Here is a 222478-nt window from a genome sequence, read left to right on the forward strand (position 1 = left end):
GACATGGAGGTCGACGAGGACTTCGGCATCGAGCATCTCTATCTGATCTCGCGCGGCCACCATATCCGGATCGCAAGGTTCCTCGGACCTGACGAAAAAGCTAGTTTCTACAAAGGCTTGGTTGAGGCGCTGAACGCCGCCAAGCGCGGCCCGACCTACAATCCGATCAGCTGATTCCCAGTCGGAAATCGGGTGGTTTCCAAGCCTGCCCTCACCTACATTTCCGGTCATGATGACCCTCGCCATACATGACCAGCGCCTGGCCAAGCCGGGCTCCCAGAACGCCGCGCTGCGCGACTATGATTCGGTACGCCGGGCGATCGCCTTCATCTCGGAGAACTGGCGCGCGCAGCCGACCATCGAGGCGATGGCGGATGCGGCCGGCGTCACGCCGGATGAGCTGCATCATCTGTTCCGTCGCTGGGCCTCGATCACGCCGAAGGCCTTCATGCAGGCGCTCACGCTCGACCACGCCAAGGGACTCTTGCGGGATTCCGCGAGCATCCTCGACGCCGCGCTCGATTCAGGGCTCTCCGGTCCCGGCCGGTTGCACGATCTCTTCGTCACCCACGAAGCGATGTCGCCGGGCGAGTGGAAGAACGGCGGCGCGGGCCTCACCCTGCGCTACGGCTTCCACCCCTCGCCGTTCGGCACCGCCATCGTGATCGCGACCGATCGCGGCCTCTCGGGCCTCGCCTTCGCCGATCCCGGCGAGGAGAAGGCCGCGCTCGCCGACATGACGCGGCGCTGGCCGAATGCGATCTACGTCGAAGATCACGAGGGCACCGCACCGCTCGCGGCGCGCATCTTCGATACGAAACTGTGGCGGCCGGACCAGCCGCTGCGCGTTGTCATGATCGGCACCGATTTCGAGGTGCGGGTCTGGGAGACGCTGCTGAAGATTCCGATGGGCCGCGCGGTGTCGTATTCGGACATCGCCTGCAACATCAACAGCCCGAAGGCCTCGCGCGCCGTGGGTGCCGCGGTCGGCAAGAACCCGGTCTCGTTCGTCGTGCCCTGCCACCGTGCGCTCGGCAAGAGCGGCACGCTGACCGGCTATCACTGGGGCATCACCCGCAAGCAGGCGATGCTGGGCTGGGAAGCCGGGCAGCTGGGGATGCAGTGAATTCTTCTCCCTCGCCCCGCTTGCGGGGCCTGTTGCGTAATTCGCCAGTTGTGATTCCCTGCGGTTGAGCCTTTTGGGGGAATGACGATGGCGGTGAAGCAGACGGGACAGCCGAGCTTTGTAGATGCGCTGATGCCGAAGGGAGCCGGCGCCAATGCGTCGCTGGATCGGCTGGCCGGCCTGGTCAAGTGGTACCGGTTCGAGAAGCTGATCGGCCATTTGCGGGACGAGAAGGGACCCGGTCAGCCGGGGTACGCGGTGTTGGTGCTGTTTCGGGCGCTGCTGTTGCAGTCGCTCTATGGTCTTTCGGACCGCGAGCTTGAGGAAGCGCTGAGCGACCGGCTGTCGTTCAAGCGCTTCGTTGGTCTGAGCCTCGAGGATGCGACGCCCGACCATACGGTTCTGAACCGTTTCCGGAATCAACTCATCGAACAAGGCCTGCTGGAGAAGTTGTTTGGCGAGCTGGACCGCCAGCTTGAGAATGCTGGTGTCATCCTCAAGCGCGGCACGATGCTCGACGCGACCCTGATCCAGGCCGTCTCAGCTCCTCCCAAGGAGGATCGTCCATCAAACGACCCAGACGCCCGGTTCACCAAGCGACAGGGCAAGGGTGGTTCGACCTTCGGCTACAAGGCTCACATGGGTGTCGACGAGGGATCCGGTCTGATCCGCTCAGTCCTGACCACGCCCGCCAATATCAACGATACAACGCCAGCCGACGAACTGATCCGCGGCGACGAAGCCGTGGTATGGGCCGATGCGGCCTACGACACCCACGCCCGGCGGGCGCGGCTGAAAGCGGAAGGCAAGAAGCCCCGCATCGCCCGCCGTCCCAACAGGCATCACCCGGAACTGCCGCCGAGGCTCAAACGCTACAACCGTCTCATCGCACGACGACGGGCAACGGTGGAGACAACCTTTGCCACCCTCAAACGTCGGATGCGGCTCACCTGCATCCGATACGTCGGTCTCGCCAAGGCACGCGGACAAGTCCTGCTTGCCTCCATCGCGTTCAATATGAGGCGGTGGGCCACGATCGCCGCCTGACGCCCATCAAGGGCGCAAAATACAGCTTCGGCCCGACAATCGGGGCCGACAACGCCCTCTCTCCTTACGTCTCCCGCATCAAAAGGCAGTAGCGCAACAGGCCCTTGCGGGGAGAGGCGAAGAAGTCAGCCCGCCAGATCCAGCTTCGACGCCACCGTCGAATCCGCATTGAGCCGGTAGATGATCGGCACGCCGGTCGCGAGTTCGCGCTTCAGGATGCCTTCGGGCGACAGCTTCTCCAGCACCATGATCAACGCGCGCAGCGAATTGCCGTGCGCGGCAACCAGCGTGCGCTTGCCGTTGAGCACGCCGGGCAGGATCTCCTGCACGTAATAGGGCAGCGCGCGCGCCAGCGTGTCCTTGAGGCTTTCGCCGCCGGGCGGCGGCACGTCGTAGGAGCGGCGCCAGATCAGCACCTGGTCCTCGCCCCACTTTTTGCGCGCGTCGTCCTTGTTGAGGCCGGACAGATCGCCATAGTCGCGCTCGTTCAGCGCGAGATTCTTCGACGTCGGCAGGCCGGTCTGGCCGAGCTCGCCGAGGATCAGGTCGAGTGTGTGCTGCGCGCGCGTCAGCACCGAGGTGTAGGCGACGTCGAACACCAGGCCTTGTGCTTTCAGCTTGCGGCCGGCTTCCACCGCTTCCTTCACGCCGAGCTCGGTGAGATCGGGATCCTTCCAGCCGGTGAACAGGTTCTTCAGATTCCATTCGCTCTGGCCGTGCCGCACGAGCACGAGAAGACGTTCGCTCATTGAGTGCTTTCCGTTTGGTTCTTCTAGATGTCAGCGAGGCCGAGCACGTCGGCCATGGAGTAGTGCCCCGGCTTCTTGCCATGCGCCCACAGCGCCGCCTTGAGCGCGCCGTGCGCGAACAGCATGCGGTCTTCGGCGAGGTGCGACAGCGTCAGCCGCTCGAACGGGCCGAGGAAGGTGACGCTGTGCTCGCCGGCAACCGTGCCGCCGCGCAAGGAGGCAAAGCCGATTGCGCCCGGCTTGCGCGCGCCGGTGATGCCGTCGCGGCCGCGCTCCGAATGCTCCTCGAGCGAGATGCCGCGACCGGCCGCGGCTGCCTGACCCAGCATCAGTGCGGTGCCCGAGGGTGCGTCGACCTTCATGCGGTGATGGGTTTCGACGATCTCGATGTCGAAGCTTTCATCGAGCGCCTTGGCGACGCGCTTGACCACGGCGGCGAGCAGATTGACGCCCAGGCTCATGTTGCCCGATTGCACCACGACCGCGCGGTTGGTGACGCTCTTGATCACGGCGTTGTCCGAAGTCGACAACCCGGTGGTGCCGATGACATGGACGAGCCCACGCTCGGCGGCGATCGCGACATTGGCAATCGTCGCGGCCGGCACGGTGAAATCCAGAATGCCGTCGGCGTCCTTCGACATCGCCCAGAGGTCGGCGGACAGCTTGATGCCGTTGGCCGGCAGGCCGGCGAGCACGCCGGCATCCTTGCCGAGCAGCTCCGAGCCCGGCGCCTCCAGGGCGCCAGCCAGCACCGCGCCTTTGCTGTCGGCAATCGCCCGCGTGAGGGCGCGGCCCATCCGGCCGCCGGCTCCAGCAACAATCAAGCGCATGTCTGACATGGTGTGATCCTCTCAAGGCCGTTGTAGCGGCGGGATGCAGTTCCGGCAACCGAGGGGGATCAGGTGGCGGTGACGCCACGTTCACCGTCATTCCGGGGCGGCTCGCAGAGCCGAACCCGGAATGACAGCGCGTTTCAACCCTCCGACGGCTGTGGGCCGTCATAGCCCTCGATGATGATGAGGTCGGCAAGCGAGTGCGGCTGGCGCACCTTGATGTTGGCCTGGTATTCCGGCGAGTTGTAGCACGCGATCGCGGTCTGATAGTCCGGGAATTCGATCACCACGTTGCGGGTGCGGCTGGCACCCTCGACGGTGGTGAACTTGCCGGCGCGGACGACGAAGCGGCCGCCCCACTTCTTGAAGATCGGACCATTGGCGACGGCGTAGGGCTTGTAGCCCTCGTCATTGCTCACATCGACGCGTCCGATCCAGTAGCCCTTTGCCATTGTTCTTCTCCCTGGTTGTTGGTGGTTAGGCGAGCGCTTGCGCGATCTCGGCCTGGATGGCGTCAGCCGCAGCCCTGGGGTCCGAGGCTTCCACCACCGGGCGCCCGACGACGAGATAATCTGCGCCGGCACTGATCGCACGGCCGGGTGTCATGATGCGCTTCTGATCGCCAGTGGCCGATCCCGCCGGGCGAATGCCGGGCGTGACGAGATGCATCTGGTGACCGACGATCGTGCGCAAGGCTCCGACTTCCTCGGGCGAGGACACGAGGCCGTCGACGCCGAGCACCTGCGCCTGCTGCGCGCGCGCTTCGACCAGTTCGGAGACGCCGAGCCGGTAGCCGGCCGCGTGCAGATCATCCGAATTGTAGGAGGTCAGCACCGTGACAGCGAGGATCTTCAATGTCGAAGAGCCGCGGCCCTCGACGGCACCCTTCATGGTCTGCGGATAGGCGTGAACGGTGAGGAAGGTCGCGCCCAGTCTGGTGATGCTCTCGACGCCTTGCGACACCGTGTTGCCGATGTCGTGCAGCTTGAGATCGAGAAAAACCTTTTTGCCGCTGTCGGCAAGCTTGGCGACCAGCGGCAAGCCGCCGGCATAAGCGAGACGGTAGCCGATCTTGTAGAAGGTGACGCTGTCGCCGAGCCTTGCGATCATCGCCTCCGCGGCATCGACGCTGGGCAAGTCGAGCGCAACGATCAGGCGGTCCTTCGGGGCGATTTCGGCTGGCGTCATGTCACCTCACATCATGCGTTGGGAAAGGTCGATCAACTGCCGCACCATCTCCTTCAGCCCGTCGCGATCGGCCTGGCTCTTGAGCCTGTCCATATCGTCATAGGCCTGGTCGGCAAAGGCGAGCGTGAACTGACTGGCGATCACGTTGGCGTGGCACGCCGTCAAAATCAGCCTCAACGCCTGCAGCGCGCGAGCGGCCCCTAACCGGCTCTGCGAAGCACCGGCGAGCGCGAAGGCGCGGTTGCGGAAGACCTCGCCGCGCGCCTCGTGCGGATCCTGCACGCGGCTCACCCAGTCGATCGCGTTCTTCAGCAGCGGCGGTACCGAGGCGTTGTATTCGGGCGAGACGAACAGCACACCATGATGCGCGCCGATCATGCGCTTGAGATTGATGGCGTGCTTGGGCACGCCCGATTTGGCCTGGAGATCGCCGTCGTAGATCGGCAGCGGAAAATCGGCGAGCGAGATTCGCGTGACCTCGACCCCGGCCTGGGCGCACTCATACGCGGCGACCGCCGCCAGCTTCACATTGTGCGAGCCGGTGCGCAGCGAGCCGGGAATGACCAGGATCTTGGGGGCTGACATCCTCTTCCATACGTTCGGCGAAACGAGCCCGCCGCGCAAAGAAGGAAGCCGGCGGGATTAGTCCTTGCGATACACCCAGACGCGGGCCGGCGGAAGGTTCATCCAGATCCGTTCCGAGGCCTCTGTGGACACGCCGGGCAGCGATTTCGGGATCGGCGGCACCACCGCATAGGTGAATTGAACGAAGGGCGCGCCGGGCGCGAGCGCCGTGAACGCATCGCGGATGAGCCGAAGGCGCGTCAGCATCGGTTTCGTCACGAGCGGCAGGCCGGAGACGACCGCGCTGGCCGGCGCGCTCAGCACATTCCAGAGCGTGTCGCGCAGGCGATAGGCATCGCCCTGCACCACCTTGGCGTGCGGATAGCGGTCGCGCAGCAGCGCGCAGAAGCCGGGATTGTATTCGACGAGGACGAGACGCTTCTGGTCGACCCCACGCTCGATCAGGGCCGAGGTGATGGCACCCGTGCCGGGTCCGAGCTCGACCACCGGTGCATCGGAATCGATATCGACGTAATGGGCCATGGTCCGCGCCAGCAGCTTGCCCGACGGCATCACCGCGCCCATGTGCAGCGGCTTCTCGATCCACGACCTGAGAAAACGCACCTCGTCATCGAGACGGGGCTTCTTCAACGCACGCGCGGACGACGACGGCAATGGCATGTCTGGACCGGACGGGACGAGACCGCGTGACCGCGGCGTCAGAAAATGGTCATAAAGACGTATAGGCCGAACACGATACGGTCAAGCCGGCTCAATTCGCCCGGTTACCGAAGAAGTCCTTGACCTTGGCGAAGAAACCCTCGGATTCCGGCTGGGTATTGCCGGAGGAGAGTTTTTCGAACTCGGCCAGCAACTCCTGCTGTTTCTTGGTGAGGTTCTGCGGGGTCTCGACCACGACCTGGACGTACATGTCGCCCATCTGGCGCGAGCGGAGCACCGGCATACCCTTTGATGCAATGCGAAATCGACGGGCGGATTGGGTTCCGGCGGGGACCTTCACCTTGGCCTTGCCCTTGTCGATGGTCGGCACTTCGAACTCGCCGCCGAGTGCAGCCGTCACCATCGAGATCGGCACACGGCAATGCAGGTCGGCACCGTCGCGCTGGAAGAACTGGTGCTGCGCCAGCGACAGGAAGATGTAGAGGTCGCCGGGCGGTCCGCCGCGGACGCCGGCCTCGCCTTCGCCGGCGAGCCTGATCCTGGTGCCGTCCTCGACGCCTTGCGGAATGTTGACCGACAGCGTGCGCTCGCGGGTAACGCGGCCCTGGCCCGAGCAGGACGGGCAGGCGTCCTCGATCATCTGGCCGCGGCCCTGACAGCCGGGGCAGGTGCGCTCGAGGGTGAAGAAGCCCTGCGACTGCCGCACCCGGCCGGCGCCGCCGCAGGTCGAGCAGGTCTTCGGCTTGGTACCGGCCTTGGCACCGATGCCCGAGCAGGCCTCGCAGGTGACCGAGACCGGAATCTCGATCTGCGCGGTCTTGCCGCCAAAGGCTTCCTCGAGGGTGATTTCCATGTTGTAGCGCAGGTCCGCGCCACGCTCGCGGCCGCCACGGCCGCGCTGCCCGGCCATGCCGAACAGATCTTCGAAAATGTCGGAGAAAGAAGAAGCGAAGCCCGCGCCGAAACCTGCACCGCCGCCGCCGGGACCGCCCTGCTCGAAAGCAGCATGGCCGAACCGGTCATAGGCCGCGCGCTTGTCCTTGTCCTTCAGGACCTCGTAGGCCTCGTTGATTTCCTTGAACTTGACCTCGCTGCTGTCGTCCCCGGGATTGCGATCGGGATGAAACTTCATCGCCAGCTTGCGGAAGGACGATTTCAGGACGGAATCGTCGGCAGAGCGTTCGACTTCGAGGGTCTCGTAATAGCAGCGCTTGGTGGACATGTCTGACTCGGCCTATCCAATCGCGATTCAAGTCGGTGCGAAACAATTTCGCCACGCGACGATATAGGCAGCCTTCCGCATCGTGGCAGCGGGCTGCATGGCAGCGTTGAGCATAACGTCTGGGAATTGATTGATCGTAACGCGCGATCCGCCCGACGTATCGGACGCGACAGCCTCCCCCTCGAGGGGGGAGGCCATTTCAGCGCGTTGGGTCCAAGCCGTCCGCATCATACCCTCTCGGGCTTCAGGCGGACTTCTTGTTGTTCTTGTCGTCGTCGACTTCGGTGAATTCCGCGTCGACGACGTCATCCTTCGCAGCGTCCTTGGCCGCATCGGCTTCGGCCTGCTGCTTGTACATGGCCTCGCCGAGCTTCATCGAAGCCTGGGCCAGCGTGTTGGTCTTGGCCTTGATCGCCTCGGCATCGCTGCCCTTCAGCGCTTCCTTGAGGTCGCTGACGGCGTCCTCGATGGCGCGGCGCTCGGTCTCGGCAACCTTCGAACCGTGCTCGGCCAGCGCCTTCTCGGTGGAGTGCACCAGCGCGTCGGCGTGGTTCTTGGCATCGACCGCCTCGCGGCGCTGCTTGTCGGCCGCGGCATTGGCCTCGGCGTCCTTGACCATCTTGTCGATGTCGGCTTCCGACAGACCGCCGGAGGCCTGGATGCGGATCTGCTGCTCCTTGCCGGTGGCCTTGTCCTTGGCCGAGACGTTGACGATGCCGTTGGCGTCGATGTCGAAGGTCACCTCGATCTGCGGCATGCCGCGCGGCGCCGGCGGAATGCCCATCAGGTCGAACTGGCCGAGCATCTTGTTGTCGGCCGCCATCTCACGCTCGCCCTGGAAGACGCGGATGGTGACCGCGTTCTGGTTGTCCTCGGCAGTCGAGAACACCTGGCTCTTCTTGGTCGGGATCGTGGTGTTGCGGTCGATGATGCGGGTGAACACGCCGCCCAGCGTCTCGATGCCCAGCGACAGCGGGGTCACGTCGAGCAGCAGCACGTCCTTGACGTCGCCCTGGAGCACGCCGGCCTGGATCGCGGCGCCGATCGCCACGACTTCGTCCGGATTGACGCCCTTGTGCGGCTCCTTGCCGAACAGCTGCTTCACGACTTCCTGGACCTTCGGCATGCGCGACATGCCGCCGACCAGAACGACTTCGCCGATCTCACCGGCGGTGACGCCGGCGTCCTTCAGCGCCTTGCGGCAGGGCTCGACGGTCTTCTGGACGAGGTCGTCGACCAGCGCCTCGAACTTGGCGCGGGTGAGCTTCATCGTCAGATGCTTCGGGCCGGTCTGGTCCGCGGTGATGAAGGGCAGGTTGATCTCGGTCTGCGTCGTCGACGACAGCTCGATCTTGGCCTTTTCAGCGGCTTCCTTCAGGCGCTGCAACGCGAGCTTGTCGTTGCGCAGGTTGATGCCCTGCTCCTTCTGGAATTCGTCCGCGAGGTAGCCCACGAGGCGCATGTCGAAGTCTTCGCCGCCGAGGAAGGTGTCGCCGTTGGTCGACTTCACCTCGAACACGCCGTCGCCGATTTCGAGAATGGAAATATCGAACGTGCCGCCGCCGAGGTCGTACACGGCGATGGTGCCGGCCTTGGTCTTGTCGAGGCCATAGGCGAGCGCAGCCGCCGTCGGCTCGTTGATGATGCGCAGCACCTCGAGGCCTGCGATCTTGCCGGCGTCCTTGGTGGCCTGGCGCTGGGCGTCGTTGAAGTAGGCAGGAACGGTGATGACCGCCTGGTCGACCTTCTGGCCGAGATGGGCTTCCGCGGTCTCCTTCATCTTCTGCAGGATGAACGCCGAGACCTGCGAGGGCGAATAGGTCTGGCCGTCGGCCTCGACCCAGGCGTCGCCATTGGAAGCCTTCACGATCTTGTACGGAACGAGCTTCTTGTCCTTCTCGACCATGGGGTCGTCGTAGCGGCGGCCGATGAGGCGCTTCACTGCGAAGAACGTACGCTCAGGATTGGTGACGGCCTGACGCTTGGCAGGCTGGCCGACGAGGCGCTCACCGTCGTCAGTCACGGCGACGATCGAAGGCGTCGTGCGCATGCCTTCGGAATTCTCGATAACTTTGGCGTTTTTGCCATCCATCACGGCGACGCACGAATTCGTGGTGCCGAGGTCGATCCCAATGACCTTTCCCATGGTCCTGATATCCTTCTTTTTGCGGCAGGTTGGCTGGGCCCAGAAGGCACCCGAACCGAAACCCCCTAAGATCAAACATCCGCGATATTGCGATGATTGAGGCTCATATAGGAGGGGGGGAGGGGGCCGCAAGGACCGAACGCAAGTTTGGACCGTGAAAACATTGGGTTTTGGAAGATCCTATCCGGGCTTCACCGTAGTTGCGGGTGAGGAATTGTTAACAGGTTCGGCCAACTGCCAGCCCCGCCGGCTCGATCCGCCCTGCCCTGTTACCGGCCCACCAAACCCGCTAAAAGGCGGGCCGGCCGGACAGCCTCGTCAAGGGGCTGCTTCGCGCGACAAATCGGCCCGGTGGCCCACCATCGAACGGCCTCAATATGAACCAATCAGAGTGCCCATGAAGCTGATCCGCCCCCTCGCCGCGCTCGCCCTCCTGGTGGCCTCCGCGCTTCCGGCCCTTGCCGCCGACGCCGTGTATCCGCCGGGTCTGCGTCTCGGCATGGTGCCGCTGGTCGGCCTCAGCAAGGCGAAGACCTTTCCGGGTTTCGAGAACGAGGACGGCAGCGTCAAGGTGCTGATCACCGAGTTGCCGCCGGCGGCCTACAACGAGGTCGTCAGCGCCTTCAACGCCAATCCGGCCGGCACCAACGGCGTCAAGCCGGACAAGATCGAGACATCGGCGGGCCTTGCCTATTTTACCGCCGAAAGCGGCAAGGCCGGCGACACGCTGGTGAAGCGCTATTCGATGATCGTGCCGGGCACCGGCTTCTCCGGCTATGTCGCGGTGCAAGTCCCCGAGAACGCCTCGAAGATCTACACCGACGAGGCGGTACGGCAGATGTTTGCGACCGCCACCATCCGCAAGGAGGTGTCGGCCGACGAGCAGATCGGGCTGTTGCCGTTCAAGGTCACCGATCTCGCCGGATTCAAGGACGTTCGTACGCTGGTGCCGGGTTCGAGCATCATCCTGGCCGACGGCAATGAAAGTTCGGGCTACGAATCGAAGCCGTTCATGATCCTCGGCCTGATCGGCGCCACCCCGCAGCAGGCCGACGACCGCGCCCGCTTCGCCCAGGAGGCGGCGCTTCAGATCCCGGGCTTGCGCGAAACCAGGATCACCATGTCGGAGCCGATCCGCATCAACAGCCAGCCCGGCTTCGAGACCCGGATCGACGGCGTCAGCGGCAAGGACAAGACCCCGGTGACGGTCGTGCAGTGGATCCGCTTCGGCGGCGGCACCTCGCTGCGCATCATCGCCAGCGCCCCGCGAGACCAATGGTCCGACGCCTTCACCCGCTTCCGCGCCGTGCGCGACGGCATCCAGCCGAAGGGGTAGGACCCCGGGGCTGACAGCCCAAGCGTTCACCAGAGCCGGCTGTATTTTCGGGCTTTCGTTCGTACACGAACGGAACTAGGCTTCTCTCCGTTGGATCAGCTTTAGATCATCCTGGAGGGGAGGCGGACGATGCTCAATCGACGACAGATCTTGGCCGCGCTGGGGACGACCGCGCTTGCGAGCTTCGCTCCATCGGCGCTGTTCGCGGCAGCGACGATCAAGCCGGACGACGCTTCCGCGCTGCTCGTGATCGACGTGCAGAACTGCTTCCTGCCCGGCGGCAGCCTCGCGGTGAAGGAAGGCGAGCAGGTCGTGCCCGTCATCAACAAGATGGCGAAGGCGTTTGCGAACGTCGTGATGACGCAGGACTGGCACACGCCCGGCCACGTTTCCTTCGCATCTGCTCATTCGGGCAAGAAGCCGTTCGAGACCATCGACCTGCCCTACGGCAAGCAGGTGCTATGGCCCGACCATTGCGTGCAGGGCACCGACGGCGCCTCGCTCTCGAAGGATCTCTCGATCCCGCAGGCCGAGCTCATCATCCGCAAGGGCTTCCACAAGGACGTCGACAGCTATTCGGCGTTCCTCGAAGCCGACGGCAAGACAACGACAGGCCTCGCCGCCTATCTGAAGTCGCGCAAGATCAAGCGCGTCTTCGTTGCGGGTCTCGCCACCGACTTCTGCGTCGCGTGGACCGCGCTCGATGCGCGCAAGGCGGGTTTTGAGGTCTATGTCGTGGAGGACGCCTGCCGCGGCATCGATACGCAGGGCTCGCTGGCAAAGGCCTGGGCCGACATGGCCAAGGCCGGCGTGAAGCGGATCCAGTCTGCGGATATCGCGAGCGCGTAAGGATTTCGCGCAGTCGTTCCGGGCGCGATGCTTCGCATCGCCCCGGAATGACGCCAAAACTCAGTTCGCTTCGTTGCTGTTCGCCGCGGGCGCAGGCTTCGCGCCGCCCTTGGCGACGCCGACCAGCGCCGGGCGCAGCACGCGCTCGCCGATGGTGTAGCCGGCCTGCATGACCTGCACCACGGTGCCCGCGGGCACCGACGCATCAGGCACCTCGTACATGGCCTGCTGGAAGTTCGGGTCGAACTTCTGGCCCTGCGGGTCGAACTTCTTCACGCCGTGCTTTTCCAGCGCGCTGAGCAGCGAACGCTCGGTGAGCTCGACGCCTTCGATCAGCGCGATCAGGCCGGGATCGGCGGCGGCACGCGCTTCGGCCGGAACGGCATCGAGCGCGCGTTGAAGGTTGTCGGCGATGTCGAGCACGTCGCGGGCAAAGCCGGTGACGCCGTAGAGTTTGGAGTCGGCGACTTCCTTGGCGGTGCGCTTGCGCAGATTCTCCATCTCGGCCAGCGTCCGCAGCATGCGGTCGCGCGCCTCGGCGGCTTCCTTCTGCAGCAATTCCACCGAACCGGGCTCGGGATCATCAGGCATGATGTAGGGCTTCGACACCACGGGCTCGCCGGTCGCAGCAGTCGTGTCTTCGGGTTGCCGGTCTCGATCGGTCATCGGCTCTCTTCTCGAACTCGTCTCACGGGATTTTTCTGGCCCGGATATCGTGCTTCGGGCGCTGAAAATCAAGCGCCCGTGATCGGCTCAAATGCCGGTCAGCCCCCCAGCAGGCGACTGACGATGCGGGCGGCGTAGTCCACGGTCGGGATCACGCGGGCATAATTCAGCCGTGTCGGCCCGATCACGCCCAAAACACCGACGATGTGGCCGGCGGCATCCCGATAGGGTGAGATGATGGTGGAGGAGCCCGACAGGGAAAACAGCTTGTTCTCGCTGCCAATGAAGATCCTGACGCCTTCGGCGGTTTCGGCCCGCCCGAGCAGATCGATCACGCCGCGCTTGGTCTCGAGATCCTCGAACAGCAACCTGACGCGCTCGAGATCCTCCAGCGCATGCAGGTCTTCCAGCAGATTGGCGTGGCCGCGAACGATGAGCTGACGGTCCTCGTTCTCGCCGCCCGACCAGCTTGCGATTCCCGCCGAGATCACCTTTTGCGCCAATTGATCGAGCTCGGCGCGGGCCTCGCCGAGCGCGGTTTCGAGCTCGAGCCGCGCTTCGGCGAGCGTCCGCCCCCGAATTCGCGCATTGAGGAAATTGCCGGCTTCGGTGATGGCCGAGGAAGGAACCCCAGGCGGCAGCGTCAGCACGCGGTTTTCGACCTGGCCGTCCTCGCCGACCAGGATCACCAGCGCCTTCTCGGGTTCCAATCGGACGAATTCGATGTGCTTCAGCCGGGCATTGGATTTTGGCGTCAGCACCACAGCTGCGGCGCGCGTCAGCCCCGAAAGCCGGGTCAGCGCCTGGTCCAGCGCCGCTTCCACCGATTGGGCGTGCCCGACGGTGGCGAGCTGGCTCTGGATCGACTGCCGTTCGGCCTCGTTGAGATCGCCGACCTGCATCAGGGCATCGACGAAGAAGCGCAGGCCGAGTTCCGTCGGCAGCCGGCCGGCCGAGGTGTGCGGGGCATAGATCAGGCCGAGCTGTTCCAGATCGGCCATGACGTTGCGGACCGAGGCCGGCGACAGCGGCATCGCGATCAAGCGCGAAATGTTGCGCGAGCCCACGGGCTCGCCGGTCGCGAGGTAGCTTTCGACAATTTGACGAAAGATGTCGCGGGAACGCTCGTTGAGCTGGGCGAGGCCCGCGCGCGGCGCGATCAGATGGATCGGATCGTGATGGGCCACAGACGGTAACTCCTGTCAGTTGCTTGTAATTTGTCCATCCCGGGCGCGTCTGACAAGCGTGGCGTTTGCGGGGTGGACATCAGGGGGTGAAAAAGCCTTGCTGCTCACCCTCACCCCACCTACAAGCACCGCGAACAGCCTATTCCTTGCGAGTTTTGGAGGATTCCCATGCGGCCAAGCCGCCGTGCGCCCGACGAATTGCGCCCCGTGACGCTGGAGCGTGGCGTGGTCAAATATGCGGAAGGCTCCTGCCTCGTGAAATTCGGCGACACCCACGTGCTCGTCACCGCCACGCTGGAAGACCGCCTGCCGCCGTGGCTGAAGGGCCAGGGGCGCGGCTGGGTCACCGCCGAATACGGCATGCTGCCGCGCGCGACCTCCGAACGGACCCGCCGCGAGGCCGCCGCCGGCAAGCAGAGCGGCCGCACCGTCGAGATCCAGCGTCTGATCGGCCGCTCGCTTCGCACCATCGTCGATCTCGAAGCGCTCGGTGAGCGCCAGATCACGGTCGATTGCGACGTGCTCCAGGCCGACGGCGGCACCCGCACCGCCTCGATCACCGGCGCCTGGGTCGCGCTCGCCGACTGCATCAACTGGATGAAGACGCGCAACATGGTCAAGGCCAACGTCATGCGCGACAACGTCGCCGCGATCTCCTGCGGCATCTACAACGGCACGCCGGTGCTGGATCTCGACTATGCCGAGGATTCCGAAGCCGAGACCGACGCCAATTTCGTCATGACCGGCGACGGCCGCATCATCGAGGTGCAGGGCACCGCGGAACGCGAGCCGTTCACGCAGGACGAGTTCCTGAAGCTGATCGCACTGGCGCAGAAGGGCATCGCGCGTCTGGTGGACTTGCAGAAACTGGCTGTCGCGTAGTCAATAGGCCCATGCACCGCCGAATCACCGGAAAGCTGGTCATCGCGACCCATAATCCCGGCAAGCTCGCCGAGATGAAGGAGCTGCTCGCGCCGCACGGCATCGAGGTGGTGTCGGCCGGCGAGCTCGGCTTGGGCGAGCCCGACGAGACCGGCAACGACTTCCGCAGCAACGCCGCGATCAAGGCGATCGCGGCGGCGCAGGCCACCGGGCTTCCGTCCTTCGCCGACGATTCCGGCATCGTGGTCGACGCGCTCGACGGCGCACCGGGCATCTACAGCGCGCGCTGGGCCGGTCCCTCCAAGGATTTCTCCGCGGCGATGGCGCAGATCGAGCGCCTGTTGCAGGAGCGCGGCGCCACCACGCCCGACAAGCGCAAGGCCCATTTCGTCTCCGCGCTCTGCGTTGCCTGGCCCGACAATCATCTCGAGGAGGTCGAGGCGCGCGTCGACGGCACGCTGGCGTGGCCGCCGCGCGGCACTGCCGGTTTCGGCTACGATCCGATGTTTTTGCCCGATGGTCACACGCGCACCTTCGGCGAGATGGACAGCATCGAGAAGCACGGCCTGCCGCCGCTCGGCCTCGGCCTGTCGCATCGCGCCCGCGCCTTCGTGAAACTGGCGGAGATCTGCCTTGAGCCGCGCTAATAAGGATGCGTTCGGCGTCTACGTGCACTGGCCGTTCTGCCTGTCGAAATGTCCCTATTGCGACTTCAACAGCCATGTTCGCCACGCCGCGATCGACGAGACGCGCTTTGCTTCCGCCTTCGCGCGCGAGATCGAAACGACCGCGCAGCGCGCGCCCGGCCGCGAGGTCACCTCGATCTTCCTCGGTGGCGGCACGCCATCACTGATGCAGCCGGCCACGGTCGGCGCCGTGCTCGATGCCATCGGCAAGCACTGGATGGTTGCGAACGACGTCGAAGTCACGCTGGAAGCAAACCCGACCAGCGTCGAAGCCACGCGCTTCGCCGGCTATCGCTCAGCCGGCGTCAACCGCGTCTCGCTCGGCGTGCAGGCGCTGGATGATGCCTCGCTGAAAGCGCTCGGCCGGATGCACAGCGCGCGCGAGGCGCTCGATGCCGTCGCCATCGCGCGCCGCTCGTTCGATCGCTACTCGTTCGACCTGATTTACGCGCGCCCCGACCAGACGCCGGCGATGTGGGCCGATGAGCTGCGGCTCGCGATCGACGAGGCAGCCGAGCATCTGTCGCTCTATCAATTGACGATCGAGGAAGGCACGCCGTTCTTCGGCCTGCACCAGGCGGGTAAATTGAAGACGCCCGACGAAGCGGTCGCGCGTGCGCTCTACGACGTCACGCAGGAGACCTGCGACAAGCTCGGCCTGCCCGCCTACGAGATCTCCAACCACGCGCGGCGTGGCGCCGAGTGCCGGCACAATCTGGTGTACTGGCGCGGCGAGGAATATGCCGGCATCGGTCCCGGCGCCCATGGCCGCCTCGACATCGACGGTATCAGGCACGCCACCGCCACCGAGAAGCGTCCCGAAGCCTGGCTGATGCGGGTCGAAACCAGCGGCGACGGCGTCGTCACCGACGACCTCCTCAACAGCGAAGAACGCGCCGACGAATTCTTGCTGATGGGGTTGCGGCTTGCGGAGGGCATCGACCCTGAGCGCTACAAGGCGCTGTCCGGCCGTCCGCTCGATCCCGGCCGCATCGCGCTCTTGCGCGAGGAAGGCGCAATCACGGTCGATGCAACGGGACGGCTGCGGGTGACCAGCAGCGGCTTCCCCGTGCTGGATGCGGTGGTTGCGGATCTCGCAGCGTAGCGTTACGCCCCAAAACTCTTCGGCGAGCCCGCGACCGCAACACCGCCGCCCGTCGTCACCTTCATCACCGCGAGCCCGCGCTCGTTGGTGCCATCGGCGCGGAAGCGGAACAGGCCGTCGATGCCGGCGAAGCCCGAGGGGTTGGTGAGAACGTCGGGCGAGAAGCGCGTGCCGCCCTGCGTGCGCGCGAGCGCTGCGACGAGCGCGACCGCGTCATAGGCGAGCGTCGCCGTGCGGATCGGCTCGGCTCCGTATTTGGTGCGATAGCGGCCGGAGAAGGCACGAAAACCGGCGGGGTCCGGTGCGGCGTAGAGGCCGCCCTGCAACGCGGGGCTCGCATAGACACGCGGGCTGTCCCACAACCCGGTGCCGAGCAGCTGGATGTTGCGCAAATTGGCGCCAGCCGCGGTCATCGCATCCGCCACCGAGACGACGGCGTCGCCGTCATCGGCAATGAAGAGCGCATCGGCGCTACCGAGCTGCTGTGCCACGGTCCGCGCAGGCGTCGCGCGATCGGCGCCATATTTCTCGAACGCGACGACGCGGCCGCCACGCCGTGGCACCGCAGCCTTCACTGCGGCCTCGACCACATTGCCATAGGCATTGTCAGGCACGAGCACGGCGACGGAGCGCTTTCCGATGCCGGCCGAGTATTCGATGATGCGGTTGACGTCGGACTCCGGCAGGAAGCTCAGGAGATAGACGCCACGGCCGGCGATGCTCGAATCGGTCGAGAACGCGATGACGGAAATGCCGCGCGTGCGCGCGACTTGCGCCACCGCCGGCACCGACTGCGCGAACAGCGGCCCCAGAATGATCTCGGCGCCTTCGTCGACTGCCTGCTGCGCGCCGGCTTGCGCGCCCTGCGGGCTGCCATTGTCGTCCTTGATCAGGAGCTGGATGTTCGGATTCTGGAACTCGGCCAGCGCCATCTCGGCAGCGTTGCGCATGGATTGCGCGGCAAGCCCGGCATTGCCGGCGGCCGAGAGCGGCAGGATCAACCCGACCTTCACCCCGCCGGTGCCGGCGGTCGTCGCCTGCTGCTGGGGGCCGGCCGGCTGCGCCGGCGGCGAGGAACCGGAGAACGGGCTGGAAAACTGGCTGAGGCTCTGCTGGACGCCGGCGCAGGCCGACAGCAATGGCGTGCCGAGCAGCAGGCCAAGCGCACTCCGCCGGGTCGCCCCTGACATCAGGGACCTCTCGACGGGAAATTTCAGATCACGCGGGCCCACCATGGCAGCTTCTCTTCTGACCGGCCGCAAGCCGGCCAGTCATAAACTCTTTCCCCGACACAAGCCGCGGATTCAGGCATATTGTCGGCAAATAGTTAACCAAAACAAAAGGATAATGATCGCTTAACGCGACAGCCCCTAACATTCCTGGCCAGCTGTTTGCCGTTCGTCGTCCAGCATCAAGGCGCGGTTTCCGCCGCGAATATGGCGCTGGCACTTCATTCCCTGGGGAATGTGATGCCGGGCCGATCACATTCCAGTCCTTCTCCGCTCCGGCTCAGTATCCTGGCCCCCACGATCTTTTTCGGCGGACCGGTTCCCAGCCCCTGAGATCATGCCTAAGTTCGATTCATTATGCGCGCAAAGCCGGCCCCGATAAATACGACTGAAGCTATGGACGCCGCCCCGCGCGGGTTCTCCATCGACGCCCACCGGCTGGCGGCGCCGAAGGCGGCGGCCGGCCTCCATCTGGTCGCGACCCCGATCGGCAATCTCGGCGATATCACGCTACGCGCGCTGCAAACGCTGGCGGGGGTCGATGTCATCGCCTGCGAGGATACCCGCATCACGCGCCGCCTGACCGAGCGTTACGACATCTCGGCGCAGCTCAAGCCATACCACGAGCACAATGCCGAGGCCGCGCGGCCAAAAATCCTGGAGGCGCTTGCGGCCGGCGGCTCGATCGCATTGGTGTCGGATGCCGGCACACCGTTGATCTCCGATCCCGGCTACAAGCTGGTGCGCGAGGTCTGCGCCGCCGGCCATGCCGTCTATGCGCTGCCAGGACCATCGTCGGTGCTGGCGGCATTGTCGGTTGCAGCCCTGCCGACCGACCGCTTCTTCTTCGAGGGTTTTCTGCCGGCGAAGTCCGCCGCGCGACGTTCGCGCCTGGCCGAGCTCGCCCGCATCGATGCGACGCTGGTGATGTTCGAATCCGGCAACCGGATGCAGGCTACCTTGACCGATCTCGCCGAGATCATGGGTGATCGAGATGCCGCGGTCTGCCGCGAGCTGACCAAGCTGCATGAGGAGGTCAGGCGTGCGCCCCTGGCCGAGCTCGCGCGACAAGCGGACGCGCCGGAAACGCGCGGCGAGTTCGTGCTGGTGATCGGCCCACCTGACGCCGACGCCGACGTGCTGGCATCGGATGCGCTGGACGATCTGCTGCGCGCGCAACTCACCACAAACAGCGTCAAGGATGCCGTCGCCCACGCTGTCGCGCTCTCGGGCCGGCCGCGCCGCGAGGTCTATGCCCGCGCGCTCGAGCTCGCCAAGAATCTGCACAAGGATGTGCGAGGCGACGATGGCGAAGACTAGGGATGAGGAACCGAAGGTCGCCTCGCCCGAGCGCGTCGCCGCGTTCCGCACCGGGATCTCCGCCGAGAGCCGTGCCGCCGCCTATCTGATGGCCAAGGGCTACCGCATCCTCGCCAAGCGCTATCGCACGCCGCATGGCGAGATCGACCTCGTGGCGCGCCGCCGCAACCTGATCGCCTTCGTCGAGGTCAAGGCACGCGCCAGCCTGGATGAGGCCGCCTATGCGGTGACGCCACGCCAGCAGCAGCGCATCATCGACGCCGCGCAGGGCTGGCTTGCAGCGCATCCCGAGCATGCGGAATTCGAATTGCGATTCGACGCCATGCTGATTGCGCCGCGCTCACTTCCGCGCCATGTGTTGGCGGCATTCGACGCCTCGACCTGAAAGGCAGACCATGAAACTCAACGTCGCCGTCCAGATGGACCCCATCGCCCGCATCAACGTCAAGGGCGATTCCACCTTCGCGCTGCTCCTGGAGGCGCAGAAGCGCGGCCATGGCCTGTCCTACTACACGCCCGACAAGCTCTCGATGGTCGGCGAGGAAATCGTCGCGCCGGTGCAGATGCTGACCGTGCGCGACGAGCCCGGCAATCACTTCACTCTTGGCGAGCCCAAGCGCGAGGCGCTGAACGGCTTCGACGTGGTATTGCTGCGCCAGGATCCGCCGTTCGACCTCGCCTACATCACCTCGACGCATATGCTGGAGCGCATTCATCCGAAGACACTGGTCGTCAACGATCCGGCCTCGGTGCGCAATGCGCCCGAAAAACTTTTCGTGATGAATTTTCCGCAGCTGATGCCGCCGACCCTGATTTCGCGCGACCTCGACGAGATCAACGCATTCCGCGACAAGTACGGTGCCGTCGTCATGAAGCCGCTGCACGGCCATGGCGGCGCCGCGGTGTTCCGCGTGATGCCGCAGGACATGAATTTCGGCTCGCTCTACGACATGTTCTCGGTGACGTTCAAAGAGGCCTGGGTGATCCAGCAGTTCATTCCCGAGGTGAAGCTCGGCGACAAGCGCATCATCCTGGTCAACGGCGAGTTCGCCGGCGCGGTGAACCGCGTGCCGGCGGCCGACGACCTTCGCTCCAACATGGTGCGCGGCGGCGCGGCCAGGGAGACCGAGCTTACCCCACGCGAGCGCGAGATCTGCGCCACCGTCGGCCCGGCGCTGCGCGAGCGTGGCCTGCTGTTCGTCGGCATCGACGTCATCAACGGCAACCTCACCGAGATCAACGTGACCTCGCCCACCGGCATCCGCGCCATCGCGCGGCTCGGCGGGCCCGACGTTGCGGCCAGGATCTGGGACACGATCGAGCAGAAGCGGGCGAAGTAAAATTCTGCATTGATTGCGTTGGGGAGCCGACAATCTCTCCCCGCCGTCATCCCGGCATTCACTAACCACCCGTTCACCATGACGCCCTGCGTTCTCATCCGAATGCGGGCGCGCACCCGCGTGTTTCTACGGGGGCCGGCGCCGCTCGAATAACGCGGCGTTCACCATCTGCCCAAAACGCACACAGTCACGCGGCATCACACTCGCCCTCGCAACACCCCTTATACTTTTACTCCCTACTCATCGATGCGGGGGAACCCGCCACGTGCGGTTCGAGTGCCCCGCGTAAGAGTAGAAGCGTATGAATACCGCACGCATTGTCGTTCTCGTCATCGCGCTCGGCGCCGGCGGCGTCGCTGCGTATCTGGCGAGCCACTACGACAACAAGCCGGCGCCCGTTCTCCCGGTGGCCGAGAAGCTGCCGACGGTCGAGGTGCTCGTCGCCAAATCCGACATCCAGCTCGGCCAGGCCGTGAAAGCCGAGGATCTGCAATGGCAGACCTGGCCGCAGGCGACCGCCAGCAGCGCCTTCATCCGCCGCGACAACCGGCCCGACGCGCAGACCCAGATCGCCGGCTCGATCGCGCGCGTGCCGTTGATGCAGGGCGAACCGATCCGCGAGCAGAAGCTGGTGAAAGCCGATGGCTCCGGCTTCATGGCCGCGATCCTGCCGACCGGCATGCGGGCCGTGTCCACCGAGATTTCAGCCGAGACCGCCGCCGGCGGCTTCATCCTGCCGAACGACCACGTCGACATCGTGCTGACGCGCCGCCTGAAGAACCCCGACGGCGCCAACACCAACGGGCAGACCGGCGGCAATGACCTGATCCTGTCGGAGGTCATCCTCACCAACATCCGTGTGCTCGCGATCGACCAGGCACCGAAGGAAAAGGACGGCCAGAGCTCCCTGCTCGGCAAGACCGTCACCCTCGAGCTGCGGCCCGACCAGGTCGCCGCGCTCTCGGCCGCGCGCCAGGGCGGCACGCTCACACTTGCACTGCGCAGCATCACCGATGCCAACGCCGCCGACGGCTCGCCCGAGGACCAGGCGCTGAAGCGTCCGGGCGGCATCAGCGTCATCCGCTACGGCGTGCAGGCACGACAACTGACGTCACAGAAGTGATGGGGACAGCATGAAGTATGGGGACTATCGGACGGGCCTGCGCATTCGGGGGAAGCGCGCCGGCTCGTTCTGGGCAGGGGCAATGCTGATGCTGGGGCTGATGGCAGCCCCCGATGTCGTCCGCGCCGCGGATGCGCCGGTCGGCGACCAGGCGCCGATGCAGGCACCGGACCTCGGCGTGGCGCCGGTCGCGTCCATCGCGCCCGCCAGGACGCGCTCGCTGTCGCTCGGCGTCGGCAAATCGGTCGTGATCGACCTGCCGCGCGAGGTCAAGGACGTGCTGGTGGCCGACCCCAAGATCGCCAATGCAGTGATCCGCTCGTCGCAGCGCGCCTATATCATCGGCGCCCAGGTCGGCCAGACCAACGTGGTGTTCTTCACCGCCGACGGCCAGCAGGTCGCCTCCTACGACATCGCGGTGAAGCGCGACCTCAACGGCATGCGCGCGGCACTGCGCCAGTCGCTGCCGGGCGTGCAGATCGAAGGCGTCGGCGACAGCGTGATGCTGACCGGGTCGGTGTCGAGCCCGGTCGAGGCCCAGCAGGCCGGCGACGTCGCCGCCAAGCTGGTCGGCAGCCCGGACAAGGTCGTCAACAACATCGTCGTGCGCGGCCGCGACCAGGTGATGCTGAAGGTCGTGGTCGGCGAAGTCCGCCGCGACATCGTCAAGCAGCTCGGCGTCGACCTCAGCGCCAGCCTGAATGCCGGCACCGCGGTGGTGAACTTCAACAATTCCAACCCGTTCACGGTTTCGGGCGGACCGCTGGTCAGCGGCAACGGGCTCGGCGTGAGCGGTCTCACCAAGGGCGTCGCCACCGTCACCGCCACCATGCGCGCGATGGAAAGCGCGGGCGTGATGCGGACGCTGGCCGAGCCGAGCCTGACGGCGATCTCGGGCGAATCCGCGACCTTCGTCGCCGGCGGCGAGTTCCCGATTCCGGCGGGCTATTCCTGCGATCCGACCACGCATGTCTGCACCACCCAGATCACCTACAAGAAGTTCGGTATCTCGCTGAACTTCACGCCGGTCGTGCTCAGCGAGGGCCGCATCAGCCTGCGCGTGATGACCGAAGTCTCGGAGCTGTCGAGCCAGAACGCCATCACGGTGTCGCAGGCACTGTCCTCGAACACCACGAACTCGATCACCATCCCCTCGGTCCAGACCCGCCGCGCCGAGACCACGCTCGAGATCCCCTCGGGCGGCTCGATGGCGATGGCCGGCCTGATCCAGCAGCAGACCAAGCAGGCCATCAACGGCCTGCCGGGCCTCGACCAGGTGCCGATCCTCGGCTCGCTGTTCCGCAGCCAGGACTTCGTCAACAACGAGACCGAGCTGATGGTGATCGTGACGCCCTATGTCGTGCGCGCGGTCGCCCAGAAGGATTTGTCGCGCCCTGACGACGGCTTCGCACCGTCCTCGGATGCGCAATCGGCGCTGCTCGGCCGCATGAACCGCCTCTATGGCATCGCGCGCCGCGTCGATCCGATCGACGGCGACCGCGGCGATTTCGGCTTCATCATCGACTGACACGAACGGTTTGGGGACCGGGGCAAGACAGGGGCAGGAGGGGACCAGGCGATGACGAAGACATCGGATCGACGCCGCAATTTGCGCATCGCGCTCGCATTGACGGGGCTCTCCGTCATGCTGGGCGCGTGCAACACCACGGGTGACGTCGTCACCACCCAGACGGTGCCGACCGACTACCGTATGCGCCATCCGATCGCGGTGCAGGAAGGCAAGCGCTCGATCGTGATCTTCGTCGGCAAGGCGCGCGGCGGCCTCTCGCCCGCGCAAGCGGCGGACGTGATGGGCATCGCCCGGGACTGGCTGCGCGAAGGCACCGGCTCCGTCGTCGTCGACGTGCCCGTCGACACCGCCAATTCGCGCGCGGCGGCGGCGACCTATCGCGAGATCCGCGCCGTGCTCGGCAGCGGCGGCGTGCCCTCGCGCGTCATCGTCCAGCATTCCTATCGCCCCGAAGATCCCGGCCTGCTGCCGACCATTCGGCTGAGCTATTCCAAGATCACCGCGGTCGCCGGCCCCTGCGGGCTGTGGCCCGAGGACGTGGGCCCGTCGATCCTCGACCCCGGCTACAACGAGAACCGGCCCTACTTCAATCTCGGCTGCGCCACCCAGCGCAATCTTGCCGCGATGATCGACAACCCCGCCGACCTCGAGCAGCCGCGCGCCGAAACGCCGGCCTATACCGCGCGGCGCGATATCGCCTTCGACCGCTACCGCAAGGGCAATCCGACCACGACCACCTATCCCGAGGCTGACAAGGCCAAACTCAGCGAAACAGGCAAATGACGGGCATCGACGACGAAGGCGCGGACGATCCGCGACACCCCGAAGAGCACATTGCGCCGGTTCCGCGTATCTCGGTGCAGGCGTTTTGCGAGACCGAGCAGACGCTCGCCGCGGTGACCGCAGCCGGCCAGGACCGCCGTCTCGCCAAGGCGCATCTCACCGCGAAGAGCGGAGGTCTCGCTGCGGCGATCGAAGTCTATGACACGATGCCGACGCCGAACGTCATCGTGATCGAATCCGACGGCACGCGCGACATCCTCGAAGGGCTCGACGATCTCGCCGGCGTCTGCGATCCCGGCACGCGCGTGGTGGTGATCGGCAATCCCAACGACACCGCGCCCTATCGCGAGCTGGTGCGCCGCGGCGTCAACGACTACGTCGTCGGCCCGGTCGAGACCATCGACGTGGTGCGCTCGATCTGCAGCCTGTTCTCGGCCTCCGAAGCCATCATCACCGGCCGCATCATCGCGGTGGTCGGTGCCAAGGGCGGCGTCGGCGCGTCCACGGTCGCGCACAACGTGGCCTGGACCATCGCGCGCGACCTTTCGCTCGATTCCGTCGTGATCGATCTCGACCTCGCCTTCGGCACCGCCGGCCTCGACTACAACCAGGATCCGGCGCAGGGCATCGCCAACGCGGTGCTGTCGCCTGATAGGCCGGATACGGCGCTGATGGAGCGCCTGCTCGCCAAATGCACCGATCATCTCAGCCTGCTCGCTGCGCCTGCCACGCTCGATCGCGTCTATGATTTCGGCGCGGAGGCGTTCGATGCGATCTTCGACACGCTGCGCATGACCACGCCCTGCATCGTGCTCGACGTTCCGCATCAATGGTCGGCCTGGACCAAGCGGGCCCTCGTCAATGCCGACGACATCGTGATCGTGGCCGAGCCTGATCTCGCAAACCTGCGCAACACCAAGAACATGCTGTCGGTGCTCAAGGCGGCGCGGCCGAACGACCGTCCGCCGCTGTACTGCATCAACCAGGTCGGCATGCACAAGCGCGCCGAGATCGACGTCAAGTCCTTCGCCAAGACGATGGAGAGCCAGCCGCTGGCGGTGATCCCGTTCGATTCGAAGCTGTTCTCGGCGGCGGCCAACAACGGCCAGATGATCGCGGAGGTCTCCAAGAGCCACCGCACGAGCGAGCTGTTCCAGAGCATGGCCAACCGTCTCGCCGGGCGAGGCGAGGTGAAGAAGCCCAAGCGCTCGCTGCTCGGACCGCTGCTGAAGAAACTCAAGGGCAGGGCCGGACGCGGCTCGGCGCCGCATCGCAAGGCGTCGTAAGCGCGGAAGCGTTCTTCAAACCAACACAACCGAAGCGGCGGAGATTTACTTCTCCGCGCGCTGCTGCTGTTTCTTGGACAGCAACTGGCGCAGCGCCGTGACCTTGGCCGCCGCCTGATCCGGCGGCAGGTCGGCCTTCACGATGGTCTCGGCCTCGGCCTGCTTGCCTTCCAGTCCCAGCACCAGCGCCAGATTGGCGCGCACGCGGGGATTGGCGGAATCGCGCTGATAGGCGCGGCGCATGGTTTCCTCGGCCCGCGGCAGATTGTTCTGGAGCATGTACGACAGGCCGAGATTGGACAGCACTGACGGCTCGTCCGGCACGATCTTCAGCGCGGTCGCATAATATTGTTGCGCCTCCTCGTTGCGGCCGAGCTGATCGAGCACGGCGCCCTGGGCCGAGAGGATATGCCAGTCGGGATCCTCGGGCGTATGCGCGCGGCTCAGCACGTCGAAGGCCTGCTGGAAATTGCCGTTGTCGGCGAGCGCGCGGCCGTAGCCGGCGAGCAGCGCCTTGTTGCTGGGATGGAGCAGCACGGCCTGCTCCATCACCGCGACCGCCTGCGCACGTTGGCCCATCTCGCGCAGCGCCCGGCCATATTGGAGAGCAATATCGGGATCGCTGGGCTTGGCGCGATAGCGTTCGCGCAAGCCGTCCATGTCGGGCCTGGCATCCGCGTTGGCCGCGGGGTCCGGCTTGCTGCTGACGCCGAGCGCGCCGGTCACGTCCTCCAGGCTCGTGGTCTGGCAGCCACCGAGGGCCAGCACCGCGAGCGCGGGAAGCAGGAATCTCGCCGGGAAAGAGGCAAGGGACGAACGCTTGGACATACTCTGATCACCGCCGGCGGACTGATCAGAGATGCTTTGCCGATTAACGCTAAAGTCCGGTTAAGGACGGGCCTCTGTTGGGCCTAGTCGGTAAATTCCGCACCGAATTCGCAACCGATGCGCCAGCGCAGGCGGCACTGACGGGAATAATCGGGCGCAAAGATGATGGTGAATTGCGGCGGCACTTCCAGAAACTCGGCCACGACCTTCACGCCCCCGTCCGAGATATCCGTGATGGTGCAGTCCCGCGGCAGCGATCCCGCGCCAAAATGAATCTTGGCAAGCCGGCTGCACACCCGTCGTTCGCTTCTGCGGCGATTTGCAAGCATTTGAATTCTTCACCCGTTAGATCACGGCCCATCCCGCAGGCTCAGGAGTAGCGGACATTCGTTGGAATGTGCTGAGGAGAGCCGCTCGCATTCGAGGCGTAGTCGACGCTTAATGTCGTCGTCCGGTTTACCTGTCGTTAGGGCTTGCGGCGCCATCTCCCGCGTTCCCGTACTGTTCTTGTCAGAGCCGCCCGGCTCTGCTACCCCTAATTGTGCAAGAGGGCAGCATGGTTCAGCGGGTTTCGACAGTCGCCTTTGAGGGGATCGAGGCCCGTGCGGTCGACGTGCAGGTGCAGGTCGCCCCCGGCCTGCCCGCCTTCGCCATCGTCGGCCTTCCGGACAAGGCGGTGTCGGAGGCGCGCGAGCGGGTTCGCTCGGCGCTGATCGCCTCGGGCCTGGCCCTGCCGGCGCGGCGAATCACCGTCAATCTCGCGCCCGCCGACGTCCCGAAGGAGGGCAGCCATTACGACCTGCCGATCGCGCTCGGGTTGATGGCGGCGATCGGCGCGATCCCGCCGGACGCGCTGACCGGCTTCACCGTGCTCGGCGAGCTCGGCCTCGACGGCTCGATCGCGGCGGTGGCCGGCGTCCTGCCAGCCGCCTTCGGTGCCAATCTTCGCGAGGAAGGCTTGATCTGCCCGGCCTCTTGCGGCTCGGAAGCGGCGTGGGCGAGCCCGGACATCCAGATCATCGCCGCAAGCTCACTCATCCAGATCGCCAATCACTTCAAGGGCACGCAGGTGCTTTCGCGACCGGTGCCGAAGGTGCATGAGGCCGCCACCTCGCTGCTCGATTTGCGCGACATCAAGGGCCAGGAGAGCGCCAAGCGGGCGCTGGAGATCGCGGCCGCGGGAGGACATCATCTGCTGATGATCGGCGCGCCCGGTGCCGGCAAATCGATGCTGGCGGCACGGCTGCCTTCAATCCTGCCGCCGCTGTCGCCGGGCGAATTGCTCGAGGTCTCGATGATCGCCTCCGTCGCCGGCGAGATCGAGGGCGGCGCACTGACGTCGCGGCGGCCGTTTCGTTCGCCGCATCACTCCGCCAGCATGGCCGCGCTCACCGGCGGCGGCGCACGTGCAAAACCCGGCGAGATCTCGCTGGCGCATCAGGGCGTGCTGTTCCTCGACGAGCTGCCCGAGTTCGATCCGCGCGTGCTGGATTCGCTGCGCCAGCCGCTGGAGAACGGCGAGGTCTCGGTGTCGCGCGCCAATCACCGCGTCACCTACCCTGCCCGCTTCATGCTGGTTGCGGCGATGAATCCCTGTCGCTGCGGCAACGCGTTCGAGCCCGGCTATGCCTGCAAGCGCGGCCGCGTCGACCGCTGCACCGGCGACTACCAGGCGCGCATCTCCGGACCGCTGATGGACCGCATCGATCTGCGCATCGAAGTGCCGGCCGTCACCGCCGCCGATCTGATCCTGCCGCCGCCGGCAGAAGGCTCGGCCGAAGTCGCCGCACGCGTCGCATCCGCGCGCGACATCCAGCTCGCGCGCTACGCGGCTGCGGGCCTGCCGCAAATCCGCACCAATGCGGAGGCGCCGGCCGCGGCGCTCGAGGACATCGCCAGGCCCGACGCGCAGGGACAAAAGCTGCTGCGCGATGCCGCCGAGACCATGCGGTTGTCGGCGCGCGGCTATCACCGGGTGCTGCGGGTGGCGCGCACGCTCGCCGATCTCGATGGCGCCGAGAAAATCGGCCGGCTGCATCTCGCCGAAGCGCTGTCCTACCGCGCACTCGCGGAGGATGTACGCCAGCTGGCGTGATCATCCCACGCGTCAACCCTGCGGTAACGAGTTTCCTTTACGCTCTGCAAACCATAAGGCCCACAAGTTCCAGTCCGGCCTCTGGCGTGTTCTTGGCGAGTAGAGTGTCATGTTGCGTTTCAAGATCCTGGCCTCAGTGGTTCCCCTGTTGGCGGCTGCGGTGTTCGCCCGCAATGAGATCGGATCGGTCTCGCATCCCTGCATCGCCCTCGGCGACACCTCGGTCGAGCTGACATCCCTGTTCTGGAAAGCCGGCGTCCATGTCGCCTTCACCGACGATCTGTCGCGGGCCACGGTGCGGGTCCAGATCACCGACGATGCGAACGCCGCGGACTTCGCGGTCGTGGACGATGGCCTCGGCTCCGAGACCGAGTCCTGCCAGCCCAATCCGGCGATGCGCCTCGTCACGATTGCCGCGCAGCCGGTCGATGGCGGCCCGGTGATCTATCTATCCACCGACGGCCCGGCCGATTACCGCATCTATGTGCGCTCGAAGACGTTCTCGCAGCAGGAGGCCGCGGCCCTGATCGTCGGCGCTCATGGCGGCCACCCGCTGCCCCTCCAGGCCGCCTCGCTCTGAAACATTAAGACCTCGTCAACCCTGTTTCGAGGCCGCCCCAAAGCCTCAAGCTGTTCGCAAGGTCGGCAAGACATCGTCGCGCACGGCGGTGGCGGGTTTCGGACGAGAGTCGGGGTCGGTGGCAATGGGTCGGACGTTCCGGATCAAGGTGCGCATGCGCCGCTTCAGGCGACAGCACCCCAGGATTGCCTTCGCGATCCGCTCCTTCATGATCTTCTCTGCGACGTTCGGCGGCGCCTATGGTTTCGTCACCGGCAGCCGCTCGGAAAATTCCGGCTACGACCCCAACACCTTTGCGATCGGCGCGAGCTTCCTGTTCGCGTTGGCCTGCCTTGGCCTCGCCACGCTCAGCATGCGGCTGCGCTTCGTCAACAAGCGGATGAAGAAGCTCGCCGCGCACAACGAGGCGCTGATCGACCGCAATTGGGAGCTGAAGGAAGCCGAAGAGCGCGCCCGCAGCCTGTTCGAATCGCAGGGTGATCTGATCGTGCTGCGCGACCATCAGGGCCGCATCACCTTCGCCAACGACGCCTATTGCGCACTGGCCGGGCAGGCGCGCAGTGCGCTGGTCGGCACGCGGTTCGATTTCGACGTGCTGGAGCAGGGCGACAGCGCCCGCGAGAGCAACGGCACGCGCATTCACGACCAGAAGATCACCACCCCGCTCGGCGCGCGCTGGATCGCCTGGCGCGAAGGTTTCGTGCGGCTCGATGCCGGCCAACCGGCCGAACTGCAGAGCGTCGGGCGCGACGTCACCGACCGCACCGAGACCGAGCGCGCGCTGTCCGATGCCCGCGACCAGGCCGACGCCGCCAACCGCGCCAAATCGCGCTTCCTCGCGATGGCCTCGCACGAGATCCGCACCCCGCTGAACGGCATCATCGGCATGGGCGGCCTCCTGCTCGACACCACGCTGACGCCGGAGCAGACCACGTACGCAAGGGCCGTGAAAACCTCGGGCGAAGCGCTGATGGCGCTGATCGAGGAGCTGCTCGACTACTCCAAGATCGAAGCCGGCAAGCTCGATCTCGACCAACGCCCCTTTGCGCTCTCGACCCTGATCGAGGAGGTCACCGAGCTGCTGGCGCCGCGCGCACAGGCCAAGCAGCTCGAGATCGCGGCTTATGTCGACGAGCGGTTGCCCCTTGAAGTCACCGGCGATGCCGCGCGGCTGCGCCAGGTGCTGCTCAACCTCGCCGGCAACGCCATCAAATTCACCGCATCGGGCGGCGTCGCGCTGATCGTCGAGCCCGGCATCTGGCCGAACGAGATCAGCTTCCTGGTTCGCGACACCGGCATCGGGATCGCGCCCGAAGCGCAGTCGCGCATCTTCCGCGAATTCGAGCAGGCCGACGACCGCGTCGCCCGCACCTATGGCGGCACGGGCCTTGGCCTCGCCATCAGCGAACGCATCGTCAAGCGCATGGGCGGCCGCATCACGCTGGAGAGTGCGCCCGGCAAGGGCTCGACCTTCGAGGTCGCAATTCCCCTCACGCTCGCGCAGGGCGAGGCCGGGCAAACGACTTTCCCGAGTCCCGATCTCGCCGGCAAGTCGATCCTGCTGGTGGCCGAAGGCATCGAAGCATCTCTCATCGCACGGCGGCTGGAACGCTGGGGCGGCCAGACCTGCCTGGTCGCAGACGCGGCCGTCGCCGAAGCGTTGCTGCCGGAGCGCTCGTGGCATGCGGTGCTGCTCGATCGCGCGCTCGGCCCCGTCGTCACCGATCGCCTCGGCGCAGCCGCCCGCGCCCACGCGACGCAACGGCTCGTGCTGCTGACACCGAGCTCGCGCCATGAAAAGCTGTCGCCTGATTTCACCGGCTTCCTGGTCAAGCCGCTGCGTGCCGCCTCGCTCGCCGCGCGTCTCGCGCTGACGCCCGAAGTCGCCTCGCCCGATCTCGCACCCGAGCCTGTCGAGCCGGTTCCGGGCAAAACGCCCGCGGGCGGCCTCTCGGTCCTCGTCGCAGAGGACAACGAGATCAACGCACTGCTGATGCGGTCGCTGCTCACCAAGCTCGGCCATCGCGTCGTCATCGCCGTACACGGCGAGGCCGCGCTGGAATCCTGGCTTTCGGCGAGTTCGGCCGGTACGCCCTATGACCTGGTTCTGATGGATATCCAGATGCCGCAGCTCGACGGCATCGAGGCGACCAAACGCATCCGCGCCCACGAGGCCGCCACCGGCAGCCGGCACACGCCGATCCTCGCGCTGACCGCGAACACGCTGGTGGAAGATCGCTACGCCTGCTTCGAGGCAGGCATGAACGGATTTCTGATCAAGCCGCTCGATCGCGAGAAGCTGGACGAGGCGCTGGCGGGACTGGCAGCGGCGCGGCAGTTGGCGGTGTAGCCCGCGCTCTCTCCTTGCGGCTTACAGCCTTCTCAGCGCCACGCTCTCCACCGCGTGATCCGCGCCCTTCTTCAGGATCAGCGTCGCGCGCGGCCGCGTCGGCAGGATGTTGTCCTCGAGATTGGCGAGGTTGGTGCGCTCCCAGATCGCGGTCGCCGTGGCGGTAGCCTCATCGTCCGACAGCAACGCGTAGCGGTTGAAGTAGGATTTTGGATTGGTGAACGCGGTGTCGCGCAGCGCCAGGAAGCGCTTGATGTACCAGCGCCGCAGCGCCTCTTCGTCGGCGTCGATATAAACCGAGAAGTCGAAGAAGTCGGAAACGACCGGCACCGCCTTGCCGTCACGCGGCAGCTTGCCGGTCTGCAAGACGTTGACGCCCTCGACGATCAAGATGTCGGGCTGGTCGACCTCTGCCCATTCGTTCGGCACGATGTCGTAGGTCAGATGCGAATAGACCGGCGAGCGCACATGGCGACGGCCCGACTTGATGTCGGACAGGAAGCTGAGCAGCAGCGGCAGGTCGTAGCTCTCCGGAAAGCCTTTCTTCTGCAAAATGCCTTGCTGCTCGAGCAGGGCCTTCGGGTAGAGAAAGCCGTCGGTGGTGATCAGCTCGACCTTCGGCCGCGGCGACCAGCGCGCCAGCAACGCTTGCAGCACGCGGGCCGTGGTGGATTTTCCGACCGCGACCGAGCCGGCGACGCCGATGATGTAGGGGACCTTGCGATCCCTGATGTTGAGGAACTGGCGCTCGGCGTAATACAGACGCTGCATCGCATCGACATAGATCGACAGCAGGCGCGACAGCGGCAGATAGATGTCCTCGACTTCCTTGAGGTCGAGGCGATCGTGCAGCGAGCGCAGCCGGTCGAACTCGCCCGGCTCCAGCGTCATCGGGGTATCGTCGCGCAGACGCGCCCACTCTTTGCGCGAATAGACGCGGTATGGATTATACTGCTGCTCGGGTGCGCGGATATCCATGACGCCACCTTCTCCGTTGAGAGCCTGGCTAGTTGCTCTTGCGCGACGCTTTCTCTTCCAGTCCGGACATGTTCGTGCGCTTGTCGAGCGCCGCTTCGACCTCTTCCAGCTTTACGCCGCGGGCCTTGAGCAACACAAGGAAATGGTAGAGCAGGTCGGCACTCTCGGCGATCAGATGCGCGCGATCGTTTTCGACTGCTGCGATTACGGTTTCGACTGCTTCCTCTCCGAACTTCTTGGCGCAATGTTCGGCGCCCTTGTCGAGGAGCTTGCGGGTATAGGAGGCCTCGCCACCCGAGGCCGCGCGGGCATCGATGGTCTCGGCAAGGTCGTGGATGGTGAAACGCGGCATACGGAATACTCAGAAACACATCCGGCCAGACAGGCCGTTTCCCACCGGCCTGTGTAGCATTTTTATGAACGGGAGTCGTCAGGCATCCAGGCGCATGGGCAACCCGCGCCGGGCCATGTGCTCCTTGGCTTCGCGGATGGTGAATTCCCCGAAATGAAAGATCGAGGCGGCCAGCACGGCCGTGGCGTGCCCGTCGCGGATCCCGTCGACGAGGTGGTCGAGATTGCCGACGCCGCCCGAGGCGATCACGGGAACGGGAACGCTGTCGGCGATCGCCCGGGTCAGCGGGATGTCGAAACCCTGCCGCGTACCGTCGCGGTCCATCGAGGTGAGCAGAAGCTCGCCGGCGCCAAGCGAGACCACTTCCTGGGCATATTCGATGGCGTCGATGCCGGTCGAGTTGCGGCCGCCATGGGTGAAGATCTCCCAGCGGTCGCCGCCCGGGCGCTTGACCCGCTTGGCGTCGATCGCGACCACCACGCACTGCTCGCCGAATTTTTCAGCAGCTTCCTTGACGAACTCGCGGCGCGACACCGCGGCGCTGTTGATCGAGACCTTGTCCGCGCCGGCGCGCAGCAGCGTCTTGATGTCGTCCACCTTGCGCACGCCGCCGCCGACGGTGACGGGCATGAAACAGGCCTCGGCCGTGCGCCGGACCACGTCCAGCATGATGCCGCGGTTCTCGTGGGTCGCGGTGATGTCGAGGAAGGTCAGCTCGTCGGCACCAGCCGCGTCATAGGCGATCGCGGCCTCGACGGGATCGCCGGCATCCCTGAGATCGACGAAGTTGACGCCCTTGACGACGCGGCCGTCCTTGACGTCGAGGCAGGGGATCACGCGCACCTTGAACATCTGTCAGCTCCTGCGCGCGTCGCGGATCAAGGTGAGGGCGGCGGCGGGATCGAGCCGGCCGTCATAGAGCGCGCGGCCGGCAATCGCGCCGGCGAGCTTCTTCGCCCGCGGCGCCAGCATGGCTTTCACATCCTCGATCGAGGCGAGGCCGCCAGAGGCGATCACCGGAATGGAGATCGCGTCGGCAAGCGCGATGGTCGCATCCAGGTTCAGGCCCTTGAGAAGACCGTCGCGCGCGATGTCGGTGAAGATGATGGCGGCAACGCCGGCATCCTCGAAACGCTGTGCGATTTCCAGCACCGTGACCTGCGAAGTCTCGGCCCAGCCTTCGACCGCGACCTTGCCGTCGCGGGCGTCGAGGCCAACGGCGACGCGGCCGGTGAATTTTTTTGCCGCCGCCTTCACCAGTTCCGGATCGCGCACCGCCGCGGTGCCGATGATGACGCGGGCGATGCCCTTCTCGAGCCAGGCTTCGACGGTCGCGAGATCGCGAATGCCGCCGCCGAGCTGCACCGGGATCGGAATCGTCTTCAGCATCGCCTCGACGGCCTGCGCATTCACCGGTTTCCCGGCGAAGGCACCGTCGAGATCGACGACGTGGAGATATTCAAACCCCTGGGTGACGAAGCTTTGCGCCTGGGCGGCGGGATCGAGATTGAACACGGTCGCGCGCGCCATGTCGCCTTGCTCGAGGCGCACGCACTGGCCGTTCTTGAGGTCGATGGCAGGAAAGAGGATCACGGTTTCCATCGCAAAAAGTTCGAGATCAGGGCGAGGCCGAAGCGCTGGCTCTTCTCGGGGTGAAACTGCGTGCCGATGGCGGTGTCCTTGCCGACGATCGCGGTGACGGGCCCGCCGTAATCGGCGCGCGCGAGCACGTTCGCTTCATTGGCTGCGTTGAGGTGGTAGGAGTGCACGAAATAAGCGTGCTGACCCTTCGGCCCGAGCGGCAGCTTGTTGAGCACCGGATGCTCCTGCAGCAGCTCGAGCGTGTTCCAGCCCATGTGCGGGATCTTCAGGCCCTCGTCGCGCGGCGTGATCTTCTCGACGTCGCCGCCGATCCAATTCAAGCCTTCGGTGATGACATGCTCCTTGCCGCGGCTCGCCATCAACTGCATGCCGACGCAGATGCCGAAGAACGGCCGCGCCTTGACGCGCACGGCTTCGGTGATCGCCTCGACCATGCCGTTGACGGCGTCGAGACCGCGGCGGCAATCGGCGAAGGCGCCGACGCCTGGCAGCACCAGACGATCGGCCTCATAGGCCTGATCGGGATCGCTGGTGACGAAGACCTTTTGCGGATTCTCCAGGCTGCGCGCGGCGCGCTCAAAGGCTTTCGCCGCGGAATGCAGATTCCCGGAACCGTAATCGATGATGGCGACGCTCATCTTGACCCTCCCGGTTCTGGAAACAATCCAATGATGCCGCCGGCCGGAATCGGCGGCGGGTTCGAGAATGGCTGACCCGGCACGCTGCGGGTCGGCGGCGGGCCGCCACGATCGACGGCCCATTGATCGTTGACGATGCCACGCTGTGCCTTGCTCCAGCGCTCGAAGAAGCGCCGCTCGGCGGTGTCTTCGTCATCAGCGACGACGACGTCGAGCTGCCGCCAGCCGCCGCGCGACAACGTCCAGCGGCGCAGGCTCGAGGCCTCGAAACCCATCAGCAGCGCGACGATGACGTTGGCGAAAAAGATCGTGGTGCGGCCGAGGCCGAGACTGTGCAGGGCGGCATCGAACGCGGCGAGGAAGACGATCCAGCCGATCAGCGCCAGCCAAAGCCTGTTCCAGGCCAGCCAGACCGGGCCGAGCACCATCGCCCAGAAATGGAAGCCGTCGCGCACGAACACGAACTTGTCGGTCGCACGCAGATCGGCCCCGCCAGGGAAGGGAGCGTGAACTGTGTAGACAGGCATTTTCGATGCCCCGTTCTCGAGAATGAAGTCGAGGCCGCCGGCGGCGTCAGCCACCGAGACCGGAGATGTCAGCCGCCAAGCGAGCCCTTGGTGGACGGGATCTCGCCCGCCGCTTTGGGGTCGATCGCAACCGCGGTGCGCAGTGCCCGCGCCAGGCCCTTGAAGCAGGACTCGGCGATATGGTGGCTGTTATCGCCATATAGGGTCTCGACGTGGAGAGTCACGCCGGCGTTGATGGCGAAGGCCTGGAACCACTCGCGCACCAGCTCGGTGTCGAACTCACCGATCTTGTCGCGGGGAAAGTCGGCCTTGAACACCAGGAACGGGCGGCCCGAAATGTCGATGACCACACGCGTCAGCGTCTCGTCCATGGGCATGTGCACGCCGGCGTAGCGGGTGATGCCCGCCATGTTGCCGAGCGCCTGCTTGACCGCCTGGCCGAGCGCGATGCCGGTGTCTTCGGTGGTATGGTGATAGTCAATGTGCAGGTCGCCCACCGCCTTGACCGTAAGGTCGATGCGGGAATGGCGGGCGAGGAGATCGAGCATATGGTCGAAAAAGCCGATGCCGGTCGCAATATTGGACATGCCGGTGCCATCGAGGTTCACGGAGACCTCGATGTCGGTTTCCTTGGTCTTGCGCTTGATCGTCGCGGTGCGCATTGAAAGCTTTCGCGTTTAGTTGGGCATGATCCTCTCGGAAAACCGGATGCCCACTTTTCCGGATCATGCCCGTTTGGCCGAAAACGCCAGTCTCTTAACAGCCAAATGACGCCTTCGCTACTGCGGGAACGGCTGGCCGGGCCTCTACTTCCGCCTATGGTGAGCGAATTTGGGTCCGGAACGGCCCGTTGGGTGCCGGTTGTCCCTTTGCTCCCGACGGCCTAAATCAGGCCGGACAACGAGGTATTTCATGCAGGATTCCCAGAACAGCTCGCCGGTCTGGCACGGCACCACGATTTTGACCGTCCGCAAAGGCGGCAAGGTGGTGATCGGCGGCGACGGCCAGGTCTCGATCGGCCAGACCGTGATCAAGTCCAATGCCAAAAAGGTCCGGAAACTCGGCAAGGGCGACGTGATCGGCGGCTTTGCCGGCGCCACCGCCGACGCCTTCACGCTCTTTGAGCGGCTCGAATCCAAACTCGAGCAGTATCCGGGGCAATTGACCCGGGCCGCGGTCGAGCTGGCCAAGGACTGGCGCACCGACCGCTACCTGCGACGGCTGGAGGCAATGATGATCGTGGCCGACAAGGACGTCTCCCTGGTGCTGACGGGCACCGGCGACGTGCTCGAGCCCGAGGCCGGCGTGATGGCGATCGGCTCCGGCGGCAATTACGCGCTGGCCGCGGCCCGCGCCCTTGTTGACACCGACAAGGACGCCGAGACCATCGTCCGCCGCTCCCTCGACATCGCCGCCGACATCTGCGTCTACACCAACCGCAACGTCACCATCGAAGCGCTGACGGCCGGCTAGAAGCGAATGACCTCGGCCCGCAGCGTCAGCCCGATCAAAACCGCGATACCGCCGCTCGCCTGGGCCGGCATCGCGCTGCTGCTGTTGGCGCTGCAGGCCTCGATCCTGTTTGCGATGGGGCGGGTGCCGATCTGCACCTGCGGCTACGTCAAGCTGTGGCACGGCGTGGTGAACAGCTCGGAGAACTCCCAGCACATCGCCGACTGGTACAGCTTCTCGCACGTGCTGCACGGCTTCCTGTTCTACGGACTGACGTGGCTGTTGTTCTCGCGACGCCTCGGCTGGCCGGCGCGCCTGATCATCGCGATGCTGATCGAGGGTGCCTGGGAGATCGTCGAGAACTCGCCCGTGATCATCGAGCGCTACCGCGCCGGCACGATCTCGCTGGATTATTACGGCGACAGCATCGTCAACTCGGTCTCGGACACGCTGTTCATGGTGCTGGGCTTCCTCACCGCACGCGTGCTGCCTGTTCCCGCCACCGTCGCGCTCGGGCTCGCCTTCGAGATCATGCTGGCGCTGCACATTCGCGACAATCTGACGCTCAACGTCCTGATGCTCGTCCATCCGATCGAGGCCGTGAAGCAATGGCAATCCGGTCCACCGATCATCTGACGGTCAAAAATGCGGCTTGTCCCCGCCGGCTTCTAATCCTAGCTAAGGTGCCATGACAGACTTCTCTCCCCGCGAAATCGTTTCCGAACTCGACCGCTTCATCGTCGGCCAGGGTGACGCCAAGCGCGCCGTCTCGATCGCGCTGCGCAACCGCTGGCGCCGGCAGCAGCTCACCGGCTCGCTGCGCGAAGAGGTTCTGCCGAAGAACATCCTGATGATCGGCCCCACCGGCGTCGGCAAGACGGAGATCGCGCGGCGCCTGGCAAAACTTGCGAATGCGCCGTTCCTCAAGGTGGAGGCCACGAAATTCACCGAAGTCGGCTATGTCGGCCGCGACGTCGAGCAGATCGTGCGCGATCTCGTCGAGGTCGCGATCGCCCAGGTGCGCGAGCGCAAGCGCAAGGACGTACAGGCACGGGCCCAGCTCGCCGCCGAAGAGCGCGTGCTCGATGCGCTGGTCGGCGCCAATGCCAGCTCGGCGACGCGGGAATCCTTCCGCAAGAAGCTGCGCGCCGGCGAGCTGAACGACAAGGAAATCGAGATCGAGACACAGTCCTCGGGCGGCGGCATGCCGATGTTCGAAATCCCGGGCATGCCGGGCGCGCAGATGGGCGCGATCTCGATCGGCGACATCTTCGGCAAGATGGGCGGCCGCAGCAAGACGCGGCGCCTGACGGTGGAAGGCTCGCACGAGATCCTCGTCAACGAGGAGTCCGACAAGCTGCTGGACACCGACCAGCTGACGCTGGAGGCGATCAGCGCGGTCGAGAACAACGGCATCGTCTTCCTCGACGAGATCGACAAGATCTGCGCCCGGGACGGCCGCGTCGGCGGCGACGTCTCGCGTGAGGGCGTGCAGCGCGATCTCTTGCCGCTGATCGAGGGCACCACGGTCTCGACCAAGCACGGCGCGGTGAAGACCGACCACATCCTGTTCATTGCATCAGGCGCCTTCCATGTCGCAAAGCCGTCCGACCTGTTGCCGGAGTTGCAGGGCCGCCTGCCGATCCGCGTCGAATTGCAGGCCCTGACCCGCGATGACATGCGCCGCATCCTGACCGAGCCCGAGGCTTCGCTGATCAAGCAATATGTCGCGCTGCTGCAGACCGAGGGTGTCACGCTCGACATCACGGACAGCGCCATCGACGCGCTCGCCGACGTCGCGGTCGCCGTCAATTCGACGGTCGAGAACATCGGCGCCCGCCGGCTCCAGACCGTGATGGAGCGGGTGCTGGACGAGATCTCCTTCACCGCCCCCGACCGCAACGGCGAGACCGTCCGGGTCGATGCCGATTTCGTGCAGAAGCACGTCGGCGACCTCGCCAAGAACGCCGATCTGAGCCGGTTCATTTTGTAATTCCGGGCCAGTCCGCTATCTATCGGGTCGTCGTCCTGGCGAAAGCCAGGACCCATTACCCCCGACGGTCTTGTTGAAACAAATCCTCCAAAACCCCTGGCGGCTGCTGTTCGCGATCAACGCGGCGGTGATAGCAGGCGTGTTCGTTCACAAGATCCAGCTGCCGCCTTACGTCCCCTACATCCATCTCCTCGTCGACTACCATTTCGGCTTCATCAAGCGCGCGCTGATCGGAGCTGTTGTCGCGCTGTTTGCGGACAAGGTGCCGGTCTGGTGGGTGTTCGCGCTCGGCGGGGTGACGTGGCTGGTGACGTTGGGGCTCTACGCAAAACTGTTTCAGAGGACGTTCGGCTTCACGGCGAAGACGCTGCCTCTGTTCGTCTTCATCGCCGGCTCGCCGTTCTTCCTGAAGAACTTCATGCACACGCTCGGCCATTTCGACATCTATGGCTGTGCGCTCGCGATCATCCTGCTGCTGATGCCGGCGGGTTCGTTGCTGTTCGTGGCGACGGCGGCGCTGTTCTCGATTCTACTCGTCCTGATCCACCACATTCATCTCTTGATGTATGTGCCGACGATCGTCACCATCGTCGTGGCCAGGCACTACCTCGCTTACGGTCTCAATCGCAGCAATGTCGCATTCGGCATCGTCGCCCTTGCGGTCGTCTCCGCGCTGTTCTTCGCCGCGCAATTCCTGGGAACGATGCCGATCCCGGAGGCTGATTTCACCGCGTACTTGAAGACAAGGATGGTCGATCCGTCGCGCACCGATCTGCTGCAATTCGCCTACATCTGGTACCAGCCGCTTGCGAAGGAGATCTCGGACACCTGGGGCCGCCTGCCGCACAACAGCCTCGGCATTCCCGTGTTTGCTCTGCTGATCTGGCTGCACACGCCGCTATGGCGCTATTTTGCGAGCCTGATCGGCGCGCTCGCGAACGAGACACACCGACGCCTCGTGATCGCGGCGCTGATCGGCGTCAGCCTCGCCTATCTCGTGATGTTCGTCATGGTGTTCGACTATTCGCGCTGGATCTCGAACTGGGCAGTCTGCATGTTCCTGATCCTGCATGCGGTGAAGATGCTGCCGGCGAGGCAGGAGACCGCGTTGATTCCGGAAGGGGATCAGAAGACCAACATCTTCGGGCTGATCATCACCTTGATCCCGCGCGTCGGGATCGTGCGACCGTTTTAGAAGCGCGCCCGCCGAATTCGCACATACAGCGCGCCCTCGCCGCCGTGGCCGATGGCAGCCTCCTCGAACCCGACCACGAAAGCGCGGAATTCCGGCAGGCTGAGCCATTCCGGCACCTGACGGCGGAGCACGCCGCTTTCACCACCGCTGCGGCCCTTGCCGGTGATAACCAGCACAAATGTCAGGCCATCATGGTGGGCGCGGTGCAGGAAGCCGGTGAGAGCGCGGTGCGCGCGCATCTGAGTCATGCCGTGCAGGTCGAGCCGCGCGTCGATCTCGCTGCGGCCGCGCGACAATTTCGCGCGCTCGCGCTTGCCGAGCGGGGCGAGCGGTGGCATCGCCGGCTTGGACGGACGTGGGGCCGGGGCCGCAGCCAAGGGGCGCGGCGACAGCGTGGGCTTAGGAGCCGGCGCAGCGACCAAGGACTCGGCGCGCGGCGCGGTGTGCAGCTTCGTCGCACGATGCTTCCGCAGCGGCTTCACCTGCCTTGCGACGAGGTCCCACAGTTCGCGGTCTTCCTCGCTGAGCACACGACGGCGCGGCGAGGGACGCGGATCCAGCACGGGCGGACGGGACGATCGCTTCATTGCTGGTGGGAACGGGTTTTCATGTGCCTGCGCGGTTCGCGGACAGGTTCTATCATAGGACGCGGCGCCGGTAACGGCACCGGGCTCGCAACGGCGACGGTCTCGTCCTTGCCGGAAGTTGCGGCTGATACGACCGGCTTCGCTGCGGGCGGCTGCGGAAACAGTTTTGCGATCTTCTCCGACGGCCGCGGATCCGGCACCGGCAGCCTGGCTGCGCGCAGATTGGGATCGAGGCTCTTCGGCACCAGCATCACGAAATGCATGGGATGGCGCAGCCGGCCCGAGACGCGGCCGGCCTCGGCGCCCGCGCCAAAATAGAGATCAGCGCGCGCCGGGCCGATGATCGCCGAGCCGGTGTCCTGTGCGATCATCAACCGATGGAACGGCGTCTTGGCGCGATCGGACTCGATCGGCAGTTCGCCCTCGATGAAGAACGGCGTGCCGTAGACGTGCAGCGATTTGTCGACCGCGATCGAGCGGCCGGCGGTCAGCGGAATGCCTTGCGCACCGACCGCCTCGTCCGTGTCGGACAGATTGACCTCGTGGAAGAAGATGTAGGAGCGGTTCTGCCGCCGCAGTTCCTTCGCGCCGTCGGGGTTCTGCGCCATCCACTCCCTGATCTTCTGCATCGACATCTCTTCCTTCGGAATGATGCCGCGCTCGATCAGGATGCGCCCCACGGCCGTGTAGGGATAGCCGTTGTAGGAATCGTAGTTGAGCCTGATGGTGCTGCCATCGTCGAACTTGATCCGCGCCGAGCCCTGGATCTGGGCAAACAACAGATCGGTCGGATCCTTCAGCCAGGCGATCTCCAGTCCGCGGCCGGCGATCTTGCCGTCCTCGATCTCGCCGCGGTCGTAATAGGGCACGAGCTTGCGGCGGCCGATCTTGCGATAGACCGGTCCCTTGTTGGGCAGGCTGACCGAGGCCTGGTTGAAGCCGCGCACGAACAGGTTCGAGGGGCGGCGGTAGACCGGAACGTTGTAGACATCGGTCTGCGTGCGCGATCCCTCCAGCACCGGCTCGTAATAGCCGGTGACGAAGCCGTCGGGCTCGCCGAGGCGCGAGATGCGAAGCGGCGAAAAATTGTTCTCGAAGAAACTCTTCGCTGTCGCTTCGTCGGTCGGCTGGAGCGACCTGGCGGCGCGGCAGGGCTCGCTCAGCGAGCCGCCCAGAGCCTTTAGTTCAAGGGACTTCGGCTCGGAGGCGCCGGTCTGCGCGTTGATCGAACGGCAGCTGGCACGAAACGTCCTGTAGGCGGCAAGATGATCGTCATCGCTCCAGCCCTTCACGTCCGCCCAGGCCAGCGGCAGATATTGCGCGCCGGGAATTTCGAACGGGAGAGGGAGCTGCGGATAGGGCAGCGCGCGCGGAGGGATCGTGGCCACTTCGGGATGGCGATGATGATGGCTGCGGTAGTGGCGCCGGGCAGCTTCTGCGCCAAGCGAAAACGAAGCCAGCACGACGAGGCCCGCGCAAAGCGCCGTCGCGCCGTTCTTCAGGAAACTCTTAATTCGCGCTTCCGGTGCCAACCAGCTTCCAGTTCGGATCGCGAGAGGTGGTGTCGCGGGCGAAGGTCCAGATGTCGGTGATGTCGGCGACCTTGTCGGCGTTGCCGTCGACGATATTGCCGGCCTTGTCGCGGGTAACCGAGATCATCTGCGAGACGAAGCGCACGGTAAGCTGCGCCGTGCGGTCGCGCACGTCGGCGCCGACCAGCTCGGCCTTGTCGATCGAGACGAAGCGGGTTTCGGTCTTCTGGTCGTTCTTCTCGCGATCCTTGATCGCGGCGTCGAAGCTCTCATAAACCTCCGATGACAAGAGATCGCGCAGCGAGCGGCGATCACCATTGGCGAAGGCCAGCACGATCATCTCGTAGGCGCCGCGAGCGCCGGACAGGAAGTGGCGCGGGTCGAAGGTGGAATCCTTCTCGACGATGGCGTCGAGGCCCAGGGCCAGCGCGGTGCCGGGCTCGGCCAGGCCCTTCCAGCGGTCGGACGGCGGGGTCGCTTCCGCCGTCGGTGCCGGCGGCGGCTGGTCGATCACCTTGCCCGGCATGGTCACGACGTTCTTGTCGGGAGCACCACCCAGCGCATTGCGCGCCGTACGGTCGAACGGCGGCCGCTCGTTGCCGGTTCGCTGTCCCAGCACGCTGCGCAGCCGCAGGAAAATAAAGACCGCCAGCGCAAGGAAGATGATGGTGTAGATGTCCACGTCGTATCGCTTTCTGGTCTTTACTCAGGGCTTCTTTGGGGTCGCTACCGGGAAAATCAATCCGGCCAGTAGACCGTTCCATACCGGAACGGCAAGATGACATCACCATTTTAGGCCCGCGCGTCACGTCCGCCGATGTAGGCACGAAATTTGGCCCGGCCAATGGCGCCTTTTGGCACAGCGGGAAGTGTAGCGCGTTTTATGCTTAAGGGGAAACCCGATCCTGGGCGGAAATCGCGCATCTTCAAGCGTTTAACGCGCAATTTGGTATTCGGGGCGGGTGAAACGTCGCAGACGTGAAGCTGGCCTCGATCGACCCGCCGGGGCCGTTCGTCCTTGTGGAACGAGGCGGCCCTATGTTAGCCAACCGCCGCGAAATTCAGCCCCAATCGGGTAAGGAGACACTTTGATGACCAACGGTAACGGCACCCCTCCCGAGGCGGCCCAGGCTCCCCAGCTCAACGTGCTGGCGCAATATACCAAGGACCTCTCGTTCGAAAATCCGAACGCGCCGAGCTCGCTCCAGCCGCAGAGCCAGCCGCCCCAGATCAACATCCAGATCAATGTCAACGCCAACAATCTGAGCGATCAGGAGTTCGAGGTGACGTTGTCGGTCGAGGGCAAGGCCGAGACCGCGGGCAAGGTGATGTTCTCGTTCGAGCTCGCCTATGCCGGCGTGTTCCGTATCGCCAACGTGCCGCAGGAGAACCTGCACCCGCTGGTCATGATCGAATGCCCGCGCCTGCTGTTCCCGTTCGCCCGCGAGATCATCGCGACCGCCGTGCGCGACGGCGGGTTCCCGCCGCTGATGCTGGACCCGGTCGACTTCGTCGGTCTCTATCGCCAGAACATGGAGCGGCAGATGGCCGCCCAGGGTCAGGCCGGCCAGGCCTGATAAGCAGGCTTAGCCGGCGGGAGGAACGGCTGGAGCGGGCAGGTATTCGTTCCAGATCGCCTTCTCGCCCATCGTTGCGATGAAGGCCCGATGGGCCTCTCGCTCGGCGTCCGACACCCGCGGCGTGAGCGGCACCAGCCGCTGCCGCCGTGGTGCGTCGCCGCCAGCACTCACGCGAATCTCCTGGGTTTCAGACGCCAGCAGCAATTGCGACTGCCGCGCCCCGACCAGATCGACATAGACTTCTGCCAGCAGCTCGGAATCGAGCAGCGCGCCGTGCTTGGTGCGGTGGGAATTGTCGATCGAGTAGCGTGAGCAGAGATCGTCGAGCCGGTTCGACACGCCGGGATGCTTGCGCCGCGCCAGCAGCAACGTGTCGACCAGCCGCTCGCGCGGGATCGGGGCATGCTTGATCCGGTCGAGCTCGGCGTTGATGAAGCTGATGTCGAACGAGGCGTTGTGAATGACCAGCGGCGCATCGCCGATGAACGCCAGGAATTCCTCGACCACCTCGTGGAACAGCGGCTTGGTCGAGAGAAACTCGGCCGACAGTCCGTGCACGGCAAAGGCTTCCGCCGGCATGTCCCGTTCGGGGTTGATATAGACGTGATACGTCTGACCCGTCGGCATGCGGTTGAAGATCTCGACGCAGCCGATTTCGACCAGGCGATCGCCGCGCAGCGGATCGAGGCCGGTGGTTTCGGTATCGAGAACGATTTCACGCATTATTTTAGGACGCCGCGCCGGAAGCCGTGGAAGTCGGCGAATCAGGCCCGCCGCTGCGGCATCTTAACGACCTCGGCCAGGATGTGCGTGATTTGAGCGCGCACCGGCTCGAGTCCGTGGGAGGTATCCACGACGAAATCGGCCCGCATGCGCTTTTCGGCATCGGGCGTCTGCTTGGCGATGATGGCGTCAAGCTTGGCCGCGTCCATGGTTCCCCGTGCCAGCACCCGCTCGCGCTGCATTTCCGGCGAGGTCGAGACCACGACCACGGCATCGACGCGTTTCTCGCCGCCGGTTTCGAACAGCAGCGGGATATCGAGGACCACGACAGGGGCTTTCGCGGCTTCCGCATCGGCAAAGAATTTTTGCCGGGAAGCGCCCAGCATCGGATGAACGATCTGCTCGAGCTGCTTGATCGCGGCAGGATCGTGCACCACACGCGCGGACAACTTGGGACGATCGACCTTGCCGTTCGCGGTGGTGCCGGGGAAGGCGGCCTCGATCGCCGGCGCGGCCTCGCCCTCGTAGAGTTGATGAACCGCGGCATCGGCGTCGTAGACGGGCACACCGGCCTCCGCAAACAATTTCGCGGTGGTGGATTTACCCATCCCGATCGAGCCGGTCAGTCCGAGAATCCGCATCAGCGCCCAGCCATGTCTATCATTTACACCGCAATTAGCCGTTCGCTTCGCAGGAACGCAAGCAGCGGCAGCAGCGGCAGGCCGAGGACGGTGAAATGGTCGCCCTCGATGCGCGCAAACAGATGGATGCCGAGACCTTCGAGCTGATAGGCGCCGACGCTCGTGGTCACCGCGTCGCCGGCCGCATCGAGATAGGCTGAAAGCTCAGCCTCAGACATTGGCCGCATCGTCATGCGGGCGACCGAGACATCCTCAAAGATAATCCTACCGTCGCGCGCCACGGCTACAGCGGAATTCAGCTCGTGAGTATTGCCGGCGAGATCGTGCAGTTGCGCCAGCGCCTGCTCGCGGCCTGAGGGTTTGTTGAAGAGACGATCGCCAAGCGCCAGCGTCTGGTCGGCACCGATCACATAGCTTCCGGGACGATTGGCTGAAACCGCTTTCGCCTTTTCCCGCGCCAGCAGCAGGCCGATCTCTCGCGGGTTCGACAATTTCGACGCGGCCTGAATGCCGCGTTCATCGATGTCGGCCGTGACCGCCTCGAATGCGAGCCCGGCATTGGCCAGCAGCATTTTTCGCGCGCCGCTCTGCGAGGCCAGGATCAGAGGAGAAGTGCCGCGCCACAGACCCATCTTGAAAACTAGTCCGAGGGCCGGTTGCGCTGGCGATCGCTGTAAAGCTTCATGATCGCGGCGGCGGTTTCCTCGATCGAGCGCCGTGTGACATCCAGCAGCGGCCAGTCGTGCTTGGCGCTCAGCTTGCGCGCAAACGCGACCTCCTCGGTCACCGACTGCCTGTCGGTATAGGTGTCGCTGCCGGATCCGGATTCGGCGCCTATCGAGAGCAGTCGGTTCTGGCGGATCTGGATCAGGCGTTCCGGCGTCGCATGCAGGCTCACCACCAGCGGCCGCGTCAGCGTCTCCAATTGCGCCGGAACGGGAATGCCCGGAACCAGCGGCACGTTGGCGGTCCGGATGCCGCGATTGGCGAGATAGATCGACGTCGGCGTCTTCGAGGTGCGGGACACGCCGACCAGCACGACGTCGGCTTCCTCGAGCCCTTCCACATGCTGCCCGTCATCATGGATCATCGTGTAGTTCAGCGCGTCGATGCGCTTGAAATATTCGGCGTTGAGCACGTGCTGGGCGCCGACGCGCCCCGTCGTTGCAGCGCCGAGATAGGCTTCGAACATCTGCATGACCGGGCCGATGATCGAGAGGCTCGGAACATTGATCGCCTTGCACTTGTCCTCGAGCCTGGACACCAGGTCTTTCTCCAGCAGCGTGAACAGCACGATGCCCGGCGCTTCCTCGATCTCGTCGAGTACGCGGTCGAGCTGCTTCTGGCTGCGCACGAGGGGATAGACATGCTCGACCGGCGTGACGTTCGCGTATTGCGCGGCCACCGCGCGCGCGACCGTGATCAGGGTCTCGCCGGTGGAGTCGGAGACGAGGTGCAGATGAAAATAATTGTTCGAGGTCGGCACAAAAACTCTTTGAATTTCGTTGGGGTGGTTTGTGGATTTCTGTGGACCTTAACCCCTCGGAAAGGGATGCGCGACATCAGGGGCGGGATAAGTGCCGATTTTCTTCACACCACTGCCCCTCGGAACAAGTCTGACGCCCCGCGAGACGAGAAGCGGGATTACGCGGACAACCCGCTTGATAGACTGCGGACAGAAAGGTGCAAGCCTTTGAAGCCGCCGGGCTTATCCGGGACGGCTTGCGCTCGCCGGGATATGTTGATGGATGTGAACAAGCGCGCGCGAACGCTCGGACGGCGTTGCATGAGTCCAATCCACGGTCACTCAGACTCAAACCTTTAAGAATCTAAGATTCTAGATTTGAGGAAGGCGCACCGGACGGATATGTGTGCAGGTGAGACCTTAACGAGTTCTTACTATCCCCAGACCGCCAAGCGGCTGGGCGGAAAGTCGGATGCCGGGCATGTTTGAAGACGTCTATCTCTGGATCAAGGCGCTGCACGTCATCGCGGTCATCGCCTGGATGGCCGGCATGCTCTATCTGCCCAGGCTGTTCGTCTATCACTCGGAAGCCGTGATCGGCTCGAAGCAGTCTGAAACCTTCAAGGTGATGGAACGGCGGCTGTTCAAGGCGATCATCAACCCCGCCATGATCGTCACCTGGCTCGCCGGGCTCTATCTCGCCTGGGCCGGCCATTGGTTCACGTTCGGCTGGCTGCACGTAAAACTGGCAATGGTCCTGGCGATGTCCGCGGTCCACGGCTTTTTTTCCCGTTGGCTCAAGGACTTCGCCGCCGACCGCCGCCCCTACAGTCAGAAATTCTTCCGGATTATCAATGAGGTGCCGACCGTTCTGATGATCATCATCGTGATCATGGTGATCGTGAAGCCGTTCTAGGCAAGATTTGAGGCAAGGATCGTGAACGATCGCTCATCGCTTCGGCTTGCGGAGTGGAAAGCGATTTTCTATATTGTCGATATCCCACCCAACGCAGGCGGATGTGGTTGTGTCCGAGCTTTTTGAAGGCCGGACACCGCATCAGGTTTGAAGCCCCCACCGGCACTTAACCTTGCCAGACCTGCGGACCTTACCTTCTCACGTCCGCATTTCAGAGCCTCCTCGCACCCCCCTCCCAAGGTTACCCCACAGGACCACCCCAATGCGGGAAATCAAACTCGAAGACCTCAAATCCAAGACGCCGGCCGAGCTCGTCTCGTTCGCGGAGGAGAATGGGGTCGAGAACGCCAGCACCATGCGCAAGCAGGAGCTGCTGTTCGCCATCCTCAAGCAGCTCGCGCTCGCCGAGACCGATATCGTCGGTCAGGGCGTCGTCGAGGTGCTCTCCGACGGCTTCGGCTTCCTCCGTTCGCCCGATGCCAATTATCTGCCGGGCCCTGACGACATCTACGTTTCGCCCTCGCAGATCCGCCGCTTCGGCCTGCGCACCGGTGACACCATCGAAGGCCACATTCGCAGCCCGAAAGAGGGCGAGCGCTATTTCGCGCTGCTGAAGGTCAACACGCTCAATTTCGAGGACCCGGAAAAGGCCAAGCACAAGGTCAATTTCGACAACCTCACGCCGCTGTTTCCGAATCAGCGTTTCCGCATGGAAATCGACGATCCGACGCGGAAAGACCTGTCTGCACGCGTGATCGACATCGTCGCCCCGATCGGCAAGGGCCAGCGCGCGCTGATCGTCGCGCCGCCGCGCACGGGCAAGACCGTGCTGATGCAGAACATCGCGCATTCGATCACGCACAACCATCCCGAATGCTATCTGATCGTGCTTCTGATCGACGAGCGTCCGGAAGAAGTCACCGACATGCAGCGCTCGGTGAAGGGCGAGGTCGTGTCGTCGACCTTCGACGAGCCGGCGGTGCGCCACGTCCAGGTCGCCGAAATGGTGATCGAGAAGGCCAAGCGCCTCGTCGAGCATGGCCGCGACGTCGTCATCCTGCTCGATTCGATCACGCGCCTCGGCCGTGCCTACAACACCGTGGTGCCGTCTTCGGGCAAGGTGCTGACCGGCGGCGTGGACGCCAACGCCCTGCAGCGCCCGAAGCGCTTCTTCGGTGCCGCCCGCAACATCGAGGAGGGCGGTTCGCTGACCATCATCGCGACCGCACTGGTCGATACCGGCAGCCGCATGGACGAAGTCATCTTCGAAGAGTTCAAGGGCACCGGTAACTCGGAACTGATCCTCGACCGCAAGGTCTCGGACAAGCGTACCTTCCCGGCCATCGACATCTCCCGCTCCGGCACCCGCAAGGAGGAGCTCATCACCGATCCGCAGGTGCTGAAGAAGATGTATGTGCTCCGCCGCATCCTGAACCCGATGGGCACCATGGACGCGATCGACTTCCTGCTCGACAAGCTGCGCTCGACCAAGAGCAATTCGGAGTTCTTCGACTCCATGAACACCTGAGTGCAGTGCAATATGATCTCAAGGGGCGCCTTCGGGCGCCCTTTTTGTTGTGCGGCTTTGCTGCGGGCAAGGTGCAGCAATTTGCGGGAGCGGGCTGGAAATCAATATGTCCAGGAAGCTTCTGATATATTTACGTAATACCTGGACCCGGCCGTCAATGGGAGTTCGGGGGAGGCTGATTTTGCAGCAAAAATGCTGCGGCCGTATTGCATCGCAATAGCGGATTGCTGCGGGCTGGAGCGTAGCGAATAGTGCACCCTGCCTGGCGAACGGGAGGTTTGCCTTTTCGCCGCGAGCCGGACAAATAGGCCATGCACCCGCGAGACCAGACCATCTTTGCGCTGTCGTCCGGCCGACCACCGAGCGCGATCGCCATAGTGCGCGTCTCGGGTCCGCAAGCCGGCTCCGTCGTGACGACGCTAGCAGGCACATTACCGGCGCCGCGCAAGGCCAGCCGTCGGCTGCTTCGCGACAGCGTGGGCCTACCGATCGACGATGCCGTCGTGCTCTGGTTTCCGGCGCCGGGGACAGCGACCGGCGAGGACGTGGCCGAATTTCATGTTCACGGCGGTCGCGCCGTGCTGGCCGCAGTTCTGGCCGCAATTTCGATAATTCCGAATATGCGTGCGGCCGACCCTGGCGAGTTCACGCAGCGCGCGTTCGAGAACGGCAAGCTCGACCTCACCGAAGCCGAGGGGCTCGACGATCTCATTCATGCCGACACCGATCGTCAGCGCCGCCAGGCGCTGCGGCAGTTGCAGGGCCTGCTCGGCGATCGTGCGCGGGACTGGCGCGAGCGCATCATCGAGGCCTCAGCCTTGATCGAGGCCGGCATCGATTTTTCCGACGAAGGCGATGTGCCCGCGGAATTGAAGGCGCCGGCCGTGAAGGCGATCAAGGCGCTGCACGCCGAAATCACAAAAGTCCTTGCGGCACAGGGACATTCTGAACGTCTGCGCGACGGCCTCGTGGTCGCAATTGCCGGCGAGCCGAATGTCGGCAAGTCGACACTGATGAATCAGCTCGCTCGCCGTGAGGTCGCGATTGTCTCACCGCATGCGGGCACGACGCGCGACGTGATCGAGGTGCAGCTCGATCTCGACGGCTATCCCGTCACCGTCATCGACACGGCCGGGATCAGAGAGACCGACGATCCCGTCGAGCAGGAAGGCGTGCGCCGGGCACGGGCACGGGCCGAAGCTGCAGACCTGGTGCTTTGGCTGGTGGAGGGGGAGCGCGCAGCCAATCCAGACACAACGCGCTCACTTCGGAAATTCGCACAGGGGGACCGGCCCGGCGGGTCGGTCTGGATCGTGCGCAACAAGATCGATCTCGGCGGGGTCGGGCGGCGCGGGGAGTTCGGGATCTCGGCGAGAAGTGGCGATGGCATTCCCGAACTGGTCGAGGCCCTCGTGACATTCGCGGCCGAGTTCTTCGGAACCACCGAGGGCGCATTGGTGACCCGAGCCCGGCAACGGGATCTGTTGAGCCGCGCGTCTGACAGCTTGCGTCGGAGTCTGGAGCTTGTAGAAGAGGGCGAAGAGCTCGCCGCGGAGGAACTACGTGCCGCCGCCTATGCTCTCGGCCGCCTGCTGGGCCGGGTGGACGTCGAGGACGTCCTAGGGGCCATCTTCCAGAAATTCTGTATCGGAAAGTAGTTCTAGTTCTTCAATGTAGAACTAGCGTTTGTTCCATTACTTGGTGTTTCACGTGAAACGATGTTCGGCAGTTCCGGATTGTTTCACGTGAAACACTCGCTGCCTCGACCCGTCATTGGCCGTGGCGGCTGCCGTCCCCTCTCATCTAGCGCCAGGCGTCGACCCCTCTGTTTCACGTGAAACAGGAGCCACTCCAAATGCATTTCCTACTGTGCATGGGGTTGTTCTGCGGAACCCAGCAGCGTCGTTTCACGTGACACATCCGACTCACCCAGTTTCCACTTCCGGCTTTCCGGCCTCTGAGCTAGAAGTCCGCCATGCGATCAGAGCGAGAAAACTTCGACGTCATCGTCATCGGCGGCGGTCATGCCGGCTGCGAGGCTGCGGCTGCGGCCGCCCGGATGGGTGCGGCGACCGCTCTGGTGACGCACCGTTTCTCCACCGTCGGCGCGATGTCCTGCAATCCCGCCATCGGCGGTCTTGGCAAGGGCCATCTGGTCCGCGAGGTCGATGCTCTCGATGGTCTGATGGGCCGGGTCGGCGATGCCGGCGGCATCCAGTTTCGTGTCCTCAATCGCAGGAAGGGTCCAGCTGTCCGCGGTCCCCGGGCCCAGGCCGACCGGAAACTCTATGCCGCTGCGATGCAGGCTGCGATCCGGGAGACGGCAGGTCTTTCCGTCATCGAAGGCGAGGCCGACGAGCTGATCGTGGTCGATGGCCACGTGACCGGACTTCGCCTGGCTGACGGCCGGGAACTCCGGGCAGGGGCCGTTGTCGTCACCACCGGCACCTTCCTGCGCGGTCTGATCCATCTCGGCGAGAAGAATTGGCCGGCTGGTCGGGCAGACGAGGCCCCCGCGATGGGTCTTTCAGCCTCCTTCGAGCGCGCCGGTTTCACCCTCGGGCGTCTCAAGACCGGCACCCCTCCGCGTCTGGATGGTTCGACGATCGACTGGTCCGCAGTTGAAATGCAACCCGGTGACGAGCCGCCAGAGCCGTTCTCGGTGATGACGGATCGGATCACGACGCCGCAGATCCAGTGCGGTATCACCCGGACTACGGGCGCCACCCACGAGGTGATCCGGGCCAATGTCCATCGCTCCCCGATGTACTCCGGCCAGATCAAGAGCTCCGGTCCTCGCTATTGCCCTTCGATCGAGGACAAGATCGTCCGCTTCGGCGACCGGGACGGCCATCAGATCTTCCTGGAGCCGGAAGGCCTCGACGATACGACCGTCTATCCCAACGGCATCTCGACCTCGCTTCCTGAGGAGGTCCAGCTCGCGATCCTCGCCAGCATCCCGGGGCTTGAGCGGGTGAAGATGGTCCGTCCCGGCTACGCCATCGAATACGATCACATCGATCCCCGCGAGCTCGATCCGACCCTCCAGACCAAGCGTCTGCGCGGTCTGTTCCTGGCCGGCCAGATCAACGGCACCACCGGATACGAGGAAGCTGCCGGGCAAGGCATCGTCGCTGGTCTGAATGCGGCGCTCTCCGCCAGCGGTGCGGCTCTGACGGTGTTCGATCGCGCAGATGGCTATCTCGGCGTGATGATCGACGATCTCGTCACCCGCGGGATCAGCGAGCCCTATCGGATGTTCACCTCGCGGGCCGAGTACCGGCTGACCCTGCGGGCCGACAACGCGGATCAGCGCCTGACCGAGAAGGGGATCGCACTGGGATGTGTCGGGAATGCCCGGATGCAGTATCACCGGACCAAGATGGACGCCCTGAACGCGGCTCGCACACTCTCGAAGTCGCTGACGATCACCCCGAACGAGGCGATCAAGCACGGGCTGTCGCTGAACCGGGACGGGCAGCGCCGCTCGGCCTTCGAGTTGATGGCCTATCCTGACATCGGCTGGAGTCAGGTCCGGGCGATCTGGCCGGAACTGTCGGTGATCGCTCCTGGCATCGCCACCCATCTCGAGATCGACGCCAAATACGATGTCTATCTGGAGCGCCAGAGCGCAGACGTCGATGCCTTCCGGCGCGACGAGGGAATGGTGTTGTCGGAGATCGACTACAGCCTCGTCCCCGGTCTCTCCAACGAGGTCCGTGCCAAGCTGGAGAAGGCGCGGCCATTCACGGTCGGCCAGGCTGGCCGGATCGATGGCATGACACCGGCGGCACTCGGCATCCTCGCGGCCTATCTCCGCCGCGAAGCACGCAAGTCGTCCAAGGCAATCGCATAAGCCAATCGCATAGGCGTTTCACGTGAAACAGCGCGGACCGGGCGGGGACAGACCGCTATCGCGACGAGGGGGTGAGGGCGCCGGTCGTCGACCGGACCTGGAGCCGAGCAAGCCGAAGATGGACAAGGCCAGCGCCAACGGTCACGCACTCGATTCCATCATCGCCGCCGACAAGCGCAAGGCGCTCAAGCTCGCCCCCGTTTCACATGAAACGGAAGCCCGCCTCGATCGCTACATCGCGCTGCTCCGGGAATGGCAGGCCAAGACCAATCTGGTCGCGCCCTCGACCCTGCCGCACCTCTGGACCCGGCACATCGCCGACTCGCTTCAGCTTGTCGATCTCGCGCCATCAGCCAAGCGTTGGGCGGACCTCGGCAGCGGCGGCGGTTTTCCAGGTGTGGTCCTCGCCTGCGCCATGGCCGGGACGCCGGGTGCGAGCGTTCATCTGGTCGAGCGAATCGCCAAGAAGGCCGCGTTTTTGCGCGAAGCTGTTCGCGTCACCACATCTCCGGGGATCGTACATCTCGCTGAAATCGGGGATAATGTGGATAGAATCACCGGCCCAGTCGATTGCGTCACCGCACGCGCGCTGGCTCCGCTACATCAACTCATCGGCTTTGCGGAGCCGCTGATGCGCCATGGCGCAAAGGCGCTGTTTCTCAAGGGTCAAGATGTAGAGGCTGAATTGACCGAAGCCGCTAAATATTGGAATATTCAGCCGCAGCTTCACCAGAGCCGGACGGGTGATGGGTGGATCGTCGAGTTGACTTCGGTTGAACGGCGCAGGTGAGGCGCTCAGGGGTTGAGTTGGGGAATTTCGATGACCGTGACTGACGAGCCGCAGCAAGACGAGACCGCCCAAGCAAAGGCCGAAGTTCCGCACGGGCACCCGCGCATCCTGGCGCTGGCGAATCAGAAGGGCGGCGTGGGCAAAACAACCACGGCGATCAATCTTGGTACGGCACTCGCTGCGATTGGCGAGCGTGTCCTGATCGTCGATCTCGATCCGCAGGGCAACGCCTCGACCGGCCTTGGCATCGATCGCCGCAACCGCTCCTGCTCGACCTACGACGTGCTGATCGGTGAAGCCCCCCTGCGCGAGGCCCTCGTCTCGACTGCGGTGCCCCGGCTGCACATCGCGCCCTCGACGATGGATCTTTCCGGCCTCGAGCTCGAGCTTGGTACCACGGCCGGCCGCGCCTTCAAGCTGCGCGACGCGATCGGCGCGCTCAACAACAACGTCTCGCCCGAGGCCGACTACACCTATGTGCTGATCGACTGCCCGCCTTCGCTGAACCTGCTCACGGTGAACGCGATGGCCGCATCGGACGCGATCCTGGTGCCGCTGCAGTGCGAGTTCTTTGCGCTCGAAGGTCTGTCGCAATTGCTCCAGACGGTGGAGCAGGTGCGCTCGACGCTCAACCCGAACCTGTCGATCCACGGCATCGTGCTGACCATGTTCGACTCGCGCAACAACCTCTCGAACCAGGTCGTTGCCGACGTCCGCCAGTTCATGGGCGAGAAGGTCTACAAGACCATGATCCCGCGCAATGTGCGCATCTCGGAAGCCCCGTCCTACGGCAAGCCGGTGCTGGTCTACGATCTCAAATGCGTCGGCAGCGAAGCCTATCTGCGGCTCGCCACCGAAGTGATCCAGCGCGAGCGCGAGCTGCGCGTCACGCATTGACGGAGAGAACCGTAGGGCGGGTTAGTGCCGCAGGGTGGGTTAGCCAAAGGCGCAGCCCACCACTGTCCATTTCCGCGGAAGCAGAAGAGGTGGGTTACGCTTTGCTAACCCACCCTACGATTCTACAGGTTTCGAAATTCAGTTCTGGAGTGCTGCAGCGTGAATCCAAGGGAGCTGGCGATGGCCGACGAAGCGCGTTCGCGATTGGGCCGGGGTCTTGCAAGTCTGATCGGTGATGTCGGCGGCGAGGCTCAGCACGTCGACCGTCCGCGCGCGCAGCGCAAGGTGCCGATCGAATTCATCAAGGCCAATCCGCGCAACCCGCGCCGCACTTTTTCGGACACCGAGCTCAAGGAGCTCTCCGAGAGCATCAGGCAGCACGGTGTGATCCAGCCGATCGTGGTGCGGCCCGTGAAGGGCACGCAGGATCGCTTCGAGATCATCGCGGGCGAACGGCGCTGGCGCGCCTCGCAGATGGCCGGCCTCCATGAAGTGCCCATCGTGCCGGTCGACATCAGCGACAGCGATGCGCTGGAGTTCGCGATCGTCGAGAACGTACAGCGCGAAGACCTCAATCCGATGGAAGAGGCGCAGGGCTATCATGCGCTCGCCAACGAGTTCAAACGCAGCCAGGACGACATCGCCAAGGTCGTCGGCAAGAGCCGCAGCCACGTCGCCAACATGATGCGGCTGACGAAGCTGCCGGCCGAGGTGCAGGCCTTCATCGCGACCGGTGAGCTGACCGCCGGTCACGCCCGCGCGCTGATCGGCGTGCCTGATCCGCTCGCCGCGGCCAAGCGCATCGTCGCGGAAGGTCTCAACGTCCGCCAGGCCGAAGCGCTGGCGCATGAAGAGGGCGTGCCGGAGCGCAAGCCGCAAAAGGCGCGCGCCACCGGGGCTAAGGAAAAGGACCCAGATACGATCGATCTGGAAAAGCGCGTCAGCGATGCGCTTGGCCTCAAGGTTACCGTCAATCACCGCGATCCCGGCGGCTCGGTCCAGATCAACTACCGCAACCTCGATCAGCTCGACGAGGTGATGAAGCGGCTCGCGAAGGGCGCGCTGTAGGCGCACCCTTGGTGTCGTCCTGGTGAAAGCCAGCTCTCCGCGCTTGCAACGATTTGGAGAGAGCGGGGACTTACCCCCTTCGCTTCGCATTCGCGGCGATCGCCATCAGCGTGCGTTGGGCAATGGCAGCAGCCAGGGTCGATTGCTTGCGGGTGTCGAGCGCGGCGGTTGCAAGCTGCTCGATGATGCCGGCGAGCCGTGCCGCGCTGAAGTTACGCAGCGCGGTCTCGACCATGGGTTTTCGTGAAAAATGCAGCCGCGGAAATCCGCCGTCGAGCACGGCGGAGGCGGGCTGGCCATCGGCGATCGCGAGTGCGGATTTGTGCAGCCACGCGGCTTGGCGCTGCGCGGCCGAGATGATGACACCGGGATAGGTACCCGCGATCATGGCCTTTGCGAATTCGGTCTCGACGATGTCGGGCCGGCCGGCGAAGGCGCCGTCGACGATCGGGTCGAGCTTCAGTTCGGACGCATCGGCGACGACGGACATCACGTCGTCGAGCGTGATCTCGCCTTTGCCATGGGCGTAGAGCGTCAGCTTGCGCAGCTCGTTGCGCGAGGCCTGTCGGTCGCCGCCGAGGAACGACATCAGCGCGGCGCGGGCATCCTGCGCGATGCGCAAGTTCGCGATGCGGAGCTCGTCCTCCATGAGCTTGGCGAGATCGCGCTCGGTGTCGGGATAGCAGCCGATCGCAACCGCGGTCCTGGCCTTCTCGCAGGCCTTGCGCAGCGGCGACTCAGGGCGCAGCTCGCCGGCCTCGATCACGATGCGGCAATCCTTCACGCTCATCTCGGACAGCGTGTCGACGCCGGCGGCAAAGCTGCGCGAGCCGGCGCGGATACGAATGGCGCGGCGGCCGCCGAACAGCGGCACGGTCATGGCTTCGTCGACGAGGCGCGAGGGCTCGGCGGAGAGTTCGTCACCGTCGAGCTTCACCAGCGAGAAGGGATCGTTGGGATCGTCGACGGCGGACGCGATCAGCGCGTCGGCACGCTCGCGCACCAGGCCGGCATCGGGACCGTAGAGCAGGATGATCGGGCGGCCCGCATCGGGTCGAGCGAGGAAGGCGTCGATCTCTTTTCCGCGCAGCGCGACCAATCTTAGGTGCCTGCAGTGAAGAACGCGGCGAGCCTTGTGTTGATGTTCTCGGCGATCTCGTTGGCGGCACGATCCTCGGCGTCACGCACTGCGCGATTGCGGGCGAAGCGCTGGTAGGAACCGGGCAGGTCGTAGGACACGCGCGAGAACGTGGTGCCGGTCATGACCGACTTGCCGGTCGCAACCTCGATCAGATTGTACTGGCAATCGATGCCGTAGTTCTCGGTGTTCGGCAGGCCGGTATTGGCATCGACGATCAGCGAGGTCTTGCTGGTGTTGAAGCGGATATCCAGCCGGTGGGTCGGCGGCATGCCAGTGGCCGAGCCGTAAAGCTTGAAAGCGAGGGCGTTGCGAACCTCGACGCCGACCCGGGCCTCGCGCGAGGCGTTGGCCTTGTTGATCGGAGGAAGCTCGACCCCCATCAGCTTCTCGCGCAAGCCCGGCGTGCCGTCGGTATGCTCGGCATACATCGGCTGGAAGCAACCGGCCGTCGTCGCCGCCAAGGCGGCGACCGCGAGCAGGCGGGCTGCGATGCGGATCCTAGCCGACAACATTCACGATCCTCTTGGGGACGATGATCACCTTGCGGACGGGCTTGCCGTCCAGGGCCAGTTTTACAGCATCGAGGGCCAAAGCGGCAGCCTCGATTTCCGGATTCTGGGCCGCTGTTGCAACCGTGACCTCACCCCGCTTCTTGCCGTTGACCTGGACCACCAGGGTCACGCTGTCTTCAACCAGCAAATCGCGTTCGATTTGCGGCCAATTGGCCTCGGAAACCAGCCCCGGTTGGCCGAGAACCTGCCAGCACTCCTCGGCCAGGTGCGGCATCATCGGGGAGAACAGCTGGACCAGGATCTGGCTGGCCTCCCGGATCGCCCAGGCCATATCAGCGGCGGGCTGGCCGGGTCGCTGGAGCACCTCCGAGAAGGTATTCGTGAATTCACGGATATGGGCGAGGCAGACGTTGAAGTGCAGCCGCTCGACACCTGTCGTGACCTTGTCGAGCGCGCCATGGGCGGCCTTGCGCAAGAGGACCGCATCGTCCCCGAACGAGGCCGGGCGGGTTGCCGGAGCAGACTTGCCGAGTTCCACCGCGTCGTTCACCAGCCGCCAGAGCCGCTGCACGAAGCGCGAGGCGCCCTGGACGCGTTCATCGCTCCAGATCACGTCGCGGTCGGGCGGGGAGTCTGACAGCATGAACCAGCGAGCGACGTCGGCGCCATAGGTCGCGATGATGTCGTCGGGGTCGACCGTGTTCTTCTTCGACTTCGACATCTTCTCGATCGGACCGATCGCGACGTCCTCGCCCGTGCCGAGCAGCGTCGCGCGGCGGCCGTTGCCGCCGACCTCGATCTTCACCTCGGCCGGCTGCACCCAGGTGCCGTCGGCCTTCTGGTAGGTCTCGTGCACGACCATTCCTTGCGTGAACATGCCGGCGAACGGCTCGTCCAGTGCGAGGTGTCCGGTTGCCTTCATGGCGCGGGTGAAGAACCGGCTGTAGAGCAGATGCAGGATCGCGTGCTCGACGCCGCCGATATACTGGTCGACCGGCAGCATCCGGTTGGCGACCGCAGGCGTCGTCGGTGCGGTCTCGTTCCAGGGGTCGGTGAAGCGGGCAAAATACCAGGACGAGTCCACGAAGGTGTCCATGGTGTCGGTTTCGCGGCTAGCCTTGCCGCCGCACTTGGGGCACGTGACGTGCTTCCAGGTCGGATGATGGTCGAGCGCGTTGCCCGGCTTGTCGAAGCTCACATCCTCCGGCAGCACCACCGGCAGGTCGGCGTCCGGCACCGGCACGACGTCGCATTTCGGACAGTGGATGACGGGAATCGGGCAGCCCCAATAGCGCTGGCGTGAAATGCCCCAGTCGCGCAGGCGGAAATTGACCTGACGCTCGCCGACCGGAGCGTTGCCGCGCAGCTCGCTCTCCAGGCGCTTTGCGACCTCGTCCTTGGCCTGCTCGATGGTCATGCCGTCGAGGAAGCGCGAATTGATCATGCGGCCGTCACCGTCATAGGCGGTGTCGGTGATGACGAACGATTTCGCATCCTGGCCTTCGGGACAGACGACCGGCGTATTGCCGAGGGCATATTTGTTGACGAAGTCGAGGTCCCGCTGGTCATGCGCGGGGCAGCCGAAGATCGCGCCGGTGCCGTATTCCATCAGCACGAAGTTGGCGACATAGACGGGCAGCTTCCAGCTCGGATCGAACGGATGCACCGCGCGAATGCCGGTGTCGAAACCCTGCTTCTCCGCGGTGTCGATGATCGACTGCGCGGTGCCGATCTTCTTGATGTCGGCGATGAATTCCGCGAGATCAGGGTTCTTCGCGGCGGCCGCCTGTGCAAGCGGATGATCCGCCGAGATCGCCATGAACTTGGCGCCGAACAGCGTGTCCGGGCGCGTCGTGAAAATCTTCAGCTCGCTCTCGCCGGCGGGCGTGGTCGCCGCATCCAGCGCGAAGCGGACCAGCAGGCCCTCGGAACGGCCGATCCAGTTGCGCTGCATCAGCCTGACCTTGTCGGGCCAGCGGTCGAGGCCATCAAGCGCGGACAGCAATTCCTGCGAGTACTTCGTGATCTTGAAGACCCACTGGCTCATCTCGCGCTGTTCGACAACGGCGCCCGAACGCCAGCCGCGGCCGTCGATCACCTGCTCGTTGGCGAGCACGGTCATGTCGACCGGATCCCAGTTCAGCTTGCGCTTCTCGCGCTCGGCGAGGCCCGCGGCGAGCATGTCCAGGAACATCTTCTGCTGATGCTTGTAGTAGCTGGGATCGCAGGTCGCGAATTCGCGGCTCCAATCCAGCGACAGCCCGATCGAGCGGAGCTGCTTCTTCATCGCGGCGATGTTGTCGTAGGTCCAGGCCTTTGGCGCGACCTTGCGCTCGATGGCGGCGTTCTCGGCCGGCAGGCCGAACGCGTCCCAGCCCATCGGGTGCAGAACGTTGAACCCCTTGGCGCGCATGAAGCGGGCCAGCACGTCGCCGAGCGTGTAGTTGCGGACGTGGCCGATATGGATGCGCCCGGACGGGTAGGGGAACATCTCCAGCACATAATATTTCGGCCGCGAATCGTCGTTCTTCGAGACGAAGATCGCCTGTTCGTCCCATTGGCGTTGCCAGCGCGGTTCGGCGTCGCGGGCGTTGTAGCGTTCGGAGGTCATGGAATCGTTGCGTTTTCGTGGTTTCGGCGGCCTGAAGAGGCCGGACTAGGCCATAGAAGTCCTCGGGGGGTCAATGGGTTGCCGCGGCAAGCCGAGCCCCGCAATGCTGCTCCGCAAAAGTACGGATGAGGGCATTGGGATCGGATTAAGGGGTCGGTGCGAATTTGGCCGCCAACAGCACCCCGCGTCAGGCGATGGCCCCAGATTTCCACGATCCCGATTACGACTATGCCGCGTCCATCGCCGGACAGGCGGTGCGGAGCATGGCCGAACAGCGGATTCCGCCGACGCCGACCAATTTCGCCATCTGGTTCCAGTATTACGCCGGCAGCCATGACGATCTGCGCAACGCCGTCGACCTCCTGATCGACCACAACCGTCCCTTCGACACCAGGACCAACCAGGACCTGTTCGAGACCTATATCGCGCCTCAGGTCAGCGCCGTCGTGCTCGACACGTCCGAGCGGCTCCAGACCCTGATGGGAGCGGCGAAGGAGTTTCTGGCGACCGCAATCGCCGACAACCGCTCGCAGATGCAGGTGATCAGCCAGGTCGCCGACCAGGGCCAGGCCGGCGTCGACCCGAAGACGCTGGTCGCCCGGCTCATGAACGAGCTGGCGCGGGCGGCCACACGAACGACGCGGCTCGAGGCGGGCTTTGCCGAAAAGGCCCGCGAGCTCGACGTGATCCGCGATTCGCTCAGCAAGTCCGAGGAACGCGCGCGGACCGACACGCTGACGGGTCTGGCAAACCGGCGGGCGCTGGATGAATTCCTGCGCAAGGCGCAGACGACGGCGGATTGGGGCGAGCCGCTCAGCGTGCTCCTGCTCGACATCGACCACTTCAAGACCTTCAACGACAATTTCGGCCACGGCGTCGGCGATCAGGTGTTGCGGCTGATGGCGAAAGTGTTGCGCGAAAAGGTTCGCCCGCAGGATCTGCCGGCCCGCTACGGCGGCGAGGAGCTCATCGCGGTGCTGCCGGATGCCGATCTTTCTGCCTGTGCGGAGATCGCCGAGCGCATCAGGCGCGCGATCGGAGAATGCACCATCACGCGCCGCTCCACCGGCGAGGTGCTGCCGAACATCACGGTATCGGTTGGCGTGGCGCAGTATCGGACTGGCGAGGCGACCGCCGATCTGATCGAGCGCTGCGATCGCGCGCTCTATCTCGCCAAGGGCGGCGGCCGCAATCGCATCGTGACGGAAAACGAGGTCGATCGCGCCGAGGCTGCGGGTTAGGCGCTCGCCGCTATCTTCATGCCCGGCGTGCCGCTCTCGATCGCCTGCACGCCGTGCTCGACGACATTGTTGCGGCCGCGATGTTTGGCGGCGTAGAGCGCAGCGTCTGCGGCTTCGATCAGATCGCCCGGACGCAAGGCCTCGTTGGGCCGCGTTGCCGCAACGCCGATCGACACCGTGACCACCATGTGAGCGGACGTGATGTGCGGCAGGCAGAGTTTCAGCACGGCCGCGCGCACCTGCTCGCCGATCTCGACGGCGCGGTTCACGTCGGTGTTCGGCAGCAGGAGACAGAACTCCTCGCCGCCATAGCGCGCCGCAAAGCCCATCGTGTCGGCACCGATTCCGGACAGCGATTCGCCGAGCCGGGTCAGGCAGGAATCGCCTTCGAGATGGCCGTAGGTGTCGTTGAACAGCTTGAAATGATCGACGTCGATCATCAACAGCGCGAGCTCGCTGCCATATTGCTGCGCGCGCATCCATTCGAAGTCGAGCCGGCTCTGGAAGCCGCGGCGGTTGGCGAGGCCCGACAGCATGTCGATCGACGCCATCACCGTCAGGCGGTCGTTGGTCGCGATCAGCTCGCGCTCGCGCTGGCTGAGCTGGGCCGCCATCGCGTTGAAGGCGCGCGCCAGCGGCACGAATTCCGACGGCAGGCTCTTGCGCGCGGCGCGGGCCGACAGATCGCCCTCGCCGAGGCGCTTGGCCATGTCGGCGAGCATCTCGATCGGCTTGATCACGAGCTTCTCGGCGGCGATCAACGCGCCGAGCAGCACGAACACGACGACGAAGGCGAGCTGGAGATAGGCGGTACGGATGTCGCGGCTGACAGCCGCGGACACCTTGTCCTCGTCGATGCTGGCGATCAGGCGGGAATTGGTGCCGGCGATGCGGATGAAGCTGACCGCGCGGCGGGAGCCGTCGGCGGCGAGAAACGCCAGCGATCCCTCGTCCTGGTCGGAGCGCAGCGCCATGTCGGCGATCGCCGACATCAGCGGCATGTTGTCGAGGGGCCGTCCGACCGCGCTGTGCTGGTCGGCGGGCGCCGCCAGCACGGTGCCGGCGCTGTCGACCAGCACCGCCGTGATGCCGGCGCGGCCGCCGAGATTGTTCATCACCTTCGACATCCAGTCGAGGTTGACGGTCGCGAGCACGACGGCGTCGGCGACGCCGCTGAACGCGGAGACCGGATAGACCGCCATCACGGTCGGCGACTGCACCGGCCGCGACAGGATGAAGTCGGACAGCACGAAGCGGCCGGTCTTCTGCGCCTGCTGGAAATAAGGCCGGTCGGAAAGATCGAGGCCGACATACATGTTGTTGGTCGCGCACTGGATGCGGCCGTCCTGGCCGGCGATCAGGAGCGTGCGGATCCAGGGCAGGCTCGTCGGCAGGCTGGCGCGCAGCACGTCGCAGCTCTTGCTCACGCCGCCGGCGGAGGCGCGGATGAAGGCTTCCGATTTCAGGATGGTCTCGACCGACGAGATCACTTCGCGCTGCGCGTCTGCACTGTGCCGTGCGACGGTGGTGAATTCGGCGGTGGCCTGTGCGATCTGCTTGGTGCGGGTATCCTCGAGCGAGCGGATGCGCTCGAGCATCAAGGGCGCGACCAGAATCACCGCGAGCAATGCAAGCCGGGCCCTGATGCCCAGGACCTGCTTGAGTTTTGCTCGTTTGCGGTTGAAACTGACGTTTGCCATCTTCGCGACCCACCCCGCGGGCAAGGTAAAGCGAAGGGTTCAAAAACTCTTTCTTGAACTCGGTAAAATTGGAACTACCTCCGCTAAGCCCACAGTACAATCGACGTTATGACAGAAGCCAATGCCACGCCGGTAACCGGCGGTTCACCAAACGCGCTCGCCGCAGTCGAAGCGGAGATTGCGCGCGCCTGCAAGGATGCGCGGCGTGAGCGTGCCTCCGTAACGCTGATCGCGGTGTCCAAGACGTTCGCCGCTGATGCAATTATTCCGGTTATCGGCGCCGGACAGCGCGTGTTTGGCGAGAATCGCGTGCAGGAGGCCAAAGGCAAGTGGCCGGCGTTAACGGCTGATTACCCTGACATCGTGCTGCATCTGATCGGGCCGCTGCAATCCAACAAGGCGAAAGAGGCCGTCGCGCTGTTCGATGCCATCCATTCGGTCGACCGTCCGAGCATTTGTCAGGCGTTAGCCAAAGAAATCGAATCCCAGAACAAGCATCCGCAACTCTTCGTCCAGATCAATGTCGGCGAGGAGCCGCAGAAGGCCGGCGTCGCGCCCGGCGAGGCCGACGCGTTCATCAAGAGTTGCCGCGACACTTACGGCCTGACGATATCGGGTCTGATGTGCATCCCGCCGGTGGACGAACCGCCGGCCGCGCATTTCGCGCTGACCGCCAAGATCGCCGCGCGCAACGGCCTAGCGAACCTGTCGATGGGCATGAGCGCGGATTACGCGACCGCCATCATGCTGGGCGCAACCCATGTGCGCGTGGGAAGCGCGATCTTCGGGCACAGGTAGTGGTGAAGAGCGCCGATGCGTAGCCCGATGGAGCGAAGCCTTACGCAAACCTCACCGACACTTTCCCCAGCGCACCGAAATCCGCCGCAAAATGATCGCCGGCCTGGATCGGCAGTGGCGGGTGGCAGGTGCCTGTCGTCACCACCTCCCCTGTCCGCAAGGTGATGCCGAGACCGCGCAGCTCGTTGGCCAGCCAGGCCAGGGCAACGCGTGGATCGCCGAGCACGTTCTTGCCGTGACCGAGATAGCGCTCGCCGCGCAACGTGATCTGCGGCCGTTCCTCGATCAGATCCATCGCGCGCCAATTGGCTGATGTCGCCGCGCCCAGCACGAACAGATGCGCGCAGGCATTGTCGGCGATCAGCTGCGCCTCGCCGGCGCTGGCGAAATCGGTGAAGCGCGAATCCGGAATTTCGATGGCGGGATGTAACGTGTCGACCGCCGCCAGCACCTCGTCAACGCTGTAAGGCGTCGGTCGCGGCGCCAGATCGTGTCCCATGCGGAAGCAGAATTCCGGCTCGCCGACGCGCATCGCATTGCCCTTCATCGACGCGATGCCGCCATCGGCGATGACGGTGTCGCTCATGATGCGCCCGGCCAGCGGCCCGGCGACGTTGATGTGCTTCTGCCCGGCTTCACTGGTCGCCGCGATCTTCCAGCCGAACAGTTTTCCGAGTGATTGGTTTTCGAGCACGGCCTGCACGGCGTAACCATCCGCGCGGCTTTGCGGACGCAGCCGCGTCTCGAGCGCGTCGAACTTGCTGCCGTCACGCCAATGTTGAACGAGCGCGCGCGAGGCGGCTGTGACCTGTTCCCTGTCGAGCATGTGTCCTCACCCGATGATGATTTTTGTTCTTGGTCCTATCAGTCGCAGCAGATGCAGCATCGCGCCCTTGGTCATGGAGACGCAGCCCGCGGTCGGGCCGAAATTGTCGCGCGCCAGATGCAGGAACACCGCGCTGCCGCGGCCGGCGATGCGCGGCCTGGTGTTGTGGTCGATTTCAATGATGAAGTCGTAGAGATGATCAGCGCGCTTCAGCCGGTCGCCGCCCTCGCCCTCCCCGCGCCGGATCCACTGGTTGTAGTGGCGATCACCGGGGTCCTCGCACCAGGCGTCGGCGCCGGTGATGATCCGGGCCGGCAGAAACGTCTTGGGACGGCTGTGCCGGTCGCCCCGCCACCACAATTGCCGGGGACGAAATTGGCCTCTCGGGGTGCCGCCATCGCCTTCGCGCTTGTTGGCCAGAAGGCCGCCGCGCCCGAGCGCCACCGGAATCGTCAGGCTGCCCGCCGTCAGCCAGCCCCGGCGCGGATTCCCGGCGGCAGGCTTAACGCGGATCGCAGACAGCGGCCCAAAGCCCCGATTTCTGGTGTAACCGACTGACACAGCTTTGTTTTTCATGTGAATGCGCGATGTCGAATTCATTACAGGACATTCATCGAACCGCCCTGCTATTCTGGGCTAGAGTAATTCCGGCTTGTGAATCGGTAACAGCCCACTACTTCAACACGAACAACAATAAAAACGGCGACCCCTAAACTTTCCCATCACGGTCGGGTGCGGCATGCATGCGCGCCTGGTCGACCCCAAAAGGATGATCCCCTATGGCCAATGCCCGCAAGATCCTGATCGTGGATGACGATACCGATCTGCGCGATACGTTGGTGGAGCAATTATCGCTGCACGAGGAATTTGAAGCCTCCGCCGTCGATACCGGCGCCAAGGGCGCCAGCGCCGCAAAGGCCAACGCCCCCGATCTCGTGTTGATGGATGTCGGCCTTCCCGACACCGATGGTCGCGAGGTGGTCCGCTCCCTGCGCAAGGGCGGCTTCAAGGCGCCGATCATCATGCTGACGGGGCACGACACCGATTCCGACACGATTTTGGGCCTGGAATCCGGGGCCAACGACTACGTCGCAAAACCCTTCCGCTTCGCGGTGCTGCTTGCCCGCATCCGCGCCCAGCTTCGCCAGCACGAGGCCAGCGAGGACGCGGTGTTCTCGGTCGGCCCCTACTCCTTCCGCCCCGGCTCCAAGATGCTGACCGCGGCCAATGCCCGCAAGGTCCGCCTCACCGAAAAGGAAACGGCGATCCTGCGCTTCCTCTACCGGGCCGGCCAGATGCCGGTCTCGCGCGAGACCCTGCTCCAGGAGGTGTGGGGTTATAATTCCGGCGTCACCACCCACACGCTGGAAACCCACATCTACCGCCTCCGCCAGAAGATCGAGAAGGATGCCGCCAACCCGGAAATCCTGGTGACGGAAGCCGGTGGCTACAAGCTGGTGCCGTGATACGTTCCAGGAACGCGCGATTCGTCGTAAATTAGCGCGTTCCTCGAGCCTCGGACCGGAATGTCGATCGACGATGACGTAGCGCTGCTTGAGCGTGTCCCGACACTGCGCCTGTTGGGAGACGCTTCGTTGCGCATGCTGGCGATCGGCTCCGAGCAGCGTGACTTCGTCCGCGGCGACATCCTGTTCAACCTCGGTGACGATGCCGACGCCGGCTTCGTGGTCCAGCGCGGGGCCTTTCGCGTCGATGACGGCGCCGGCGCCGAGATGATCGCCGGCCCCGGCACGCTGATCGGCGAACTTGCGCTGGTGGTGCCGATGAAGCGGCCGTCCGGCGCAGTCGCGCTGGAGCATTCCTCGGTCATCCGAATCGCCCGCAGCCTGTTTCAGCGCGTGCTCGAAAGCGACCCCGCCGCCGCGGTCCGTCTGCGCGACGAATTCGCGGTGCGCTCCAGCCAGATCGCCAGCGACATCCTGATGGCGGGCGCGAAGCTCAGCACGTAGCTCCTTCCACCTGTCATTCCGCGGCGCGCGTAGCGCGAGCCCGGAATCCATTTATTTCATCGCGCCCCGGAATGACGGCGGGCTCACACCTCTAGCGTCACCGTCACAGGCACATGGTCTGACGGCCGCTCCCAGCTCCGCGCATCGCGCAAGATCTTGAAATCGCTGACGGCATCCTTCAGCGCGCGCGAGACCCAGATATGGTCGAGCCGCCGGCCGCGGTCGCCGACGGTCCAGTCGGCGGAGCGATAGCTCCACCACGTGTAGACCTTTTCCGACATCGGGATGCGGTCGCGTGCGACGTCGACCCATTCGCCGGCCTCGAGCGCGGCCTTCAGCTTTTCGGTCTCGATCGGCGTGTGCGAGACCACTTTGAGGAGCTGCTTGTGCGACCACACGTCGTTCTCGTGCGGCGCCACGTTGAGATCGCCGACCAGCACGTGGCGATCTTCGCCACGCGGATGCAGCGGCTCGCACGCCTTCATCTCGTCGAGGAAGCGAAGCTTGTGGTCGAACTTTTCGTTCAGTGCGGGATCGGGAATGTCGCCGCCGGCGGGCACGTAGAAATTATGCAGCACCAGCGGCTTTGCGATGCTGGCTTTCTCGCCGAACGACACCGAGATGTGGCGCGAATCCACCTTGTCGCAGAAGGTGCGGATATCGGTGGACTCGAACGGGATCTTCGAGACGATGGCGACGCCGTGATAGCCCTTCTGCCCGTTCAGCGCGACGTGCTCGTAGCCGAGCCGCCTGAAACGCTTCAGCGGAAAGGCGTCGTCGATGCATTTGGTCTCCTGGAGACACAGCACGTCCGGCCGCGCGCTCTTGAGAAACTTCGCGACCAGGTCGATGCGCAGCCGCACCGAATTGATATTCCAGGTTGTCAGGGAAAGACGCATGGGAGCTGCGTCTTAGCATGGATTGGCGTCGGCGAAATGCTTGTCCACAGGGCGGGAGTGCTCAGCCCGGTGACGGCACGCTGTAATTGGTGAAGTCGATCTTGAACATGTTGGGATCGAGCTTCTTACTCGCATCGAGATTGTAGACCGCAACCGTGGTGTCGTAGCCCTGCGGGTCAGTGACGGTCCATTGCTTCAGCTGGCCGTCCTTGGCGCCGATCATCAGCAGCAGGCGGCTGGTGCCGACCAATGCCTGCTTCTCTTCGATCGTCACGCTGATGAAGAGATCGTCGGCGGTGACGTTGACGACGTTGGTGTCCTTCATCAGGTCGATGCGATCGGACAACAGGAAGCGCAGCGGCGTCTGCGACAGAGGATAGACGTCCTGCGTGGCGAGCTTGCGGTCGCGCACCACGACCGACGATCCGTCGGCGATGATGTCGATCGGGCTCGGCGGATCATATTCGAAGCGGACCTTGCCCGGCTTCTGGATGTAGAAATCGCCCTGCGTCTTGCTGCCGTCGGGGCCGACCTGGACGAAATTCCCGACCAGCGTCGACAGCGACGACAGATAGGCGCTGACCTTGGCCGCCTGCGCCTTCTGGTTCGCATCGAACGTCTGGAAGATGCTGCTCGGCACGTTGCGGCGCGGATCGGGAATGATCGGATTCGGCGGCACCTGCGTTGCGCCCGTGATCGACGGTCCTGCCGAGGGCGCAGCGTTATCACGCCCCTTTGGTGCAGGCTTCGGCACCGGCACGTTCTGCGCAAACGATGCTGCGGTCGCCATCGCGGCGGTGACGAGAAGCACGCCCGCCACGCGCGCGCTGCGCGCGGCGAGAGAGGCAGCGAATCCAATGTCCGGATGTCTGGTCAACGCTTCGTCCTGTGTGGCTGGGCGTCGTTTTAGCGTGATTTCGGGCAAAAGCAGAGATCGATTTTGCGTGAGAATGGCGTTTCGAGGCGAGTCAGTAGCTCCTTGCCTCACATATGGCTGTCTTCTTCCTCGACCAGAATCTCGCGCTTGCCGGCGTGATTGGCGGGGCCGACGATGCCTTCCAGTTCCATGCGCTCCATCAGCGATGCGGCGCGGTTATACCCGATTTGCAGGCGGCGCTGGATGTAGCTGGTCGAGGCCTTGCGGTCGCGCTTGACGATCGCAACGGCCTGCTGGAACAGATCGCCGCCGCCATCCGCGCCCATGCCGCTGGCGTCGAACACGGCGCCGCCATCTTCGTCCTCGGTCGGCTCTTCGGCCGTGACGGCTTCGAGATATTCCGGCTGGCCCTGCGTCTTGAGGTGGCGCACCACCTTCTCGACTTCTTCGTCGGAGGCGAAAGGTCCGTGCACACGGCTGATGCGGCCGCCGCCGGCCATGTAGAGCATGTCGCCCTGGCCGAGCAGTTGCTCGGCGCCCATCTCGCCGAGAATGGTGCGGCTGTCGATTTTCGAGGTGACCTGGAAGGCGATGCGGGTCGGGAAGTTCGCCTTGATGGTGCCGGTGATGACGTCCACGGAGGGACGCTGGGTCGCGAGAATCACATGCAGGCCGGCGGCGCGCGCCATCTGCGCGAGGCGCTGCACCGCGCCTTCGATGTCCTTGCCGGCGACCATCATCAGGTCGGCCATTTCGTCGACGATGATGACGATGTAGGGCAGCGGATCGAGCGAGAGCTTCTCTTCCTCGTAGATCGCCTTGCCGGTTTCCTTGTCGAAGCCGGTGTGCACCGTGCGGGTCGGCTCTTCGCCCTTGGCCTTCAGCTCGAGCAGGCGCGTATTGTAGCCGTCGATGTTGCGCACGCCGAGCTTGGCCATGTTCTTGTAGCGCTCTTCCATCTCGCGCACGGCCCATTTCAGCGCGACCACCGCCTTCTTCGGGTCGGTCACGACAGGCGTTAGCAGATGGGGAATGCCGTCATAGACGGACAGTTCGAGCATCTTCGGATCGACCATGATCAGGCGGCACTGGTCCGGGCGCAGCCGGTAGACCAGGCTCAGGATCATGGTGTTGATGGCGACCGACTTGCCGGAGCCGGTGGTACCGGCGATCAGCATGTGCGGCGTGCGCGCGAGGTCGATGATGACGGGGTCGCCGCCGATGGTCTTGCCGAGGCAGAGCGGAAGTTTCGCGACCGTGTCGGTGGCTTCCTTCGCCACCAGCAGCTCGCGCAAATAGACCTTTTCGCGATGCGCGTTCGGCAGCTCGATGCCGATGGCGTTGCGGCCCGGCACGACGGCGACGCGTGCCGACAGCGCGCTCATCGAGCGCGCGATGTCGTCGGCAAGGCCGATCACGCGCGACGACTTGATGCCCGGCGCGGGCTCCAGCTCGTACAGCGTGACGACGGGCCCGGGATTGGCCTTCACGATCTCGCCGCGCACGCCGAAATCCTGCAGCACGCCTTCGAGCGAGCGCGAATTGGTCTCGAGCTCGGCCTTGCTGAGCGGCTGGCGATCGCCGGCCTTCGGCGCGGCCAGCATCGAGACGGAGGGAAGATCGAACTTGTCGGAGCCCTTCTTGGCAGCGACCTTCGGCGCGGCCTTCTTGCGCGATGCGCGCGCCGGCGCCTCTTCTTCCTCGTCCTCCTCCGCGTCTTCCTCTTCTTCCTCGTGCTCGTCTTCGTAATCCTCGTCCGCGGCCTGCGGCGAGATCGGAGGTGCTGCGCGGCCGCCGCCGAGATTCGGCTCCTGCCTGCTGAACGAAACCGTCTTGGCCTTCGGTCCGCTCGAAACCAGCGAGCGATAGGCCGCGCCAAACAGCCAGATCAGCCGTGCCTTGGTGCTCATCAGCGCGTGGAACAGCCAGCCCAGCGACACCGAACCGCGATCGTCATCTTCGTCGTCGTCGAGCGGCTTGTCGTCGTCCTCGATCTCCGAGAGCTCGTCGTCATGCGCGCGCGCGCCGAGCCCGCAGGCGATCAGGAAGGTCGCGGCCAGCGCGATGAACAGGATGGCGCCGAGCACCATGCGATAGATCGCGCCGGGCGGCCCGAAGATCACCGCAGGCGCGCGCACCAGCGCATCGCCGACCACGCCGCCTAAACCCGTCGGCAGCGGCCAGGCACCGCCATGCGGCCAGCAGCTGACGAAGCCTGCCGCGATGACCGTGCAGAGAATCCAGGAGCCGAGGCGCAGCGCCTCGCGGTCGAACGGACGATGGGTCATCATGCGCCAGCCCCACACAGCGATCGTCAGGATCAGCATGATCGCGCCGAGCCCGAGGATCTGCATCGCGAGGTCGGCGCCGATCGCGCCGGCATAGCCCAGAATGTTGTGGATCGGCCGCGAGGTCGCGTGGCTGAGGCTGGGGTCCTGCACCGACCAGGTCATCAGCGCGGCGGAGGCGACGCCCGACAGCGTGACGAGGCCGAAGCCGGTGAGCTCGCGCACGCGCCGGCTCAGCGCCTCGCGGATCGAAGGCGGCAGATGGCCGACCAGGGGAATCACACGTTCGATTGCCGACATGCTCATGGGCCCTGCCTAACCCAGAGTTTCGACCAGCCGGTGCAGCGCCTGCGCCGTGGTCTCACTGTCCTGCACCAGCGCCAGCCTGATGTAGCCTGCACCGGGATTGAAGCCGTCGGGCTGAAGCCGCGCCAGGTAGGAGCCGGGCACCACGCGCACACCGGCCTCCTTGAAGAGCTTGAGAGTCACAAAGACGTCGTCGCCGACCTCGGACGTGTTGAGCCAGACGCAGAACCCGGCGTCGGGCCGGCGATAGCCGTAACGATTGCCGATGATCTGGTCGGCGAGATCGAACTTGATCCGGTAGAGCCTGCGGTTCTCCTCGACATGTGCTTCGTCGCCGTAGGCAACGGTCGCGACGTGCTGGAGCGGCACAGGAACCTGGGGCGCGGCGATGTTGCGCAGCTCCAGGAACATGCCGATGAACGTCTTGTCGCCGGCGGCGAAGCCGACGCGCAGGCCCGGAAGGTTGGAGCGCTTCGACAGCGACTGGAACGCAGCCACGCGGATGAAATCGGGGCCGGCACATTCGAGCGCGCTGCCCGGTGCCTGGCGCGTGTAGATCTCCGAGTAGCACTCGTCGCTGAGGATCATGAAGTTGTGGCGATCGGCGAGTTGCTTCAACCGCGTGAAATAATCGCGCGAGGCGACCGAACCCTGCGGATTGGCGGGCGAGGCCAGATAGAACGCGACGGTGCGCGCCAGCGTCGCCTCGTCGATGGCGCCGAGATCGGGCAGGAAGCCGTTTTCGACCGTGGTCGGCAGATAGACCGGCTCGCAGGCTGCTGCGCCGGCGCCGGCGCCATAGACCGGATAGAACGGGTTCGGCATCAGGATCGCGGGTTTGCCGGGCTTCGGCCCGACATAGCGGGCTGCCGCGATCGCGGCGAGGAACAGCCCTTCCCGGCTGCCGTTGAGGACGAGAAGCTCGGTCCTGGGGTCGAGCGCGCGCGGCAGCTTGAAGCGCGACGACAGCCAGGCACTCGCAGCGTTACGGAACGGCTCGGTGCCCTGGTTCATCGGGTAGCGACCGAAATCGGCGATGTGCTTGGCCAGCACGGGGCCGACGAAATCAGGCACCGGATGCTGCGGTTCGCCTACTGCAAGCGAAATCAAGGGCTTGCCGGGCTGATGCGGCGCCAGCAACTCGTTCAGCCGGACGAAGGGCGAGCGCTCGTTGCTGGAGCTTCCACTGGCCTGCGGCGCACGGGATGAAGCGGTCATGACCATTCTGGGCGCCAGTACTCTCGAAACGGCCGGTCGCGCGCGGGCGCCGGCGGGAAAGCGGTTCAGTTCACCATAGATAGGGCGAGGTTAAGACGCGATTAACCATCGGTGGGCCGTCCCGTCCAGAGCGGGAATATCGGGGCCGGACGACAACGGGATGCATGGCGGTTCCAACCCCTCCCGGTTGCGGGAGAGGTTGCGCATCTTCTTGCCGGCAATCCGGTTCTCAGTGCCCCGGCAACCTTTCGAAGGTCTTCATGCCTGATGGGATCGTGTGAAACTCCTGGATGTCGCAGGTGTAGATCGCCATCTGCGGCTTGAACTGTTTCGGCTCGTCCAGCGTGCCGACCTTCACGATCGCGGCCGGCAGTCCCGGAACCCTGGTCACCAGATGGGTGCCGCACTCGGCGCAGAATTCCCGCGTCACGGCGCGCTCGAGGTCCTTGCGGGTGAACTGCTTGGGTTGTCCGGTGATGTAGGTGAAGCCGGCGGCCGGCATCGCGATGAAGGTGTTGGGCGCGCCGCCCGAGATGTACTGGCACTCACGGCAGTGACATTGGGCCTGCATCATCGGATCGCCTTCGGACACGTAGCGCACTTCGCCGCAATAACATCCGCCTTCCAAACGCATGACGACCTCCCGGTTTATTGTTCTTGAGGTCGATATTTCTGCGCCGGCCGGGCGGAATGGCAATCGTTTTCTTCGAGCCATTGGATCAAAAAGAAAGGGGCTCCAACTTGCGCTGGAGCCCCTCGACGGTCGGGGCATTGCCGGGTATGTGCCCGAACCGTAGGAGTGGACGCGGTCTCCGAAGAAACCGCGCCCGGGAGGAGTGCTTACATGTTGTAGGCGCGCTCGGTGTGGTCGGTGATGTCCAGACCTTCACGCTCGCTCTCGACATTGGCGCGGAGGCCGACGATCACGTCGACCACCTTGTAGAGGATCGCCGAACCGACGCCCGACCACACCAGCGTGGTGCAGACGGCTTCGATCTGGGAGAGCATCTGCGCGGCGAAGTCGTAATCGGCAACCTTGGGCGGGATCGCGGTGTAGTCGATGATGCCAGCACCACCGAGAGCCGGATTGACCAGGATGCCGGTGCCGAGGGCGCCGACGATACCGCCGATGCAGTGCACGCCGAACACGTCGAGCGAGTCATCGTAGCCGAGCGCGTTCTTCACGACGGTGCAGAAGAACAGGCAGACCACGCCGACCACGAGACCGAGGACGATCGCACCCATCACGCCGGAGAAGCCGGCGGCAGGCGTGACGGCCACGAGACCCGCGACGGCGCCGGAGATGATGCCGAGCACCGACGGATGGCCCTTCACGATCCACTCCGCGAACATCCACGACAGCGCGGCGGCTGCGGTGGCGACGAAGGAGTTGGTCATGGCGAGCGCAGCGCCGCCGTTGGCTTCGAGGTTGGAGCCGGCGTTGAAGCCGAACCAGCCGACCCAGAGCAGCGAGGCGCCGATCATCGACATGGTCAGCGAGTGCGGAGCCATCAGCTCCTTGCCGTAACCGACGCGCTTGCCGATCAGGAGAGCGCCGACGAGGCCCGCGATGCCGGCGTTGATGTGCACCACGGTGCCGCCAGCGAAGTCGATCGCGCCCTTCTTGAAGATCCAGCCGGCGTCGGCGTTGATCTCGTCGAGCTTGGCCTGAGCCGCAGTCTTCGCCGCCGCATCAGTCGCAGCAGCCAGAGCCTTGGCGGCGTCCTGGATCGCGTCCGGGCCGGGCCAGTACCAGACCATGTGCGCGATCGGGAAGTAGATCAGCGTGACCCAGAGCGGGATGAACAGAGCGATCGCCGAGAACTTCATGCGCTCGGCGAAGGCGCCGACGATGAGGGCGGGCGTGATCGCCGCGAAGGTCATCTGGAAGCACATATAGACGAGCTCCGAGATGTTGGCGTCGACCGAGAAGGTCGCGGCCTTCGAGTCGGTGGTGACGCCCATCATGAAGGCCTTGGAGAAGCCGCCGATGAAGTCGGAACCGCCGGTGAAGGCGAGGCTGTAGCCGTACACGGCCCAGATCACGGTGACGACGCAGACGGTGTAGAACACCTGCATCAGCACCGAGAGCATGTTCTTGGAACGAACGAGGCCGCCGTAGAACAGCGCGAGACCCGGGATCGTCATCAACAGCACGAGGACCGTCGATGTCAGCATCCAGGCGTTATCCCCCTTGTTGACCGTTGGCTCGGCGTAGGCTGCGGTCGCAGCGAACAGGCCGACTGCGAGAGCCGCCAATCCCGCGCCATAGGGACGCTTAAACGTCATTTCATTTACTCCTGATTGGATTTTGGTTGAGCGCGAAATCAAAGGGCCGCGGCGTCGGCCTCGCCGGTGCGGATGCGAACCGCATGGTCGAGGTTGATGACGAAGATCTTGCCGTCGCCGATCTGTCCGGTTTTCGCAGCCGACGTGATGGCGTCGATGGTCTTGTCGACCTGCTCGGAGGCGACAGCGACTTCGATCTTGATCTTGGGCAGGAAGCTCACCGCATATTCGGCGCCGCGGTAGATTTCCGTGTGGCCTTTCTGCCGGCCATATCCCTTGACTTCCGTCACCGTGAGACCGTGAACGCCAATGGCGGTCAGGGCGTCACGGACTTCTTCCAGCTTGAATGGCTTGATAATCGCCATAACAATTTTCATGGGTCCTATCCCCGCTTGGGCCCGGTCCGGACGTGGCCGGGCGTTTCTCGACTGGTTCGCCACGAGGGAGAAGTTCACTACGCGGGCACAGCCGGGACCCTTAGAATCAAATGCCGTGCCAGATCGGGCGCGTTGCCTAACGGACTATGAAAACGGGTGTTTTCGCGTTTGAGGGGTGTTGCGGTGCAGTGCGCTATTACGTCGCGCTCAATCCATGGTCACGTCTGATTAAAATAACGGCACGACAGGCTACCGACACAATGTTGCTCATGCGTCGGGCAGCCAAAAGGTATTGTGATAAGGTAGGAGCTTGAGACGAGTCGGGACCGCGCGCCCTCTGCTCACGGGATACGCTGAAAGCCGTGGTCGGGGCCAAGCGGCCGAGCTGCCCCGATGGTATCCAGCTTGGCCGCTATCGCACCTTCAGGCGGCGTCGCGCACTGCAAAAACCCGGTCGACCAGCCCCCATTCGACCCCCTGCTGCGCGGTCATGAAGTGGTCGCGGTCCAGGGTCCGTTCGACTTCCTCTTCGGTCCGGCAGCAATGCTGCGCATAGAGGCGGATGATGCGCCGCTTGGTTTCCTGCATCTCGTTGGCATGGATCAGAATGTCGGAAGCCTGGCCCTGGAAGCCGCCCAGCGGCTGATGCACGTGAAGGCTAGCATTGGGCAAGGCGGCGCGGTGGCCGGGCTCGCCGGCCATCAGCAGGAACGAGCCCATCGAGCGCGCGGTGCCCATGCACAGCGTATGAACCGGCGCCTTGATGAACTGCATGGTGTCGTACATCGCGAGCCCGGAGGTGACCACGCCGCCATAGGAGTTGATGTAGAGATTGATCGGCCTGTTCGGATTCTCTGCTTCCAGGAACAAGAGCTGCGCGCAGACGAGGCCCGACATCGCATCATTGACTTCGCCGTTGAGGAAGATGATGCGCTCGCGCAGCAGTCGCGAGTAGATGTCGAAGGATCGTTCGCCGCGCGCGGATTGTTCGACGACCATAGGGACGAGCTGAAGCATGTCGCGCATCGGCGACCTCCATGTCTGCAGGTGAATGAAGTCTTGGTGGTGTCAGGCCGCCGCGCGCATCAGGCAGCAATTGCTGTTGGCCGGCTGCGGCGGTTTCACGCCGATCTCGCAGGCTTGCTGGATGATGCGAAAGCGGGTGCCGCCTGACACGTTCGGCTCGATCCGGAAGATGACGTGGCTCTCGCGATACGGCGGTTCGGAGTCGCGCAGCCGGTAGCGCACTTCTTCGCCAGGGATCGATGTTTCAGGCTCGGCGCCTGCGAGGTCGCAATCCGGCAGCCATCGCTCGCGCAATTCAGGAATGGTCACGGCGCGCCAGACCTTTGTCGGCGGAGCATCGAAATCGAATTCGAGCACCAGCTTTGCATCGGGGCGATCGGGCTTTGCGGTGTCGCTCATTGATCCATATCCTTCAGGAGGTCAGCGAGTGCGTTCATGCGCTTCGGCCAGTAGGCGCGGTAGCGCGCAAGCCATGCCCCGATGGCGAGGATTCCGTCGGGGTCGACTTCGTAATTCACAAAGCGGCCCTGCCGCTGCTCGCGCACGAGGCCTGCCGCGCGCAGCACCGAAAGATGCTGCGACATCGCCGGTTGGCTGATCTCCAATCCGTCGCGCAAGGCGCTGGCATTCAGGCTTCCGCCAGCGAGCTTCTCAAAGACCTTGCGCCGTGTCGGATCGGCCAGCGCCTTGAAGATGTCGGCTTCGATCATGCCAACACATAAGCACGTGCTTATGTGTTGCGCAAGCCCCTACTGACAAGTCCCGATTACTGCAGCGCTTCGCCGTGCTGCGAGATATCGAGCCCTTCGAGCTCGTGCTCGCGCGAGACGCGCAACGGCACGAACAGCCCGACCAGCTTGAGCAGGATGAAGCTCACGCCCGCCGACCAGACGAACGTGACGGCGACGCCGTAGAGCTGGATCAGCAATTGCTGCGGATGGCCCTCGAGCAGACCGGCCGTGCCTCCGATCGCGCTGGTCGCGAACACGCCGGCGAGCAGTGTGCCGGTCAGCCCGCCGATGCCGTGGACGCCGAACACGTCGAGCGAGTCGTCATAGTTGAAGCGGTGCTTCAGCCAGGTGCAGGCCCAGTAGCAGATGGCGCCTGCGGCGATGCCGATGACGATGCCGTGCCACGGCGCGACGAAGCCCGAGGCCGGCGTGATGGTGCCGAGGCCTGCCACTGCGCCCGAGATCATGCCGAGCACGGAGGGCTTGCGCCGCGTCGACCATTCGATCGCGCCCCAGGTCAGTGCGCCCGAGCAGGCCGCCAGATGCGTCGCGATGATCGCCATCACCGCGCGCGAATTGGCCGCGCCCGCCGAGCCGCCGTTGAAGCCGAACCAGCCGACCCACAACAGGCCGGTGCCCATCACCGCGAGCGAAAGATCGAACGGCGACAGATTTTCGGTGCCGTAGCCGTGGCGTCGTCCCATCACCTTCGCGGCGACGAGGCCGCCGGTGCCGGCCGACAGATGCACGACGAGGCCGCCGGCGAAATCCATCACGCCCATGCTGTTGAGAAAGCCGCCACCCCACACCCAATGCGCCAGCGGAATGTAGACGAAGATGAACCAGGCGACCGAGAAGAGGAGATAGGCGGAGAACCGCATCCGGTCCGCGACCGAGCCCGCGACCAGCGCCACCGTGATGATCGCAAACGTCATCTGGTAAAGCATGAACAGCGCTTCCGGGATCGTCTTGGCGGCCGGGTTGACGCTGTCCATGGTCATGCCGGCGAGGAACCAGCGGTCGAGCGAGCCGAGCCAGGGGCCGTCGCCGACGAAGCACAGCGAGTAGCCGAACGCGACCCAGAGGATGGAGATGATCGTCACCGCGGCAAGACTCTGCGCCATGGTCGCGAGCACGTTCTTCTTGCGCACCATGCCGGAATAGAACAGCGCAAGGCCGGGGATCGTCATCATCAGCACCAGCGCGGTGGCGACGATCATCCAGGCGGTGTCGGCGGTGTTGATCTCCGAGGCCGCGGCGTGCGCAGGCGAGACCATGATCGACAACAATCCGAGCGGCGCAGCCATAGCGGCTACGCGGCGCAACAATCCCGCCATGTCATTTCCCCCGGCATCGTAGTGGCGTCGCACGCTTTGGCGTCGTTGCCCGGTGCGATCGAAAAAGGCTTATTCAAATTTCAGAGTGCATCGCTGTCGGTTTCGCCGGTGCGGATGCGCAGCGCGTGATCGATCGGCGTGACGAAGATCTTGCCGTCGCCGATCTGCCCGGTGCGGGCGGTCGCGGTGATCACGCTCACGGCCTTGTCGGCGACGTCGGAGGCGACTGCGATCTCGATCCGCAGCTTGGGCAGGAAGTTCACGACATATTCCGCACCACGATAGATCTCGGTGTGTCCCTTCTGGCGGCCATAACCCTTCACCTCGGTCACCGTCATGCCGTGGACGCCGATCGCCGTCAGGGCCTGGCGGACCTCATCGAGCTTGAAGGGTTTGATGATCGCGACGACAAGTTTCATGGTCAGGCCTATTCCCCAGGATGCACGGCGCCGCATGTCCCCGGCGCCGCGTCAATCTGGCATCTTTCCGGGCAAATGGCACAAAAAACTTGCAGATTGAAGCGGAAAAACGTTTGCCCGAGGTCGGTCATGTGAACGGCCGCCTCTGTACAGGGCAATGTTTCATCCCTCACAATGCGTTTTTGGCATGGATGCGGTGAACCCGCGCCTGCCGAACGGTACATAAGTATTTTGGGGGGCGTTTCATGGCGAGTTGGTTCTACGCATCCGAGGGCAAGCAGCAGGGGCCCTATCCGGAAGGGCAATTCCGCGATCTGATCGCGCAAGGGATCGTGCGCCCCGATACGCTGGTGTGGTCCGAGGGCATGGCCGGCTGGCAGAAGGCCGCCGAAATTCCGGGTCTCATGTCGGGCGGCGGCGCGCCGCCGATCATTCCCGCCGGAGGCCCGCCGATGATGGGCGGCGGGGGCTATGCAGGCAGCGGCAGCGCTGCCGGCGGATCGCTGTCGATCGATTTCGGCATCATCGACTTCACCTGGCGAACGCTCGCGCTCCTGATCGGCTCGTGCTTCATCATCCCGATCCCGTGGCTGTTCGTCTGGTACACGAAATGGATCGTGTCCTGCGTGACGGTGCCGGGGCGGCCGAACCTCTCCTTCACCGGCACCGCGATGACGGTCGTGCCCTGGTTCCTCGGCTTCTTCGTTCTGGCCGTCGTCGTCGGCTATAGCGGCGTCCAGGTGCTGAACCTCGTGCTCTTCATCGTCGAGATCGTCCTCTACTGGATGCTGATCAAGTGGATGGTCGCCAACATCGCCTCCAACGGGCAGGGGCTCGGCCTCAGCTTCACCGGCTCGATCTGGGGCTATATCGGCTGGAACCTGCTGTTCGCGGTGTCCATGATCACCATCATCGGATGGGCCTGGGTCGCCGCCGCCCAGCTGCGCTGGATGTATCGCAACATCGAGGGCACGCGCCGGGAGATCGTCTTCAAGGGCAGCGGCCTCGGGATTCTCTGGCGCGGAATCGTGGCTGCGATCCTGAGCAGCCTCATCATCCCGATTCCGTGGGTCTATCGCTGGATCATGAACTGGTTCGCATCGCAGACCGAGCTCGCACCGCGCCGTTCGATGTAAGCACGATCGGAACATCTCGAGCGCGCTGAATTCGCGCTCGAGGTTATCAGCTCCGCCGCTCGCGCACGGAGCCTTCCTGCGCGACGGAGGCGACCAGCGTGCCGTCCGGCTTGAAGATCGAGCCGCGCGTCAGGCCGCGGCCGCCTCGCGCGCTCGGCGAATCCTGTGCGTAGAGCAGCCATTCGTCGGCGCGGAACGGGCGGTGAAACCACATCGCGTGGTCGAGGCTCGCCGGCATCATGCGCTTGTCGAACAGGGTGCGGCCATAGCGTGCCATGATTGCATCCAGCAGCGAGAAGTCCGACGCATAGGCCAGCGCGCACATGTGCAGCGCCGGATCGTCGGGCAGCGTCGCCGCCGTCTTGATCCAAACATGGATGCGGCCGTCCTCGATCTTCTGGCCGAAATAGCGGCCGAGCTCGACCGGGCGCAGTTCGATCGGGCGGTCGGACTCGTAGTAGCGGCGGATGAAATCGGGCATCTCGCGGAACATCGGCTGCTTCGCGACCTCCTCCGCGGTCAGTTTTTCCGGCGGCGGCACGTCGGGCATCTTGTCCTGGTGGTCGAACGCGCTCTCTTCCTCGGCGTGGAACGATACCATGATCGAGAAGATCGCATTGCCGTGCTGGATCGCGGTGACGCGGCGCGTCGAATAGCTCTTGCCGTCGCGCAGACGCTCGACCTGGTAGATGATCGGGATCTGCGGATCGCCGGGCAGGATGAAATAGCAATGCAGCGAATGCGGCAGCCGGCCTTCGACGGTGCGGCAGGCCGCCACCATCGCCTGTCCGATCACCTGGCCGCCGAACACCCGCTGCCAGCTCGTCTTCGGGCTGTTGCCGCGGAACAAATTCACCTCGAGCTGTTCGAGGTCGAGGATCGAAATCAGGTCGATCAGGCTTTTGGACATGGAATCCAGCTTTCGCATCGTCATTCCAGCTGCGCTGCTCCGGAATGACACAATGGGGGCGTTCCGCCCTTGTTTCACCGCACTGTTTCGCCCACCTCAAGTCTGCTAGCAAGACCCGAGAACTGGCCGGGAAATTTCGTATGTCACAGAGCAGCATAGTCATTGGCGGCGGCGCGTTTGCGGGCCTCGCGCTCGCTTTGGCGCTGCGCCAGGGGCTCGGCCCCGAGATTCCCGTCATCGTCGCCGATCCGGCGCTCAGCTCGCGGCCGAGCCGCGATCCCCGTGCGACCGCGATCGTCGCGGCCTGCCGCCGGCTGTTCGAAGCGCTCGGCGCCTGGGACGACGTCAGCGCCGAGGCGCAGCCGATCCTCGACATGGTCGTCACGGATTCGAAGCTCGAGGACGCCACGCGTCCGGCGTTCCTGAATTTCGCCGGCGATGTCGCGCCCGGCGAGCCCTTTGCGCATATGGTCGAGAACCGCCGCCTGATCGATGCGCTGGTGGTCCGCGCCGAAGCAGCCGGCATCGATCTGCGCGCCACTGTCGTTGCGTCCTACGACGCAAGTGCGGACGGCGTTGAGGTGACGCTCGGCGACGGGAGCAGGATTGCTGCAAGCCTGCTGGTCGCTGCCGATGGCGCGCGGTCGAAACTGCGCGAGCGGGCCGGCATCGCCACCCACGGCTGGGAATACGATCAATCCGGCATCGTCGTCACCGTCGGTCATGAGCGCGATCACGAGGGCCGTGCCGAAGAGCACTTTCTGCCCGCGGGGCCGTTCGCGATTTTGCCGCTGACCGGCAAGCGTTCGTCGCTGGTGTGGACCGAGCGCCGAGCCGAGGCCGCGCGCATCATTGCGCTCAGCGACGTAGAATTCCACGCCGAGCTCGAGCAGCGTTTCGGTCTGCATCTCGGCGAGATCAAGGCGCTCGACAAGCCGCGCGCGTTCCCGCTGTCCTATTTCGTGGCGCGCTCCTTCGTCGCCGAGCGCCTTGCGCTGGTCGGCGATTCCGCGCACGTCATCCACCCGATCGCGGGCCAGGGCCTCAACATGGGGCTGAAGGACGTCGCCGCACTGGCTGAGGTCGTGGTCGATGCCGCGCGGCTCGGCATGGATATTGGCGGTGCCGACGTGCTCGAGCGCTACCAGCGCTGGCGCCGCTTCGACACCATGGCGATGGGCGTCGCCACCAACTCGCTGAACTTCCTGTTCTCGAACGAGTCGACCCTGCTGCGCTCGTTGCGCGACATCGGACTCGGCATCGTCGACCGCACCCCGCCGCTGAAGAACCTCTTCATCCGCCAGGCCGCGGGACTGACCGGCGAGATTCCGCGGCTGTTGAAGGGCGAGGCGCTGTAGCAAAAGGCGCCGCTGCAAACTCCGCTCGTCGTCCCGGCCTTCGCCGGGACGACAGCGAGATCGTTGCGCGGTCATCGCGCAACAACAGCTTCCCTCAATCGATCTTCCTTGCCTCTTCCGGCAGCATGATCGGGATGCCGTCGCGGATCGGATAAGCGAGCTTGGCGCTGCGCGAAATCAGCTCCTGCTTGGCCGAATCGAATTCCAGCGGACCCTTGGTCAGCGGGCAGACCAGGATCTCCAGCAGTTTGGGATCGACGCTGTTTTCGGCACGTTCGGTCGGCGCGTTCATGGGGGTCTCCGGCATTCGCCTGCCTCTAACACAGAAATTCGCGGTCGCCCATCATCTCAGCCCGAGACCATCTTCTGGATCTCGTCGAGCAGGCCCTGGAGCCGCGCGGCCGGCACCGGCGCGGCCGAGAGTGCGAAGCCGAGAAACGTCCAGTACAGGACCTGCGCACGCGCCTGCGCGGCGGCTGCGGAGAGCCCGCGTCGTTCCAGCAGCGCCTCGATATAGTCGAGCCGGCGGCGGTCGATGGCGCGGACCGCCGCCTGCGCCGCCGGATCGAACGCCGCCCAGTTGCGCACTGCGCGCTCCAGGTCGAGCCGGGCGCCAAAGGTTCGGCGCAGCAGCGCCTTCAGCGGCTCGTCGCTGTCGGCCTCGACACCCGCGATGATCTCTTCGGCCGCGATCTCGCGCCAGCGTTTCAGTATCGCCGCGTGGAACGCGCCGAGATCGGCGAAATGCCAGTAAAAACTGCCGCGCGAGACACCCATGGCCTTTGCCAGGGGATCGGCCTTCAGCGCGGTGAAGCCGCTTTTGGTGAGCGCCTTGATGCCCTGGCTGATCCAGTCGTCGGCGGAGAGCTGTTCGGTCATGTCGGGTTCCGAAATCCCGACCATACACTAGTGTATTGACAGCCGGCGCGCCAGCGCCTATTTCACCATACACAGATGTATGGAGGTGATGATGCGTGATCTCTTGCTGCAGTGCGCCGGCGTCGGAGCCGTCATCGTGGCGTTGATCCATGGCATCCTCGGCGAGACCAAGGTCTTTCCCCGCGCCACCATCGAGCCCGAACGGCTCCGCACCCTGATCCGCCTGGTCTGGCAGGCCTCGACCGTCGCCTGGATCGGCTGCGGCGTGTTGCTGGTCGTCACGCCCTGGATGGAGTCGGCGCTCGCACGCCACTGGATCGTCATCATCATGGCTTGCGTGTTCGGCCTCTCCGCCTGCGCCAATGCATGGGCGACGCGCGGACGCCATTTCGGCTGGATGGCGCTGAGCGCGGTCGTGGTGATGGCGATCGCCGGCTACTGATCGTCGCAACGGCAGCCACGCATTCAAGCGGAGTGACGCCATGGAAGATCGTGTTCGGCTGACCATCGTCGATGACGTGGCCCATGTCCGGCTCAATCGTCCGGACAAGATGAATGCCCTTGACCCCGCGATGTTCGAAGCCCTCATTGCAGCCGGCACGGAGCTCGGTGCACGCAAGGATGTCCGCGCCGTCGTTCTGTCCGGTGAGGGGCGGGCGTTCTGCGCCGGCCTCGATCTGGATCGGCTTCTCGCGACGACGCGAGGCGAATCCCTGATCCCGTCCGTCGACCTGACGCAACGAAGCCACGACATGGCAAACTACGCGCAGCATCTGGTCTGGCTCTGGCGCGAGCTGCCGGTACCCGTCATCGCCGCGGTCCATGGCGTCGCCCTCGGCGGCGGCTTCCAGCTCGCGCTCGGTGCGGACCTTCGCTATCTGGCGCCGGTGACGAAGCTTGGCGTCATCGAGGCCGGATGGGGTCTGGTGCCCGACATGGCCGGCACCCAATTGATGCGTCACCTTGCACGCGAGGATGTCGTGCGCGAGCTGACCTATACCGGCCGCGTGTTCTCGGCGGGCGAAGCGCTGGCCTATGGATTCGCGACGGGACTGGCCGACGATCCACTGGCGGCGGCATTGGAGGTCGCACGCGAGATCGCCGGCCGCAGCCCGGACGCCGTTCGCGCCGCCAAGCGTCTGCTCAATCTCGCCGCGACCTCGGACGTCGCCACCGGTCTTGCCGCCGAGACCGCCGAGCAGGCCGCACTGCTTGGCACCCCCAATCACGTCGAGGCCGTGCGCAGCAATCTCGAAAACCGCGCACCGCGATGGAGCCAGGCATGAGCGCCCAGAGCTTCGGTGTCCAAAGCTTCGGTGTCCAAGGGTTTGATCTCCAAGCTCTCCGGGCCGTCAATTCGTCTGCCGCCTTCAATCGCAAGGCGGAGTTTGATGTCGCTGCGGCCGGTCGTGGCGAAGCAACGATCCGAATGACATGGCACGACGATTTCGCCCAATATTCCGGACACCTCCACGCCGGCATGATCGCAGCCCTTCTCGACACCGCTTGCGGCTTTGCCGCCGCGACGCTGGTCGGCCCGGTTACTGCATCGCATTTCGCGATGAACTGTCTCAGGCCGGCGATCGGCCGTCATTTCATCGCCAAGGGGACGACGGTGCGCGCCGGACGCCGGCAAGTGTTCGCTCGTGCCGAGTTGCTGGCGGCCGATGAGCAGGACCAACTGTCCCTCGTCGCAACCGGAGAAACCGTGCTCGTTCCTACCGGCGGACCATCGAGCAGGATTGACGGGAGCTGAAGCATGACGCTGACACTCGTCACCGGAGGCACGGGTCATCTCGGCCGTGACATCGTCGATCGCCTCGTTCGCGACGGGCATCGTGTCCGGCTGTTTGCACGCGCCCGAGGTACGCGGCCGGACGTCGAATGGGCCATCGGCGATCTTGCCACGGGCGCTGGCTTGTTCGACGCCTTGAACGATGTCGACACGGTCATCAACGCGGCGACGCATTCGCCGATCGCGCGGCGCGGCGGCGTTCGGCCGGTCGATTTCTTCAAATCGCCTTCGGCGGTGGACGTCGACGGAACGGAGCGTTTGCTGTCGCTCTGCGAGCAGCAATCCATCCGGCACTTTCTGCATGTGTCGATCGTCGGTCTCGATGACGCGACATTGCCGTATGCACGGGTCAAGCTGGCGGGGGAAAAGCTGGTTCGCGCCTCCAGCCTGCCGTGGTCCGTCGTTCGTGCAATGCCATTCTACTATCTGCTCGATAAGATGCTCGCGGGCCTCGCCTGGCTTCCGCTGTGGCCGATGCCGACGACGTCCTTCAATCCCGTCGATACCAGCGATGTCGCCGATCACGTCGTCGCCTGCGCCTTCGACGGGATGTCTGGCGAGCGCACGGAGATCGGCGGCCCTGAAGACCTCGGCGTCGCCGCGCTCGCCGGCCAGTATCGGGATGCGCGAGGGCTGCATCGAAAAATACTCCCGATACCGATGTCCGAGGCAAAGGCGCGCGGCATGGGCTTTGTCGTCAGCCGGGGCGTGCGTGGGCGGCTCGCATGGGCGGAATGGCTGCAACGCCGCTATTCCGGCACGCACCACGCCGCCTAGCGGAGTCCGCAACGCTCGCGGACGAATCCGGCCGTGAGGCTTAAGGCCGCAGCGCGCGGCCAAACACGCGTTGCGCGGAGCGCGCTGATGTTTTGGCGACGGTTAGAATATCTCTAACGCCGCACTGATCCGAACCCCGATTGACTTCACGGCGTCCCTGGCTTCCTTCGGCCCGCGTTTCGCGCACACGACACAGAGGAGATATCAGTGAGAGTCATTCGTGTTCTTGCCGTCGCACTGACGGTCGGGATCGGCATGGGGTCGACGGCGATGGCCGACGGTTTCAAGGATTGCACCAAGCTCGACAAGGCGTCTTGGAAGCCGGCGGGCGATGCCGAAGCCAAGGCCAAGGCCGCGGGTTATGAGGTGCGCCGCTCCAAGATCGAAGGCTCCTGCTATGAGGTCTATGGCGTCAAGGAAGGCAAGCTCTACGAGCTGTTCTACAGCCCGGAAGATCTCAGCCTGAAGCACACGATCGCCAAGTAAGGCTGTGCGCCAAGGTGTGAGGGTGGTCCCGTCTTGAACGACAAAGCGGTGCTAGACGTGCGCGGGGTGTCCGGTCGGACCCCCGCGGATAGAACGGTCGCGGTGTGGGACCTTCCGTTGCGCCTCTGGCACTGGGCTCTCGCAGCGTGCGTCTTGACCGCGTGGTTCACGCCGACAGTCCATGACAGGCTTCACCGCATCGTCGGTTATATCGTCATCGCGCTGCTCGCCTTCCGTCTGGTCTGGGGCCTCCGGGGCAGCCGCTACTCGCGCTTTCGCATGACCGGCGTCAGGCTTCGCGCCGCGCCCTCCTATCTCTGGAATCTGCGCCGCGGCATCACCGGCCGCTATATCGGGCTCAATCCCGCCGGCACGTTGATGCTGGTGGCGCTGCTGCTGTCACTCGCCGTCTCGGCGATCACCGGCGCGCTGTCGGTCACAGTCACATTCTTCGGCGTCTGGTGGATCGAGGATACGCATGCTTGGGCATCGGACGCAGTCATCGTCCTCGTCGTGCTGCATTTCGTCGGCGTGGTGGCGATGGGCCTGCTTCAGCGCGAGAACCTGATCCGCGCCATGATTACCGGCCGCAAGCGCATTCGCCGTCATTAGCGAAGTTGGTTTGCACCGCTCGCGCGGCGGGCTCGGTAACCTCTCCCGCAAGCAAGCGGGAGAGCGAGCACACCGTCCCTATGTCACTGCAACGGCGGATCGCCGCTGGTGCGCTTCTTGGCGAGGTCCATCTCGGTCACCGCGATCAGGATCTCCGCGCGGGTCTTCAGATCAGGCGCTTCCAGCATCGCCTGCTTCTCGGCCGGGCCATAGGGCGACATCATCGCGAGAGCATTGACCAGCGCCTCGTTGGGGGCGCTCTCGACGCCTTCCCAGTCGACCTTGAGATTGTTGGCCTTCAGGAAATCCGCCAGCGCCACCAGCAGCGCCTCGCGGTTGACCTCGTCCTCGCCGAGCCGCGCCTTGAAGTCGTCGGTGAAGGCGAAGAAATCGACCTTGCACTGCCGGTAGGCGGTCAGCACCTCCAGCTCCTCGAGCACCCTGAAGCGCGCAACGCCGGTCAGTTCGAGGATGTAGCGGCCGTCGCCGGATTCGGCGAGCTGGGTGATGCGGCCGACGCAGCCGACGCGGAACAGTGCCGGCTTGTCGGAATTTTTCGGCGAATGCGCCACGTCAGGCTGGATCATGCCGATCAGGCGATGACCGTCGCGAAAGCAATCGTCGACCATCGCCAGATAGCGCGGCTCGAAGATGTTGAGCGGCATCTGGCCGCGCGGCAGCAGCAGGGCGCCCGGCAGCGGAAACACCGGAATGATTTCCGGAAGGTCGGCGGGGCCGCGATATTCGATGTTGATCGGCATCTGGTCCCCGCGTGGATTTGCGACCTGCGCTTACGAAAACAGGATCGTCGACAAGCGCTTGCGACCCTCGACGGTTGCATCATCCGTGCCGCCCCAGGCCTCGAAGAACTGCACCAGCTGCTTGCGGGCGCCGTCGTCGTTCCATTTGCGGTCGCGCTTGACGATCGCGAGCAACTGCTCGGTGGCGGCGGTGCGATCACCCTTCGCGTTCAGCGCCGTGGCGAGGTCGAACCGCGCCTGATGATCCAGCGGGTTTGCGGCGACTTTCTGTTCCAGTTCAGCGATGGGGCCGAGTTGCTCGGCCTGCTCGGCGAGATCGATCGCGGTCTGCACCGCCTTCACGGCGGGGTCGTTGCGCTTGGATTCCGGCACCATGGCCAGCGTCTGCTTGGCCTGCTCCATCGCGCCGGAGACGGCGTAGCATTTGGCGAGGCCCGCGAGCGCCGCGATGTTGGTGGCGTCATGCTGGAGGGCTTCGGCATAGATCTGCGCGGCGGCCGCAGCGTCGCCCTCGGCGAGCACGGCATCGGCTTCCTGCACGATCTCGGCGACGTTGACCTCGCCTGGCGCGGTGACGCCCTTGGTCAGCTTCTCGATGAAGGCGTTGAGCTGGCTCTCGGGCACCGCGCCCATGAAGCCGTCGGCGGGCTGGCCGTTGACGAAGGCGATCACGGCCGGGATCGACTGGATGCCCATCTGGCCCGGGATCGCCGGATGCTGGTCGATGTTCATCTTGACCAGCTTGACCTTGCCCTTGGCTGCCCGGACCGCCTTTTCCAGCACGGGAGTGAGCTGCTTGCAGGGGCCGCACCACTCCGCCCAGAAGTCGATCAGCACCGGCTGGCGCTTCGATTCCTCGATGACGTCCTTCACGAAGGTCTGGGTGGTGGTGTCCTTGATCAGATCGGCCGCAGCCGGGCCCGCTCCGTTACCCTGGTCGATGATCGTCACGGGATCCCCTCGTCTGATGTCTGGAATGGCGGGTCTTTAGCACGTCGCCATCACATATGCTTCGTTTCAGGCCCTAAAATTGGGCCGGGACGGCCGAATTTCAATCCATCGCAGCCGATTCGCCGGTTCCGGGTCATTTTCGGTCGATTTGGCCGCCTCGGAGCGCATATTGGGGCTCCGAAAGCGAGATGATGCTGCCGGTAGCTGTTGCATTCGCCTCCCGCTTTTGGCATACGACAGCCGTTGCCGGCGCGTCACGCGACCGACACAGGATGCGGGTGTAGCTCAGTGGTAGAGCACGACCTTGCCAAGGTCGGGGTCGAGGGTTCGAGCCCCTTCGCCCGCTCCAATTTTTCCCAGAGCATCCAGCCCAATCAGGTCAGTCCGTGGTTCTCCACGCCGCTGGCGGCTGGCTTGGGTCTTCAATGACAATTCTGGTCACCGGCAGCGCCGGCCACCTTGGGGAGGCCATTCTCCGGATGCTTCGGCGGCGCGGGTCGCGGGCGCGCGGGATCGATCTGAAGCCGTCGCCGTTCACCGATGCCGTCGGCTCGATCGTCGATCCCGGCTTCGTCCGGGCGCAGATGGACGGTGTCACCGCCGTGATCCACACCGCGACGCTGCACAAGCCGCATGTGGCGACCCACAGCAAGCAGGCCTTCGTCGACACCAATGTCACCGGGACACTCAATCTGCTCGAGGCGGCGGTCGCGGCCGGCGTGGCGAGCTTCGTCTTCACCAGCACCACCAGCGCGTTCGGCTCGCAGCTCCGGCCCGAAGCCGGACAGGCGGCGGTTTGGGTTACCGAGGAGCTGCCGTCGGTGCCGAAGAACATCTACGGCGCCACAAAGCTGATGGCGGAAAATCTGTGCGAGCTGTTCTTTCGCGAGAGGGGATTGCCGGTCGTGGTGTTGCGAACCTCGCGCTTCTTTCCGGAGGATGACGACGATCCCGCGATGCGGTCGGCTTACGCGCTGGACAACGCGCAGGCCAACGAGCTGCTCTATAGACGGCTGGATATAGCGGACGCGGTCAGTGCGCATCTGCTCGCCGTCGCGCGCGCGGGCGAGATCGGCTTCGGCCGTTACATCGTCTCGGCGACCAGCCCGTTTGGAAGACACCACCTCGCCGCGCTCGCCCGTGACGCCGCCGGCCTCGTGCGCGAGCTGTATCCGGATTGCGCGCAGCTCTATGCCGCGCGCGGCTGGCGGCTCTTCCCCGGGATCGACCGCGTCTATGTCAATGAGCGCGCACAGCGCGAGCTCGGATGGCATCCTGAATTCGATTTCGCCCATGTGTTGCGCAGCCTTCGCGCCGGCTCCGATTTTCGCAGCGCCCTGGCGCGCGAGGTGGGAGCGAAGGGCTATCACGACATGCGGTTCGACGATGGTCCGTACCCCGTCGCCAAATAGGCGCCGCTTTTGTCAATTCGCACGATGAATCAGGCGCGTGGCTGGAGTCACCGCGCTCCGTCAGGCCTTCGCCGTTCTACTGTGCATGGGGTTGTTTTCGAGGTTTTGCGTTGGTCTTCCTTTCTCCGCTCGCAAATGAGGCGCGCCATCTCGATTCCGCGTTGCAGCGAGGACGTTGTCATCGCCGCATGCGACGATGTGAGACGATCCGTCTCAATTTTTACGGAGCGCAATCACAGCGGCACGCGACGCGCTTTTCACCGCTCGCAGATGTGCTAACCTTTTTGCGTCTGCCACCTCGGCAGACTCCGAACTTCGCCTACTCACACAGCAAAACAAAGAACGTGCAGCCCTGACGGCTGCCTTAGGGGAGTGACGCGATGAAATCGATGATCCATCGGTCCGTGTTGGCGCTTGCAGCGGTTGCCCTTCTTGCCGGGACAAGTGCAGTCAGCGCGCAACAGCAGGACAAGAACCGTGCCCTGAAGAAGTACGAATCCGGCACCAAGGAATTCTGGACCCATCCGCCGGATGACTGGTTCCTCGGCGACGAGACCGAAGCGCAGAAGGGCCTCGCTCCGCCCTCGGGCCCGCCGACCGGCGCCTCCGACGCCGAGCTCGCCAACATCATCAAGAAGGTGAAGCTGCCGGCGGGCTTCAAGATGGAGGTCTACGCCTCCGGCGTGCTGGCCGCGCGGCAGATGGCCTGGGGCGACAAGGGCACGCTGTTCGTCGGCTCGTTCGGCCTCGGCAACGTCTATGCCATCAAGGACAATGGCGGGAAGAAAGAGGTCAAGACCATCCTCAAGGGGCTGAACATGCCCACGGGTCTGGCCGTCAAGGATGGTGCGCTCTACGTCATCGCGGTCGACAAGCTGATCCGCTACGACGACATCGAGAACAAGCTCGACAATCCCGGCCAGGGCAAGGTCGTCTATGACGACATGCCGTCCTATGCCGCGCATGGCTGGAAGTATATTGCCGTCGACAAGGAAGGCTGGTTCTACATTCCGTTCGGACCGCCCTTCAACATCGGCATTCCGCCGACCAGCGTCTCGCAGATCCGGCGCGTCGATCCCAAGACCGGCAACGCCGAGATCTACGCGCTCGGCGTTCGCAACTCGGTCGGTGGCGATGTCGATCCGCGCACGGGCAAGTACTGGTTCACCGAGAACGCACGTGACTGGGTCAGCGACGATCTGCCGAGCGACAAGCTGAACATGATCTCCAGGCTCGGCGAGCATTTCGGCTATCCCTACTGTCACCAGGGCGACCTTCCCGATCCGAAGTTCGCGATGGGCCACAAATGCTCCGAGTTCACGCCGCCCGTGCTGAACCTCGGCGCTCACGTCGCTCCGCTCGGCATGAAGTTCTATACCGGCGACCAGTTCCCCGCCGAGTACAAGAACAACATCCTGATCGCCGAGCACGGCTCCTGGAATCGTCACAAGTACCAGGGCGCCCGCATCATGCGCGTGATCGTCGGACCCGACGGCAAGAACGCCAAGCAGGAGGTGTTCGCCTCCGGCTGGATCGAGGGTGATCAGGGCTATCTCGGCCGCCCCGACGACATCATCCTCGCCAAGGACGGCTCGATCCTCGTCGCCGACGACTGGGCCGGCGCGATCTATCGTATCAGCTACAGCAAGAAGTAGCGCGACGTGACAGAGAGGCTGCGGTGGCCATGAGGCGGCCGCAGCCTCGTTCATTTGAAAGTCTCACTGTCGTTCCGGATTGCGCGCCACTCGCGCGCAAGTGCGGAACCCATGCCCACGAGCGGGGGTTATGGAGTCCGGGCTCGTGCTCCGCACGCCCCGGAATGACGCGTTCGACAGATCGGAATCCTCACGATGCGCCGGCAATTCATCTCGCACGCAATCAGCGCGATTGCGCTCGTTACGCTCGGCTTTCTTCCGGCAGATGCCGCCGACAACGCCGCCCTCCAGGAGAAGGCGGCCGTGTGCTCCGGCTGTCACGGCGAGAACGGCATCTCGCAGACCGAAAACATCCCCTCGTTGGCAGGCCAGCCCGATCAATTCCTGCAATGGCAGCTCGTGTTCTTCCGCGCCGGCTCGCGCAAGAACGAGCAGATGCAGCCGATTGCCGAGCAAATCACCAACGAGGACGTCCGCAGCCTCGGCGCCTACTTCGCGGCCATGACGCCGCCGAAACCAGCCGAGGACCGGGATCCGGACCTGTCGAAAAAGGGTGCGCAAGTGGCCGTCGGCCGCCGCTGCGCCTCGTGCCATACCGATAGCTTTGCCGGCACCAAGGCCGTCGCGCGGCTCGCAGGGCAGCGCGAGGAATATTTGGTGAAAGCGCTGCACGACTACAAAAGCAGCCAGCGTGTCGGCGGCGGCGTCGCTGCAATGGCCGATGTCGCCTATCACATGAGTGACGAGGAAATCACCGCCGTCGCGCACTATCTGGCGTATTTCAAATAGCGCTGTACGGAGCCGCAAACCCTACTGTCGTCCCGGACAAGCCAAGCGTAGATCCGGGATAACGATCGAGTGAGAGGCCCTACCCCGCCCGTTGCTTCTCATACGCCTTGAGATGCGTATACGCGATGCGCAGCTTCGGCACCGGCACCTTGGCGGCATCGGCGCGCACGATGAGGTCGCCGATTACGTGATCGGCCTCGACCGGGAAGCCGGCCTTGATGTCGCGGAACATCGAGGCCGTCATCGGTGAGCCCTCGGTGGTCAGGTTGCCCTTGACACGCTCGAAGAACGGTCCACCCGGCGGGTAGCCCGACGCGGTCGCGATCGCGCTGGTCTCGTCCAGCATGCCGAGCAGGAAGTCCCGGCCGCCGGGCGCGGCGAGGATGTTGCCGACGGACGTGCGCATCAGGCTGGTGGAGGCCGCAAGCGAAGAGAGGAACACCCACTTCTCCCACATGTCCTGCATGATGTTCTGGCTGGCGGTGGCGCCGACAATGCCGCTCTTGAAGGCCTCGTCGATCGCCTTGACGCGGTCCGACATCGTGCCGTCGCGCTCGCCATAATTGATCGACTGCATCGGCTGTAGCTGCACCACCTCGCGCTTCTCGTTGAGGGTGGCAGCGATGGCGCAGAGGCCGCCGAGCACGCGCTCCTTGCCGAACCTCTGGTCGAGCGTGTCGAGATGCTTCATGCCATTGAGCATCGGGATGATCGCAGTGTTCGGCCCGACCGCCGGCGCAAACGACTTGATGGCGTCGTCGAGGTCGAATGCCTTGCAGCTCAGCAGCACGACGTCGAACTTGTCCGTGATCGCGTCGGCCTGCACGGTCGGCGGATTCTTCAAGGTCACGTCGCCATTCGGGCTCTTGAGGACGAGGCCGTCTCTGGCGAGCTCGCTGGCGCGCTTGGGGCGGACCAGGAAGGTCACGTCGCGGCCGGCCTGCAACAGCCTGCCACCAAAATAGCCGCCGATGGCGCCGGCGCCGACCACGAGGATACGCATGGGGAGGTCCTTGTTGTTGCTTCTTTCGTCGTCCTGGCTAAAGCCAGGACGACCTCGACGAGACTACTAGCTTTCCGGGAGATGCGGGAATCACTTCTCCAGCACCGTCTCCTCGACCTCGCGCAGCTGCTCCTTGCCGAAGAACATCTCGTTGCCGACGAAGAAGGTCGGCGAGCCGAAGGCGCCGCGTGCGACCGCCTCCTCGGTGTTCTTGATCAGCTTGGCCTTCACGTCGGGCTCCTGGGCGCGGGCGAACAGCTTCTGGGCGTCGAGCCCCGAGGACGCCAGCGCTTTTGCGGCGACTTCAGCATCGTCCATTTTCTTCGGCTCGCGCCACATATGATGGAAGGCGGCATCGACATATTTCTCGAACACGCCCTCGGCTTGCGCCGCGATTGCCATGCGCATCAGGTTCAGCGTGTTGACGGGGAAGTTGGGATTGAACACGTAAGGCTGGACCTTGAAGCGCTTGAGGAAGCGTTCGGTCTCGACCTGCTGGAATTCGCGCTTGTTCTTGATGCCGGCGAGCGTCTCCGCCGGCGACTTGTTGTTTGTCGACTTGAAGATACCGCCGAGCAGGATCGGCACATATTCGAACCTGACGCCGATGCGCTGCTCGATCGCCGGGATCGCGAGATGGCTCAGATAGGCATTCGGGCTACCGAAATCGAACAGGAATTGCGGGGCTGTGCGGGTCAAGTTCGTTCTCCCTGAGGTCGCTTTCGAGTCATTGTGGCGCAGCGCGCGGCGCAGGTCCACCGTTTAATGATGGTCATAATATCTTGACGATCAGACCAGGCGCTTGATCGCCCGCTTGCGCCACACCAGAAGGTAATAGCCCATCTGCAAAACGAACATGGCGCAGAATACGATCGGATAGGCGGCCCACACGCCGCTGAGGCCGATCGTGCGGCTGAGGATCACCGCCGACGGCAGCTCGATCGCGAGAATCGCGAAGATCGACAGCAGCATCGGTGTCAATGCGACGCCGGCGGCCCGCATCGCGCCGGAGAACGTCGTCGCAAGGCCGAACGGCACCGAGCTCCACAAGGCGACGAAGAGCAATCCTTTCGCCAGATCGAGCACGGCGCGGTCGGTGATGAAGATGCCCAGAACCGCGCGTGGTGCGAGATAGATCAACGCCACCAACCCGCCGGTCAGCACGAGGTTGAGCGCCAGGCCCGTGCGAACAATGCCGTCGAGGCGCGCCCGGTCGCCGCCGCCGACTGCCTGCGCGCCGAGGATCGAGACCGCAATCGAAATCGACACGGCCGTGAACTGCGTGTAGCCCATCACCTGGTTGACCGCGCCGTAAGCCGCGGTGGCGTCGGAGCCGAAGCCGTTGACGAGACCAAGCAATACCAGCTCGGCAATCGCCATCACGACCATGCCGACCGCGCTCGGCAAACCGATGCCGAGGATCTGTCCGATCACCGCGCGATTGAGCCGCACATGGCGCAGCAGCGCGACGTCCGGCGCGAGCGCGTGCTGCTTCCGCAGCAGATAGGCCGCCAGCACAATCAGCGTTACCGCGTTGGCGATTGCGGCGGCCCAGGCGGGGCTGGTGATGCCGACGGTACCAAGGATCAGCATTGGCGTCAGGATCAGGCCGATCGCCGTCGACAATGCCAGAGCCAGCAGCGGCGTCACTGTATCGCCGACGCCTCTGATCATCGCCGTCGTCAGCAGGAAGACGAAGCCGAGCGGCATCGTCAGCAGCATGATGCGCGCGTAACGGCTCGCCTGGTCGAGAATGTCCGCGGGCGTCGCGAGCAGCATCATCAGTTGTCGGCTGGACAGGCCCCCGACCAATCCCACCGAGATCGAGAGCAGCAAGCCGACCGCGAGCGTCGTGCCGGCGACGATCTTGATCCTGTCGTGCTTGCCCGCGCCAAAGGCCTGGCCGATCAGCACGGTGGCGCCGGTGCTCAATCCCATGACGAAGGCGAACAGGAAGAAGAACACCGGAAAGAAGGTCGAGACCGCAGCGAGTGCGTCCACGCCGATCATCTGGCCGAGATAGACATTGCTGACGGTGCCGAACAGCGACTGCAGCGCGTTGCTCAGCATGAGCGGTGTGAGGAAGCGCAGAAAAGTTTGCCAGAGCGGCTTCGGAGCGGACATGGGTTTGCCTTTCATCGGGGCGAGCAAAGCCGTTGCCGCGCGATGCACGCGCGGCCTGGCCGTTGATGGAGTTGTTTGAGATCGCGCTCTTAAGCGCGGTCGCTGTAGGCGAGCTTGACGATGTGATCGCGGATGTCGGCCGGCCAGTCGGCAATCAGTCCAGTGAAGCGCCGCCGGTCATCCGCAAACAGCGCGCGCGAGGCTTCCTCGAACTGTGCGAGATTGCCGGCCATGGTCGACATGAAGTGATAGGCCGCATCGCGCGCCTGCCGCTCGCGATCCTTGTCGCCGCTTGCCCGCCTAGCCTCGTCGACGAGCTTTCGCAGCGCGACCGAGGCGCCGCCGGGCTGAGCGTTGAGCCACTCCCAATGCCGCGGCAGCAGCGTCACCTCGCGCGCGACCACGCCGAGCTTTGGCCGGCCGCGTCCGCGCGGTTCAGTTGGTGGAGTGGCCTCCTCGACCGGTGGCGGGATCAGCTTCGCGAGGCGCGCCAGCACCTCGCGATCGCCGCCGCGCAGATCGAAGTCGATCGATCGGCCGGTGGCGTCCTCGAAGATGATGATCGGCTCGTCCGGCCGTGCCGCCACACGCTTGACGACCAGCGCGACCTCGCCAGCCGGCCCGGACACCAGGCGATGCTGTCCCTGGAAGGCGGTGAAAATCCTCTGCATTGAAATCATTGCCATATTGACGACATTGACGCCTTTAATACCCGGGTAAATAGCCGCGGTCAATATACCCGGATGAAAATATTCATCAGGGTGGCTCGACATTGCGCTGCCGGGCTGGCAGGTACGCGACCGACCGACCATGCCTACTCCTGGGGATCTCGCGATGCTGACCGTCCACCACCTCAACAACTCGCGTTCGCAGCGGGTGCTGTGGCTGCTCGAGGAACTGGGCGTGCCCTACGAGATCGTGCGCTATCAGCGCCAGCCCGACATGCGCGCACCAAAGGAGCTGCGTGCGATTCATCCGCTCGGCAAATCGCCCGTCATCACCGACAACGGCAACACCATCGCCGAGTCGGGTGCGATCATCGAATATGTGATCGCGACCTACGGCAACGGCCGGCTGATCCCGCCGCCCGATACGCCGGAGCGGCTGCGCTTCACTTATTGGCTGCACTACGCGGAAGGTTCTGCGATGTCGCCGCTGCTGCTAAAGCTGCTGTTCACGCTGATGCCGAAGCGCGCCCCGGCGCTGCTTCGTCCGCTGGTGCGCAAGGTCTCGAACCAGGCGCTCACTGCGCTGGTCAATCCGCAGCTCAAGCAGCACATGGATTATTGGGATGGCGAGCTCGGCAAGAGCGAGTGGTTCGCCGGCAACGAGTTCACCGCGGCCGATATCCAGATGAGCTTCCCGCTGGAAGCAGCGCAAGCGCGCGGCGGGCTCGAGCAGGGCCATCCCAAGGCGATGGCGTTCCTCGATCGCATCCATGCGCGGCCGGCCTATGCGCGCGCGCTGGAAAAAGGCGGGCCGTACCAGGTGGGGCGGTAAGTTTCCTCACCGCCCCAATATCATGCTTCAGTCTGCGTGCAGTATGCGTCCGCGCGTCTCGGGCAGCGCGAAGGCAGCGATGAAGAACAGGGCGTAGGCGGCGACTGCGAAGATCGCGATCGCATTGGCCAGCGAGGTCGACGCCGACAGCGCCCCGACGAGGAACGGAAACAGCGCACCGATGCCGCGGCCGAAATTATAGCAAAAGCCCTGGCCCGAGCCGCGCAGCCGCGTCGGATAGAGCTCGGTCAGGAACGCGCCGACCCCGGAGAAATAGCCCGAGGCGAAGAAGCCGAGCGGGAAGCCCAGCACCCACAGGATCTCGTTGTTGAGCGGCAGCTGCGTGTAGAGCAACACCACGGCCATCGCGCCGATCGAGAAGATCAGGAACAGGTTGCGCCGCCCGATCCGGTCGGCAAGCCAGGCGCCGGTAAGATAGCCGATGAAGGAGCCGACGATCAGCGTCGAGAGATAGCCGGTCGAGCCGACGATCGACAGATGCCGCTCCTTGGTCAGGAACTGCGGCACCCAGAAGGTGATGGCATAGTAGCCACCCTGGCAACCCGTCGCCGCCAGTGACGCAAGGATCGTGGTTTTCAGGATCCGGCCCGAAAAAATCTCCCAGAGCGCCGGACGATCTCCGCTCGCGGCGTGCTTGGCGCGCGCTTCGGCGGCGATCTCCGGCTCGGTGACGGAGCGGCGGATGTAGAACACCAGCAGCGCCGGCAGCGCGCCGATCACGAACATCCAGCGCCACGCCGTTTCCGCCGACATCGACGAGAACAGGATCGCCTGCGACAGCACCGCAAGGCCCCAGCCGACCGCCCAGCCCGACTGCACCGAGCCAACTGCGCGTCCACGATATTGCGGCCGGATCGCCTCGCCCATCAGCACGGCACCTGCGGCCCACTCGCCGCCGAAGCCGAGACCGAGCACGGCGCGCGCGATCAGAAGCTGTTCGAAATTCTGCACGACGGCGCAGACCAGCGAGAAGAACGAGAACCAGATGATGGTGATCTGGAGCGTCCTGACCCGGCCGATGTGGTCGGAGAGGTAGCCGCCGAGCCAGCCGCCGATGGCGGACGCGAGCAGCGTCACCGTGCCGGCAAGGCCTGCCGAGGCCGCGTCGACCTTCCACAGCGCGATGATGGTGCCGATCACCAGCGGGTAGATCATGAAGTCCATGCCGTCGAGCGCCCAGCCCGCCGCGCAGGCCCAGAAGGTTCGGCGCTCGGCCGCATTCATGTCGCGGTAGAAGGCGAGAAGGCTGGTGTCCTCGATCTCGGCGCGCTCGATGCGCTGGAGCGGATCGGCTGTGGTCATGTGCGTTTCCCCGGCAAAATCTTTTGGTCGGGCGGTGGTAGCACGCGCGGAGGCCGGTGCAAGCCGGCGCGCGCCCCTGCCATGCATCGAGCGGGTTACTGTCCTGCGGCTTCCGCGCCGCGCGTCCGTGGATCGGGTGCGCCGAGCGGCCCGTTCGCTGTTACGGCAATCGAATTGGCGGAGGTTTGTCCCATCGGCTCGACGATGAGATGGTCCATCGCCTTCAGCGAGGACAGCACATCGTCGGGGAAGCCGCGCTCGACCCGCACCTCGTCCGGCAACCATTGATGATGCAGCCGCGGCGCGGCTACGGCGGCGGCCACGTCCATCTTGTAGTCGAGCACGTTGACGATCACCTGAAGCACGGTCGAGATGATGCGGCTGCCGCCGGGCGAGCCCGTCACCAGCACCGGCTTGCCGTCCTTCAGCACGATGGTCGGCGACATCGAGGAAAGTGGCCGCTTGCCGGGCCCCGGCAGATTGGCTTCGTATCCGACGAGACCATAGGCATTGGAGGCGCCGACGGCCGCAGTGAAATCGTCGAGCTCGTTGTTGAGCAGCACGCCGGTGCCGTCGGCGACGAGGCCGACACCGTAGCTGAAGTTGAGCGTGTAGGTATTGCTGACGGCATTCCCGCTGCTGTCGACGACGGAGAAATGCGTGGTGTTGCTGCCTTCCCGCGGCGCGGGCGGGGCGGATACGATCTCCTTTGACGGCGTCGCCCGATCGGTGGAGATGCTCGCGCGCAGTTTGGCCGCATAGTCTTTCGCCGTGAGCCGATCGATCGGTGCACTGACGAAGGCGGGATCGCCGAGATAGCGCGCGCGATCCGCGTAAGCGCGCTTCATGGCTTCGATCAGCAGATGCAGCGACGCCGGCGAGCCCTGCTTCAAATCGGCGAGCTGAAAGCCTTCGAGGATATTGAGCGTTTCCACCAGCACCACCCCGCCGGAGGATGGCAGCGGCATCGAGACGATGTCGTAGCCGCGATAGGTGCCGCGCACCGGCGCGCGGATCACGGCTTGATAGGCCTTCAAATCCGCCGGCGTCATGATGCCGCCGGCATCGGACACGGACTTGGCGATCTTCTCGGCCACCGGGCCCTCGTAGAAGCCGCGCGGTCCCTGCGCGGCGACGCTCGCCAGCGTGTCGGCGAGGTCGCTCTGCACCAGCCTGTCGCCTTCGCCAAACGGCTTGCCATCCGGCTTTGCGAAAACTTTCGTCGAGGATGGCCAGCGCGCGAGCCGCGGGTACCAACCCGGCAGCGTATCGGCGATGTCATCGGTGACGATGAACCCGTCGCGAGCAAGTGCGATCGCAGGTTCGAGCAATTGCGCCAGCGTGAACTTGCCCGAGCCGTACTTCTCGAGTGCCAGCGAAAGGCCAGCGACCGTTCCGGGCACGCCGATGCCCAGCCCGGAATCCCGCGATTTGGCGGGATCAGGCTTGCCATCGGGTCCAAGGAAAATTTGCGCCGTGGTCGCCGCCGGCGCGGTCTCGCGATAATCGATCGCGATGTCCTCGTTGTGCTCGGCCGAATGGATCACCATGAAGCCGCCGCCGCCGATATTGCCCGCGCGCGGATAAGTCACCGCCATGGCGAAGCCGGTCGCAACGGCGGCGTCGACGGCATTGCCGCCACGCCGCAAGACGTCGGCCCCGACCCGCGCAGATATCTTCTCCTGCGCCACCACCATGCCATGCTCGGCTGGGATAGCGTGAACCGTGTCGAGCGCAGGAGGGAGATAGGCCCGCCGCGCATCCTGCGCGGTCGCCGATGCAAGACCGAACGCCAGAGCACCGACGAGCGCTAGGAAAGTCCGCCGTGTCGAAAATGACGCCATCATCAAAATTCCGCCGAGCCTTCTGGCCAATTCACACGCGTCACTGCAATGCTATACGGTTTGCGCTAAGAGGGACAAAACAGTTTGTGATGAGGACTGCGCAATGACGACGATTGCCTCGGATGCGCGCGTGACCGGCGCCCCGCGGACCTATCCGCCGCGCGCCGCCGTCATCAGCTGGATCTTCTTCGATTGGGCCGCGCAGCCCTATTTCACCCTGATCACGACTTTCGTGTTCGCGCCCTATTTCGCCACCAGCATCGCGCCGGATCCTGCCACCGGCCAATCGCTCTGGGGTTTTGCGATGGCAGCAGCTGGCATGGCGATCGCTTTGCTGTCGCCCGTGCTCGGCGCCATCGCTGATGCTTCCGGTCGCCGCAAGCCCTGGATCGCGGCGTTCGGCGCGGTTCTGGTGCTGGCCTCCTGCACATTGTGGATCGGCAAGCCCGGCGATCACGCCATCATTCCGCCGTTGCTCATGGCGGTCGCGCTCGCCAGCGTCGGCGCGGAATTCGCCACCGTCTTCAACAATGCGATGATGCCGACCCTGGTGCCGCCGGAGCGCATCGGCCGGCTTTCTGGCACCGGCTGGGCGACGGGCTATATCGGCGGCATCGTCAGTCTGGTCATCGTGCTCGGCTTCCTCGCCGCCAATCCCGAGACCGGCCGCACGCTGCTCGGCTTCACCCCGCTGTTCGGGCTCGATCCCGCCACGCATCAAGGCGATCGCGCTGCAGGGCCGCTGACGGGGCTGTGGTTCATCGTCTTCGTGACGCCGATGTTCCTGTTTACGCCGGATTATCCGGCGAAGCGCCCGATGGGCGAGGCGCTGTACGAAGGCCTCGCTGATCTCACGCGATCGCTGAAGGATCTGCCGCAGCAGAAATCGCTCGCCGCGTTTCTGCTCGCGAACATGATCTATACCGATGGCCTCGTGTCGCTGTTCGCATTCGGCGGCATCTATGCCGCCGGTACCTTCGGCTGGCACACGATCCAGATCGGCACGTTCGGGATCATCCTCGCCATCGCCGGAACCTTTGGCGCCTGGCTTGGCGGCAAGCTCGATGACTTCCTCGGCCCGAAGCGCGTGATTGCCGGCAGCATGCTGATCCTGCTGCTCGCGGTTGCGGCGATCCTGCTCGTCGACAAGGACAGCGTGCTGTTCGTCAAGGTCGCGCCGCCGGTACCGGGCGGACCGCTGTTCGGCGCCGCCGCCGAGCGTGCCTATATCGTGCTGGGGTGTTTGATCGGCGCGGCCGGTGGCCCGCTCCAGGCGGCTTCGCGCACGCTGCTGATCCGGCTCGCACCGAAGGATCGCATCGCTCAGTATTTTGGCTTGTTCGCGCTGACCGGAAAGGTCACGTCCTTCATCGGCCCGCTGCTGATCGGTGTGATCACCGCGGTCACCGCGAGCCAGAAGGCCGGCATGGCCGTGCTGGTCGTGTTTTTCGTCACCGGGTTCGCGCTGTTGATGCGGGTGAAGGAGTAGCATCTCCACCGTCATTCCGGGGCATCGCGGAGCGATGAACCCGGAATTTGGAGGTTGTCGCGCGTGACTCCGGGCTCGCGCTGCGCGCGCCCCGGAATGACGGCAGAATCAGTGCCGGAAGTGCCGCGTTCCCGTGAACACCATGGCGATGCCGTGTTCGTCGGCGGCCTTGATCACCTCGTCGTCGCGCATCGAGCCGCCGGGCTGCACCACGGCGGTGGCGCCGGCTTCGATGCAGGCAAGCATGCCGTCGGCGAACGGGAAGAACGCGTCCGACGCCACGACAGAGCCCTTGGTCAGAGGTCCCGCGAGTTTCAGCTCGTTGGCTGCATCCTGCGCCTTGCGCGCGGCGATGCGGGCTGAGTCGACGCGGCTCATCTGGCCCGCGCCGATGCCGACGGTGGCGAGACCCTTGGCGTAGATGATGGTGTTGGACTTGACGTGTTTTGCTACCCGGAACGCGAACTTCAGGTCGCGCATCTCCGCATCGGTGGGCGCACGTTTTGTCACAACCTTGAACGTCATGTCGTCGACCACGGCGTTGTCGCGGCTCTGCACCAGAAGGCCGCCGGCGACCGTCTTGGCGGTGAGACCGGGCGAACGCGGATCAGGCAGGCTGCCGGCAAGCAGCAGGCGAAGGTTCTTGCGTGCGCCGATGATGGAAATGGCTTCCTCGCTGGCGTCGGGCGCGATGATCACCTCGGTGAAGATCTTGGCGATCTCGCGTGCAGTGTCGGCGTCGAGCGCGCGGTTCATTGCGATGATGCCGCCGAAGGCCGAGGTGGAGTCGCAAGCCAGTGCCTTGCGATAGGCCTCGACCAAGTTGGCTCCTTCCGCAACGCCGCACGGGTTGGCGTGCTTGACGATGACGCAGGCTGCGGTGCGCTTGGTGTCGAATTCGCCGATGCATTCATAGGCCGCGTCGGTATCGTTGATGTTGTTGTAGGAGAGCTCCTTGCCCTGCAGCTGCCGCGCGGTCGAGACGCCCGGGCGCTTGTCCGGCGTCGCGTAGAACGCCGCGGTCTGGTGCGGATTCTCGCCGTAGCGCAGCGACTGGATCAGCTTGCCGCCGAAGGCGCGGAAATCGGGCGCGTCGATCTCGAGCTGGCGGTTGAACCAGTTCGAGATCGCAGCGTCGTAAGCCGCGGTGCGCGCATAGGCCTTCGCGGCAAGCCGACGGCGCAGCTTCAGCGTCGTGGCACCGTTGTTCGCGGCGAGCTCGTCGAGCACGGCCTTGTAGTCGTCGGCTTCCACAACGACAGCGACGTAGTCATGGTTTTTCGCGGCGGCGCGGATCATCGCGGGGCCGCCGATGTCGATGTTCTCGATGCAATCCTCGAAGCCCGCGCCTTTGTCGACGGTCGCCTCGAACGGATAGAGATTGACGACGAGCAGGTCGATCGGCGCGATGCCATGCGCCTTCATTGCCTCGGCGTGCTCCTTGTTGTCGCGGATCGCGAGCAGGCCGCCATGCACCTTCGGATGCAGCGTCTTGACGCGGCCGTCCATCATCTCGGGGAAGCCGGTGAGCTCGGAAACGTCCTTCACCTTGAGGCCCGCCGCGGCAATCGCCTTCGCGGTGCCGCCGGTCGAGACCAGTTCGACATCATGCGCGGCAAGCGCCTTGGCGAACTCGATCAGGCCTGATTTGTCGGAGACGGAAAGAAGGGCGCGGGTGACGCGGCGGGGATGGTCAGTCATGAGCAAGATCCTCTGCTAACGGAGTGTCTATGCCCAGGCGCGCGGCGGATATGTGTCGCGCTTCCCGATGGTGCTCCATCCAAGGTCGCCAGTCGCGCGAACGAGCGCTCGATAGCAGCTTTTGGCCGTTTTCACAACGACGAGATGAGCCGAATCGAGCGCGTCTACAGCGGAAGTTCCGGCTCCCGGCGAGCATTGCGGCGGGCGTTGGTCACCGCAGGCGAGGCGGTCGAACGCACAAAACTCCAGCGGATCGAGGGCGCCTGGCGGGCATCCTGGCGGATCACGATCTGGGCGGTGCGGCGGGGCCCGTCATTGCCGGCCAGGAACACGCTGTCCTCGAGATCGACCTTGTCGTCGAGCGCTTCGAAGGTCCAGACGTCGCGGTTCGGCAGCACCAGCATGACGCCGCGGGCATCCGACAGCCGGCTCGCCTTCACCGCGGGATGCAGATGGAAGCGCAACGCGAAATCGGCATCAGGTCCCTTGAGGCGCGCGCCTTGCGGCGGCGACAGCGTGTCCTCACCGTCGATTCGCGCGCCGTCATTGGCCACCATCAGCACGCGGCGATGGATCACGCCGAATTTGGCGAGATAGCCGTCATGCGAGGTCGTCAGCAGCGTGCCGTCCTGCACGATTTCGCGATAGCTCTCGACTTCATGGGGGCCGCTGATGATCGGCGCGCCGTGCAGCAGCCGCTTCATCGCCGACATCTCGACGAACTGGCAGGACGACGTGTCGTGATAGCTCAGCGTCGAATGCGCCACGGTGCCGCGCGCGAACGGCCGCCAATTGTCGCGGCCCGTGGTCGGCATGCCGCAATTGGTGACGATACGGCTGGTGCCGGATGACAGTTCGAACGACAGGCAACCGGCATGTGCATCGTGGCTCACGCCCGGCGGCGGCGGCGGGCCGGTGTCGATGATCACGGTGGTCGGGCCGGCATCGAGGCGCTGGAAGCCGGTGTGCGGCATGTTCGCCATCGGTGCGCCGTGGGCATCGTCATAAGCGAGCAGTGTCGCAAGCAGGTCCGACGGCGTCGCGCTCATGCCGTTGAACAGCGCAAAATTGCCGTCGCCATGCCGGAAGAAACGCAGCATCGGCATCATGCGATCGATCGCGTTGAGCAGCGCCGGCGGCGGCGCAATGTTGCGCGCGGCAAAGGTCTGCCGCAGCGGCAACAGGTCGATCAGCAGTTCGATCAGCGCACCGGGGTTGCGCGAGATGTGTCCGCCGTCGGGAAGGATCTGCCGCTGCAATTCGTCGGAGAGCTTTTTCGACGCGCCGCGGATGTGACGCGCCTGGTTGGCGAGGCAGAGCGTCGTGTAGCACAGCGCGATCTGCACCTGTAGCTTCGGCACCCCGTCGGGGATGTTGACCATGGTGTAGCGCAGGAAGCGGATCTCGCGCGCGAGCGCGCGCAAGTAGCGGCGATAGAACTTGTTGTCGGTGTCGTTGAGAACCAGCGGTGCCTGCGACAGCAATGAGATCACGCGCCGGGCCAGCACATCGGCGCGGCGCGCCACCGGCCGGCGCTTGTTGGCGGGATTGCTGATCCAGTCCTCGACCAGCGCCCGCGCATTCGCCCGCGTCAACGCGGTGTCGGCGGCGCGCAAGTGACGCAGCCAGCCGAAGCCGAGCAGCGCGACCTCCCAATCTTCCGAGGGCGGATCGAGATCGAAGATCGAGCGGCCGTGGCAATTGACGATCTTGCCGGCGAAGACGAAGCGCCCGGCATAGATCTCGGCAGCGCGTGTCGCATCCGCGGTGCGCAGATCATGCGGCGCGATGATCAGCCGATCGGTGCGGCCGGGCCAGACCCGCGACAACGCGACGGAACCGCCGCTCGCGCGCGCGAGCATGTTCCGCGCGAAGCGGTTCATGACCAGCGTCGAGATACGTCTGCGTTGAGCGACCGACACGCCTTGCCTTGAAGGGGGAGAGGATTCCGACGAATCCTTATTAATCCCAAAATCGGTCGGCTGACACCACCTTGAAAGGCTCCGAATCAGGGTGTCGGTAGCAAAATCCGGTGCAAAATCAGGATTTAACGAGCCGGGCCGCGTAAAATCCGTCGAGCCCGCCGAGCTTCGGGTCGGCGTGCGGCAGGTGGCTCGGCAGGGTCCGGAGATCGCCCTCAGGGGTGATGATCTCGCTGAGCCCGGAGACTTCGCTGGCATCGATCGGTACGCGGCGAAGCGCAGGCTCCGCGGCCAGCAGAGTGGCGACGGCCTGCTCGCCTTCTTCGGGTTCCAGCGAACAGGTGCAGTAGACCAGCGTCCCGCCCGGTTTGAGCAGCGATACGGATTTGCGCAGAAGCCGTTGCTGCAGAACGGTCATCGCGGCGACGTCGGACTCCTGCCGCAGCCATGCGACGTCGGGGTGCCGGCGGATTGTCCCGGTCGAGGTGCAGGGCGCGTCGATCAGGACGCCATCGAAGCCCTCTGCCGGCCCTGCCCATTCCACGGCGTCAGCGACGACAGTCTCGGCCTCGAGCGACAGCCGACTCAGGTTTTCGCGCAGGCGTGCCACCCGGGCAGGCGAGCGGTCGAGCGCCGTGACACGCGCGCCGGCTTGTGCAAGTTGTGCCGTCTTGCCTCCGGGCGCGGCGCAGAGGTCGGCGATGGATTTGCCCTTGATGTCGCCGAACAGCCGGACCGGCAGTGCGGCGGCGGCATCCTGCACCCACCATTGTCCCTCGGCGAAGCCGGGCAGCATCGTCACCGAGCCATGCAGCAGCGTACGCACCGATCCGGTCGGCAGCACTTCGCCATGCAGCCGGCTCGCCCATTGCGCGGCGTCGGACTTCACGGTCAGGTCGAGCGATGGTTCGTGACCGAGCGCGAGCGCCATCTCCCGTGCGGTCGCCTCGCCGTAATGTGCGCTCCAGCGCGCCAGCAGCCAGGGCGGCAGGTCCAGCGATTGGGTCGCGACCTCCTCGACCAGCGCCTGGCCCTCGCGCGCGCAGCGGCGCAGCACGGCGTTGACGAGGCCGGCATAGCGCGCGGCGCGCCGGTCGGATTGCACAAGGCGCACCGAGAGATCGACCGCGGCGTGATCGGGCACGTCCATCCAGAGGATCTGGGCGGCGCCGATCAGCAGCGCGCTCTGCGCGCGCGGCGCGTCGGACGGGATGCCCTTGTCGAGCAGGCGCGACAGCACATGGCCGAGGGTGCCGAGGCGGCGCAGGATGGTTGCGACCAGGCGCCGCATCAGGGCGCGGTCGCGGTCGGCGAGCGTCTTCAGTCCGGGATGGGCACCGGAGCCATCGAGCTGGTCGTCGAGCGTGCGGTGCTTGTGCAGGACGCCATCGACGATGTCGGCAGCGATCCGCCGTGCCGCGAGACCGGGCACTTCGGACGGAGGGGCAAAACGTTGAGATGGCATGCGGAAGCAAGGTTCTGAGCGAGCGGCAGTTCCGCCGAGAGGGGCGCATGCCTAGAGAGCACAGTGTCTGGCACGCGAATATGCCAAATGTAAGAATGGCCTCTGGCGATTTCAGCCCTTAGCTGCCATTTCAGCAATGCGATATTGGATCTCGCGCCTGTCGCGATCCTGCGCTAGGAACCCGGACGATGAACGACCAACCTCCCGCTTCCAGTCGCAAGCCCTTGCCGCCTGCCGCGCAGCGCGCGTTGGCTGAGGCGGAGGAGCGTCGGCGGGCTGCGGCGGCACATGCCGAGGCTGCACCGAAAGAATTGCAGGGGCCGAAGGGGCCTGAGCCCACGCGCTACGGCGATTGGGAGCGCAAAGGCATCGCCTCCGATTTCTGAGGCTCGGCTTTTTCGAGGTCACTTGTCGGTTCGGCCGACTCAGCCCTAGCGTGCGCGGATGCCGCGCTTCGACCCAGATCGCTCCTATCGGTCGTCTTACGGCGGCTCCCCATTCGGCCGTCGCTTCTCCGGACTGTTGCCGTGGATGTTCGTGGTCGGCATCGTCACGGTGATCGTGCTCAGCTTCCGGCATGGCACCCACTGGCCCGTTCCGTATGCGGCTGACGACCGCGCCAGCGAGATCATCCTGCAGCATTCAGGCAATCCCGACGATCGCCTGCAAGTCGACGTCGTCCGCACCATCGATGGCGACACGTTTCTCGCGCGCGTGCATCAGCACGACGGACGCGATCTCGTCGCGCGGGTTCGACTGCGCGGCATCGATGCGGCCGAGATGAAGGCGTCCTGTCAGGACGAACTAGACAAGGCGGATGCGGCCACCAAGGCGCTGCGCAATCTGCTCGGTCAGGGTGGCGTCACCATCTACAATCTCGGCTCGGAAAAATACGGGCGCGTTCTTGCCGATGTCGCGACCAAGCGCACGGCAAACGTCTCGGCCGCGATGCTCGCCGGCGGCTACGCGCGCAGCTACAATGGCGGCCATCGTGGCAGCTGGTGCGCGCGCGGCTGGCGCTTCTGGTAACAAAAAAGCCGCGTCTGGCGACGCGGCTTTCGTTGTTCCTGTCTGAGATTTCGATCAGCGCGTCACGACTACCGTCGTGCCGACCGAGACGCGGCTGTAGAGATCGGTGATGTCGTCGTTGAGCATGCGGATGCAGCCATAGGAGACGAAGCCGCCGACCGAGCCCGGCACGTTGGTGCCGTGAATCGCATATTCGCCACCGGCCAGCGTCATCGCCGCAACGCCCATCGGGTTACGCGGCGAACCGCCCGGGATCACGTCGGGAAGCTGCGGCTTGTCGCGCTTCACCTCGGCGGGCGGCGACCAGGCCGGGTTGCGATACTTGCCGTCGATGCGGGTGGTGCCGGCCCACTGCTTGCCGGACTTGCCGACGCCCACCGGATAGCGCACTGCGTGGCCGCTATCGAGGATGAGATAAAGCCGACGCTCGTTGGTTTTGACCACGATGGTACCAGGCGAATAATTTTCCAGGTGCGCGCCCACCATTTCCGGCCGCGCCTCCGCCGCTGTCGAGATCAAGACTCCCGCCCCGATGGTGGCAGCGAGCGCCAGTGCAATCTTCATCGACATCAATTTTCCCTCAACCCCGAACGGATCGTCCAAAATCACGCAAAACCGGCAATTGCCGCTTCGCCCAGACATCCTTAACCGCGCTTGTTGACCGGAGGGTTTCCACGCGAGGTCGCCGAGGGCGAGCCAGCAGGGGGAAGAAAGGAAATGTTCGAAACAAAGTAAATGACCTGAAAACAACACCCGGCGTGAAACATGCCGCCGTGCCGGCTCCCGCCCTGACAAATGCGTGAGGGTGTGAACGGCAGTCGTTTTGGGAGGTGTCGGCGCGAAGGGCGGCCTCATGTCCCGATGCGCTGCAGCGCCTCAGCGCTGCTGCGCAGAGCCGGGATCCAAGAGGCCACACGTTTCTGCCGTTATATGGGGCCCCGGCTCTGCGGCGCACCGCGAAGTGTGCGCTGCGCCGCGTCCGGGGCACGAGAGAGCTTACGCCGACTTCTTGTTCTGCCGGTTCTTCACGAGGTCATCGACCACGGCGGGATCGGCCAGCGTCGAGGTGTCCCCCAAGCTGCCCGGCTCGTCCTCGGCGATCTTGCGCAGGATGCGGCGCATGATCTTGCCCGAGCGGGTCTTGGGCAGGCCCGGTGCGAACTGGATCTGGTCGGGCGAGGCGATCGGACCGATCTCCTTGCGCACCCAGGTGACGAGTTCCTTCCGCAGATCCTCGCTCGGCTCGATGCCGGCCATCAAGGTGACATAGGCGTAGATGCCCTGGCCCTTGATGTCGTGCGGGAATCCGACCACGGCCGCTTCCGAGACTTTCTCGTGTGCGACCAGCGCGCTCTCGACTTCCGCGGTGCCCATGCGGTGACCGGAGACGTTGATGACGTCGTCGACGCGGCCGGTGATCCAGTAATAACCGTCGGTGTCGCGGCGGCAGCCGTCACCGGTGAAATACTTGCCCTTGTAGGTCGAGAAATAGGTCTGCTCGAAGCGGGCGTGATCGCCATAGACCGTGCGCATCTGGCCCGGCCATGAGCGGGTCAAACAGAGATTGCCTGACGTCTCACCCTCCAGAACATTGCCGTCGGCGTCGACGATCTCAGGCGCCACGCCGAAGAACGGTTGCGTCGCCGAGCCCGGCTTGAGCTTGGTCGCGCCCGGTAGCGGCGTGATCAGGATGCCGCCGGTCTCGGTCTGCCACCAGGTGTCGACGATCGGGCAGCGGTCGTCGCCGACGACGCGGTGATACCACTCCCATGCCTCGGGATTGATGGGCTCGCCGACCGAGCCGAGCAGGCGGAGCGAGGCGCGCGAGGTCTTCTTCACGGGCTCGTCGCCCGACTGCATCAGCGCGCGGATCGCGGTCGGTGCGGTGTAGAAGATGTTGACCTTGTGCTTGTCGATGACGTTCCAGAAGCGCGAATTGTCCGGATAATTCGGCACGCCTTCGAACATCAGCGTGGTCGCGCCATTCGCCAGCGGCCCGTACAGAATGTAGCTATGGCCGGTGACCCAGCCGACGTCGGCGGTGCACCAGTAGATGTCGCCGTCATGATAGTCGAACACGTATTGGTGCGTCATCGAGGCGAACACGAGATAGCCGCCCGAGGTATGCAGCACGCCCTTGGGCTGGCCGGTCGAGCCCGACGTATAGAGGATGAACAGCGGATCCTCGGCATGCATGTGCTCGACCGGGCATTCGGTCGTCACCATTGCAGCCGCCTCGTGATACCAGAGGTCGCGCGTCGGGTTCATGTCGATCTTGCCGCCGGTGCGCTTGACCACGACGACCCAGTCGACGCCGTCGGCCTTGGCGAGCGCCGCGTCGACATTGGCCTTCAATGGCACCTTCCTGCCGCCGCGCAAGCCTTCGTCCGCCGTGATGATGACCTTTGACTGACAGTCGTTGATGCGCTGGGCGAGTGAATCAGGCGAGAAGCCCGCGAACACCACCGAGTGGACCGCACCGATCCGCGCGCAGGCCAGCATCGCGTAGGCCGCTTCCGGAATCATCGGCAGATAAATCGTGACGCGGTCGCCCTTCTTGACGTTGCGGGTGCGCAGGATGTTGGCCATCCGGCAGACCTCGTCATGCAGCTCCTTGTAGGTGATGTGCTTCGACTGAGAGGGATCGTCGCCTTCCCAGATGATCGCGGTCTGGTTGCCGCGCTTGGCGAGATGGCGGTCGATGCAGTTATGGGCGACGTTGAGAATTCCGTCCTCGAACCATTTGATCGAGATGTTGCCGGGGGCGAAGGAGACGTTCTCGATCTTCGTCGGCGCGTGCATCCAGTCGATGCGCTTGGCATGCTCGGCCCAGAAGGCATTCGGGTCCGCGATCGAGCGCGCATACATGTCCTTGTACTTGGCCTGGTCGACCCAGGCTCGCTTGGCCCATTCCGCGGGGACGTCGTAGATCTTCTCGGACATGCTTCCCTCCACATACGGCAAGCCGAGCACAGCGGACTGGCGAGCCGACTTCATCGTTGAACGATTATGCGTCGGGCTAACCGGACCCGACAAGGACAACAAGCTGGACCTTCGGAGAGCGGGCCGCCATGCGGAGGATCAAGCTGCAACGACCGGCTGTCGCAAATCTGAAACAGCCAGATCGGCGGCTTCCGGCCCTTTACCCAAATCCCGGGAATAAGGCTGTGCAGGGCGCCCATGCGTCGCAGGAGGTATTTGGAAACCGCTTTTCACTGATTCGGGACTCGCAATGCGGTTCGGAACACCCTAAGTGGCTAACCCGAGTCCCAAGAGGCCTTCCAGGCGAAGCTTGGAACAAAAATCAGAACAGCGGCATTGAACGGTACCAGACAGGGCTAAGGCTTAAGACTATGATGGATCAGCAGAATCTCGGGACGATGCGGCCTGCCTCGGCCGATCCTGCTGCCATTGCGCTGGCCAAAGCCCTCGGACAATGGCCGAAACCGGCCGGTTCCACCCGTCGCAGCCCGAAAAAAGTCTTCGACACGGCGCCCGCGGCGACGGTCGAGACCCTCGCCAAGGAGCTGGGCCTGCGGCTCGGCGACCAGAACGAGCTGACCATCCGGCGCATCCGCCGCGGCAAGGGCTATTCCTTCGTCCGCCCCAACGGCGCCCATATCCGTGACGCCCGCACTATCCGCCGGCTGCACGCCATGGCGGTGCCGCCGGCCTATCGCGAAGTGCGCTACTCGGCCGACCCGAGTTCGCATCTCCAGGCGGTGGGTCGCGATGCCGCAGGCCGGCTGCAGTATCGCTATCACGCCGACTGGGAGAAGGTCCGCGAGCATCGCAAGGCGCACCGCCTGGAAAAGCTCGTCGGCGCGCTGCCCAAAATCCGGCGCAAGGTCTCGGCGTTCCTGTCGGGCGACGCGCCGACGCGCGAGTTCGCGCTCTCGGCCGTGATCGAGCTGATCGCGCGCACCGCGATCCGTCCCGGCAACGAATCCTATGCCCGTCTCAACGGGACCCGCGGCGCCACAACGCTGCTGAAGTCCAACGTCACGCTTGAAGGGGATAGCTTCGTGCTGACCTTCAAGGCGAAGGGCGGCAAGGCCGTGCGCAAGGAGTGCGACGCGGCCAAGCTGGTCCGTGCCATCGGCATTTTGCAGGGCGTCCCCGGCAAGCGCATGTTCCAATATCGCGATGCCTACGGCATCGTGCGCGCCGTCAGCACCACGCAGGTGAACGCGTTCCTGCGCGAGATCGCCGGAATCAAGATCTCACTGAAGGATTTCCGCACGCTGATGGCGTCCGCCGTCGTCGTGGAATCTCTCTCGCGGATCACGCCGGCGACCAGCCAGCGCGGCCGCAAGAAGCAGGTGCTGGACGCGATCCGCGCCGCCGCCGACAAGCTCTCGAACACGCCGGCAATCTGCCGCAAGAGCTACGTCCACGACACCATCGTCACGGCGTTCGAAGACGGCATTCTCGAACGTTTTGCGGCGACGATGAAGGGCCAGCGTTCGCAGGCCAGGCGCGAGCAGCTTTTGGCGCAGGTGGTCGCGACCGCGGCGGTTTGATCCGCCGCATCGCTACATATTGTCCGAAACACCTTTGTCGGGACCGGGATCGCGGCCGGCGGCGGCACTCGTGAGTCGCCCCAGATAATGCGCCCAGCCTTTCGCGTGCGCGGCCACCTGTTCCTCGGTCGGCAACCCGCTATGAGTCATGCGCATCAGCGTGCCGCCGTCGCGTTCGATCAGGTCGATTTCGATCAGGCTCGAGCCGGGCGGCACTTCCTGACCGCCCTCCCAGCCGAATGTGTAGGCCAGTCGATGCACCGGGACGACTTCGCGGAAAGCGCCGCGGGCGACGCTGGCACGCGGGCCGATTCCCCTCAGCAGATAGAGCCCGCCGGGATGCGGCTCGGTGGTCGCATCCGAGCCCATCCAGCTCAGGATTTTCTCGGGATCGGTCAAATAGGCGAAGACTGTGGCGCGCGGGGCGGCGATCTGGGTCTCGCGTCGCAATACGAACGGCTCGGTCATAGGCGATCATCCCTGGCGTGTTGCTGGCACATGGCGGCGCCAACGCGGCCCGTCAAGGATTGCCCGTGACAAAGGCGGCCCTCCTTCGCCATCATCGGATCATGCAACTCTCACCGACCCTCGCCTGGCTTGTCGATGCCGCTTCGGACAGTTCCGGCGCCGATCGCCTGCTCGCGGAACTCGGCGCGCATTTGCGCGCCGATGGCGTGCCGCTTGCGGCGGGCGCCCTGACCCTGGAGGTGCCGCACCCGCTGATCGCGAAGCGGACATGGCTGTGGCGCGCAGACAACGGCCGGGTGATCGAGGCGCTGGGATTTGCGCCGGGCGGGCTGGCGCCCGATTTGCCTGACGATGCCGGCCGTCGCTGGCTGCGCGGCGTCGCGGGCGGCGACGTGCATGAGGACGTTGTCGGGCGCGATGGCCCACTGCTCGGCTGGATCGGGCCGCGTCCGTTTACATCAGACGAAATCGGGCAATTGCGGCAGGCCGCGCGCTTTGCCGCGACACCGCTCGCTGTGCTCGCTGCACGCGCGACCTTGCGGGCGACGCTGGAGGCCTATCTCGGCAAGCGCAGCGCCGAGCGGGTGTTGGCGGCACCTCTGCGGCGCGATCTCGGCGAGACCATCCAGGCTGCGCTGCTCTATGCGGATCTGCGCGGCTTCACCACTTTGTCCGAAAACAGTCAGCCGGCGGATGTCATCGCAGCCCTGGATGCCTGGTTCGATCGCATCGCCGGCGCCGTTCACGCCTTTGGCGGCGAGGTGCTGAAATTCATCGGCGATGGGGTGCTCGCGATCTTTCCGGTGGTCGAGGCATCACCGCGTCGCGCCTGCGAGGCCGCGCTGCGTGCTGCAGGCGCAGCCGAGGCCGGAATGGCGTATCTCAACGCGGAACGTAGCGCTCTGGGATTGCCGCCACTGGCGTTCGGTGCCGCACTTCACCTCGGCGAGATGCTCTGGGGCAATATCGGCGCGGCCAATCGGCTCGACTTCACGGCGATCGGTCCCGCCGTCAATCTCGCCAGCCGGCTCGAAGGCCTGTGCAAGCCGCTCGGCAGGACCGTGCTGGTCTCGGCCGCGCTTGCCGCCGAAACGGAGATGCCTTTGGTCGCGCTCGGGCTGCACAAGCTGCGCGGCATTGCCTCGCCGTGCGAAGTGCTGACGCTGCCGGAGACGCAAGCACGGACGTCGTAGCTCTTAAACCCCGCCCATCTTGCAAACGAGCTTCCACTCCTCGGTCGTCACCGGCTGCACCGACAGGCGCGAATATTTCACCAGCGCCATGTCGGCGAGCTTCTTCTCCGCCTTGATCGCGGCCATCGTCACCGGCGTCTTCAAGGGCTTGTCGGCCTTGATGTCGACGCAGACGAACTTTTCGGTCTTGTCGGTCGGGTCGGGATAGGCCTCCTTGATGATCTCGGCGATGCCGACGATCTCCTTGCCCTCGTTGGAATGATAGAAGAACGCCTTGTCGCCCTTCTTCATGTTCACGAGATTGATGCGTGCGGTGTAATTGCGCACGCCGGTCCAGGCTTCGCCCTTGGCGCCCTTGGCGACCTGCTGGTCCCAGGACCACACCGATGGTTCGGACTTCACCAGCCAGTACGCCATGCTCATTCCTCTGCCTTGAAGGGGCGGGTCAACAACCCCGAGATCGCGGCGTCGATCGTGCTCCTGCCGCTCAGGATCGAAGCGACCGCTCCTGATACAGGCATCTCGACGTTTTGCGAAGCGGCGAGCTCGATCAGCACCGGTGCGGTGGATTCGCCTTCGGCCAGCTTGCCGGCCGGCGGCTGCTCGCCGCGCCCGAGTGCCAGCCCGAGTGCGAAATTGCGCGACTGCGGGCTCGAACAGGTCAGGATCAAATCGCCGAGACCGGACAAGCCCGTGAGCGTCTCACCGCGCGCGCCGAGCGCGCGACCCAGCCGCGTCAGCTCGGCAAAGCCGCGCGTCGTGAGCGCGGCCTGGGCGGAGGCGCCGAGTTTGCGTCCGACAGAGATGCCGACTGCAATCGCGAGCACGTTTTTGGCGGCGCCGCCGATCTCGACGCCGCGAACGTCAGTGGTGTGATAGGGCCGGAAGGTCGCGGAGCCCAGCGCCTGGACCATCTGGCTCGCCAGTGGCTCGTCCCTCGCCGCAAGCGTCACCGCCGTCGGCAGGCCGCGGGCGACGTCGTCGGCAAAGCTCGGGCCCGACAGGATCGCAGGAATCGCATGCGGCGCGGCTTCCGCGATCACGTCGGTCATGAATTTGTGGGTGCCGTGCTCGATGCCCTTGGCGCAGGCGATGATCGGAACAGAGTTTGTGACGTGCGAGACCAGCAGGTTCACCGCGCCGCGCAGATGCTGCGCCGGCGCTGCGATCAGCAGCATGTCGGCGCGCGCAGCGAGGGCCAGATTGCTCGTCACCGCAATCTCAGGCGCAAGCCGAACGCCCGGCAGCCGCGGGTTGTCGCGGGTCGATTGGATGCGCGCGGCGTGTTCGGCGTTGCGCGCCCACAGCGTCACGCTTCGTCCTGCGCGCGCGGCCACCATCGCCAGCGCCGTGCCCCAGGCACCGGCCCCGATCACAGCGACGGAGCGAAACGCAGTCATTGCTAGTATCCCGCCCGCGTCTTGCCGTAACCGGCCGGCGCAGTGGCGTTGGCGTCGAGCAGCCAGCGCGCGCGGGGCTGCGCCTCCAAGGTATCGGTGATGCCGAGGGCGAGGCGTTCGGCGCCGGCCCAGGCAATCATCGCGCCATTGTCCGTGCAGAGCGCAGGAGGCGGCATGATCAGTTGCGTCTGTGCTTGCTTGGCCACGTCAAACAGGGCGCCGCGGATCGCCTGATTGGCGGCGACGCCGCCGGCCGCGACCAGCGCGCGTGGCGCGCCGAACTGCTCGCGGAAAAGCCGCAGGCCAACGCGCAGCCGGTCGGCCGTGGAGTCCAGCACCGCGGCCTGAAAGCTCGCGCAGAGATCGTTGACGTCTTGCGGCGTGATCTCGGCGAGTCGGCTGGCTTCGGTGCGGACGGCCGTCTTCAGGCCTGACAGCGAGAAATTGGCGTCGGGGCGACCCTGCATCGGCCGTGGAAACGCAAAGCGCGTCGCATCGCCATTCGTCGCGGCGCGCTCGACCTGCGGGCCGCCCGGATAGGGCAGGCCCAGCATCTTCGCGACCTTGTCGAAGGCCTCGCCGATCGCGTCGTCGACGGTGGTGCCGAGCCGTAAATATCGGCCGACGCCGGTGACCGCGACGATCTGGGTGTGGCCGCCGGAGGCGAGGAACAGGCAGTAAGGAAATTCGATACCATCGGTCAGGCGCGGCGTCAGCGCATGCGCCTCGAGATGGTTGACCGCGACCAGCGGCGTGTCATGCACCATCGCGATCGCCTTCGCGGTGGTGAGCCCGACGATGACGCCGCCGATCAGTCCCGGCCCCGCGGCGGCCGCGACACCGTCGAGCTGGGCGAAACCGATGCCGGCCTCGCTCATGGCGCGATCGATGATGCCGTCGAGCAGGTCGACATGGGCGCGTGCGGCGATCTCCGGAACGACGCCGCCGAAGCGGGCGTGCTCCTCGACCTGCGACCGCACGATATTGGACAAGATCCTGCCGCTCCCGTTGGGCGCGCGCTCGATCACGGCCGCCGCGGTCTCGTCGCACGTGGTCTCGATGCCCAGTACCAGCATTGGCGAATTGTTATCCAATTTGCGCCCTTGCGCTCATCCGGAAAGCAGAGTTCTGGTAACGCGGTAGCATTCCGGGGTTGGCTTATGCAATCGTCACGCGCCGTCCTCCCTCGCGAATGCGTCGCCGCCACGCGGTTCGGGAACACAAGCGATGTCCATACTTGTCACACGGCCGCATCCCGACAATGAGGCGACGGCGGAAAATTTGCGCGCGCGGGGGCATGTGGTGCTGCTCGCGCCGGTGCTCAAGTGCGAGCCGGTCGCTTTCCATGACGGGAGCGAGGCGGGTTACAGCGCCGTCATCGCCACATCGGCCAATGCGATCCGTGCCGTCGCGCCGCAATTGCGCGACCTCGGGCTCGTCGAGCTGCCGCTGTTCGCGGTCGGCGAGCACACGGCGTCCGTGGCGCGCGAATTCGGCTTTACGCATGTGATCGTCGCCGGTGGCGATGCCGCGTCCTTGCGCGACAAGGTGGTGCAGAGCGCGCGCGACAAGGTGCTGAAGAAAAAGAGTACGCTGCTTTATCTGGCGGGCGCCGATCTGTCGCGGGATCTCGGCGGCGAGCTGGGCGCGGACGGGTTCAGCGTGGTCACGCAGACGACCTATCGGATGGCCCCGGTCAAGATTCTCCCGCGCGAGGTCTGCGAAGGCTTTGCCGCGCATGGCATCGAGGCGGTGCTGCATTACTCCCGGCGCAGCGCGCGCGCCTTCCTGGATGCGGCGCGGGACGAAGGCGTCGAAATCTCCGCGCTGGCGATTCCACAATGCTGCCTGTCCGAGACTGTCGCCAGCGTGCTGCGCGATGCCGGTGCGTCGCAGGTTCTGGTGGCCACGCGCCCGGACGAAAATGCCCTATTTGACGCCTTGGAGCGTGCTTTGCGGACCCGTTTGGCGTAAGAGGACGGGCCGAATCCGACGCAATCGGGCTCGTCTGTGGTATGCAAGTGTGAGGAACCGTCACGATGGCCGACGACAAGCCTGAAGACGCAGGATTGGCTCCCGAGTCCGGCCGTGCCAAGCGCACCCCGCCGACCATCGATCTCGAGGCGACCGAAGTCTCCACCCAGCCGCAGGATGTGGCGGGCGAGCCGGAGGCGCAGCCATCGGGCGAGCAGGCAAGATCCGAGCAGGCCGCGGCTCAAGACGCCGAGGTCGAGACCGCCAAGGCTGAAACAGCCAAGGCCGAAACAACCAAGGCCGAGCCGCAGCGCGAGGAGACGCAGGCCGCCGCTGCGCCCGCCGCCATTTCACCCTGGGTGATCGCCCCATTTTCCGGCGCGGCCGCGGCCGCGGTCGTGATCGCAGTCGGTTGGATGCTGGGCTGGCCCGCGGTGCAGGCCCCGCCTGCGGCGCCACAAGTGACGAGCGCCACTGTCGACGCACTGAGCGGTCGCGTCGCGGCAGTCGAAGCCAAGGCGGGCAAGCCCGCGGTCGATCCGGCGATGGTCGCGCGGCTCGATGCGCTGGAGAAATCCGTCGGCGCCCTGCGCAGCGACATGGCCGGTTTGCGGACGCAGTCCGACAAGACTGCAAGCGCAGTGAACGAAAAATCCACGCCGCGTGACTCGTCGGTCTCGTCCGACCTCGCAGCCCTCGGCGATCGCATCTCCCAGCTCGAACGTGCCAGCTCGACCGCACGCGCCGAGCTCGCGCAGCAAGGCGAAAAGATCGCCGATGCCAAGGCGGTGGACGACAAGCCGTTGCGCCACCTGGTCGCAGCCACTCTGCTCGACGTCGCCGTTCGTCATAACGATCCGTACGAAGAGCAGCTCAATGCTGCGCGGGCGTTCACAACCAAGCCTGACGTGCTCAAACCGCTCGATGCGTTTGCTGCGTCAGGCATTCCGACGCCGGTCGTGCTGACTCGCGAGCTCCTCAACATCGTGCCGAAGCTGTCACCGCCGCCGGAGGCGCCAGCCGCTGGCGCCGGCATCGTCGAGCGCCTTGAGGCGGGCGCGTCGAAGCTCGTCCGCATCGAGCGCACCGACGGGGTCGGCAACGATCGCGGCGCCATCGTAACGCGCATCACCGCAGCGGCGCTGCGGAACGATTTCGTCGAGGCGCGGCGCGAGCTGAAGGCGTTGCCCGAGACCAATCGCGCGCCGGCGCAGGCGTGGCTCGACAAGGCCGATGCCAGAGACGCCGCACTCACGGCGTCCCGCAAATTCGCCGACGACGCGCTGGCTGGTCTCAGCAAGCCCGCTCAATAGGATTCGCGCAACGATCCGCGCGTATAGGAACAGTCATGCTTCGCATCGTCCTCTTCCTCGTTCTGATTGCGCTCGCAGGCGCCGGTGCGGCCTGGGTTGCCGATCAGCCCGGCAATGTCGTGCTGACCTGGGGCGGCTGGCGAGCCTCGCCGAGCATTCCGGTGTTCGTGCTCTGCCTCGGCATATTCGCCGTCCTGATCGTCTTGCTCTGGAGCGTTCTGACCGCGATCTGGCGGATGCCCGGACGGATACGCCGCCGCCGGCATGAAAAGCGTCACGCGCGCGGCCGCCACGCCATCACCCAGGGCCTGCTCGCGATCGGTCATGGCGACACTGCGCTGGCCCGCCGTCACGCCGAGGCGGCGCGACGGCATGCGCCCAGTGACCCGCTCGCGCTGCTGCTGCATGCGCAGTCGGCCCAGCTCGAGGGCAATCGCGATGAGGCACAGCGCGCCTTCCGCGCCATGGCCGAGCGCGAGGATACGCGGCTTCTGGGCCTGCGCGGCCTATTCATCGAGGCGCAGCGCGCCGACGATGCGGTCGGCGCGGTGATGATCGCGGAGGAGGCGATCAAGCTGTCGCCGTCCTCGACCTGGGCCTCGCACGCGGTGCTCGGTTTCCGCTGTGCGCGCGGCGACTGGAGCGGTGCGCTGGCGATCCTCGATTCGAATCTGTCGGCGGGCCTGATCGACAAGCAGGCCTATCGTAGGCAGCGCGGCGTGTTGCTGACGGCTCGCGCGCTCGAGCTCGAGACCATGGATCGCGACGTCGCGCGCGAGAGCGTGATGGAAGCCGTCAAGCTCGCGCCGACCCTGGTGCCGGCCGCCGTGCTGGCAGCAAAGTTCGAGAGCGAGGCCCATCAGGTACGCCGAGCGATGAAGCTGGTCGAAGCCGCCTGGCTCGCCAATCCGCACCCCGATCTCGCCGACGCCTATGCGCACGTCAAACTCGGCGATGCCGCGCGGCAGCGCTTGCAGCGGGTGGAGACCCTTGCGGGGAAAACGCCGGCGGACAAGGCCGGCCATGTCGAGGGCCAGCTCGCGATCGCGCGCGCCGCGATCGATGCCACTGAATTCGCCCGTGCGCGCGAGGTGCTCGCGCCCTACGTCAACGATCCGACCCAGCGCGTGGCGTTGCTGATGGCCGAGCTCGAACGCACTGAGCATGGCGACGGCGGCCGCGCCCGCGCCTGGACCTTGCGTGCGGTGCGCGCCCGTCACGACCCGGCCTGGACCGCGGACGGCTATGTCAGCGACCGCTGGCGACCGGTGTCTCCCGTCACCGGCCGTCTCGACGCTTTCCAGTGGCAGACGCCGGTGGCGAGCCTGCCCTCGGACAAGGGCACGACGATCGAGACCTCCGCCTTCGAGGAAGCCATGCTCGCGGCTCCGCCGCCGAAGCGGGTGACGGTGGCCAGTGAGGTGCCGGCGGAACCTGTCGTGACGGCACCTGCTCCGACCCCCGCTCCGGCCGCGCAGGACAATGCGCCGCCAGCCGCCAAGGAAGAGGCGGCGGTGACGCTTGCGGAGCCGGTCAAGCCGGCGCCTGAGGCCGCCGAATCATCGCCGGTGGCGGAAACCCCGGTGTTTCGGACCCGCGCCGACCTCGGCAAGCCCGCACAAGCGCCGATCCAGGCCGTCATCCCGATCGTCCGTGCGCCTGACGATCCCGGGATCGATGACGACGGTCCGAGCGACGAATTTACGGAACAAATCGGCACGCCAAAGGCCCAGGCCGGCGGCTGGCGCGGATTCTGGTCCCGCTGGGGCGCGTGAGGCGCATTTCGCCTCCCGCTTGTCCTTGCCAATTCGGGCCATGCCCGATATCAGGAGCGCGCGTATCGGGGCCGGCATCGCCCGGGCCCCGGCAGGGTTCGCCGCAATAGCTCAGTCGGTAGAGCACGTCATTCGTAATGACGGGGTCGGGGGTTCGAATCCCTCTTGCGGCACCAGCCCCTTCCGTTCATCCGATCGCCACAGGCCAGGCGATGTCCACTGGCACCGCAAGCGGCCGCGACCAGGCCTGCCCTGAAGACGACGGTGAAGGCCGAAAAGCCCGGGCACAAGCGGAGGAGCGAAGGCCGCATCATCGCCGGGCTGCACCGTATTTATTGGTCAGCGGCGCGCCCCTCCCAGAATGAAAATGGCCGGGCAGAGCCCGGCCATTTTGCTCGTCGAAAACCTGACGCGCCTAGACTAGCGTTGCGAAACCGTCTGCACCACACTCGACACCGGGCGTGCGTTCGTCGCATTGGTCGCCGGCACTTTCAATTCCTTGAGCACGGCTTCGTCATACTCGGGCAGCGAGTCGAAGGTCGTCTTCGCCTTGATCTGCACGACCTTGTAGCCGCCGGCCTTGAGACGCGCGAGCAGCGTCGGCAGTGCTTCGCCGGTGCGCTTCTGGAAGTCGTGCATCAGGATGATGCCCTTGCCGAGCTTGTCGAGCTTGGTCATCACGTTGCTGATGATCTTGTCCGGCGTGCTCTCCTTGCGGAAGTCGAAGGAGTCGAGGTCGGTCGAGAAGATGCCGATGTTGCGGCTGCCGAGATAGCTCACCAGTGCCGGGTTCTGCGACAGCTGCGGGAAGCGGAAGAACGGCGACGGATTGGTGCCGAGCGCCCATTTCACCGCGCTAAAGCCCTTCTCGATCTCGTCCTTGGCCTGCTGCTCGGTCATCTTCTTGCCGGCGAGATTGAGGTGCGACCAGGTGTGCGTGCCGACCGTGTGACCCTGGGCCAGAACCTGGCGAAGGATTTCCGGATGCCAGGTGGCGTGCTTGCCGACCGAGAAGAACAGGCCCTTGGTGCATTCATCGGCGAGTGCCTTGAGCACGGCCGGCGTGTTGTGCGGCCAGGGACTGTCGTCGAAGGTCAGCACGACCTCCTTGTCGGCGAGGAAATCGAACTGCTTGTACTGCTCGAAGCCAAAGCCCGGACCGCCGGTGGTGTCGATCTCGACCACGCGCGAGACGCCCAGTGCGTTTGGATTGGTGCAGGTCGACGACTGTTGAACCGGTACCACGGCCGGCGCCGGCGCAGGAGCGGGCGCGGCGGCAGGCGCGGCGGGCTTGCCCGCGATCGTCGCGGTGGTCTCGACGTCATCCTTGGCGGCAAGCTTGGCCTGTGCCGGCAGGGGATCGGCGGCACGAGCGGCTGTTGTCTTGGGGGCGCCCTGATCGGAGCGCGAGGAATAAAAATACCAGCCTCCGGCGATCACGACCGCCGCAAGGACACTGGCCAACATCAGGCCCAACGCATTACGCATCGCTACTCTTTCCAAATACGCAACCAAACCAGCGGAATGTCCGCGCGCCCGGCCATTAATGCGAAGGAACAGTTAACGTGACACCAACACGACAGCGGTTGCGGAGGAATTTCAGGCAGGTGCGCCAAAGTGACCGGGGTCACAGAGGGTAGGCCGCCCGTGACGGTCATCACAGTCGAAAGGATGTTCCCGGAGCATGGTCGTTCCCATCAACAACGGGCGCGCGCACCCGCGGCGCCAATGGGAGCTTCAAATGACGACGTCCTTTACCCCCAAGTCCTTCACCCCCAAGTCCTTCACGGCGAAGATCCGCGACACCAGCCTGGCTCTGGGCTTTGCCGCGATCGTCTCGATCGTCTCGACCACATCGAGCTTCGCCTTCTCCGCCGAGGCGCAGCAGATGTGCACCGGCGACGCCTTCCGCCTGTGCTCGTCGGAAATTCCCAACATTCCGAAGATCACCGCGTGCATGGTGAAGCATCGCTCGGACCTGAGCGCCGGCTGCCGCGCGGTGATGGACAAGGATCTGGTCAAGGGCGCCTCTCGCAAGGTCGCCGACGCCCAGGATGGTCAGTAAAAGACGGTCAGTCAAAGTCGCGCTTCAAAGCTCCCGCGCGATGTGCCCCGGCGTAATGCCGGGGACCATCGGCCGGCGCAGGCCGCCCGGCAATAAAGCCGTTGCGGCCCTGGGATCGTCGCACTAGCTTCCCCCGCACATATCGAGGGTACGAGGCATTACGCGATGACCAGAGTTCTTTTCATTGTTTCCTTGATTCTGTGCGCATCGGGCGCTTCGGCGCAGCAGCAGCCCGGCCATGACGCCTGCGCGCGCGACGTCACGCGTCATTGCCGCGCCGTGATGAACAATGGCGATAGCGCCGTGCTCGCCTGCTTGAAGCAGAACCGTGCCAAGCTGACCAAGGCCTGCGACAAGGTGCTGACGGATCACGGACAGTAAGGGTCACTGCTAGCGACTGATGGTGCTGCCCGCCGCGGTCGCGACGACAGGCAATACCTCGGCGCTGGCGCGGTCCGGCGTCTCTTCCTTCCAACGCACCGAGCCGAACGGCCGCTCCAGCATGCGGCGGATCCGCACCGGCTCGGGACCGACGTGGAAATCGATCGCCTGCTGATGCAGCGCGCGTTCGGACTGGGTCGAGCGGTTGCGCTGGCGCAGATAATCGAACCACGTCGGGCAGTGATAGCGCTCGGTCCACAATTCCGGATCGGCGATGTCGCGTGCGATCGACCAGCCATAGGCGCCGTTGCGCTGCCGGGACAGCTGCACGTCCTGCATCACGTTGTGGAAGGCCCGCGCGTTCTCCTGCGAGACGCGATATTCGATCTCGACCACCAGCGGGCCGCTGCGTCCTGTCAGCGACAGCTTGACTTCGGGATCGGCGAGTACTTCGGCATCCTCGTTGCGGGCGCCGACGCGCGGCATCGTCAGCCAGATTCCCAGCAGCGGCGAGACCAGCATCAGGCCGGCGGCGGTGAGCAGCGCGACCTCGACGCCGGCGTAGTCGGTGAGATGGCCCCATCCCCAGGCGCCGATCGCGATGCCGCCGGAAATCGAGGCCTGGAACGCGGCGAGCGAGCGTCCGGCGACCCAGCGCGGAGCCGACAACTGCACGCCGATGTTGAACAGCGCCACCGCGGCCATCCAGACCGCGCCCGCAAGCACCAGCGCGGCCGCGGTCAGCACCGGCTCGGTGCTGAGGGCAAGCGCAGCCATCGCGAACGCCATCGAGAGCGTGCAGGCGCGGATCGCCGCCTCGCCGCTCATGCGCTTGCGCAACTCGTGGATGTTGAGCGCGCCGACCACTGCGCCCATGCCGAAGGCGCCCAGCATGATGCCGTAGGTCTGCGCGCCGCCGTGCAGCAGGTCGCGCGCGACCAGCGGCATCAGCGCCATGATCGCACCGCCGATCAGGCCCATCACCAGCGTGCGCAGCAGCACGATCTTGATCGGCGGCGAATTGGTGATGTAGCGGAAGCCCGAGACCATGGCGCGGTTGAGCTTCTCCCGCGGCAGGCGCGACGGCTCCGTGGTCCGCCGCCAGAGCAGCAGCACCACGAGCAACGGCAGATAGAGGATCGCGTTGCAGGCGAACGCCGCGACTGCACCCGCCGCGGCAACGATGACGCCGCCGACCGCGGGACCGAAGCTGCGCGCGATGTTGTAGCTGATGCCGTTGAGCGCCACCGCCGACGGCAGCGCATCCGGCGGTACCTGCTCGCTGACCGAGGATTGCCAGGCCGGTCCGAACAGCGCATTGCCGCTGCCGACGACGAAGCAGAAGGCCAGCAGCGATTCCGGCGCGATCAGCTTAAGCCCGGCGAGGATCGTGAGTGCCGATGCGCCGGTCAGCGCGATCATGAGTGCGACCAGCGTCACGACGCGGCGGTCGTACATGTCGGCGATGGCGCCTGCGGGCATCGAGATCAGCATGATCGGCAGCATCAGGGCGGTCTGCACCAGCGCCACCTTGTCGGCGGAAGCCGCCATCTGCGTCATCGCCCAGGCGGCGCCTACGCCCTGGATCAGGAGACCGAGATTGGAGAGCAGGCTTGCGAGCCAGATGCGCCGGAATACGGTGTACCGCAGGGGGGCCGTGATGGCGTCGGCGGAACGTCTCTGGCGGTTCGTCTGCTCGGTCATATCCTCTTCCAAGTCGTCTGGCAGAAAATGGCTTCAATGATTCCGGCGGCTTCAGTGATGCATGCGAAAGTCCTTCGCTGTCCAGTGGTTAGGCCGCTATAAGCGGTGCAAAGACATGGTATTACCGGGGAGGAGCAGATGATGCTGTCACGACGGACGATCTTGCAAGGTGCGGGTGGGCTGGCTTTCGCGGTTGCGAACTTCCGGACGCATGCGCTGGCACAAACGCCCTCCGTGGCCCAAGGCACCGAGGTGCCGCCGATCCTGTTCGTCCACGGCAACGGCGACTACGACGCGCTGTGGATGACCGCGTTGTGGCGGATGGAATCCAACGGCATCGCGCGCGACCGCATGATGGCGATCAATTTCACCAATCCGACGGCGCGCGCCGACGATACGGTCGAGCAGGCCAACCGCTCCTCGACCGAGGATCAGCGGCGTGAGCTCGCTGCCGCCATTGCCGAGTTGAAGCGCCGCACCGGTGCGGCGCGCGTAGCCCTGGTCGGCAATTCGCGCGGCGGCAATTCCATCCGCAACGTCATCAAGAACGGCGGCGCGGGCGATGTCAGCCACGCCGTGCTGTGCGGCACGCCCAATCACGGCGTGTTCGCGCTCGATGCACTGCTCGGCAGCGAGTTCAACGGACGCGGGGCCTTCCTGCGCGGCTTGAACGAGGGAGAGAGCGAGGTGACGCCGGGCGTCGCCTTCCTCACCTTGCGCAGCGATGGCATGGACAAATATGCGCAGCCCGACGGCCGCTTCATCGGCAAGCCGGGCGTGCCGACCAATGTCACCGCCGAGGGGCCGGAGCTGAAGGGCGCGACCAATCTCGTGCTCGGCACGATCGACCATCGCGAGACGGCGTATCACCCGCGCGCGTTCCGCGAGATCTACAAATTCATCGCCGGTCGCGAGCCGGCGCGCATCGCGATCACGCCGGAGCAGACCGTCCGCCTCGGCGGATTGGTCACGGGCGTGGTCGACGGTGTGCCGACCAACCGCCCGGTGGCCGGGGCGACGGTGGAAATTCATCATGTCGACCGTGAGAGCGGGGAACGCAGCGGCGATGTGGTTCACCGCTCGACGACGGGCGCCGACGGCCGCTGGGGGCCGGCCACGGTCGATCCGACCTCGCCGCTCGAAATCGTCCTGACCTCGCCGGACGCCCCGATCACGCATTTCTACCGTTCGCCCTTCCCGCGCTCCTCCGACGTCGTGCATCTGCGCGCCGCGCGCCCGTTCATCCCCGCGGACAAGGATGCCGGTGCGGTCGTGATCATGTCGCGTCCGCGCGGCTATTTCGGGTTGCCGCGGGACATCGTCCTGCTCGACGGCAAGGAGCCCGCCGACGTCCATCCGGGCGTGCCCACGGATGCGGCAGCAACCCTGCGCCTTCCGGCCAGCGAGATCGGGCGTAACGTCGTGGCCGAATTCAATGAAGAACGGATTGTGGCACGCGCCTGGCCGGCCTCCGAGAACAGGATTGCGGTTGCCGAGCTGACTTACTAGCTATCTGCCTGTGCAAGCCCTTACTGCGACGACCTCCGCGGGAGAGAGCCATGAATATCGCCAGCGTGCGTCGGCCCATCATCCCTCCGACCCCACCGCGCGCGCCGGACAATTTGTCATTCTTCGGCCGGCTTGCGGTGATCCGGCAGAACATGATTGCGACCTGGGGGCAGCGCGCCTACGAGGAAGAGATCATCCAGGGCCGCTTCTTCCTGCACAAGAGCTTCATCCTGAATCAGCCGGATGCGATCCGGCATGTGCTGCTCAGCAATTACGAGAACTACTCGCGGACGCCGGCGGGCATCCGCATGCTGCGGCCGGTGCTCGGTGAGGGTCTTCTGCTCGCCGAGGGCCACGCCTGGACGCATCAGCGCAGGACGCTCGCGCCCGCCTTCACCCCGCGCGCGACCGCAAACCTCGTTCCGCACATGACGGCGGTGCTCGACGAGACCATCGCGAAGCTGGATGCGCGCACGAACGAGCCGATCGATCTGCGCGAGATCATGCAGCGCATGACGCTGGAGATTGCCGGACGCACGATGTTCTCGTTCGGTATGGATCGGCATGGCCCGACCTTGCGCAACTTCGTCATGGAATATGGCGAACGGCTCGGACGGGCTTATTTCCTCGACATGGTGCTGCCGGTGTCCTGGCCGACGCCGATGGATCGGGCGCGCGCCCGCTTCCGTACGCGCTGGACCGAATTCGTCGCGAGGCTGATCGCCGAGCGGCGGGCAGCGGGCAAGAAGGACGGCGCCCCACCGCGCGATCTGTTCGATCTCATGGACGAGTCGCGGGACCCTGAAACCGGCAAGGGCTTTTCCGACGAGCAACTCGTCGACGAGGTCGCAACCATGATCCTGGCGGGTCACGAGACCACCGCGACCGCCTTGTTCTGGGCGCTCTATCTGCTGGCGCTCGATCCCGACACGCAGGAGGAGGTTGCCTCCGAGACCCGCGGCGAGCATCTCGACAGCATGGCCGATATCGATCGCCAAAAATTCACCCGCGCCGTGATCGAAGAGACCATGCGGCTGTATCCACCTGCGTTCCTTGTTGCGCGGGCCGCGCGCGACAAGGACAACGTCGCTGGCGCCGAGGTGAGCAGGGGCGACATCATCATGATCGCGCCCTGGCTGCTGCACCGGCACGAGAAGCTGTGGGATCAGCCGAACGCGTTCATCCCAAAACGCTTCATGTCGAAAGAGCCGCCCGATCGCTTTGCCTATCTGCCGTTCGGCGCAGGCCCGCGCGTTTGTATCGGCGCGCCGTTCGCGCAGGCCGAATCCGTGCTGGCGCTGGCGCGGCTGATCGGCGCGTTCCGCATCGAGCTGGCGGACGAGGCGCCGGTCATTCCATATGGCGTCGTCACGACCCAGCCGGACCATTCACCCATGTTCCGTATCACGCGCCGATGACGGGCGGTCGTCCGGCCGCCGGCGTGATCCACCCCAAATAGAGTTGCGCCATGAGCGACATCCAGGCCCAGTTTTCCGTTCTGAAGCAGACCGCCGATCCGGTCGTCGTCGAGGCCATCGCCGAGTTGATCGCCAATGGGCATGATCGCGACCTCAATCGCATCAATGCCCTGGATTTTGCCGATCGTACCGGGCTCGATCAGGAGAAGGTCATTTCCGGGCTCCTGCACGCCTCGCGGCTCGGCCTGTTCGACATGAGCTGGAACGTGCTGTGTCCCGGCTGCGGCGGGGTTTTGGGTGCGCATGCGACGCTGAAATCGCTGAAGCACGAGGACTACAATTGCGCGCTCTGTGCAGCCGGATACGAGGCGTCCGTCGACGAGATGGTCGAGGTGGCCTTTACCGTCAGCCCGCGCGTGCGCCGCATCGGTGCTCACGATCCCGACACGTTGCCTATCTGGGAATATGTGCGGCAGATGTTCTGGAGCTCCGGCGTCGACATCAACGAAGAGGCGTTCTCGCGCCTGATCAACGAAGTGACGCTCGAAGCGCTGGAACTGCCCGCCGGCGAAAAGGCGATCCTGTCGCTGAACCTGCCGAGCCAGTTCATCATCGTCTTCGAGCCGGTCACCCATTCCGCCCATTTCCTCGATGTCCAGGGTGATCCGACGAGCGAACGCCAGCAGCTTTCGATCATGTTCAACAAGCTGGAGGCGCCGACGGGGACCACCGTGGTGCGCCCGGGGCCATTGCGACTTACACTCGAAAATCAATCGGGCAATCGCGTATTGCCCTCGGTCTGGATCGCTGCCGACGCGCTGCACGAGATGATCGGCAAGCGCAAGCCGATCCTGACCGCCAAGAGAATGCTGTCGAACCAGACGTTCCGCGACGTCTTCAAGGCCGACAATCTCAACGTCGATCAGCGGTTGAAGATCACGTCGCTGACGTTCCTGTTCACCGACCTGAAGGGTTCGACGGCGCTGTACGAGCGGGTCGGCGACCTCAGTGCCTTCGACCTGGTGCGGGCGCATTTTCGGGCGCTGCTGGAGATCATCGCCGCCGAGAAAGGCGCCGTCGTGAAGACGATCGGCGATGCCGTCATGGCGACCTTCGTCAGGCCTGAGCATGCAATTACCGCGGGGCTGCGCATGCGCGCGGCGATGGATGATCTCAACAAGCAACGCGGCGCCAACGATCTCGTTCTCAAGATCGGCATCCACGAAGGCCCGTGCCTTGCGGTGATGCTGAACGAGCGGCAGGATTATTTCGGTCAGACCGTCAATATCGCCGCACGCGTACAGAGCCTGTCGACCGCGCAGGAGATCCACATCACCGGCCCGGTGCTGGATGCGCCGGCGGTTGCCGAGATCCTTCATCGGCGCGAGATCAAGCCGATCCAGAAGCGGGCGGCCCTCCGCGGGATCGCCGACAAGATGGTGGTGTACGAGATACCGTGAACAGATTGCCGAAACGTAATGCAGCGCGCGGAACCGACGCACGTTGCGCCGGTTGAGTTTCCCGCTCATATAAAGCTGCTGGCGACCGCGCTTCTCGCGGTGCCATCGATTTCGGTAGGACCTTATGCTCGACGGCTTGCGCCAATTCATCGCCGACATTGTTGCCCCCCATGCCCAGGACCGCGCCTTCGGCGACAGCGACTACCGGCTTGCGGCCACCGCGCTGCTGGTCCACGTGGTGTCGCTGGACGGGCAGCCGTCGGCCGCCGAAAAGGGCAAGCTGCACAGCCTGATCGAAAGCCATTTCAAGCTCGATCGCGGTACGGCTGACCGGCTGATCGCGGATGCGACCCAGGTCGAGGGCGAGGCGGTTGACCTCTATCACTTCACCAGCGTCATCATGCGCTCGCTCGACGAGGAGGGCCGCAAGCGCATCGTCCAGATGATGTGGGAGCTGGTCTATGCCGACGGCCAGGTCACCGAATTCGAGGACAATGTCGTCTGGCGCGCCTCCGACCTGCTCGGGATTTCCCAGCGCGACCGGATCGATCTCAAGCATGCCGTCGCGGGCCGGACTGGCGGTCACGTCAAGGATGGCGCTCTCGGCGGCTGAGTGATCGCCAACACCGCATGATTGCCGGTTGTATCGACCACATGACAAAACTTTAATGTAGCCGCCGAACCTCCCGGTTCCGGATGTCCCTGTAAAATCGCGATTTTCCCGCAATCCCTGTCGGTCGATCAGGCAGCCATGCGGCCAGCGCCGCTTGCCTGCCGCGCGCGGCCTATGCTCCAGTTCCCGCCATTACGGGGCCAAAAAATTCAATTCAAGAGACTGCGATCGTGACTGAGCGGGTAACATTGATCACCGGTGCCTCGGCGGGCATCGGCACGGAGCTGGCGCGCGTGTTTGCCGCTAATGGACACCGGCTGGCGCTGACGGCGCGACGCGCCGACCGGCTCGAGGCGCTCGCGAACGAGCTCACCTCCACATGCGGCAAGAAGCCGATCGTGATCGCCTGCGATCTCCAGCAATCGGATGCTGGCGAGCGGATCGCCGCCGCGCTCGCCGCCGAAGAGGTCGAGCTCGACAATCTCGTCAACAATGCCGGCTTCGGCGTGTTCGGCGATGCCATCGAGCGCGACCGCGACGAGCAGGTCGGTATTGTCGACGTCAACGTCCGGGCCCTGACCGATCTGTCGCTGCGCTTCGCCGATCAGCTCATCAGGAACAAGGGCGGCCTGCTCAATGTCGGCTCCGTCGCGGGCTTCCTGCCGGGCCCCGGCATGGCCGTGTACTACGCGTCCAAGGCCTATGTGATTTCGCTCACCGAGGCATTGCGGGCGGAGCTCGCGCCGCGCGGCGTTCGCGTCACCGTGCTCTGCCCGGGGCCGGTGCAGACCGAATTCCAGGGACGCGCCGGCGTCGGCGCCGGGCATGATACGGCCATTCTCAACGTCCCGGCTGCCGACGTCGCGCGGCAGGCCTATCGCGGGCTGATGGCGAACAAAAGGGCAGTGCTGCCAGGGCTCGGCATCAAGATTGTGCCGTTCGCGCTGCGCTTCTTCCCGCGCGGCTTCATCCTGTCTGCCACCAGCCGGTTCCAGCGACAGAGGAATTGAAGAAAGCCTCAAGTCTCCGTAGTGGCCCGGAGCTTGCTTCAGGATCGGGGCGTGTGTGCGCAAACTCACACGATGTTAACCAGCGCTTAGCTATGCTGGCGGCTTGAACCGATAGCACTCGCAAAAGGCCATGTCGTTTCGGACCAACAGGTTTGGTGGCGCGGAATTGGTGCCCTTCCCCCGAAGGACGCCGAGCGCGATCGCCTCCGAACCCCTCCTCCCGGTTCTGATCGTCCTGCATCAGGAATCCTCGACGCCCGGCCGCGTCGGTAACGCACTGCGCGCGCTCGGCCATCGTCTCGATATCCGCAGACCGCGCTTCGGCGATCCCCTGCCCGATACGCTCGACCGGCATGCCGGGGCCGTGATGTTCGGCGGTCCCATGAGCGCCAATGATTCGGACGACTACATCCGCCGCGAGATCGACTGGATCGAAATTCCGCTTCGCGAGCAGCGGCCGTTCCTCGGCATTTGCCTCGGTGCGCAGATGCTGGCGATGCAGCTCGGCGCGCGCGTCGCGCCGCATGCGCAGGCGCTGACCCAGATCGGCTACTACCCGATCCGCCCCACACAGGCCGGTCACGCGTTGTGTCCGGACTGGCCGGCTCAGGTCTATCATTGGCACCGCGAAGGATTTCAGCTGCCGCGCGGCGCCGAATTGCTGGCGGAAGGCGATGACTTTCCGATCCAGGCGTTCCGTACGGGCAATGCCTTCGGCGTGCAGTTTCATCCCGACGTGACCTACGCCATGATGCATTGCTGGACCACGCGCGGCTATGACGGTCTCAGCGCGCCCGGCGCGCGCGAGCGGCACCATCATTTTGCAGACCGCGCAGTCTACGACGCTGCGGAACGCGCCTGGCTCGATCATTTCATCGATGGTTGGCTGGCGCGCCGGCCGGTGCTGGCGCAAGCCGCCGAGTAATCGCGCCTTCGCCGGTTCTTGGCGCAGATCCTCGGTGCGGATACTTGGCGCAAGTCCTCGCCTTACTCCTGGATATGCTAGGCTCGTTCCTAACGAGCGCGCGCGAACGCGTGCCGGCAATCAAGGGAGAGCGCGGTGGCTTATGAACACATTCTCTATGAGGTGAGCGACAAGATCGCGACCATCACGCTCAATCGTCCCGATCGCATGAATGCGTGGACGCCCATCATGGAGCGCGACGTGCGTCACGCGATGGAAGCCTCGAGCGCCGACGACAATGTCCGCGTCATCGTGCTGACAGGCGCGGGCCGAGCGTTTTGCGCCGGCGCCGACATGGATGCGCTGAAAGGGCTCGATCCCAACGACGTTAGGCGCGCTTCGAACCTGCCGCCCTTCGACATGAACCGCCGGCCGGACTGGCAGACGCGCTACGGCTTCTATCCGTCGATCGGAAAGCCCGTCATCGCGATGCTCAACGGCGCTACCGCGGGGATCGGTCTGGTCCACGCGCTCTATTGCGACCTGCGCTTTGCCGCCGACAATGCCGTGTTCACGACGGCCTTTGCGCGGCGCGGCCTGATTGCCGAGCACGGCATCAGCTGGATGCTGCCGCGTATCGTCGGTCACGCCAACGCGATGGATCTGCTGCTCTCGGCACGCCGCGTGGGAAGCGACGAGGCGCTGCGAATCGGACTGGTCAACCGGCTCTGCTCGCCCGAAAAGCTGCGTGAGGAGACCTACGCCTATGCCCGCGACCTCGCCGATTTCGTTTCGCCGAGCGCGATGGCCGTGATCAAGCGGCAGCTCTACGAGGTGCCGTTCCAGACGCTCGCCGAGGCCACGATCGAGGCCAACCGGGAGATGATGGTGGCGCTCAACGGCAGTGATTTCAGGGAGGGCGTCGCGAGTTTCATGGAGAAGCGACCGCCGAGGTTTACCGGGAAATAGGGGGGAGAGGACAGTCCGTCTTCGCCCTGCGGGCTTCGCCGGACACCACGCTTCGCCCGTCAGGCTCCCCGTGGCTGCGCCACGCGTAGCCCGAAGGGCGAAGCGTGGTGGAGCCAGGCGGGATCGAACCGCCGACCTCGTCATTGCGAACGACGCGCTCTCCCAGCTGAGCTATGGCCCCTTTTGCTGGCCGCTCTGGTAAACGCGGCCGACAACCGGGCGCCATTTAAGTCCCCGCCAAGGTCAAGTCAAGGACGGGTGTAACTGGGTTTTAGCCATTCCGGCACCGACTTCCCTTGTTTGGGCCGGGGGGAACCGATATCTAGCCATGATCACCCCATGACACTGTCCCAATGACACCGGCCCAGAGAGTGTTTCGCTGATGCGCCCGATAGTCTTCATTCTGATCCAGATCATCAATCTCTACATCTATCTGCTGATCGCATCGGCAATCCTGTCCTGGTTGATCGCGTTCAACGTCGTGAACACCCGCAATCAGTTCGTCGGGGCGATCGCGGAGTTTCTCTATCGGATTACCGAACCGGTCCTGGGGCCTATCAGGCGCAGGCTCCCCAGCATGGGCGGTCTCGATATCTCCCCGATCGTCGCCTTCTTCATACTGTGGTTGATCCAGCTCTATCTTGCCGAGTACGTCTATCCGAACGTGCCCTAGGCCGCCGGAACCATGATGGAGCCTTGATGGCCGCTTGACCGAACCCTGGCGTACATCCACCACGGGCGTCAGCGTCGCGTTGCGAGTGACTCCGCGTGGCGGACGTGACGGCATCGACGGGATCGAGCAGATGTCCGACGGCCGCAGCGTGCTGAAGGTGCGCGTGCGTGCCATCGCCGATGGCGGCGAGGCCAACCGCGCCGTTCTGGCGTTGCTGGCGAAATCGCTCGGCGTGCCCAAGGCCAGCGTCAGTCTCCTGTCGGGAGCGACGTCGCGGCTGAAGCAGGTGGCCATCGCGGGCGATCCGGCACGACTTGACGAAGCACTGCGCGCGCTCGCGTCGGTCAAATCGAAGAATTAGGGAACTGACATGACGGCCAAGATCATCGACGGAAAAGTCATCGCGGCGGACCTTCGCGCACGCGTCGCCGAGGAAGTCGCCCGCGTCAAGCGCGATCACAATCTGGTGCCGGGCCTCGCCGTGGTCCTGGTCGGCAATGATCCCGCCAGCGAAGTCTATGTCCGCTCCAAGCATACGCAGACCCAGGCGGCCGGCATGGCCTCGTTCGAGCACAAGCTGCCTGCGGACGTCTCGCAGGCAGACTTGCTCGCGGTGGTCGCGAAGCTCAACCGCGATCCCTCCGTACACGGCATCCTCGTGCAGCTGCCGCTTCCCAAGGGCTTGAACACCGAGGCCGTGATCAACGCCATCGATCCCGCCAAGGACGTCGACGGCCTGCATCCGAACAATGCCGGCCGTCTCGCCGGCGGCTTCGAGGCGCTGTCGCCCTGCACGCCGCTGGGCTGCATCATCCTGACCAAGAGCGTTCACCCTTCCCTCGAAGGCATGAGCGCCGTCGTGATCGGCCGCTCCAATCTGGTCGGCCGTCCGCTGGTGCAATTGCTGCTGAACGAGAACGCGACGGTGACGATCGCGCATTCGCGCTCGCGCGACCTGCCTGGGATCGTGAAGCAGGCCGATCTCGTCTATGCCGCGGTCGGCAGGCCCGAGATGGTGCGCGGCGACTGGCTGAAGCCGGGTGCGACCGTGATCGATATCGGCATCAACCGCATTCCGAAGGACGACGGCAAAACCCGCCTCGTCGGCGATGTCGCCTATCAGGAAGCGCTCGCAGTCGCCGGTGCGGTGACGCCGGTGCCGGGCGGCGTCGGCCAGATGACCGTCGCCTGCCTGCTGGTGAATACGCTGCGCGCGGCCTGCGCGATTGCGGGCCTGCCGAAGCCGGCGGTGTAGTTGTCATTCCGGGGCGATGCGTGGCATCGAACCCGGAATTTCGCGCCATAATTTCTGGATTCCTGGTTCGCGCCAAGGCGCGCCCCGGAATGACGATCACGCTTTCTTCTTCTTCTCGCGCTCGATGCCTTCGAGGATCAGCTTCTGCGCTTCCTCGGGACCGCCCCAGCGCGTGATCTTCACCCACTTGCCCTTCTCGAGATCCTTGTAGTGCTCGAAGAAGTGCTGGATCTGCTGCAGCGTGATGTCGGGCAGGTCGGAATACGACCTCACCTTGTCGTAGCGCTGCGTCAGCTTCGACGACGGCACCGCCAGGATCTTCTCGTCGCCGCCGGCCTCGTCTTCCATGAACAGCACGCCGACCGGGCGCACGCTCATGACGGCGCCGGGGATGATGGCGCGGGTGTTGACGATCAGCACGTCGCAGGGGTCGCCGTCGTCGGACAGGGTGTGCGGGATGAAGCCGTAGTTACCGGGGTAACGCATCGGCGTGTAGAGGAAGCGGTCGACCACCAGCGTGCCGGCCTCCTTGTCCATCTCGTATTTGATCGGTTCGCCACCCACGGGGACTTCGATGATGACGTTGACGTCCTCAGGGACGTTTTTCCCGATCGAGACCGCATCGATACGCATTAGAAAGGCTCCGTTATTGCCGAAGTTAAATCTCGCCCGGCAGCGATTTTCGGCGCTGTCATACGCGGGCTTTGCCCGCTGATCCATCGTGTTTTTGTGAAAAAATGAATCCCGCGATCACCGGCGCAACAGGCTGATGGTATCGACGGATGGGAAGTGCTGCGGCTTAAGGCGTCAGCAGCTCAAATCGGTCCGAACCTCAGTTGGCCCAGGCGAAGGCGACCTTGTCGAGCGACTTCGGTCCGAATCGCTCCGAGGAGCGCGCCACCATCCGGCCACCCAGGGCCCGGTAGAACTCGGTGGCGGGATCGTTGTCCGAAAGCGCCCACACCACCATGCTCTTCAGATTGCTCTGCATGAGGTCGCGGCGGGCGGCGGTGAAAAGGCGGCGGCCGAAGCCGAGGCCCTGGAATTCCGGACGCAGGTAAAGCTCGTAGATCTCGCCGTCGAAATGCAGGCTGCGGGCACGATTGCGGCCGTAGTTCGCATAGCCCGCGATCTTGTCGCCGAACACGAGCACGCTGACGCGGCTGCCCTTGCGGATTGCGCTGTCCCACCACTGCGGACCGCGACGGTTGATCAGCTTTTCCAACTCGGCGCCGGGAATGATGCCCTGATAGGCAGAACGCCACGCTTCGTCATGGGTGGACGCCACCGCAGTTGCATCTGCAGCTTTGGCCGGCCGGACCTCGATCAGGGTTGTGCTCATGAAGGCGATCAAACCAAGTCGCCGCGCCGGCGGCAAGACCTATCGTTAATTATCGGTTAACCTGTGGACTTTCTGCATCAGTATTTTCACCATGTTGTACCGAAAAAAGACAAGCGGCCGCGTCGAACGGCGCCGGCGTGCCGTACGTCGGTGCAAAACGGCTTTGCGACAACGAATGAACGGCGATGGCAGCGCAGAAAGTCCGCCCCAAATGATTCGTTCCTACTAGTGTGGCCGTCGTTGTCCGTGCTCGCCTTCGGCAATTCATGCGGCTCTTCAACGCGCTTGCGTTCCTGCCTCTGCTGGTTCTGCTGACTGCGTCGCCTGTGTGCGCGGGGGTCACGTTTGGGCCATCGGAACCAGAGGGTGAGCCGTTACGCCGGCAGGAATGGCGCGTGCCGTCGCCGGACACCGACATTGCCGCGCGTGCGTTGTTGTTTCGTCCCGCCGGCGCGGGTCCGTTCCGGCTTGCAGTGATCGCGCATGCGTCGACGCAGAACGTGCTCCGTCGCGCGCAGATGCCGCAGCCGGAATATCGCGCACTCGCAGGGTTTCTCGTCGCACGCGGCTTCGCCGTGCTGGTGCCGGAGCGCCTCGGCCATGGTGCGACCGGCGGCCGCTATGCCGAGGACCAGGGCGGTTGCGACGAGGCGGATTATGCACGCGCAGGCCGCGCCACGGCGGAAGAAATTTCGCTCGCGCTGGACTATCTGCGGAAGCAGGATTTTATTCGCAAGGATGCCGCCGTCGTGATCGGACATTCAGCAGGTGGCTGGGGCGCGCTGGCGCTGGCGAATGGCGATCCGAAAGAGATTTCAGCCATTATTGCATTTGCGCCCGGACGTGGCGGCCACGCCAACGACGAACCGAACAAGATCTGTGCGCCCCATACGCTGCTTGGCGCGGCTACCGAATTCGGCAAGGCGGCGCGTATTCCCGTAACATCATTGGTCGCAGCCAATGACAGCTATTTCGCGCCGGCGTTTTCGAAGGCACTCGCGGATGCGTTCCGCAGCGCAGGCGGCAAGGATGATCTTCGCACGCTGCCGGCCATCGGCAGCGAGGGGCACTGGATGATCGAGACCGAGGCTGGCGTCAAAGCGGCAGGCAGCGAGCTCGCGCGGGCGCTGAACCTGCTAGCGCCCGGGGCGACCAAAAAGCGATGACGCTGTACTTCCTGGTCAAATATCTGCATGTGCTCGGCGCCATCGTCATCCTCGGCACCGGAACCGGTATCGCCTTCTTCATGCTGATGGCGCATCGCACCGGTCATGCGGAGTTCATCGCGCGCACGGCTTCGGTCGTGGTGATTGCCGACGCGATCTTCACGCTGTCGGCGGTGATCCTGCAGCCGGTCACGGGCGGATTGCTGATGATACTTTCGGCTACCTCGATCACTGAACGCTGGATCCTCGTCTCGCTCGCGCTCTACGCCGTCGCGGGAATGTTCTGGATTCCCGTCGTCTTCATGCAGATCGAGATGCGCGATCTCGCGCGCAAGGCCGCCGAGCAGCACGTCGCGTTGCCGGATCGCTACTTCGTGCTGTTCCGCCGCTGGTTTGCGTTTGGCTTCCCCGGCTTCGGCGCCTCGATGCTGATCCTCTGGCTGATGATCGCAAAACCATTTTGAAGGGCGCGATGACCCAGCGAACCATTCTTGTGCTTGGCGCCTCCGGTTTGATCGGCCGATTCATCACCGATGACCTGCGCGCGCGAGGGTTTCGCGTGGTTGGCCTCGCACGAAAGCTGTCGCCGCCGCAGAGGATGAGCACGCTCGATCTCGAGCTGCCGATCCTGACGCTCGATACGGCCGCGCTGATGCGCCTGATGAGCGAGCATGCCGTGGATGTCGTCGTGAACTGCCTCGGTGTGCTCCAGGACGGGCCCGGCGGCAACACTAGCGCCGTGCATCGCGATTTGGTTGCGCGTCTGCTTCAGACCATCGCCGGCAGCGGCCGCGCGATCCGGCTGGTGCATATCTCGATCCCCGGCACTGCGGAAGCCGATCGCACTGCCTTCGCCACGACCAAGCGCGAAGCCGACCGGCTGATTGCGGCATCGGGCATTCCCCACGCCATCCTGCGGCCCGGTTTCGTGGTGGCGCCGTCGGCCTATGGCGGCAGCGCCATGCTGCGCGCGCTTGCGGCCCTCCCGCTGGATCTTCCGGCTAAGGAGATGGCGACGCCATTCCAGCCCGTCGCAGTCGATGATATCTCCGCAACCATCGCCTGGCTCGCGGCGCGCGATATCGAAGATACGTCCGTAAAGGCGGTGAACTGGGACTTGATGCAATCCGGGCCGATCACGATGGCCGGTGTCATCGAGCAATTCCGATTTGCCTTCGGCACGGCCGGCTGGCCGCATGTCGCGATGCCGCCCTTCATGCTCGATCTCGGCGCAAGACTTGGCGATCTCGCCAGCACGCTCGGCTGGATGTCGCCGATGCGCTCCACCGCGATCGCCGAGCTGCGCCGCGGCGTAACGGGTGATCCCTCGGCCTGGACCGCCGCCACGGGGATCGTACCGAAAACGCTGGCTGACACGATCGGGCGCCATCCCGCCACCATCCAGGACAAATGGTTCGCGCGGCTGTTCCTGATCAAGGCGCTGATCCTTGCCAGCCTGATCGCGTTCTGGCTGGTGTCCGGCTTCATCGCATTGTTCGTGTCCTACCGCGCTGCTGCCGGTATCCTGACCGCGCACGACTTCCCGCCCGCGCTGGTCGATCCCGTCACCATCGGCACCAGCCTGATGGACATGAGCATCGGCGTGCTGATCGCCTTCCGCCGCACGGCTGCGGTCGGCCTGGCTGCGGGCATCATAGCCTCGCTCGGCTATATGTTCGGCGCGGCAATCCTGACACCGGATCTCTGGATCGAGCCGCTCGGTGCGTTGGTGAAGACCGGGCCTGCGATCGTGCTGATGCTGGTCGCGCTTTTGACGCTGGATAATCGCTAATGAGCAAGTGGTCCGACGATGACGTGATCCTGTACGACGGCGTCTGCATCTTCTGCTCGTGCTGGGTGAGGTTCGTCGCGGCGCGCGACGCGGCCAAGCGGTTTCGCTTCACGCCGATCCAGTCGGACTATGGCGCGAAGCTCGCGCGGACCTTCGGCATCGATCCCGATGATCCTGACACTAATGCCGTCGTCCACGGCGGCGAAGCGTTCGTGAAATCGGACGCCGCGCTGACAGTGCTGTCGCAGCTTCCCGGCTGGGGCTGGGTGCGGATGCTGTTCGCCGTACCGAAGCCGCTGCGCGACCCCGTCTACAGCCTCATCGCGCGCAACCGCTATCGCATCTTCGGGAAGTACGACGCGTGCTTCGTGCCCGATGCGGAGCTGCGGGCGCGCGTGATCGAGTAGCACTCGCAACGACGGAGCGTGCGGTTACGGCTTGCCAAGAGCCGCCAGCGCTTCCTTCGCCGCCCGCTCCCCACTGTCCCGTGCCCCGTGCGCCGTCGTGAAGAAACTCGGCGAGGTCGCCTCTCCCGCAAAGAACAGTCGCCCGTCCACGGGCTCCGCCAGTACGGCGCGATCTCCGGCGTGACCGGGCAGCGCGTGCGAGTACGAGCCTCTTGCAAACGGATCATGCCCCCAGCGTGACTCATACAGCGGCTTCAGCTTGCGGCGGATGTCGTTGCCGAGGAAGCCGGCGATCTCGTCGATGCTGTGTGCGGCGATGGCACCCTCGCCGGCGGCTTCCAGCTGGCGGGCAAAACTGCCGCCGAAAAAGCCCTCGATGCAGGGCTGGCCGAACGGGCGGATGTGGTAGGTGCCCATCCCGGTGCGCATGGTGGCGCCGCGCAGGTTCCCTTCTTTCGGGAAAGCTTCGGCGCCGTCGAGCGCCAGCGTCACCTTGTCGTCGAGGCCGAGCGGCAGGCCGGCTGCGGCATCGATCTTGGCAGGGAGCGGCGGCGAGAAGCGGATCGCTTGGTCGGCGATCAGATTGGTCGGCACGGTGACGATCACCTTGTCGGCAGCAAGCGTGCCCTGTGATGTCTCGATGCGGATGCGCTTCGCTGAATGATCGATCAGCGTGACGTTGCAGTTCAGCGCCACCGGGCATGGCGCGCCATAGGCCGCGATGAGCGCGCCGTAGCCGCGGCGGACGCGCCAGTTGAGTTCGCTGTCCTCATAGGCGTCCCAGTCGAGCGTCGACATGTCCTCGAGCTCGCAGCCGTTGATGTAGGTCGAGATCGCGTCGATCATCGGATTCCAGCGATTGCCGGGCTCGAGGCTCAGGCTCGCGGGCTCGTCCGTGCCTTTCTGCGCGGCCTGCCAGAGCCGCTCGTAGAAGGCCTCCATCGCGCGCATGAAATCGTCGCGCTCGCCTTGCGGAAACGCATTGCCATAGGCGCGCTCGCGCCAGGGCGGCAGATCCTTGTTGAGCTCGAAACCGAGTTGCCTTGCGACGGCGACGAAGGAGTTCTTGTCCGCGGAGTGCAGCCAACCGCAGCCGACGTCGAAGGTCACGTCAGGTGAGGCTTGCACGGTCCAGGCGCGGCCGCCAAGCCGGTTGCGTGCCTCCAGCACGATCACACAGAGGCTGGAGCCCGCCAACGCGTGTGCTGCGCCAAGGCCGGCGGCACCGGCGCCGATGATCGCGACGTCGACGGAGGAGGGCAAGGACATGGGTGGGCTCTAGCACGTTCGCTGAAAGCCCACCACAAGACGAACTGTCATCGCCCGGCAGCCGGGGCATGACAGTGAGTGAGACCGGCGGCCTTACGCCACCGCTTCCTTGGCCTTTTCCGCGCGCTTGCGTTCGTTCGGGTCGAGGTGCTTCTTGCGCAGGCGGATCGACTTCGGGGTGACCTCGACGAGCTCGTCGTCCTCGATATAGGCGAGCGCCTTTTCGAGGGTCATGCGGATCGGCGGGGTCAGGCGCACGGCTTCGTCCTTCGACGTCGTGCGGATGTTGGTGAGCTGCTTGCCCTTGAGCACGTTGATCTCGAGATCGTTGTCGCGGGTGTGCTCGCCGACGATCATGCCCTTGTAGACCTTCCAGCCGGGCTCGATCATCATCGGGCCGCGGTCTTCCAGCTTGAACATGGCGTAGGCCACCGCCTCGCCCTGGTCGTTGGAGATCAAGACGCCGTTACGGCGGCCCTGGATCTCGCCCTTGTACGGGGCATAGCCGTGGAACAGGCGGTTCATGATCGCGGTGCCGCGGGTGTCGGTGAGCAGTTCGCCCTGATAGCCGATCAGGCCGCGGGTCGGCGCGTAGAACACCAGGCGCTGACGATTGCCGCCCGAAGGCTTCATCTCGATCAGCTCGGACTTGCGCTCGCTCATCTTCTGCACGACGACGCCGGAATGCTCCTCGTCGACGTCGATCACGACCTCCTCGATCGGCTCCATGGTGGCGCCGGTCGCTTCGTCCTTCTGGTACACGACGCGCGGGCGCGACACCGAGAGCTCAAAGCCCTCACGACGCATGGTCTCGATCAGGATCGCGAGCTGCAATTCGCCGCGGCCGGACACTTCCATCGCATCCTTGTCGGCGGACTCGACGACGCGCAACGCGACGTTGCCCTCGGCTTCACGCAAGAGACGGTCGCGGATCATGCGGCTCGTCACCTTGTCGCCTTCGGTACCGGCGAGCGGGGAGTTGTTGACGATGAACGACATCGACACGGTCGGCGGATCGATCGGTTGCGCCGGCAGCGGTACCTCGACGGTGGGATCGCAGAAAGTGTCGGCGACGGTGCCTTTGGTCAGGCCGGCAATGGCGACGATGTCGCCGGCTTCGGCTTCATCGAGCGGCGTGCGCTCGAGACCGCGGAATGCCAGGATCTTGGTGATACGCCCGGTCTCGACCAGCTTGCCGTCGGCATGAAGCACCTTGACCTGCTGGTTCGGCTTGAGGACGCCGGACGAGATGCGGCCGGTGATGATGCGGCCGAGATAGGGATTGGCTTCCAGGATGGTGCCGATCATCCGGAACGGCCCTTCCTCGACCGTCGGCGGTGCGACGTGACGCAGGATCAGGTCGAACAGCGGCTCCATGCCCTTGTCCTGCGGACCCTCCGGGCTCTCGGCCATCCAGCCCTGCTTGGCCGACCCGTAGAGGATCGGGAAATCGAGCTGCTCCTCGCTGGCGTCGAGCGCCGCGAACAGGTCGAACACCTCGTTGATGACTTCGGTCGGGCGCGCGTCGGGGCGATCGACCTTGTTGATGACGACGATCGGCTTGAGGCCGACCTTGAGCGCCTTGGAGACCACGAACTTGGTCTGCGGCAGCGGGCCTTCGGCCGCGTCCACCAGCACCAGCGCGCCGTCCACCATGTTCAGGATTCGCTCGACCTCACCGCCGAAATCGGCGTGGCCGGGGGTGTCGACGATGTTGACGCGGGTGTCCTTCCACTGCACCGAGGCCGCCTTGGCCAGAATGGTGATGCCGCGCTCGCGCTCCAGGTCGTTGGAGTCCATGGCGCGATCCGTCACCTTCTGGTTCTCGCGGAACGTGCCGGACTGCTGGAGGAGCTTGTCGACGAGGGTCGTCTTGCCATGGTCGACGTGGGCGATGATGGCGACGTTACGAAGGTTCATGAGTGAGCTTCTTTGCGGTCGGACAATGGGTTAAGCGCGATCTCGCCGGTCAAGCCGGGACCTCTTCACGGACGACGCTGAAACGTGGAAAACGGGGCCTGCTACGCCCAAAAAGGAAACCCGGCCATATCGACCGGGCACCCCATGCGTTTGCGCCGCAATATAGGGAAAAAACGCCAAAAAACAATGCGTTCTTTCGAGGTTGGTTGATTGAATTTTGTCCGGGAATCCCCGGGGCTTAGAATATCCCGGACCAAACCGGCCCTTTATTCGCGGGACAAGTGCCCCAACTAGCCCTGCGCGGAGCTGTGGTTCGGCTCCTCTGTCGGATAGACCCCGCGCAGCACCTCCTCGAAGTGCATCTTGACGGCGTCGTTGCAGAGGCAGGCGCGCAGGCGCAGGCCGTCATGGTTGCGGACCAGGATCGAGCCGCGCCGCGTGTCGAGCACGCCTTCGGCCTTGAACGATTGCAGCACGCGGCTGGCATAGCTGCGCCCCACGCCGAGCAACGTGGCGAGCTGCTCATGCGTCAACGGCACGCTGCTCTCGTCGCCGGTTCGCTCCATCGCCGCGATGATCCATTTCGCCGTGCGCTGCTCGATCGAGTGAATGGCGTTGCAGGCGGTCGACTGGAAAATCTGCGCCAGCATGCAGTCGGCATAGCGCGCGAAGATGTTGCGCAGTGACGGCGAGCGCGCCTTCGCCGCTTCCAGCTTGCCGACGTGAATGCGCGCGAACGGGCCGCCGAACTTGACGCAGATGCGGGTATAGGCCGGCAGAAATCCTTCGCTGACGATGCCGCCCACCGCGCCCTCACGGCCGACCAGGATGGTCTCGACGTCGCGGCCGTCCTCGTTCGGAACGAGGAACGTCGCGAGCGAGGGCCCGCACGGAAAGTGCACGACCTGGACATCGTCGCCGGGACTGTAGAGCAGATGGTTCGGGCCGACCTCGTCGACGGCGAAATGTGGTGCGAGCAGCGCATAGTCCGGCGCATTCAACCGCCGAAGCAGATTGTTGGCAGGGCGGCTCTCGATCTCGCTTGTCTTGCTGATACGCGCATCCATCGCAAACTCCCCATCCTCCTCTCCACCTTAGCGAGTTCCGTCCATGGCTTGTGTGCACATGTGGACAGACGTCAAAACTGTTCTGTGGTGAGTTTCGTTCCGGGAACCCTCCGATGCGCTGGGCGCAGGCGTCGGCATGGGCTGTCCTGATTGGTGACAACATGCAGCCCTCAATAGCCAGGATCATGATACCTGCTTTCCCCGACGGCTCAGCCGTCAGCCCTGCCGATGTGCTGATCGTCGAGGACGATCCGATCATCGCGATCGATTTCGAGGATCGCCTGCTCGGCTTTGGCGTGAGCAGCGTGCGCACGGTGGGCTCGGTGGCGCAGGCCCTGAACGCTATCACGGCACGCGCGCCCGACTTCGCGCTGCTCGATGTCGAGTTGATCCGCGAGAAGAGTTTTGCGATCGCCGAACGGCTTGCAGCCCTGGATATTCCCTTCGTCTTCGTCACCGGCTACGGCGCGGAGACGAGCATTCCGCCGGAGTTTGCCGCACGGCCACGGCTGCAAAAGCCCTGCTCCAGCGATGCGCTGGAGGCGGCGTTGCAGGCGCGCGGCGGCTAGATCGGCCTCAGGCGAGTTTCGGATCGAGCGTGGTCGACCACAGCGCGACGTCGGCGCGGTCGCGCAGCGTCACTGTCATCTGGCCGGAAGTGCCGTCGATCTTGACGTGACCGAAGAACTGCATGCCCGCTGACGGCGGCAGGTTCTGCTTGTCGAGGCCGGGTGCCCTGACGAAGCGCACCTCGGGGCCGAACGTGTTGTCGAGCTCGTTCGGGCCGAACGTGCCGGCGTGCAGCGGGCCCGAGACGAACTCCCAGAACGGCTCGAAATCCTGGAATTGCGCCTTGTTCGGATCGTAATAATGCGCGGCGGCGTAGTGCACGTCCGCCGTCAGCCACACCGTGTTCCTGATCGGCGCCACCTTGATGAAGCGCAGGATGTCGGCGATCTCGAGTTCGCGGCCGCGGGGCGGGCCGTCGCTTTGCGCGAAGGCTTCCGAACCCTTCTTGTTCGCGGCATCATCGTAAACGAGGATGCTGAGCGGCATGTCGGAGGCGATCACCTTCCAGGTCGCGCGCGAATTGAGCAGTTCGCGCTTCAGCCAGGCCATCTGCTCGGGCCCGAGGAAATAGCTGGCCGGGCCGTACTCGGTTTCGAGATTGGCGCCGTTCGGGCCGCGATAGCTGCGCTCGTCGAGCACGAACACGTCGAGATGCGGGCCGTAGGAGATTTTGCGATAGACCCGGCCCGGCTCATTGATGCTCTCGCGCATCGGATACATCTCGTGGAAGGCGCGGCTCGCGCGCGCCGCGAGCAGCCAGATGTCGCGCACCTTGTAGGTCGCCGGCAGATCCTTCGACAGCGACCAGTTGTTGGTCACCTCGTGATCGTCCCACTGCACGAAAACAGGCACTTCGGCATTGAAGGCGCGGACGTTGTCGTCGGTGAAATTGTATTTGTGCGCCGCGCGGTACTCGTCCAGCGTCTCGGCGACCTTGGCCTTTTCGGGGATGGTGAGGTTCTTCCAGATCTTGCCGTCTGCGAGCTTCACCTCGGAAGGGATCACGCCGTCGGCGTAGATGGTGTCGCCGGAGTGCAGCAGGAAATCCGGCCGGTGCTTGCGCATGGCTGAGAAGGTGAGCATGCCGCCGTCATCGGGATTGATGCCCCAGCCTTGGCCGGCGACGTCGCCGCCCCAGACGAAGCTGACGTCGCGGCGGTCGGCCGGCGCGGTGCGGAAGCGGCCGACCACCGGCTCGCCTTCGATCGCAGTATGGGAGAGATCGCGGAAGCGGACGCGGTAGAAGATGTCCTGTCCGCCGGGCAGATTCTCCACCAGCATCTTCGCGGTGAAGTCGCTCTCGGGCAGCGCCGCGATCGGCGGCAGCGCACGGGAGTCCTTGAACGATTCCGTCGTCGCCACCTCGACCAGCATCTGCGCGGGACGGTCGGTGCGCGCCCAGACCACACCGCCATCGACGGTGACGTCGCCGGACTGCACGCCGTGGGTGACCATAGGCCGGTCGGCGGCGCGCGACAGATGCGGCATCGCGATCGCGCCGAGTGCGCCGGCGCCGGTGGTGAGGAATTTGCGGCGGGAGAATTTGATCTTCATGGCGTGGGGCTCGCGGGCTGGCGCATCTTGAGCTGTCATTTCGGAGCGCGCGAAGCGCTAATCCGGAATCTCGAGATTCCCCGGTGCGCAATGGCGCACCTGAGGTCTGGTCCTTCGGACCATCCCGGAATGACGACGGAACCTATATTGAGACATTGTGACGCGGCAATTACGCGTGCAGACGTTATGCGTTGCCGGCGGCTCGGAATTGCGCGCCGGCGCGCTGCAGGTTCTGCGGCAGGCTGGACAGCACCGCCTTGCGGTCGGCGACCGCGGTGTGGAATTGGTCGAGCGCGATGTTGAAGGCCGCCAGTGCGCCTTCCTCGATGGCACCGTGATCGAAGCAGCGCAGCGTGTCGCGCAGGATCTCGTCGGCCTCGGCCTGCATCTGGTCGAGCTCGTCGGTCGTCTCGCTCTTCCGGGCTGCGGTGAGCATGTCGAGCAGACGCTCGCGCAGATGGCTGTTGTTGTCGCGCTCGTCCTTTTTGAGGTAGCCCGCGAACCAGGCGCCGAGCGAGCCCGTGGCCGAGAGCGCCATCAGGCTCCACCAGATGTAATCGCTGTACTTGTCGAGGAAGGTCTTCTCCTCGCCGTCGACGAAGGCGGCAGCGCCCGGATGCACGGGGATCACCGCGTCCTTGTCGGTGTCGGGCGTTTCGATCTTCGCGGCCTGCGGGAAGTCGGTAAGCAATTGCTGGCGCACGGCGAAGAGCTGCCGGGTGAAGGCCGCGACCGTGGTCTCTGAAAGGCCTTTGCGCGCCACGATGTGATGCGAGAAGCTGATGGTCTTGACCTCGTCGTCGGGACGATCGGGCGAGCCGCCATAGGTGCCGGCGGGAATTTCCGAGGCTTCATAGACCGGATGATTCTGCGCGATCGCATCCGCCGAATCGATCGCGAGGAAGGTCGGCGTGCCGCCGTCCCTGGCGGAGGCCGTAATCGCATCCGATGTGATCTTGCTGTTGACTGGGCCGGCCGCGAGATAGACGTCGGCCTTCTGGGCTTTGATCGCTTCCACGACCTCGCTTGCCGGGAATTGCACGATCTCGACCTTGGCGGGATCGATGCCGTATTGCTGCAGGATCACTTTCAGCAGATTGACGTTGGCCTGCGTCTTGCCGACCACGCCGACGCGGTGGCCGGCGAGCTGTGCGATCTTGGTGATCTTCGCGCCCTTCTTCTTGCCCTTGCCCGGCACCGACCACAGCACCACGACGTTCTTGCGCAGCGTCGCAACGGCCTGCGCGTTCTTGGGAACGTCGAGATCGCCGCGCACGATGGCAAGATCCGCCTTGCCTTCGGCGAGCTGGCCCGCGCTGGCGGTGGCGCCCTCGGTCGGGATCGGGCGCAGCCGCACGGAGCCTTTGCTCTGCGCGAAGGCCTGCGTCAGTGTCTGCACGACTTTGAGATCGTCGCTGTTGGCTGGGCCGACCGCGATCTTCAGCGTGACCGGTCGCATCGCGAAATAGTAGCCGCCGGCGAGCGCGCCGATGATGGCGAGCACCAGCGCCAGAGACACGAGCGCGGTCTTCCGCGCCGCGGATCGCGGCGAACGCGGAGGGGGCGTCTCGGCCAGGTTCAAGTCCCCGGTCATCGATCTCCCAAACAGGCGCTTCAGGCTCAGTTTCATCTTGGCCGGCGATTTACGCCCGCAATTGTAGCAAATTTCTTGTCCGGCGGGGTTACATCTCCGTCATGGTTAGCGGATGCGCGAAATCCCCGATGAACCCCAGGCGTAAGCGGGGCGTTAGGGTAAAGTTCCCCTGAAGAACGGAGGCGGTCATGGCAGAGCGATTGGCGGCGGACGCACGCAAGCAGGCGCTGGGCGGTATCCCGGGCTGGACCGAGGTCCAGGGCCGCGACGCCATCGGGAAAACCTTTGTCTTCAAGGATTTCAACGAGGCCTTCGGCTTCATGACCCGCGCGGCGCTGATCGCTGAAAAAATGGATCATCACCCGGAATGGCGCAACGTTTACAAGACGGTGGAGGTGGTGCTCTCGACCCACGACGCCGGCGGCGTCACCAGGCTCGACGTCGAGCTTGCGAGCGCGATGAACGCCATCGCCAAGCTTACATCGGGCTGACATCTTGCAGGCAAAATGCGCGTCCCCATGTTGTGATCAGCATGCGATGCGGCGATCCGCCGCGTCCGGCTGAACGGGGAGTTCTCGGCCATGGCTGCCGAACACGGCGTCGGCTTCGAGCCGGCCGATCGGCTCGCGGAAGATCGTGACAGCGCGCGCCGCCGCTTCTGGCGCAAGCTGAAGCGCGTCGCCGCGCATCTGCCGTTCACCGAGGATCTGCTCGCGGCCTATTACTGCGCCTTCGACCGGCAGACGCCGCGCCATGTCCAGGCGTCGCTGTTGGGGGCGATCGCCTATTTCATCCTGCCGTTCGACTTCATTCCCGACGTGATGCCAGTGCTCGGCTTCACCGATGACGCCGCGATTCTCGCCACTGCCATTCGCATGGTCGCCAGCCACATCACCTCGGAGCACCGCGAAGCCGCGCGTGCCGCGCTGACGCGCGGCGTGGATGAGGCGGAGGAATAGCAGGGCCCCATATTCCGCTGTTATTCTCCGCGAAGGCGGAGAATCCAGTACGCCGCGGCTTCTCGATTCAATCACGGCCGTCTCGGAGTACTGGATCGCCCGGTCAAGCCGGGCGATGACAGCGAGAGTGTGGCCGTCCGCTACTTCTTCTCCGCGCGCGCCTTCTCCGCATCCCATGCCTGGAATTGCCTGAACAGCGTCTCCCGCTCCGCGTCGGACACCTTCGCGCCCGCCGGGCTCTGCTTCAGGAATGCTTCGAAGCGTTGCTGCGTTACCGGTTCGACGCCGTGTCGGTCGAGCCATTGCTGCGCCACCGGCAATCTGCTCCAGCCCGCCAGGGGAGCCGCGAGCGACACCTCTTTCCATTTGGGATGGAAGGGTGCGTTCTGAAGCGCCGGGAATTTCGTGAAGAAGGCATCCACGAACAGCGCGAGCTTGCGATAGCGCTCCGTGTTGGGCGCCCAATTATAGGCCGCCAGCACAGCAGGCACGGCGATCGTATCCACGCTCTCGCCCTCCTTGATCAGGTTCGGATAGTCCTTGGCAGTGAGCGTCGCCGGCAGATAGTCGTTCTGGAGCGGCTTTGCATAGTCCACGCGCGCGAGATGGAAGCGACCGTCATTGCCGAAGGTCGAGACCGATTTGTACGGCTTGCCGCCGACCACGATGACGGCGTCGATCTCGCCGGCCTTCAATTTCTCCATCGCAATGCGCTGCTCGACATAGACGAATTTCGCCCTGATCCCGAGCCGCTCGAACACGGTGAGTGCGGTGACGAAAGTGCCGCCGTTCGGCAAGTCGACGCTGACCGTCTTGCCCTCGAGGTCTTTCAGCGTCGAGACCGATTTCGGTGCGATCACCTGCATCTCCTCGTTGTAGAGCTTGGTGACATAGGTGAACTGCCGCTTGATGTCCTTCGCGAATCCCTTTCGCTCGAGGTAATCCAGCGTATCAGCGCGCACCACGCCGAGATCGACGCCTTGCAGGAACAGGATGTCGGCCACGCTCTGCACCGAGCCGCGGCCGACGATCGGCAGGACGCGGATCTTGTTGCCGTCGTCGAGCACCGAGGCGAGGTCGGCGCCGAATTGCACATAGGTGCCGCCGATCGTGCCTGTTATCAGCGTCACGGTGTTGGCGTTCAGCGCCTGTTTGGTCGAACTCGAGCCGAACTGGAAGATGGCCTTCAGGCTGTCGGAGACCTTGGCCGGATCATATTCGGTCTGTTCAGCATGAGCCGCGAAGGCGCAGATCGTCGTGATGGCGGCAAGCGCCATTCTCAAAGTGTCACGCATGATGTCCCCTGAAAAGTTCTAGTTCGAAAGCTGGGCGAGGCGCTGCTGCGCCTCGGCGGATCCGAGCGTTGCGGCCTTCTGGTACCAGTCGCGTGCCGCGCTCGCGTCGGCACTGACGCTGCGTGTGTCCCTCGTGCCGAGCACGGCCGGATCATAGGTCTGCGCCAGCAGAAGTGCGGCCGTTGCGTCCCCCGCGCTCGCGGTGCGTTCGAGCAGCAGCCGCGCTGCGGCGATGTCGCCGACGCCGATCAGGCTCCTCGCCCGCGTCATCAACCCTGCCAGCGTATCGGCATCGAGCGTCTTTGCCGGCGGAGATGGAGGTGACGCGGGTTGCACGGCGGCGACGGGCACAGGCGTCTGGGCTTGCAGCGCACTCTGGTAGGCCGTCGCAATCGCTTCACGGCTTGGCGTCGATGGGGCCGGCAGGTTCTGCATGTCGGCGCTCGCCAGCGTCGGCCTGGTGGCGCGAGCAGGGTCCTTGAGCGCGGCCTGCCGCGCAACCGGCGCATTGGCCGGCATCGCTGGCTGCTCAGGAGTTGTGGCCGTTGCGCCACCGGCATTGGCGGCGACGAGGCTGCGCAGGTCGGGCTGAAACAGCGCGGCCAAAATCGCCAAGAAGCCTACAACCACAACAGCGGCGAGAACGCGCGGGAAGATCTTCCGTTCTGAGCGCAAATCCAGCGGTGCAAATTCGCGCGGATCGGGTGTACCGAGCGGGTCGCACAGAAAGAGTGGGATCGGATCGACCTGTGAAAGATCGGCGCGTTGTGCGCGCGCGCGGATGTAGGACGCGGTGGATGATTGTGATTCCGTTCGATTGGAGTCGAGCGCGCTCGACCCCCTGGACGGACGGTGTGCCGTCGACTCCATGGTGATGCTCCCCATTACTGACGCAACGCAGGGGCCGTCCCGGCTTCAGTCTTCTTGTTGTTGTCCAGAAGCGCCCCGCAAACTGGAACCCGTAAATCGCAGTTTGAATCAGCCCAAAAAACGACGGCGGTTGGCGCGATCAGGGAGATATTTGGGTTTGATTGGGGCGAGGCGGCGGAGTGCACCGCAATTTCTGCGCGAATGGTTGAGGGGGACTTTACAGTGCAGCGGTGGGCACACGGCCCGCCCCGCGCTCGCTGTCATTCCCCGCGAAGGCGCGCGAAGGCGGGGAATCCAGTACGCCGCGGCCTATCGCTTCGGCTACGACCGTCTCGGAGTTACTGGATCGCCCGGTCAAGCCAGGCGATGACGGTTGAGTATGTGGCGACTGCGCCGCATCCTCACGGATGCAGGATCACCTTGCCCATGGCCTGCCGTCCCGCGAGCACCTTCAGCGCGTCGGCGGTCTGCGCCAGCGGGAAGGTGCGGTCGACATGAGATGAGATCTTTCCTTCCGCCGTCCACTTCACGAGCTTCTCGAGATTGGCGCGGTTCTTCTCGGGATTCTGTCGGGTCCAGGCGCCCCAGAACACGCCTCTGATATCGCAGCCCTTCAGCAGCGCGAGGTTCAGCGGCATCTTCGGAATGTCGCCGGCGGCAAAGCCGATCACGAGGAAGCGGCCTTCCCAGGCGATCGAGCGCAGCGCCGCTTCCGCATACGCGCCACCCACTGGATCGAAGATGATGTCGACGCCCTTTCCGCCCGTGAGCTTGCGCAGGCCTTCCTTGAGATCTTCCTTGGCGTAATTCAGCGTCAGCTCGGCGCCGTGAGCCTTGGCGAATTCGAGCTTCTCCTCGGACGAGGCGCAGGCGATCACCTTCAGGCCCATCAGCTTGCCGAGCTCGCACGCGGCAAGCCCGGTGCCGCCGGCCGCACCGAGCACCGCGAGCGTCTCGCCCGGGTTCGGGCTGGCGCGATCTTCCAGCGCATGCAGCGCCGTGCCGTAGATGATGATGATGCCGGCCGCGCGGTCGTAGTCGAGATTGTCCGGGATCTTCACGATCCCAGAAGCAGGCAACGCGATCTTTTCGCGCGCGCCGTTGTGGCCGCAGGACGCGACCACGCGATCGCCGACCTTGAGATCAGTGACACCAGGACCGATGCTCTCGATCACACCGGCAACTTCGGCGGCGGGCGAGAACGGGAACGGCGGCTTGATCTGGTACTTGCCCTGGATCATCAGGATGTCGAAGAAATTCAGCGCCGCCGCCTTGATCGCGATCACGGCCTCGCCGGGACCTGCCACCGGATCCGGCACGTCGGCGAGCACGAGATCGTCGGGCTGGCAATATTGCGAGCAAAGGATGGCTTTCATGGCGGCACCTGGGGCGTTTCGAGTGGAGTTCTAGCTAGGGCGGTTTTGCCGGATTTGGGGCGACCCTACAATCAGGATTCTTTGTCTGAGGAGCGCGCTGGCCTATCCTCGTCATTGCGAGCGCGGCGACTATTTTCCGCGGTGCGGACTCTGGATTGCTTCGCTTCGCTTGCAATGACGGAGCAAGAACAAAAAGAAAGGATTCAAACGATGTTTGAAACAGGTCTGCTCAAGGACAAACGAATCCTCGTCACCGGCGGCGGTTCGGGCCTCGGTGCTGCGATGGGACGCCGCTTCCTCGCGCTTGGCGCAGAGCTCGTGATCTGCGGCCGCAAGCTCGATCGGCTCGAAGCAACTGCGAGCGAGATGCGCAAAGAGACCAGCGGCAAGGTCACCGCGATCGCGTGCGATGTTCGCGACGGTGCCGCCGTCGACGCGATGATGGATGCGATCTGGCGCGAAGCACCACTCGATATTCTCGTCAACAATGCCGCCGCGACCTTCATCGCACAAAGCGAGCATCTGTCGTTCCGCGCGGCCGATGCGATCCTGGCGCCAACGCTGCACGGCGCGATGTACTGCACGCTCGCTGCTGGCAAGCGTTGGATCGATGGCAAGCACAATGGTGTCGTACTCTCGATCCTCTCGACCTCGACCATCACCGGCCGCGCCTTCACCGTCCCTTCCGCGATGGCGAAATCGGCGGTGTTGGCGATGACCAGGAGTCTCGCGGTGGAGTGGGGTCCGAAGGGCATCCGCACGGTCGCGATCGCGCCGGGCCCGTTCCCGACGCCGGGCGCGTCCGGCCAGTTGCGGCTCCAGGGACGCGACGACAGCCTGCTGCGCAACCCGATGGGGCGCAATGGCGAGCACAGCGAGCTTGCCGACCTCGCCAGCTTCCTGGTCTCGGACCGTGCTGCTTACATCAACGGCGAGATGGTGGTGATCGATGGCGGCGCGCATTTGCGCAGTTCCGGTGCCGAGGACCTGTTGCAATGGACCGACGCGCAATGGGCCGAACAGCGCGCCGCGCGGTCCAAAAGCTAGTCCTGTTGCTCGGCTAACTGCCTTCCCAAATTGGACTTTCCCGGTTATCCCTGACTCGGGGACAACGCACGGCCGGGCCATCTTCCAGTCACAATATTGAGGGAACCACTCCAGCATGTGGCGGGCGCTCTTTTTGGCTTTGATGACTGGCGTGGCGGCGTGGGGATTGAGTGATTCCGCGCGCGCTCAGACGGCGCAACCGGCGCCGAAGGCGGCGGCAAAGCCGGCCGCAACTGCGTCCAAGACGGCCGCCAAACACGATAGCAAGCCGGTGGCGCCGCCTGCGGCGGTTGCCGGCGGTGCGGAGCCGACGCTGATCGGCCAGTTCGGCACCTGGGGGGCCTATTCGGCGGCACCCAACGGCAAGAAAGTCTGCTTCGCGCTGGCCAAGCCGTCGTCATCGAAGACCAATCCGCCGAATCGGCCGCGCGATCCCGCCTATGCCTTCGTCTCGACCCGCCCGGCCGAGAAGGTGAACAACGAAGTTTCGGTCATGATCGGCTACGCGCTGAAGCCGGGCTCGGAATCGACCGTCGAGGTCGGCGGCGCCTCCTTCGCGATGTACACGCAAGGCGACGGCCTCTGGATCAAGAACGCGGCCGAGGAGGAACGGATGGTCGAAGCCATGCGCAAATCCGCCGATCTGGTGGTCAAGGGCGTCTCGACCAAGGGGACGGAGACGACCGACACGTTCTCGCTGAAGGGCCTCGCCCAGGCGCTGGACCGGATCTCGCAAGACTGCCGAAGATAGGATTGCAGGCGTTAAGGCTGCAGGCGAGAAGGTCGCAATCGGCGGTTCAGGTTGCTATATAGGGCCGGTTCCAGATTTTCTTCCGTCATTCCGGGGCGATGCGCAGCATCGATCCCGGAATCTCGAGGTTCCTGGTTCAGCTCTTCGAGCTGCCCCGGAACGACCACAGCAATCAGGCCCTATCGATGCAACCGACGACCCAGCCGCGCGACGCAATCCTGGTGGAGAAGACTCCGCTTGAAACCTATGTGCCGCCGGCGAGACCCTCGCTGATCGGTCTGTCGCGCACCGAACTTGCCGATCGCCTCGGCGAGATCGGCGTCGCACCGGCGCAGCGCAAGATGCGCGTGCAGCAGCTCTGGCACTGGCTCTATTTCCGCGGCGCCCAAGGCTTCGACGACATGACGTCGATCTCGAAGGGCATTCGTGCCGAGCTCGCCCAGCACTTCACGGTCGACCGGCCCGAAGTCGTGGCCGAGCAGATCTCCAATGACGGCACCCGCAAATGGTTGCTGCGGCTGCCGAGCGGCGACAATGTCGAGAAGGCGCATGAAGTCGAGTGCGTCTACATCCCCGAGACCGATCGCGGTACGCTCTGCGTCTCCTCCCAGGTCGGCTGCACGCTCAACTGCTCTTTCTGTCACACCGGAACACAGCGTCTGGTGCGCAATCTCACCGCCGGCGAGATCGTCGGCCAGATCATGGTTGCGCGCGACCGCCTGAACGACTGGGCCGATCGCGAGGACGGCACGCGCCGCGTCACCAACATCGTCATGATGGGTATGGGCGAGCCGCTCTACAATTTCGATGCGGTGCGCGATGCGCTTTTGATCGTCGGCGACAACGAAGGCATCGGCATCTCCCGCCGCCGCATCACGCTGTCGACCTCGGGCGTGGTGCCGAACATCGTGCGCGCCGGCGAGGAGATCGGCGTCATGCTGGCGATCTCGCTGCATGCGGTGCGCGACGAACTGCGCAACGAGCTGGTACCGCTCAATCGCAAATATCCGATCAAGGAGCTGCTTCAGGCCTGCCGCGACTATCCCGGCGCCTCGAACGCGCGCCGCATCACCTTCGAATATGTGATGCTCAAGGGCGTCAACGATTCGCTCGACGATGCAAAGCTGCTGGTGAAGCTGCTCAAGGGCATTCACGCCAAGATCAATCTGATTCCGTTCAATCCGTGGCCCGGCACGGCCTATGAATGCTCGGACTGGGACCAGATCGAAAAATTCTCCGAATACATCTTCAACGCGGGCTATTCCTCGCCGGTGCGCACCCCGCGCGGCCGCGACATCCTCGCCGCCTGCGGCCAGCTCAAGTCGGAGACGGAGAAGCTGTCGGCCCGCGAACGCCAGGCGCTGCGCGCCATGGCGATGACGGATTAGCTTGTCATGTGCGCGCTCGCGCCTCCTCGTCAATGCGAGCGAAGCGAAGCAATCCAGAATGTCACGGCGGAAGCAGTCCGGATTGCTTCGTCGCAAGTGCTCCTCGCAATGACGACAATCGTGGCTTTTTTCGCATGTTACTGATCGGCCGCCTCATCGTCATCTTCATCGGCTTTCTCGCCGCATGCTTCGTCGGCGGCATGATCGTCGTCGGCGCGCTGCTGTTTCCGGAGTTTTCCGATCTCGGCGCCGGTCCCGTCGACCAGGGTGCGATCGACATCCTGCTCGGCTTCGGCTTCATCTTCGTCTCGGGCTTCGCGCTGGTGCCTGCGGCGGTGATCGTCGCGATCACCGAGGCGCTCTATATCCGCAGCGCCCTGGCCTATGCCGTCGGCGGCGGCCTCGTGGGGCTCGCCTGCTATCTCGGTCTCATCCCGTTCCATACCGATACGTTCCAGTTCGAAGGCATCGTGCGCCGGCACCTTGAGATCATGACCGGTGCGGGCATCGTTGCCGGCGTCGTCTATTGGCTGGTCGCCGGCCGCAATGCCGGCGCCTGGCGCATCCCGCCGCCGCCGCGCCAACCACCTCCGCCGCTGCCGTCGAATTCGCGGCCAGATGTGCGATAAGTCACGCCGATTCCGGGGTTTTCATCCCCCCTTCGCTCCGCTAAACCGCGCGCCATGAACCGTACCGGACTCTTCATCGCCCTGGCGCTGTGGCTCGTGATCGGCGTCGTCTTCGGCCTCTATCCGGAGCTCGATCTCAAGCTCGCCGCACTGTTCTTCGATCCCGAGACGAAAACCTTTCCGATCAAGCTGAACGGCTGGGCCGGCTTCGCGCGTGACGCTGCGATGTGGGTGTCCTGGGCCTTCGTGTTGCCGCCGCTGATCGCGCTCGTGGTCAAGATGATCAGGCCCGACCGTCCCTTGATGGTGTCGGGGCGCGCGATCGTGTTCCTGCTGGTCACGATCATCCTGTCGGCCGGCGTTCTCACCAACCTCACCTTCAAGACCTATTGGGGCCGGCCGCGCCCGGTGGTGGTGACCGAGTTTGCCGGCGATCAGCAGTTCGTGGCGTGGTGGGATCCGCGCGGCGATTGCGCGCGCAATTGCTCGTTCTTCTCGGGTGAAGGCGCGACCGCGTTCTGGACGCTGGCGCCGGCCGCGCTGGCGCCGCCGGCGTGGCGGCCTGTCGCCTATGCAGGCGCGGTGCTGTTCGGTGCCGTGACCAGCGCCCTCCGCATGGCCTTCGGCGGCCACTTCTTCACCGATGTCGCGACCGCCGGCCTCGTCACCTTCGTCGTGATCTGGTTCGCCTTCGCGCTGATCTATCGCTGGCCGCGGACCCGGTTTTCGGACGAGGCGGTCGATGCCGCCCTGACCCGGTTGAACATGCCCGCCTACCGGCTCCGCAAGCGTCTGTTCGGTGGCAAGACTGGCCCGGCAGCGTCGATCTGAGCCATTAAATGCGTGCCGAGCCCTGCGAAATTTGATATTCGCGCCGTCAAACCATTCCCCCTGTCAGTCCCCTTAAGCCCCGATTGGAAGCGCCATGACCACGATCCTGAAAAGCCTGCCCAAGGGTGAGAAAGTCGGCATCGCTTTTTCGGGTGGCCTCGACACCTCGGCGGCGCTGCTCTGGATGAAGCAGAAGGGCGCGCGCTGCTACGCCTATACCGCCAATCTCGGCCAGCCCGATGAGGCCGACTACAACGAGATCCCGCGCAAGGCGGAAGCGTTCGGTGCCGAGAAGGCCGTACTGGTCGACTGCCGCACGCAGCTGGTTCACGAAGGCATCGCCGCGATCCAGTCCGGCGCCTTCCACATCTCGACCGGTGGCATCACCTATTTCAACACCACGCCGCTCGGGCGCGCCGTCACCGGCACGATGCTGGTCGCGGCGATGAAGGAAGACGGCGTCAACATCTGGGGCGACGGCTCGACCTTCAAGGGCAACGACATTGAGCGCTTCTACCGCTACGGCCTTTTGACCAATCCTAGCTTGCGCATCTACAAGCCCTGGCTCGACCAGCAGTTCATCGACGAACTCGGGGGCCGCGCCGAGATGTCGGCGTTCATGACCGCGCAGGGCTTTGCCTACAAGATGAGTGCCGAGAAGGCGTACTCGACCGACAGCAATCTGCTCGGCGCCACGCACGAGGCGAAGGATCTCGAAAGCCTCGACAGCGGCATCAAGATCGTCAACCCGATCATGGGCGTGCCGTTCTGGCGCGACGATTGTGCCGTGAAGGCCGAGAAGGTCGTCGTGCGCTTCGAGGAAGGCCAGCCCACCGCGCTGAACGGCCAGACCTTCTCTGATCCCGTCGCGCTGTTCCTCGAGGCCAACACCATCGGCGGCCGCCACGGCCTCGGCATGAGCGACCAGATCGAGAACCGCATCATCGAGGCCAAGAGCCGCGGCATCTACGAAGCGCCCGGCATGGCGCTGCTGCACATCGCCTACGAGCGCCTCGTCACCGGCATCCACAACGAGGATACGATCGAGCAGTACCGCATCAGCGGCATGCGCCTGGGACGCCTGCTCTATCAGGGTCGCTGGTTCGACTCGCAGGCCCTGATGCTGCGCGAGACCGCGCAGCGCTGGGTCGCGCGCGCCGTCACCGGCGAGGTCACGCTGGAACTGCGCCGCGGCAACGACTATTCCATCCTCAACACCGAGAGCCCGAACCTCACCTATGCGCCTGAAAGGCTCAGCATGGAGAAGGTCGAGGATGCCGCCTTCACGCCGGCCGACCGCATCGGCCAGCTCACCATGCGCAATCTCGACATTGCCGACACGCGCACCAAGCTCGGTCTCTATTCGAAGACCGGCCTGCTGTCGGGCAGCGAAGGCTCGCAGATCTTCCGGCTCGAGAGTGACAAGGGCTGAGGTTCGCAGGGCGGGTTCGCGAAGCGTAACCTGCCACGTCTGCCGCTGCGGAAATCAAAGAGGTGGGTTACGCCTTCGGCCAACCCACCCTGCAAGGCAAAACAAAAATGGCCGGGATCGCTCCCGGCCATTTTCTTGTTGCGACGCTCTTACTGGCGCGGTGGCGGTGCCGCGTTGGCCTGGCCGCCGTTGAGCAGCGGGGTGATGCGGCGGACGGTGACGCGCCGGTTGATCAGGCTCGGTCCTTGCGTCTGCTCCTTCAGGTACTGCTCGCCATAGCCCTGCGACGTCAGATTCTCCGCGGGCACGCCGAACTGCTGGGTCAGCAATTCGGCCGCGGCCTGCGCCCGGCGGTCCGACAGCGACAGATTGTCGACGTCGTTGCCGACCGCGTCGGTGTGGCCCTCGATCAGGAACACCTCCTGCGGATTGGCCTGGATCGCCTGGTTGATGCCGTCGGCGATCACCTGCAACCGCGCCGCCTGGTCCGGCGGAATGGTCCACGATCCCGTCGCGAAGTTGATCGTGTTGACGTCGACGCTCGGCATCTGCATGCGAACATTGGGGCTGTAGCGGATCTCGTCGAGCGAGTAGCGCCGATCGATTCGCTGCACCGGCGGCGCCCGCATCGTGTCGTAGATCACCTGCGGCGACGCCTCCTGGGCGTCGACGATGTAGCGATCGTAGGGGATGCTGACCACCGGCGGCGGGACATCGACATAGAAGCCGCCGACCGCGCGCGGATCGCGATAGGTGTTGTCGATGATCACGATCTCGCGGCCACGCGCATCCCTGCGGATACGTCGCATCAAGCTTCCGTCCGGACCGACCACCGTGATGATCTCGGTTCCGTCAGGACGGATCACGACCGTGCGGGTTTCGCCGCCGACCGTCTCGGTGCGGATGTCGCGGGCGCCATAGCGGAAGCGATAGAGATCGTTGCCGCGGACATAGGCCTGCCCGCCGGGATCACGGATGATGATGCGGTCCGGCTCGGTGTAGACGGTGCGGCCGCCTTCCACGACCTCGTGCCGCTCCTTGTGCAGGTCCGCGATGGTGGCGCCGATCACGGCGCCGGCCACCACGCCCGCGCCGATCGCGAGCGGCGTCAGGTCACGCTGCGGCGGACGCGGCGGCGGCGGCAGCGGTGCTGCGACCGTCGGCGCGGCGCGGAACGCCGGCGCAACCGTCGGCGGCGCGTACTGAACCTTGTTGGGCGGCGGAGCTGCGGCCGGCGTGGCCGGCACGACAGTCGGCGCCGCGACGCCGGGCGGAGGCGCCGGGGGACGCGGCACGGCGCCTGCCTGCGGTGCCGCGGGCGGTGTACCGGCAGCGGGCGCGCCGGCTGGCGGCGTTCCACCCTGGCGTCCGGGAGGCGGTGTCACCGCGCCGCCGGGCGCGGGCGTTGCCGTCGGAGCAGGGGTTGCGCCCGGAGCCGGTCCCGCGGCCGGCGGTGCGCCGGGACGTCCCGGAGGCCTGGTGCCAGGTGCCGGCGTTGCCGACGGCGCGGGTGTGGCTGTCGGGGGCGGAGGCGTCGCCGGACGAACGGCGGGCGCCGGAGGCGTCGTCGGGGCTGGCGTTGCGGTTGGCGCAGGCCGCACTGCAGGGGCCGCGGACGGCGGCGTGGTTGTAGCAGGCGGAGGTGGCGGCGGGGCAGCCGGACGCGCTGCCGCGGGCGGAGGCGGTGGTGGGGTCGGCGCATGCTGCTGCGGAGCCGCTGCCGGAGGCGGTACATGCTGCTGCGGGGCCGGAGGCGGCGTTGGGGCCTTCGGTGCAGCAGGCGGCGGCGGAGGCGCCTGACGGGCCGCGGGCGGCGCAGCCGGCGGGGGCGGCGGTGTCGGGCGCGACGGCGCTGCGGCCGGCGGGGGTGCAGCGGGCGGATGCGGGGGTGCAGCCGCGGGCGGCGGGGCGCTTGGTGCCTTGGGCGCAGCAGGCGGAGGCGGCGTCGCCGGGCGCGCCGCGGGCGGCGGTCCCTTCGGCGCCTCCTTCGGAGGCTGCTTCGGTTTTCCGTCAGGGCCCTTCTCGGGCTGGGCCTGCGCGACCACGAGCGGCGGCGCGCTTTGCGCGTGCGATGCGGAGCTTGCGAATTGCATCGCGGTCAGAGCCGTCGTGGCAAGCAGCACGAAGCGAAGATTGGTCATGTCGTGAAATTCCCCGGAAGGTTCTTTGACGAGGTGAAGTCGGGTGATGAACAGCTACGCGTTAGGCCGGATTGTGGCGGGCAAAGACATTGCGTCGCGATTTATTTCTGCATGCAAATCATGTCACACGAGCAACGTTCATTGCGCATTCAGGCCCGGCTTGCAATCGCGTCACGCATGAGCCTGCGACGAATTGGCATCCGTCGCAGGATTCGGCGCGAGCGGACCGCTCGGTCCGCGCGACGGAATCTCCTCGGGCACGCGACCCGGCAATTCATCCGGCCGCGGTGATTCCCCGGGCTCGCGCACCGGCGGCGTGATCTCCGGTTGCGGATTGCCCGGCGGAATGCCCGGCGGCGGCTCGGTCGGCGTGCCGGGTGTCGACGGCGGTATCTCGGGCGGTTCGATCGGCATCGGCATCATCGAGATCAGTTGTCGGGAGAACGACAACGATGATGCGGCGCCGATGTTCCGAGAAGATCACGCTCGAACAACGGACGGCGTCCTATTCGGGCGCGTGACAGACCGCCTCGATGTTGTGGCCGTCGGGGTCCAGCACGAAGGCGCCGTAATAGTTCGCGTGATAATGCGGGCGGATGCCGGGCGGCCCGTTGTCGCGGCCACCGGCGGCCATCGCAGCCTCGTAGAACGCATCGACCGTCGCGCGGTCCTTCGCCAGGATCGCGACATGCACCGGCTTGTTCATCGCGCCCTTGCCGTCGATCCAGAAATCCGGCTTGCCGTCGGCGCCGAAGCCGGCGGCTGCGGCATGGCCGGTCTGCTCTTCCGTCACTTCCATGATCAGGCTGTAATCGAGCGGCGCCAGCGCCCTGGCGTAGAACGTCTTCGCGGCCTCGTAGTCGGAAACCGACAAGCCCAAATGATCGATCATCGATAGCCTCCGCCGTTCAGCGTGACAGGAACGTGTTGCTTCTCGTCTTGCGCGCGATCGCAAAGCCGCGCGTGACCATGTCAGCGATACAATCCTGCTGCCATTCGTTTTGTGACAGATGCTCGATCACCACCGCACGCGGCCACAGCGACGGTGGCGCGTCGCGGAAGAATCCGATCAGCACGCGGTCCTCAAAACCCTCGACGTCGATCTTGAGCGAATCGACCTTGCGGACGCCGGCATCTTCCAGAATGCGCGTGAGCCGCAGCGACGGCACCTTGATGGCCTCGGCGCTGGCGGCGCCGGTGACGACATGCGTGGCGCCGAGATTGCCGCCGCCGCTCTCGATCATCAACTCGCCGTCGGCATCGCCCGCGGCGGCCTGCACCAGGCGCACCTGCGTTGCCTTCGACGCGGCATGGTTGAACGAGAGCCGGCCAAAGGTGAGGGGATGCGGCTCGATTGCGACCACTTTGCCTGATGGTCCGACCTGCCGCGCCATCACCAGCGCAAACGTGCCGACATTGGCGCCGACGTCGACGAACGTCCCGCCGGCCGGCGTGTGCCGGCGCAGGAAGTCGAGCTCGTCGATGTTGTAGTCGGGGTTGAACAGCGCGCCGCGTTCGGTCGCGCTGCCCTGATGATAGAAGCGGAACGAGGCGCCCTGATATTGCACGTCGACCGGGCCGACGCGCAGCAGATTGACCAGCCGCGACATCCACGGCCGGAACGCGCCGCGCTTCAGTCCCGATCGTTGCGCGAGGCTGATGATCGCGGCCTGCGCTGCGTTCGGCGCATACGTGCCGAACGGCGCGGTCGAAAGAGTGGTGTCGGGCGTCAAGCAGGCGGTCCTCGTTGCAAGTGGCGCATGCATAGCCGGTTTTGGTGAGGGCTACAATTTCAGTGTCGTCCCGGAGCGCGAAGCGAGCCCGGGGGACGAGAGTGCCTCACGCCGCCTTTTTCGCCGCCGGCTTGCGCTGGCGCAGGAAGCGGCCGAGCAGCTTGCGCTTGCCCTTGCGCGGGATCAGGTCGATGTCGCTGACGAGCTTGGCGCCGCCCTTGTGGCGCTCCAGCACGATCTTGCGGCTGTGGAAGGCTTCCAGCTCGACACGATGTGCGACGCTGACGATGGTCGCCTTCGGCAGCTCGTCGGTGACCATCTGCATCATCTTGTCCTGGCTCTTCTCGTCGAGAGCCGAGGTCGCTTCGTCCAGCACGACGATATCGGGGTTGTGCAACAGAAGCCGCGCGAAGGCGAGGCGCTGCTTCTCGCCGCCGGAGAGCGTCTGGTCCCACGGCCCCTCCTCCTCGATCTTCTCCTTGAGGTGATCGAGGCCGACCTTGTCCAGGGCCTCGCCGATCTCCGCCTCGCTCCAGTTCTCGGCTGCGCCGGGATAGGCCACGGCACGCCGCAGCGAGCCCGAGGGCACATAGGGTCGTTGCGGCAGCATGAACAGCCGGCGGTCGGGATGGAAATTGACGTTGCCGCCGCCCCATGGCCAGAGGCCCGCGATCGCGCGCACCAGCGTGCTCTTGCCGGTGCCGGATTCGCCGGCGACCAGCAGCCGCTCGCCGGGCTCGATCGCCACTTCGGTCTCCCCGACCACCGCGGTGCCGTCGTCGAGCGTGACGGAGAGGTCGTTCAGCTCCAGCATCATCGTCTGGTTGCCGGTCTCGCCGCGCTTGATGCGGCCGAGGCCGTCGCCCTGCTCGGCGCGTTCGAGGCCGTCCAGCGACATCATCAGCGACGCGATGCGGCGGGCACAGGCGTTCCAGTCCGCGAGCCGCGGATAGTTGTCGACCAGCCAGCCGAACGCGCTCTGCACGATGGTGAAGGCGGACGCCGCCTGCATCACCTGTCCGAGGCTCATGCTGCCGTCGAGGAATTTTGGCGCGCAGAGCAGCAGCGGCACGACGGGAGCAACGAGGCTCGAGCCCTGCGACACCAGCGTCGTGCGCATGTGCTGGCCGGCGAGCCGCGCCCATTGTCCGAGGACACTGGTAAAATTGCGGTCGATGCCGCCGCGTTCTTCGTCCTCGCCGCCGAGCAGCGCAATGCTCTCGCCATTCTCGCGCACGCGGGTCAGCGTGTAGCGGAATTCGGCTTCCGCCTGGTTCTTGTCCTCGGAGACCTGCACGAATTGACGGCCGATCACCAGGATCGAGCCGGAGGCGATCGCCGCGTAGAGCATTGCGGCAATCACGAGAAAGCCGGGAATGGTGATCGTCGATCCGCCCAGCGTCACGGTGAGCGCGCCGCCGATGGTCCAGAGCACCACGATGAAGGTCGCGGCCGACAGCAGCGCCGAGGTGACGCCGGCGAGAAAGTCGACCGGCGAATCCGTTGCGACGCGCAGATCCTCGGCGATCCGGTATTCCGGATTCTTGTGATCGCCTCCGACGAGGTTGAGCTGGTAGTAGCGCCCGTTGGCGAGCCAGCGCGTCAGCACGCTGTTGGTGAGCCAGGCGCGCCAGCGCCGCTGGATGCTCATCCGCGCAAACACCTGCGCGACACCGAGCACGATGCTGCCGATCGCGAGCGGGAAGAACACGGCCGTGAGATGGAAGACGGTGGTTGCGTCGCGCTTCTCGATGGCGTCGAAGATCGCGCGATTCCAGACATTGATGCCGTATTGGAAGCCGACGGTGAGGACGATCAGCACGACGAGGCCGATCGAGAACGGCCAGGCGAGACGGTCGCCCTTGCGGCTCCAGAAGCCGCGCGCGCTGATCCAGAATCGCGTCAGCAGATAATCCTTGCGCGCCCGCTCGACCTCTTCAGGCGTCAGCTCGGGATCGGGTTCGAGCACTTCGGGCGGCGGCGCGGCAACGTCCTCGCCGTCCTCGCCCTTGATGTCGACGATGGGCGGCTTCCTGGCCCCTTCGCGCTTTGCGGCTGGTTTTTCCATGGCCGGGTAACGCGAGACAAATCGGCCGGTTCCCCTCGGGTTCCGCCGGCGTCCTCACTCGGCGGCGCCGTCGCGAACCCGTTTCAGCCGCGCGGCCTTGTGCAGGACTCGCGACAGCTCCTCGATCGAATAGGGCTTTTGCACGAGCTCGAAGCCGGTGACGCCGTCCTGGGACAAAGCGTGGCTGTAGCCCGTGGTCAGAACGACAGGTACGCCGATGCCGCGCTCGCGGATCGCCTGCGCCAGATCGAGCCCGGTCATTCCGGGCATCACGACGTCGGAGAACACGACGTCGAACCGATCGGAATCGCCGACCAGTTCGGCGAGCGCGTCGGTGGCGTTGTCGACGAGCGTGACGCTGTAGCCGAGCTCGGTCAGCCCGTCGGCGGCGAAATTGCCGAGCTCGATATTGTCCTCGACGACCAGCACCGACATACCGCTGCCGGCGACGGCAGGGGCGGTGGTCGGCGCCTGGCTTCGGGGCAGGAGAGCTGCCGGCACGCGCGGCAGGTAGAGCGAGAAGGTGCTGCCCTGGCCGACTTCGCTGATCACGGTCACCTCGCCGCCGGATTGCCGGGCGAAGCCGAACACCTGCGACAGGCCGAGGCCGGTGCCCTGACCGACCTGCTTGGTGGTGAAGAACGGCTCGAAGATGCGGCCCAACTGGGCGGCGGGAATGCCGATACCGGTGTCGCTGACGGCGACGCAGACGAAGCCGTGGCCGTCCGAGAGATGCGCGAGCGTATCAGGAACGGTGGTCGCCGGGTGCACCGTCAAGACGATTCGGCCCTTGCCCTGCATGGCGTCGCGCGCATTGGTCGCCATGTTGATCATCGCGGTCTCGAACTGCCCGGCGTCGGCGTTGACGAGGCAGGGCTCGCCCGGCAGCTGCATGACGATCTCGATCGCAGGTCCAAGCAGTGTGGCGAGCATGTCGCGCAGCGACTGCATGCGATCGCCGACGTCGAACACTTCGGGCTTCAAGGTCTGGCGCCGCGCAAAGGCGAGCAGCTGCGAGGTCAGCTTGGCCGCGCGTGCGACCGCTTCCGCGATCGCCGTGATGTAGCGCTGCCGCCGCTCCTCGCTCAGTTGCGGGCGGTTCAGGAGGTCGACGGAGGCGCGGATCACGGTCAGGAGGTTGTTGAAATCATGCGCGACGCCGCCGGTGAGCTGGCCCAGCGCCTCCAGCCGTTGACTATGCTTGAGCGCCTCCTCGGCCTCGCGCCGCCTTGCCGCTTCGATCTGGAGATGCTGGGTGCGCCGGAAAGCGAAGGCCAGAAGGACGAACAGCAGCGCGGTGGCGGGCACGCCGAACACCAGGTGCTGGCTCATGGTGGCGAGCCAGCGCGCGCGGATCGCGGAGGTCTCGAGGCCGGCGCTGACATAGATCGGATATTCGGCGACGCGCCGGTAGCCGATGCGCCGTTCGATCCCGTCCGTTGGCCAGGCGATGGTCATCAGCCAATGATTGGGATGGGCTGCGATGGCCCGGCCGACCGGGCCGTTCGGATCGAGCCGGACGTCGCGATCGAGCCGCGGGAAATGTGCCAGCAACGTGCCGTCGGCGCGTCCCATCGCGAAGAAGCTGCCGGGTTCAGTGCCGATCCTGGCGTAGAAGTTCTCGAAATATTCCGGCAGGACCGACGCCTGGATCACGCCGGTGAAGCTGCCGTCCTCGGATTCGCGGCGGCGGCTCATGCTGAAGAACCGCGCGCCCTGATAGGGCGGGCGCGGCGTCAGCGAGGCGCCGATGAAGGTGCCGATGCTCTGGTCGACATGGGCATAGAAATAATCGCGGTCGGCAAAGCTCAGCTCCGGCGGCGGCGAGGCCAGGCTGTTTACCAGCGACTTTCCGCTCGCATCGAAAATCCAGGCCGATTTCAGCTGCGGCAGTGCGTCGGTGAGCTGCTTCAGGCGCTTGTGCAGCGCGCCTTCCCGTGACCGGATGGCGTCGTCTGGCAGGTCGCGCACGACCTCGTTGAGCTCGGCCAGGCTCCGGTCGATGGTCTCGAACACCTTGAGCGCGTGCTCATGCGCGACATCGAGCGTCCGCTCGATCTCACGGTCGGCGGTCTGAAGCGTCGAATTGTAGGAAATCGTGGAAGCAATGGCGAACAGCGCGACCGGCAGCGCCAGGGATGCAACCATCATCCACTGCAACAGTCTCAGCGAATTGCGTTGTGCGCCCTGCACGGTCGCTCCGGTCCCCCGACCGGAGAGCTTACTTGAATTTGACGCCGGGAAGGAAGCGGCTTGTAACGGAACCGGAGGTTGCAATGCACCGGCTCGCCCGCCTCGCGGGACGGGTCGACTTGACTCCGAACCGCGCTCCCCGGCCGCTCGGGCCGGGGCCGTCGCGTGAAAAAGACCCTAGATCTGGCGCTCGACCATCTTGAGCTTGAGCTCGGCGATGGCCTCGGCCGGGTTCAGGCCCTTCGGGCAGGCCTTGGCGCAGTTCATGATGGTGTGGCAGCGGTAGAGCCGGAACGGATCCTCGAGATTGTCGAGCCGCTCGCCGGTGGCCTCGTCGCGCGAATCAGACACCCAGCGGTTGGCCTGGAGCAGCGCGGCGGGGCCGAGATAGCGGTCGCTGTTCCACCAATAGCTCGGGCACGAGGTCGAGCAGCAGGCGCACAGGATGCACTCGTAGAGGCCGTCGAGCTTCTCGCGGTCCTCGTGGGTCTGGCGCCATTCCTTCTGCGGCGTCGGCGAGGTCGTCTTCAGCCACGGCTCGACCGAGGCGTACTGCGCGTAGAAATTGGTCAGGTCGGGGACCAGGTCCTTCACGACCGGCTGGTGCGGCAGCGGGTTGATCTTCACCGCGCCGTCCTTCACGTCGTGCATCGAGCGGGTGCAGGCCAGCGTGTTCTGGCCGTCGATGTTCATGGCGCAGGAGCCGCAGACGCCTTCGCGGCAGGAGCGGCGGAAGGTCAGCGACGGGTCGATGTGGTTCTTGATCCAGATCAGGCCGTCCAGCACCATCGGGCCGCAATCGTTGACGTCGACGTAGTAGGTGTCGACGCTCGGATTCTTGCCGTCGTCGGGATTCCAGCGGTAGACGCGAAACTCGCGCGTCTCGGTCGCGCCCGTGGGCTTCGGCCAGGTCTTGCCGCCGGTGATTTTCGAGTTCTTCGGAAGTGCGAATTCAACCATTTCGATGAGGCTTTCGCTGTTCGCTCAGTACACGCGCGCTTTCGGCGGAATGTACTGCACGTCGTTGGTCATGGTGTAGTCGTGAACCGGGCGGTACTCGATCCTGACCTTGCCGGACGAGTCCAGCCAGGCCAGCGTGTGCTTCATCCAGTTCTTGTCGTCGCGCTCCGAGAAGTCCTCGCGCGCATGCGCGCCGCGGCTCTCGGTGCGGTTGGCGGCGGAGTTCATCGTCACCACCGCCTGCGAGATCAAATTGTCGAACTCGAGCGTCTCGACGAGGTCCGAATTCCACACCAGCGAACGGTCGGACACGGCGATGTCGGTGATGCCGCTGTGGACCTTCTCGATCAGGTTCTGGCCTTCGCTCAGCACCTCTCCGGTGCGGAACACGGCGCAGTTGTTCTGCATCACGTGCTGCATGCCTTCGCGCAGCTTCGCGGTCGGCGTGCCGCCCGAGGCGTAGCGATAATGGTCGAGGCGGCCGAGCGCGAGGTCCGACGAATTCGCCGGCAGCTCGGGCTGCTTGGCGTTCGGCGTCAGCTTCTCGGCGAGACGGAGCGCCGCGGCGCGGCCGAACACGACGAGGTCGATCAGCGAGTTGGAGCCGAGGCGGTTGGCGCCGTGCACGGAGACGCAGGCGGCTTCGCCGATCGCCATCAGGCCGGGGATGATGGCGTTATCGTCGCCGTCCTTCTTGGTCAGAACTTCGCCGTGATAGTTCGTCGGGATGCCGCCCATGTTGTAATGCACGGTCGGCACGATCGGGATCGGCTCGCGCGTCACGTCGACATTGGCGAAGATCTTTGCGGATTCGGAGATGCCCGGCAGGCGCTCGGCGAGCACTGCGGGATCGAGATGGTCGAGGTGAAGGAAGATGTGGTCCTTCTTCTTGCCGACGCCGCGTCCTTCGCGGATCTCGATGGTCATCGCGCGCGAGACGACGTCGCGCGAGGCGAGATCCTTCGCGGACGGCGCATAGCGCTCCATGAAGCGCTCGCCTTCGGCGTTGACGAGATAGCCGCCTTCGCCGCGCGCGCCTTCTGTGACGAGACAGCCCGAACCGTAGATGCCGGTCGGGTGGAACTGCACGAACTCCATGTCCTGCATCGGCAGGCCGGCGCGCAGCACCATGCCGCCGCCGTCTCCGGTGCAGGTGTGCGCGGAGGTGCAGGAGGCATACGCGCGGCCGTAGCCGCCGGTCGCGAGGATCACGGTCTGGGCACGGAAGCGGTGCAGGGTGCCGTCGTCGAGCTTGAGCGCGATGACGCCGCGGCAGGTGCCCTGGTCGTCCATGATCAGGTCGATGGCGAAGAACTCGATGAAGAACTCGGCCGCGTGGCGCAGCGACTGGCCGTACATCGTGTGCAGCATGGCGTGACCGGTGCGGTCGGCGGCGGCGCAGGTGCGCTGTGCCTGGCCCTTGCCGTAGTCCATGGTCATGCCGCCGAACGGGCGCTGGTAGATCTTGCCGTCCTCGGTGCGGGAGAACGGAACGCCCCAATGCTCGAGCTCGTAGACCGCGTCGGGCGCGTTGCGCACCATGTATTCGATCGCGTCCTGGTCGCCGAGCCAGTCCGACCCCTTCACGGTGTCGTACATGTGCCAGCGCCAGTCGTCCTTGTGCATGTTGCCGAGCGAGGCGGAGATGCCGCCCTGCGCCGCGACCGTGTGCGAGCGGGTCGGAAACACCTTGGTGATGCAGGCCGTCTTCAGGCCGGCCTCGCTGCAACCGACCACGGCGCGCAAGCCCGCGCCGCCGGCGCCGACCACGACGACGTCATAGGTGTGGTCTTCGATCGGATAGGCTTTGCCGTTGGTGGCGGGAGCGCTGTTGCCCTTGCCATTCGTCTCAGCGGCCATGGGTTACACTCCGGATGAGATCTTGAGGATCGCGTAGGTCGAGGCGAGCGCGACGGCGATCGAGAAGAAGTTGTTGAGCATGATCGAGACGAGCTTCAGCTTCTCGTTGTGGACGTAGTCCTCGATCACGACCTGCATGCCGATCTTCATGTGCCAGGCGCTGGCGATGATGAAGAGCAGCATGATCACCGCGATCGGCAGCGAGCCGAGGATCACCTTGGCGCCGGCCTGGTTGCTGCCGAGCAGCATCATGACGACGACGATCACCGGGATCATCAGCAGCGTCATGGCGACGGCGGTGAGGCGCTGACGCCAGAAGTCGGAGGTGCCGGAATGAGCGGCGCCGAGATTGCGGACGCGGCCGAGCGGGGTGCGCATGCTGCGCCTGGGCGTATCGCCGGCGCTCATCGGACACCTCCGATCGCGTAGGCGATGATCCAGATCAGGATCGTCAGCACGATGCCGCCGATCAGGGCGGCCCAGGTCAGCGCCTCGCGCTCGTTGGCCTTGAAGCCGAAGCCGAGGTCCCAGACGAAGTGCCGGATGCCGCTCAGCATATGGTGCATCAGCGCCCAGGTGTAGCCGAACACGATCAGCCGGCCGATGATGCTGCCGGTGAAGGCCTGCACGTTGGCATAGGCCCCGGCGGAGTTTGACGCCGCTGCGATCAGCCACCAGGCCAGCAGCAGGGTCCCGACGTAAAGCGCGATACCGGTGGCGCGATGGACGATGGACAGCGCCATCGTCAACGTCCAGCGGTAGACTTGCATGTGTGGTGAAAGCGGTCGTTCGATCCGTGCGGTCATGGGCTTTTGATGTGTGTTGCGGCCCAGCATGGGGCGCGCGGGGATCGCGAAAGGTCGGCTCTATTTACGGAGTCGATTTCACCTGCGCAATCACCAAATCGCCATAAATCGAACCGTCGTTCAGCTCTAGACCCTTGATGAACCAAGGCCAATCAGGGGCTTGGTATACCAGCATGATGGTCGACCGATAAAGAATAGAACATTAATTCACTCTTTGGTCGGGCGGGCGAGGTGCATTGAAATCACTATTGGAACGGCTCCAGGCCGCCAGGCGGAGGCTCCGGTTCGAACCAGTCAGTTCATGACATCAGGCGCCATGCGGACGGCGGACCGACGATCTGAGATTTCCGTCCTGCGCATCGATTTTCCGTCAGGCGGCGGACATGCGCACCCTGCATTCCACATCAGCCCAACGGCCCGGCGTGCCGACCGCGCAAATCGGATCGCCTGCAGCTTCAAAAAGCATCTCGTTCCGATCGACCGAATCGGAGGGAGCTTGCAACTGAGGGGACAGTCCGGGTGATCGCAGGTTCGCAGCGCTTGATCGGAGCGCTCGCCCCTCACTTCTTCGCGTAAATATCCTTGTAGGTATCCCGCAGAACGTTCTTCTGCACCTTGCCCATCGTATTCCGCGGCAGCTCGTCCACCACGAAGACGCGCTTGGGCATCTTGAATTTGGCGAGCCTTCCGTCGAGCGCCTTGAGCACGGCGGCCTCGGTGACATCGGCGCCCTTGTTGCAGACCAGCACGGCCGTGACGCCTTCGCCGAAATCGGCGTGGGGCACGCCGATCACGGCGGATTCGATCACACCAGGCATGGCGTCGATCTCGGTCTCGATCTCCTTCGGATAGACGTTGAAGCCGCCGGAGATGACGAGATCCTTGCCTCGTCCCAAAATGTGGACGTAGCCCTTGTCGTCGATCTTGCCGAGGTCGCCGGTGATGAAGAAGCCGTCGGGCCGGAATTCCGACTTGGTCTTCTCGGGCATGCGCCAGTAGCCCTTGAACACGTTCGGGCCCTTGACCTCGATCATGCCGATCTCGTCGCGCGGCAGCTCCTTGCCGGTCTCGGGCTCGGTGACGCGCACGGAGACGCCGGGCAGCGGAAAGCCGACCGCGCCGGGCACGCGCTCGCCCTCGTAAGGGTTCGACGTGTTCATGTTGGTCTCGGTCATGCCGTAGCGTTCGAGGACGGCGTGGCCGGTGCGCGCCGACCATTCGCGGTGGGTTTCGGCCAGCAGCGGCGCCGAGCCCGAGATGAACAGCCGCATGTGCCTGGTGGTCTCGCGCGACAGCGCGGGATTTTGCAGGAGGCGCGTGTAGAACGTCGGCACGCCCATCAGCACCGTCGCCCGCGCCATCAGCTTGATGATCCGATCCGGATCGAGCTTCGGCAGGAAGATCATCGATGCGCGCGAAAACAGCGTCACGTTGGTCGCCACGAACAGGCCATGGGTGTGGTAGATCGGCAGCGCGTGGATCAGCACGTCCTTGTCGGTGAAGCGCCAGTAATCGACGAGCGAGAGCGAGTTCGACGCGAGATTGTCGTGGCTGAGCATCGCGCCCTTGGAGCGGCCGGTGGTGCCCGACGTGTAGAGAATCGCGGCGAGATCGTCGTTGGCGCGCGAGACGGTCGTAAATTCGCTATTCGCCTTGTCGGCGGCCTCGGTCAGCGAGCCCTTGCCGTCAGGCCCGAGCGTCTCGACCTTGGCGTTCACCTTGGCGGCGATCGGCGCGAGGCCCTCGGCCTTGGAGGGATCGCAGACCACCAGCGCCGGCTCGGCGTCGCCGATGAAGTAATCGAGCTCGTTGAGCGTATAGGCAGTGTTGAGCGGCAGATAGACCGCGCCGGCCCTGACCGTGCCGAGATAGAGCACGATATTGGCGACGGACTTCTCGACCTGCACCGCGACGCGGTCGCCCGGCTTCACGCCGCGCGCGACCAGCACATTCGCCATCTGCCCGGCCCGTGCGATCAGATCGCCATAGCTGATATGGGCGCCGTCCTGCGTCTCGATCGCGAGGCGTTTGGGATCGTCGAGGCCGTCGAACAGGCGGGAAAACAGGTTGGCGTTGGCTGCGTGGTTCATGCAAGATTTCCTCGACCGCAGGACTGACAAGGCCGGTCAAAACCGAGGGCTGGATTAGCAAAAACCGCCCCAATGAAGCAACGGAGACAGTTGGCATGGCAAAAAACGGGAAACGCGTGGCCTGGGTTACGGGCGGCGGCAGTGGAATCGGGGAGGCTGGCGCCGAGGCGCTTGCTGCCGATGGCTGGACGGTGGTGGTTTCCGGTCGCCGTAAAGACGCCTTGGACACCGTTGTTGCCAAGATCGCCAAGGACGGCGGGGCCGCCGAGGCGCTGGCGCTGGACGTGTCCAATGCGACCGCGGCCCAGACGGCGGCCGATCAGATCGTTGCGAAGCACGGCCGCATCGACCTGCTGGTGAACAATGCCGGCATCAACGTCCCCAAGCGCAGCTGGAAGGACATGGAGCTGGAGGGCTGGGACAAGCTCGTCCAGGTCAATCTGAACGGTGTGCTCTATTGCATGCGTGCGGTGCTGCCGACGATGCGCAAGCAGCAGGACGGCTCGATCATCAACGTCTCGTCCTGGGCCGGCCGCCACGTCTCGAAGATGCCGGGCCCGGCCTACACCACGACCAAGCATGCGGTGCTGGCGCTGACCCATTCCTTCAACATGGACGAATGCGTCAACGGCCTGCGCGCCTGCTGCCTGATGCCGGGTGAGGTGGCAACGCCGATCCTGAAGCTGCGCCCGGTGGTGCCGAGCGAGGAGGAGCAGGCCAAGATGCTGCAATCCGAAGATCTCGGCCGCACCATCGCGTTCATCGCCAGCATGCCGCCGCGCGTCTGCATCAACGAACTCCTGATCAGCCCGACGCACAATCGCGGCTTCATCCAGACGCCGTTGAGCAGGGATTGAGGCGCGAAGACCGCGCGGCAAACTCGCCTCGTCGTCCCGGATCTGCGCTGCGCTTGTCCGGGACGACAGCGGATGTTGTGGCGCCCTTGCACCCCACACGAACTCCCCCGCCCATAGTTTCACGCATCACAATAAATTATTCCTCGAAACCGCTTCGCAAACCCTCCCGTAGTTCGGCCAACGACGCGCTGCTGCTTCACGTCAAACTGTCGCAGATGCCGTTGTTGCCCCAACGCAAACGCCGGTGATCGCCGGTCATCATCGAAATCGGGAGTTTCTCCATGTCGAAGCGCATTGCCTATCTCACTGCTGCTGCCTTCAGCGCGCTGGCCATCACCGCGACCGTCATCGCGCCCGCCCGCGCCGAGGAAAAGACCGTCATGGTCGGCGGCGCCGCGATGTTTCCCTCGAAGAACATCGTCCAGAACGCCGTCAATTCGAAGGACCACACCACGCTGGTGGCGGCGGTGAAGGCGGCCGGCCTGGTTCCGACGCTGGAAGGCAAGGGTCCGTTCACGGTGTTCGCGCCGACCAATGCCGCCTTCGGCAAGTTGCCGGCCGGCACCGTCGACACCCTGGTCAAGCCCGAGAACAAGGCAACCCTGACCAAGATCCTCACCTACCATGTCGTGCCCGGCAAGCTCGAGGCCTCCGACCTCACCGACGGCAAGAAGCTCAAGACCGTCGAGGGCGAGGAACTGACCGTCAAGAAGTCGGGCAGCTCCGTGATGATCGTCGATGCCAAGGGTGGCACCTCCACCGTCACGATTCCGAACGTCAATCAGTCGAACGGCGTGATCCATGTCGTCGACACCGTCTTGATGCCGGCTAGCTGATCCGGGAGCGCCTTCGCTGTATCTCCTCCTGCCGGAGGCGCGACCAGCGGGCCGGGGGTCTCCCCGGCTCGCTTTTTTGTGACTGCGATAGCCCGGCGGCATCGATCTCATCGGAAACCGGGCGTAACGAAGGCGGCCAGACCGGCGTATAATTGCCGACACACGACGTTCAGGACGGAACCATCATGTCGAGCCTTATCGTGACCGACGAGCAGATCAGCGCCACCAAGGCCAAGGTGATCCAGCCGGCCTGGGTTCGGGTCATGCACTGGACCAACGCGGTCGCCATGGTCCTGATGATCCTGTCCGGATGGCAGATCTACAACGCCTCGCCGCTGTTCGGCTTCAGCTTCCCACGCGACTACACGCTCGGCGGCTGGCTCGGCGGCGGCCTGCTCTGGCATTTTGCGGCGATGTGGCTGTTGATGGTCAACGGCCTCGCCTATCTCATCACCGGGTTTGCGTCGGGTCGCTTCCGGAAAAAGTTGCTGCCGATCACCCCGGCGGGCGTGATCCACGACGTCAAGGCTGCCCTGACCTTCAAGCTCAGCCATGACGATCTCACCGCCTACAATTACGTGCAGCGCCTGCTCTATGCCGGCATCATCGTGGTCGGCGTGCTGATCGTGCTGTCGGGCCTGTCGATTTGGAAGCCGGTGCAACTGCATTGGCTGGTGACACTGTTCGGCGACTATCCGACCGCGCGCTACGTCCATTTCTTCTGCATGGCGGCAATCTGCGCCTTCCTCGTCATTCACGTCCTGCTCGCGCTGCTGGTGCCGAAGAGCCTGCGCGCGATGATCGTCGGTCGCTGAGGGAGAACCACAATGGCCAAGCGTTCGTTCCTGATCCCCGGCGTCGACAAGCGGCTGCTGATCAAGGACTCCCTCAAGGTGATGCCTGATGTCACCCGTCGCCGCTTCATTGCGGGCGGCGCCAGCCTCGGTGCGCTGACCCTGCTCACCGGCTGCGACGTGGTCGACTCGTCTTCGGCCGATGCCCTGCTGACGAGGATCTCGAAGTTCAACGACGCCGTGCAGGATTTCATCTTCAATCCCGATGCGCTGGCGCCGACCTTCCCCGAGAGCGCGATTACGAAGCCGTTCCCGTTCAACGCCTACTACGATCTCGACGACGCGCCTGACGTCGACGGCGACGCATGGAAGCTCGAGGTGCGTGGTCTCGTCGACAACAAGAAGTCGTGGACGCTTCAGGAGCTCACCAAGCTGCCGCAGTTCACGCAAATCACCCGCCACATCTGCGTCGAGGGCTGGAGCGCGATCGGCAGCTGGACCGGCACGCCGTTGCGCGATTTCCTGAAACTTGTTGGCGCCGACACGCGTGCGAAATATGTCTGGTTCCAGTGCGCGGACAAGGACGGCTACAATTCGCCGCTGGACATGCGTACCGCGCTGCATCCGCAGACGCAGATGACGTTCAAATTTGCCAACGAGACCCTGCCGCGCGCCTACGGCTTCCCGATGAAGATCCGCGTGCCGACCAAGCTCGGCTTCAAGAACCCGAAATACGTGGTCTCGATGGAAGTCACCAACGACTACAAGGGCGGCTATTGGGAAGACCAGGGATACAATTCGTTCAGCGGGAGCTAGCTGCCGGCCCCACCTTCCGTTGCAGCAGCGCCAGCACCGCACCCAGCGCCAGCAGCGCTGCCGAGACATTCAGCGCGTAACTCAGGCTTCCCAGCGCGTCGGTGATGGCGCCGACGACGATCGGGCCGAGCGTCTGGCCGACGCCGAACGAGATCGTCATCGCGGCGATCGCGGTCGGCCACATCTCGGGCGGGTAGTTGAAGCGGACGAAGGCGGTGGTCGAGCCGACCACGGCGAAGAAGGCGACGCCGAACACGACGGCGGAAATTGCGAGCCAGGCGGGCGAATGCCCGAGGATCGGCAAGGCCGCACCGAGCGCGTTGGTGCCGAGGATGATGGTGGTGGCGAGCCCGCCGCGGTCGAGCGCGAGCACGCGCCGCCAGACCCAGGGCGTCACGAAGGCGCTCATGCCGATCAGGCCCCAGAATGCGGCCTGCGCCGTGGCCCCGCCGCCGCCGTCACGCACATAGGCGATCATGAAGGTCATGTAGGCGATGTAGCCGGCGCCGAACAGGAAGTAGGCGGCGAGATAGATCAGCACGGGCAAAATCGCGAAGGCGGCGTGGCTGCCCTCCGAAAAGCGCGCCCCGCTCTCGATCCGGATCAGGAACAGCGGCACGGTCATCGCGGCCGAGAGCAGCGTCATCGCCCACCACACGATCCACCACGAGCCCGGGCCGAAATGCTGCAGCGTGAACGGCGCGATCAGCCCCGAGGAGAGAATGCCGATGCCGGGCCCGGCATAAAACAGGCTGAGCAGGAAATTGGCCCGTTCGGGGCGCGACTGCGCGATGGTCGCAGCCAGTGCGCCGCCGGCGACGAAGCCGGCTGCCGCGCCCAGGCCGAGCACGAGACGCGCGAGGCTCAGCGCGATGAAATTCCCCGTCAGCGCGCAGGTGGCGAGCGCGGCGACGCAGGCCACGGTTCCGCCGCGGATTGCGGCCGACCAGCCGACGCGCTGGATCAGCCGGGACGCCATCAGCGCGCCCACGAGGTAGCCGACCGCGTTGATGGTGTTCATGAAACCCGCCGCCGAGTAGGACCAGCCGAGGTCCTCCCGCATGTCGGGCAGCACCAGCGCGTAGGCAAAGCGGCCGATGCCGAGCCCGACGGTGGCGGCCAGCGACAGGGTCAGGATCAGCCGCGCGGGATGTGCGACGGGTGGGCGATCTGGGGCGAGCAAGGGGTACTCCGGCCCGTACAGTGTGGCAGGCCCTGCCCGCCTTGCACAGCCGCGGCGCTGCAATGGTGTCTTGCCAAGCGCACAACGCCGCTCTAGCACTCCGGCCGAATTTCGATCTCAGAGGAAACTGATATGGCGACCCACAAACTGCTGCTGCTCCCCGGCGACGGTATCGGCCCCGAGGTGATGGGCGAGGTGAAGCGGCTGATCGATTGGCTCAATTCGGCCGGGATCGCCAAATTCGAGACCGATACCGGCCTCGTCGGCGGCTCCGCCTATGACGCCCACAAGGTGTCGATCTCAGAAGGCGACATGGCCAGGGCGCTGGCCGCCGACGCCATCATCTTCGGCGCGGTGGGCGGCCCGAAGTGGGATGCCGTTCCCTACGAGGTGCGCCCCGAAGCCGGCCTGCTGCGCCTGCGCAAGGATCTCGCTTTGTTTGCCAATTTGCGTCCGGCCGTCTGCTATCCGGCGCTGGCGGATGCCTCCAGCCTGAAGCGCGAGGCGGTCGAGGGCCTCGACATCGTCATCGTGCGCGAGCTCACCGGCGGCGTCTATTTCGGCGAGCCCAAGACCATCACCGATCTCGGCAATGGCCAGAAACGCGCCATCGATACCCAGGTCTACGACACCTATGAGATCGAGCGCATCGGCCGCGTCGCCTTCGAGCTTGCCAGGAAGCGCAAGAACAAGGTGACGTCGATGGAGAAGCGCAACGTCATGAAGTCGGGCGTGCTCTGGAACGAGGTTATGACGGCGCTCCACAAGCGCGAATATCCCGACGTCACGCTCGAGCACCAGCTCGCGGACTCCGGCGGCATGATGCTGGTGAAGTGGCCGAAGCAGTTCGACGTCATCGTCACGGACAATCTGTTCGGCGACATGCTGTCCGACATCGCCGCGATGCTCACCGGCTCGCTCGGCATGCTGCCCTCGGCCTCGCTCGGCGAGGTCGACGTCAAGAGCAAGAAGCGCAAGGCGCTGTACGAGCCCGTGCACGGCTCTGCCCCTGACATCGCCGGCAAGGGCCTCGCTAATCCGATCGCGATGATCTCGTCGTTCGGCATGGCGCTGCGTTATTCCTTCGACATGGGCGATCTCGCCGACAAGGTCGATGCCGCGATCGCAGCGGTCCTCGCCAGCGGCCTGCGCACCGCCGACATCAAGTCGGAAGGCACGACCGCCGCCTCGACCACGCAGATGGGCGAAGCGATCCTGAAGGAACTGCAGAAGCTGCACGCGTAACGCGGGCACAACTCTCGTAGGGTGGGTTACGCTGCTCTAGTCCACCCTACGGCATCTCGCAAAACAAAAAGGCCGGGCATCAGCCCGGCCTTTCGATTCGGTCGCTTCGCCGCTCAGTACAGCGGGAAATTCTGCGGATAGCCGCCGACATCGGCCGGGGTTGCCAGCGGCTGGCGGTCGATCGGGCGGTTGAGGTTTTCGCGGGCGAAGGATGGATAGCCCACGGCCGGCGGGAAGGCGTAGTCGGTGAACTTGCGGTCGCCCGGATTGACCTCGGTGCCGCCGTCGAGCCAGGAGCGCTTGCTCACGTAGATACGGGTGCGGCCCTGCTGGTAGACGGCATTGGGGCCGCTCGGACCGTAATAGTGCCGGCCGCGCTCGTCATAGCGCGGCTTGGTCCTGGTGTCGGCCGACGCCGGCGCAGCGAAGGCCATCGCAACCACGGCGCTCGCCGCAAGCAACGTCGCCAGTTTGTTCGCCGCAGAGAAATTCAAGCTCATCACGTCCCCTTCAGGCGGCAAGCCGCCAGTCGATTTCACCCCATACTAGCCCGGCCGGGGGGACCACAACTAGGTCAATTCAGTCACACCAGGACGGAATAATCGGGCGCGCCGGCAAAAGTTGCATGGATACCAGCGACTTGAGCTTGATGAGGATCAAAGCGTCCCGCGCAATTGCGCATTGGCGGCGCCCAGCAGCCAGTCCGCCGAGCCGCCGGGCTCGCAGGAGCGGCGCTTCAGCTCCGCGTGTGCGAACATCTCCGCCAGCTTCGGCTCGTTGCCCGAGGTCAGCAGCGTCAGCCGGTTCAGCGTGCAGGCGATCGCCGCACGCCGGGCCGGCATGGTCTCGCCCTGACAGGAGAAGCCGGAGATCTGCAGCGCCGGCTCCTCGTTACGCTTGAGGTAACCGAGGCAGGAGGGCGTCCCCTCAGCCGTACCCGATGGCCGGAACAGGGCGACGGGTCCGAATTTGGTGTCGATCAGGCCGGCCTGCTCGAGCGCGGTGGCCGCACCCAGGCCCATCTGGATGGCGAGGCCTGATGTTGCCGGCCGGGTCACGTCGAACTCGCTGCCTTCGCGGTAGATCTCGAGCTCGGCCACAGGCTTGTCGGCATCGCCGGCCCAGCGCATCACATCGCGCCGGCCGCCCTCGGGGTGCCGGAGGATGGTGTAAGAGGCTGTTTTTTCTGATGAATCAATCCGGCTGAGAGCAAAGGCCGGATGCGACCGGTCGGCAACGGCCCAACCCGGCTTGTCGGCGGACCCATCGTCGCGCAAATCGGGCAACTGGCCGAGACCGGCCAGGGCCAGGATGGCAAACAGGGCCAGCGCCCCCACATAGGCGAACAGGTGCGCCAGCGTGCCGACCACCTCGTCGGCAAAGTTGGCGAGCGCCAGATGGATCTGGGTAGGGCTAACGGCCGTGCTGGCCTCAGGCGACTGCATCCACGGCCTTCAGGCATGGTCCAACGTTGTCTTGAGGCCGGTTCTCGCATAGAAGCGCTGCTCTTCCTGTTTAAGCGTCAGCTTCAGGAACGGGCTTTTTCATCGGAGAGTGAACGATGGGTTACAAAGTCGCAGTCGTCGGCGCGACCGGCAATGTCGGACGGGAAATGCTCAACATCCTGGATGAGCGCAAATTCCCCGCGGACGAGGTCGTGGCCCTGGCGTCACGCCGCAGCGTCGGCGTCGAGGTTTCCTATGGCGACCGTACCCTCAAGGTCAAAGCGCTCGAGCATTACGATTTCTCCGACGTGGACATCTGCCTGATGTCGGCCGGCGGCTCGGTGTCGAAGGAGTGGTCGCCGAAGATCGGCGCCGCCGGCGCGGTCGTGATCGACAATTCGTCGGCCTGGCGCATGGATCCGGACGTGCCGCTGATCGTGCCCGAGGTGAACGCGGCTGCGACCGAAGGCTTCAAGAAGAAGAACATCATCGCCAACCCGAACTGCTCGACCGCGCAGCTCGTGGTCGCGCTGAAGCCGCTGCACGACAAGGCGACCATCAAGCGCGTCGTGGTCTCGACCTATCAATCGGTGTCGGGCGCCGGCAAGGACGCGATGGACGAACTGTTCTCGCAGACCAAGGCCGTCTACACCAACAGCGAGCTGGTCGCGAACAAATTCCCCAAGCGCATCGCCTTCAACGTCATCCCCCACATCGACGTCTTCATGGAAGACGGCTTCACCAAGGAAGAGTGGAAGATGATGGCGGAGACCAAGAAGATCCTTGATCCCAAGATCAAGCTCACCGCGACCTGCGTGCGTGTGCCCGTCTTCGTCGGCCATTCCGAGGCCGTCAACATCGAGTTCGAGAATCCGATCACCGCCGACGAAGCGCGCAACATCCTGCGCACGGCGCCCGGTTGCCTCGTCATCGACAAGCAGGAGCCCGGCGGCTACGCCACGCCGTATGAAGCGGCCGGCGAGGACGCGACCTATATCAGCCGCATCCGCGAGGACGCGACGGTGGAGAACGGCCTCGTGCTGTGGTGCGTGTCCGACAACCTCCGCAAGGGCGCAGCGCTCAACGCGATCCAGATCGCGGAAGTGCTGATCAACCGCAAGCTGATCAGCGCGAAGAAGCAGGCGGCGTAGGAAGTTTGTAGGGTGGGTTAGCCCGCGGCTGCGCGAAGCGCAGTCCGCACGGCGTAACCCAGCTCTTTCGTTTCCGCGGTGACAGAAGTGGTGGGTTACGCCCAGCGAATTGCGCTTCGCGCAATTGCAAGGCTAACCCACCCTACGAACCTTCGAGAACGGCGCCCTACACCACGCTCCGCGCGCTCTTGAATTCCTTGCTCGCCTTGTCCAGCACGAACAGCGTTCCCTCCGCGACGCCGAAATAGGCGCCGTGCAGCTGCATCTGGCCGCTCTCGACGGCCTTGCGCACGAACGGGAACGTCATCAGGTTTTCCAGGCTGCGGAACACCGCGGCCTTCTCGATGCGCTCGACGAATTGCGCCATGCTCTCGTGGTCGCGCTGCTCGACCACCTCGCCGGGCTTGATGAACATCTGCATCCATTTGCCGATGAAGTCGCCGGGCGTGAGCGGCTCGATCTTGTCGATGAAGGCGCGGATGCCGCCGCATTGCGCGTGACCGAGGATGACGATGTGCTTCACCTTCAGCACCGTCACGGCATATTCCAGCGCGGCCGAGACGCCGTGCGCGTTGGCGTCGGGCTGATAGGTCGGTACCAGATTGGCGATGTTGCGAACCACGAACAATTCGCCCGGACCGACATCGAAGATGGCCTCGGGCGCGACGCGGCTGTCGCAGCAGCCGATCACCATCACTTCCGGGAACTGCCCCTTCACCGACAGCTCGCGATAGCGGTGCTGCTCGGCCGGCAACCGGTTGGTGGCGAAGGCGTTGTAGCCGTCCAGCAAGGACTTCGGGAATGTGATCATGGCCTATGCCTAATCATATACCGGTAGCGTGAACAAGCCTTTCGAATAGGCAGGCCAGATGCTATCGCCTCCGGCTAGAAGAGCCCGAGGGAAACCGGAAGGAATGTCAGTATGACCCGCCCGCGCCGCAGCCATCTGTTCATGCCCGGCTCCAACCCTCGCGCCCTTGAAAAGGCGCGGAATCTCGCAGCCGACGGCCTCATTCTCGATCTGGAAGATTCCGTGGCCCCTGATGCCAAGGCGGTCGCACGCGACGGCATCGCCGCCGCGATCGCTGCAAAAGGGTTCGGCAGGCGCGAGATCCTGATCCGGACCAACGGCCTCGACACGCAATGGTGGGCCGATGACGTCGCGATGGCCGCCAAGGCCTCGCCCGACGGCATCCTGGTTCCTAAAGTTTCAAGCATCGAGGATCTCCAGACCATTGGCCGCGACCTCGCCGGACTCGGTGCCGCGTCATCAGTGAAGGTCTGGGCGATGATCGAGACCGCACGCGCGGTGCTGCATGCCGAGGAACTGGCCGAGGCTGGACGCGACCCATCGAGCCGCCTCGCAGGCTTCGTGTTCGGCCCGAACGACATCTCGCGCGAGACGCGCATCAAGATGCTGCCCGGCCGCGCCGCGATGATCCCGATGATCACCCATTGCATCCTGGCGACGCGCGCCGCCGGCCTCGAGATCCTCGACGGCCCCTATAGCGACATCGCCAACCCCGACGGCTTCGCCACCGAATGCGCGCAAGCGCGCGACCTCGGCTTCGACGGCAAGACCCTGATCCACCCCTCGCAGATCGAGGCCTGCAACGCGATCTTCACCCCGCCCGAAGAGGAAGTCGCACGCGCGCGAAAAATCATCGCCGCATTCGAGTTGCCGGAAAACGTCTCGCGCGGCGCGATCCGCCTCGACGGCGCCATGGTGGAGCGGCTGCACGCCGACATGGCGCGGCGCACGATCGAGATCGCGGATGCGATTGCTGCGATGGGGAAGGGCTAACGCCTGCTGTCGGCTTTGGGAGCGATGCCGTGCCATATGGCATCCTTCAAGGCGATGAGAGCGGGCGGTGGAATGGTGGGCGGATCGGCAGGTCCGTTTGCCGCTCCTGGCACCAGGACGGCAAAGTGTATCTCGCCGTCGGTATAGTAGGGATCGCCGCCACCGTTTCGGCCGAACATCGTCGGGCCTATGCCAGAGATCTGAAAGAAATTGCTGACAACACGTGCCTCGCGCAGGTCGGTCATCAGGAGATCTCGTTCGGCATCGATGTTGGCATCGATGTGATGGGTCACCTGTCCCGTGTCGTGGCTTAGCCCGACACCCCGGTCGAAAGTCGCTGCGCCGAGCCAGACTGGGCGGCCGTCATCGCCATGCTCGAGGGCCTTCCAGAACCGGACGTGATTGCGCCGATCCGCGCTGTTTCCTGCAGGCTTCTCGAAAGCGTATTGCTCCTTCTTGCCCAGGTAATAGAGCGGGCTGACGGGAGCATTGCGATAGGGCCGATCCAGCACCACGCTCCCGACGATCTCGATGCTCGAGCGCAGTGTCACGGCGTCGGCCGCAAACCATCCGGCCGCGTTCATGGCGCGGACGACGTCCTCGCCACTGCCGACAAGTCCAACGTTCAGGGGATCAGCGGGGATGTCGTCCGACGTCCTGGTGACCATCGGCAACGATGCGAGCCCAGCCTCGCGCTCGTGGTGGATCCACAGCAGGGGCGCAAGAAAGTAAGCGAGAGCCAAATAGGTGAGCAGGACAACTGCCAGGCGGTAACGCCACCGCCGCTTCCTCGTTCCGCTCTTGGCGATATTGGTCATGCGCGATGGTTCGAGCCAGATGCTCGATACCATACCCATCCCGCATGCCTGGTCACAGCGCCATCGAGAGGATGGGCGAGAACGGCTCTCACGAGGCCTCTCGCGCCGCCTCAGCGCGGCGCGACCTCAGTGCGATCGAGCGATTCCAGCGTCGCGGCGTTGCCGCAATAACCGTGATAGTTCTCCGCAGCGGTGCCGTCGGCGAGGTCACGGTCGCATTGCGCCTTGTGCTCGCAGAGCGAGCAGACCCGCTCCATGTCCCGCAGCAGGAGCGGCTGCACTTGACCGAGCCGCTCCTCGTTGATGCCGAGCTGCTTCAGCATCTTCGGCAGCTCGTCGGCGGAGTGGTGGCCGTGACGGACCAGCTCCTCGAGGTCGTCAGGCGCGATCCTGAGATCGTTGGCGATCCGGTCGAAATCCGAGCGATCGAGCTGGCGCAATTCGTTCAACTCGCGGCGATGCTTCAGCCAGCCGGCAAAGGACTCGATGAGGTCCTGGACGATCGGATAAGGCCTGCTTGCGGTGCTCATGGCGAAGCTCCCTAGGGTCGTGCGATGGCAGCAAGACTAGGCACAATGATGCAGGAGCGCGTTGCGCTGGATCAAATTGGGAAGGGGGGCGCTGCCTCTCCGCTGCACCTCTCCCGCTGCGGGAGAGGGGGCGCACCACCTCCGCGGAGACTACGCAAACCGCTCCGTCGCCCAGGCATAGAGGCTGCCGTGAATCGGCTTCTCGCCGCCGCGGCCCTTGGGCGAGATGTGCAGGCCGATGATCTCGGGGTTGGTGACGAGGCCGAGATAGCTGGAGGGATCGAAGAACAGTTTCGGCTCGGCGTGCACGGCGTAGAACGATTGTTTCGGCAGCGCATTCTTCAATTCGCCGGTGCGGCGCGCCAGCGCGGTCAGCGCGGCCGGCCCGTAGATTGCGACGCGAATATCGGAGAGCCGGTTGGAGCCGCCGCGCAGGCGGCGCATCATGAAGGTGATGCGGTGGCGAACCGACAGCCAGTTCGGTGTCAGTTCCTCCTGCTCCATCAGCTCTTCGAACGCCGTGACGATGCCGTGCTCGGGCGGCAGGTAGATCACGGAGTTGCCGAGCTGGCGAGGCCGCTCCCAGGCGAAGTAAGGCTTTGCCGGATCGATCTCGACGGGTTTGAGCAGCAGCACGTCGGCATCGAGCCAGAGGCCGAGATTCTTCGCCATCAGCTTCATGCGGAAGAAGTCGCTGAACTGGAGCGTGGTCCAGTCGCGCCAGCTGCCGTCCGGCTGCGGCGGCCGCAATCGTTCGGAGAAAGTGTGCGGCAGGATCGCTTCGGCATCGGCGTTGTCGACGCCTGCGGGCAGGCCGGGGATGGTATCGAAGCTGTAGACCGTGACCTTGTGGCCGGCCGCGAGCTGCGAGCGCAGACAGGTCTGGCGCAGCGCGTCCATCGGGCCATGCCAGAAGGTGACGATCTCGGGCAGCATGAGGCGGAGCTATACGGGATAATCGAGGCAAAGAAAAAGCCCCGGCGCAGATGACGCGCCGGGGCTTGAACGAAAATCTTGGGTTAAGCCCAGGCGCGTTCGTGCTTGAGCTTCTCTTCATAGGTGTCGATCGAGGTCTTCTTCTCCATCGTGAGGCCGATGTCGTCGAGACCGTTGATCAGGCAGTGCTTGCGGAACGGGTCGATCTCGAACTTGACCTTGCCGCCGTCGGGACCGCGGATCTCCTGGTTCGGCAGGTCGATCGTCAGCGTCGCGTTGGCGCCGCGCTCGGCGTCGTCGAACAGCTTGTCGAGGTCTTCCTGGGAGACGCGGATCGGCAGAATGCCGTTCTTGAAGCAGTTGTTGTAGAAGATGTCGCCGAACGAGGTCGAGATCACGCAGCGAATGCCGAAGTCGAGCAGCGCCCAGGGCGCGTGCTCGCGGCTCGAGCCGCAGCCGAAATTGTCGCCGGCCACCAGCACCTTCGTGTTGCGATAGGCGGGCTGGTTGAGGACGAAATCCGGGTTCTCGCTGCCGTCGTCCTTGTAGCGCTGCTCGGAGAAGAGCCCCTTGCCAAGCCCGGTCCGCTTGATGGTCTTGAGGTACTGCTTCGGAATGATCATGTCGGTGTCGACATTGATGATCTTCAGCGGCGCCGCGACGCCTTCCAGCGTGGTGAACTTGTCCATGGTTGCGCTTCCCGAGAGTGGTTAGGGACCGCGTATTTATCGCGATCGCAGGCCGAATCCTAGGCCCAATTGGGCAGATCTCGTCTGCTGGGCCGGTCTGGTGCGACGTCGGGATTGCACCTCTCCCTTGGGAGAGGTGAACCGGGACCGTCCTACCCTGCCTGAGCCTCGATCGCGGCCATATCGTCGTCCGACAGGCCGAAATGGTGGCCGATCTCGTGGATCAGGACGTGGCGTACGATATGGCCGAGGCTTTCGTCGTGCTCGGCCCAGTAGTCCAGGATCGGCCGGCGGTAGAGCCAGACCATGTTGGGCAGCCGCGCCACGTCGCCAAAGCTCTGCTGGGGCAGGCCGATGCCCTGGAACAGGCCGAGCAGGTCGAACTCGCTTTCGCATTCCATCTCGTCGAGCACCTCCTCGGTCGGGAAGTCGTCGACGCGGATGATCAGGCCTTCGCAGAGCTTTCGAAACTCCGCCGGCAGGCGCTCGAAAATGTCGTGCGCCGTCATTTCCATCTCGGCCAGCGAGGGCGCTTTCAGGTCCGTCCACATCCGCCTCTCTTACCGCGGGTTCCGCGGCGATGCATCTGGCTTTATGGGACCGGGCGAAGAGTTGACGTCGCGCGCGAAAACGAGGAGCGTACGGCGCCTCAAGGGGTTGGCTGAGCTGGGTGGTGTGAAATGCGGGCAGGAACAGCGGGACTGGTTCTACTGTGCATGGGGTTGTTTTCGCAGTTTGGCGAGAGTGGTGCCCAAGCGCAGACGGTTGGCACGGAAGTCCGTATGGCCCAGGCCGCCTCACCCGACGACATCCCGCCGCCGCGCAGGCGGCCCCAGACGCGCCTGCGCGTCACGCCCTACTACACTCCAGACGGCGTTTATCCACGCTACAATCCGGGCCCCGATGCGGTCCGCGAATGCAGCGTCGCCTATGTGCAGGAACACAGGCCCAGCGGCACCGTGATCACGCCGCATATGAGCTGCTACTGGCGCCGCGGCTGAGATCGTCATGGCGAGATGGATCGCACTGGCCGTTGCCGTCGGGCTTGCTGCGAGCCTGTCTCAGGCTTCCGCCGCGCACAGGCTGACGAAGCTGCCGGACGCATCCGCCGGGCGCGCATTGTTCGATGGGCGACGGCATGCGCGATACGACATCACGCGATACACGCCGCGCCCCGATCCGCATTATTACGCGCGGCCCGTTTACTACCGTCCCTATCCCTACGGTGTGCCCGCGCCGTTCGTCATCGGCTACGGGCCGTTCTGGTGACGCGAGCCACTCGCTCGTTCATGGCGCGTTCACGTCCCTGTTCTTAAGTTTAATCTCGGGAGCGACTGCAATTGGACAGCGATGGCGCGAGACCGCTGCGCCGCAATTTTCGCTGTCCACATTCAGGGAGACATTCCATGTTGAGGAGATTGGGCCCAGCGACCAGTTCGCTGCGCTTGCTCGGGCTTGCCGCATTTGCAGTTCTGATGTTGTCGTCGGGGACCGCGCGTCGCGCTGAAGCGATGACGCCGATCAATCCGACCGCGCTGCCCGCGGCGAAGGCTGCAAGCGATGACATGATGATCCAGGTCCGCCACGGCGGCGGCGGTGGTGGGCATGGTGGCGGCGGACATTTCGGCGGCTTCCACGGCGGCGGTGGTCACTTCGGTGGTTTCCACGGCGGCGGCTTCCGCGCCGCGCCGGCCTTCCATGGCGGCGGGATGCGCTACGGCGGCATCCATTATGGCGGCTATCATCGTCATTGGGGCGGCGGCTACTATCGGCCGTATTACGGCTATCGCCACTTCCACCGGCGCCATTATTACGGCGGCTACTATCCCTATTACCACTATCCGCGCCGCTGCCGGATCGTCTGGACCTATTACGGCCCGCGCCGCATCTGCCGCTGGCATCATTGGCACCGCTGGCACTATCCGTACCGATATTGGTAAGTGCGGTCGAAATGAAAGGGCGCCTCGGGCGCCCTTTGTTTCTAGAGCCAGCCCTTCACATTCCACGAGGTCGCCTTCCACCGCATCAGCGTCTCGATCTTCCATTTCCTGAACATGGCCGGCGGCCAGCGGCTGAGCTTCGAGGTTTCCTCGGCTTCGGGCTTGGCGACGATCGGCAAGCGCGTCGTGCGCCGCCGGTGCTGGCGGGTCGCATCGCCGATCAGGTCGACATATTCAGGCTTGTTGGCCATGGCTCTCGTCCCCGCGGAAACCGTCGCGAGGACGAGAGTGTGGGCGAAGCCGCTTAACGACCGTTTGCCGCGATCACTACAATTGCAGGGAGTGGCTCAGCGCCAATCCCGGACGTCGACGAAGTGACCCGCGATCGCGGCTGCCGCCGCCATCGCCGGCGACACCAGATGCGTGCGGCCCTTGAAGCCCTGGCGTCCCTCGAAATTGCGGTTCGAGGTCGAAGCGCAGCGCTCTTCCGGCTTCAGCTTGTCCGGGTTCATCGCGAGGCACATCGAGCAACCGGGCTCGCGCCATTCGAAGCCGGCCTTGATGAAGATCTTGTCGAGACCCTCGGCTTCCGCCTGCTCCTTCACGATGCCGGAGCCCGGCACGACCATGGCGTTGACGCTGCCTGCGACCTGCTTGCCTTCCGCGATCTTCGCGGCGGCGCGCAAATCTTCGATGCGGCCGTTGGTGCAGGAGCCGATGAAGACGCGATCGAGCTTGATGTCGGTGATCTTCGTTCCCGCCGTCAGGCCCATATATTTCAGCGCGCGATGCTTGGAGAGACGCTTGGCCTCATCCGCAATCTTGTCGGGGTCGGGCACGATGCCGGTGATCGAGATGACGTCTTCGGGGCTCGTGCCCCAGGTCACGATCGGGGGCAGTTTTGCCGCATCGAGGCGCAGCTCGTGGTCGAAATGCGCGCCTTCGTCGGAACGCAAGCCCTCCCAGTAGCGCATCGCCGCGTCCCAGGCCGCGCCCTTCGGCGACTTCGGACGGTCACGCAGGAAGTCGTAGGCCTTTTGGTCGGGTGCAACGAGGCCGGCGCGAGCGCCGCCTTCGATCGACATGTTGCAGACCGTCATGCGGCCTTCCATGCTGAGCGAACGGATCGCATCGCCGGCGTATTCCAGCACGTAGCCGGTGCCGCCGGCCGTGCCGATCTCGCCGATGATGGCCAAGATAATATCCTTGCCCGTCACGCCTTCAGGCAGCTTGCCGTCGACGGTGACGCGCATGTTCTTCGCCTTCTTCTGGATCAGCGTCTGCGTCGCCAGAACGTGCTCGACTTCCGAAGTGCCGATGCCGTGCGCGAGCGCGCCGAACGCGCCATGCGTCGAGGTGTGGCTGTCACCGCAGACGATGGTGGTGCCGGGCAGCGTAAATCCCTGCTCGGGGCCGATGACGTGGACGATGCCCTGGCGCTTGTCGAACTCGTTGTAATATTCGATGCCGAATTCCTTGGCGTTCTCGGCCAGCGCCTTGATCTGCTCGATGCTCTCCGGATCCGGGTTCGGCTTGGTGCGGTCGGTGGTCGGCACGTTGTGGTCGACGACGGCGAGCGTCTTCTCGGGCGCATGCACCTTGCGCCCCGTCGCGCGCAGGCCTTCGAACGCCTGCGGCGAGGTCACTTCGTGCACCAGGTGACGGTCGATATAGAGCAGGCAGGTGCCGTCCTCGGCTTCGTGCACCAGATGGTCGTTCCAGATCTTGTCGTACAGGGTGGTCGGCTTGGACATGAGCTTGAGCTCCGAAGGAATGTGTGAAGCAGTTGAGCGCGGCTCGCGCGCGGGCAACAAAATCGTCAACGCAGCTTTTAGGCTGCGCGCGTAAGCTCTGACGTTGCCGAGGTCGCGAAACGTCCGAAGAACCGGCCGGGCAGCCGCGAGCGATCGTCGATGACGATGCGCTGAGGGCTTACGAAGCTGGTCGGATCTGGAAACATTCCAGGAATATATAGCAGGCCGATTTGGAAGCGCGAGTGGTTTGACGCGCACGGCTGACGCAACAAAAAAGCGCGGGGTTTTGCCCCGCGCTCTCGAAAACTCGTCTGGTCGCGAAGCTTACTCGTTGACGGCCTTGGCGTGCTCGGTCTTCTCGACGATGCGGGCCGACTTGCCGCGAAGGTTGCGGAGGTAATAGAGCTTGGCGCGACGCACCTTGCCGCGGCGCACCACCTTGATCGAGTCGATCATCGGCGACATCACCGGGAACACGCGCTCGACGCCTTCGCCGTAGGAGATCTTGCGGACGGTGAAGCTCTCGTTGAGGCCACCTCCGGAACGGCCGATGCAAACGCCTTCATAGGCCTGCACGCGGGTGCGGTCGCCTTCGACGACCTTCACGTTGACGATCACGGTGTCGCCGGGACCGAATTCCGGAATGTCCTTGCCGGCGGACAGCTTGTCGAATTGCTCTTGCTCGAGCTGCTTGATCAGGTTCATGGGTAAATCTCCATCGGCGCGCCCAGCCTTGGAAACGGGGGCTGCGCGAAATTCGTTTATCCAGCCATTGCGGATGTGGGCGCTCCTATAAGGCAAGCCGGAGCGTTTGTCACCCGTCTGTCTTGTTTTTTGGCGTTTTTTGGCGTCCGGGCCGATTCGGGGTTTTCGGCGGGATTTGCGCCCATAAATCAGGTCGCCGGGCCGCGGTCAGGGCCTCGGATTGCGCCCGCCGCCAGCTGGCGACCTTGGCGTGGTCCCCGGAGGTCAGGATCTCCGGGATCGGAACCCCCTCGAACAGCTGCGGGCGGGTGTATTGGGGGTATTCGAGCAGGCCGTCCGAAAAGCTCTCCTCGGTTCCCGAGGCTTCCTTGCCCATCACGCCCGGCAGCAGCCGGACGCAGGCGTCGATCAGCGCTAACGCGGCGATTTCGCCCCCTGACAGGACGTAATCGCCGATCGAGACCTCCTCCAGCCCGCGCCCGTCGATCACCCGCTGGTCGATGCCCTCGAACCGTCCGCAGACGACCAGCGGGCCGGGGCCCCGGGCAAGCTCGGCGACACGGGCCTGGGTCAATGGCCGACCGCGCGGGCTCATCAGCAGGCGCGGGCGATCGGGAGCGATCTCGGCGGCATCGATTGCGGCGGCCAGGACATCCGCCCGCAGCACCATGCCCGGCCCGCCGCCGGCCGGGGTGTCGTCGACACTGCGGTGGCGGTCGGTGGCGGAGGCCCTGATGTCCCGCGCCTCGATCTGCCAGAGGCCGGAGGCCAGCGCCCGGCCGGCGAGGCTCACGCCGAGCGGCCCCGGAAACATTTCCGGAAACAGCGTCAGCACTGTTGCACGCCAGGGTGAGGGATTGGTCATGTCAGTCAGCTTAGCCAAAAACCACGGCCCGTGGTTACGGGTCGCCGCCTTCGCGGGGACGGCTCATGGAGGGCTCGTCACCCTCGATCTCCTGCGGCAGCGCGATCACGACGCGGCCGCCCTTGAGGTCGACCTCCGGCACCACCGCGTTGGTGAACGGCAGCAGCATCGTCGCGCCCTTGAGCGGCGCGATCTCGATGATGTCGCCAGCGCCGAAATTATGGATCGCGAGCACGCGGCCGAGTTCGTCGCCATCCGTGGTGACGGCGGCGAGCCCGATCAGATCGGCGTGGTAATATTCGTCCTCATCGGTCGCGGGCAGCTTTTCGCGCGCGACGTAGAGTTCGATGCCGTTGAGGCGCTCCGCCTCATCGCGGGTCGCGATGCCCTTGAACGTCGCGACCAGATGGTCCCTGGCTTCGCGGACCTGCGCCAGTTCGAACTGGCGCCTGCCGTCCTTGGAGAGAAGCGGCCCGTAGCGCTTCACGGCAAATGGATCTTCGGTGAAGGTCCACAACTTGACCGCGCCGCGTACTCCATGCGCGGCGCCGATCCGCGCGACGCAGATCAGCGCCGACATGGCCTAGCCTCAGCCCTTCGCGGCGGCTTCGGCCTGCGCCTTGCGCTCCTTGCGCGGCACGGCCTTCTCGGGGTTGTTGCGCGCTTCACGCTTCTTGACGCCGGCGGCATCGAGGAAGCGCATCACGCGGTCCGACGGCTGCGCACCCTTGGCGAGCCAGGCCTTGACCTTGTCCATGTCGAGCTTCAGGCGGGTTTCGTTGTCCTTCGGCAGCAGCGGATTGAAATAGCCGAGACGCTCGATGAAGCGGCCATCGCGGGGAAAACGCGAGTCGGCGACGACGACGTGATAGACGGGACGCTTCTTGGTGCCTGCGCGGGAGAGGCGGATAACGACGGACATTCAGTTCTCCTTGAAAGTGTGGTTTGCAAAGTACGTTTTGTTCGGTTGATTGGTATTTCGCGCCGCGCGGGACAACTTACGACCCTCGCGACGATTTCCTCATTTCTTCTTGCCCGGGAAACCGCCGAGACCCGGCAGCGTCGGCTTGCCGCTCAGCCCGGTCAGTCCGGGCAGGTTCGGCAGGCCGGTGCGAAGGCCAGGCGGCAAATCCTTCGGCAGGCTCGGCAGACCCTGTCCGCCGCCGCTCTGCATCTTCTCCTGCAGCGCCTTCATCTCTTCGGGAGACGGCATCTTCATGCCGCCGCCAAAGCCCATCGCCTGCGCGATGCCGGCGAGCGGGCCGCGCTTGCCCGAGCCCATGGCCTTCATCACGTCGGCCATGTTCCGGTGCATCTTCAAGAGCTTGTTGACCTGCTCGACGCTCTGGCCGGAGCCAGCGGCGATGCGCTTCTTGCGGCTGGCCTTGAGCAGATCGGGATGACGGCGCTCTTCGCGCGTCATGGAATCGATCACCGCGACCTGGCGCTTCAGGATCTTGTCGTCGATGCCGGCGGCCGCGATCTGGTTCTTCATCTTGGCGATGCCGGGCATCATGCCCATCAACCCGCTGATGCCGCCCATGTTCGCCATCTGCAGCAGCTGCTCGCGCATGTCGTTGAGGTCGAACTGACCCTTGCGCATGCGCTCGGCGGTGCGCGCGGCCTTCTCGGCGTCGATGTTGGCGGCAGCGCGTTCGACCAGCGACACGACGTCGCCCATGCCGAGGATGCGGCCGGCGATACGATCAGGGTGGAAATCTTCCAGCGCATCGGTCTTTTCACCGGTGCCGATCAGCTTGATCGGCTTGCCGGTGACCGCGCGCATCGACAGCGCGGCGCCGCCGCGACCGTCGCCGTCGACGCGGGTCAGCACGATGCCGGTGAGGCCAACGCGCTGGTCGAACGAGCGCGCCAGATTCACGGCGTCCTGGCCGGTGAGGCTATCGGCAACCAGCAGAACTTCATGCGGATTGGCTGCGGCTTTGATCGCAGCCGCTTCCGCCATCATCTCTTCGTCGAGCGTGGTGCGGCCGGCGGTGTCGAGTAGCACGATGTCGTAGCCGCCGAGCTTGCCGGCCTCCAGCGCGCGCTTCGCAATCTGCGGCGGCTGCTGTCCCGCGACGATCGGCAGCGTCGGAATGTCGAGATCGCGGCCGAGCACCGCGAGCTGCTCCATCGCCGCCGGGCGATAGACGTCGAGTGAGGCCATCAGCACCTTGCGCTTGTCGCGCTGGACCAGGCGCCGGGCGAGCTTGGCGGTGGTGGTCGTCTTACCCGAGCCCTGCAGGCCGACCATCATGATCGGCACCGGCGGCACGGAATTGACGTCGATGGTCTGGCTTTCGGCACCGAGCGTGTTGATCAGCTCGTCATGGACGATCTTGACCACCATCTGGCCTGGCGTGACCGACTTGACGACGGTGGCGCCGATCGCCTGCTCGCGGACGCGCTCGGTGAAGCTGCGTACGACTTCGAGCGCGACGTCTGCCTCGAGCAGCGCGCGGCGCACCTCGCGCATCGCGGCATCGACGTCCTTTTCGGTCAGCGCACCGCGCCCCGTCAGACGATCGAGAATGCCACCAAGCCGTTCCGACAGATTGTCGAACAATGCCGTTGTCCTTGTCCTGCTCGCCAGAATGGCGATCTTCCAAACACCTTTGCGCCCGAGGGCGCATCGCGCTGTCGGGCGTTGACCTCTGGCCTCAAGGGCCAGTCGGCGGGTCGAAAAGAAAGCCTTTCCGAGAAAGTCGCGGGGTTAAACGCCGCTCACGCCCAAAAGTCAAGGAAAGTTAGGCGCGCAGGACGCCCTTGCCAGGGTAAGGCCTTGAAAGCAGGGCATTTCCGGCCACGGGTTCCTTTTTCGGCGGCTCCGCCCATATAGCGGTGATGACTTACCATCCCAATCGTCCCTAGAAGCCTGCCCCGTGCTGATCACCCGTCGCCGCTGTTCGGACTGCTTGCCGGGGCTGGCGCGCTGGTCGGCGTTCCCCTCTGGATATCCCGCATGAAAACCTATGACGGCCCGGTCTCCGACCATTTCGATGGTCTGAACTTCTTCGATCCGGACGGCGTGCCGCCGAAATCCCTTGGCGAGGTGCTGCGCTGGCAGTTCGGCGGCGGGCGGGAGCGAACGAAATGGCCGGATTGGGCCCCGAGCCCCCACGCCGACACCCCGCCGGAGCGTGTCGACGGCGGCAAGGTGCGACTCTCCTTCGTCGGTCACGCCAGCTGGCTGATCCAGACCGGCGGCCTCAACATCCTCGTCGATCCCGTCTGGTCGATGCGGGTCTCGCCGGTCAGTTTTGCCGGGCCGAAGCGGCACAACGATCCCGGCATCGCCTTTGACGAGCTGCCGAAGATCGACATCGTGCTGGTGTCGCACGGTCACTACGATCATCTCGACATCGCGACGCTGTCGCGGCTCGCCAAGAATTTCGCGCCGCGCGTGGTCACCCCGCTCGGCAATGATGTGACGATGCGGAGCTACGATTCGACGATCAAGGCTGAAGCGTTCGACTGGCACGAACGCGTCGAGCTCGGCAACGGCATCGCCGCGACGCTGGTGCCGACACGGCACTGGACCGCGCGCGGCATGTTCGATCGCAACAGGGCGCTGTGGGCGAGCTTCGTGCTGGAGACGCCGGCCGGGAAAATCTACGTCGTCTGCGATTCCGGCTATGGCGACGGCAGGCATTTTCGCCGCGTCGCCGAGCGGCACGGAAAGCTGCGTCTTGCGATCCTTCCGATCGGCGCCTACGAGCCGCGCTGGTTCATGCGCGACCAGCACATGAACCCGGAGGACGCGGTGAAGGCGTTTGCCGATTGCGGCGCGGAGCAGGCGCTCGGCCATCATCACGGCACGTTCCAGCTGACGGACGAGGCGATCGACGCACCGGCCAAGGCGCTGGTGGAAGCGCTCGACGCTGCGAAGATTCCGCAGGAGCGGTTCGTGGCGATGAAGCCAGGGCAGGTGATGGAGATTTAGTAGTCTCTGCACATACAGCTCGCGCCCCGGACGCAGCGCGGCGGGACACGAGAGCTACTGCTCTTTCGGCTTGATCGACCAGCTCACGTTCACCGTTACCGCCAGCGTTTCCTCGCCCGGCGCAACGGCAGCAGGCGCGGCCATCGGGGCTGCGGCCATGCGTCCCTTGAACAGCGGCATTGGAGCGCCGCCCTCGGACACACTGAGCGGCGCGCCCAGCGTGACGCCGGTCGCCTTGGCGTAGATCTCCGCTTTGCGGCGCGCATCGGCGACCGCCTGCTCGCGGGCATCGTCGAGCAGCTTTGAGGCCTGCGTCACCTCGAACGAGATGTTGCCGATGTCGTTCGCGCCGGCGCTGACCAGCGTGTCGATGACGCCGGCGACCTTGGTCACGTCGCGGATCTTGACGGTGACGCGATTGGAGGCGCGGAAGCCGACCACGGGCGAGGCGCCGGTCGAGCGGTTCGGCGCATATTGCGGCTGCAGCGACAGGCGCGAGGTCTGATAATCCTTCTCCGGGATGCCGGCGCCCTTCAGCGCCAGCAGCACCTTGCCCATCGCAGCGTTGTTGGCGTCGGAAGCTTCCTTCGCCGACTTGGCGTCGTTGGCGACGCCGGCATCGATCTGCGCGAGGTCGGGCGCGGCCGAGACGGTCGCCTCGCCACTGACGGTGATGGCGGACGGGAAATCATCGGCGAATGCGGGCGATGCCAGCAGCGCGGCGGCGAAGATGGCGGCGAGGGTGGCAGGCTTAATCATCGGTCTCACTTCAGCGGCACGAATACGTTGATCACGAGCTTGTCCTCGGCCGTCTTGAGGGGGTCGGTGAGGTACTCCTCGATGAAGGTGTCCTTGGCTTCCAGCTTCTTGTCGTCGAGGTGATTGGTGATCGCCTCATAGGTGTTGTCCATGTTGTCGTAGGAGCCGCGATGGACGAATTTCAGCGCCTTGCCCTCCGGCGATTTTCCGATGCTCATGTCCTTGGTCAGGTTCTTGGGGTCCTGATCGACCGGGATCTCGGCGAGGAAGGTGAAGCCGGTGTCGTCAGTCGAGGTGTAGACGATCATCGCATTGCCGGCGTGCTTGATGCCCTGCTTGTCCAGCAGCGCGTTCAGCGTCTTGAAGGCGTCGACCAGGGTGTCGAAGGCCGAGTCCCAATTGGCGGTGCCCTTGACCATCACGACCTTCTTGGCCTCGAGCGTGATCTCCTGGCCAAAGGGATCGGCGGTCTGCACCGGGGCCGGAGTGGCAGCCGCTGCGGGCGGCGGTGCTGCGGGGCTTGGTGAGGCGCTGGCCGCAGGGGAAGGCAACGGAGACGGCGTTGCCGCCGGCGCGGGCGAAGCACTTGCGGCCGGGGACGGCGAGGCCGGCGGGGACGGTGAGGGGCTTGCCGAGGCGGCCGGCGCCGGGCTCGGGGTCTGCGCGAGGGCGCCGGACAGGCCAAGCGACAAGGCCGCTGCCGGGATCAGCGCGGCCAGAGCAAGACGACGAAACCCAATCATTCCATTCTCCCCAAGGCTTTGGCTCCCAAAGCCCAAATCCGGTCGCGCATCCCTGATCGCGCGAACCGCGCGATTCTAACACGCGGGCGCCAAATTCGTCCCATGACAGATGCGTCATGGCAGTTCATCATGGCCGTCCGCTCGGGCTGCCGCAGCCAAATCACTGGCCAAGCCGGTCAGGATCGCCATATAAGGCAGGCAAAATTCGGGAATTTTCATGAGCGCGCTGGCCAACCACGCATTCGCCAAGATGAACGGCATCGGCAACGAGATCGTCGTCGTCGACATGCGCGATTCTGCCGGCCGCATCACGCCTGATGATGCCCGGGCGGTCGCATCCGCGCAGGGCGGCGTGCCCTATGACCAGCTCATGGTGCTGCAGAAGCCGCGGCTCGACGGCACCGAAGCGTTCATCAGCATTTACAACAATGACGGTTCGGAGGCCGGCGCCTGCGGCAACGGCATGCGCTGCGTGGTGCGCCGGATCTTCGAGAAGAGCGGACAGACCACGGCGACCTTCGAGACCGCGGCCGGCCTGCTCAATGCCTGGCAGGGCCCGGCGCACGATCTCTACACCGTCGACATGGGCGTGCCGAAGTTCGGCTGGCAGGACATTCCGCTGGCGGAAGAGTTTCGCGATACCCGCTACATCGAATTGCAGATCGGACCGATCGACAATCCGATCCTGCATTCGCCGTCCGTGGTCAGCATGGGCAATCCGCACGCGATCTTCTGGGTCGACGACGTCAACGCTTATGATCTCGAGCGTTTTGGTCCGCTGCTGGAAAATCATCCGATCTTTCCCGACCGTGCCAACATCACGCTCGCCCACATCGTCGATCGCGAGCACATCACCATGCGCACTTGGGAGCGCGGCGCCGGGCTGACCCGTGCCTGCGGTTCGGCGGCCTGCGCGACCGCGGTTGCAGCTGCGCGGCTGAAGCGCACCGAGCGCAAGGTCGAGATGACGCTGCCGGGCGGCAAGCTCGGCATCGAATGGCGCGAGCGCGACGACCACGTGCTGATGACGGGTACGGCGACCTTCGAATATGAAGGCAAGTTCGATCCGGCGCTGTTCGCGCCGGCCGGCTGATGGCCGTCGACATCGTCACCTTCGGCTGCCGCCTCAACGCCTTCGAGGCCGAGGTGATCCGCAGCAAGGCGGAGAGCGCGGGGCTCGAAGACACCATCGTCATCAACAGCTGCGCCGTCACCAACGAGGCGGTGGCGCAGGCGCGGCAGTCGATCCGCAAATTGAAGCGCGAGCGGCCCAATGCGCGCATCGTCGTCACCGGCTGCGCGGCGCAAACCCAAAGCGCGATGTTTGCCGGCATGACCGAGGTCGACCGCGTCGTCGGCAACGACGACAAGATGCGCAGCTCCGCGTGGCAGGAGACGCGCAACGCCTTCGATCTTGGCACCAGCGAAAAAATCGCCGTCAGCGACATCATGGCTGTCAGGGAGATGGCGCCGCATCTCATCGGCGGCTATGCGAGCGGCCTGCCGCGCGTCTTCGTGCAGGTGCAGAACGGCTGCGACCATCGCTGCACCTTCTGCATCATTCCCTATGGCCGCGGCAATTCACGCTCGGTGCCGATGGGCGCGGTGGTCGATCAGGTGCGGACGCTGGTGGAGCGCGGCCATGCCGAGATCGTGCTGACCGGAGTTGATCTCACCAGTTACGGCACGGACCTGCCCGGCGCGCCGAAGCTCGGCCTGCTGACGAAGCAGATCCTGCGGCACGTGCCGGAGCTGAAGCGGCTGCGCATCTCCTCGATCGATTCGATCGAGGCAGATGGCGACCTGCTCGATGCCATCGCCGACGATGCGCGCCTGATGCCGCATCTGCATCTGTCGCTGCAGTCAGGCGACGACATGATCCTCAAGCGCATGAAGCGGCGGCATTCGCGCCAGGATGCGATCGCATTCTGCGATCAGGTGCGCCGCCTGCGGCCGGATATTGTCTTCGGGGCCGACATCATCGCTGGCTTCCCCACCGAGACCGAGGAGATGTTTTCGCGCTCGCTCGATCTGGTCGGGGAATGCGGACTGACGTTCCTGCACGTCTTCCCTTATTCGCCGCGCCCCAGCACGCCGGCTGCAAGGATGCCGCAGGTGGCGGCGCCGGCGATCAAGGAACGCGCGAGGTGCCTTCGCGCCGCCGGCGAAATTGCGTTACGGCTGCGGCTGCAGGCCGAGATCGGCGCAACGCGCGATGTCTTGATCGAGAGCGAAGGGCAGGGGCGTACCCAGCACTATCTGCCGGTGGCGATTGCAGGCGAGCGCGTCGGTAGCGTCGTGCCGTTGACGATCGCAGGCAGCGACGGCGAGCGGCTCACGACATAGCTACGACGCCCGCACCTGCCAGAAGCGCAGCGTCCGCCGCGCATTCTCCGGCGACATACGTGCGAAATTGTTTTGCGCCCTCGCAAGATCCGCCGGCTTCATCGCGCCGGTCGCAAACCGGCTTTCGAGCACGGCGGCTGTCGTTTCCCAGCTCAGCAGCGCCGCCTTGCACGGCACCAGCAGGCCGTCTTCGCGCAGGCTCTGCATCAGCGGGCGAATCACCTCGACGGTCGACCCGGACAGCGCCGCCAGCGCAGCCACGGCTTCCTCGTAGCGCCGATGTCTCGCGAAGCCGAGCAGCGTCGCCTCGTTGAGTTGGCCGGTTGCCTTGAGATTTGCGATCGCCCGCTTGGCGCCTTCGAAATCGCGCACGCCCGACATCTCGCGCTCGACACCGACGGTGACGGCGGCGATCGCGCTCTGGATTTCCTCGAACAGATCGGGCGGCGCGCGTGACAGCAGGCGGGTGCGGACGGCATCCGTTGCGGAACGCAGCAAGCGGCGGCGCAGATCCGACGGCAGGTCGACGCGGACGCCGATGCTCACGGCGAGCTCGGGATCGCTTTCGGCTTGTCCAACGATGACCGCGAATCCCTTTCCGGACATGCGCGCACCGGGATTGGTGGCAAGGCGCCTGCTGACGCTGGGATAGCGCCGCGCCAACAGCGCGTCGGTGACGATCTCCTTCAGCCACCAGCGACCGGCAACGGCGAGCAGATGCGGCTCGCCCTTGCTGGAGGCGATCTTCACCAGATCGTCCTCGTCGAGGCGGGCGGATTCCTGGAGCACGGGACCTGCGATGCGGATCTCGTCGTTGTTGGCGAGGCGGCGGATCACGGAGGGCGGCGCCTGCGCGATCGGCGCGAGCTGGGCGCTGATTTCGGCGAGCGCAATGCGCGCGCCCATGTCGGCGATGGCGCGCAGCTCGATGGTGCCGATCAGCCGCTCGAGCACGTCGTCGAACAGCGCGACCTGCTCGTCGTTGAAGCTTCCGGCGGAGGACAGGAACAGGTCGGTGACGCGCCGGGCGGTCTCCAGGCCCTTTTCCGCCGAGCCGGTCCGGATCGCGGACTCGACCTCGTCGATGATCGATAGCTGGGCCGTGGACATGACGCGTTGCTCGTCCTGAGCGGATGGGAAGCTTGTTCTAAGCAACCGCTATCATTAGCGACGAGCACTGAACGTTTCGTAAACCATGCCTCCTTGAGGTCACTATTCCCCGTTCCACCCGCAAGCCTTGAGCTTCTCGTGCATGTGGGGTGGCGCCGGCGCGACCACGCGGATCGGTTCCTTGTTCCTGGAGATCGGGACCACGATCTCGCGGGAATGCAGATGCAGCTTCGGCTCGCCGAAGCGCGGGCCGTTGCCATAAATGTTGTCGCCGAAGATCGGCCAGCCGGTCGCGGACGAATGCACCCGCAATTGGTGGGTCCGCCCGGTCACCGGTTCCATCGCGAGCCAGGTGAAACCTGCGCCCCGGCCCATCACCTTCCAGTTGGTGACCGCCTTCTGTCCCTCGGGGTCGGGCTTCTGCCACCAGCCGCGTTCCGCATTGAGCCGGCCGAGGGGCATGTCGATGGTGCCTTCGTCCCCGGCAGGGCCGCCCTCGACCACGGTCCAGTAGGTCTTGCCGATCTTGCCGTGCTTGAACAGGAGGCCGAGCGAGGCGGTCGCCTTGCGGTGGCGGCCGAGCACGAGGCAGCCGGAGGTGTCCTTGTCCAGCCGGTGGGCCAGCACCGGCGGACGCGGCAGGCCGAACCGGAGCGCGTCGAAGGAGTCCTCCAGATTGGGCCCGCCCTTGGGGCCGCGATGTACCGGTAGCCCGGCCGGCTTGTCGATGATCAGCATCAGGCCGTCGCGGTGGAGCACGCGGCCCAGGATCTCATCGGCGGTCAATTCGGGAACATCGAGCAATTGCAAGACTTTCGTTTGGGGGCGGGAACGGCTAACACACGCCCGCCATGAACGATACCACGTCAGATCCCCCCAAGCTGAGCTGGTGGCGCCGCCTGTCCAACGGGCTGAAGCGCACCTCGTCCTCGCTCGGGACCGCGGTTGCCGACCTCGTCACCAAGCGCAAGCTCGACCGCGCCATGCTCGACGACATCGAGGATGTGCTGCTGCGCGCCGATCTCGGCACCCAAGTCGCGGTGCGGATCGCGGATGCGGTCGGCACCGGGCGCTATGACAAGGCGATCTCGGCCGACGAGGTCAAGGACGTGGTCGCGACCGAGGTCGAGAAGGTGCTGGCGCCGGTGGCGAAGCCGCTCGAGATCGATACGTCCAGGAAGCCGTTCGTCATCCTCGTGGTCGGCGTCAACGGCTCCGGCAAGACCACGACGATTGGAAAACTCTCGCAAAAGTTTGCCTCCGAAGGCCGCAAGGTGATGCTGGCCGCCGGCGACACGTTTCGCGCGGCCGCGATCGAGCAGCTCAAGGTCTGGGGCGAACGTACCAGGACGCCGGTCATCGCGGGCGCCCAGGGTTCGGACTCGGCCAGCCTCGCCTTCAATGCGCTGACCGCGGCGAAAGAGCAGGCCATCGACGTGCTCCTGATCGACACCGCCGGCCGCTTGCAGAACAAGGCCGAGCTGATGAACGAACTCGAGAAGGTCGTGCGCGTCATCCGGAAGGTGGACGCTTCGGCGCCGCATGCGGTGCTGCTCGTGCTCGACGCCACCGTCGGCCAGAACGCGCTGTCGCAGGTCGAGGCCTTCCACCGCACCGCGGGCGTGACGGGCCTGGTCATGACCAAGCTCGACGGCACCGCGCGTGGCGGCATCCTGGTGGCGCTCGCGGAGAAATTCAAATTGCCGGTGCATTTCATCGGCGTCGGCGAAGGCGTCGACGATCTCGCGCCGTTCACCGCGCGCGATTTCGCCCGCGCGATCGCCGGAATCGAAAGCTAGAGAATGGACAAGACCCAGCCGCATCCGCTGTTCAAGCTTGCGACCGAGCTTGGTCCGCTGCTCGTGTTCTTCTTCGTCAATGCGAAGTTCAACCTGTTTGCCGCGACCGGCGCCTTCATGGTCGCGATCGTGGCGGCGATGATCGCGTCCTATGTGGTGACGCGCCACATCCCGATCATGGCCATCGTCACGGGCGTGATCGTGCTGGTGTTCGGCACGCTGACGCTGGTGCTGCACGACGAGACCTTCATCAAGGTCAAGCCGACCATCATCTACGGCCTGTTCGCCGCGATCCTCGGCGGAGGCCTGTTGTTCGGTCGCTCCTTCATCGCCGTGATGTTCGACCAGATGTTCAACCTGACGCCGCAGGGCTGGCGCATCCTCACGCTGCGGTGGGCGCTGTTCTTCACCGGCATGGCGGTGCTGAACGAGATCGTCTGGCGCACCCAGAGCACGGACTTCTGGGTGAACTTCAAGGTGTTCGGCGTCACGCCCATCACCATGATCTTCGCCATCGCCCAGATGCCGCTGACCAAGCGTTACGGTGTCGAGCCGGCCTCGCTGGAAACCAGCGAGGCCGAGGCGGGGGATATCAGGAAGGGGTAGTCGGATGGAGTCATTCCGGGTTCGATGGTGTCGCATCGCCCTGAATGACGATGACTACTTCAGCGCCTTTTCCATCTGCGGCAGCAGCACCGTCCGATAATTGTCCGGCGTGATCGGACCGACCAGCTTGTAGACGATGGTGCCTTCGCGGCCGACGACGAATGTCTCGGGCACGCCGTAGACGCCCCACTCGATCGAGGCGCGGCCGTTGGCGTCGGCGCCGACGCGGCCGAACGGGTTGCCGTAGCGGCCGAGGAAGCGGCGCGCGTTGTCGGGCGCGTCCTTGTAGTTGATGCCGACGATCTGGAAGCGCTTGTCCTTGGCGAGCTCGGTCAGCAGCGGCGCCTCGTCGTGGCATGGCACGCACCAGGAGGCCCAGACATTGACGAGGCTGACCTTGCCCTTGAACGCGGCGGGATCGAGTCCCGGCACCTGCGCGCCGCCGGCCTGCAATCCCTCGAGCGGCGGCAGCGCGGTCTGCGGCGCGGGGTGGCCGATCAGTGCGGAGGGGATCCGCGACGGATCGCCGCTGCCGAGCCGGAACCAGAACAGCACGGCAAGTCCGAGGAAGGCAAGCAGCGGCAGCACCATCAGGAAGGTGCGGCGCTGCGGCGGTGCCGAGGTCGTTTGGTCGCTCATGGTGTGTCCACAGCGCGGCGGCTGGAGCGGCGGGTGACGCCGCTGCGCTCGAGCTGGCGCAGGCGCTCCGTCTGGTTGCGATAGTCGATGATGACCCAGCCGATCAGGAGCGCGACCACGATTCCGGCCGCGACATAGGACGTCACGATGAAGGAGGCGTATGGACCGAGCGACATCTTATGCAGCCCCTTCTGACGCGTTTTCCTGGCGCGAACCCGGATCCACCGAAAACGCGACGCGGCTCGCCTGCATCATCTGCAGCGAGCGCACGCGCCGGCGCAAGATTTCGTTGCGCATCGCAGCCAGATGCAGCGTGACGAACAGCAGCGTGAACGCCACCGCCATCACCAGCAGCGGAATCAGGAACGCCTTGTCGAGCGTCGAACCGCCCATGCGCATCACCGAGGCCGGCTGATGCAGCGTATTCCACCAGTCGACCGAGAACTTGATGATGGGAAGATTGAGTGCGCCGACCAGTGTCAGCACGGCCGCGGCGCGCGCCGCGCGCGAGGGATCTTCCACCGCGCGCCACAGCGCCATCAGGCCGAGATACATCAGGAACAGGATCAGCACCGACGTCAGCCGCGCATCCCATTCCCAATAGGTGCCCCACATCGGCCGGCCCCACAGCGAGCCCGTGAGCAGCGCCAGGAAGGTGAAGCTGGCGCCGATCGGAGCTGCGGCTTTCGCAGCGACGTCGGCGAGCGGATGCCTCCACACCAGCGTGCCGAGCGAGGCCACGCTCATCACGCCCCAGACGAACATCGACAGCCACGCATTGGGCACGTGGATGAACATGATCTTCACGGTCGCGCCCTGCTGATAATCGTCGGGCGCAACGGCGGATTGATAGAGGCCGATCGTGAGCAGGATGATTGTCGCGGCCACAAGCCATGGCAGCACCCGCGCCGAGAGCGCGAGGAACCTGGTGGGGTTGGCGAGGTCGATCAGCGACATGGTATCCTGATAATCACCGGGGGCTGCTCACGCAATCAGCATGAAAGCGCGCAGCGAAAGTTGATCGGGGTCAAGGCAACCGGCCCATTTCAGTCCAGTCCATGCTTCAGGCTCGCCGCCGCCGCGAACGGGCCGATCACGAGGCTGACCAGCGACAGTGCGCAGAGGATCGAGAACGGCGCGCCGAATGACAACGGCCCGGTGATCGCGGCCTGCGAGGCCGCAACCCCGAAGATCAGCACCGGGATCGACAGCGGCAGCACCAGCACGGCCATCAGCAGCCCGCCCCGGTGCAGCGTCACCGCCAGCGCCGCACCGATCATGCCGGTGAAGGTCAGGGCAGGTGTGCCGGCCAGCAGCGTCAGCGCCACGGCGCCGGTCGCGACCATGTCGAGATTGAGCAAGAGGCCCAGCACTGGGGTTGCAATAATCAGCGGCAGGCCCGCGGCCAGCCAATGCGCCAGCGCCTTGGCCGCGCAGGCGAGTTCCAGCGGCGTTCGGCTCATCGTGATCAGGTCGAGCGAGCCGTCCTCATGGTCGGCCATGAACAGCCGGTCCAGCGTGAGCAGGCTCGCCAGCAGCGCGCCCAGCCACAGGATCGCCGGCCCCAGCCGCGACAGCAGCGCCAGGTCCGGCCCGACCGCGAACGGCATCAGCACGACCACCGTCAGGAAGAACAGCACGCCGATCAGCGCTCCGCCGCCGACGCGGAGCGCGATCCGGATGTCCCGGCGGATGAGCGCGGAGAGAGCGGTCATGGGGAGGCTCCGGTGGCCGCGGCGAGGTGAGCGCCCGGCTCGCACTCCAGACCAACTGCGCTCCCTCCCCCCTTGCGGGGGAGGGTGGGGGAGAGGGAGAGGGGTAGCCCAGGAAATTGTGCGCTTGATCGCAGAGAGGAACGTCGGCCGACTGAGAAAGTCCCCGTGTGGCACCCCCCTCCCTGACCCTCCCCCACAAGGGGGGAGGGAACGGAGGGAGCCGTGCCTAGCCGCTTGGAAAACTGAGGGTCGTACCGCCTCACGCCACGCCCCCAATCCGAAGCTCCCGCGATTCGATGCCGAGCGGCCCATGGGTGGCCGCGATGATCAGGCCGCCGTGCGCCAGATGGTCGCGCATGAGCCCGCTAAACATCTCCTGGCCTGCGGCATCCAGCGCCGTGGTCGGCTCGTCCAGCAGCCAGACCGGGCGGCGGACCGTCAGCAGCCGGGCCAGCGACAGCCGGCGGCGCTGGCCGGCGGACAGGAAGGCGGCGGGCAGATGGGTGGCATGGTCGAGGCCGACGGTGGCCAGGCTCTCAGTCGCGTCACAGCGCACGCCGCCCAGAAATTCAGCCCAGAATGACAGATTTTCAGCCACGCTCAGCGCCGGCTTCAGGGCATCGCGATGACCGAGATAGTGGCACTGCTCGGGCAGCGTCATGTCGGTGTCGCCCCCGTGCAGGACGATCGTGCCGCCGGCCGGCATCAGCAGCCCGGCGATCAGCCGCAGCAACGAGGTCTTGCCCGCTCCGTTGCGTCCCACGACCGCCACGGCTTCGCCGGAGACCGCCTCGAAATCGAGCCCGGAAAACACCTCGCGGCCGCCCCGCACGCAAACCACCCCGCGTCCGGACAGCTTCATCTGACCTGGTACCAACCCGTTCAAAGCCAGGCCTCAGGAAATCTTGGGGTAGCGCATCAGAATTTTTGGCTCGCGACTTGCTGGGTTCGATTGTGGCTGTGGCGGCGCGGTTAGAAAGCTTCTATAAGCCCGGAACTACTTGATGCAGCAACTCAACCTGTCCCTGCAAGCGACCCAGCCTGCTTCGCTGACGGTGTTAAAATACCCTGCCGGGTATAACTAACAATTGGGATTTCCTACATGACCTCGCTCGACAGCTTCAAATGCAAAAAGACCCTCAAGGTCGGCGCCAAGACCTATGTGTATTACAGCCTGCCCACGGCGGAGAAGAACGGTCTGAAGGGAATTTCGAAACTTCCCTATTCGATGAAGGTCCTGCTCGAGAACCTTCTGCGCAACGAGGACGGCCGCTCGGTCAAGAAGGAAGACATCGTTGCTGTCTCGAAGTGGCTGCGCAAGAAGTCGCTGGAGCATGAGATCGCGTTCCGCCCGGCCCGCGTGCTGATGCAGGATTTCACGGGCGTCCCGGCCGTGGTCGATCTGGCTGCGATGCGCAACGCCATGCAGAAGCTCGGCGGCGACGCCGAGAAGATCAACCCGCTGGTTCCCGTCGATCTCGTCATCGACCACTCCGTGATCGTGAACTTCTTCGGCGACAACAAGGCTTTCGCCAAGAACGTCACCGAAGAGTACAAGCAGAACCAGGAGCGCTACGAGTTCCTGAAATGGGGCCAGAAGGCGTTCTCGAACTTCTCCGTCGTGCCGCCCGGCACCGGCATCTGCCATCAGGTCAATCTCGAATATCTCTCCCAGACGGTCTGGACCAAGAAGGAGAAGATGACGGTCGGCAAGAAGACCGGCACCTTCGAGGTCGCCTATCCCGACTCGCTGGTCGGCACCGACTCCCACACCACCATGGTCAACGGTCTCGCCGTGCTCGGCTGGGGCGTCGGCGGCATCGAGGCGGAAGCCTGCATGCTCGGCCAGCCGCTGTCCATGCTGCTGCCCAACGTCGTCGGCTTCAAGCTGAAGGGCGCCATGAAGGAAGGCGTCACCGCGACCGACCTTGTGCTCACCGTCACGCAGATGCTGCGCAAGCTCGGCGTGGTCGGCAAGTTCGTCGAGTTCTTCGGCCCCGGTCTCGACAATCTCTCGGTCGCCGACAAGGCGACCATCGCCAACATGGCGCCGGAATATGGCGCGACCTGCGGCTTCTTCCCCGTCGACGCGGCCGCGATCGACTATCTCAAGACCTCTGGCCGCGCGCCTGCGCGCGTCGCGCTGGTGCAGGCCTACGCCAAGGCGCAGGGCCTGTTCCGCACCGCCAAGTCGGCTGATCCGGTGTTCACGGAAACGCTGACGCTCGACCTCGCCGACGTCGTGCCGTCGATGGCCGGCCCGAAGCGTCCCGAAGGCCGCATCGCGCTGCCCTCGGTCGCCGAAGGCTTCTCGCTCGCACTCGGCACCGAGTACAAGAAGGCCGAGGAGCCCAACAAGCGCTTCGCCGTCGAAGGCAAGAACTACGAGATCGGCCATGGCGACGTCGTCATCGCCGCCATCACCTCCTGCACCAACACCTCGAACCCGAGCGTTCTGATCGGCGCCGGTCTCTTGGCCCGCAACGCCGCTGCGAAGGGCCTCAAGGCAAAGCCGTGGGTGAAGACCTCGCTCGCCCCGGGCAGCCAGGTCGTCGCCGGATATCTTTCCGATTCCGGCCTCCAGGCCGATCTCGACAAGGTCGGCTTCAACCTGGTCGGCTTCGGCTGCACCACCTGCATCGGCAATTCCGGCCCGCTGCCGGAGGAGATCTCGAAGTCGATCAACGACAACGGCATCGTCGCTGCTGCCGTGCTCTCCGGTAACCGCAACTTCGAAGGCCGCGTCTCGCCGGACGTGCAAGCGAACTATCTGGCCTCGCCGCCGCTGGTCGTCGCCCATGCGCTCGCCGGCAGCGTCACCAAGAACCTCGCGGTCGAGCCGCTCGGCGAAGGCAAGGACGGCAAGCCGGTGTACCTGAAGGACATCTGGCCGACGACGAAGGAGATCAACGCCTTCATGAAGAAGTTCGTGACCGCGTCGATCTTCAAGAAGAAGTATGCCGACGTGTTCAAGGGCGACACCAACTGGCGCAAGATCAAGACGGTCGAGAGCGAGACCTATCGCTGGAACATGTCTTCGACCTACGTGCAGAACCCACCCTATTTCGACGGCATGAAGAAGGAGCCGGAGCCGGTCACCGATATCGTCGAAGCGCGTATCCTCGCGATGTTCGGCGACAAGATCACCACCGACCACATCTCGCCGGCCGGCTCGATCAAGCTCACCTCGCCCGCCGGCAAATATCTCAGCGAGCACCAGGTGCGTCCGGCCGACTTCAACCAGTACGGCACGCGTCGCGGCAACCACGAAGTCATGATGCGCGGCACCTTCGCCAACATCCGCATCAAGAACTTCATGCTGAAGGGCGCGGATGGAAATATCCCCGAAGGCGGTCTGACCAAGCACTGGCCCGACGGCGAGCAGATGTCGATCTACGACGCCGCGATGAAGTACCAGCAGGAGCAGGTGCCGCTCGTCGTGTTCGCCGGCGCCGAATACGGCAACGGCTCCTCGCGCGACTGGGCTGCGAAGGGTACGCGTCTGCTCGGCGTTCGCGCCGTGATCTGCCAGAGCTTCGAGCGCATCCATCGCTCCAACCTGGTCGGTATGGGCGTGCTGCCGCTGACCTTCGAGGAAGGCACCTCCTGGTCCTCGCTCGGCCTCAAGGGCGACGAGAAGGTCACGCTGCGTGGCCTCGTCGGCGACCTCAAGCCGCGCCAGAAGCTGACCGCCGAGATCGTGTCGGGCGACGGCAAGCTCCAGCGCGTTTCGCTGCTGTGCCGCATCGATACGCTGGACGAGCTCGACTACTACCGGAACGGCGGCATCCTGCACTACGTGCTGCGCAAGCTCGCGGCCTAGAGCATGATCCGGACCCGAAGGGCCGCGTTAGCGCAAAGTGCGCAGCGGTTTTCCGGAAAGATCATGCTCCAACAACAATCTAAAGTGCGCTGGGCGCACTTTGGCGCGCGAATTTGTGAACAGTGGCTCACTGCGACGTGAGTAGAAGGTTAAACGAAGGCGGCCTATCAAAAGGCCGCCTTCGTACGTTTGCGGCATGCTTCAGATGGGCCCGCCCGGCGCAAAGCGCGTGTTGGACGGTTGAACGTGCCGCGCCCGTAAGACTACGGTGACCATCCGGCGATAAGATCTCCCCCACGAGCTACCATGTGTGACGTTCGACATGACTGGAATGATGGCCTCTAATTTCGTCTCGCGCTGGTCCGGTGCATTCTGGTCGGGAGCACTCGGCATCTGCGCCATCGTCGCCGTTGTCCGTCCCGCCGAGGCCGACCCGCGCGCCGTGGTCGAGCTCTTCACATCCCAGGGCTGCTCGTCCTGCCCGCCCGCCGACAAGGTCATCGGCGACCTCGCCAAGGATCCCTCGATCATCGCGCTGAGCATGCCGATCGACTATTGGGATTATCTCGGCTGGAAGGACACGCTGGCGGATTCACGTTTCTCGGCGCGGCAGCGCGCCTATTCACGCATGCGCGGTGACCGCGAAGTCTATACCCCGCAGGCCGTGGTCAACGGCGCCGTGCATGTCATCGGCAGCGACCGCTCCGGCATCGAAAACGCGATCGACAAGACGGACCTGGGCGCGGGCGTGATGAGCGTGCCGGTGACGATGTCGCTCGCGGGCAAGCAGATCAACGTGTCGGTCGCAGCGAGCAGGGAGCCGACGGTCTCGCATGGCGAAGTCTGGATCTGCTCGATTGCGAAATCGGTGCCGATCGAGATCGGCCGCGGCGAGAATCGCGGACAGCAGATCACCTATCACAACGTCGTGCGCAATCTGCTCAAGGTCGGCGACTGGAACGGGCGTCCCGAAAGCTGGAGCGTGCCGCTCGAGAATCTGACGTCGCGCGATGGGGTCGACGGTGCGGTGGTCTATGTCCAGGACGGTAGCCGCGAGAAGCCCGGTGCGATGCTGGGCGCGGCGTATACGTCGCTGCACTAATTCGAAACTCTCCAGTGTCGAGATTGCTCTCGCTCCTCATGGTGAGGAGCGCGTTCATGCGCGCGTCTCCCTGAGGATCAGGGGCGAGAGTGATGGCGCCGATGAGGGAGCAGGTCATCGAGGCAGACACACCCCGACACAAACAAAAAAGGACCAACTCGCGTTGGCCCTCCTTGTCGCGCGTACAGACCCGATCCTGTTCGACCCCGGGGGGCTGGGGGCTGAGGAATCCGGAACCGAAAGGACCGGGTCAACGCACACCAGCCTTTTCGCAATGCAGGGCGGCAGGCGATGGGCGGAAAAGCGGCGATCCTGTGATTCCTGCTAACGATCCCGTGACGCTTTGCCGCCGGGAATTTCAACCGTTGCATGTGTCATGATTCGCAACCGGCCGGCGAGATGGCCCCCGGTTCTCATGTGGTTCTAAAGTGGTTCTCATGTGGTTCTCGTGGGCACTTCAAGAGCCCCTTGCGGCGGGGAACGGTTGGCGCAATCATGCAATTGTCATGATCCGCGGCTCCGGGGACGGTCTTCGCGGGGGCGGTCATGCTGACACGACAGGAGGCGCCCCATGAGTTTGACGTCGGAGGATGCCGATCCGAGCGAGCAGCGCGCAGTGGCGCGCCCCGCCGCTGCGAATGCCCAACCCGGCCGGGTGACGTTCGACCGGCTCGAACTGCGCCGAATTCTCAATCTCTATGGCCGCATGGTCGCCGACGGCGAGTGGCGCGACTATGCCATCGACTTCCTGAAGGACCGCGCGGTGTTCTCGGTCTATCGCCGGGCCTCCGAAGTGCCGATCTACCGCATCGAGAAAGATCCGCGGCTCGCGCGCAAGCAGGGCATGTACAGCGTGATCTCGGCGACCGGCCTGATCCTGCGCCGCGGCCACGAGCTCGAGCGCGTGCTTCTGGTGATCGACCGGAAGCTGGCGGTGGTGTGACGACCTTCGGTCGTCATTCCGGGGCGCGACCGAAGTCGCGAACCCGGAATCTCGATCCGCATTTGCGAAGGAAACTTCCGGGTTCGATGCGGATGCATCGCCCCGGAAATGACGAATGAACCTACTTCGCCGGCACGTTCTTCGCGCCTTCGCCGAGGTCGCGCTGCATCATCACCGTATCCAGCCAGCGGCCGAATTTCAGGCCGACATTGGGATGCGTGCCGATCATCTTGAAGCCGCCTCTGGTGTGCACGCCGATCGAGCCGGCATTGGCGGAATCGCCGATCACGGCGATCATCTGGCGGAAGCCGCGCGCCTCACATTCGCTGACCAGCCGCTCCAGCAGCAACGAGCCGATGCCACGGCGGTGGAAGCCCGGGTCCAGATAGATCGAGTTCTCGACCGTGAAGCGATAGGCCGGGCGGGGCCGATAGGCGCCGGCATAGGCGTAGCCCGCGAGACGGCCGTCGAGGATGGCGACGAAATAGGGATAGCCGCCGTCGACCAGCGCGCGATAGCGGCGCGTCATTTCGGCGAGGTCCGGCGGATCCAGCTCGAACGTCGCGGTGCCCTCGCGGACGGCCTGCTGGTAGATGGCGGTGATGGCGGGGAGGTCGGCCTCGATAGTGGGCCTGATTTCGGGTGCGGACATGGGGAGAGATTAGAGCGTTCCCGTGGTGGCTGGAAGGGGCAGCGCTCCTTCCACACCGTCATTGCGATCGTAGCGAGGCAATCCAGAAATGCATCCATGGAGGGACTCTGGACTGCTTCGCTGCGTCCGCGATGACCGGAGAGGCAGCGGGCAAACAAAAACCCCGGCCTTTCGGCCGGGGTTGGTGTCCGTTCGCTCTGGTCCGGCGCTCAGTCGCGCTGGCCGAGGAGCTGCAGCAGCAGCGTGAACAGGTTGATGAAGTTCAAATACAGCGACAACGCGCCGGAGATCGCCGCACGTTCGGCGATGTCACCGCCGGCCGAAGCGTAGCCGTAGATGTAGTCGTTCTTCAGCCGCTGGGTATCCCAGGCGGTGAGGCCCGCGAACACCAGCACGCCGACCACCGACACGATGAACTGCAGCGCGGTGCTGGCCAGGAACAGGTTCACCAGGCTCGCGATGATGATGCCGATCAGGCCCATGAACAGGAACGAGCCCATGCCGCTCATGTCACGCTTGGTGGTGTATCCATAGAGGCTCAGCGCGCCGAAGGTCGCCGCGGTGATGAAGAACACCCGCACGATCGAGGTGTGCGTGTACACCAGGAAGATCGAGGACAGCGAGATGCCCATCAGCGCCGAGAACACCCAGAACAGGATCTGCGCGGTCGAGGGCGCCAGGCGGTTGATGCCTGCCGAGATCACGAACACCATGGCGAGCGGCGCGAGCATGAACAGGTATTTCAGCGGGCTCACGAACATCGCGTAGCCGAACGGCGTCAGGAACAGCTTGCCGACGCGGACGGCTTCCGCCGTCGGCACGTCGGTGACGGCAGCCATGTAGACGCCGAGCGCGGCGAGGCCCGTGATGGCGAGGCCGATGCTCATATAGTTGTAGATGCGCAGCATGTAGGCGCGCAGGCCGGCATCGACCGTCGCGGCGTCAACACGCCCGGCGGCCCTACCGAAAGGAGAAGTGTAATTGCGGTCCAGGTCCGACATGGTCGAATTCCCATTGGTTGGTCCGGTCCGGCATAGGGGTTGCCATGCCGCCGGTTCGTCAAATTCTATCTCGGAAACCGATGTCTGCCGACATTAACTTTAGCTAACAATCGGGGCTCCGAACCCATCCGATATGTGGGAAACTAACACATTCGCTGCAACCGTCCACGCGCGGCCGAATGTCGCCCTCTACGTGTGCTCCTGACGCAAACCTGACAAGCGGACGGGGTTAGTCGCGGAAATCACGCGATTCCGATCCCGCGCCGCCATCCGCTACCTTTTGTCACAAATTGCGCAACACCGTGGCGGGCTTTTTGTTCAACGCCAGCAGCGTGCCGGCAAGCCCGAGCCCGACGGTGACGACCAGGGCGGCGGCAACCACGCCGGCCGCGCTCGCAGCCTGCCAGACGAAGGTCAGCGTCATCAGCCGCGTCACGATCATCCAGGCCGCGATGCTGCCGGCGATCACGCCGAACATTGCGGTGGCAAGGCCGATCAGCAGATACTCCAGCGCATAGGCACCGAGCAATCGCAGCCGCGTGGCGCCGAGCGTCTTCAGGATCACCGCATCATAGACGCGGTGGCGATGGCCGGCGGCGAGCGCGCCGCCCAGTACCAGGATCGCCGAGATCAGGGTCACGGCGCTGGCGCCGCGGATCGCCAGCGCGAGATTGGTGACGACCGCGCCGACCGTCTCCATCACCTCGCGCACGCGCACGCTCGTCACCATCGGGTAAGCATCCGCGACCTGCTTGATGATCTTGCCGTCGCCGGTCGCATCGCCGCCGGCTTCGGTCAGCGTCGCGATGTGGGTGTGCGGCGCGCCCTTGAAGGCGTTCGGCGAGAACACCAGCACGAAATTGATGCCGAGCCCCTGCCAGTCGATGGTGCGCAGGTTGCCGATCTTCGCCGGGATGTCGCGGCCGAGCACGTTGACGACGATCTCGTCGCCGAGCTTGAGGCCGAGCCCGTCGGCGATCTTCTTCTCCATCGAGACCAGCGGCGGGCCGGAATAGTCGACGCTCCACCATTTGCCCTCGACCACCTTGGAGCCCTTCGGCAGCTCGCCGGTATAGGTGAGGCCGCGGTCGCTCTGCAGCACCCATTCGGAGTCGGTCGTCGGCTTGAGGTCCTCGGCGCGGACGCCGCCGGCGGCGACGATGCGCCCGCGCAGCATCGGCACGTCCTCGACCTTCGATCCCGGTGCGATCTGGCGCAGATAATCGTCGAAGGGTGCGGCCTGCGTGCTCGGAATGTCGATGAAATAGAACGACGGTGCGCGGTCGGGCAGTGCGGCCAGGAACTGCCGGCGCAGATTGCCGTCGATCTGGGTGATGGTGACGAGCACGGCCAGGCCAAGACCGAGCGAGAGCACGACGGACGGCGTCAGCGCGCCCGGGCGGTGGATGTTGGCGATCGCGAGCCGCAGCATGGTGAAGCGCGTGCGCGGCAGCCGGCGCGCGATCGCCATCAGCACCGCGGCGACACCGCGCAGCACGGCGAACACGACCACGGAGGAGACCACGAACACCGCGGCGATGCGCTTGTCGAACGACAGCCCGATCACGACGGCGACGAGCAGCGCGACGACGACGCCCATGAGCACGAGATAGCCAAGGCGCGGCCGGTGCCATTCGGCCGCGATGGTGTCGCGGAACAGCGCTGCGACCGGCACGTCGTGCACGCGCCCGAGCGGCCACAGGCCGAAAGCGAGCGCGGTCAGCAGGCCATAGACGAAGGACAGCGCGAGCTCGTCGGCATGTACGGCCGGCACTACGGGCAGCGGCAACAGTTTTCCGAACAGGCCGACGATGGCAAACGGCATGGCCGCGCCGAGCGCAAGGCCAATCACCGAGCCGATCGCGGCGAGCAGCACGACTTGCGCCAGATAAATGCCGAACACGTCGCGCCCGGTGGCGCCGACGGCCTTGAAGGCCGCGATCACCTCGAGCCGGCGATCGATATGGCTCTTGACCGCGTTGGCGACGCCGACACCGCCGACCAGCAGCGCGGCGAGGCCGACCAGCGTCAGGAACTGCGTGAAGCGGCCGATATTGCGCTCGAGCTGCGGCGAAGCGTTGGAGCGGCTGCGGATCTCCCAACCGGCCTGCGGCGCGGCGTTGCGCGCGGCCGCGATGAAGGCGTCGGTGGCGCGGTCGCTGTTGGCGCTATCAGGCAGCTTCACGCGATAGACCCAGCGCACCAGGCTGCCGGGCTGAACGAGGCCGGTGGCGCGCAAGGCCGCTTCGCTGATCAGGAAGCGTGGCCCGAAACCAATGCCGCTGGCGAGCTTGTCGGGCTCGGCCTCGACGCTCGATCGGATCTGGAAGGTTGCCGAGCCGATGGTGACGCGGTCGCCGATCTTGAGCGACAGCCGCGCCAGCAGCGTCGGGTCGGCAGCCGCGCCGAACGCGCCGTCGCGTTCGGCGAGCAGGTCGCTCAGCGGCAGCTGCGGCGCCAGCGTCAACTGGCCGAGCATCGGATAGGTGTCGTCGACCGCCTTCATCTCGACCAGCGCGAGCTTGCCGTCGGCCGAGCGCGCCATGCCGCGCAAGGTGGAGGCCACGGAGACGGTGCCGCGCGAGCGCAGGAAGGCAACTTCGTCGGGTTTCGCCTCGCGCTGGAACAGCACGAACGAGACGTCGCCGCCGAGCAGCGTGCGGCCCTCGCGTGCAAGACCTTCGCTCAGGCTCGCCGAGACCGAGCCGACACCCGATATCGCCATCACGCCGAGCGCGATGCAGGCGATGAAGACGTAGAAGCCGCGCAGGCCTCCGCGCAATTCGCGCAAGGCATAGCGCAGCGACAGCGCGACGCCGTTCGGCTTCGCAAACGGTTCGACAGCGACGCTCATGCGTTGGTCGTCTGCGTTTCGATGCGCCCCGAGCGCAGGCGGATCACGCGATCGCAGCGATGCGCGAGCGAGGAATCGTGCGTGACCAGCACCAAGGTCATGCCGCGCTCGGCATGCTTGTTGAAGAGCAGGTCGACGATCTGCTTGCCGGTCGCCTCGTCGAGATTGCCGGTCGGCTCATCCGCGACGAGGATGGCGGGATCCGGTGCCAGCGCGCGCGCGAGCGCGACGCGCTGCTGCTCGCCGCCGGAGAGCTGCGTCGGATAATGATGCAGGCGGTCACCGAGCCCGACCGATTGCAGCTCCTCGGCCGCGCGCCTGCTCGCGTCGGGATTGCCGGCAAGCTCGAGCGGCACCGCGACGTTCTCCAGCGCCGTCATGGTCGGGATCAGGTGGAAGGACTGGAAGACGATGCCGACCTGGCGGCCGCGGAAGCGGGCCAGCGCATCCTCGTCGAGGGCATTGAAAGGCGTGCCCGACACCACCACCTCTCCGCTATCAGGACGCTCCAGCCCCGCCATCACCATCAGCAGCGTGGATTTGCCCGAACCTGACGGGCCGATCAGGCCGATCGTCTCCCCCGAGCCGACGCGCAAGCTGATATCCTTGAGGATATGAACGCGTGCCGCCCCCGACCCCAATGAGAGATTGACGTTGGAGATGGCGATGGTGTCCGGCGCAGTGCCGGCGAGCGAAGAGGGAGAGGTGCTGATGTCCATGGTCCGGTCATATGGCAACTCCGCACGCGCGGTCGAGAGGCGTTACGGATTGTTCATGCACATAGCCGTGTTGTTGCTCGCTTTGATGACGTTCGCCAATCCCGCCTGGGCGGACGCGACGAAGCCGATCAAGCTGGTCGTTCTCGGCGATTCCTTGAGCGCCGGTCTGGGCCTTCCGGCCCAGGACGCGTTTCCCGCGAAGCTTCAAAAAGCCTTGCAAGCCAAGGGCATAACGGTCGACATGATCAACGCGGGAGTGTCGGGCGACACCTCGTCCGGCGGCCGCGACCGGCTCGACTGGTCGGTGCCCGACGGAACCGGGGGTGTCATCCTCGAGCTCGGCGCCAACGACGCGATGCGCGGCATCGACCCTGACTTGACGCGGGCGGCGCTGACCGACATCGTTCAGCGTCTCAGGGCGCGCAAGATCGCCGTGATGCTGTGCGGGATGCTGGCGCCGCCGAATTTCGGCGCGGATTATGGCGCGCGCTTCAATTCGATTTATCCGGATCTGGCGAAACAGTTCGACGTGCCGCTCTATCCGTTCTTCCTCGACGGCGTCGCGGCCGACGCCAAGCTCAACCAGGCCGACGGCATTCATCCGACCGCCGAAGGCGTCGACATCGTCGTCAACAACATGCTGCCCACGGTCGAGGCATTCGTGCGCACGATCGGCGAGCAACGCCGTTGAAAAGCAGGCAACGCCAACCGTAATACCCAGGGTTTTCCCGGTGTAGCCGTGGCAACACTTCGCAGAGTCACACAACTGCGATAGGAATCAGGGTACCGGTGATTCGTCGCCGGCTCTAATTTGGATAGGGTTCTGCTCAGGGACCGTACCCAAGCATCGGGAGTGCGAAACGATGCCGCGTTTGTTCACTGGTCTGGAAATTCCGGCCGAGATCGGCCAGTCGCTTTCCAATCTCAGGGGCGGCCTTCCCGGCGCCAGGTGGATCGATCCCGAAAATTATCACGTCACTCTGCGCTTCATCGGCGACATCGACGGCGTCTCCGCCAACGAGATCGCGTCGATGCTGTTTCGCGTCGACCGCAAGCCGTTCGAGGTCAAGGTGCAGGGGTTGACGAGCTTCGGCGGCCGCAAGCCGCGCGCGGTGGTCGCCACCATCGCGCCGAGCAAGCCGCTGATGGATTTGCAGGCCGAGCTCGAACGGATGATGCAGCGGATCGGTCTCGATCCGGAAGGACGCAAGTTCATCCCGCACGTCACGCTGGCCCGTTTGCACGACGCCTCCGACCGCGACGTCGCCGACTATCTCTCGATCCGCGGCTACTTCCCGAGCAAGGCGTTCACTGCGGAGCGGTTCGTGCTGTTCTCCTCGCGCGCATCGACCGGCGGAGGCCCTTACGTGGTCGAGGATGCCTACGAGTTGTGTGAGTAGATCGCTTTCGGCGATGTACGAAGCGGTGGGTCCCCCGGCTCTGCGCCGCAGCGTTACACGCTGCAGCGCGCCCGGGATACGGCGCGCATAGCGCCCCGCACCAATTGACGGCTTGCAATTTCCGCCGGTCTCTGGCGGTAAAGGGCGATGCTCTCCACTCAGGATTCCTCCTTCAGCGAGGCCTATCAGGCCCAGATCGCCTCCGGCGCGATCGAGCCCGATGCCGCGCAGGCCGAGGTCGCCGAGGCCTATGCGGCGCTCGATTTGCGGCTGGCGAACTACAAGCCGAACCGCAAGCAGGGGCTGCTCGCCCGCCTGTTCAGCGGTGGCGACAAGGACGAGGCTCCGCGCGGTCTCTACATCCATGGCGAGGTCGGCCGCGGCAAGACCATGCTGATGGATCTGTTCTTCCAGCACTCGACTGTCGAGCACAAACGCCGCTCGCATTTTCACGAGTTCATGGCGGAAGCGCACGAGCGTATCTACGACTATCGCCAGGGCATCGCGCGCGGCGAGATCGCCGACGGTGACGTCATTGCGCTGACGGCGAACGCGATCTTCGAGGAGAGCTGGCTGCTCTGCTTCGACGAATTCCACGTCACCGACATCGCGGACGCGATGATCCTCGGGCGCCTGTTTGCCAAATTGTTCGAGCTCGGCACCGTCGTGGTCGCGACCTCGAACGTCGCGCCCGACGATCTCTACAAGGGCGGCTTGAACCGCGCGCTGTTCCTGCCCTTCATCAAGCAGATCGCCGACCACATGGACGTCTCGCGGCTCGATGCGCGCACCGACTTCCGGCTGGAGAAACTCCAGGGCGTGCCGATGTGGCTGACGCCGGCGGATGGCGATGCCGACGCCGCGCTCAATCGCGCCTGGGCGAAGATGACCGGCAACGCCAGGTGCAAGTCGCGCGACATCCAGATCAAGGGCCGCACTTTGCACGTGCCGTGCTCGGCCCATGGCGTGGCGCGCTTCAGCTTCGCCGATCTCTGCGAGAAGCCGCTCGGCGCATCCGACTACCTCAGGCTGGCGCACGACTATCACACCATCCTGGTCGACCAGATTCCAGTGATGGACTTCTCCCAGCGCAACGCCGCCAAGCGGTTCATCACGCTGATCGACACGCTCTATGACAATGCCGTGAAGCTGATGGCCTCGGCCGATGCCAACCCGATCTCGCTCTACATCGCGGACGAGGGCACCGAGGCGATGGAGTTCAAGCGGACCTCGTCGCGCCTGATCGAGATGAGCTCGGAATCCTATCTGGCGCTGCCTCACGGCCGCAAGGATTCCACCGCAAGCGGCTCGACCAAGGGCCTGGTGGAGACTTAAGTCCTATTTGCCAGCGCTGTCATTCTGGCCGCTCCCGCGGTCGTCGGCACGCCTCGGAATCTGCCGCGTGACTTTCGGGTTAACGCCTGCGCGCCGGCGGGAATGACAGGGTTGCGCTTGTATACGCGGCAAGCCCGACAATTGGGCATCCACCGACTTGAACGGCGGAAGCGAAAGGGATAACCACCCTCTCAGTTTTCCCCTCCTTAACGTGTCTAAAGGACAGGTTCACATGGCGCGCGACAAGATTGCTTTGATTGGCTCCGGTCAGATCGGCGGAACGCTGGCTCACCTCATCGGCCTGAAAGAACTGGGCGACGTCGTGATGTTCGACATCGCCGAGGGCGTGCCGCAGGGCAAGGCGCTCGACATCGCACAGTCCTCGCCGGTCGACGGCTTCGACGCGCACTACACCGGCGCGAACTCCTACGAGGCGCTCGACAACGCCAAGGTCTGCATCGTCACCGCCGGCGTGCCGCGCAAGCCCGGCATGAGCCGCGACGACCTCCTCTCCATCAACCTCAAGGTCATGGAGCAGGTCGGTGCCGGCATCAAGAAGTACGCGCCCGACGCGTTCGTCATCTGCATCACCAACCCGCTCGACGCCATGGTCTGGGCGCTGCAGAAGGCCTCCGGCCTGCCGCACAAGAAGGTCGTCGGCATGGCCGGCGTGCTCGACTCCGCACGCTTCCGCTACTTCCTGGCCGACGAATTCAACGTCTCGGTCGAAGACGTCACCGCCTTCGTGCTGGGCGGCCATGGCGACACCATGGTGCCGCTGGTGAAGTACTCGACCGTTGCCGGCATTCCGCTGCCCGACCTCGTCAAGATGGGCTGGACCTCGCAGGCGCGCCTCGACGAGATCGTCGACCGCACCCGCAACGGCGGCGCCGAGATCGTCAACCTGCTCAAGACCGGCTCGGCCTTCTACGCACCGGCCGCGTCTGCCATCGCGATGGCCGAGAGCTATCTGAAGGACAAGAAGCGCGTGCTGCCCTGCGCCGCGTACCTGAACGGCGAATACAGCGTGAAGGACATGTATGTCGGCGTGCCCGTCGTGATCGGTTCCAAGGGCGTCGAACGCGTCGTCGAGATCGAACTCGCCGGCAAGGACCGCGAGGCCTTCGACAAGTCGGTCGGCGCCGTGCAGGGCCTGGTAGACGCCTGCAAGAAGATCGCACCCGATCTTCTTGGCCGCTGAGGGCAAGTAATCCCCGCCGAAGATCGAAACCCGGTCTTCGGCGGTTTCATTTCCGGACCCCTGATGACCGGGGCGGGTTCCGGGTCCAAGATTTCGATGTCAAAGAATCCGGGTTGCAGTTCCTGTGGTATATGGTATGCCAGCCACAAGACTGAGGTGGGCCTTCAGGGGTCACCGCCCGCGGGTTCAGGGAGCGACCATATGAATATCCACGAATATCAGGCCAAGGCGCTGCTCGGTGAGTTTGGCGTTCCGATCTCCAAGGGCGTGCCGGTGCTCAAAGCCGCCGACGCGGAGGCCGCCGCCAAGGCGCTGCCCGGCCCGGTCTATGTCGTGAAGAGCCAGATCCACGCTGGCGGCCGCGGCAAGGGCAAGTTCAAGGAAGCCTCGGCCGGCGACAAGGGCGGCGTGCGCATCGCCAAGTCGGCCGCGGAGGTCTCCGAATTCGCCAAGCAGATGCTCGGCGGCACGCTCGTGACCGTGCAGACCGGCCCCGCCGGCAAGCAGGTCAACCGCCTCTACATCGAGGACGGCTCCGACATCGACAAGGAATTCTATCTCTCGATCCTGGTCGATCGCGAGACCTCGCGCGTCTCCTTCGTCGTCTCGACCGAAGGCGGCGTCAACATCGAGGACGTCGCGCACAACACCCCCGAGAAGATCGTGACCTTCTCGGTCGATCCCGCGACCGGCATCATGGGCCATCACGGCCGTACCGTCGCCAAGGCGCTGAACCTCTCGGGTGACCTCGCCAAGCAAGCGGAAAAGCTCACCGCGCAGCTCTACGCGGCCTTCGTCGCCAAGGACATGTCGATGCTGGAGATCAACCCGCTGGTCGTGACCAAGCAGGGCCAGCTCCGCGTGCTCGACGCCAAGGTGTCGTTCGACGACAACGCGCTGTTCCGTCATCCCGAGGTGCTGGCGCTGCGCGACGAGACCGAGGAAGACGCCAAGGAAATCGAGGCGTCCAAATACGACCTCAACTACGTCACGCTCGACGGCAACATCGGCTGCATGGTCAACGGCGCGGGTCTCGCCATGGCGACGATGGACATCATCAAGCTCTACGGCATGGCGCCGGCGAACTTCCTCGACGTCGGCGGCAGCGCCAGCAAGGAGAAGGTCGCGGCCGCGTTCAAGATCATCACCGCGGATCCCAACGTGAAGGGCATCCTGGTCAACATCTTCGGTGGTATCATGAAGTGCGACGTGATCGCCGAGGGCGTCACCGCCGCCGTGCGCGAGGTCGGCCTCAGCGTGCCGCTGGTGGTTCGCCTCGAAGGCACCAACGTCGAACTCGGCAAGAAGATCATCCGTGAATCCGGTCTGAACGTGGTGCCGGCCGACAATCTCGACGACGCCGCGCAGAAGATCGTGAAGGCCGTCAAGGGAGGCTAACGCCATGGCCCAGGACCATCTCTCCGCATCATCCCCGCTTGCAGAGCATACGCGTCTCGCCGCGTTCGCCGGCGAATGGAATGGTGAAGAGATGGTCTTCCCGTCGCGCTGGACCAGCGGCGGGCCGGCCACCTCGCACACCGTTGCGCGCATGGATCTCAACGGATTTTATCTGATCCAGGACAGTGTCCAGATGCGCGACGGCAAGCAGGCCTTCGCCACCCACGGCCTCTTCACCTACGATCGTGACGACCGGACCTACAAATTGTTCTGGTACGACTCGCTCGGCTACACGCCGCCCTCGCCCGCCTCCGGCGGATGGGTCGGCAAGACCCTGACGCTGGTGCGCGGCTCGCTCCGCGGCAATGCGCGCCACGTCTACGAGATCATCGACGACAATTCCTATTCGTTGAAGATCCAGTTCTCGCCGGACGCGGAAGGCTGGACTGACGTGCTCACCGGCGTCTACCGCCGCATCCACTGACCTCTCACTCGTTAGTTTCGCGAAAGCAGACCTCATGTCCATCCTGATCGACAAGAACACCAAGGTCATCTGCCAGGGTTTTACCGGCAAGAACGGTACCTTCCATTCCGAGGCCGCGATTGCCTACGGCACCAAGATGGTCGGCGGCACCTCGCCCGGCAAAGGCGGTTCGACCCATCTGAACCTGCCGGTGTTCGACACCGTGCGTGAGGCGCGCGAGAGGACCGGTGCCGATGCGTCCGTGATCTACGTGCCGCCGCCGGGCGCGGCCGACGCGATCTGCGAAGCCATCGACGCCGAGATCCCGCTGATCGTCTGCATCACCGAGGGCATCCCCGTCGTCGACATGGTGCGCGTGAAGCGCTCGCTGATCGGCTCCAAGTCGCGCCTGATCGGGCCGAACTGCCCGGGCGTCATGACCGCTGGCGAGTGCAAGATCGGCATCATGCCGGCCAACATCTTCAAGACCGGCTCGGTCGGCATCGTCTCCCGTTCGGGCACGCTAACCTATGAAGCCGTGTTCCAGACCTCCCAGGAAGGCCTCGGCCAGACCACCGCGGTCGGCATCGGCGGCGACCCGGTGAAGGGCACCGAGTTCATCGACGTCCTGGAAATGCTCCTCGCCGACCCCAAGACCGAGTCGATCATCATGATCGGCGAGATCGGCGGTTCCGCCGAGGAAGACGCCGCCCAGTTCCTCAAGGACGAGGCCAAGCGCGGCCGCAAGAAGCCGATGGTCGGTTTCATCGCCGGTGTCACGGCCCCTCCCGGCCGCCGCATGGGCCACGCCGGCGCGATCATTTCGGGCGGCAAGGGCGATGCCGGCTCCAAGACCGAAGCGATGAAATCCGCAGGGATTACAGTGTCTCCGTCGCCGGCACGGCTCGGCCATACGCTTGCCGAAAAGTTGAAAGGCTAATTCACTCCTTCGTGCTTTTCCGGGCGAAGTTTCGCAGCAAATAGGGTAAAGGGTGCCTGTCGCGTCGAGTCCTGTCGGGGAGCTCGGCGCCAGCGCCGTTTGTTATGCGCGAACCGAAATCGCCAGGAACCCAGTATGTCTCGCCAGGACGCGAACGCAGCCTTTGCCCTGTCATCCTTTTTGCAGGGCACCAACGCCACCTACATCGACGAAATCTACGCCCGCTACGAGAAGGATCCGTCCTCGGTCGACGCCGAGTGGCAGGAGTTCTTCAAGAGCCTCAACGATCAGCCCGCTGACGTCCGCAAGAACGCCGAGGGCCCGTCCTGGGAGCGCGACAACTGGCCACTGACCCCGAAGGACGACCTGACCTCCGCGCTCGACGGCAATTGGGCCGAGGTCGAAAAGGCTGTCGGCGCCAAGATCGCCGCCAAGGCGCAGGCCAAGGGCGCGGATGTCTCTTCCGCCGACGTGCTCCAGGCCACGCGCGACTCCGTCCGCGCCTTGATGCTGATCCGCTCCTACCGCATGCGGGGCCACTTCCACGCCAAGCTCGATCCGCTCGGGATCGAGGCCCCGCGCAACCGCGAAGAGCTCGACCCGCGCACCTACGGCTTCACGGAAGCCGATTTCGACCGCAAGATCTTCCTCGATCACGTGCTCGGTCTCGAATACGCCAACCTGCGTGAAATCACCGCGATCTGCGAGCGTACCTACTGCCAGACGCTCGGCGTCGAGTTCATGCACATCAGCAATGCCGCGCAGAAGGCCTGGATCCAGGAGCGCATCGAGGGGCCGGACAAGGAAATCTCCTTCACCCGCGAAGGCCGCCGCGCCATCCTGATGAAGCTGGTCGAAGCCGAGGGCTTCGAAAAATTCTGCGACACCAAGTTCACCGGCACCAAGCGCTTCGGCCTCGACGGCGGCGAATCGCTGATCCCCGCGCTCGAGCAGATCATCAAGCGCGGCGGCAATCTCGGCGTGAAGGAAGTCGTGCTGGGCATGCCGCATCGCGGTCGCCTCAACGTGCTGACGCAGGTGATGGGCAAGGCCCATCGCGCGCTGTTCCACGAGTTCAAGGGCGGCTCGGCCAACCCCGACGCGGTCGAAGGTTCGGGCGACGTCAAGTATCACCTCGGCGCCTCCTCGGACCGCGAGTTCGACGGCAACCGCATCCATCTGTCGCTGACCGCCAACCCCTCGCATCTCGAGATCGTCGATCCCGTCGTGCTCGGCAAGGTCCGCGCCAAGCAGGACCAGCATGGCGATCCGCCGGACCAGCGCATCTCGGTGATGCCGCTGCTCATGCACGGCGACGCGGCGTTCGCGGGCCAGGGTGTGGTTGCCGAATGCTTCGGTCTGTCGGACCTGAAGGGCTACCGCACCGGCGGCTCCGTGCATTTCATCGTGAACAACCAGATCGGCTTCACCACCTATCCGCGCTACTCGCGCTCCTCGCCCTATCCGTCCGACGTGGCGAAGATGATCGACGCGCCGATCTTCCACGTCAACGGCGACGATCCGGAAGCCGTGGTGTTCGCGGCCAAGGTCGCGACCGAGTTCCGGCAGAAATTCCACAAGCCCGTCGTCATCGACATGTTCTGCTACCGCAGGCATGGCCACAACGAAGGCGACGAGCCGGCGTTCACCCAGCCGGTGATGTACAAGAAGATCGCGGCTCACCCCACGACGCTGGAGCTCTACTCCCGCCGTCTGGTCAGCGAAGGCGTGATGACCCAGGGCGAGGTCGACAAGGCCAAGGCCGATTGGCGCGCCCGTCTCGATGCCGAGTTCGAGGCCGGCACCTCCTACAAGCCGAACAAGGCCGACTGGCTCGACGGCAAGTGGGCGGGCTTCAAGATCGCCGACCAGGAAGAAGATGCGCGCCGCGGCGTCACCGGTGTCGAACTCACCGAGCTGAAGGACATCGGCCGCAAGATCACCAAGGTACCGGACGGTTTCCGCGTCCACCGCACCATCCAGCGCTTCCTCGAGAACCGTTCCAAGGCGATCGACACCGGCGCCGGCATCGACTGGGCGACCGGCGAAGCGCTGGCGTTCTGCACGCTGCTCGCCGAAAACCATCACGTCCGTCTGTCCGGGCAGGATTCGGAGCGCGGCACCTTCTCGCAGCGTCACTCGGTCCTGATCGACCAGGAGGACGAGAGCCGCTACACGCCGTTCAACCATCTCGGCAACGAGCAGGGCCATTACGAGGTCATCAACTCGCTGCTGTCGGAAGAAGCGGTGCTCGGCTTCGAATACGGCTATTCGCTCGCCGAGCCGAACACGCTGACCCTGTGGGAAGCCCAGTTCGGCGACTTCGCCAACGGCGCGCAGGTCGTGTTCGACCAGTTCAT

222 protein-coding genes, 3 tRNA genes and 1 riboswitch (2 of these 226 only partly in view) are annotated in these 222478 nt (G+C 64.9%); of the genes, 107 read left to right on the forward strand and 118 right to left on the reverse strand.

What is annotated here, in order from left to right; translation table 11 throughout:
• From XH90_RS00785 to XH90_RS00795, 3 genes are all read left to right on the forward strand, one after another.
• On the forward strand, nt 1-174 hold the 3' end of the coding sequence (locus tag XH90_RS00785) for a DUF2244 domain-containing protein (RefSeq protein WP_194478747.1). It extends 360 nt beyond the left edge of the window; only the last 174 of its 534 coding nucleotides appear in the window; its start codon lies off the left edge, out of view; the stop codon is at nt 172-174.
• Nucleotides 175-229: 55 nt separating this feature from the next.
• Nucleotides 230-1126 carry a bifunctional helix-turn-helix domain-containing protein/methylated-DNA--[protein]-cysteine S-methyltransferase gene (locus XH90_RS00790; RefSeq protein WP_194478748.1) on the forward strand — a complete coding sequence of 299 codons (897 nt, stop codon included), beginning with the start codon at nt 230-232 and terminating at the stop codon, nt 1124-1126.
• Between the two features lie 81 nt (nt 1127-1207).
• Nucleotides 1208-2173 carry an IS5 family transposase gene (locus XH90_RS00795; RefSeq protein ID WP_194476884.1) on the forward strand — a complete coding sequence of 322 codons (966 nt, stop codon included), beginning with the start codon at nt 1208-1210 and terminating at the stop codon, nt 2171-2173.
• A 125-nt stretch (nt 2174-2298) separates the two neighbouring features.
• Here the strand turns inward: XH90_RS00795 and XH90_RS00800 are convergent, their stop codons facing one another.
• The 8 genes from XH90_RS00800 to dnaK all read right to left on the reverse strand — a co-directional run bounded on the left by XH90_RS00800 (nt 2299) and on the right by dnaK (nt 9556).
• Nucleotides 2299-2922: a 2,3-bisphosphoglycerate-dependent phosphoglycerate mutase gene (locus XH90_RS00800; protein WP_194478749.1), complete on the reverse strand. Its 624-nt coding sequence runs from the start codon at nt 2920-2922 to the stop codon at nt 2299-2301.
• Nucleotides 2923-2945: 23 nt separating this feature from the next.
• Entirely contained in the window at nt 2946-3761 is an 816-nt protein-coding gene (dapB, locus tag XH90_RS00805) for a 4-hydroxy-tetrahydrodipicolinate reductase (RefSeq protein ID WP_194478750.1), read from the reverse strand.
• Nucleotides 3762-3895: 134 nt separating this feature from the next.
• Complete coding sequence (locus tag XH90_RS00810) at nt 3896-4207, reverse strand: DUF1330 domain-containing protein (RefSeq protein ID WP_194478751.1); 312 nt, start codon at nt 4205-4207, stop codon at nt 3896-3898.
• A gap of 25 nt (nt 4208-4232) precedes the next feature.
• Nucleotides 4233-4943 (reverse strand): orotidine-5'-phosphate decarboxylase, encoded by a 711-nt coding sequence (gene pyrF / locus XH90_RS00815; RefSeq protein ID WP_194478752.1) that lies wholly within the window; start codon nt 4941-4943, stop codon nt 4233-4235.
• A 6-nt stretch (nt 4944-4949) separates the two neighbouring features.
• On the reverse strand, nt 4950-5528 hold the full coding sequence (locus XH90_RS00820; RefSeq protein ID WP_194478753.1) for an NADPH-dependent FMN reductase: 579 nt from the start codon (nt 5526-5528) through the stop codon (nt 4950-4952).
• A 57-nt stretch (nt 5529-5585) separates the two neighbouring features.
• On the reverse strand, nt 5586-6188 hold the full coding sequence (locus tag XH90_RS00825) for a class I SAM-dependent methyltransferase (protein ID WP_194478754.1): 603 nt from the start codon (nt 6186-6188) through the stop codon (nt 5586-5588).
• 91 nt (nt 6189-6279) lie between these two features.
• The gene (gene dnaJ, locus XH90_RS00830) at nt 6280-7410 is read right to left on the reverse strand and encodes a molecular chaperone DnaJ (protein WP_194478755.1); all 1131 of its coding nucleotides are present in this window, start codon (nt 7408-7410) and stop codon (nt 6280-6282) included.
• A gap of 244 nt (nt 7411-7654) precedes the next feature.
• Nucleotides 7655-9556 carry a molecular chaperone DnaK gene (dnaK, locus tag XH90_RS00835; RefSeq protein ID WP_092232313.1) on the reverse strand — a complete coding sequence of 634 codons (1902 nt, stop codon included), beginning with the start codon at nt 9554-9556 and terminating at the stop codon, nt 7655-7657.
• A 397-nt stretch (nt 9557-9953) separates the two neighbouring features.
• On the opposite strand from dnaK, the gene XH90_RS00840 reads away from it, so the two are divergent.
• Nucleotides 9954-10892, forward strand: a complete 939-nt coding sequence (locus XH90_RS00840; protein WP_194478756.1) for a hypothetical protein — start codon at nt 9954-9956, stop codon at nt 10890-10892.
• A 129-nt stretch (nt 10893-11021) separates the two neighbouring features.
• Nucleotides 11022-11741, forward strand: coding sequence for a bifunctional nicotinamidase/pyrazinamidase (gene pncA / locus XH90_RS00845; protein ID WP_194478757.1), 720 nt, complete (start codon nt 11022-11024; stop codon nt 11739-11741).
• A gap of 60 nt (nt 11742-11801) precedes the next feature.
• Here pncA and grpE read toward each other — a convergent pair whose 3' ends face one another.
• Both grpE and hrcA read right to left on the reverse strand, forming a co-directional pair.
• On the reverse strand, nt 11802-12407 hold the full coding sequence (grpE, locus tag XH90_RS00850; protein ID WP_194478758.1) for a nucleotide exchange factor GrpE: 606 nt from the start codon (nt 12405-12407) through the stop codon (nt 11802-11804).
• Nucleotides 12408-12505: 98 nt separating this feature from the next.
• Nucleotides 12506-13594, reverse strand: coding sequence for a heat-inducible transcriptional repressor HrcA (gene hrcA / locus XH90_RS00855; RefSeq protein ID WP_194478759.1), 1089 nt, complete (start codon nt 13592-13594; stop codon nt 12506-12508).
• 168 nt (nt 13595-13762) lie between these two features.
• On the opposite strand from hrcA, the gene rph reads away from it, so the two are divergent.
• The 3 genes from rph to hemW are packed head-to-tail and all read left to right on the forward strand — an operon-like array spanning nt 13763 to nt 16267.
• Nucleotides 13763-14476: a ribonuclease PH gene (gene rph, locus XH90_RS00860; protein ID WP_194478760.1), complete on the forward strand. Its 714-nt coding sequence runs from the start codon at nt 13763-13765 to the stop codon at nt 14474-14476.
• Nucleotides 14477-14487: 11 nt separating this feature from the next.
• On the forward strand, nt 14488-15123 hold the full coding sequence (gene rdgB, locus XH90_RS00865) for an RdgB/HAM1 family non-canonical purine NTP pyrophosphatase (RefSeq protein ID WP_194478761.1): 636 nt from the start codon (nt 14488-14490) through the stop codon (nt 15121-15123).
• The gene (gene hemW / locus XH90_RS00870; RefSeq protein WP_194478762.1) at nt 15110-16267 is read left to right on the forward strand and encodes a radical SAM family heme chaperone HemW; all 1158 of its coding nucleotides are present in this window, start codon (nt 15110-15112) and stop codon (nt 16265-16267) included. The genes rdgB and hemW overlap by 14 nt, the downstream gene beginning before the upstream one ends.
• Nucleotides 16268-16269: 2 nt before the next feature.
• Here the strand turns inward: hemW and XH90_RS00875 are convergent, their stop codons facing one another.
• Nucleotides 16270-17502, reverse strand: coding sequence for a penicillin-binding protein activator (locus XH90_RS00875; RefSeq protein WP_194478763.1), 1233 nt, complete (start codon nt 17500-17502; stop codon nt 16270-16272).
• Nucleotides 17503-17853: 351 nt separating this feature from the next.
• Between XH90_RS00875 and rsmI the strand changes: the two genes are divergently transcribed.
• The 7 genes from rsmI (at nt 17854) to XH90_RS00910 (ending at nt 24879) form a co-directional block, all read left to right on the forward strand.
• Nucleotides 17854-18816, forward strand: coding sequence for a 16S rRNA (cytidine(1402)-2'-O)-methyltransferase (gene rsmI, locus XH90_RS00880; RefSeq protein WP_194478764.1), 963 nt, complete (start codon nt 17854-17856; stop codon nt 18814-18816).
• The gene (locus XH90_RS00885) at nt 18803-19201 is read left to right on the forward strand and encodes a YraN family protein (RefSeq protein ID WP_194478765.1); all 399 of its coding nucleotides are present in this window, start codon (nt 18803-18805) and stop codon (nt 19199-19201) included. The genes rsmI and XH90_RS00885 overlap by 14 nt, the downstream gene beginning before the upstream one ends.
• A gap of 10 nt (nt 19202-19211) precedes the next feature.
• Nucleotides 19212-20156, forward strand: a complete 945-nt coding sequence (gshB, locus tag XH90_RS00890) for a glutathione synthase (protein ID WP_194478766.1) — start codon at nt 19212-19214, stop codon at nt 20154-20156.
• Between the two features lie 301 nt (nt 20157-20457).
• The gene (gene cpaB, locus XH90_RS00895; RefSeq protein WP_194478767.1) at nt 20458-21279 is read left to right on the forward strand and encodes a Flp pilus assembly protein CpaB; all 822 of its coding nucleotides are present in this window, start codon (nt 20458-20460) and stop codon (nt 21277-21279) included.
• Between the two features lie 10 nt (nt 21280-21289).
• Complete coding sequence (locus tag XH90_RS00900) at nt 21290-22807, forward strand: type II and III secretion system protein family protein (RefSeq protein WP_194478768.1); 1518 nt, start codon at nt 21290-21292, stop codon at nt 22805-22807.
• 51 nt (nt 22808-22858) lie between these two features.
• A complete protein-coding gene (locus tag XH90_RS00905; RefSeq protein WP_194478769.1) occupies nt 22859-23593 on the forward strand; it encodes a CpaD family pilus assembly protein in 735 nt (244 codons plus the stop codon).
• Nucleotides 23590-24879, forward strand: a complete 1290-nt coding sequence (locus tag XH90_RS00910; protein WP_194478770.1) for an AAA family ATPase — start codon at nt 23590-23592, stop codon at nt 24877-24879. Before XH90_RS00905 ends, XH90_RS00910 begins: the two co-directional genes overlap by 4 nt.
• Nucleotides 24880-24924: 45 nt before the next feature.
• Here the strand turns inward: XH90_RS00910 and XH90_RS00915 are convergent, their stop codons facing one another.
• Together XH90_RS00915 and XH90_RS00920 are read right to left on the reverse strand one after the other, a co-directional pair.
• Nucleotides 24925-25707: a tetratricopeptide repeat protein gene (locus XH90_RS00915; protein ID WP_194478771.1), complete on the reverse strand. Its 783-nt coding sequence runs from the start codon at nt 25705-25707 to the stop codon at nt 24925-24927.
• 83 nt (nt 25708-25790) lie between these two features.
• A complete protein-coding gene (locus tag XH90_RS00920) occupies nt 25791-26036 on the reverse strand; it encodes a PilZ domain-containing protein (RefSeq protein WP_011083489.1) in 246 nt (81 codons plus the stop codon).
• A 227-nt stretch (nt 26037-26263) separates the two neighbouring features.
• Here XH90_RS00920 and XH90_RS00925 point away from each other — a divergent pair, with 227 nt between their 5' ends.
• The 3 genes from XH90_RS00925 to XH90_RS00935 all read left to right on the forward strand — a co-directional run bounded on the left by XH90_RS00925 (nt 26264) and on the right by XH90_RS00935 (nt 30732).
• Complete coding sequence (locus tag XH90_RS00925) at nt 26264-27802, forward strand: YifB family Mg chelatase-like AAA ATPase (RefSeq protein WP_194478772.1); 1539 nt, start codon at nt 26264-26266, stop codon at nt 27800-27802.
• Between the two features lie 109 nt (nt 27803-27911).
• Nucleotides 27912-28382 (forward strand): hypothetical protein, encoded by a 471-nt coding sequence (locus tag XH90_RS00930; protein WP_194478773.1) that lies wholly within the window; start codon nt 27912-27914, stop codon nt 28380-28382.
• Nucleotides 28383-28506: 124 nt separating this feature from the next.
• Nucleotides 28507-30732: an ATP-binding protein gene (locus XH90_RS00935; protein ID WP_194478774.1), complete on the forward strand. Its 2226-nt coding sequence runs from the start codon at nt 28507-28509 to the stop codon at nt 30730-30732.
• Nucleotides 30733-30753: 21 nt separating this feature from the next.
• Here the strand turns inward: XH90_RS00935 and coaA are convergent, their stop codons facing one another.
• From coaA to hisB, 7 genes are all read right to left on the reverse strand, one after another.
• On the reverse strand, nt 30754-31710 hold the full coding sequence (gene coaA / locus XH90_RS00940; RefSeq protein ID WP_194478775.1) for a type I pantothenate kinase: 957 nt from the start codon (nt 31708-31710) through the stop codon (nt 30754-30756).
• Between the two features lie 28 nt (nt 31711-31738).
• A complete protein-coding gene (locus tag XH90_RS00945) occupies nt 31739-32062 on the reverse strand; it encodes a phosphoribosyl-ATP diphosphatase (protein ID WP_194478776.1) in 324 nt (107 codons plus the stop codon).
• 78 nt (nt 32063-32140) lie between these two features.
• The gene (gene hisF, locus XH90_RS00950; RefSeq protein ID WP_194478777.1) at nt 32141-32914 is read right to left on the reverse strand and encodes an imidazole glycerol phosphate synthase subunit HisF; all 774 of its coding nucleotides are present in this window, start codon (nt 32912-32914) and stop codon (nt 32141-32143) included.
• 3 nt (nt 32915-32917) lie between these two features.
• The gene (gene hisA, locus XH90_RS00955) at nt 32918-33664 is read right to left on the reverse strand and encodes a 1-(5-phosphoribosyl)-5-[(5-phosphoribosylamino)methylideneamino]imidazole-4-carboxamide isomerase (protein ID WP_194478778.1); all 747 of its coding nucleotides are present in this window, start codon (nt 33662-33664) and stop codon (nt 32918-32920) included.
• Complete coding sequence (gene hisH / locus XH90_RS00960) at nt 33652-34302, reverse strand: imidazole glycerol phosphate synthase subunit HisH (protein WP_194478779.1); 651 nt, start codon at nt 34300-34302, stop codon at nt 33652-33654. The genes hisA and hisH overlap by 13 nt, the downstream gene beginning before the upstream one ends.
• Nucleotides 34299-34829 (reverse strand): DUF2628 domain-containing protein, encoded by a 531-nt coding sequence (locus XH90_RS00965; protein ID WP_194478780.1) that lies wholly within the window; start codon nt 34827-34829, stop codon nt 34299-34301. Before XH90_RS00965 ends, hisH begins: the two co-directional genes overlap by 4 nt.
• Nucleotides 34830-34897: 68 nt before the next feature.
• Nucleotides 34898-35491, reverse strand: a complete 594-nt coding sequence (hisB, locus tag XH90_RS00970) for an imidazoleglycerol-phosphate dehydratase HisB (protein ID WP_194478781.1) — start codon at nt 35489-35491, stop codon at nt 34898-34900.
• A 250-nt stretch (nt 35492-35741) separates the two neighbouring features.
• Between hisB and hslV the strand changes: the two genes are divergently transcribed.
• From hslV to XH90_RS00990, 4 genes are all read left to right on the forward strand, one after another.
• Nucleotides 35742-36302 (forward strand): ATP-dependent protease subunit HslV, encoded by a 561-nt coding sequence (hslV, locus tag XH90_RS00975; RefSeq protein ID WP_128948901.1) that lies wholly within the window; start codon nt 35742-35744, stop codon nt 36300-36302.
• 6 nt (nt 36303-36308) lie between these two features.
• Nucleotides 36309-36917, forward strand: coding sequence for a DUF2585 domain-containing protein (locus XH90_RS00980; RefSeq protein ID WP_246755667.1), 609 nt, complete (start codon nt 36309-36311; stop codon nt 36915-36917).
• Nucleotides 36918-36969: 52 nt separating this feature from the next.
• Complete coding sequence (gene hslU, locus XH90_RS00985; protein WP_194478782.1) at nt 36970-38274, forward strand: ATP-dependent protease ATPase subunit HslU; 1305 nt, start codon at nt 36970-36972, stop codon at nt 38272-38274.
• A 70-nt stretch (nt 38275-38344) separates the two neighbouring features.
• Complete coding sequence (locus tag XH90_RS00990) at nt 38345-39469, forward strand: hypothetical protein (protein WP_194478783.1); 1125 nt, start codon at nt 38345-38347, stop codon at nt 39467-39469.
• On the opposite strand, the gene XH90_RS00995 is transcribed toward XH90_RS00990, so the two are convergent.
• From XH90_RS00995 to XH90_RS01005, 3 genes are read right to left on the reverse strand one after another with little or no spacing between them, the layout of a single operon-like run.
• Complete coding sequence (locus tag XH90_RS00995) at nt 39466-40056, reverse strand: Smr/MutS family protein (protein ID WP_194478784.1); 591 nt, start codon at nt 40054-40056, stop codon at nt 39466-39468. The two genes, XH90_RS00990 and XH90_RS00995, sit on opposite strands and share 4 nt — an antisense overlap.
• Entirely contained in the window at nt 40053-41588 is a 1536-nt protein-coding gene (locus XH90_RS01000; protein ID WP_194478785.1) for a murein transglycosylase A, read from the reverse strand. The genes XH90_RS00995 and XH90_RS01000 overlap by 4 nt, the downstream gene beginning before the upstream one ends.
• Nucleotides 41566-42270, reverse strand: coding sequence for a Tim44/TimA family putative adaptor protein (locus XH90_RS01005; protein ID WP_194478786.1), 705 nt, complete (start codon nt 42268-42270; stop codon nt 41566-41568). Before XH90_RS01005 ends, XH90_RS01000 begins: the two co-directional genes overlap by 23 nt.
• A 409-nt stretch (nt 42271-42679) precedes the next feature.
• Between XH90_RS01005 and secB the strand changes: the two genes are divergently transcribed.
• Nucleotides 42680-43165 (forward strand): protein-export chaperone SecB, encoded by a 486-nt coding sequence (gene secB / locus XH90_RS01010; protein ID WP_194478787.1) that lies wholly within the window; start codon nt 42680-42682, stop codon nt 43163-43165.
• A 9-nt stretch (nt 43166-43174) separates the two neighbouring features.
• Here the strand turns inward: secB and dnaQ are convergent, their stop codons facing one another.
• The 4 genes from dnaQ to XH90_RS01030 are packed head-to-tail and all read right to left on the reverse strand — an operon-like array spanning nt 43175 to nt 46018.
• A complete protein-coding gene (gene dnaQ, locus XH90_RS01015) occupies nt 43175-43891 on the reverse strand; it encodes a DNA polymerase III subunit epsilon (RefSeq protein ID WP_194478788.1) in 717 nt (238 codons plus the stop codon).
• A 41-nt stretch (nt 43892-43932) separates the two neighbouring features.
• Nucleotides 43933-44532, reverse strand: a complete 600-nt coding sequence (gene coaE / locus XH90_RS01020) for a dephospho-CoA kinase (protein WP_194478789.1) — start codon at nt 44530-44532, stop codon at nt 43933-43935.
• A 23-nt stretch (nt 44533-44555) separates the two neighbouring features.
• Nucleotides 44556-45164: a Maf family nucleotide pyrophosphatase gene (locus XH90_RS01025; RefSeq protein WP_194478790.1), complete on the reverse strand. Its 609-nt coding sequence runs from the start codon at nt 45162-45164 to the stop codon at nt 44556-44558.
• A gap of 8 nt (nt 45165-45172) precedes the next feature.
• On the reverse strand, nt 45173-46018 hold the full coding sequence (locus tag XH90_RS01030; RefSeq protein ID WP_194478791.1) for a pyruvate, water dikinase regulatory protein: 846 nt from the start codon (nt 46016-46018) through the stop codon (nt 45173-45175).
• Nucleotides 46019-46478: 460 nt separating this feature from the next.
• Between XH90_RS01030 and hemJ the strand changes: the two genes are divergently transcribed.
• The 7 genes from hemJ to XH90_RS01065 all read left to right on the forward strand — a co-directional run bounded on the left by hemJ (nt 46479) and on the right by XH90_RS01065 (nt 55052).
• A complete protein-coding gene (hemJ, locus tag XH90_RS01035; protein ID WP_194478792.1) occupies nt 46479-46913 on the forward strand; it encodes a protoporphyrinogen oxidase HemJ in 435 nt (144 codons plus the stop codon).
• A 262-nt stretch (nt 46914-47175) separates the two neighbouring features.
• Nucleotides 47176-48441: a transcription termination factor Rho gene (rho, locus tag XH90_RS01040; RefSeq protein ID WP_008133567.1), complete on the forward strand. Its 1266-nt coding sequence runs from the start codon at nt 47176-47178 to the stop codon at nt 48439-48441.
• 311 nt (nt 48442-48752) lie between these two features.
• A complete protein-coding gene (gene mnmE / locus XH90_RS01045; RefSeq protein WP_194478793.1) occupies nt 48753-50099 on the forward strand; it encodes a tRNA uridine-5-carboxymethylaminomethyl(34) synthesis GTPase MnmE in 1347 nt (448 codons plus the stop codon).
• A gap of 317 nt (nt 50100-50416) precedes the next feature.
• Entirely contained in the window at nt 50417-52297 is a 1881-nt protein-coding gene (mnmG, locus tag XH90_RS01050) for a tRNA uridine-5-carboxymethylaminomethyl(34) synthesis enzyme MnmG (RefSeq protein WP_194478794.1), read from the forward strand.
• 118 nt (nt 52298-52415) lie between these two features.
• Nucleotides 52416-53087 (forward strand): 16S rRNA (guanine(527)-N(7))-methyltransferase RsmG, encoded by a 672-nt coding sequence (rsmG, locus tag XH90_RS01055; protein ID WP_194478795.1) that lies wholly within the window; start codon nt 52416-52418, stop codon nt 53085-53087.
• A 30-nt stretch (nt 53088-53117) separates the two neighbouring features.
• Nucleotides 53118-53984 carry a ParA family protein gene (locus XH90_RS01060; RefSeq protein ID WP_194478796.1) on the forward strand — a complete coding sequence of 289 codons (867 nt, stop codon included), beginning with the start codon at nt 53118-53120 and terminating at the stop codon, nt 53982-53984.
• Between the two features lie 180 nt (nt 53985-54164).
• Nucleotides 54165-55052: a ParB/RepB/Spo0J family partition protein gene (locus tag XH90_RS01065; protein WP_194478797.1), complete on the forward strand. Its 888-nt coding sequence runs from the start codon at nt 54165-54167 to the stop codon at nt 55050-55052.
• 70 nt (nt 55053-55122) lie between these two features.
• Here the strand turns inward: XH90_RS01065 and holA are convergent, their stop codons facing one another.
• Genes holA through leuS form a run of 3 tightly spaced genes read right to left on the reverse strand, consistent with a single transcriptional unit; the run spans nt 55123 to nt 59316 of the window.
• Nucleotides 55123-56151 (reverse strand): DNA polymerase III subunit delta, encoded by a 1029-nt coding sequence (holA, locus tag XH90_RS01070; protein WP_194478798.1) that lies wholly within the window; start codon nt 56149-56151, stop codon nt 55123-55125.
• A 2-nt stretch (nt 56152-56153) separates the two neighbouring features.
• The gene (locus XH90_RS01075; RefSeq protein WP_194478799.1) at nt 56154-56705 is read right to left on the reverse strand and encodes an LPS assembly lipoprotein LptE; all 552 of its coding nucleotides are present in this window, start codon (nt 56703-56705) and stop codon (nt 56154-56156) included.
• Nucleotides 56692-59316, reverse strand: a complete 2625-nt coding sequence (gene leuS, locus XH90_RS01080) for a leucine--tRNA ligase (RefSeq protein WP_194478800.1) — start codon at nt 59314-59316, stop codon at nt 56692-56694. Before leuS ends, XH90_RS01075 begins: the two co-directional genes overlap by 14 nt.
• 263 nt (nt 59317-59579) lie before the next feature.
• Between leuS and XH90_RS01085 the strand changes: the two genes are divergently transcribed.
• Nucleotides 59580-60557, forward strand: coding sequence for a GGDEF domain-containing protein (locus XH90_RS01085; RefSeq protein WP_194482549.1), 978 nt, complete (start codon nt 59580-59582; stop codon nt 60555-60557).
• On the opposite strand, the gene XH90_RS01090 is transcribed toward XH90_RS01085, so the two are convergent.
• The gene (locus tag XH90_RS01090; protein WP_194478801.1) at nt 60554-62257 is read right to left on the reverse strand and encodes a diguanylate cyclase domain-containing protein; all 1704 of its coding nucleotides are present in this window, start codon (nt 62255-62257) and stop codon (nt 60554-60556) included. The genes XH90_RS01085 and XH90_RS01090 overlap by 4 nt on opposite strands.
• Before the next feature lie 108 nt (nt 62258-62365).
• Here XH90_RS01090 and XH90_RS01095 point away from each other — a divergent pair, with 108 nt between their 5' ends.
• A complete protein-coding gene (locus XH90_RS01095) occupies nt 62366-63055 on the forward strand; it encodes a YggS family pyridoxal phosphate-dependent enzyme (RefSeq protein ID WP_194478802.1) in 690 nt (229 codons plus the stop codon).
• Between the two features lie 40 nt (nt 63056-63095).
• Here XH90_RS01095 and XH90_RS01100 read toward each other — a convergent pair whose 3' ends face one another.
• The gene (locus XH90_RS01100; protein ID WP_194478803.1) at nt 63096-63881 is read right to left on the reverse strand and encodes a 2-keto-4-pentenoate hydratase; all 786 of its coding nucleotides are present in this window, start codon (nt 63879-63881) and stop codon (nt 63096-63098) included.
• Between the two features lie 6 nt (nt 63882-63887).
• A complete protein-coding gene (locus XH90_RS01105) occupies nt 63888-64457 on the reverse strand; it encodes a L,D-transpeptidase (protein ID WP_194478804.1) in 570 nt (189 codons plus the stop codon).
• 203 nt (nt 64458-64660) lie between these two features.
• On the opposite strand from XH90_RS01105, the gene XH90_RS01110 reads away from it, so the two are divergent.
• Together XH90_RS01110 and XH90_RS01115 are read left to right on the forward strand one after the other, a co-directional pair.
• Nucleotides 64661-65347 carry a response regulator transcription factor gene (locus tag XH90_RS01110; RefSeq protein WP_007598630.1) on the forward strand — a complete coding sequence of 229 codons (687 nt, stop codon included), beginning with the start codon at nt 64661-64663 and terminating at the stop codon, nt 65345-65347.
• Nucleotides 65348-65407: 60 nt separating this feature from the next.
• A complete protein-coding gene (locus tag XH90_RS01115) occupies nt 65408-65851 on the forward strand; it encodes a cyclic nucleotide-binding domain-containing protein (protein WP_194478805.1) in 444 nt (147 codons plus the stop codon).
• Nucleotides 65852-65934: 83 nt separating this feature from the next.
• Here the strand turns inward: XH90_RS01115 and xth are convergent, their stop codons facing one another.
• The 12 genes from xth to XH90_RS01175 all read right to left on the reverse strand — a co-directional run bounded on the left by xth (nt 65935) and on the right by XH90_RS01175 (nt 77618).
• On the reverse strand, nt 65935-66750 hold the full coding sequence (xth, locus tag XH90_RS01120) for an exodeoxyribonuclease III (RefSeq protein WP_194478806.1): 816 nt from the start codon (nt 66748-66750) through the stop codon (nt 65935-65937).
• A 61-nt stretch (nt 66751-66811) separates the two neighbouring features.
• Nucleotides 66812-67570, reverse strand: a complete 759-nt coding sequence (locus XH90_RS01125; protein WP_194482550.1) for an outer membrane lipoprotein carrier protein LolA — start codon at nt 67568-67570, stop codon at nt 66812-66814.
• 164 nt (nt 67571-67734) lie between these two features.
• Nucleotides 67735-70221, reverse strand: a complete 2487-nt coding sequence (locus XH90_RS01130) for a DNA translocase FtsK (RefSeq protein WP_194478807.1) — start codon at nt 70219-70221, stop codon at nt 67735-67737.
• Between the two features lie 9 nt (nt 70222-70230).
• Nucleotides 70231-71445: an aminotransferase class I/II-fold pyridoxal phosphate-dependent enzyme gene (locus XH90_RS01135; RefSeq protein ID WP_194478808.1), complete on the reverse strand. Its 1215-nt coding sequence runs from the start codon at nt 71443-71445 to the stop codon at nt 70231-70233.
• A gap of 223 nt (nt 71446-71668) precedes the next feature.
• Nucleotides 71669-72073: a GFA family protein gene (locus XH90_RS01140; protein ID WP_194478809.1), complete on the reverse strand. Its 405-nt coding sequence runs from the start codon at nt 72071-72073 to the stop codon at nt 71669-71671.
• Nucleotides 72074-72279: 206 nt separating this feature from the next.
• Nucleotides 72280-73728 (reverse strand): ammonium transporter, encoded by a 1449-nt coding sequence (locus tag XH90_RS01145; RefSeq protein ID WP_194478810.1) that lies wholly within the window; start codon nt 73726-73728, stop codon nt 72280-72282.
• 38 nt (nt 73729-73766) lie between these two features.
• Entirely contained in the window at nt 73767-74105 is a 339-nt protein-coding gene (locus tag XH90_RS01150) for a P-II family nitrogen regulator (RefSeq protein WP_027535364.1), read from the reverse strand.
• A 423-nt stretch (nt 74106-74528) separates the two neighbouring features.
• Complete coding sequence (locus XH90_RS01155; protein WP_194478811.1) at nt 74529-75131, reverse strand: ATP-dependent Clp protease proteolytic subunit; 603 nt, start codon at nt 75129-75131, stop codon at nt 74529-74531.
• A 42-nt stretch (nt 75132-75173) separates the two neighbouring features.
• Entirely contained in the window at nt 75174-75530 is a 357-nt protein-coding gene (locus XH90_RS01160) for an SRPBCC domain-containing protein (RefSeq protein WP_194478812.1), read from the reverse strand.
• Nucleotides 75527-75841 (reverse strand): helix-turn-helix transcriptional regulator, encoded by a 315-nt coding sequence (locus XH90_RS01165; RefSeq protein WP_194478813.1) that lies wholly within the window; start codon nt 75839-75841, stop codon nt 75527-75529. The genes XH90_RS01160 and XH90_RS01165 overlap by 4 nt, the downstream gene beginning before the upstream one ends.
• Nucleotides 75842-75897: 56 nt before the next feature.
• Nucleotides 75898-77199: an ammonium transporter gene (locus XH90_RS01170; RefSeq protein WP_194478814.1), complete on the reverse strand. Its 1302-nt coding sequence runs from the start codon at nt 77197-77199 to the stop codon at nt 75898-75900.
• Nucleotides 77200-77279: 80 nt separating this feature from the next.
• Nucleotides 77280-77618: a P-II family nitrogen regulator gene (locus XH90_RS01175; RefSeq protein ID WP_028176997.1), complete on the reverse strand. Its 339-nt coding sequence runs from the start codon at nt 77616-77618 to the stop codon at nt 77280-77282.
• A gap of 245 nt (nt 77619-77863) precedes the next feature.
• On the opposite strand from XH90_RS01175, the gene XH90_RS01180 reads away from it, so the two are divergent.
• On the forward strand, nt 77864-78754 hold the full coding sequence (locus XH90_RS01180) for a DUF4339 domain-containing protein (RefSeq protein ID WP_194478815.1): 891 nt from the start codon (nt 77864-77866) through the stop codon (nt 78752-78754).
• 46 nt (nt 78755-78800) lie between these two features.
• On the opposite strand, the gene tesB is transcribed toward XH90_RS01180, so the two are convergent.
• Complete coding sequence (gene tesB / locus XH90_RS01185; RefSeq protein ID WP_194482551.1) at nt 78801-79664, reverse strand: acyl-CoA thioesterase II; 864 nt, start codon at nt 79662-79664, stop codon at nt 78801-78803.
• A 140-nt stretch (nt 79665-79804) separates the two neighbouring features.
• On the opposite strand from tesB, the gene XH90_RS01190 reads away from it, so the two are divergent.
• Nucleotides 79805-81022, forward strand: coding sequence for a ubiquinone biosynthesis hydroxylase (locus XH90_RS01190; protein WP_194478816.1), 1218 nt, complete (start codon nt 79805-79807; stop codon nt 81020-81022).
• A gap of 94 nt (nt 81023-81116) precedes the next feature.
• On the opposite strand, the gene XH90_RS01195 is transcribed toward XH90_RS01190, so the two are convergent.
• A complete protein-coding gene (locus XH90_RS01195) occupies nt 81117-81314 on the reverse strand; it encodes a Trm112 family protein (protein WP_194478817.1) in 198 nt (65 codons plus the stop codon).
• Between the two features lie 56 nt (nt 81315-81370).
• Nucleotides 81371-81901, reverse strand: coding sequence for a TetR/AcrR family transcriptional regulator (locus XH90_RS01200; protein WP_194478818.1), 531 nt, complete (start codon nt 81899-81901; stop codon nt 81371-81373).
• Between the two features lie 91 nt (nt 81902-81992).
• Between XH90_RS01200 and XH90_RS01205 the strand changes: the two genes are divergently transcribed.
• The 6 genes from XH90_RS01205 to XH90_RS01230 all read left to right on the forward strand — a co-directional run bounded on the left by XH90_RS01205 (nt 81993) and on the right by XH90_RS01230 (nt 85571).
• Nucleotides 81993-82343 carry a hypothetical protein gene (locus XH90_RS01205; RefSeq protein ID WP_194478819.1) on the forward strand — a complete coding sequence of 117 codons (351 nt, stop codon included), beginning with the start codon at nt 81993-81995 and terminating at the stop codon, nt 82341-82343.
• Between the two features lie 40 nt (nt 82344-82383).
• Nucleotides 82384-83187, forward strand: a complete 804-nt coding sequence (locus tag XH90_RS01210; protein ID WP_194478820.1) for a crotonase/enoyl-CoA hydratase family protein — start codon at nt 82384-82386, stop codon at nt 83185-83187.
• Complete coding sequence (locus tag XH90_RS01215; RefSeq protein ID WP_194478821.1) at nt 83184-83657, forward strand: PaaI family thioesterase; 474 nt, start codon at nt 83184-83186, stop codon at nt 83655-83657. Before XH90_RS01210 ends, XH90_RS01215 begins: the two co-directional genes overlap by 4 nt.
• A 3-nt stretch (nt 83658-83660) precedes the next feature.
• Complete coding sequence (locus XH90_RS01220; RefSeq protein WP_194478822.1) at nt 83661-84473, forward strand: SDR family oxidoreductase; 813 nt, start codon at nt 83661-83663, stop codon at nt 84471-84473.
• A 207-nt stretch (nt 84474-84680) separates the two neighbouring features.
• A complete protein-coding gene (locus XH90_RS01225) occupies nt 84681-84959 on the forward strand; it encodes a PepSY domain-containing protein (protein WP_194478823.1) in 279 nt (92 codons plus the stop codon).
• A 33-nt stretch (nt 84960-84992) separates the two neighbouring features.
• Nucleotides 84993-85571, forward strand: coding sequence for a cytochrome b/b6 domain-containing protein (locus XH90_RS01230; protein WP_194478824.1), 579 nt, complete (start codon nt 84993-84995; stop codon nt 85569-85571).
• 83 nt (nt 85572-85654) lie between these two features.
• Here XH90_RS01230 and XH90_RS01235 read toward each other — a convergent pair whose 3' ends face one another.
• Together XH90_RS01235 and trxA are read right to left on the reverse strand one after the other, a co-directional pair.
• Nucleotides 85655-86332: an LON peptidase substrate-binding domain-containing protein gene (locus XH90_RS01235; protein ID WP_194478825.1), complete on the reverse strand. Its 678-nt coding sequence runs from the start codon at nt 86330-86332 to the stop codon at nt 85655-85657.
• 30 nt (nt 86333-86362) lie between these two features.
• A complete protein-coding gene (gene trxA, locus XH90_RS01240) occupies nt 86363-87283 on the reverse strand; it encodes a thioredoxin (protein ID WP_194478826.1) in 921 nt (306 codons plus the stop codon).
• A gap of 274 nt (nt 87284-87557) precedes the next feature.
• Between trxA and XH90_RS01245 the strand changes: the two genes are divergently transcribed.
• The 4 genes from XH90_RS01245 (at nt 87558) to XH90_RS01260 (ending at nt 91139) form a co-directional block, all read left to right on the forward strand.
• Nucleotides 87558-87632: transfer RNA gene (locus XH90_RS01245), tRNA-Gly, on the forward strand.
• Nucleotides 87633-87708: 76 nt separating this feature from the next.
• Nucleotides 87709-88695, forward strand: a complete 987-nt coding sequence (locus tag XH90_RS01250) for an NAD(P)-dependent oxidoreductase (RefSeq protein WP_194478827.1) — start codon at nt 87709-87711, stop codon at nt 88693-88695.
• 380 nt (nt 88696-89075) lie between these two features.
• A complete protein-coding gene (locus XH90_RS01255; protein WP_194478828.1) occupies nt 89076-90350 on the forward strand; it encodes a sorbosone dehydrogenase family protein in 1275 nt (424 codons plus the stop codon).
• A 195-nt stretch (nt 90351-90545) separates the two neighbouring features.
• On the forward strand, nt 90546-91139 hold the full coding sequence (locus XH90_RS01260; protein WP_194478829.1) for a cytochrome c: 594 nt from the start codon (nt 90546-90548) through the stop codon (nt 91137-91139).
• A 79-nt stretch (nt 91140-91218) separates the two neighbouring features.
• Here the strand turns inward: XH90_RS01260 and panE are convergent, their stop codons facing one another.
• The 4 genes from panE to XH90_RS01280 form a co-directional block, all read right to left on the reverse strand.
• Entirely contained in the window at nt 91219-92142 is a 924-nt protein-coding gene (gene panE, locus XH90_RS01265) for a 2-dehydropantoate 2-reductase (protein WP_194478830.1), read from the reverse strand.
• A 90-nt stretch (nt 92143-92232) separates the two neighbouring features.
• A complete protein-coding gene (locus XH90_RS01270) occupies nt 92233-92841 on the reverse strand; it encodes a 2-hydroxychromene-2-carboxylate isomerase (RefSeq protein ID WP_194478831.1) in 609 nt (202 codons plus the stop codon).
• 90 nt (nt 92842-92931) lie between these two features.
• Nucleotides 92932-94266 (reverse strand): MATE family efflux transporter, encoded by a 1335-nt coding sequence (locus XH90_RS01275; protein WP_194478832.1) that lies wholly within the window; start codon nt 94264-94266, stop codon nt 92932-92934.
• A gap of 89 nt (nt 94267-94355) precedes the next feature.
• On the reverse strand, nt 94356-94952 hold the full coding sequence (locus XH90_RS01280; RefSeq protein WP_194478833.1) for a DUF2239 family protein: 597 nt from the start codon (nt 94950-94952) through the stop codon (nt 94356-94358).
• A gap of 148 nt (nt 94953-95100) precedes the next feature.
• On the opposite strand from XH90_RS01280, the gene XH90_RS01285 reads away from it, so the two are divergent.
• Nucleotides 95101-95766: a glutathione S-transferase family protein gene (locus XH90_RS01285; protein WP_194478834.1), complete on the forward strand. Its 666-nt coding sequence runs from the start codon at nt 95101-95103 to the stop codon at nt 95764-95766.
• Nucleotides 95767-95793: 27 nt separating this feature from the next.
• Here XH90_RS01285 and XH90_RS01290 read toward each other — a convergent pair whose 3' ends face one another.
• Nucleotides 95794-97089 carry an MFS transporter gene (locus XH90_RS01290; RefSeq protein WP_194478835.1) on the reverse strand — a complete coding sequence of 432 codons (1296 nt, stop codon included), beginning with the start codon at nt 97087-97089 and terminating at the stop codon, nt 95794-95796.
• A 95-nt stretch (nt 97090-97184) separates the two neighbouring features.
• Nucleotides 97185-98936, reverse strand: a complete 1752-nt coding sequence (ggt, locus tag XH90_RS01295; protein WP_194478836.1) for a gamma-glutamyltransferase — start codon at nt 98934-98936, stop codon at nt 97185-97187.
• Between the two features lie 100 nt (nt 98937-99036).
• Between ggt and XH90_RS01300 the strand changes: the two genes are divergently transcribed.
• Entirely contained in the window at nt 99037-100422 is a 1386-nt protein-coding gene (locus tag XH90_RS01300; protein WP_194478837.1) for an MFS transporter, read from the forward strand.
• Nucleotides 100423-100530: 108 nt separating this feature from the next.
• Here the strand turns inward: XH90_RS01300 and purH are convergent, their stop codons facing one another.
• From purH to XH90_RS01315, 3 genes are all read right to left on the reverse strand, one after another.
• Entirely contained in the window at nt 100531-102123 is a 1593-nt protein-coding gene (purH, locus tag XH90_RS01305; RefSeq protein WP_194478838.1) for a bifunctional phosphoribosylaminoimidazolecarboxamide formyltransferase/IMP cyclohydrolase, read from the reverse strand.
• 24 nt (nt 102124-102147) lie between these two features.
• Nucleotides 102148-102229: riboswitch (ZMP/ZTP riboswitch) on the reverse strand.
• A gap of 58 nt (nt 102230-102287) precedes the next feature.
• Nucleotides 102288-104006 (reverse strand): heparinase II/III family protein, encoded by a 1719-nt coding sequence (locus XH90_RS01310; protein WP_194478839.1) that lies wholly within the window; start codon nt 104004-104006, stop codon nt 102288-102290.
• A 157-nt stretch (nt 104007-104163) separates the two neighbouring features.
• Nucleotides 104164-105510, reverse strand: coding sequence for an RsmB/NOP family class I SAM-dependent RNA methyltransferase (locus tag XH90_RS01315; RefSeq protein WP_194478840.1), 1347 nt, complete (start codon nt 105508-105510; stop codon nt 104164-104166).
• Between the two features lie 188 nt (nt 105511-105698).
• Here XH90_RS01315 and XH90_RS01320 point away from each other — a divergent pair, with 188 nt between their 5' ends.
• Both XH90_RS01320 and XH90_RS01325 read left to right on the forward strand, forming a co-directional pair.
• On the forward strand, nt 105699-105896 hold the full coding sequence (locus XH90_RS01320) for a DUF1674 domain-containing protein (RefSeq protein WP_194478841.1): 198 nt from the start codon (nt 105699-105701) through the stop codon (nt 105894-105896).
• 58 nt (nt 105897-105954) lie between these two features.
• Nucleotides 105955-106539 (forward strand): thermonuclease family protein, encoded by a 585-nt coding sequence (locus XH90_RS01325; protein ID WP_194478842.1) that lies wholly within the window; start codon nt 105955-105957, stop codon nt 106537-106539.
• A gap of 54 nt (nt 106540-106593) precedes the next feature.
• On the opposite strand, the gene XH90_RS01330 is transcribed toward XH90_RS01325, so the two are convergent.
• Together XH90_RS01330 and acs are read right to left on the reverse strand one after the other, a co-directional pair.
• Nucleotides 106594-107109, reverse strand: a complete 516-nt coding sequence (locus tag XH90_RS01330; RefSeq protein WP_194478843.1) for a L,D-transpeptidase — start codon at nt 107107-107109, stop codon at nt 106594-106596.
• A gap of 426 nt (nt 107110-107535) precedes the next feature.
• On the reverse strand, nt 107536-109482 hold the full coding sequence (gene acs / locus XH90_RS01335; protein ID WP_194478844.1) for an acetate--CoA ligase: 1947 nt from the start codon (nt 109480-109482) through the stop codon (nt 107536-107538).
• Between the two features lie 410 nt (nt 109483-109892).
• Here acs and XH90_RS01340 point away from each other — a divergent pair, with 410 nt between their 5' ends.
• On the forward strand, nt 109893-111062 hold the full coding sequence (locus XH90_RS01340; RefSeq protein ID WP_194478845.1) for a DNA topoisomerase IB: 1170 nt from the start codon (nt 109893-109895) through the stop codon (nt 111060-111062).
• 12 nt (nt 111063-111074) lie between these two features.
• On the opposite strand, the gene XH90_RS01345 is transcribed toward XH90_RS01340, so the two are convergent.
• Nucleotides 111075-111530, reverse strand: coding sequence for an SRPBCC domain-containing protein (locus XH90_RS01345; protein ID WP_194478846.1), 456 nt, complete (start codon nt 111528-111530; stop codon nt 111075-111077).
• Between the two features lie 101 nt (nt 111531-111631).
• On the opposite strand from XH90_RS01345, the gene XH90_RS01350 reads away from it, so the two are divergent.
• Entirely contained in the window at nt 111632-112723 is a 1092-nt protein-coding gene (locus XH90_RS01350; protein ID WP_194482552.1) for an adenylate/guanylate cyclase domain-containing protein, read from the forward strand.
• A 3-nt stretch (nt 112724-112726) separates the two neighbouring features.
• Here the strand turns inward: XH90_RS01350 and XH90_RS01355 are convergent, their stop codons facing one another.
• Genes XH90_RS01355 through tsaD form a run of 3 tightly spaced genes read right to left on the reverse strand, consistent with a single transcriptional unit; the run spans nt 112727 to nt 115199 of the window.
• A complete protein-coding gene (locus XH90_RS01355; RefSeq protein WP_194478847.1) occupies nt 112727-113140 on the reverse strand; it encodes an EVE domain-containing protein in 414 nt (137 codons plus the stop codon).
• Between the two features lie 2 nt (nt 113141-113142).
• Nucleotides 113143-114123 (reverse strand): NAD(P)H-dependent glycerol-3-phosphate dehydrogenase, encoded by a 981-nt coding sequence (locus XH90_RS01360; protein ID WP_194478848.1) that lies wholly within the window; start codon nt 114121-114123, stop codon nt 113143-113145.
• A 2-nt stretch (nt 114124-114125) separates the two neighbouring features.
• Nucleotides 114126-115199: a tRNA (adenosine(37)-N6)-threonylcarbamoyltransferase complex transferase subunit TsaD gene (tsaD, locus tag XH90_RS01365; RefSeq protein WP_194478849.1), complete on the reverse strand. Its 1074-nt coding sequence runs from the start codon at nt 115197-115199 to the stop codon at nt 114126-114128.
• Between the two features lie 151 nt (nt 115200-115350).
• On the opposite strand from tsaD, the gene XH90_RS01370 reads away from it, so the two are divergent.
• The 4 genes from XH90_RS01370 (at nt 115351) to XH90_RS01385 (ending at nt 119361) form a co-directional block, all read left to right on the forward strand.
• A complete protein-coding gene (locus XH90_RS01370; RefSeq protein ID WP_194478850.1) occupies nt 115351-116097 on the forward strand; it encodes a uroporphyrinogen-III synthase in 747 nt (248 codons plus the stop codon).
• 65 nt (nt 116098-116162) lie between these two features.
• Nucleotides 116163-117410 (forward strand): COG4223 family protein, encoded by a 1248-nt coding sequence (locus XH90_RS01375; protein ID WP_194478851.1) that lies wholly within the window; start codon nt 116163-116165, stop codon nt 117408-117410.
• 35 nt (nt 117411-117445) lie between these two features.
• Nucleotides 117446-119185, forward strand: a complete 1740-nt coding sequence (locus tag XH90_RS01380; protein WP_194478852.1) for a heme biosynthesis protein HemY — start codon at nt 117446-117448, stop codon at nt 119183-119185.
• 100 nt (nt 119186-119285) lie between these two features.
• A tRNA-Thr gene (locus XH90_RS01385) sits at nt 119286-119361 on the forward strand.
• 244 nt (nt 119362-119605) lie between these two features.
• On the opposite strand, the gene XH90_RS01390 is transcribed toward XH90_RS01385, so the two are convergent.
• Nucleotides 119606-120673, reverse strand: coding sequence for a polysaccharide deacetylase family protein (locus tag XH90_RS01390; RefSeq protein WP_194478853.1), 1068 nt, complete (start codon nt 120671-120673; stop codon nt 119606-119608).
• A gap of 253 nt (nt 120674-120926) precedes the next feature.
• On the opposite strand from XH90_RS01390, the gene XH90_RS01395 reads away from it, so the two are divergent.
• Together XH90_RS01395 and XH90_RS01400 are read left to right on the forward strand one after the other, a co-directional pair.
• Complete coding sequence (locus XH90_RS01395; protein WP_194478854.1) at nt 120927-121250, forward strand: hypothetical protein; 324 nt, start codon at nt 120927-120929, stop codon at nt 121248-121250.
• A gap of 165 nt (nt 121251-121415) precedes the next feature.
• Nucleotides 121416-121631, forward strand: coding sequence for a hypothetical protein (locus XH90_RS01400; protein WP_194478855.1), 216 nt, complete (start codon nt 121416-121418; stop codon nt 121629-121631).
• Between the two features lie 9 nt (nt 121632-121640).
• On the opposite strand, the gene XH90_RS01405 is transcribed toward XH90_RS01400, so the two are convergent.
• On the reverse strand, nt 121641-123335 hold the full coding sequence (locus XH90_RS01405; RefSeq protein ID WP_194478856.1) for an MFS transporter: 1695 nt from the start codon (nt 123333-123335) through the stop codon (nt 121641-121643).
• 138 nt (nt 123336-123473) lie between these two features.
• Between XH90_RS01405 and XH90_RS01410 the strand changes: the two genes are divergently transcribed.
• From XH90_RS01410 to XH90_RS01440, 7 genes are all read left to right on the forward strand, one after another.
• Entirely contained in the window at nt 123474-124844 is a 1371-nt protein-coding gene (locus XH90_RS01410; protein WP_194478857.1) for a hydrolase, read from the forward strand.
• Between the two features lie 50 nt (nt 124845-124894).
• Entirely contained in the window at nt 124895-126262 is a 1368-nt protein-coding gene (locus tag XH90_RS01415) for a cytochrome P450 (protein WP_194478858.1), read from the forward strand.
• A 50-nt stretch (nt 126263-126312) separates the two neighbouring features.
• A complete protein-coding gene (locus XH90_RS01420) occupies nt 126313-127722 on the forward strand; it encodes an adenylate/guanylate cyclase domain-containing protein (RefSeq protein WP_194478859.1) in 1410 nt (469 codons plus the stop codon).
• Between the two features lie 124 nt (nt 127723-127846).
• The gene (locus XH90_RS01425; protein WP_194478860.1) at nt 127847-128335 is read left to right on the forward strand and encodes a TerB family tellurite resistance protein; all 489 of its coding nucleotides are present in this window, start codon (nt 127847-127849) and stop codon (nt 128333-128335) included.
• Nucleotides 128336-128565: 230 nt separating this feature from the next.
• Nucleotides 128566-129345, forward strand: a complete 780-nt coding sequence (locus XH90_RS01430) for an SDR family oxidoreductase (RefSeq protein ID WP_194478861.1) — start codon at nt 128566-128568, stop codon at nt 129343-129345.
• Between the two features lie 130 nt (nt 129346-129475).
• Nucleotides 129476-130270 (forward strand): glutamine amidotransferase, encoded by a 795-nt coding sequence (locus XH90_RS01435; protein ID WP_194478862.1) that lies wholly within the window; start codon nt 129476-129478, stop codon nt 130268-130270.
• A gap of 135 nt (nt 130271-130405) precedes the next feature.
• Nucleotides 130406-131218, forward strand: coding sequence for an enoyl-CoA hydratase (locus tag XH90_RS01440; protein WP_194478863.1), 813 nt, complete (start codon nt 130406-130408; stop codon nt 131216-131218).
• A gap of 105 nt (nt 131219-131323) precedes the next feature.
• Here the strand turns inward: XH90_RS01440 and XH90_RS01445 are convergent.
• Nucleotides 131324-131399 (reverse strand) — tRNA-Ala (locus tag XH90_RS01445).
• 201 nt (nt 131400-131600) lie between these two features.
• Here XH90_RS01445 and XH90_RS01450 point away from each other — a divergent pair.
• Genes XH90_RS01450 through folD form a run of 3 tightly spaced genes read left to right on the forward strand, consistent with a single transcriptional unit; the run spans nt 131601 to nt 133146 of the window.
• Nucleotides 131601-131891, forward strand: coding sequence for a YggT family protein (locus tag XH90_RS01450; RefSeq protein ID WP_057740594.1), 291 nt, complete (start codon nt 131601-131603; stop codon nt 131889-131891).
• A gap of 34 nt (nt 131892-131925) precedes the next feature.
• Entirely contained in the window at nt 131926-132252 is a 327-nt protein-coding gene (locus tag XH90_RS01455; RefSeq protein WP_194478864.1) for a DUF167 domain-containing protein, read from the forward strand.
• A 9-nt stretch (nt 132253-132261) separates the two neighbouring features.
• Nucleotides 132262-133146, forward strand: a complete 885-nt coding sequence (folD, locus tag XH90_RS01460) for a bifunctional methylenetetrahydrofolate dehydrogenase/methenyltetrahydrofolate cyclohydrolase FolD (RefSeq protein WP_194478865.1) — start codon at nt 132262-132264, stop codon at nt 133144-133146.
• 96 nt (nt 133147-133242) lie between these two features.
• Here folD and ppa read toward each other — a convergent pair whose 3' ends face one another.
• Both ppa and XH90_RS01470 read right to left on the reverse strand, forming a co-directional pair.
• Nucleotides 133243-133779, reverse strand: a complete 537-nt coding sequence (gene ppa, locus XH90_RS01465; RefSeq protein WP_194478866.1) for an inorganic diphosphatase — start codon at nt 133777-133779, stop codon at nt 133243-133245.
• 199 nt (nt 133780-133978) lie between these two features.
• Nucleotides 133979-134488, reverse strand: coding sequence for a GNAT family N-acetyltransferase (locus XH90_RS01470; RefSeq protein WP_194478867.1), 510 nt, complete (start codon nt 134486-134488; stop codon nt 133979-133981).
• A 266-nt stretch (nt 134489-134754) separates the two neighbouring features.
• On the opposite strand from XH90_RS01470, the gene XH90_RS01475 reads away from it, so the two are divergent.
• From XH90_RS01475 to XH90_RS01490, 4 genes are read left to right on the forward strand one after another with little or no spacing between them, the layout of a single operon-like run.
• The gene (locus XH90_RS01475) at nt 134755-135654 is read left to right on the forward strand and encodes a dienelactone hydrolase family protein (RefSeq protein WP_194478868.1); all 900 of its coding nucleotides are present in this window, start codon (nt 134755-134757) and stop codon (nt 135652-135654) included.
• Nucleotides 135651-136118 carry a DUF2269 domain-containing protein gene (locus XH90_RS01480; protein WP_194478869.1) on the forward strand — a complete coding sequence of 156 codons (468 nt, stop codon included), beginning with the start codon at nt 135651-135653 and terminating at the stop codon, nt 136116-136118. Before XH90_RS01475 ends, XH90_RS01480 begins: the two co-directional genes overlap by 4 nt.
• Before the next feature lie 8 nt (nt 136119-136126).
• Nucleotides 136127-137446, forward strand: a complete 1320-nt coding sequence (locus XH90_RS01485) for an SDR family oxidoreductase (RefSeq protein ID WP_194478870.1) — start codon at nt 136127-136129, stop codon at nt 137444-137446.
• On the forward strand, nt 137446-137853 hold the full coding sequence (locus XH90_RS01490; protein WP_194478871.1) for a thiol-disulfide oxidoreductase DCC family protein: 408 nt from the start codon (nt 137446-137448) through the stop codon (nt 137851-137853). The genes XH90_RS01485 and XH90_RS01490 overlap by 1 nt, the downstream gene beginning before the upstream one ends.
• 24 nt (nt 137854-137877) lie before the next feature.
• Here XH90_RS01490 and XH90_RS01495 read toward each other — a convergent pair whose 3' ends face one another.
• From XH90_RS01495 to XH90_RS01505, 3 genes are all read right to left on the reverse strand, one after another.
• A complete protein-coding gene (locus tag XH90_RS01495; RefSeq protein ID WP_194478872.1) occupies nt 137878-139122 on the reverse strand; it encodes an NAD(P)/FAD-dependent oxidoreductase in 1245 nt (414 codons plus the stop codon).
• A gap of 93 nt (nt 139123-139215) precedes the next feature.
• Nucleotides 139216-141042, reverse strand: coding sequence for a translational GTPase TypA (typA, locus tag XH90_RS01500; protein WP_194478873.1), 1827 nt, complete (start codon nt 141040-141042; stop codon nt 139216-139218).
• Nucleotides 141043-141332: 290 nt separating this feature from the next.
• Nucleotides 141333-142109 carry a Crp/Fnr family transcriptional regulator gene (locus tag XH90_RS01505; protein WP_194478874.1) on the reverse strand — a complete coding sequence of 259 codons (777 nt, stop codon included), beginning with the start codon at nt 142107-142109 and terminating at the stop codon, nt 141333-141335.
• A 185-nt stretch (nt 142110-142294) separates the two neighbouring features.
• Here XH90_RS01505 and XH90_RS01510 point away from each other — a divergent pair, with 185 nt between their 5' ends.
• Entirely contained in the window at nt 142295-142678 is a 384-nt protein-coding gene (locus tag XH90_RS01510) for a response regulator (RefSeq protein ID WP_246755668.1), read from the forward strand.
• Between the two features lie 7 nt (nt 142679-142685).
• Here the strand turns inward: XH90_RS01510 and XH90_RS01515 are convergent, their stop codons facing one another.
• Entirely contained in the window at nt 142686-144233 is a 1548-nt protein-coding gene (locus XH90_RS01515) for an alkaline phosphatase (protein ID WP_194478876.1), read from the reverse strand.
• A gap of 184 nt (nt 144234-144417) precedes the next feature.
• Entirely contained in the window at nt 144418-145863 is a 1446-nt protein-coding gene (locus XH90_RS01520) for a TAXI family TRAP transporter solute-binding subunit (protein WP_194478877.1), read from the reverse strand.
• Nucleotides 145864-146015: 152 nt separating this feature from the next.
• On the opposite strand from XH90_RS01520, the gene XH90_RS01525 reads away from it, so the two are divergent.
• Together XH90_RS01525 and XH90_RS01530 are read left to right on the forward strand one after the other, a co-directional pair.
• On the forward strand, nt 146016-146318 hold the full coding sequence (locus XH90_RS01525) for a 4a-hydroxytetrahydrobiopterin dehydratase (protein WP_194478878.1): 303 nt from the start codon (nt 146016-146018) through the stop codon (nt 146316-146318).
• A 90-nt stretch (nt 146319-146408) separates the two neighbouring features.
• Nucleotides 146409-146786: a YkvA family protein gene (locus XH90_RS01530; protein WP_194478879.1), complete on the forward strand. Its 378-nt coding sequence runs from the start codon at nt 146409-146411 to the stop codon at nt 146784-146786.
• Nucleotides 146787-146926: 140 nt separating this feature from the next.
• On the opposite strand, the gene XH90_RS01535 is transcribed toward XH90_RS01530, so the two are convergent.
• The 3 genes from XH90_RS01535 to XH90_RS01545 all read right to left on the reverse strand — a co-directional run bounded on the left by XH90_RS01535 (nt 146927) and on the right by XH90_RS01545 (nt 150327).
• The gene (locus XH90_RS01535; protein ID WP_194478880.1) at nt 146927-148081 is read right to left on the reverse strand and encodes a TAXI family TRAP transporter solute-binding subunit; all 1155 of its coding nucleotides are present in this window, start codon (nt 148079-148081) and stop codon (nt 146927-146929) included.
• Nucleotides 148082-148099: 18 nt separating this feature from the next.
• Nucleotides 148100-148951, reverse strand: coding sequence for a sel1 repeat family protein (locus XH90_RS01540; protein WP_194478881.1), 852 nt, complete (start codon nt 148949-148951; stop codon nt 148100-148102).
• A 401-nt stretch (nt 148952-149352) separates the two neighbouring features.
• Nucleotides 149353-150327 (reverse strand): NADPH:quinone oxidoreductase family protein, encoded by a 975-nt coding sequence (locus tag XH90_RS01545; RefSeq protein WP_194478882.1) that lies wholly within the window; start codon nt 150325-150327, stop codon nt 149353-149355.
• 210 nt (nt 150328-150537) lie between these two features.
• Between XH90_RS01545 and XH90_RS01550 the strand changes: the two genes are divergently transcribed.
• From XH90_RS01550 to argG, 6 genes are all read left to right on the forward strand, one after another.
• Nucleotides 150538-151374: an SDR family oxidoreductase gene (locus XH90_RS01550; protein WP_194478883.1), complete on the forward strand. Its 837-nt coding sequence runs from the start codon at nt 150538-150540 to the stop codon at nt 151372-151374.
• A gap of 115 nt (nt 151375-151489) precedes the next feature.
• Entirely contained in the window at nt 151490-152125 is a 636-nt protein-coding gene (locus tag XH90_RS01555; RefSeq protein WP_194478884.1) for an invasion associated locus B family protein, read from the forward strand.
• A gap of 185 nt (nt 152126-152310) precedes the next feature.
• The gene (gene rlmN, locus XH90_RS01560) at nt 152311-153513 is read left to right on the forward strand and encodes a 23S rRNA (adenine(2503)-C(2))-methyltransferase RlmN (protein WP_194478885.1); all 1203 of its coding nucleotides are present in this window, start codon (nt 152311-152313) and stop codon (nt 153511-153513) included.
• A gap of 134 nt (nt 153514-153647) precedes the next feature.
• Nucleotides 153648-154142 carry a hypothetical protein gene (locus XH90_RS01565; RefSeq protein ID WP_194478886.1) on the forward strand — a complete coding sequence of 165 codons (495 nt, stop codon included), beginning with the start codon at nt 153648-153650 and terminating at the stop codon, nt 154140-154142.
• Between the two features lie 54 nt (nt 154143-154196).
• Nucleotides 154197-154973 (forward strand): phosphatase PAP2 family protein, encoded by a 777-nt coding sequence (locus XH90_RS01570; RefSeq protein ID WP_194478887.1) that lies wholly within the window; start codon nt 154197-154199, stop codon nt 154971-154973.
• Between the two features lie 94 nt (nt 154974-155067).
• Nucleotides 155068-156405 (forward strand): argininosuccinate synthase, encoded by a 1338-nt coding sequence (gene argG / locus XH90_RS01575; protein ID WP_194478888.1) that lies wholly within the window; start codon nt 155068-155070, stop codon nt 156403-156405.
• Between the two features lie 149 nt (nt 156406-156554).
• Here the strand turns inward: argG and XH90_RS01580 are convergent, their stop codons facing one another.
• The 11 genes from XH90_RS01580 to XH90_RS01630 all read right to left on the reverse strand — a co-directional run bounded on the left by XH90_RS01580 (nt 156555) and on the right by XH90_RS01630 (nt 170256).
• A complete protein-coding gene (locus XH90_RS01580) occupies nt 156555-158546 on the reverse strand; it encodes an OmpA family protein (protein ID WP_194478889.1) in 1992 nt (663 codons plus the stop codon).
• Nucleotides 158547-158717: 171 nt separating this feature from the next.
• Nucleotides 158718-158960 carry a hypothetical protein gene (locus XH90_RS01585; protein WP_194478890.1) on the reverse strand — a complete coding sequence of 81 codons (243 nt, stop codon included), beginning with the start codon at nt 158958-158960 and terminating at the stop codon, nt 158718-158720.
• Between the two features lie 91 nt (nt 158961-159051).
• Entirely contained in the window at nt 159052-159438 is a 387-nt protein-coding gene (locus XH90_RS01590; RefSeq protein WP_194478891.1) for a VOC family protein, read from the reverse strand.
• A 16-nt stretch (nt 159439-159454) separates the two neighbouring features.
• On the reverse strand, nt 159455-160312 hold the full coding sequence (locus XH90_RS01595) for an FkbM family methyltransferase (RefSeq protein ID WP_194478892.1): 858 nt from the start codon (nt 160310-160312) through the stop codon (nt 159455-159457).
• 73 nt (nt 160313-160385) lie between these two features.
• Complete coding sequence (locus tag XH90_RS01600) at nt 160386-162347, reverse strand: ABC transporter ATP-binding protein/permease (protein ID WP_194478893.1); 1962 nt, start codon at nt 162345-162347, stop codon at nt 160386-160388.
• A gap of 54 nt (nt 162348-162401) precedes the next feature.
• Nucleotides 162402-164540, reverse strand: coding sequence for a hybrid sensor histidine kinase/response regulator (locus XH90_RS01605; protein ID WP_194478894.1), 2139 nt, complete (start codon nt 164538-164540; stop codon nt 162402-162404).
• A gap of 177 nt (nt 164541-164717) precedes the next feature.
• On the reverse strand, nt 164718-165500 hold the full coding sequence (locus XH90_RS01610; protein WP_194478895.1) for a succinate dehydrogenase iron-sulfur subunit: 783 nt from the start codon (nt 165498-165500) through the stop codon (nt 164718-164720).
• A 24-nt stretch (nt 165501-165524) separates the two neighbouring features.
• Nucleotides 165525-167360 (reverse strand): succinate dehydrogenase flavoprotein subunit, encoded by a 1836-nt coding sequence (sdhA, locus tag XH90_RS01615; RefSeq protein WP_194478896.1) that lies wholly within the window; start codon nt 167358-167360, stop codon nt 165525-165527.
• Nucleotides 167361-167363: 3 nt separating this feature from the next.
• On the reverse strand, nt 167364-167768 hold the full coding sequence (gene sdhD / locus XH90_RS01620; protein ID WP_194478897.1) for a succinate dehydrogenase, hydrophobic membrane anchor protein: 405 nt from the start codon (nt 167766-167768) through the stop codon (nt 167364-167366).
• Nucleotides 167765-168166 (reverse strand): succinate dehydrogenase, cytochrome b556 subunit, encoded by a 402-nt coding sequence (sdhC, locus tag XH90_RS01625; protein ID WP_194465440.1) that lies wholly within the window; start codon nt 168164-168166, stop codon nt 167765-167767. Before sdhC ends, sdhD begins: the two co-directional genes overlap by 4 nt.
• A gap of 560 nt (nt 168167-168726) precedes the next feature.
• Nucleotides 168727-170256, reverse strand: coding sequence for a malonyl-CoA synthase (locus XH90_RS01630; RefSeq protein ID WP_194478898.1), 1530 nt, complete (start codon nt 170254-170256; stop codon nt 168727-168729).
• Nucleotides 170257-170351: 95 nt separating this feature from the next.
• On the opposite strand from XH90_RS01630, the gene XH90_RS01635 reads away from it, so the two are divergent.
• The 4 genes from XH90_RS01635 to XH90_RS01650 all read left to right on the forward strand — a co-directional run bounded on the left by XH90_RS01635 (nt 170352) and on the right by XH90_RS01650 (nt 173559).
• Complete coding sequence (locus tag XH90_RS01635) at nt 170352-171113, forward strand: SDR family oxidoreductase (protein ID WP_194478899.1); 762 nt, start codon at nt 170352-170354, stop codon at nt 171111-171113.
• 281 nt (nt 171114-171394) lie between these two features.
• Nucleotides 171395-171949 (forward strand): fasciclin domain-containing protein, encoded by a 555-nt coding sequence (locus XH90_RS01640; protein WP_194478900.1) that lies wholly within the window; start codon nt 171395-171397, stop codon nt 171947-171949.
• 185 nt (nt 171950-172134) lie between these two features.
• Complete coding sequence (locus XH90_RS01645; protein ID WP_194478901.1) at nt 172135-172764, forward strand: cytochrome b/b6 domain-containing protein; 630 nt, start codon at nt 172135-172137, stop codon at nt 172762-172764.
• Nucleotides 172765-172776: 12 nt separating this feature from the next.
• Complete coding sequence (locus XH90_RS01650; protein WP_194478902.1) at nt 172777-173559, forward strand: molybdopterin-binding protein; 783 nt, start codon at nt 172777-172779, stop codon at nt 173557-173559.
• On the opposite strand, the gene XH90_RS01655 is transcribed toward XH90_RS01650, so the two are convergent.
• A complete protein-coding gene (locus XH90_RS01655; RefSeq protein ID WP_194478903.1) occupies nt 173546-174742 on the reverse strand; it encodes a YbfB/YjiJ family MFS transporter in 1197 nt (398 codons plus the stop codon). The genes XH90_RS01650 and XH90_RS01655 overlap by 14 nt on opposite strands.
• A gap of 132 nt (nt 174743-174874) precedes the next feature.
• Between XH90_RS01655 and leuB the strand changes: the two genes are divergently transcribed.
• Nucleotides 174875-175987: a 3-isopropylmalate dehydrogenase gene (leuB, locus tag XH90_RS01660; protein WP_194478904.1), complete on the forward strand. Its 1113-nt coding sequence runs from the start codon at nt 174875-174877 to the stop codon at nt 175985-175987.
• Between the two features lie 113 nt (nt 175988-176100).
• Here the strand turns inward: leuB and XH90_RS01665 are convergent, their stop codons facing one another.
• A complete protein-coding gene (locus XH90_RS01665; protein WP_194478905.1) occupies nt 176101-176487 on the reverse strand; it encodes a hypothetical protein in 387 nt (128 codons plus the stop codon).
• Between the two features lie 156 nt (nt 176488-176643).
• On the reverse strand, nt 176644-177432 hold the full coding sequence (locus XH90_RS01670) for a hypothetical protein (RefSeq protein WP_194478906.1): 789 nt from the start codon (nt 177430-177432) through the stop codon (nt 176644-176646).
• Nucleotides 177433-177548: 116 nt separating this feature from the next.
• On the opposite strand from XH90_RS01670, the gene XH90_RS01675 reads away from it, so the two are divergent.
• Nucleotides 177549-178583: an aspartate-semialdehyde dehydrogenase gene (locus XH90_RS01675; RefSeq protein ID WP_194478907.1), complete on the forward strand. Its 1035-nt coding sequence runs from the start codon at nt 177549-177551 to the stop codon at nt 178581-178583.
• 166 nt (nt 178584-178749) lie between these two features.
• On the opposite strand, the gene XH90_RS01680 is transcribed toward XH90_RS01675, so the two are convergent.
• A complete protein-coding gene (locus tag XH90_RS01680) occupies nt 178750-179394 on the reverse strand; it encodes a carbonic anhydrase (protein WP_194478908.1) in 645 nt (214 codons plus the stop codon).
• A gap of 111 nt (nt 179395-179505) precedes the next feature.
• On the opposite strand from XH90_RS01680, the gene XH90_RS01685 reads away from it, so the two are divergent.
• Nucleotides 179506-180387 carry a CoA ester lyase gene (locus XH90_RS01685; protein WP_194478909.1) on the forward strand — a complete coding sequence of 294 codons (882 nt, stop codon included), beginning with the start codon at nt 179506-179508 and terminating at the stop codon, nt 180385-180387.
• Here XH90_RS01685 and XH90_RS01690 read toward each other — a convergent pair.
• From XH90_RS01690 to XH90_RS01710, 5 genes are all read right to left on the reverse strand, one after another.
• On the reverse strand, nt 180384-181244 hold the full coding sequence (locus XH90_RS01690; protein ID WP_371748294.1) for an LssY C-terminal domain-containing protein: 861 nt from the start codon (nt 181242-181244) through the stop codon (nt 180384-180386). The genes XH90_RS01685 and XH90_RS01690 overlap by 4 nt on opposite strands.
• A 71-nt stretch (nt 181245-181315) precedes the next feature.
• A complete protein-coding gene (locus XH90_RS01695; RefSeq protein ID WP_194478910.1) occupies nt 181316-181735 on the reverse strand; it encodes a DUF6455 family protein in 420 nt (139 codons plus the stop codon).
• A 150-nt stretch (nt 181736-181885) separates the two neighbouring features.
• Nucleotides 181886-182671, reverse strand: coding sequence for a hypothetical protein (locus XH90_RS01700; protein WP_194478911.1), 786 nt, complete (start codon nt 182669-182671; stop codon nt 181886-181888).
• 83 nt (nt 182672-182754) lie between these two features.
• Nucleotides 182755-183360, reverse strand: coding sequence for a 3-isopropylmalate dehydratase small subunit (gene leuD / locus XH90_RS01705; RefSeq protein WP_194478912.1), 606 nt, complete (start codon nt 183358-183360; stop codon nt 182755-182757).
• A gap of 152 nt (nt 183361-183512) precedes the next feature.
• Nucleotides 183513-183911: a metallopeptidase family protein gene (locus XH90_RS01710; protein ID WP_194478913.1), complete on the reverse strand. Its 399-nt coding sequence runs from the start codon at nt 183909-183911 to the stop codon at nt 183513-183515.
• A gap of 165 nt (nt 183912-184076) precedes the next feature.
• On the opposite strand from XH90_RS01710, the gene XH90_RS01715 reads away from it, so the two are divergent.
• From XH90_RS01715 to XH90_RS01725, 3 genes are all read left to right on the forward strand, one after another.
• Nucleotides 184077-184361 carry a hypothetical protein gene (locus XH90_RS01715; protein ID WP_194478914.1) on the forward strand — a complete coding sequence of 95 codons (285 nt, stop codon included), beginning with the start codon at nt 184077-184079 and terminating at the stop codon, nt 184359-184361.
• Between the two features lie 7 nt (nt 184362-184368).
• On the forward strand, nt 184369-184629 hold the full coding sequence (locus tag XH90_RS01720) for a hypothetical protein (RefSeq protein WP_194478915.1): 261 nt from the start codon (nt 184369-184371) through the stop codon (nt 184627-184629).
• Nucleotides 184630-184766: 137 nt separating this feature from the next.
• Nucleotides 184767-185300: a hypothetical protein gene (locus tag XH90_RS01725; RefSeq protein ID WP_194478916.1), complete on the forward strand. Its 534-nt coding sequence runs from the start codon at nt 184767-184769 to the stop codon at nt 185298-185300.
• A gap of 41 nt (nt 185301-185341) precedes the next feature.
• On the opposite strand, the gene XH90_RS01730 is transcribed toward XH90_RS01725, so the two are convergent.
• The 7 genes from XH90_RS01730 to ffh form a co-directional block, all read right to left on the reverse strand.
• Nucleotides 185342-185551: a hypothetical protein gene (locus tag XH90_RS01730; RefSeq protein ID WP_194478917.1), complete on the reverse strand. Its 210-nt coding sequence runs from the start codon at nt 185549-185551 to the stop codon at nt 185342-185344.
• Between the two features lie 96 nt (nt 185552-185647).
• Nucleotides 185648-187054, reverse strand: coding sequence for a 3-isopropylmalate dehydratase large subunit (gene leuC / locus XH90_RS01735; RefSeq protein WP_194478918.1), 1407 nt, complete (start codon nt 187052-187054; stop codon nt 185648-185650).
• Between the two features lie 324 nt (nt 187055-187378).
• Entirely contained in the window at nt 187379-187759 is a 381-nt protein-coding gene (rplS, locus tag XH90_RS01740; RefSeq protein WP_092233923.1) for a 50S ribosomal protein L19, read from the reverse strand.
• A 109-nt stretch (nt 187760-187868) separates the two neighbouring features.
• Nucleotides 187869-188624, reverse strand: coding sequence for a tRNA (guanosine(37)-N1)-methyltransferase TrmD (gene trmD, locus XH90_RS01745; protein ID WP_194478919.1), 756 nt, complete (start codon nt 188622-188624; stop codon nt 187869-187871).
• Nucleotides 188625-188658: 34 nt separating this feature from the next.
• A complete protein-coding gene (rimM, locus tag XH90_RS01750; protein WP_194478920.1) occupies nt 188659-189204 on the reverse strand; it encodes a ribosome maturation factor RimM in 546 nt (181 codons plus the stop codon).
• Between the two features lie 9 nt (nt 189205-189213).
• Complete coding sequence (rpsP, locus tag XH90_RS01755) at nt 189214-189546, reverse strand: 30S ribosomal protein S16 (protein WP_194478921.1); 333 nt, start codon at nt 189544-189546, stop codon at nt 189214-189216.
• A 99-nt stretch (nt 189547-189645) separates the two neighbouring features.
• Nucleotides 189646-191193, reverse strand: a complete 1548-nt coding sequence (gene ffh / locus XH90_RS01760) for a signal recognition particle protein (protein ID WP_194478922.1) — start codon at nt 191191-191193, stop codon at nt 189646-189648.
• A 396-nt stretch (nt 191194-191589) separates the two neighbouring features.
• Here ffh and XH90_RS01765 point away from each other — a divergent pair, with 396 nt between their 5' ends.
• Nucleotides 191590-192570, forward strand: a complete 981-nt coding sequence (locus XH90_RS01765; RefSeq protein ID WP_194478923.1) for an MBL fold metallo-hydrolase — start codon at nt 191590-191592, stop codon at nt 192568-192570.
• Between the two features lie 54 nt (nt 192571-192624).
• Here XH90_RS01765 and XH90_RS01770 read toward each other — a convergent pair whose 3' ends face one another.
• Entirely contained in the window at nt 192625-193329 is a 705-nt protein-coding gene (locus XH90_RS01770; RefSeq protein ID WP_194478924.1) for an SIMPL domain-containing protein, read from the reverse strand.
• A 5-nt stretch (nt 193330-193334) separates the two neighbouring features.
• Entirely contained in the window at nt 193335-194072 is a 738-nt protein-coding gene (locus tag XH90_RS01775; RefSeq protein WP_194478925.1) for a GyrI-like domain-containing protein, read from the reverse strand.
• Nucleotides 194073-194289: 217 nt separating this feature from the next.
• Here XH90_RS01775 and dapF point away from each other — a divergent pair, with 217 nt between their 5' ends.
• Nucleotides 194290-195165: a diaminopimelate epimerase gene (gene dapF / locus XH90_RS01780; RefSeq protein ID WP_194478926.1), complete on the forward strand. Its 876-nt coding sequence runs from the start codon at nt 194290-194292 to the stop codon at nt 195163-195165.
• Nucleotides 195165-196418, forward strand: a complete 1254-nt coding sequence (gene mtaB / locus XH90_RS01785; RefSeq protein WP_194478927.1) for a tRNA (N(6)-L-threonylcarbamoyladenosine(37)-C(2))-methylthiotransferase MtaB — start codon at nt 195165-195167, stop codon at nt 196416-196418. Before dapF ends, mtaB begins: the two co-directional genes overlap by 1 nt.
• Here the strand turns inward: mtaB and XH90_RS01790 are convergent, their stop codons facing one another.
• Both XH90_RS01790 and XH90_RS01795 read right to left on the reverse strand, forming a co-directional pair.
• On the reverse strand, nt 196419-197528 hold the full coding sequence (locus tag XH90_RS01790; RefSeq protein ID WP_194478928.1) for a DUF2336 domain-containing protein: 1110 nt from the start codon (nt 197526-197528) through the stop codon (nt 196419-196421).
• Nucleotides 197529-197630: 102 nt separating this feature from the next.
• A complete protein-coding gene (locus tag XH90_RS01795) occupies nt 197631-198332 on the reverse strand; it encodes an RluA family pseudouridine synthase (protein ID WP_194478929.1) in 702 nt (233 codons plus the stop codon).
• Between the two features lie 47 nt (nt 198333-198379).
• Between XH90_RS01795 and ftsY the strand changes: the two genes are divergently transcribed.
• Nucleotides 198380-199327, forward strand: coding sequence for a signal recognition particle-docking protein FtsY (ftsY, locus tag XH90_RS01800; RefSeq protein WP_194478930.1), 948 nt, complete (start codon nt 198380-198382; stop codon nt 199325-199327).
• A 3-nt stretch (nt 199328-199330) separates the two neighbouring features.
• Nucleotides 199331-199933, forward strand: a complete 603-nt coding sequence (locus tag XH90_RS01805) for a septation protein A (RefSeq protein WP_194478931.1) — start codon at nt 199331-199333, stop codon at nt 199931-199933.
• A gap of 54 nt (nt 199934-199987) precedes the next feature.
• Here XH90_RS01805 and XH90_RS01810 read toward each other — a convergent pair whose 3' ends face one another.
• The 5 genes from XH90_RS01810 to ccmA form a co-directional block, all read right to left on the reverse strand.
• Nucleotides 199988-200572 carry a DsbE family thiol:disulfide interchange protein gene (locus XH90_RS01810; RefSeq protein ID WP_194478932.1) on the reverse strand — a complete coding sequence of 195 codons (585 nt, stop codon included), beginning with the start codon at nt 200570-200572 and terminating at the stop codon, nt 199988-199990.
• Nucleotides 200569-200748, reverse strand: a complete 180-nt coding sequence (gene ccmD / locus XH90_RS01815) for a heme exporter protein CcmD (protein ID WP_194478933.1) — start codon at nt 200746-200748, stop codon at nt 200569-200571. Before ccmD ends, XH90_RS01810 begins: the two co-directional genes overlap by 4 nt.
• Before the next feature lies 1 nt (nt 200749).
• Complete coding sequence (locus XH90_RS01820; RefSeq protein WP_194478934.1) at nt 200750-201529, reverse strand: heme ABC transporter permease; 780 nt, start codon at nt 201527-201529, stop codon at nt 200750-200752.
• An 89-nt stretch (nt 201530-201618) separates the two neighbouring features.
• Nucleotides 201619-202287: a heme exporter protein CcmB gene (gene ccmB / locus XH90_RS01825; RefSeq protein ID WP_194478935.1), complete on the reverse strand. Its 669-nt coding sequence runs from the start codon at nt 202285-202287 to the stop codon at nt 201619-201621.
• Nucleotides 202288-202546: 259 nt separating this feature from the next.
• Nucleotides 202547-203149: a heme ABC exporter ATP-binding protein CcmA gene (gene ccmA / locus XH90_RS01830; protein WP_194478936.1), complete on the reverse strand. Its 603-nt coding sequence runs from the start codon at nt 203147-203149 to the stop codon at nt 202547-202549.
• Nucleotides 203150-203389: 240 nt separating this feature from the next.
• On the opposite strand from ccmA, the gene acnA reads away from it, so the two are divergent.
• The 3 genes from acnA to XH90_RS01845 all read left to right on the forward strand — a co-directional run bounded on the left by acnA (nt 203390) and on the right by XH90_RS01845 (nt 208155).
• Complete coding sequence (acnA, locus tag XH90_RS01835; RefSeq protein ID WP_194478937.1) at nt 203390-206110, forward strand: aconitate hydratase AcnA; 2721 nt, start codon at nt 203390-203392, stop codon at nt 206108-206110.
• 322 nt (nt 206111-206432) lie between these two features.
• Nucleotides 206433-207212 carry a thioredoxin family protein gene (locus XH90_RS01840; protein WP_194478938.1) on the forward strand — a complete coding sequence of 260 codons (780 nt, stop codon included), beginning with the start codon at nt 206433-206435 and terminating at the stop codon, nt 207210-207212.
• 571 nt (nt 207213-207783) lie between these two features.
• On the forward strand, nt 207784-208155 hold the full coding sequence (locus XH90_RS01845) for a DUF2794 domain-containing protein (RefSeq protein ID WP_194478939.1): 372 nt from the start codon (nt 207784-207786) through the stop codon (nt 208153-208155).
• Nucleotides 208156-208276: 121 nt separating this feature from the next.
• Here XH90_RS01845 and XH90_RS01850 read toward each other — a convergent pair whose 3' ends face one another.
• The 4 genes from XH90_RS01850 to XH90_RS01865 form a co-directional block, all read right to left on the reverse strand.
• Nucleotides 208277-208807, reverse strand: a complete 531-nt coding sequence (locus XH90_RS01850) for a GNAT family N-acetyltransferase (RefSeq protein WP_194478940.1) — start codon at nt 208805-208807, stop codon at nt 208277-208279.
• 209 nt (nt 208808-209016) lie between these two features.
• Entirely contained in the window at nt 209017-209808 is a 792-nt protein-coding gene (locus tag XH90_RS01855; RefSeq protein ID WP_194478941.1) for a Bax inhibitor-1/YccA family protein, read from the reverse strand.
• Nucleotides 209809-210091: 283 nt separating this feature from the next.
• Entirely contained in the window at nt 210092-212662 is a 2571-nt protein-coding gene (locus tag XH90_RS01860) for an ABC transporter permease (protein WP_194478942.1), read from the reverse strand.
• The gene (locus XH90_RS01865; protein ID WP_194478943.1) at nt 212659-213381 is read right to left on the reverse strand and encodes an ABC transporter ATP-binding protein; all 723 of its coding nucleotides are present in this window, start codon (nt 213379-213381) and stop codon (nt 212659-212661) included. Before XH90_RS01865 ends, XH90_RS01860 begins: the two co-directional genes overlap by 4 nt.
• A 55-nt stretch (nt 213382-213436) precedes the next feature.
• Here XH90_RS01865 and XH90_RS01870 point away from each other — a divergent pair, with 55 nt between their 5' ends.
• From XH90_RS01870 to XH90_RS01905, 8 genes are all read left to right on the forward strand, one after another.
• Nucleotides 213437-214072, forward strand: coding sequence for an arylesterase (locus XH90_RS01870; RefSeq protein WP_194478944.1), 636 nt, complete (start codon nt 213437-213439; stop codon nt 214070-214072).
• Between the two features lie 172 nt (nt 214073-214244).
• Nucleotides 214245-214781 (forward strand): RNA 2',3'-cyclic phosphodiesterase, encoded by a 537-nt coding sequence (gene thpR / locus XH90_RS01875; protein WP_194478945.1) that lies wholly within the window; start codon nt 214245-214247, stop codon nt 214779-214781.
• Nucleotides 214782-214928: 147 nt separating this feature from the next.
• A complete protein-coding gene (zapE, locus tag XH90_RS01880; RefSeq protein ID WP_194478946.1) occupies nt 214929-216116 on the forward strand; it encodes a cell division protein ZapE in 1188 nt (395 codons plus the stop codon).
• 232 nt (nt 216117-216348) lie between these two features.
• A complete protein-coding gene (mdh, locus tag XH90_RS01885) occupies nt 216349-217317 on the forward strand; it encodes a malate dehydrogenase (RefSeq protein ID WP_027572983.1) in 969 nt (322 codons plus the stop codon).
• Between the two features lie 201 nt (nt 217318-217518).
• On the forward strand, nt 217519-218715 hold the full coding sequence (gene sucC / locus XH90_RS01890) for an ADP-forming succinate--CoA ligase subunit beta (protein ID WP_194478947.1): 1197 nt from the start codon (nt 217519-217521) through the stop codon (nt 218713-218715).
• A gap of 4 nt (nt 218716-218719) precedes the next feature.
• Nucleotides 218720-219199: a DUF1579 family protein gene (locus XH90_RS01895; RefSeq protein ID WP_194478948.1), complete on the forward strand. Its 480-nt coding sequence runs from the start codon at nt 218720-218722 to the stop codon at nt 219197-219199.
• 34 nt (nt 219200-219233) lie between these two features.
• Nucleotides 219234-220118: a succinate--CoA ligase subunit alpha gene (gene sucD, locus XH90_RS01900; protein WP_194478949.1), complete on the forward strand. Its 885-nt coding sequence runs from the start codon at nt 219234-219236 to the stop codon at nt 220116-220118.
• Between the two features lie 135 nt (nt 220119-220253).
• Nucleotides 220254-222478, forward strand: partial view of a 2-oxoglutarate dehydrogenase E1 component gene (locus tag XH90_RS01905; protein ID WP_194478950.1) — the 5' portion only. Its footprint extends 733 nt past the window's final position; the window shows 2225 of its 2958 coding nt (coding positions 1-2225); its start codon is at nt 220254-220256; its stop codon lies off the right edge, out of view.

It is taken from the genome of Bradyrhizobium sp. CCBAU 53338 (assembly GCF_015291665.1).
Lineage (GTDB): Bacteria > Pseudomonadota > Alphaproteobacteria > Rhizobiales > Xanthobacteraceae > Bradyrhizobium.

What these genes read in the sequence shown, in the direction of transcription:
- XH90_RS00790 (WP_194478748.1), top strand. Translation starts at nt 230, where the DNA reads ATGATGACCCTCGCCATACATGACCAGCGCCTGGCCAAGCCGGGCTCC.
- XH90_RS00795 (WP_194476884.1), top strand. Translation starts at nt 1,208, where the DNA reads ATGACGATGGCGGTGAAGCAGACGGGACAGCCGAGCTTTGTAGATGCG.
- XH90_RS00800 (WP_194478749.1), bottom strand. Translation starts at nt 2,922, where the DNA reads ATGAGCGAACGTCTTCTCGTGCTCGTGCGGCACGGCCAGAGCGAATGG.
- dapB (WP_194478750.1), bottom strand. Translation starts at nt 3,761, where the DNA reads ATGTCAGACATGCGCTTGATTGTTGCTGGAGCCGGCGGCCGGATGGGC.
- XH90_RS00810 (WP_194478751.1), bottom strand. Translation starts at nt 4,207, where the DNA reads ATGGCAAAGGGCTACTGGATCGGACGCGTCGATGTGAGCAATGACGAG.
- pyrF (WP_194478752.1), bottom strand. Translation starts at nt 4,943, where the DNA reads ATGACGCCAGCCGAAATCGCCCCGAAGGACCGCCTGATCGTTGCGCTC.
- XH90_RS00820 (WP_194478753.1), bottom strand. Translation starts at nt 5,528, where the DNA reads ATGTCAGCCCCCAAGATCCTGGTCATTCCCGGCTCGCTGCGCACCGGC.
- XH90_RS00825 (WP_194478754.1), bottom strand. Translation starts at nt 6,188, where the DNA reads ATGCCATTGCCGTCGTCGTCCGCGCGTGCGTTGAAGAAGCCCCGTCTC.
- dnaJ (WP_194478755.1), bottom strand. Translation starts at nt 7,410, where the DNA reads ATGTCCACCAAGCGCTGCTATTACGAGACCCTCGAAGTCGAACGCTCT.
- dnaK (WP_092232313.1), bottom strand. Translation starts at nt 9,556, where the DNA reads ATGGGAAAGGTCATTGGGATCGACCTCGGCACCACGAATTCGTGCGTC.
- XH90_RS00840 (WP_194478756.1), top strand. Translation starts at nt 9,954, where the DNA reads ATGAAGCTGATCCGCCCCCTCGCCGCGCTCGCCCTCCTGGTGGCCTCC.
- pncA (WP_194478757.1), top strand. Translation starts at nt 11,022, where the DNA reads ATGCTCAATCGACGACAGATCTTGGCCGCGCTGGGGACGACCGCGCTT.
- grpE (WP_194478758.1), bottom strand. Translation starts at nt 12,407, where the DNA reads ATGACCGATCGAGACCGGCAACCCGAAGACACGACTGCTGCGACCGGC.
- rph (WP_194478760.1), top strand. Translation starts at nt 13,763, where the DNA reads ATGCGGCCAAGCCGCCGTGCGCCCGACGAATTGCGCCCCGTGACGCTG.
- rdgB (WP_194478761.1), top strand. Translation starts at nt 14,488, where the DNA reads ATGCACCGCCGAATCACCGGAAAGCTGGTCATCGCGACCCATAATCCC.
- XH90_RS00875 (WP_194478763.1), bottom strand. Translation starts at nt 17,502, where the DNA reads ATGGTGGGCCCGCGTGATCTGAAATTTCCCGTCGAGAGGTCCCTGATG.
- rsmI (WP_194478764.1), top strand. Translation starts at nt 17,854, where the DNA reads ATGCGCGCAAAGCCGGCCCCGATAAATACGACTGAAGCTATGGACGCC.
- XH90_RS00885 (WP_194478765.1), top strand. Translation starts at nt 18,803, where the DNA reads ATGGCGAAGACTAGGGATGAGGAACCGAAGGTCGCCTCGCCCGAGCGC.
- gshB (WP_194478766.1), top strand. Translation starts at nt 19,212, where the DNA reads ATGAAACTCAACGTCGCCGTCCAGATGGACCCCATCGCCCGCATCAAC.
- cpaB (WP_194478767.1), top strand. Translation starts at nt 20,458, where the DNA reads ATGAATACCGCACGCATTGTCGTTCTCGTCATCGCGCTCGGCGCCGGC.
- XH90_RS00900 (WP_194478768.1), top strand. Translation starts at nt 21,290, where the DNA reads ATGAAGTATGGGGACTATCGGACGGGCCTGCGCATTCGGGGGAAGCGC.
- XH90_RS00905 (WP_194478769.1), top strand. Translation starts at nt 22,859, where the DNA reads ATGACGAAGACATCGGATCGACGCCGCAATTTGCGCATCGCGCTCGCA.
- XH90_RS00910 (WP_194478770.1), top strand. Translation starts at nt 23,590, where the DNA reads ATGACGGGCATCGACGACGAAGGCGCGGACGATCCGCGACACCCCGAA.
- XH90_RS00915 (WP_194478771.1), bottom strand. Translation starts at nt 25,707, where the DNA reads ATGTCCAAGCGTTCGTCCCTTGCCTCTTTCCCGGCGAGATTCCTGCTT.
- XH90_RS00920 (WP_011083489.1), bottom strand. Translation starts at nt 26,036, where the DNA reads ATGCTTGCAAATCGCCGCAGAAGCGAACGACGGGTGTGCAGCCGGCTT.
- XH90_RS00925 (WP_194478772.1), top strand. Translation starts at nt 26,264, where the DNA reads ATGGTTCAGCGGGTTTCGACAGTCGCCTTTGAGGGGATCGAGGCCCGT.
- XH90_RS00930 (WP_194478773.1), top strand. Translation starts at nt 27,912, where the DNA reads ATGTTGCGTTTCAAGATCCTGGCCTCAGTGGTTCCCCTGTTGGCGGCT.
- XH90_RS00935 (WP_194478774.1), top strand. Translation starts at nt 28,507, where the DNA reads ATGGGTCGGACGTTCCGGATCAAGGTGCGCATGCGCCGCTTCAGGCGA.
- coaA (WP_194478775.1), bottom strand. Translation starts at nt 31,710, where the DNA reads ATGGATATCCGCGCACCCGAGCAGCAGTATAATCCATACCGCGTCTAT.
- XH90_RS00945 (WP_194478776.1), bottom strand. Translation starts at nt 32,062, where the DNA reads ATGCCGCGTTTCACCATCCACGACCTTGCCGAGACCATCGATGCCCGC.
- hisF (WP_194478777.1), bottom strand. Translation starts at nt 32,914, where the DNA reads ATGTTCAAGGTGCGCGTGATCCCCTGCCTCGACGTCAAGGACGGCCGC.
- hisA (WP_194478778.1), bottom strand. Translation starts at nt 33,664, where the DNA reads ATGGAAACCGTGATCCTCTTTCCTGCCATCGACCTCAAGAACGGCCAG.
- hisH (WP_194478779.1), bottom strand. Translation starts at nt 34,302, where the DNA reads ATGAGCGTCGCCATCATCGATTACGGTTCCGGGAATCTGCATTCCGCG.
- XH90_RS00965 (WP_194478780.1), bottom strand. Translation starts at nt 34,829, where the DNA reads ATGCCTGTCTACACAGTTCACGCTCCCTTCCCTGGCGGGGCCGATCTG.
- hisB (WP_194478781.1), bottom strand. Translation starts at nt 35,491, where the DNA reads ATGCGCACCGCGACGATCAAGCGCAAGACCAAGGAAACCGACATCGAG.
- hslV (WP_128948901.1), top strand. Translation starts at nt 35,742, where the DNA reads ATGCAGGATTCCCAGAACAGCTCGCCGGTCTGGCACGGCACCACGATT.
- XH90_RS00980 (WP_246755667.1), top strand. Translation starts at nt 36,309, where the DNA reads ATGACCTCGGCCCGCAGCGTCAGCCCGATCAAAACCGCGATACCGCCG.
- hslU (WP_194478782.1), top strand. Translation starts at nt 36,970, where the DNA reads ATGACAGACTTCTCTCCCCGCGAAATCGTTTCCGAACTCGACCGCTTC.
- XH90_RS00995 (WP_194478784.1), bottom strand. Translation starts at nt 40,056, where the DNA reads ATGAAGCGATCGTCCCGTCCGCCCGTGCTGGATCCGCGTCCCTCGCCG.
- secB (WP_194478787.1), top strand. Translation starts at nt 42,680, where the DNA reads ATGACCAACGGTAACGGCACCCCTCCCGAGGCGGCCCAGGCTCCCCAG.
- dnaQ (WP_194478788.1), bottom strand. Translation starts at nt 43,891, where the DNA reads ATGCGTGAAATCGTTCTCGATACCGAAACCACCGGCCTCGATCCGCTG.
- coaE (WP_194478789.1), bottom strand. Translation starts at nt 44,532, where the DNA reads ATGCGGATTCTCGGACTGACCGGCTCGATCGGGATGGGTAAATCCACC.
- XH90_RS01025 (WP_194478790.1), bottom strand. Translation starts at nt 45,164, where the DNA reads ATGGGTCTGTGGCGCGGCACTTCTCCTCTGATCCTGGCCTCGCAGAGC.
- hemJ (WP_194478792.1), top strand. Translation starts at nt 46,479, where the DNA reads ATGTTTGAAGACGTCTATCTCTGGATCAAGGCGCTGCACGTCATCGCG.
- rho (WP_008133567.1), top strand. Translation starts at nt 47,176, where the DNA reads ATGCGGGAAATCAAACTCGAAGACCTCAAATCCAAGACGCCGGCCGAG.
- mnmE (WP_194478793.1), top strand. Translation starts at nt 48,753, where the DNA reads ATGCACCCGCGAGACCAGACCATCTTTGCGCTGTCGTCCGGCCGACCA.
- mnmG (WP_194478794.1), top strand. Translation starts at nt 50,417, where the DNA reads ATGCGATCAGAGCGAGAAAACTTCGACGTCATCGTCATCGGCGGCGGT.
- rsmG (WP_194478795.1), top strand. Translation starts at nt 52,416, where the DNA reads ATGGACAAGGCCAGCGCCAACGGTCACGCACTCGATTCCATCATCGCC.
- XH90_RS01060 (WP_194478796.1), top strand. Translation starts at nt 53,118, where the DNA reads ATGACCGTGACTGACGAGCCGCAGCAAGACGAGACCGCCCAAGCAAAG.
- XH90_RS01065 (WP_194478797.1), top strand. Translation starts at nt 54,165, where the DNA reads ATGGCCGACGAAGCGCGTTCGCGATTGGGCCGGGGTCTTGCAAGTCTG.
- XH90_RS01075 (WP_194478799.1), bottom strand. Translation starts at nt 56,705, where the DNA reads ATGTTGTCGGCTAGGATCCGCATCGCAGCCCGCCTGCTCGCGGTCGCC.
- leuS (WP_194478800.1), bottom strand. Translation starts at nt 59,316, where the DNA reads ATGACCTCCGAACGCTACAACGCCCGCGACGCCGAACCGCGCTGGCAA.
- XH90_RS01085 (WP_194482549.1), top strand. Translation starts at nt 59,580, where the DNA reads ATGGCCGAACAGCGGATTCCGCCGACGCCGACCAATTTCGCCATCTGG.
- XH90_RS01090 (WP_194478801.1), bottom strand. Translation starts at nt 62,257, where the DNA reads ATGGCAAACGTCAGTTTCAACCGCAAACGAGCAAAACTCAAGCAGGTC.
- XH90_RS01095 (WP_194478802.1), top strand. Translation starts at nt 62,366, where the DNA reads ATGACAGAAGCCAATGCCACGCCGGTAACCGGCGGTTCACCAAACGCG.
- XH90_RS01100 (WP_194478803.1), bottom strand. Translation starts at nt 63,881, where the DNA reads ATGCTCGACAGGGAACAGGTCACAGCCGCCTCGCGCGCGCTCGTTCAA.
- XH90_RS01105 (WP_194478804.1), bottom strand. Translation starts at nt 64,457, where the DNA reads ATGAAAAACAAAGCTGTGTCAGTCGGTTACACCAGAAATCGGGGCTTT.
- XH90_RS01110 (WP_007598630.1), top strand. Translation starts at nt 64,661, where the DNA reads ATGGCCAATGCCCGCAAGATCCTGATCGTGGATGACGATACCGATCTG.
- XH90_RS01115 (WP_194478805.1), top strand. Translation starts at nt 65,408, where the DNA reads ATGTCGATCGACGATGACGTAGCGCTGCTTGAGCGTGTCCCGACACTG.
- xth (WP_194478806.1), bottom strand. Translation starts at nt 66,750, where the DNA reads ATGCGTCTTTCCCTGACAACCTGGAATATCAATTCGGTGCGGCTGCGC.
- XH90_RS01130 (WP_194478807.1), bottom strand. Translation starts at nt 70,221, where the DNA reads ATGAGCATGTCGGCAATCGAACGTGTGATTCCCCTGGTCGGCCATCTG.
- XH90_RS01135 (WP_194478808.1), bottom strand. Translation starts at nt 71,445, where the DNA reads ATGGTCATGACCGCTTCATCCCGTGCGCCGCAGGCCAGTGGAAGCTCC.
- XH90_RS01140 (WP_194478809.1), bottom strand. Translation starts at nt 72,073, where the DNA reads ATGCGTTTGGAAGGCGGATGTTATTGCGGCGAAGTGCGCTACGTGTCC.
- XH90_RS01145 (WP_194478810.1), bottom strand. Translation starts at nt 73,728, where the DNA reads ATGACGTTTAAGCGTCCCTATGGCGCGGGATTGGCGGCTCTCGCAGTC.
- XH90_RS01150 (WP_027535364.1), bottom strand. Translation starts at nt 74,105, where the DNA reads ATGAAAATTGTTATGGCGATTATCAAGCCATTCAAGCTGGAAGAAGTC.
- XH90_RS01155 (WP_194478811.1), bottom strand. Translation starts at nt 75,131, where the DNA reads ATGCGCGACATGCTTCAGCTCGTCCCTATGGTCGTCGAACAATCCGCG.
- XH90_RS01160 (WP_194478812.1), bottom strand. Translation starts at nt 75,530, where the DNA reads ATGAGCGACACCGCAAAGCCCGATCGCCCCGATGCAAAGCTGGTGCTC.
- XH90_RS01165 (WP_194478813.1), bottom strand. Translation starts at nt 75,841, where the DNA reads ATGATCGAAGCCGACATCTTCAAGGCGCTGGCCGATCCGACACGGCGC.
- XH90_RS01170 (WP_194478814.1), bottom strand. Translation starts at nt 77,199, where the DNA reads ATGGCGGGATTGTTGCGCCGCGTAGCCGCTATGGCTGCGCCGCTCGGA.
- XH90_RS01175 (WP_028176997.1), bottom strand. Translation starts at nt 77,618, where the DNA reads ATGAAACTTGTCGTCGCGATCATCAAACCCTTCAAGCTCGATGAGGTC.
- XH90_RS01180 (WP_194478815.1), top strand. Translation starts at nt 77,864, where the DNA reads ATGGCGAGTTGGTTCTACGCATCCGAGGGCAAGCAGCAGGGGCCCTAT.
- tesB (WP_194482551.1), bottom strand. Translation starts at nt 79,664, where the DNA reads ATGTCCAAAAGCCTGATCGACCTGATTTCGATCCTCGACCTCGAACAG.
- XH90_RS01190 (WP_194478816.1), top strand. Translation starts at nt 79,805, where the DNA reads ATGTCACAGAGCAGCATAGTCATTGGCGGCGGCGCGTTTGCGGGCCTC.
- XH90_RS01195 (WP_194478817.1), bottom strand. Translation starts at nt 81,314, where the DNA reads ATGAACGCGCCGACCGAACGTGCCGAAAACAGCGTCGATCCCAAACTG.
- XH90_RS01200 (WP_194478818.1), bottom strand. Translation starts at nt 81,901, where the DNA reads ATGACCGAACAGCTCTCCGCCGACGACTGGATCAGCCAGGGCATCAAG.
- XH90_RS01205 (WP_194478819.1), top strand. Translation starts at nt 81,993, where the DNA reads ATGCGTGATCTCTTGCTGCAGTGCGCCGGCGTCGGAGCCGTCATCGTG.
- XH90_RS01210 (WP_194478820.1), top strand. Translation starts at nt 82,384, where the DNA reads ATGGAAGATCGTGTTCGGCTGACCATCGTCGATGACGTGGCCCATGTC.
- XH90_RS01215 (WP_194478821.1), top strand. Translation starts at nt 83,184, where the DNA reads ATGAGCGCCCAGAGCTTCGGTGTCCAAAGCTTCGGTGTCCAAGGGTTT.
- XH90_RS01220 (WP_194478822.1), top strand. Translation starts at nt 83,661, where the DNA reads ATGACGCTGACACTCGTCACCGGAGGCACGGGTCATCTCGGCCGTGAC.
- XH90_RS01235 (WP_194478825.1), bottom strand. Translation starts at nt 86,332, where the DNA reads ATGCCGATCAACATCGAATATCGCGGCCCCGCCGACCTTCCGGAAATC.
- XH90_RS01250 (WP_194478827.1), top strand. Translation starts at nt 87,709, where the DNA reads ATGACAATTCTGGTCACCGGCAGCGCCGGCCACCTTGGGGAGGCCATT.
- XH90_RS01255 (WP_194478828.1), top strand. Translation starts at nt 89,076, where the DNA reads ATGAAATCGATGATCCATCGGTCCGTGTTGGCGCTTGCAGCGGTTGCC.
- XH90_RS01260 (WP_194478829.1), top strand. Translation starts at nt 90,546, where the DNA reads ATGCGCCGGCAATTCATCTCGCACGCAATCAGCGCGATTGCGCTCGTT.
- panE (WP_194478830.1), bottom strand. Translation starts at nt 92,142, where the DNA reads ATGCGTATCCTCGTGGTCGGCGCCGGCGCCATCGGCGGCTATTTTGGT.
- XH90_RS01275 (WP_194478832.1), bottom strand. Translation starts at nt 94,266, where the DNA reads ATGTCCGCTCCGAAGCCGCTCTGGCAAACTTTTCTGCGCTTCCTCACA.
- XH90_RS01280 (WP_194478833.1), bottom strand. Translation starts at nt 94,952, where the DNA reads ATGGCAATGATTTCAATGCAGAGGATTTTCACCGCCTTCCAGGGACAG.
- XH90_RS01285 (WP_194478834.1), top strand. Translation starts at nt 95,101, where the DNA reads ATGCTGACCGTCCACCACCTCAACAACTCGCGTTCGCAGCGGGTGCTG.
- XH90_RS01290 (WP_194478835.1), bottom strand. Translation starts at nt 97,089, where the DNA reads ATGACCACAGCCGATCCGCTCCAGCGCATCGAGCGCGCCGAGATCGAG.
- ggt (WP_194478836.1), bottom strand. Translation starts at nt 98,936, where the DNA reads ATGATGGCGTCATTTTCGACACGGCGGACTTTCCTAGCGCTCGTCGGT.
- XH90_RS01300 (WP_194478837.1), top strand. Translation starts at nt 99,037, where the DNA reads ATGACGACGATTGCCTCGGATGCGCGCGTGACCGGCGCCCCGCGGACC.
- purH (WP_194478838.1), bottom strand. Translation starts at nt 102,123, where the DNA reads ATGACTGACCATCCCCGCCGCGTCACCCGCGCCCTTCTTTCCGTCTCC.
- XH90_RS01310 (WP_194478839.1), bottom strand. Translation starts at nt 104,006, where the DNA reads ATGAACCGCTTCGCGCGGAACATGCTCGCGCGCGCGAGCGGCGGTTCC.
- XH90_RS01315 (WP_194478840.1), bottom strand. Translation starts at nt 105,510, where the DNA reads ATGCCATCTCAACGTTTTGCCCCTCCGTCCGAAGTGCCCGGTCTCGCG.
- XH90_RS01320 (WP_194478841.1), top strand. Translation starts at nt 105,699, where the DNA reads ATGAACGACCAACCTCCCGCTTCCAGTCGCAAGCCCTTGCCGCCTGCC.
- XH90_RS01325 (WP_194478842.1), top strand. Translation starts at nt 105,955, where the DNA reads ATGCCGCGCTTCGACCCAGATCGCTCCTATCGGTCGTCTTACGGCGGC.
- XH90_RS01330 (WP_194478843.1), bottom strand. Translation starts at nt 107,109, where the DNA reads ATGTCGATGAAGATTGCACTGGCGCTCGCTGCCACCATCGGGGCGGGA.
- acs (WP_194478844.1), bottom strand. Translation starts at nt 109,482, where the DNA reads ATGTCCGAGAAGATCTACGACGTCCCCGCGGAATGGGCCAAGCGAGCC.
- XH90_RS01340 (WP_194478845.1), top strand. Translation starts at nt 109,893, where the DNA reads ATGATGGATCAGCAGAATCTCGGGACGATGCGGCCTGCCTCGGCCGAT.
- XH90_RS01345 (WP_194478846.1), bottom strand. Translation starts at nt 111,530, where the DNA reads ATGACCGAGCCGTTCGTATTGCGACGCGAGACCCAGATCGCCGCCCCG.
- XH90_RS01350 (WP_194482552.1), top strand. Translation starts at nt 111,632, where the DNA reads ATGCAACTCTCACCGACCCTCGCCTGGCTTGTCGATGCCGCTTCGGAC.
- XH90_RS01355 (WP_194478847.1), bottom strand. Translation starts at nt 113,140, where the DNA reads ATGGCGTACTGGCTGGTGAAGTCCGAACCATCGGTGTGGTCCTGGGAC.
- XH90_RS01360 (WP_194478848.1), bottom strand. Translation starts at nt 114,123, where the DNA reads ATGACTGCGTTTCGCTCCGTCGCTGTGATCGGGGCCGGTGCCTGGGGC.
- tsaD (WP_194478849.1), bottom strand. Translation starts at nt 115,199, where the DNA reads ATGCTGGTACTGGGCATCGAGACCACGTGCGACGAGACCGCGGCGGCC.
- XH90_RS01370 (WP_194478850.1), top strand. Translation starts at nt 115,351, where the DNA reads ATGTCCATACTTGTCACACGGCCGCATCCCGACAATGAGGCGACGGCG.
- XH90_RS01375 (WP_194478851.1), top strand. Translation starts at nt 116,163, where the DNA reads ATGGCCGACGACAAGCCTGAAGACGCAGGATTGGCTCCCGAGTCCGGC.
- XH90_RS01380 (WP_194478852.1), top strand. Translation starts at nt 117,446, where the DNA reads ATGCTTCGCATCGTCCTCTTCCTCGTTCTGATTGCGCTCGCAGGCGCC.
- XH90_RS01390 (WP_194478853.1), bottom strand. Translation starts at nt 120,673, where the DNA reads ATGCGTAATGCGTTGGGCCTGATGTTGGCCAGTGTCCTTGCGGCGGTC.
- XH90_RS01395 (WP_194478854.1), top strand. Translation starts at nt 120,927, where the DNA reads ATGACGACGTCCTTTACCCCCAAGTCCTTCACCCCCAAGTCCTTCACG.
- XH90_RS01400 (WP_194478855.1), top strand. Translation starts at nt 121,416, where the DNA reads ATGACCAGAGTTCTTTTCATTGTTTCCTTGATTCTGTGCGCATCGGGC.
- XH90_RS01405 (WP_194478856.1), bottom strand. Translation starts at nt 123,335, where the DNA reads ATGACCGAGCAGACGAACCGCCAGAGACGTTCCGCCGACGCCATCACG.
- XH90_RS01410 (WP_194478857.1), top strand. Translation starts at nt 123,474, where the DNA reads ATGATGCTGTCACGACGGACGATCTTGCAAGGTGCGGGTGGGCTGGCT.
- XH90_RS01415 (WP_194478858.1), top strand. Translation starts at nt 124,895, where the DNA reads ATGAATATCGCCAGCGTGCGTCGGCCCATCATCCCTCCGACCCCACCG.
- XH90_RS01420 (WP_194478859.1), top strand. Translation starts at nt 126,313, where the DNA reads ATGAGCGACATCCAGGCCCAGTTTTCCGTTCTGAAGCAGACCGCCGAT.
- XH90_RS01425 (WP_194478860.1), top strand. Translation starts at nt 127,847, where the DNA reads ATGCTCGACGGCTTGCGCCAATTCATCGCCGACATTGTTGCCCCCCAT.
- XH90_RS01435 (WP_194478862.1), top strand. Translation starts at nt 129,476, where the DNA reads ATGTCGTTTCGGACCAACAGGTTTGGTGGCGCGGAATTGGTGCCCTTC.
- XH90_RS01450 (WP_057740594.1), top strand. Translation starts at nt 131,601, where the DNA reads ATGCGCCCGATAGTCTTCATTCTGATCCAGATCATCAATCTCTACATC.
- folD (WP_194478865.1), top strand. Translation starts at nt 132,262, where the DNA reads ATGACGGCCAAGATCATCGACGGAAAAGTCATCGCGGCGGACCTTCGC.
- ppa (WP_194478866.1), bottom strand. Translation starts at nt 133,779, where the DNA reads ATGCGTATCGATGCGGTCTCGATCGGGAAAAACGTCCCTGAGGACGTC.
- XH90_RS01470 (WP_194478867.1), bottom strand. Translation starts at nt 134,488, where the DNA reads ATGAGCACAACCCTGATCGAGGTCCGGCCGGCCAAAGCTGCAGATGCA.
- XH90_RS01475 (WP_194478868.1), top strand. Translation starts at nt 134,755, where the DNA reads ATGCGGCTCTTCAACGCGCTTGCGTTCCTGCCTCTGCTGGTTCTGCTG.
- XH90_RS01480 (WP_194478869.1), top strand. Translation starts at nt 135,651, where the DNA reads ATGACGCTGTACTTCCTGGTCAAATATCTGCATGTGCTCGGCGCCATC.
- XH90_RS01485 (WP_194478870.1), top strand. Translation starts at nt 136,127, where the DNA reads ATGACCCAGCGAACCATTCTTGTGCTTGGCGCCTCCGGTTTGATCGGC.
- XH90_RS01490 (WP_194478871.1), top strand. Translation starts at nt 137,446, where the DNA reads ATGAGCAAGTGGTCCGACGATGACGTGATCCTGTACGACGGCGTCTGC.
- XH90_RS01495 (WP_194478872.1), bottom strand. Translation starts at nt 139,122, where the DNA reads ATGTCCTTGCCCTCCTCCGTCGACGTCGCGATCATCGGCGCCGGTGCC.
- typA (WP_194478873.1), bottom strand. Translation starts at nt 141,042, where the DNA reads ATGAACCTTCGTAACGTCGCCATCATCGCCCACGTCGACCATGGCAAG.
- XH90_RS01505 (WP_194478874.1), bottom strand. Translation starts at nt 142,109, where the DNA reads ATGGATGCGCGTATCAGCAAGACAAGCGAGATCGAGAGCCGCCCTGCC.
- XH90_RS01510 (WP_246755668.1), top strand. Translation starts at nt 142,295, where the DNA reads ATGATACCTGCTTTCCCCGACGGCTCAGCCGTCAGCCCTGCCGATGTG.
- XH90_RS01515 (WP_194478876.1), bottom strand. Translation starts at nt 144,233, where the DNA reads ATGAAGATCAAATTCTCCCGCCGCAAATTCCTCACCACCGGCGCCGGC.
- XH90_RS01520 (WP_194478877.1), bottom strand. Translation starts at nt 145,863, where the DNA reads ATGAAACTGAGCCTGAAGCGCCTGTTTGGGAGATCGATGACCGGGGAC.
- XH90_RS01525 (WP_194478878.1), top strand. Translation starts at nt 146,016, where the DNA reads ATGGCAGAGCGATTGGCGGCGGACGCACGCAAGCAGGCGCTGGGCGGT.
- XH90_RS01530 (WP_194478879.1), top strand. Translation starts at nt 146,409, where the DNA reads ATGGCTGCCGAACACGGCGTCGGCTTCGAGCCGGCCGATCGGCTCGCG.
- XH90_RS01535 (WP_194478880.1), bottom strand. Translation starts at nt 148,081, where the DNA reads ATGCGTGACACTTTGAGAATGGCGCTTGCCGCCATCACGACGATCTGC.
- XH90_RS01540 (WP_194478881.1), bottom strand. Translation starts at nt 148,951, where the DNA reads ATGGAGTCGACGGCACACCGTCCGTCCAGGGGGTCGAGCGCGCTCGAC.
- XH90_RS01545 (WP_194478882.1), bottom strand. Translation starts at nt 150,327, where the DNA reads ATGAAAGCCATCCTTTGCTCGCAATATTGCCAGCCCGACGATCTCGTG.
- XH90_RS01550 (WP_194478883.1), top strand. Translation starts at nt 150,538, where the DNA reads ATGTTTGAAACAGGTCTGCTCAAGGACAAACGAATCCTCGTCACCGGC.
- XH90_RS01555 (WP_194478884.1), top strand. Translation starts at nt 151,490, where the DNA reads ATGTGGCGGGCGCTCTTTTTGGCTTTGATGACTGGCGTGGCGGCGTGG.
- rlmN (WP_194478885.1), top strand. Translation starts at nt 152,311, where the DNA reads ATGCAACCGACGACCCAGCCGCGCGACGCAATCCTGGTGGAGAAGACT.
- XH90_RS01565 (WP_194478886.1), top strand. Translation starts at nt 153,648, where the DNA reads ATGTTACTGATCGGCCGCCTCATCGTCATCTTCATCGGCTTTCTCGCC.
- XH90_RS01570 (WP_194478887.1), top strand. Translation starts at nt 154,197, where the DNA reads ATGAACCGTACCGGACTCTTCATCGCCCTGGCGCTGTGGCTCGTGATC.
- argG (WP_194478888.1), top strand. Translation starts at nt 155,068, where the DNA reads ATGACCACGATCCTGAAAAGCCTGCCCAAGGGTGAGAAAGTCGGCATC.
- XH90_RS01580 (WP_194478889.1), bottom strand. Translation starts at nt 158,546, where the DNA reads ATGACCAATCTTCGCTTCGTGCTGCTTGCCACGACGGCTCTGACCGCG.
- XH90_RS01585 (WP_194478890.1), bottom strand. Translation starts at nt 158,960, where the DNA reads ATGCCGATCGAACCGCCCGAGATACCGCCGTCGACACCCGGCACGCCG.
- XH90_RS01590 (WP_194478891.1), bottom strand. Translation starts at nt 159,438, where the DNA reads ATGATCGATCATTTGGGCTTGTCGGTTTCCGACTACGAGGCCGCGAAG.
- XH90_RS01595 (WP_194478892.1), bottom strand. Translation starts at nt 160,312, where the DNA reads ATGCATGCGCCACTTGCAACGAGGACCGCCTGCTTGACGCCCGACACC.
- XH90_RS01600 (WP_194478893.1), bottom strand. Translation starts at nt 162,347, where the DNA reads ATGGAAAAACCAGCCGCAAAGCGCGAAGGGGCCAGGAAGCCGCCCATC.
- XH90_RS01610 (WP_194478895.1), bottom strand. Translation starts at nt 165,500, where the DNA reads ATGGTTGAATTCGCACTTCCGAAGAACTCGAAAATCACCGGCGGCAAG.
- sdhA (WP_194478896.1), bottom strand. Translation starts at nt 167,360, where the DNA reads ATGGCCGCTGAGACGAATGGCAAGGGCAACAGCGCTCCCGCCACCAAC.
- sdhD (WP_194478897.1), bottom strand. Translation starts at nt 167,768, where the DNA reads ATGAGCGCCGGCGATACGCCCAGGCGCAGCATGCGCACCCCGCTCGGC.
- sdhC (WP_194465440.1), bottom strand. Translation starts at nt 168,166, where the DNA reads ATGACCGCACGGATCGAACGACCGCTTTCACCACACATGCAAGTCTAC.
- XH90_RS01630 (WP_194478898.1), bottom strand. Translation starts at nt 170,256, where the DNA reads ATGAACCACGCAGCCAACGCCAACCTGTTTTCCCGCCTGTTCGACGGC.
- XH90_RS01635 (WP_194478899.1), top strand. Translation starts at nt 170,352, where the DNA reads ATGGCAAAAAACGGGAAACGCGTGGCCTGGGTTACGGGCGGCGGCAGT.
- XH90_RS01640 (WP_194478900.1), top strand. Translation starts at nt 171,395, where the DNA reads ATGTCGAAGCGCATTGCCTATCTCACTGCTGCTGCCTTCAGCGCGCTG.
- XH90_RS01645 (WP_194478901.1), top strand. Translation starts at nt 172,135, where the DNA reads ATGTCGAGCCTTATCGTGACCGACGAGCAGATCAGCGCCACCAAGGCC.
- XH90_RS01650 (WP_194478902.1), top strand. Translation starts at nt 172,777, where the DNA reads ATGGCCAAGCGTTCGTTCCTGATCCCCGGCGTCGACAAGCGGCTGCTG.
- leuB (WP_194478904.1), top strand. Translation starts at nt 174,875, where the DNA reads ATGGCGACCCACAAACTGCTGCTGCTCCCCGGCGACGGTATCGGCCCC.
- XH90_RS01665 (WP_194478905.1), bottom strand. Translation starts at nt 176,487, where the DNA reads ATGAGCTTGAATTTCTCTGCGGCGAACAAACTGGCGACGTTGCTTGCG.
- XH90_RS01670 (WP_194478906.1), bottom strand. Translation starts at nt 177,432, where the DNA reads ATGCAGTCGCCTGAGGCCAGCACGGCCGTTAGCCCTACCCAGATCCAT.
- XH90_RS01675 (WP_194478907.1), top strand. Translation starts at nt 177,549, where the DNA reads ATGGGTTACAAAGTCGCAGTCGTCGGCGCGACCGGCAATGTCGGACGG.
- XH90_RS01680 (WP_194478908.1), bottom strand. Translation starts at nt 179,394, where the DNA reads ATGATCACATTCCCGAAGTCCTTGCTGGACGGCTACAACGCCTTCGCC.
- XH90_RS01685 (WP_194478909.1), top strand. Translation starts at nt 179,506, where the DNA reads ATGACCCGCCCGCGCCGCAGCCATCTGTTCATGCCCGGCTCCAACCCT.
- XH90_RS01690 (WP_371748294.1), bottom strand. Translation starts at nt 181,244, where the DNA reads ATGGGTATGGTATCGAGCATCTGGCTCGAACCATCGCGCATGACCAAT.
- XH90_RS01695 (WP_194478910.1), bottom strand. Translation starts at nt 181,735, where the DNA reads ATGAGCACCGCAAGCAGGCCTTATCCGATCGTCCAGGACCTCATCGAG.
- XH90_RS01700 (WP_194478911.1), bottom strand. Translation starts at nt 182,671, where the DNA reads ATGCTGCCCGAGATCGTCACCTTCTGGCATGGCCCGATGGACGCGCTG.
- leuD (WP_194478912.1), bottom strand. Translation starts at nt 183,360, where the DNA reads ATGGACAAGTTCACCACGCTGGAAGGCGTCGCGGCGCCGCTGAAGATC.
- XH90_RS01710 (WP_194478913.1), bottom strand. Translation starts at nt 183,911, where the DNA reads ATGTGGACGGACCTGAAAGCGCCCTCGCTGGCCGAGATGGAAATGACG.
- XH90_RS01715 (WP_194478914.1), top strand. Translation starts at nt 184,077, where the DNA reads ATGGGGTTGTTTTCGCAGTTTGGCGAGAGTGGTGCCCAAGCGCAGACG.
- XH90_RS01720 (WP_194478915.1), top strand. Translation starts at nt 184,369, where the DNA reads ATGGCGAGATGGATCGCACTGGCCGTTGCCGTCGGGCTTGCTGCGAGC.
- XH90_RS01725 (WP_194478916.1), top strand. Translation starts at nt 184,767, where the DNA reads ATGTTGAGGAGATTGGGCCCAGCGACCAGTTCGCTGCGCTTGCTCGGG.
- XH90_RS01730 (WP_194478917.1), bottom strand. Translation starts at nt 185,551, where the DNA reads ATGGCCAACAAGCCTGAATATGTCGACCTGATCGGCGATGCGACCCGC.
- leuC (WP_194478918.1), bottom strand. Translation starts at nt 187,054, where the DNA reads ATGTCCAAGCCGACCACCCTGTACGACAAGATCTGGAACGACCATCTG.
- rplS (WP_092233923.1), bottom strand. Translation starts at nt 187,759, where the DNA reads ATGAACCTGATCAAGCAGCTCGAGCAAGAGCAATTCGACAAGCTGTCC.
- trmD (WP_194478919.1), bottom strand. Translation starts at nt 188,624, where the DNA reads ATGACCAATCCCTCACCCTGGCGTGCAACAGTGCTGACGCTGTTTCCG.
- rimM (WP_194478920.1), bottom strand. Translation starts at nt 189,204, where the DNA reads ATGTCGGCGCTGATCTGCGTCGCGCGGATCGGCGCCGCGCATGGAGTA.
- rpsP (WP_194478921.1), bottom strand. Translation starts at nt 189,546, where the DNA reads ATGTCCGTCGTTATCCGCCTCTCCCGCGCAGGCACCAAGAAGCGTCCC.
- XH90_RS01765 (WP_194478923.1), top strand. Translation starts at nt 191,590, where the DNA reads ATGAAAACCTATGACGGCCCGGTCTCCGACCATTTCGATGGTCTGAAC.
- XH90_RS01770 (WP_194478924.1), bottom strand. Translation starts at nt 193,329, where the DNA reads ATGATTAAGCCTGCCACCCTCGCCGCCATCTTCGCCGCCGCGCTGCTG.
- XH90_RS01775 (WP_194478925.1), bottom strand. Translation starts at nt 194,072, where the DNA reads ATGATTGGGTTTCGTCGTCTTGCTCTGGCCGCGCTGATCCCGGCAGCG.
- dapF (WP_194478926.1), top strand. Translation starts at nt 194,290, where the DNA reads ATGAGCGCGCTGGCCAACCACGCATTCGCCAAGATGAACGGCATCGGC.
- mtaB (WP_194478927.1), top strand. Translation starts at nt 195,165, where the DNA reads ATGGCCGTCGACATCGTCACCTTCGGCTGCCGCCTCAACGCCTTCGAG.
- XH90_RS01790 (WP_194478928.1), bottom strand. Translation starts at nt 197,528, where the DNA reads ATGTCCACGGCCCAGCTATCGATCATCGACGAGGTCGAGTCCGCGATC.
- ftsY (WP_194478930.1), top strand. Translation starts at nt 198,380, where the DNA reads ATGAACGATACCACGTCAGATCCCCCCAAGCTGAGCTGGTGGCGCCGC.
- XH90_RS01805 (WP_194478931.1), top strand. Translation starts at nt 199,331, where the DNA reads ATGGACAAGACCCAGCCGCATCCGCTGTTCAAGCTTGCGACCGAGCTT.
- XH90_RS01810 (WP_194478932.1), bottom strand. Translation starts at nt 200,572, where the DNA reads ATGAGCGACCAAACGACCTCGGCACCGCCGCAGCGCCGCACCTTCCTG.
- ccmD (WP_194478933.1), bottom strand. Translation starts at nt 200,748, where the DNA reads ATGTCGCTCGGTCCATACGCCTCCTTCATCGTGACGTCCTATGTCGCG.
- XH90_RS01820 (WP_194478934.1), bottom strand. Translation starts at nt 201,529, where the DNA reads ATGTCGCTGATCGACCTCGCCAACCCCACCAGGTTCCTCGCGCTCTCG.
- ccmB (WP_194478935.1), bottom strand. Translation starts at nt 202,287, where the DNA reads ATGACCGCTCTCTCCGCGCTCATCCGCCGGGACATCCGGATCGCGCTC.
- ccmA (WP_194478936.1), bottom strand. Translation starts at nt 203,149, where the DNA reads ATGAAGCTGTCCGGACGCGGGGTGGTTTGCGTGCGGGGCGGCCGCGAG.
- acnA (WP_194478937.1), top strand. Translation starts at nt 203,390, where the DNA reads ATGACCTCGCTCGACAGCTTCAAATGCAAAAAGACCCTCAAGGTCGGC.
- XH90_RS01840 (WP_194478938.1), top strand. Translation starts at nt 206,433, where the DNA reads ATGACTGGAATGATGGCCTCTAATTTCGTCTCGCGCTGGTCCGGTGCA.
- XH90_RS01845 (WP_194478939.1), top strand. Translation starts at nt 207,784, where the DNA reads ATGAGTTTGACGTCGGAGGATGCCGATCCGAGCGAGCAGCGCGCAGTG.
- XH90_RS01850 (WP_194478940.1), bottom strand. Translation starts at nt 208,807, where the DNA reads ATGTCCGCACCCGAAATCAGGCCCACTATCGAGGCCGACCTCCCCGCC.
- XH90_RS01855 (WP_194478941.1), bottom strand. Translation starts at nt 209,808, where the DNA reads ATGTCGGACCTGGACCGCAATTACACTTCTCCTTTCGGTAGGGCCGCC.
- XH90_RS01860 (WP_194478942.1), bottom strand. Translation starts at nt 212,662, where the DNA reads ATGAGCGTCGCTGTCGAACCGTTTGCGAAGCCGAACGGCGTCGCGCTG.
- XH90_RS01865 (WP_194478943.1), bottom strand. Translation starts at nt 213,381, where the DNA reads ATGGACATCAGCACCTCTCCCTCTTCGCTCGCCGGCACTGCGCCGGAC.
- XH90_RS01870 (WP_194478944.1), top strand. Translation starts at nt 213,437, where the DNA reads ATGCACATAGCCGTGTTGTTGCTCGCTTTGATGACGTTCGCCAATCCC.
- thpR (WP_194478945.1), top strand. Translation starts at nt 214,245, where the DNA reads ATGCCGCGTTTGTTCACTGGTCTGGAAATTCCGGCCGAGATCGGCCAG.
- zapE (WP_194478946.1), top strand. Translation starts at nt 214,929, where the DNA reads ATGCTCTCCACTCAGGATTCCTCCTTCAGCGAGGCCTATCAGGCCCAG.
- mdh (WP_027572983.1), top strand. Translation starts at nt 216,349, where the DNA reads ATGGCGCGCGACAAGATTGCTTTGATTGGCTCCGGTCAGATCGGCGGA.
- sucC (WP_194478947.1), top strand. Translation starts at nt 217,519, where the DNA reads ATGAATATCCACGAATATCAGGCCAAGGCGCTGCTCGGTGAGTTTGGC.
- XH90_RS01895 (WP_194478948.1), top strand. Translation starts at nt 218,720, where the DNA reads ATGGCCCAGGACCATCTCTCCGCATCATCCCCGCTTGCAGAGCATACG.
- sucD (WP_194478949.1), top strand. Translation starts at nt 219,234, where the DNA reads ATGTCCATCCTGATCGACAAGAACACCAAGGTCATCTGCCAGGGTTTT.